Source organism: Rheinheimera sp., assembly GCF_030690345.1.
In the GTDB taxonomy this organism is placed as follows: Bacteria; Pseudomonadota; Gammaproteobacteria; order Enterobacterales; family Alteromonadaceae; genus Alishewanella.
The window spans coordinates 458,771-689,456 of sequence record NZ_JAUYGV010000007.1 but is presented as its reverse complement, the minus strand read 5'-3'; the positions used below and the strand labels follow the sequence as shown (position 1 = coordinate 689,456).

Below are 230,686 nucleotides of genomic sequence, written 5' to 3'. Positions count from 1 at the left end.
CTGCGGCGCCCAGGCCTCACGTTGCTCCAGACTGTAATCGCGTTGGTTAACATTATGCACGGTATTATAAAACAGCTCGCGCAGCAGCGGCTCTTCGCCGGGTTGATAAGGACGAATTTGATACATAGGTCACCTGTTATTACCGGCTACGCTACATGCTTACCGCACAGTATGCTTTGCCGGATGTTTTGCACAACTATAAAACAACAAAGCCCTGCAATGCAGGGCTTTAGTTAACTTAGCAGCTGCTGTTACAGGATAGCTAACAGTTCTACATCGAAAATCAGTGCACTGAACGGTGCGATAGCATTACCGGCACCGCGCTCGCCGTAGGCCAGGTTGTGCGGGATATATAAACGCAGTTTGCTGCCCGGTGACATCAGTTGCAGCGCTTCAGTCCAGCCGGCGATAACACCTGATACCGGGAATTCTGCCGGCTCACCACGCTGATAAGAGCTGTCAAACACGGTGCCGTCAATTAAGGTGCCGTGGTAGTGCGTGCGTACGGTTGAGTCGCGTGATGGTTTTTCACCTTCAGCGCCTACCAGCACTTCGTACTGTAAACCTGAAGCAGTTACGGTAACTTCAGCACGCTTAGCGTTTTCTGCCAGGAAGGCTTCACCGGCACCGGCTAATAATTCGGCTTTTTCAGCCTGCTCAGCTTGCATACGCTCGCTAATCACACCAAAGGCGGCACGAATTTGCTCATCGGTAACCGCAGGCTCTTGTTCGGTATAGGCAGCGATAACACCGGCAGCAACGGCATCAATATCTAAACCGTCAAACGGGTTGTCGGCCAGTTGCTGGCCCATTTGTAAACCAATACCATAGCTGGCGTGCTGTTCAAGCGTTGTGTATTTATCTGACATGAGTTCCACTTATGCTGACGAAGCGAATGGTGTTGCGTTCCCCATCGCTTCTGGTTAAAAGTGCGCTTATGCTAGCGCAAAAACGCGCGAATGTCTTGCCACCTCAGGCGGCCAGTTGCTGTACCCGCAACCAGATGGCATTAACGTGTTGCTGATCTTGCTCGCCCAGCTCGCCATTTTCAATGGCTTGCGTAAGGGTGCTGCTAACCTGTGCTACCACATCGGCGGCGCTGAACGGCTCAGCGGCCACTTCCAAAGTGCCGACGGCTAAATCGAAATGGCCGCGTAAATAGCCCGAAGCGAACAGTTCATCATCGGTGGCTACCGGCACTAAAGCATCAAACAAGCCGGCTACGGCGTCGATAAAGCTGTCCGGTACTGATACTGCTGTCATATTATTCCTCGTCGTCATAGCCTAAACGGTACATTACGTAGTCGTTATAGCCGGTGACTATATTGATTAACCCGGTAAGCTGCTTGTCCAGCGCGCTGTCGCCGGTGTCGGCCAGTAACGGCCGGCCGTTCAGCTGTTGCAATTTGGCTTTGCCGGCCAGCAAAATAATGTTGTCGCGGCCAACCGCGCGGATCACCGCCGGTGATAACTGCTGATTACCGCGGCCAAACACATGGCCCTGGCCGCCAATTAAAGTGATCACCAATTTGCTGGGATAACCTTCTACCAACGCCAGTAACTGTGCGGCGGTAACATCTTTGGCGATCAGTTCACCATTTTCCACCACATCAACACCCAGCAGGGTGTTGTCCAACCCCAGCTCAGCCATTACCGCCGCCACGGTAGAACCGGAGCCCATTACGTAGCGCACGTTATCTTCCATTTGCGCGGCAACGTAAGCGGCTAAATCGGCCAGTACCAGCTCTTCAGACTCGCGCCCGGCCATTTTCACGCTTTGCACATAACGCAATTGCGCCGGAATGCGCATTTCACCAAAGCGGCGCGCTTTTACCACACCGTCGCGAAATGCCTGCTCGTCGATATCCATTACCGCCGCTTCTGCCAGCGACACCAGCTCACCGGCTATTAACTTTGCCACCAGCTTACCGGCCGCCTGCGGCGATATAGCATACACACCGGAATGAATTTTCACCCCAGCCGGAATACCCAACACTGTGGTTTGCTCACCTACCGCGGCGCAGATATTACGCGCTGTGCCATCGCCACCGGCAAACAGCAGTAAATCAACGCCATGCTCAGCCAACAGTTTGGCGGCGGTTTCGGTGTCCTGTGGCGTGGATGGTGTGCCTGCGGCCCGGTACAGCAGCTGATACTGCAAGCCAAGCTGTGCACAGACACTCTCACCCATATCACCGGCTACGGTAAAAACTTCAAACTGCCCGCGCTGCGCCAGCAATTCTGTCAGCGCCGTTTTGGCGCGGTTCATCGCCTGGGGCGTGGCGCCCAGTGCCAACGCTTGCGCTGCCTGGCCGTCGGAACCTTTTAACCCCACACTGCCACCCAGGCCGGCCAGCGGGTTAATGATCAGCCCAAGCCGGAACAAATTCGCCATACTGCCGTTCCATCACCTGAAAAAATGGCCGTCATTGTAATGCCTTCCCCCGGGCTTTCCCAGCCCTGCGCCGTTAATGCCGGCATAAAACGCTGTGAAACGGCGATATTTCAACAACAAAATTGCGTAAGCCGAAACCGTCAGCTTTACTCATTAACATAACCGGCACTGTGTGTTTTTCAGCAGAGGTATAACGATGTTATTGAATTCCCTAAGATTTAAACTAACTGCCGGGGTAGCAATGCTTATTGCTATCAGTATCGGCAGTATGACACTGATAGGCTGGTACTCGATGAGCAGTTCCGGCGAGTCTGCCGTGAATAATGTACGCCAGTCGCTGGGGCAAACTGCACAAACCATCTTAACTGCTGAAGCGCGCGTAACTGCACTGGAAACCGCAGCGTTACTGAACCGCAACTATGATGTGGCAAAAAACCTCGCCAGCCTGATGGCCAATACCGCCGCCGGCAGTGGCCAAGCACCCTATAATCGCGAGCAGGTGCAGGCATTAGCCGGACATTTGCTGCAAGCTAACCCGGGCGTATCGTCGATTTACACCCAATACGAAGTAAACGGTTATGACAACCGCGACAGCGAATTTAGTGCCGCCAACCCACACAGCTCAAAAGACGGCACCCTGGAAGTGTATTGGATCCGTGAAGCGTCCGGCCTGAAGTTTATTCAAACGGAAGACCCCGGTATTAAGTACCTGGATAAGCGCAACGAGCTGGGTCTGCGCGAAGCTGAATGGTACCTGTGCAGCCGCGATACGCTTAAACCCTGCCTGATGGAGCCGTACATCTTTGAAATTGAGCCTGGCAACAGTGCGCTGCTTACTTCGCTGGTGTATCCGGTTGTAAGCAACGGCCGTTTCCGCGGTGTTGCCGGGGTAGATATGAACCTGCCGGTATTGCAACAAGGCCTGATGCAACAAGCTAAAACGCTGTACGACGGCAAAGCGCAACTTTATCTGCTTACCGGCCGCGGTATGTTACTGGCCAGCAACCGCTTTGCCGATAAAATCGGCAGTGCAATGCCAACACTGGATAACGCGTTATATCAGCGTTTGCAGCAAGCCGGCAGCGATGTGTTTGAATTTGAACAACAGCTGATAATAAAAAGCCCGATCCGTATCGAAGCCTCTGGCTCAGAATGGTTCAGCGTGATTGCAGTACCGAAAACATTGGCACTGCAAGCAGCCGACGAGTTATCAGCACAACTGGCCGCAGACGGCCGCAGTACCACCCTTACTATGGTTGGCTTTGGTGTACTGCTGCTGCTGGTAGTGATGGCACTGCTGGCCATTTGGCTAAATGTCGCCACGCGGCCCATCGGCAGTATGAGCAAACTGATGCATCAACTGGCCGGCGCCGAGGGCGATTTAACCGTACAGCTTTCTGCCAACAGTCACAGTGAGCTGAATCTGATGGCCGACGGTTTTAATGCCTTTGCCGCCAAGTTGCGGGACATGATCCGCTCATTAAAAGGCGCCTCAGGTGAATTGCAACAGCAAAGCCGACAACTTGTTAATACTATTGATAAAACCAGCCAGTCTACCTCGATACAAGCCAGTGAAATTCAAAATGTGGTAACGGCGATGCACCAGATGAGCGCCACCGCCAATGAAGTTGCCAACCTGGCCAGCAGCACCGCCAGCGGTGCCCAGGAGTCGATAGCGGCACTGGATGAAGCCAACCGCCTGTTGCAAAACACCGTGGAGGAATTTAAAGGCGTAGCACGGGACTTTGACAGCAGCAGCCAGAAAGTGGCGGCCGTTGCCAGCAGCAGCCAGGAAATTAACCAGATCACTGAAGTTATCCAGGCCATTGCCGAGCAAACCAATTTACTGGCGTTAAATGCCGCCATAGAAGCCGCCCGCGCCGGAGAGCAAGGCCGCGGTTTTGCTGTAGTGGCAGACGAAGTACGCTCGCTGGCGGCCCGCACCCACAGTTCAACCGATCAAATTAAAAAGCTGATTGACAGCCTGCAGCGTCAGGTGAAAGACACGGTGGCGCAAATCAGTGTCAGCACCGCCAGTGTAGATAAAACGGTAACCGAAGCTGAGGTGGCCTACGACAAGCTGTCACATGCTACCGCCGGTATGTCGACCATTGCCGACAACGCCTTTCAGGTTGCTGCAGCGGCAGAGCAGCAAAACCAGGTCAGTGAAGAGATAAACCGCAATATCACCGCCATCGGCGACGCCACTCGTGAGCTGGAAACTCTGGCACAGCAAAACCTGCAAATCAGCAGCGCCATTGATACCGTGACTGCACGCATTGACGGCCAGTTAAGTAAATTACGTTGTGACTAACCCCTGAAGGAGCCGGCAATGCATAAATTTATCCTGCCACTATTGCTGCTAAGCGGCAATGCGGTGGCCGACAGCAGCTGGAGCTTTACCCTGACCGGGGCCAGCAACTATTTGTTTAACGGCGTTAGCCAAACCGATAAAAATCCGGCCTTGCAACCCGGGCTGAACTGGGACGCCGGCAACGGCTTTTATGCCGGCAGCTGGGCATCAAACGTTGATTTTGGCGAAGGTACCAAACTGGAATGGGATGCTTATATTGGCTACTACACTGAGCTGGCAAACGGCCTGGGCATTGATGCCGGCTTTGCTCAATACACCTACCACGGCATGAGCAACAGCAATAAACTGAATTTCCCCGAACTGTATTTAAAGCTGACCCATTCAGGCTTTAACCTTAACCTGTGGTACAGCTACGATTACTTTGGTTTTGGCGGCGGCCACTATGTCATTATGCTGAACAAAACCATAACGCTCAGCGATAACTGGTCGTTATTGCTGGGTGTTGATCGCTCCACCTCGACCGATACCGACAAATACAACTGGGAAGGCGACAGCAGCTTTGAACACTGGCAACTAATGCTGCAAACACAGTACCGCGGTTTAGATATCGCCTTTGGTTACCATGATACCAGCCTGCAAGACCGCTGGGGCAATGCGGCATTACTACTTACTGTCAGTAAAACCTTCAGTTGGTAGTGCCGTTGACAGGCCTGGTGCCCGGTAACGAAAGTGCCAGCACGGTTGCGGCCAGCGCCAGCAAAGCAGCAATACTGAAAGTTAAGACCGCACCGTTGCCGTTTTGCCATAACACGCCGGAACAATAAGCGCCTATAGCCCCGCCACCGCCAAAGATCACCCCTGCGTACATGGCCTGGCCGCGGCTGCGTAGTTTTTTCGGGAAAAACTGCTGAATAAACTGCATGGCGCAGCTATGAGCAATGGCAAAGCTGCCGGCGTGCAGCAACATGCTGAAACATAACCACCAGACATTGTCTGCCATGCCGGCCAGCAAAAACCAGCGCAATACCGTTAAGCCGTAGCACACTGTTAACAGCAGGCGGTAACTGCGGTTACGCATTAAACTGCCGGCAAAATAAAAGGCGACAATTTCGGCCGCCACTGCCAGACCGATAAACAGCCCGGTTTGGGTACCGCTGTAACCCAGATCACGGCTGTACAGGGTAAAAAAGCCATAAAAAGGCGCAAAGCTCATTTGCAGCAATAAGGCCGCTAACATAAAACGCAGCAATACGCTGTTTTTTATCAATTTGCTAAACGGCACTGTCGCACTGCTCAATTCAGCGCTTACCGTTACCTTGGGTAACAGAAATAAGCTGGCTAACAGCAGCAACAAAAACAGCAACGCTGATAACGGCAAAAATTCGCTGCCATAACGCTCAAACAGCCAGCCGCCCAACATCACCAATACAATATAACCGACACTGCCGGCAGTGCGGATACGGCCGTAGGCGCGGGTATCGTCATTTACAAAGGCAAAGGTGGCCACTTCCAGCTGCGGCAAAATGGCGGTCCAGAAAAAACTGAACAAGGCAAAACCGGCCAGCAATGGCCAAAAGCCGTGATCGGCAAAGCTGCTGAGCCAGCCGATGGCTGCCAGCAGCGCACCGGCGCGCATTACCGTGAGCGGTTTACCGCTACGCTCTGCGACTAAAGCCCATACAGACGGCCCGACAATCCGGCTGGCGGTAACGATGGCCAGCAGCAAGCCGATATCGGCCGAGTTTAAACCGCGGCCATCGAGAAACAGGCCGAAATACGGCACAAAGATGCCCAGTACACCAAAGTAAGTAAAATAAGCCAGCACTAAGGCTGGCCGGGCGGACATACTAAACATACGGCGGGTTAGTCTCTGCTGTTGCGGGCAATATCAGGTGTGGCTACCTGCACATGCATATTTTGCGCGCGGTGGCGCAAATAATGGTCCATCAGCACTATCGCCAGCATGGCTTCGGCAATCGGCACAGCGCGAATGCCGACACAGGGGTCGTGCCGACCTTTGGTGACAATATCTATTACTTCACCACGGGTATTAATGCTTTTACCCGGAATGCTGATACTGGAGGTGGGCTTAAGTGCCATACTGACCAGTAAATCCTGACCGGAAGAAATACCGCCCAGGGTGCCACCGGCATGGTTAGCACTAAAGCCCTGCGGCGTTAATTCATCGCGGTGGGTTGAACCACGCTGCTCTACCACGGCAAAACCATCACCAATTTCTACCGCTTTTACCGCGTTAATGCTCATCATGGCATGGGCAATATCGGCATCCAGCCGGTCAAACACCGGCTCGCCCCAACCTACCGGCATATTGGTTGCCACCACATTTACCCGGGCACCGACAGAGTCGCCGTCTTTTTTCAGCTGGCGCATATACTCATCCAGTGCTTCAAGCTTGGATGGATCAGGGCAGAAAAACGGGTTGTTATGCACTTCGTCCCAGCTTACCAGCTCAGCTTTTACCGGGCCTAACTGGGCTAAATAGCCGCGAACTTCAATGCCGCATTGCTCAAACAGGTATTTTTTGGCAATGGCACCGGCAGCTACCCGCACGGCAGTTTCCCGCGCTGACGAGCGGCCACCGCCACGGTAATCGCGAATGCCGAATTTATGCCAGTAGGTGTAATCGGCATGGCCCGGGCGAAACTGCTCTTTAATCTCAGAGTAGTCCTGCGAGCGCTGATCGGTGTTTTCAATCAGCAAGCCTATGCTGGCACCGGTAGTGGTATTTTCAAACACCCCGGAGAGAATTTTTACCGCGTCTTCTTCGCGTCGCGCTGTGGTGTAGCGCGAGGTACCGGGTTTACGTCGGTCTAAGTCCAACTGTAAATCGTCAGCGGTTAATGCCATGCCGGGCGGGCAACCATCAACAATACCACCAATGGCCGGGCCATGGCTTTCGCCAAAAGTGGTGACTTTAAACAATTGCCCTATGCTGTTACCGGCCATAGCTACTCCTTAATACCATTAGTCTTTAAATAAATGCTGGCAGCGTTCAAGCTCGGCTTTACCAAGGGCAAAAACGCCCAAACCGCCGTGCTCAAATTCCAGCCAGTCAAACGCCACGTCGGGGAAATCCTGCTGCAATTGCAGCATGCTGTTGCCTACTTCACATACCAGCACACCACCGTCGGTTAAATGGCTTGCTGCTTCGCGTAAAATACGCCGCGTCAGTGCCAGGCCATCGTCGCCGGAGGCTAAGCCCAGCTCGGGCTCGTGGCGGTATTCGTCCGGTAAATCGGCCATATCTTCAGCATCAACGTACGGCGGGTTGGTCACAATTAAATCGTACTGCGCGCCGGCTAAGCCACTGTAGCCGTCTGATAATATCGGAAACACCCGGTGTTCCAGGCCATGGCTTTCAATGTTCAGCTGCGCCACTTCTAAGGCATCCTCACTGATATCCACGGCGTCGACTTCAGCGTTATCAAACGCATAAGCACAGGCAATGGCAATACAGCCCGAGCCGGTGCACAAATCCAGAATATGCTGCGGGGTTTTGCCGCCCAGCTGACGGCTAAATTTAGCGCCGATAAGCTCAGCAATGGGCGAGCGCGGCACTAACACACGCTCATCAACATAAAACGGCAGGCCGGCAAAATAGGCCTGATGCGTTAAATACGCCGCTGGCAGGCGCTGCTCAATACGCTGTTGCAACAAGCTGATAAAATCCTGCCGCTCAGCAGCGGTTAGCCTGACAGTAAACAGCTTTTCATCACTCAGCGGTGGTAAATGCAGCACATGGCACAGTAACGCCGCCGCTTCATCCCACGGGTTATCAGTGCCATGGCCAAGATACACCTGCGCCTGGTTAAGTTTGCTGACGGCAAAACGCAGCCAGTCATGCACAGTAAAGAGTTCAGCGAGGGCGTCGCTGATCAGCTCAGAGGTAAACAGATTTTCGCCAGTGTCGGACATGATGGATTTAAGCTCTTTTTGTAATAACCGGTCAGTTTAAGTAGACTTGCGCCATGCAAAAGAAAGTTAGTGTAGCATCAACCGGCATCAGTGCCGAAGACAGCCAGCTGTTTCGCCAGTCGATAACGGGCGCACGGCCTATTGCGCAGGACAAGATACCGCCAGTTGCGCCCCCCCGCAAGAAAAAAAGACGTACAGACGTCTCAAGCAAACAGCTTGATGAAAATTTGTTCTGGTTCTCGGATGAATTCGAAGGTTATCTGCCGCAAGGCACCAGCCTGAGCTGGGTACAAAGCGGTGACGATCCGCATTTGGCCGGGCGCTTACGCCGCGGCGAAGTGCAACCGGCAGTGGTGTTGGACTTACATGGCATGACCACCCAACAGGCTAAAATTGAATTAGCCGGCTTACTGGCCTACTGCGAAAAACAGCAATTCAACTGTGCTTGTGTGGTACATGGTAAGGGCCTGGGTATTTTGGCAAAAAAAGTGCCTAACTGGCTTATTCAGCACCCGAATGTACGGGCGTTTCATACCGCGCCGAAAAGCTGGGGCAAGCACGGCGCTTTATTATTATTGCTGAAAACCGCCAGCTGACGTTAAAAACTCAGCAGCGCCAGCTCTTGCGGTGATAACCGCTCTAACAAACGGCCCCCCTGCTGTGGCCGGTAGTCGATACACGCCAACTGTGCCGTGCTGAACACCGGCGCCTGGCCAGGCACAGTGAAGGCTTCCACCAAAAAACTCACCAATGGCATATGCGAGACCAATAGCACCCTGGCATCCGGTTTTTCACTGATGCGGGCATCAAAATAAGACTTAAATAAGGCGGCATCTCCGTCCGGCACCAGCTCAGATATAATCTCTAACTGGCTAAACGGCGCTTGCCTGGCTAACATTAGCTCAGCCGTTTGCCGGGTACGCAAATAGGGGCTTACCCATACCAGGTCGAAGGCTGCATAATGTTGTTGTAGCCACAGCGCCATCTGGTTTACTTCATGCCGGCCTCTGGCGGTAAGCTGACGCTGACTGTCCCGGGCTGACATCGGCTCCGCTTCACCGTGACGCATGATAACGAGATTTACCATTTAATAGACACCATACTGCTCAAGCTTCCCTGTTAACTGATGTGGGCAGATAACATTACGCTGGGTAAAAATTGTGCGCTATGATAATGAAAGTTGCCGCTAAGAGTAACTGCCAATAACGCATAACACATAAGCTGTTTATTACTTATCGCTATGACACTGCTGTTGTCTTCCCGCTTAACCATAGCCAAAAAAGGTAATCAGATTGGAAAATAGTCAAATTTTGCAAAGCCCTAACGATCATCGACAGTATCAATATCTGACCCTGGCGAACGGGCTGGCAGTGCTATTAGTACATCAGGCTGACAGTGAAAAAAGTGCTGCGGCTCTGACCGTTAATGTCGGACACTTTGATGATCCGCTGCCGCGTGAAGGTTTGGCCCACTTTTTAGAACATATGCTGTTTTTGGGCTCAGAAAATTACCCGCAAGCCGGTGACTACCAGCAATTTATTAATCACCATGGCGGCAGCCACAATGCATGGACCGGCACTGAGCACAGCAGCTTTTTCTTTGACATCGACACCGCATTTTTTACCGAAGCCCTGGCCCGGTTTGCCGATATGTTCAGCCGGCCGCTGTTTAGCAGCGATTACGTCGAAAAAGAGCGCCATGCCATTGAAGCGGAATTTTCGCTGAAATTAAAAGACGACGGCCGGCGGATTTATCAGGTACACAAAGAAAGCATTAACCCGGCGCACCCGTTTGCCAAATTTTCGGTCGGTAACCTCAGCACTCTGGCCGACACGGCCGATGGCAGCCTGCAGCAGGCGCTGCAAGATTTTTTTGCGCAGCAATACAGTGCCAGCCGCATGACACTGACCCTGGTGTCGTCGTTAAGCCTGGCAGAGCAACAGCAGCTGGTATCTGAACATTTTGCTGCCCTGCCGGCGCATTTGCCGGCCAAAACGCCGTTAACCGTGCCGTTGTATTTAGCCGAACACCAGACCATTCAACTGAATATTCAACCGCACCGCCATACGCAGAAGTTGGTGGTGAGTTTTGCCATGCCGGATATACAGCAATGGTATAAGCATAAACTGATCAGCTTTATTGCCCATCTGCTGGGTGATGAAGGCCCGGGCTCGCTGCTCAGCTATCTGAAACAACAAGGCCTGGTGAATCAGCTCAGTGCCGGCGGTGGCATAGATGGCAGCAACTATAAAGACTTTACCATCGCCTTTGAATTAACCGACAGCGGCCTGCAGCAGCGCGATGTGATTTTACAGGCGTTATTCGGCGCTCTGGCCGGGTTAAAAAGCCAGCCGCTGCCTGAAACCCTGTTTGCCGAGCGGCAAAAGTTATTACACTGGGCTTATTTGTATCAGGAGCCATCAACGGCACTGCAAACGGCAAACCATTTATCGGTAAGTATGCAGCACTACCCGATACAGGATGTGATTTTCGGCGATTACCGGATGGAGCTGCCGCAACAAGCCCTGTATCAGCAAGTACTGAGCTATTTTGACAGTAACAATATGCGCCTGATGCTGATAGCACCCGAGGTTAAAACTGACCGCGAAGCGCGCTGGTATCATACGCCGTACAGTATAACGCCGCTGCAACCGGCGTTACTGCAGCAGCTGAACGATACCGCACCACTACCGCAGATCTACCTGCCACAGCCTAACCCCTACCTGGACGGCGATATTCGTTTATTGTCAGCCACAGAGCATATGCCTGCTCCGCGCCGGGTATATGACGATGCCGGCTTAAGCGTCTGGCATAAAGCCGATACCGACTTTGCCAGCCCCAAAGGCCATATTTTTGTCCAGCTGAGCCTGCCGCACAGTATCGGTGATTGCCGGCAACTGGCGGCCACCAGGCTGTGGGTTGAGTTATTTCAGGACAATATTAATCAGCAGTTTTACGCCGCTACCACTATTGGCCTGATGTATAACCTGCACGTACAACGCCAGGGGATCAGTGTGCATACCAGCGGCCTGGCAACCAACCAACTGTTATTGCTGCAGGAACTATTGCAACAGATGCTGCAGCAGCAGTTTAGTGAGCAGCGCTTTGCTGAGCTGAAGCGCCAGCTAAGCCGGCATTGGCGTAACAGCAGTAAAAACAAACCGGTCGCGCGGCTGTTCAGCCAACTATCTGCGCTGTTGCAACCGCTTAATCCGGAAATTGACCAACTGGCCGATGCGCTGGAGCAACTTAGCTTTGCGCAATTTATGCAGTTTCATCAGAATTTACTGCAACAGGTGCATATTGAAAGCCTGCTGCTGGGTAACTGGTCGGCGGCGCATGCAGAGCAACTGACCACAGTGCTGCAGAACTGGCAGACACAGTTACACAGCACCGGGCCGCAGCTGACTAACCCGGCATTTAAACTGCAGGGACAAGGCCCGGTATGGCTGCAACTGGATGTGGAACACAGCGACCATGCACTGGTTATTTATTTGCCGGCACAGCAAGCGACACCGCACGACATGGCGCTGTTTATGTTAGCCAATCATGTGTTGTCACCCGAGTATTTTCACCAACTGCGTACCGAGCAGCAGCTGGGCTACCTGGTTGGCACCGGCTATGTGCCGATTAATACCCTGCCGGGTATAGCGTTTTACGTGCAGTCACCCAATGCCGGCTGTGAGCAGTTATATGAGGCTACAGTAATGTTTTTCCGCAGTTTTCTCGCCGACACCGAAAACTTAACCGCGGCAGAGTTTGCCGACATTAAACAAGGCTTACTGGCGCAATTACATGAGCGTGATACCAGCCTGGGTGCCCGCGCTAAACGCTACTGGCTGGCGCTGGGCCAACAAGACTATAACTTTGCCCTGAATGAGCAAATCGCCGAAGCCTTACGCCAATTAACCCTGCAGCACTTTATTGCCTTCCTGCAACAGCTGCTGCTGCCACACTATGATGCGATTTTTCTCGCCACCGACGGTAAACCGCAGCACAGCCATCTGCAGTTCAGCGATGCCGCCAGCCTGAAGCAGCGGCTGCGACAAACCGAAATTGCTTTTGACAGTACCGATAAAGTTATATAACGTGATGCTTCTTATTGCTCAGTAGCTGTTATAAGTGACACTAAAACAAAAAATAATAATAATAATCAGCGCTGTACTTTTGGGTATTTTACCTTTCAGCCTTTACGCTAACGGTTGGAACAGTCTGCAGCCTTATGTGCTAACCGCAGTGCTGCTGTGCTCATTTGCCGCCCTGATGCTGGCACATGTCAGCATTGTAAAAATGCGCCGCTACCAATTACGGCTGGAACACAGCGAAGAGCGTTTACGCCTGTCGCTGTGGGGCAGTGGTGACGAACTGTGGGACTGGAAAATCAGCAGCGGCGAGTTGTACCGTTCCAGCTCATGGCAAACGCCGTTAGCGCCGGTGCCGCAATCGTCCGATTTTCCGCCGAACAAACAACAGATGCACCCACAGGACTTAGCCCGGGTGTCGCAGTTATTGCAAGATCACCTCGATGGCAAAACCACGCACTTTGAAGCCACTTATCGCTTAAAATCCAGCGACAGCGATTGGACCTGGGTGCTCGATCGCGGCAAAGCCGTGGCCTTTGGCTCCAACGGTAAGCCAAGCCGGATGACCGGTACGTTAAAAAACATTCAGCAACTGAAGCAAACTGAAGAACAACTGCAACTGTTTGCCCGCTGCTTACAAAATATCTCCGACGCGGTAGTAATTTGCGACACCGACTTCAACATTATTGAAGTAAACCCCGCCTTTAGCAGCCTAACCGGTAAACAACGGCAGCAAATGTTGCAACAACGCTTTGAACTGACACTGTATCCGCTTGCTTTTATGCATGAGATTCGCCGGGCTCTGCAGCAGAACGGCAACTGGAGCGGCGAGATCCGCGAACAACGCCACAATGGCGAGATTTACCAAGCCGGGCTAACCTTCGATCAGATTAAAGATGAGCAAGGTAACGTTAGCCAATATGTTGCCGTGCTCTCCGACATTACCGAACGTAAACAGCGCGAGGCCGAGCTTAGCCGGCTGGCCAGCAGCGACACTCTGACCGGGCTGCCAAACCGCGCGGTATTTATGCAACAATTGGCCAAGCTGGTACAGAGCCAAACCGAGCATGCGCTGCTGGTATTCGATTTAGACAACTTTAAGAAGATTAACGACTCGCTGGGCCATGAACTGGGCGACAGTTTGCTGCTGGCGTTATCACAGCGCCTGAGCAGCTACAGCCGCTACCGCGACAAGCTGTATCGGCTGGGCGGCGATGAATTTGCCGTGCTGCTGGACCAAACCAACGATTTGCATTTTATCACCTCACTGGCCAAAGAATTGTTAGGCCTGATCAACCAGCCGATGCAGGTCAACCAGCATGAACTGGCCATAACCAGCAGTATCGGCATAGTGTTGTTTCCCGATGACGGCGCCGACCCGCAGGCACTGCTGCGTAATGCCGACACGGCGATGTATCATGCCAAAAGCCAGGGCGCCAACCGCTACCTGTTTTTTAATGACTCGATGAACAAGCAAGCGGTAAAGCGGCTGCAAATAGAGAACCTGATCCGCCACGGCTTAAAAGAAGATTATTTTGCCGTGTACTATCAGCCGAAAATGGATATCGTCAGTGGCCAGTTGGTCGGGATGGAAGCGCTGGTGCGTTTTATTACGCCAAAAGGCGGCGTGATAAGCCCGGCCATTTTTATTCCGGTGGCAGAGGAAACCGGCCAGATCATCGAGATAGGTGAAGTAGTGCTGCGTAAAGCCTGCCTTGATGTGAAGCAGTGGATAGATCAGGGTTTGTTTCAGGGCCGGGTGGCAGTAAACTTATCGTCACGCCAGTTCAGCCTGCCGTTTTTATGTGAGCAGATAGACGACACCTTACAGCAAACCGAATTGCCGTCCTACCATCTGGAGTTGGAAATTACCGAAGGCACCGTTATGCAGTGCCCTACCCTGGCGATTGAAACGATGAAGAAACTACGCGCCCGCGGCATTCATCTGGCAATGGATGACTTTGGCACCGGCTACTCGTCGCTGGCCTATTTAAAGCAATTTCCGCTTAACACGTTAAAAATCGACAAAGCTTTTATTGATGATATGAACACCGCCCGTGGCCGTAATATGGTGGATACCATAGTCACTATTGCGCACAACTTAAGCCTGAATGTGGTAGCCGAAGGGGTTGAGCAACCGGAGCAACTGGATATGCTGCGTAAGCTGCGCTGCGATGTAATGCAGGGATACTACTACAGCAAACCGTTGTCAGCTGTGCAATTCCAGCAGTTTTTACTGCAGCAAAAACAACAGCGCACTAAACTGATTGCCGTGCCCGCCATGCTGTAAGCAACGCAAAAACAGCCAACTCCAGCGACAAAAAAGCCCCTGTGCAGGGGCTTTTGGTTAGTCCGAATCGGTTTCGACGTAAGAGAAATCGTCACTGCCATCGGCAATGCGTTTTTTACCAAACACCGTATGAAACTTACGTTTCTCAGCTAACCGTTGTTTATACTTCAGCCAGGTTTTCTCATAGGCTGTAGTAGCAGGCTCTTCACCTTTACACACCAGTAAAAAGCGTTTTTCTTCATCATTCACCGGGGCACGACTACCCTGCTCCAGTTCCTGCATTGCCACCCCATGTTTCTCCAGCATATTACCTTCTGCCAGAGTAAAGCGCCCGGACCGCGTAAATCCCCGAGGGAAATTACGGTCATCGAAAAAGCGACGGATAGCGACAAAACTTTGCTGCATCACTTTTTTCCTCTAATCTCGTTGAATATCAAGCCAGCCTGTTTAAACTGTGCGGAGTATGGTTAACAAAATTCCTGTCGTAAAACAAATATTTTTTATCGACACCATAAATATACTCAAGGATTCGATTTGGATACCGAACTGCTCAAAACCTTTATAGAAGTTCAGCGTACAAGGCATTTTGGTAAAGCAGCCGAAAATCTCTACCTGACACAGTCCGCTGTAAGCTTTCGTATTCGTCAGCTGGAGCAGCAACTTGGTGTTAACTTGTTTAGCCGTTATCGTAATAATATTCAGCTGACGGCGGCCGGAGAGCGTCTGCTGCCGCATGCAGAGGCCATGCTAACAGCCTTACAACGCGCCAAACAAGATGTTGCGGTTAGTGCCGACCAAGCTGTGCAATTGGCTGTTGCTGCCACAGCTAACGTATGGGATGCGTTTTTATTGCAGGGCTTTATCAACATTCAACAAGCCTTGCCGGGCTTATCATGGCGGGCAGAATCTATGGGTAAAGATCAAATAGCCCGTCAGGTACTGGAGCGGCATCTGGACCTGGCTATTCTGTTTGATGCACCCAAAGTAGATGAAATGCAAATTGATAAACTGGGTGATATAAAACTGTTACCGGTAACCACATTCAGCGACAGCAGCGCCGCAGAAGCCATGCGCCGGCAATATATCCTGGTTGACTGGGGTACCGCTTTTGATATTCAACATGCGCGCTGCTTTCCTGAATTAGCCCCGCCCTATTTACGCACCGGCAGCGCCCGGATTGCTTTAGAACTGATGCAGCAAAGCGGTGGCTCTGCCTACTTGCCCGAAACCATGGTAAGCAGTTTGCTGGCCGATAACAGTTTACGCTTAATTAAAGATGCACCGATAATGACACGTGAGCTGTTTGCCGTGTCTTTGCCCAAGGCGGCGCAGCGCAACCGGATCAGCGATATTGTTACGCAGTTACGCAGCTTGCTGCACAGCAGTGCTAAATAAGCGCACCGATTAGCAGCACTAAGCTATCAGGGCCGGAATAATACCGCATTACGGCCACGCACCCGGCTTAGCAGTAAACGCTTGTGGCTGTTAAATAACGGCAGCAGTAAGGGGCCGGTGAATAACGCTGCCAGCGCCCATTTCAGCGCTTTCATGCCACAACGCAGCGCGGCGATATAAATACCTGCGGCTGTCAGTAGCCACACTACAGGTAACACAAACACGGAACCTCTCCTTAAATAACAACAAAGGCCGGTAATTATACCGGCCTGTGACAAGGATTACTGTTAACCGTTAGTTGAATTTTAACCCGGCAACGGGGTTAAAAACTGGCTAGGGATAAAACTTTTGTTGTTGCTCTGCCATACTGACCAGCAAAGTCGCCGGTGCAAAGCGCTCGCCAAAGCGGCTTTGCAGGTTACGCAACTGCGCCACTAAGTTCGCTGCACCTAACTGGTCAATATAACGGAACGGGCCACCGAGAAACGGCGGGAAACCAATACCAAAAATGGCACCGATATCACCATCCCGTGCCGAGGCAATAATGCCCTCGTCCAGACAGCGCACCGCTTCGTTCAGCATTTGTACCATGCAGCGGCTGCTGATTTCGTCCTGGTTTAACCGTGGCGCCGGTGTTACCCCCAGTACGGTGTAGACGCTTTCATCTACCACTTTTTGGCCTTTTTTCACGTTTTTGCCATAGCGATAGAAGCCTTTTTCTGTCTTCTTGCCTTTGCGGCCATCAGCTAACAGCTTGTCAAAAGCAGCAGGAGCAACAAAACGCTCACCCAACTCTGTGGCTAAAACCGGCGAAATTTTAGCGCCAACGTCAATGCCCACTTCATCCAGCAGCGTAACGGGCCCAACCGGGAAGCCAAACTTCACCAGTGCCTTGTCTATTTTCTCTACCGGCTCACCTTCCAGCAAAATGTTGGCCGCTTCATTCATATACAGCGCCAGAATACGGTTAACATAGAAACCGGCACCGTCTTTTACCACTATCGGTGTTTTCCCCTGCTTCCGCGCAAAAGCGACGGTGGTGGCGATAGTTTGCGCCGATGTGGTCTCGTGCGCTATGACTTCAACCAGCGGCATTTTATCCACCGGTGAAAAGTAATGCAGGCCAATCACATTTTGCGGCCGTGCGGCTTTAGCTGCAATTTGGCCTATCGGCAATGAGCTGGTGTTGCTGGCAAACACGGTAGCCTCACTGCAATGCTGTTCAATATCTGCCACCATTTGCTGCTTTAAGGCTAAATCTTCAAATACCGCTTCCACCACGATATCGGCATCATGAAAACCGCTGTAGTCTGTAGTGCCGGTGATCAACAACAACTGCTTTTGCATTTCTGCTTTACTGATAAAGCGGCGCTTAAACTTTTTCTCCAGCAGCGAATAGCTGTATTTCAACGCGTTGCTGATACCTTGTGCATTAATATCTTTGATCCGTACCGGTATGCCGGCCTTAGTGGCAGTAACATTGGCTATGCCGCCGCCCATCAGGCCACCGCCCAGCACCGCGGCTTTACGCACACGGTTTGGCTTGGTTTCACCGGCGCCGCTTTCTTTTTTCATCTGGGTGGTGGCAAAGAATAAACTGCGCAGCGCAGCTGATTTTTTTGTCATACACAGCTCACCAAAGGCTTTGGCCTCGGCTTCAAGGCCGGCACGGATACCATCATCAACACCGGTTTTAATCACATCTAGAATCTTCAGTGGTGCAGGGTAATTACCGTGCGTTTTTTTCAGCGTTTGCTTACGCGCCTGGCTAAACAGTACATTGCGGCCAACTGCAGTGCGCTCCAAAGCTGTACCCACCAGGTTTAACTTTGGCTGCTCACGCTGTGGCTTGCCTTTTAACGCCCGCTTTACTGCGGCCTCTAACAAAATGCTGTTGGGTACGACTTCATCCAACAACCCGGCTTTTTTTGCCTGCGCTGCGCGCAGCTGTTTACCGGTGAGGATCATGTCTAACGCTTTTTGTAAGCCAACCAAACGCGGTAAGCGCTGGGTACCGCCGCTGCCAGGCAGTAAACCCAGCTGCACTTCCGGCAGGCCCAGTACGGTTTTATTGTCTGAACTGGCAACACGGGCATGACATGCCATCGCCAGCTCTAAACCACCACCCAGGCAAGGGCCGTGAATAGCGGCCACCAGAGGAATAGGCAGTTGCTCCAGTTGGTCAAACATTTGTTGGCCCATCCGGCCGATAGCCGTCGCTTCGTCGGCGGTTTTACAGCCATCGAGCATAGAAATATCGGCCCCGGCGATAAAGGAATCCGGCTTGCCACTGATAAACACCAGGCCCTTAAGCGCAGTATTGGCTTTAATCTCCAGCAACAGCGCGGCAATTTCATCAGCAAAAGCGGCTTTTAATACGTTCATCGACTCGCCGGCGATATCCATAGTGATCACGCCAACCTGGTCGTCACGTACCTGTAAACTAAAGGTTTTGCTGGTCATTATTCTGTCTCCACTATCATTGCCGCACCCAAACCACCGGCCGCACAGGCCGTAGTTAAGCCAATACCGCCACCGCGGCGTTTTAATTCATTCAATGTTTGTACAATTAAGCGTGTGCCGGTAGCAGCAAACGGATGGCCGTATGCTAAAGAACCGCCCTGCACGTTGAATTTGGCCATATCAATATCGCCGATAGCACTGCTGCGGCCTAACTTTTCTTCAGCAAACTTTTTGCTGGCAAACATTTTTACGTTGGCCAGCGTTTGCGCCGCAAAGGCTTCGTGCATTTCAATCAGGGTTAAGTCGTTTAACGACATGCCGGCACGGTCCAGTGCAATCGGCGTAGCGTAAGATGGCCCCATTAACATGTCGTCGTACACATCGATCGCGGCAAAAGCGTAACTGCGGATATAGCCCAGCGGCGTATACCCCAGCGCCTTAGCGCGGCTTTCTGTCATCATTAATACTGCTGAAGCGCCATCGGTGAGCGGCGTGGCATTGGCGGCAGTAACACTGCCATGTACGCGGTCAAATACCGGCTTTAATTTGGCATAAGACTCTAACTTAGAGTCCTGGCGGATATTATTGTCCATGTCTAAAAAGCGCGAGTAAGGCTCAACATGAGCCGTCATCACTTCGTTTTGCATTACACCGCTTTGCCACGCCTGTGTTGCCAGGGTGTGCGAGCGGTGCGCCAGCGCGTCCTGGTCGGCACGGCTGATGCCATGGGTTTTCGCCATTTGCTCTGCGGTATCGCCCATCGATAACCCGGTGCTGTACTCTGCCACCGCCGGTGGTACCGGCAGTAAATCTTTTAAACCTAAGCGGCGGAAAATAGCCAGCTTCTGGCCAAAAGTGCGCGCCTTGTTTAAATCGACCAGAGCGCGGGCCAGCCTTTTGCTGACACCGATCGGCAACACTGAGCTGGAGTCGGCACCACCGGCAACACCAATTTGCACAATGCCGGCCATCATCGACTCCGCCACACTGACCACCGACTGAAAGCTGGTGGCACAAGCGCGGGTAACGCTGTAGGCATCGGTGCGTACATTCATACCGGTCCCCAGCACGATTTCACGGGCGATATTCGGCGCTTCCGGCATTTGTACTACCTGGCCATACACCAACTGTTCAATCAGTTTGGCGTCCAGCTCGCTTCTGATCAGCAATTCGTTTACCACCAGCTTGCCTAAATCCAGCGCCGATACACCATGAAATTCAGTAGCTTGTTTAGCAAAAGGCGTGCGCAAGCCGGAGACAATGGCGATACGATCGCCCTGGCGGGTGGTTAGGTTAATTGGCGAGCTCATAGTGTTCCTCTTATTGTCAAAATTACAGGTCAGACCTGTATTATTACGGCCGATTGTAACGACAGTCGCTGAAAATTAAAACACTTGTTTTAATGCCAACGGAACCTTATATAGGTTATAACGTCTTAGCCTGGACCGTTTTTACGGTCTATGGCGATAAAACAACCAATAAATCCAACTAATTAAGACTGATAATATTATGGTGAACGCGTTCAGTGGCTTAAAAGCCTATCTCGACAGTCAGGTACTGGGTCAATCCGAACTTACTGAAGGTATATTACTGGCATTACTGGCAAACGGCCACTTATTGGTCGAAGGCCCGCCGGGTTTAGCCAAAACCCGTGCCGTCAATGCGTTAGCGCATGGCGTTGAAGGCCGGTTCCACCGCATTCAATTTACGCCGGATCTGCTACCAGCCGATTTAACCGGTACCGACATTTACCGGCCGGAAACCGGCCAGTTTGAATTTCAAAGCGGCCCGCTGTTTCATCATATTATTCTGGCCGATGAAATTAACCGTGCCCCGGCCAAGGTACAGTCTGCCCTGCTTGAAGCCATGGCAGAAAAGCAAGTGACCGTAGGGCGCAACACTTACCCGCTGCCGGAACTGTTTCTGGTGATGGCAACGCAAAACCCGCTAGAGCAGGAAGGCACCTACCCGCTGCCGGAAGCCCAGTTGGATCGGTTTTTACTGCATTTAAAAGTAGACTACCCGGATGCCGCCACTGAACTGGCGATACTGCAGCTTACCCGTGGTGAAGCACTGTCGGGGGCGCAGGCTGCGGTAACCCCGATTAGCCAGGCGGATATTTTTGCCGCCCGCAAAGCCATTTTGCAGCTGCATATGGCCGACAGCCTTGAGCACTATATAGTGCAACTGATTATGGCCACCCGTAATGCCCAAGCTTACAGCGCCAAACTGGCCAGTTGGATTGGTTACGGTGCCAGCCCGCGCGCCACTATTGCGGTAGAACGCTGTGCACGGGCCAAAGCCTGGTTAGCCGGTCGCGATTTTGTTACACCGGACGATATTCAGGCGGTGTTTCATAATGCGCTGCGCCATCGCTTAATTTTGACCTATGCAGCAGAAGCCGAAGGTATAACTACCGATGATGTGCTGAGCGAAATTTTGCGCCTGGTTCCCTCTGCCTGATATGCACGCTATGTCACCTGAGAAAGAGCGGTTCGGGCCTGGCTGGTTGACACAATGCGGCGCAACCGGCACTACCCTGGGCCTTGCCGAGCTGCTGTGGTATCAGCGCTACACTAAGGTACTGGATTTAACCCCGCGGATGCCAATTCAGAGCAAGCTGGCCGGCACTTACCTGGCCAAAAGCAAAGGTCGCGGCATGGAGTTCGACGAAGTACGGCATTATCAAAGCGGTGATGACGTGCGCACCATCGACTGGCGCGTTACCGCCCGCACCGGTAAGGTCCACACCAAGCTGTTTCGCGAAGAAAAAGAGCGGCCGGTATTTATTCTTACCGACCTTGGCAGCAATATGCAGTTTGGTTCAGCCCTGCTGTTTAAGTCGGTGCAGGCCGCGCATTTAGCCGCGTTAATTGCCTGGCATGTTAAACAACGCGGTGACAAACTCGGGGGCCTGGTCTTCAGCCAACAACAGCATTTTGAATTAAAACCGCAAAGCCGCAGCCACGGTGTACTGCGCTATTTTCATGCCCTGACCGAGGTGCAGCACACCACAACGGCTAACCGTGGCCTGAATTTGAACGAAGCGCTGAGCCAACTGCGCCGTTTAGTGCGGCCGGGCAGTCTGGTGTATATTTTGTCTGATTTCGCCGGCTTTACTAATGATGGCCTGCGCCATATCCGCGCTATACGCCAACACAATGAAGTCACCTGTTGCCCGATCACAGATCCGTTAGATTTAATGTTGCCGGCATCCGGCAGCGGCCTGGCTGCCATCAGTGATGGCCAACACACCGGTTATATTGAACTTGGCAGCAGCAGCCTGCGGCAGCGTTACGCGCAGCAGCAGCAAACCCGGCAACAGCAATTAAAACAACATATCAACCAGCTTGGTTGCAAGTGGCTACCGGTCAGCGCTGCCGAGCCGGTACTTAGCCAATTAGAGAGAAAGTGGTATGGCTGATACAGCATTGGAGCAACTGGCCGACATCAGTGAACCGGCTTTACAGCTGAGTTTTGCCTTAGCGCCCTTGTGGTGGTTGTTGGCCGCCTTATTGTTGGCTGTGATAATTTATCTGTTACTGCGGGCGTATTCACGCCGGCGTTATTTCGCCGCCAAACGCCAGGCGCAGCAAATGCTGGATAAACTTTGGGCCAGGCCCGGCGCCGCAGTACAAATTAATCAGTTAATTAAACGCGTACTGCAACATTATCAACCGGGCCACCCGGCGCTTAGCCTGCCAACGCAGCAATGGCAGCATTGGCTGGCCACTCAGCACAGCGCCCCGCTGCCGGATTTGACCAGCCTGCTGTACCGTGCCGATAATGACAGCGACGCCACTGAGCTGCTATACCAGTTTGCCAAAGCCTGGCTGGCACAATACCGCGGCAAAGCCGCTATACCAACAGATACCCCGGAGGCTGCCAATGCTTGATTTTGGCTACCCCTGGCTGGCAGTACTGGCACTGGCCCCCTTATTACTGCGGCTGAAACGACAAGCAGCATCAGATGCAAGCCTTACCTTGCCGGCGCTGGCCAAACTGGCCTCATCTGAGCAACAAACACAACGAAGCTGGTTTAGCCTGCACTCTGCGCTGGCTATGCTGATCTGGCTGCTGCTGGTGATCGCCGCCACCCAACCGCGCTGGATGGGTGAGCCGGTAACTATGCCGCAGCAAGGCCGCGATCTGATGTTGGCGCTGGATTTATCCGGTTCAATGGAGATTGCCGATATGCAGTATCAAAACCAGAGCATGAACCGGCTGGATGCGGTAAAGCTGGTAATAAGCGACTTTATTAAGCGCCGCCAGGGCGACCGTATCGGGCTGATTTTATTTGCCGATGCGGCGTATCAGCAAACACCGTTAACCTTTGACTTAATAACCGTACAGAAGATGCTCGATGACAGCGTGCTGCGTTTAGTCGGCACCCGCACGGCCATCGGCGAAGCCATCGGTTTGGCGGTAAAGCGACTCAACACCTATGAGAGTTCAAATAAAGTGCTGATTTTACTCAGTGACGGTGCTAACACCGCCGGCAATATTCAACCACTGGAAGCGCTGCAACTGGCCAAAGCCGCCGGGGTGAAAATTCATACCGTAGGTGTGGGTGCCGAGCAAATGATCCAACAAAGCATATTGGGCCGGCGCACGGTTAACCCGTCGCAAGACCTGGACGAAGGCTTGCTGACACAGTTAGCTGAATATACCGGTGGCCGCTATTTCCGGGCCCGGAATTTGGCTGAGTTAGAGCAGATTTATCAGTTAATTGATCAACTTGAACCCATAGAGCGTGACAGCCTGACCTACCGGCCGCAGCGCAGCTTACTGCACTGGCCGCTGGCGCTGGCGTTGCTGCTGTCATTTATTCTGGCTGCACACAAGGTGCATTGGCGCGAAGTGGTGAAACATGCTGGCTGATTTTCATTTTTTACGACCGCTATGGTTACTGGCGTTAGTGCCGGTGCTGATATTCAGTGTGCTGCTGTATTACTACCGCCGCGAACACAGCCCCTGGCATAACCTTATTGCCCCGCACCTGCAAGGCGTTTTGCTGGGCGGGCATGTGCTACTGAAAAAACAACCCTTTGCGTTACCGTTGTTGCTGCTGTGCTGGTTGCTCACTGCGCTGGCACTGGCCGGCCCCAGCTGGCAAAAATTACCGCAACCGGCTTTTGCCCTGAAAAAAGCCACCGTACTGGTAGTGGATATGTCGCTGTCAATGCGGGCAACGGATATGGCCCCGGACCGGCTGACCCAGCTGCGCTTTGCCGCACTGGATTTTACTGAACAATTAAAAGAAGGCGAACTGGCGCTACTAAGCTTTGCCGGTGATGCTTTTGTCATATCGCCGCTTACGCCGGATCATAATAATATTCGCTTGCTGATCCCCGATTTAAAGCCGGAAATAATGCCGGCCCAAGGCTCAGACTTAGCCTCAGCTTTGCAACAAGCCGACAAACTGCTGCGCCAGGCCGGGTATCCGCAAGGCGACGTGGTAGTGTTTACCGACGGTTTTGATCGCAACAGCTACCGCCAGATCCGGGATGTGCTGAATAACTGGCCGCACCGCTTGTCTATCGTGGGATTTGGCAGCGACGAGGGCGCGCCGATAAAGCTGGAAAGCGGTGAACTGCTAAAGAATGCGCAAGGCGCCGTAGTGATCCCCAAGGTACCGCATCAGCAACTGGCGGAGCTAACCAGGGGCGGTGGCATCTACCATAAAGCCGGCATCAGCGGCGCTGTACTGGCCGATATTGCCAACTTGCCGGCATTGTCAGCATTGCAACAAGCCGATCAATCAAAGCAAATTCAGGGCGATCAGTGGCAGGATAATGCCGTTTATCTGGTATGGTTGTTACTGCCGCTGCTGCTGTTGCAGCGTAAATACAGTAGTTTGCTCAGTATCGGGGCATTATTGCTGCTGCCCTCTTATGCCGATGCCGTTGAATGGCGCGACCTGTGGCAAACCAAACAACAACAGGCGAAGCAAGATTATGCCGCCGGCGACTACAGCGCGGCACAACAAAAATTTACCGACCCGCTGTGGCAAGGCAATGCGGCATATCGCAGCGGCGACTATGGCGCTGCCGAACAAGCCTTTCGCCAGGCGGCAGAGCAGAACCCAACCGCCGATGCCTTGCATAACCTGGGCAATGCCCTGGCGCAACAACAGCGCTATGACGAGGCGTTAGATGCTTATCAGCAAGCACTGCAACACGATAAAGACTTCAGTGCCGCCCAACAAAATGCCGGCCTGATGCAGCAATTGCTGCAACAGCAGGAACAACAACAGCAACAAAACAGCCAGCAGAAAAATAACCAGGATCAGCAGCAACAGCAGAATTCGGATAGTGAGTCGCAAAGTGACGAGTCGGGTGACAGTGAAGCGCAAAGCGACAGTGAAAGCCAAAGCGAAGCGCAACAACAGCAAACCGCTGAGCAACAAGCTGAGCCAACAGAGCCTGAGCAGCAAGCACCACAACCGGTGACAGAGACTGAGCAGCAAGACGGCGCGACTGAAGAGCAACAATTGCAAGCCATCAAAGAAGCCTGGCCCAATGCCACGGCCGAAGAGCAGCAACAACTGGATAATTTGCTGCGTAAAGTGCAGGATGATCCGGCCTTATTACTGCGCAATAAAATGTATCTCGAGTATTTAAAACGCCAACAACAACGTTTACCCAAGGGAGCTGAGCAACAATGGTAACCCGTATTCTGCTGCTTGCCACATTGCTGCTGTGTTTACCGCTGCAGGCGCTAACGCAATTAACAGCCAGTGTTGACAAAAATCCGGCGCTGCGCGGCGAGTCGATCACGCTGGAGTTACAAGCCGATGCCAGAGCGGCCGCCGATGCCATTAACTTTCGTGTGCTGGAGCAGGACTTTACCGTAATGGTGCCTTCTGTTAGCCAAAGCACGCGTATTATCAATGGCGAAGCCAGCCAAAGCACGATTTGGAAAGTGGTCTTGCTGCCAAAACGCAGCGGCGACTTCACTATTCCGGCATTTACACTGCAGGGGCTCAGCACCAAGCCGATTCAGTTACAGGTACTGGATGCGGTGCAAAGCAACACCGCCGGCAAAAACCGCGAGCTGTTTTTACAAGCCAGCATCGACCAGCAACAACTGTATGTGCAGCAGCTAAGCTATTATCAGGTTACCATTTATTTTGACGGCGACTTACAGCGCGGCTCGTTATCAGAGCCACAGCTGGAAGGTGCCGGTATTCAGCAGGTTGGTCAGGATAGCGAAGGTACTGAATTAGTTAATGGCATCCGCTATCGCACCATTACACGACGCTATGCCATTACGCCGCAGCGCAGTGGCAACTTTACCATAGCGCCACCTACCTTCAGCGGTGAGATGATTGACCGCGATAACGCGCGCTACAACTATTTTGCCCGCACCAAAACCGTGGTACAGCAGGCAGAACCAATTGATATTGAAGTACGCGCCGTACCGGATAGTTTCCCCGGCAGCTGGCTGGTAGCCGGCCTTGTGACACTGAATGAAGAATGGAGCCCGGACATTACCAGCTTAAAGCAAGGTGAACCCGTTACGCGCACCATAACACTGTCGGCGGTGGACGTAGCAGAAAATCAATTGCCGGAGCTGGTACAGGCATTTCCGGACGGCTTGCGGTTGTATCAGGAACAACCACAGGCCAAAAGCGCTGAGCGTAACGGCAGGCTGGTGGCGCAGAAAATTTTTACCACTGCCGTTATCGCCAATAAAGGTGGTGAACTGGTGTTGCCGGAAGTGAAACTACCCTGGTGGAACAGCCAAACCGGGCAACTGGCATGGGCCACATTACCAGAGCGCACGCTAACGGTGGAAGCAATTGCAGACGCGCCGGTTAATAGCACTACAACGATACCGCGGCCTGATGCTGATGCCGCGGTTACACCCACGCCGGTAAAGAATGATGCCTGGCGCTGGAACCATATCAGCAGCCTATTGCTGGCATTATGGCTGGCTACGCTGTTAAGTGCGTATTGGCTATGGCAGCGCCGCCCTGCACCACAGCAGGCCGTAGCCACAAGCAGCAGGGTAAAGTTTAACAGCACGCAGTTAAAACAGGCTTGTCAGCGCAACGATGCGGCACAGGCAAAGGCTGAACTGCTGCGCTTTGCCCACCAGCAGTTGGACCAACGCTGCAGTTCATTAACTGAACTTGCCGCCTTACCCGGCTTTGCCGGCCTGCAACCTGAGCTGGAGCAACTCAACGCGGCGCTGTACGCCAACGCCGATGTCAGCTGGCAAGGCGCCGACTTTTGGCAAAAATGGTTGCAACGCCCACCGGCCGGCGGTGGCAGCAACCGGGCAGCTGATTTGTCACCACTCTACCCTACTTAAGCAACCTTGCTTTGACGACTGTATTGTTGCGCCGGCAACCGCTATTGGGCTGGTGCCGGCGCAAACCCGGCGTTAAGCGCTGGTAACCACCCGCGCAACTTGTTAGCATGACTCTGATATTTTTCTACCTGACCTGTGTCGGGTATTTTTTTATACCGGTTTTTGCTTAGGGTGCGCTTAAGCAAAGCCCGGCTGCTTATACAAGGAGAAACTGTTTTGGAAACAGGCACGATTATTTCACTTGCGATCTACTTTATTGTCATGCTCGGTATCGGGCTTTACGGTTACCGAACCTCTACCAGTGACGTCTCCGGCTATATGCTCGGTGGCCGTAAACTGGGCCCGGGCGTAACCGCCTTGTCCGCCGGGGCTTCAGATATGAGTGGCTGGATGTTAATGGGTGTTCCGGGTGCCATGTATTTAAACGGCATCAGCAGTGGCTGGATGGCTGTCGGCTTATTAATCGGCGCTTTTTTCAATTACATTATCGTCGCGCCAAGGCTAAGGATATATACCGAAGTTGCCAACGATTCTATTACCATCCCGGATTACTTTGAAAACCGCTTTGCCGATAAAACCCGTGTATTACGTGTGATTTCGTCGCTGGTTATTGTTATTTTCTTTACGCTGTATACCTCGTCCGGCGTCGTCGGCGGCGGTAAGCTGTTTGAAAGCTCTTTTGGCCTTAGCTACGAGCTGGGGCTGTATGTTACCGCCGGCGTGGTGGTGGCTTATACCATGTTTGGCGGCTTTCTTGCCGTTAGCATTACCGACTTTGTCCAGGGCTGCATTATGTTTGTATCGCTGGTTCTGGTGCCGGTGGTGGCACTGGACCATCTGGGAGGTTTGAGTGCCGTTGTAACCCAGGTAAACAGTATTGACCCGGCGCTGCTCAATCCCTTTGTAGATGCAGAGACCGGTGCAGCGCTGTCGGTATTAGGCATTATTTCATTGTTGTCCTGGGGCTTTGGCTATTTTGGTCAGCCGCATATTATTGTACGCTTTATGGCAATCCGTAGCATACGCGACATAAAAGCCGCACGCCGCATTGGCATCAGCTGGATGTTTATTACCCTGGTAGGTGCCGTTACCACCGGTCTGGTTGGCGTAGCTTATGTCGCCAACACTAAAATGACGCTGAGCGACCCGGAAACAATTTTCATCGTGTTTTCGCAATTTTTATTCCATCCGCTGATCTCCGGATTTTTGTTAGCCGCAATTTTGGCCGCTATTATGAGTACCATCTCTTCGCAGTTGCTGGTGACATCAAGTTCATTGACCGAGGATTTCTATAAAATCTTTGTTAAACGTGATGCCAGCCAGGGTGAGCTGGTGTTAATCGGCCGTTTATCTGTGCTGTTAGTGGCATTAGTCGCTATCGTACTGGCGTATGACAGAGACAGCTCTATTCTGAAACAGGTGAGTAATGCCTGGGCCGGTTTTGGTGCAGCTTTTGGTCCACTGGTAGTGTTGAGCCTGTACTGGCGAAATATGACCTTTGCCGGCGCACTAAGCGGCATAGTATCGGGTGCCATTACAGTATTATTCTGGATTTACGCACCTTTGCTGGAAAATGATGCTACGTTAAACAGTGTAGTTTATGCAATAGTACCCGGAGTTATCGTCAGCACTGTTGCGATAGTGTTGGTTAGCAAATTGGGACGCGCACCGTCAAATGAAGTACAACAGATGTTTAGTCAAATGTTGCACAAGTTAAAACAAGCGTAGTTCCGGCCGGGCCGGCGCAAAGAAATACAGGGGTGAAAAAACTTGTACCCCCTGTATCAGCTTCTTTGCTAAATTAGTGTTTCAGTGTTCATTTTGGATAGAACATCTATGTATTTTTATGCCGCCCGCCAACCGATACTTGACCGCAACAAACAGCTTTATGCTTATGAGTTACTGTTTCGTGATGGCTTGCAAAACGCATTTCCGGAAATAGACGGTGATGAAGCTACCTCGCGCATGATAGAAGGTAGCCAGTTCAATTTTGGCCTGGATGATTTTCTTGGTGATAAGCCGGGCTTTATTAACTTTACGCTCGACACCTTGTTGAAAAAATATCCCGGCATGTTGCCGAAAGAACAAGTGGTGATAGAGATTTTAGAAACGGTGCAGCCGGGCAAGCGCCTGCTGGCCGAATGCCAACATTTGAAAGAACAAGGCTATACCCTCGCGCTGGATGACTATATTCACCAACCGGTATGGCGCCATTTTTATCCCTTTATTGATATTATCAAAGTTGATTTCCGCTCTACCTCTATCGACACTATCAACGAGATAAAAGCCGCTGTGGCGCCTTTCGGGCACATTAAATTGCTGGCCGAGAAGGTCGAGACCAACGAAGAGTTTCAAACCGCCATGGATATGGGCTTCAGCTATTTTCAGGGCTATTTTTTTTCCAAGCCTGAGATGATGCAAAGCAAGTCACTGTCTCCGGCACAAATGACCCTGGCTGAGTTACTGTACGAAACGTCCAAAGCTGATATGGACCTGGCAAAAATTACCAAAGTGTTTGAGCGCGACGTGCACTTGTCCTATAAGTTGTTGCGTTACAGTAACTCCACCGTGTTTAAACGTCGCGCAGAAATTGAAACCATTAAGCAAGCCTTGGTGGTACTGGGGCAAAGTGAACTAAAGCGCTTTCTATCGTTGTTATTTACTGCCCAGATCAGCAGTGATAAACCAGCCGAATTGATGCGTATGTCAATGACCCGCGCCCGCTTTGCTGAAGGCATTGCCGGATTACATGGCAAGATAGATACTGCCAAAGCGTTCCTTACCGGTTTAATGTCTTTGATGGATGCCATTTTAGATGAACCTATCGATGTAGTGATGGACAAGTTACCGCTGGCAAAAGAAATAAAAGAAGCCCTGGTAGAAAAGCAAGGGGTGCTGGCAGATTACATTACGTTGATCCAGTTTTATGAAACAGCACAGTGGCAGGAAGCCAGCCAGGCAATAAATAGTTTAACACTACCAGCCGATAAAGTACCGGATGCATACCATACCGCGGTGCAGTGGGCCAATGAGCAAATGAAAGCCCTGGGAGATTAATCCCGGGGCTGTACTGTGCTAAAAGGTAATTTGATTCAAAGGTTATTGGCGCTTAGTTAAAACTTAAATAAGGGCTGATTTTAGCCGCCAGCTTCTCACCAATGCCTTTCACCTGAGTTAGCTGTGTCTGGTCTTTAATAGGACCATGCTCAGCAATATAGTCCAGTACCGCCTGAGCCTTTTTTTCACCCAAGCCCGGGATAGCATCTAATTGCTCCAAGGTAGCAGTATTCAACGGCACTTTTTGCATGCTGCTGGCAGCAGCAGTTTTGCTGATTTCCATTGCCGGCTTAGTATCGGCTAAACATTGGTTTGCGGTTAATGTCAGTGCGGTCATACCCAGTGCAAAACATATTTTTTTCATTTTATCGTCCTTAAAATATCGCCCTCGTTCCCTGATTACTGCCTTGACTACTGCCTGACTGTATCGGGTTGGCGCTGCACCAAATAGCAAGCCACACAATCAGTATCGGAGAGTTTTTGCGCCAACTCATTTAAATTAGCCAATATATTTACATATGCAAATTTAAATTAACTTTTTATTTATCTTTATTGTTTGCTATTCAGCGTTAATTAAGTCTGAGCGCACTACCCTTTAAGCGTAAATAAAAGCCGTAACTCAGGTTCAACACTGACGTTAGTTTGAAAAGTGTTATTACAGACGATTGCTGCCGAATTAATAGTTCGGTAAAGTACCGCTGATATCATATGGAGAGAACAATGCCAGGCACAAGGGTACTACTGTTAACAACAGCACTCCTGTTCAGTGTGTTATCAGATGCGAAAGTCATCAGCGACAAACCACAGATCAGCAGAGAACAAGCGGCCGCTTTGGCGCAACAGCGTTATCCGGGCAAGATTGTTAAAGTACAAAACGAACAACAGCGTTATCGCATCAGAGTGCTGCAGGCAGATGGCCGCGTAGTTACAGTGTTAGTTGATGGCCAGTCAGGCCGCGTGCAAAGGGATGGAAATTAATGCGTTTACTTGTTGTTGAAGATGAAAGCTTATTAGCGCAGCAGATTAAAGAACAATTACAGCAGCAGAATTTCAGTGTCGATGTCGCCGTTGATGGTGATGACGGCTGGTTTAAGCTGTCTGAGTATCCCTACGATTTAGCGATTATCGATATTGGCTTACCTAAAATGGATGGCTTAACGTTAATTCGCAACGCCAGACAAAAAGCCTTAAAAACCCCGATTATAGTGTTGACCGCCCGTGGCAGTTGGCAGGACAAAGTAGAAGGTCTGGACGCCGGTGCCGATGATTACCTGACCAAACCCTTCCACACCGAAGAATTACTGGCCCGATGTAATGCACTGATCCGCCGTGCAGCCGGCCAACCAGAACCCACCCTATCTGCCGGGCCGATTGCACTTAACAGCCGCACACAGCAGGTTTGGTTGGGCGAAACAGAGATCAATTTAACGGCATATGAATATAAAGTGCTGGAGTACTTTATGTTGAACCCTAATAAAGTCATCTCTAAAACTGAGCTGACCGAGCACATCTATGACCAGGATTTCGATTTAGACAGTAATGTGATCGAAGTTTTTGTACTGCGCTTGCGCAAAAAGCTGGACCCGGACGGCGAAACCAAGCCGATTGAAACGCTAAGAGGCAGAGGCTACCGCTTTACGTTGTCAGTGGCCTGATATGGCGCTATCTCTGAAGCTGAGGCAGTTGTTGATCAGTGTTTTTCTGCTGCTACTGTTACTGCCCAGCTCTTTTGTTGCTATCGACAGAGCTTTCTATACCCAACTTCTGACGAATACAGAGCAGAAGCTGGAAGTACATATGTACGCCATTTTGTCTGAGTTAAATGTCTCGGTAGATAAAGTGGAGTTACTGAACAACGCCCTCGCTCCTGACTTCTACCGGCCGGACTCCGGCCTCAGTGCCTATATTACCCATGAGCAGGATTTGGTGTGGCAATCAGATTCCTCACTTAATCAGCAATTCACGCCACCGCTAACGGCCTTACCGCAAGGTGAACATTTGTTTCGCATGGTAAATCAGCCCGGCGGACAATTTTGGGTGTTGTCGATTGCCCTGCTGTTTGATGCAGAAGACTACACCCGGCCGCTCACTGTGCATGTCGTGCAAACAGACGAGCGATTACAGGCACCGCAATTAGCCTTTCGCGCTACGCTGATCCAATGGTTTATCGGCATTGGTCTGATGCTGCTGTTGTTAATGTTACTGGCATATTATTGGACTACCAAACCGCTGTCCAAACTCGACCATGAGATCCGTCGCGTAGAAAATGGCAGTCAGGAGCAGCTTAACGGTCGCTATCCGGCTGAGTTGTCGATTATCAAGGAAGACCTGAACCTGCTACTGGCCAACCAGAACCGGCAAAAGCAGCGTTATCGACACCATTTAAGTGATTTGGCCCATGCGCTAAAGACCCCGGTGGCGGTATTGCAAACCTCGGCATTAAGCCAACAGCCGGAGTTGAAAGAGCAGTTAGATCGCATTACCTCTATGATTGAACATCAGCTGAAACGGGCAGCCAGCTCAGGCCAGGATGTTTGGAAAAAGCAAATTAATATCAAGCCATTACTTGATAAGCTGGTATCTGCACTGAGCAAAATCTATCGTGATAAAAATGTTGCTATCAGTGTAGAGTGCGCTGAAACCTGCGTATTCCGTGGCGATGAAACCGACTTAATGGAAATTCTCGGCAACCTGCTGGATAACGCTTGTAAAGCCTGCCGCCACAACGTCAAAGTTACCATCACACAGCAAAATCAGCTTACCTTGTGCATCGAAGATGATGGCCCGGGCGTGCCAGCCGACAAACGCATAAAACTGTTTGAACGCGGTGCCCGCCTCGATACTTACCATGAAGGCCATGGCGTGGGTTTAGCGATAGTGGCTGAATTGGTGCAATCTTATTCCGGACAGCTTAAACTGGATGACAGTGAATTAGGCGGAGCACGTTTTAGCCTGCTGTTTCAATAACCTCAGTGTCGCAGCCCAAGCTGCTGCGACTGATCGCCCCGCTCTTCACTCGCGTAGTAACAACTCTTTTGTCATAACTTTTTGCGGAATGCTATTAATGGAACTGAAAAACCCTGCGGTAATTAAAATTAAGAATCTGCGCTTACGCACTTTTATCGGCATTAAAGACGATGAAATTAACAACAAACAAGACGTGATTATTAACGCCATCATTCATTACAGTGCCACAGATGCAGCTAACAGCGACAATATGGACAATGCGCTGAACTACCGAACCATCACCAAGAAGATTATTGCCCTGGTTGAACACCAACGCTTCTCGTTATTGGAAAAAATGACTTCAGACGTGCTGGCCATCGCCTCAGAGCACCCATCGGTGCGCTACGCTGAAGTAGAGATTGATAAGCCACACGCTTTACGTTTTGCCGATTCGGTGTCCATGACACTGTCGATAAACAAATAAGCTCTATACTTAGCGCTGGTGTGTATTGCAGCTGTTTAGATACGGGTAAATCACTATGAAGATTTTACTGACCGGTGGTACCGGTCTGATTGGCTCAGCGTTGGTAAACCAATGGCATAATAGCCATGAGCTTATCGTACTGTCCCGCTCTGCTGCTAAAGTAAAAGCACTATTTTCTGAGCGCGTACAAGCGGTTACTGCGCTGTCTGACGTAGATTTTAATACCGTTGATGCAGTGGTTAATCTGGCCGGCGAACCGATAGTCGGTAAACGTTGGTCTGAAGCACAGAAGCTGCACCTGTGTCATAGCCGTTGGGACATTACCGAGCAGCTGGTAAACGCGATAAAGGCAGCACAAACACCGCCCAAGGTGCTGCTGAGCGGTTCTGCCATCGGCATTTACGGCCGGCAGCAGAGCCAGCTGATCAGTGAAGACTTCAATCACTTTCACGCCGAATTTTCGCAGCAGTTGTGTCAGCGCTGGGAAGAGTTAGCCTTAGCCGCAAGTAGCCCGGCTACCCGGGTTTGTGTGCTGCGCACCGGCATAGTGCTGGCCAATAATGGCGGTGCTTTGCAAAAAATGCTGCCGCCGTTTAAAGCCGGATTGGGCGGAAGAATAGGCACAGGTGAGCAGTTTATGTCGTGGGTCCATATTAATGACATGCTGCGGCTGATTGATTTTTTGCTGCAGCATCCCACCTTAAACGGCGCCTTTAACGCTACCGCGCCACAACCTGTCACTAATGCCGAATTCAGCCAAACCCTGGCTGCGGTGCTGCGCCGTCCGGCATTGCTACCCATGCCGGCCTTTGTATTACGGTTATTGTTTGGTGAAATGGCCGATTTACTGTTAACCGGCCAACGCGTCATTCCGACTAATTTACTCAAAGCCGGTTTTGAATTTCAATTCAACACTCTGCAACCGGCACTGGAAGCGCTGCAGGCAACTTAGCCTTGCAGCACTTTACGCATCAGCTGTGCCCCGGGGATTTGTAGTAAGCGGCGCAATTGCCACCAACCTAAGCCGGTAACCAACAGCATGCCCATAACAGGCCCCATCCACCACAAGTTGTAATGCAGTTGAAACGGTAACTCAAATACCCGCTGCTGCACGATCAGTAGCATTGCTTCCGCCAGAATAGTGGCAAACAGCCCGGCCATCGCCCCCAACAGCGTAAACTCCAGCAGCAAGGCATTGCGCAAAAACGGATACTGCGCCCCCAGAGTGCGTAATATTGCCAGCTCCTGCTCACGTTGCTCCAACGTTGCCTGCACCTGAGCAACCAATACTAAACCGGCAGCCAGGCAAATAATCAGCAAAATAAAACTCAGTGCCACCGTTACCTGAGCAATAATGTCATTCACCTGATTAATTATATTATCCACGCTTATTACGCTTACTGTTGGCATCAGCCGTGCCAGCTGGTTCAGCAACAAGTTGCGTTCCGGTGCCAGGTAGAACGCCGTAATATAAGTCGCCGGAAATTCTGCCAGTAAGTCGGGGCTTAAAATCATATAAAAATTAGGTTGTAAGCTGTTCCAGTCTACTTTGCGGATACTGCTGACAGTAGCACTGAGCTGTTGGCCGCCGATAGAAAATGTCAGAGTATCACCTAAGCTTACATCCAGCCGCTGTGCAATTTCGGCTTCCACCGATACCTGTGCAGCGTCGGTATTAAGCCAGTCGCCTGCCGTCACCTGATTATTTGCCGGTAATTCTGACAACCAGGTTAAGTTAAGCTCGCGGCCGACGCCAACACGCTGTTCTGTGCGATCTTCTTTTGTCGCTTCCTGCAGCAGTTGCTCATCATTGATGGATGTAAGCCGGCCCCGTACCACAGGATAATATTGGCCTAACTGCAGATTATTATCAGCGGCAAAGGATTGCAGCACACTGCGCTGTTGCTCTGTGATATTTACCAGAAACTGGTTGGGCGATCCCAGCGGGATTTGCCGCTGCCACTGGCCAATTAACTCGGCGCGTAAAAAATACAGCAACAACGCAAGGAAAATCGCCAAACTGAAGGTAATTAACTGAAAACTATTGGCCCAAAGCCGGCGGCGTAAATTCGCCAGCGCAAGGCGTCTGGCACTGCTTTGCCCGGCCGCCACCGGTTTGGCAAAACGCACCAGTAAAGCTGCACCGGCTAACAATATGCCGGCAAAAGCGGCACAGAGTAAAAACAGACCGATACTGAGTATCAGCTCACCGCTAAATAACCACATCAGGCCCCAAATAGCCACGCTGCCGGATAACAATTGCAATTTATCCAGCGGCAGATTAACTGCCGGTTGCTTCAGTACATCAATGGCCGCAGTATTTGCCAGCCGCCACATGGGGCGGGCTGCAAACAATAAGGCGCAGACCAGGCAGGTTAAACTGCCAAGCCATAACGGCCGCCAACTGAAATCCGCCCGGTAGTCGGCGAAATAAAAACCAATGCCCCACTGCACCGCCTGAATGGCTAACTGGCCGGCGAGCGCACCACAGAGTAAGCTAAACAGCACCACCAGCAATAAATGACTGCCGTAAATCAAGCGGATTTGCGCCCTGGTGGCGCCCAGCGCCTTGATAATTGCCACTGCCTGAGTATGACGCTGGCTATAGCGTCCGGCTGCTACTGCGGCGGCGCAAGCGGCCAGCACTATGCCAAGCAGCCCGGCTAACAACAAGAAGCGCTCAGCACGCTCTAAAGCGCCACCGATAGCCGATTCTCTGTCCATATCCTGCCAGCGCTGATGCACCGTAAGCTTTGGTGTCATTTGTTGTTCAAACGCCTGCAGAGCCGCCGTATCGCCGGCAAATAAATACCGGTAACCAATACGGCTGCCCGGCTGTACAATTTGCGTGGCGGCCACATCAGCCAAATGCATGATTACCCTTGGCGCACCACCGAACACACTTAACGGCGCATCCGGTTCTTTGACAATCACCCCCGCTACGGTAAAACGGGCGACGCCAAGCTCAACAGTATCGCCCGGGGCAACATTGAGCAAATCGAATAACCTGGCCTCGAAATACAGCTGGCCTTGCTGTAATTGTGTATCCTCACCTGAAACAAGGTCGGCTGAGCGTTTTAACTCAAGATTGCCACGCAGCGGATAACTGTCGCTGACCGCTTTAATCGTTGCCAGTTGCATTGCATCCCCGGCAAACAGCATAGAGTCAAACTGCATTTGCTGTGCCGTGCTCAGACCATTTTGCTGCGCAAGTTCAAGCACTGCCGGGTCAAACGGCTGACTGGAGCGCAGTACTTTATCTGCCGCGTTAAACTGGGCACTACGCTGCATCAATGCACTTTTTACGCCTTCAGTAATGCCACTTAAACTGACAACAGAGCCAACTGCCAGAAATAACGCAAAAGCGATAACCCAGAGTTCACCACGGCTTAGCTCACGCCAAAATAAACGCCATGCAATACTAGCCCACATCAGCGATATCCTTTACATCGTCGTAAACAAAACGTCCGGCCTGCATCCGTAACTGGCGCTGACAGCGCGCAGCCAACTCGGTGTTATGGGTAACCAAAATAAGTGTGGTGCCCTGCTCGCTGTTCAACTTAAACAGCAAATCTTCAATTTTTTGCCCGGTAACAGCATCCAAATTAGCGGACGGCTCATCAGCAAATAACACCGCCGGGCTGGTAATAAAGGCCCTGGCAATGGCTACCCGTTGCTGCTCGCCACCGGATAACTGGGCCGGGAAAAAGTCTGACCGCTCAGCCAGGCCAACCTGCTGCAGCAACGCCAGGCCACGCTGCTTCGCTTGCTTATCTGCTGCTAACTCTGCCGGCAGCGTCACGTTTTCCAATGCGGTTAACCCTGGCAGCAGTAAAAACGACTGAAATACAAAGCCAACATCTTTGGCTCTTATCGCCGCACGCTGATCTTCAGATAAATCATGCAAGGCCTGTCCTGCCAGATACACTTCGCCGGCCGTCGGCGTATCGAGCCCTGCCAATAAACTAAGTAATGTAGATTTACCCGAGCCGGACGCACCGACTATTGCAACCGACTCGCCACGATTGATCGTCAAACTGATATCATGCAGGATAGTTAAGGAACCATCAGTGACTTTGACACTCTTAGCCAGCTTAGTCGCTTTTATATGAACTTCAGGTGCTTTAATCATGCGTATTATCTTACTTCTGTTAATTGGATTGTTCAGTCAGGCCGCCGCTGCGCAAAAACTACTTATTCTCGGCGACAGCTTAAGTGCTGCTTATGGTATGCAGCAACATCAGGGCTGGCCGCATTTATTGCAACAACAACAGCAACAATGGCAACTTATCAACGCCAGCATCAGCGGTGAAACCACTGCCGGTGGTTTAGCCAGGCTACCGGAATTACTGCGTCAACACAAGCCGGATGCCGTGTTGATCGAACTGGGTGGCAATGATGGCTTAAGGGGCTTTACCGTTAAATCAGTTCAAACCAACCTGAGCGAAATCATTACGTTAGTAAAACAGAATAATGCTGTACCCGTACTGATGCAAATACGCATTCCGCCAAACTATGGACCACGTTATGGCCAACAATTCAGCAATATTTATCCGCAACTGGCAGAAACACACCAAATAACCCTATGGCCATTTTTTATGGATGACATTGCGGTTAACAGCGAGCTGATGTTACAGGATGGCATACATCCGAACAGTAAAGCGCAGCCGCTAATTAGCGAGTTTGTTGGTAAATTGCTGGCGGAGTTTGAAACAGAATAGCTAAAGACTCAAGGATGAGTTTGTTAGCAAGTGTGTAGTGAAATAAAGACTGTGAAGCGAAGTGGCGTCCCCTAGGGGATTCGAACCCCTGTTACCGCCGTGAAAGGGCGGTGTCCTGGGCCTCTAGACGAAGGGGACACAGTAACAGTTGCAGCATGAATGATGAAGTGGCGTCCCCTAGGGGATTCGAACCCCTGTTACCGCCGTGAAAGGGCGGTGTCCTAGGCCTCTAGACGAAGGGGACGCACTAAAAAATCTTGGTGGAGCTAAGCGGGATCGAACCGCTGACCTCTTGCATGCCATGCAAGCGCTCTCCCAGCTGAGCTATAGCCCCACACTTTTATGTTTTTTGCCAACTTGCGTTAGCGCTGAACACGGGGCGCATTCTAGGGTGCCACCGAAAATGTGTCAACAGTTTTTTCTGTCAGTTTATTTGTTCGGCCATTTTTTAGGCGTCATGCTGAATTTATCAGCAAAAAGCAGAGAAAAAGGCTGGTTATATAACAGCTTAGCACCCCAAAGGGCATTACTGTGAACATCACACTTTGGCAAAATTAAAAAACAAATTTTTGCTTGGCAACGGAACATCGTGTTCTGCGTTATTTTTGTATAAACTAGCAGCAACCGCACTGTTAAAAATGTGTCTGGCTGTTATAACAAAAGGATGAGATATTATGTACGAGAAGTACTACGGGTTCAGGGAACGACCTTTTCAGCTTACACCTAACCATAATTGGTTTTATGCCAGTAAGTTACATAAACGCGCCCTCGCCTACCTGCAGTATGGTTTATCCCAGGGCGAAGGTTTTATTGTTATCACCGGTGATGTCGGTACCGGTAAAACTACTATCGCCAATCAACTGTTGAGCCAGCTGAACCAGGATGAAATTATTGCTAAACAGATCGTCACCTCCAAACTGGAGCCGGATGACCTGATCAGAATGATTGCTTCCTGCTTTAATCTGGTTGTCACGGACCACAGCAAAGCCAGCTACCTCGACGCCATATACAGTTATCTGAAACGGCTGCACGCACAGCACCGCAGAGCACTGTTGCTGGTCGATGAAGCGCAAAACCTGCCTCTGGCATCAATCGAGGAGCTGCGCATGCTGTCTAACTTTCAGCTAAATGGCAAACCACTGCTGCAGAGCTTTTTACTCGGTCAAAACGAGCTCAATGCCATAGTACAGGCACCGGATATGGAACAGTTCCGGCAGCGTATTATTGCTTCATCTAATTTGTCAGCGTTCCAGTTGGAAGATACCAAAGCCTATATTCAATATCGCCTGCAGCAAGCCGGCGGTGATCTGCAGCTATTGCAAAACGGCTGTTATGAACTTATCCAGCAGCACAGCCGGGGTATTCCGCGCAAAATCAACACCGTGATGGACCGCATCCTGTTGTTTGGCTATCTGGAAGAATGCGCAGCAATCAACGTTGACCACGTTAGCACCGTACTTGAAGAGATATCACAAGAAATAGCCAACCAGGCGCCAGCAACAGCCCATTCGGCCACAAGCTCAGTATCTGCACTGACATCTCAAGATGCACGTAAGGAGCTGTCTGTGATGTTGGACAGCGAGCTGGAGCAGAAAATAAAAATGGCAAAAGAGCTGGATGCCCTGCTGAAAAGACAACAGCACTTACTTAGCAGCAGGGATGAGAAAGACAGTTAAGCTGAGTCTGGCATATCAGGCTCAGAACTTATGGTTATAGGTTAACCAAATACGATTTTCTTCAATATCAAAGCTATCCAGCGTCGAATTGCGTACGAGCCGTCGCACACTGGCGCTAATACCCGCATTGGTATTGAGCTTATGATTAACCCCCAACTCGACCGAAATATTAGCGTCTCTGCGTTGCTCTGAACCGTAGTCAATTTCATAGTGCCTGGCATTCAGTAATAGCCCGGAGTGTTGTGAAAGCTGCCACGACGCTTGCATTGAGAAGGTACTACGCTCATTAAACCTTGCAGACTCAACATAGTCATCTTCGCTCTTACTGGCTTGTACACTTAAAGCAAGGCGGTTTTTACTGTAGCCCACGGTCATCGCTGCAGAACGCCGCTGAATAATCTCCTCACTAATTTCAAATTCAACATCAAACAACTGGCGAAAAGACTCGCCGGTGCCCAACTCATAGTTATTTGTCGGCGGCCTGAAACACTCGTTAATCTGTGCAGCGCCATCAGGACAGACAAAAATGCCCAAGTCTTCAAACACTTCGTCCAATGACGACAAAGTCTGTACAGAATCGCTTGCCGTTAGCCTGAAAGACAAATACCGTAAATTATAGCTTGCCTGCAAATTTGCCGTCCGGCCGAAATACCGCCGGTCCAGATTGTAAGACAAGGTAGTACGCCGGCTGGGGGCAAGAAAAATCTCCGTACCAATATAATTGCCACTGGTATCTGCCTGGGTAGAGTCATTGTTACCGCTGGTGTAGCGATTTTGCGTTACATTAATTCGTGATGCTCTGCCAAACTGATACTCCAGCCCTACACCGTAAGAACGAAATTCATTATTAAAACTGCTGGTGTTGTCATTGTACTCGTAACTGCCCCTACCCACTAATGACAACCCCGGTGCTACAGGGACGCCGGCACTGCCACTGGCACTTTTGCTGACAAAGTCACCTCTGGCATCACGTGCTGTTTTACTGTAATTACCATTAGCCTGCCAAAACAGCGTAGATTGCCGCGTAGCACTACCTAAACCCAGAGTTGCTGTATATGCATCATTATTAAAACTGGCTTCACCGTCATCAAGCTCAGGCGCTTCAGAGCGCAGTACCCGGTAAGATAGCGCCAGTTGTGCCCTTACATCTGCAGTGCTCAGCGTTTTAAAACCAAGATCGGCGGTATAACTTTCTGTTTTAGATAGATTTTCTTGACCTGTAATAATATCGGAAAACACACCGTTTTGCGAATTACGCACCCGCTGACTACTGTTGGCACTGACGCCAAAACTTACGCGCTTGTCATAAGCCGTAGCCAGATTACGCCAACTGTATTCCGCCAAACTTTTGTGCGAGCGCTGTGCATCTTTGTACCAGATCGACTCATTCTGCAGATAAAGTGCCGAAGACAAGTTACTACCTGTCGCATTAACGGTTAACGACGGGGAGACGAGAGCGGCCAGACCTTTATCCAAACCGGCTGACTGTTGATCATCCCGTAACCAAAAAGCATAGGAACCCAGTTCTAACTCCGGGCTTATCTTCACTTCTGCCGCAATGGCAGACACAGTAATAAACGGCACAGCAATTATTCCTGCAACTACCTTCCGACTGACAATACTCAGCTTCAGCACGCTAGCCGGCACCATAGTAATAACCATAGCCATAACCTTTACCCTGGTTACGGTGTGCTTTGTTAATCAGAAAACCGGTGGCGATATCTTTTGGTAACAGTGCTACAGCCTGCTCAATCTCAGCTATTTTAGTGCGGTTTTCTTCTAATACCACCACAGCCTGGCCACACATCGACGCCATTACGGAAGTTTCATTAACTCCAAGCAACGGCGGCGCGTCAAAAATAACGATACGGTCATGGTAACGCGAGGCAAATTCATTAGCCAACATCAGCATACGCTCACTGGCCAGTAGCTCTGTTGACAAGTGATGTGGCCGGCCTGCGGTAATGATCTTTAACCGCTCAACATTAGTACTAAGCATAATATCAGACACCTTAATCTCATCTGATAACAGATAGTCCGTTAAGCCAATATCGTATTTTATGTTCAGACTTTTCGATACGCTTGGCCGCAATACATCACTGTCTACCAGCAATACTGTTTTATCCTGTTCCAGAGCGATGCTCAATGCCAGGTTAATAGCCGAAAAGGTTTTACCTTCACCTGGTCTGGAGCTGGTAACCAGAATAAGATTCGAATGCTTTAACGTGCCGCTAAGTGCACCAAAAGCGTTGTTAATCAGTTTGCGTTTTATCACCCGATACTCTTCATTAATCAGACGGCGCTCACTGGACAAGGATACAAAATTCTTCTTTTCCAACTCAGGTAAATTCAACTCAATAAAGGCTTTATGATCTGAGAATTCAGCTGTATCAGACGCTACAGCAGTGACAACGGGCCCGGCAGCAGGCTCATTTCCGGACTCAATAGCAGCCTGGGTGCGTTCAATAGTGCTTAATGGTTTGGGATCAGACTGCTGCACCTGTTTGCTGATGGCTTTTTCAATAATACTCACCGGATAACCCTCAATAACAATTCAGCGGAACGACCAAACAACACTTCATTACTTAATAACGCGATATAACAGAGCAGTAAACCACCACTGAGCATGGCAAAATAAACAAAGTGCATTCTAACCTGCTTCAAGATCGCATATTTGTCAGTATGTGATACCACACCGAATACCGGAAAATCTGTGATGCTTTTTAACTGCGATGCACGCGTCAGCACCGGTGATATCAGACTGCGTAAAAATGCTAAACAGACACCGGCTCCCACACCAACAAACAACACTAAGGTATAAAATAGGCCCCGATTTGGGCCAGACGGTGTCAAAGGCACCCTTGGCGGCTCTATGATATTAAACTGCACATCCTGCTCAGACGCGTCAGCTCTGCGGGATAACTCAGCCGATTCACGGCGTGACAATAAAGCCTCATATTTTGATTTGGTAATATCGTAATCTCGATTTAACCCGGTAAATTCGGCTTCTATTTCAGGAATCAAATTAAGTTTACTTTCAAGTTCCGCCACGTTATTTTCATAGGCCTTGACCCGCACTTTGATTGACGCCACCTCAGTCTCCAATCTGGAGACACTGATGCGTAATTCCTGATATACAGCGTTCTGATTCAGATTAACGTTCTGTGCCGGGTTCTCCGATGAAATTTGCGCAAAAGCCTCCAATTCTTCATCGCGCTGTGTTTCAAGTTGCGCCAGCAAGCGTTTTGTTTCCAGCACATCCGGATGAAATTCAGTGTAGCGGATCAATAAACCGTCCAGTTGCGACTGCAGACTCTTAATCCGTTCGTCAAACTCAGTCGCAGGTCTGTTGGTACTGCCGGCAAAAGGCATTACACCAAACACTGGTTCCTCGCCTGCCAATTGACTTTTTGCCGAGCTTAATCTGGTTTCCAGTTCACGCAACGCTAATCTGGCCTCTTCCAACCGACTCTTTTCATTGCTTATTTGGCTGTAGTAATCGCTTTGATTGCCGGGCAACATATTCATACGCTGTTTTTTAAAGTCAGATAAACGAATTTCGGCTTCCATTAAGCGCCGTTCGTAATCGGTAATCTGATTGTTGAGAAAACGTTCTGCCGTTTGCGAATCAGCGCGACTGGAGCCAAGTTGGCCTTCAACAAAATTATTCAGCGTTTCCTGCACCACTTTTAACGCCATTTGAGGTTGCGGATTGCTATATGATATGACGTAGATATTTTCGCGCCCGGATGCCGATATCTGGATCTGCTTTTGTAAGCCGTCGATCAACGCCTCAAAAGCTTTGTCATCTTTTGCCACAATATCAAGGTCTGTTGCGCGGGCAATTTTTTCCAAATTAGGCCTGCTTAGCAAAGTTCTGGCCATCAGCTTTATTTCATCATCGCTGTTGGTACGCAACGCCAGCCCCTGCAATAAAGGCTGCAGTACAGTACTGGTTTCAACGTATAGTTTGGCGTTTGCCTCAAAGGTCGGCGGCATATTATAGACATAGAACCAACCAGCCGGACAAATTAACCAAGCGGTAATCACCACATAGCGCCGGCGTATCCATACGCCCTGGACATAGGTGTAAACCTGCTCAATTGCCTGTTGTAACTCTCTCATGTATCACTCCCTGAACCTACGCAGCTAACCCTTGCTGCTTAAAACCATGCTTCCGGTATTATGATGATATCACCGGGCAATATATCAACATTGGCACCGATCTCACCTTCACGGATGAGATTATCCAGCTGCAGATCAAATGTCTGCTGCTCACCATCCTTTACCCTGACCAATTTAGCGCCGTTACCATCGGCAAATTCGGTTAAACCGCCGACAGCAATCATCAAATCCAACAACGTCATATATTCGCGATAACTGATTGCCCGCGGATTAGCAGCCGCGCCTATCACCCGGACCTGCTCGCTATAAGGGCCAACAAAACCAGTCATGGAAACCGTCACCACAGGATCACGGATATACTTACTCAGTATAGCTTCCATATCTCTGGCTAACTGGGTTGGCGTTTTGCCACTGACAGGGACATCCTCAACCAGTGACGTCGAGATTTTCCCGTCCGGTCTGACAAGGAAGGCACCTGATAATTCGGGGTTACGCCAAACGAAAATAGAAACAGAATCACCCGGACCTATCAGGTACTGGTAATTATCTACTGAAGTAGTGAGGGAGTTTTGCACAGTTGCCCGCGGTAACGGATTAACTGAACAAGCTGATAAAAACAGACTTAAAATCAATGCTAAACCGCAATATCCTTTCGCAGATGACGCCATCATAGTACTGGTCCTTTTACTGATGCCCTGACAATATAACTTAAAAATTTACGCTTGTGCTGCAAAAAAAGAAAATATAATTTCTGTTTTGCCGTAGAAATAGTATAATTACTGAGCTAAATTTTGCAGATGGATATGCAACACAGGTCTGCAACAGCCTAAACGCAATGGATGCACAAGGATGTCGTTATGAGTATAGCAAGTCGTTATGGAAGAAATACGATTGCAGATAAGCTGTTTCTTCTGGGGGAATTGGTGCTGTTGGCACTCTCCAGTATGCTCGCCAGTTATATCTACAGTTTTTATGCCTCCCCAATTTCCCTCGATCACCGTTTAATCAATGCACTAATATTCGCAGCGTCTGTGATGTTGTGCGCCCTTTCGGTTGGCCTGTATGATCAAAAGCTACGCGAAGGCCAAAAAGGTATTATTAAACGTGTTGTTATTACCTTAACTTTTAACGCTATTTTACTCGAATTTATCGTGTTTCAGCTGTTCTCTTTTTTACACATCGGCACTGTCTACCTGGCTATAGCGTCCGGATTGGCGGCTTTATTTCTGTCTTGTTTCAGAGCGCTGTTTCACTACCACGACATTACCCGTATCAGCAGACGACGGATTTTAATTTTAGGTGCCGGTGAGCGCGCCTCTATTATCGAACGCCGTATGCGCCGCAATGTAGATAAGCGTAATTTCGAAATTTTTGGTTTCACCCCAATTGAAGGCGACAAAAATGCCGGCATTCCTGAGCATCGCCTTACCCGCTTCGACTACCAGAATGATCTGTTTCAATTCGTGTCTGAAAACAATATTGATCAGTTAGTGATTGCTTGTGATGAACGCCGCAATATGCTGCCGGTCGAGCATTTATTTAAGTGTAAAACCCGTGGCATCGATGTCATTGAAATACTTGACTTTATTGAGCGGGAAACCGGGCAAATTGCAGTAAACCTGATTTACCCCAGTTGGGTTATCTATGCTAATGGTCTGGATTTGAACCAACGCTTTAAAACTAATCTCGATTATAAGCTCAACCTGATCCTCGCCGTCCTGATGTTAGCAGTAACCTGGCCTATTATGCTGATCACCGCGTTGCTAATCTATCTGGAAGATGGTCGCAGTACCGGCGCACCAATATTTTACCGGCAATTACGCGTTGGCTTTGATGGCAAGCCGTTTTATATTCTTAAATTTCGTAGCATGCGCCACGATGCTGAAAAAAACGGCGCGCGCTGGGCAACAACCAATGATGACAGGGTCACCAGGGTTGGCCGTATTATCCGGAAGTACCGCATTGATGAATTACCGCAATTGATGAACGTATTAGCCGGTGAAATGGGTTTTGTCGGCCCGCGGCCGGAACGTCCGGAGTTTGTCCATCAGTTGGTGAAGGATATTCCCTACTACAACCAAAGGCACAATGTTAAACCCGGTTTAACCGGTTGGGCCCAGCTTAAATACCCTTATGGCTCAACGGCTGAGGATGCACAGGAAAAACTGAAGTTTGACCTGTATTACATTAAGCACCGCAGCTTGTTCCTCGATTTGATGATCCTGATCAGGACCGTTGAAATAGTGCTGTTTGGTAAAGGGCGTTAATGCAGATGCCGTTACCCGTAGTAAGAAGTAACGCCCTGACAGTCGACGTAGAAGATTATTTTCATGTGGCGGCATTTGACAGCACAGTCTCTTCTGACAGCTGGGCTACATTGCCGCAACGGGTAGAACGTAATACCGAAATGTTGCTTGAACAATTTGATCGTCACCAGGCTAAAGCCACCTTTTTTATTTTGGGTTGGGTTGCCGAACGTTATCCGCAACTGGTCAGGAAAATACATGCCGGCGGCCATGAAGTAGCCAGCCACGGCTATAACCATGCCAAAGCCTCGGTGCAATCTGCTACAGAGTTCGCTATTGATGTGCGCCGCGCTAAAGCGCTGCTGGAAGATATTACCGGCACTGCGATAACCGGCTACAGAGCGCCCAGCTTTTCAATTGGTAAAAGCAATGAGTGGGCCTTTGATACACTGGCCGCAGCAGGTTATTTGTACAGCTCCAGTACCTACCCTGTAGTGCACGATTTATACGGCACCCCCGATTGGCCGCAACAACCTTACAAGAGGCCTGAGGGTATATGGGAATGCCCGATGCCGGTATTGAATAAAGTGGGTAAACAATGGCCGGTGGCCGGTGGAGGCTACTTTCGCCTGATGCCGTATTGGTTAAGTAAGAAGGGTATAGACAGTTATTTAAAGCAAAGCGCTGCGCCCTATATGTTTTACTTTCATCCGTGGGAAATTGACCCGCAACAGCCCAGGTTTAGCAGCGCCCCGTTAAAATCACGCTTGCGTCATTACACCAACCTGCACCGGATGAGTGCTAAGCTGGAATTGCTGCTGCAGGATTATCAGTGGCGCACTGTAAGAGAAGTTTACCAGCCGTATTTTGTTTAATTAAAGGGAAACTGATGTATCAATTGAATACATTGTCGCTCATGGACGAGCAAGCGGTGGCATGGGACAACTTTGTCAACTCCTGCGAAGAAGCCACTTTTTTTCATTTATCCGGTTGGCAGCAAGTTATTGCCGACACCGGCCATCGCTGTTACTACCTTTATGCGACCGAACAAAACAACATAGTCGGCGTATTGCCATTGGCCAGAGTAAAAAGCTTATTGTTCGGTGATGCGCTGGTGTCTACACCATTTTGTGTCTATGGCGGCGCTTTGGGCTCGCCGGCGGTAAAACGCTTTTTAGAGCAGGCTGCCGTTGAGCTGGCAACATCACTCAATGTGCACCATTTAGAACTACGCTATAAAACTGCACAGCAAAATAGTTTTACCACCCGCAGCCAACATGCATATTTTGCCAGCTCATTGGCCGAGACGCCGGAGCAAATACTGGCCAATATTAAAAAGAAACAACGTGCCGTTGTGCGTCAGGCTTTGAATGAGCCGTTAAATTTTACTTTGGACAGCAATACTGACGATTTTTACCAAACCTATTCCGAAAGTGTCAGAAACCTGGGCACCCCGGTGTTCAGCAAAGCGTTTTTCCGCAAAATCAGCCAGGTGTTTCCTGAGCACACAGAAATACTCACGGTAAGGCAGCAACAAAAGGCCGTTTCATCAGTATTAAGCTTCTACTTTAAAAATGAAGTGTTGCCTTACTACGGCGGTGGCACCTTTGATGCCAAGTCATTAAAAAGTAATGACTACATGTATTATCAGCTGATGTGCCATGCCCGCATTAACAAAAATTGCAGCTCATACGACTTTGGCAGAAGCAAACTTGACTCCGGTGCTTATCATTATAAGCGGCATTGGGGTATGACACCGGTAGAGTTGCCCTATCAGTATCATCTGGTGAAAGCCAATGTTTTGCCTGATGTCAGTCCAAACAACCCTAAATATCAGCTGTTTATTAAGCTTTGGCAGCGCCTGCCATTGGCAGCCAGCCAATGGCTGGGGCCTAAGTTATCGAGGTATTTGGGATGAATTCACCGAAAAAGCCGGCACTGCTGATGTTGGTACACCGCATTCCTTATCCACCGAATAAAGGCGACAAAATCCGCTCTTTTAATCTGATGAAAGCGCTAAGTGAACATTATGCTATTCACCTTGGCTGTTTTATTGATGACCCTTACGACAAGCAGTATCGCGATAAACTACTGCAATGGTGTGCCAGTGTATGCTGCATTGACCTGATTAAATGGCAGGCAAAACTGCGTGGTCTAAGCGGATTTTTGTCAAACTCAGCCATCACCTTGCCCTACTACTTTAACCCTGCCATGGCCGGTTGGGTAAACAAGCAAATGCTGCAACATGACATTAATCATGTACTGGTTTACTCGTCATCCATGGCGCAGTACGTTGACCACGAACAGTATCAGTCACTACGCAGAGTGATTGACTTTGTCGATATCGACTCAGATAAATGGCGACAATATGCAGAAAAGTCCGGCGGCATTAAACGCTGGTTTTATCAGCGGGAAGCACGCTTACTGCAACAATACGAAATGCAAATATGTCAGCACTTTAACAGCAGTTTGTTCGTCTCAGACGACGAAGCCAAAGCTTTTCGCTCATTGCTGCCACTGCAGCAACATAGCCGGGTATACAGCGTGCTAAACGGGGTTGATACCGAATACTTTTCACCTGAAGTGCCGCCGGCATCGGCGGAAAAACCGCTGCCGCCGCACTACATTGTCTTTACCGGTGCCATGGACTATTGGGCCAACGTCGATGCAGTTTGCTGGTTCTGTCAACATGTTTGGCCAAGATTAAAACAGCAGCATCCGGATTTGCACTTTTTGATTGTCGGCGGCAATCCGGGCCAGGATGTGAAAGCCTTAGCACAACAACCCGGCGTTATTGTTACCGGACGCGTACAGGATGTGCGTCCTTATATTAGTGGCGCCCGTTTTGCAGTGGCACCGATGCTTATCGCCAGAGGTATTCAGAATAAAGTGCTCGAAGCCATGGCAATGGATAAAACCGTGGTGTGTACCTCTATGGCAATGGAGGGAATTAATGCCCCGCATGGCCAGGGAGCCCTGATTGCCGATGGTGTTGAAGCCTTTAGTCAAGCCTGTTTGCAGACTTTGGGCGCAGCGCAGGCCACAGCGCAAAATCGGCACTGGATAATACAGCACTTTACCTGGCAGCAAACTCTGGCGCCGCTGCGCCATGTTATAGCCGGAGATCCGCTGTGATACCAATGGTCAATGCTTTGCCAATCAGATTACTGCTTCTGCTATTGGCGTTAATTTGCTATATCTTGCTGTACGCTGATGCATGGCTGGACATGGAACGGGTCTGGCGTTCATCAGCAACCTATAATCATTGCTATCTGATCCTGCCTATCAGTTTGTACTTTTTTTATCGTGCAAAAACCAGCGTTAACACTAACAGCAGTGCCGTCCCCGTCGCCTGGCTGCCATTATTAATCTTAATCACAACTCAATTTGTCTGGTTGTTAGGTTTTGCCGCCGACATCGCGCTACTGATGCATCTGGCTGCTGTGGTAACACTGCAGATGCTGTTGTGGCTGGTGTTGGGTAGCCGCGTTGCACGCCGTTATGTATTTGCTATAGGTTATCTGATTTTTCTCGTCCCGTTTGGCGAAGAACTATCACCGCTTCTGCAAGATATCACCGCGGATCTGACCGTAATGATGCTGCACTGGGTGAATATACCGGTATATCGCGAAGGCTTATATCTGGCGACGCCGGCCGGGCTATTTGAAGTGGCCGAAGCCTGCTCTGGTTTGCGTTTTTTAATTGCATCCATTGCTATATCAGTGTTGTTTAGTTACCTCACTTTTAATCGCATATGGAAACACGTCAGTTTTGTAGTTTTTATGGCATTAATCTCTGTACTGGCTAATGGTGTCAGGGCATTTATGCTGGTGTATATCGGAGAAGTGTCGAATATGCGCTTCGGCTTTGGTGCCGATCATTATCTTTACGGCTGGCTGTTTTTCGGTGCTGTATTGCTGGCGGGCTTTTGGCTTGGTGGCCGCTTTGCCGACCAAGAGGTAGCACTGAGCCGCAGCAATAGCAGTAATGCAACACCGCAACTGCAAAGCAGTGTTGTGATCTGCTCTTTATTCACCCTGGCAGCTACGCTTAGCTTTACTCTGTCACTGCATGCCCAAACCACACCAGACAGCGCTGTATCAGTCTCCCTGCCTTTCGCCACAAACACCAACGCTATAGCAGATTGGGGAATCAGCTTTCCACACAGCCAGGCGCTGGGAAAAGGCACTGATAATGCCGGAATCAGCTATTTTGTTGCGTTTTATGCAAACAAGCAGCATGTCGGTGAATTAATCAGTTGGCAAAATGCTTTGTTTGACCCAAAGCGCTGGCAAGTGCAAGACAGAGTCGCACGGGACAATACTGTTATTTTGCAATTAAAGGCACGCGACGGTAGCTACAGGAGCCTGTTGTACTGGTATCAGATCGGGCAACACAGCGTAATCAGCAGTCCGCAAGCTAAACTTCATCAGGCTTTAGCTTTTCTTACTGATGACAGCTCTGTTGCGGCTGTCTATGCAGTTTCAGTAGCCGGCAAAGCAGATGAAGGCGAAGTGCAGCTACTGCGCCGTGCTGCTCAGACACTACAACAGACGGCTGCCCTACCAACAGTTGCTGTTACCGGCGCTGATTATGACTGAGCAAGCTGCAGAACCGATCCATATCACGCATTTGGTATGGCACTTTGCCACCGGCGGGCTGGAAAATGGTCTGGTTAATTTGATTAATCAGCTGCCGCCAGACAAATTCCGCCACAGCATAGTGACATTAACCGGTTTTGATACTGAGTTTGTTAAACGCATTCAAAGTAACAATGTTTGTCTTTATAACCTGGAAAAACGTGAAGGCCATGACTGGTCATTGCCGGGCAAACTGAACCGCTTACTAAAGCAATTACAACCCGATGTATTACACAGCCGCAATCTTGCCACGCTGGAGTTGCAAGCTGTAGGCTGGTGGCGCAAGGTGCCGCTGCGTCTGCACGGCGAACATGGCTGGGACAGTTATGACGTTGGCGGCAGCAACAAAAAGTACCGCCTGCTGCGCCGTCTGCTCAAAGTGTTTGTGCATCAGTACATTTGCTTATCTGCCGAATCAGAGCATTATCTTAAACAACATATTCATCTGGCAGACGATAAAATCCGGCGCATTTGCAATGGCGTGGATATTGATAAATTCAGCCTGGCACAGCCGGCAGATCTCAGCACTTTTGCTATTGCAGCTAACAACCCGCCACTGTTAATCGGCACTGTGGGCCGGCTGGCTAAAGTGAAAAATCAGGCGTTGCTGATTAATGCTTTTGCCTTATTGTGCCGGCAACAGCCACAACTGAAACAAGGCTGCAAACTGCTACTGATTGGCGATGGCCCTTGCCGGCAGGAACTGCAACAGCTGACAGAACAGCATCAGCTCAGCGCCGGGATTATCTTTGCCGGTAATCGGGCGGACATCGCGCAACTGATGCAACGGCTGGATGTGTTTGTACTGCCCTCTTTAGCCGAGGGCATATCCAATACCATACTTGAAGCGATGGCCAGCGGCACTCCTGTTATCGCTACTGCTGTAGGCGGCAATCCGGAGTTACTGCCGCAGGAGTTACACAGCACAAACCTGGTACCCTCTGCTGATGTTCAGGCATTAGCCTCAGCGCTGCTACGATATATTCAGTCGCCACCAGCACGCGAAGCCGACGGTCTGTTAGTAAAAAAGCATTGCCAGCAGCACTTTAGTATCGCTACGATGGTACAGCGATACAGGACGTTATACGAAATGACAAGGAAGCAGACTTAACCATGTGCGGTATTGCCGGAATTTATCAGTTAACCCATCAGGCAACGCCTGAGCACAGCATCCTATCACGGATGAACGACAGCCAGTGGCATCGTGGCCCGGACGCCGGCGACTATTTTTATCAACCTGGTATCGGCTTAGCGCACCGCCGTTTATCTATTATCGATATCGCCGGCAGCCCGCAACCTATGCAAAGTGCCAATAAGCAGGCCTGTATCGTATTTAACGGCGAAATTTATAACTTCGCCGAACTACGCACCGAACTCAGCGCCCTGGGCCATCAGTTTAATAGCCATGGCGATACAGAAACCATTCTCAATGCCTGGCTGGAATGGGGAACCGACTGCGTCCGGCATTTGCGCGGTATGTTTGCTTTTGCTATCTGGGACCAGGCACAGCAATGCCTGTTTCTGGCACGCGACCGGCTTGGTATTAAGCCGATGTTTTATTCGCTGTTACCCAATGGCGAGTTTATATTTGGCTCAGAACTTAAGGTACTGCGCAACCATCCTTTGTTTGACCGTGCCCTGCGCGACAGCACAGTAGAAGATTACTTTACCTTTGGCTACGTACCTGAACCCTACACCATTTACCAAAATAGCTTTAAGTTATCACCCGGCCATACCTTATTACTGCGCCATGGCGAGAATAACTTGCCACAGCCACTGCAATACTGGGATGTACCGACACAATGGGCAAAAGATCTGAGCAGCGATGCTCTGCAACAGGAGCTGATTGGCCGGTTACGCGAAGCAGTAAAAATCCGCCTGGTGGCAGAGGTGCCGCTGGGGGCATTTTTATCCGGTGGTGTCGACTCCAGCGCTGTGGTGGCGATGATGGCCGGCCTGCAAAGCGATCCCGTCAATACCTGTTCAATCGGCTTTGATAACCCGAAATACAATGAAACCGAATTTGCCCGTCAGGTCGCCGCCCGTTATCACACCGCGCATCATGAAAGTATTGTCAGTGAGCACGATTTTGACTTGCTGGATAAACTGGCCGACTTGTACGACGAGCCCTATGCTGACAGCTCAGCTATTCCAACCTACCGTGTATGTGAAATGGCGCGGCGTAATGTTACCGTAGCACTTAGCGGCGACGGCGCCGACGAGCTGTTTGCCGGCTACCGCCGTTACAAACTGCATATGCACGAACAGCGTTTACGCAATTGGTTGCCATTGGCGCTCAGAAAGCCGCTGTTTGGCCTGCTTGGCAAGTGCTACCCGAAGCTGGACTGGGCACCTAAATTTCTGCGGGCAAAAACCACGTTTCAGTCATTGGCGTTGGATACCGTTGCCGGTTATCACAATTCTATCGCCATCTTGCGCGACGATCAGCGTGAAAAACTGTTTTCGGCAGAATTCAAACAACGTTTAAATGGCTATAACTCCATAGCGGTATTCCGGCGGCACGGCGCCAAAGTCGCGCATCTTGATCCACTGAAAATAGCCCAATACCTCGATATGAAAACCTACCTGGTGGGCGATATTTTAACTAAGGTAGATCGCGCATCCATGGCGCATTCACTGGAAGTACGGGTACCGTTTTTAGACCACAAGTTTGTTGAGTGGGCCTTTACTGCAGAGTCTGAGGCTAATCTGCACCGCGGCACCGGCAAATATGGCCTGAAAAAAGCGCTCGAGCCGCATCTGCCGCAGGATGTACTGTACCGGCAAAAAATGGGCTTTGCCGTGCCATTGGCCGAATGGTTTCGTGGTCCGCTGCGGCAACGACTGCAGGAAAAGCTGACCTCAGACCTGATGCTGGGCAGCGGCTTTTTTAACGAGTTTGAACTGAGAAAACTACTGACTGAACACCAAAGTGGCATGAAAGATAACAGCACTGCACTGTGGACCTTATTAATGTTTGCCGCATTTTTAGAAAAAGAATGCCAGTCAACTATACCGGGATAAGCCATGGACGCCGTTAATAAACAGTACAGAATTTTGTACCATCACCGTATTGCGTCAAAAGACGGCCAATATGTGCATGTTGAAGAGATCATTAATTCCCTGCGTAAAGCCGGCCACCAGGTATTTATCGTCGCACCAAAACTGACAGAGCAAAGTGAGTTTGGCAGCTCAGGCGGTATCGTAGCCTGGCTGAAACAACGTCTGCCGCAGCATTTGTACGAAGTGTTGGAACTGCTGTACGCAGTTATTGCCTTTATCAAATTAGTGTCGGCTGTTTATAAATACAAACCTGATTTTATCTACGAGCGCTTTAACCTGTTTTTACCGGCGGGAGTCTGGGCCGGCAAATGTTGCAAGCTACCACTGCTGCTTGAAGTTAACGCGCCGATATACGAAGAGCGGAAAAAGTACCATGGTATTGCGCTGGACAGATTGGCGCGCTGGTCGCAGCACTATTGCTGGAAAAATGCCCACCGCTGCTTCCCCGTCACCAATGTGCTGGCAGATTATCTGCGCCGGGCCGGCGTTAACGAAACCGCAATTACGGTAATACCAAATGGTATTAACGAAACGGTATTTTCCCGCCCTCAGGTTACTCCGGCAGAATTACCGCCGCTTCAGGGTAAAATAGTCATCGGTTTTGTTGGTTTTTGCCGCGAGTGGCATGGGCTGGATCGGGTGCTGACGCTAATGGCCAAACTGCAAAATCCGGCGTTATTTTTCCTTATCATTGGTGACGGCCCTGCCATTGCCGCGTTAAAACAGCAGGCAGCAGAGCTGAATATCAGTGAGCAGATTTTTGTCAGTGGTCTGGTGAGCCGCAACGATATGCCCGATTGGCTGGCGCCGATGCATATCGCACTGCAGCCCGATGTAGTGCCTTACGCCTCGCCCCTTAAGATGCTCGAATACATGTATATGGCAAAGGCAATTATCGCACCGGACAGCGCCAACATCCGCGAGTTACTGCAACACCGGCAGAATGCGCTATTGTTCGATATGGCGCAGCCACAAAGCTTTACCCAATGTTTAAACGAGCTGTGCGAACAACCGGCGCTGATTGCGCAATTGGGCGCCAACGCCAAACTCAGTATTGCGCAGCAGCAACTCACCTGGGACCACAACGCATGGCGTATTGTGCAACAGTTTGAGCAATGCCGGCCAAATTGACCATGAACATACTGACTATCAGCACCTTGTATCCCAACGCGCAGCAACCGCAACACGGTATTTTTGTTGAAACCCGTATGCGCAAGTTAAAACAAGCCTATCCGCAGTTGCAAATCACCGTTATTGCGCCCTGCCCAAGGCGGTATCTGACGACAAAAACTACAGCTGATACAGAAGCTCAAATCAGACACGGTATCCGCGTGTTGCACCCAAGCTATCTGGCAGTGCCGGGGCTGGGCATGTATGTTAACCCTTACACTCTGTACTATTGTCTGAAACAGCAGCTAACCCGTCTGTTAGCTCAGGGCGAGCGCTTTGATCTGATTGACGCACACTACATCTACCCCGATGCCGTCGCCGCACAATGGCTGGCCGGAAAGTTTAAGCTGCCGCTGGTGGCAACCGCCAGAGGCAGCGATATTCACCTGTTACCTGAATACAGCGTGCCACGCTGGCAGATCAAACGTACCCTGGCTAAAGTGGATGCCGCCATTGGCGTTTGTCAGGATCTGGTCAACCGCATGCAGCGGCTGCAACCGGCATTGACACACAATATCGCCATTCGCAACGGCGTTGATCTTGAGCTGTTTTATCCGCAGGACAAACGCGACACCCTGCGCCAGGAGCTGGGCTACAGCGGTTATGCACTGCTTAGTGTCGGCCGGTTGGTGCAGTTAAAAGGCCAGCACAAAATTATCGACATAGTGGCGCAATTAAACGATGTTACCTTGACTATTATTGGTGATGGCGAGGAAAAAGCCGCATTGCAACGACGTGTTGCCAGGCTGGGTATTAGTGAGCGGGTAAGGTTTATTGCACCCCAGCCACAACACAAATTGCGCGAACATTATAACGCTGCTGATTGCCTGGTACTGGCTTCAAGCCGCGAAGGCTGGGCTAATGTTTTGCTTGAAGCCATGGCGTGCGGCTGTCCGGTAGTAACTACCCCTGCAGGTGGCACACCGGAAGTTATAGCCCACCCGCACGCCGGCATCGTCAGTAAAGACTTCTCTGTTGACGCCCTGCTCAATGCCTTGTTGACGCTAAAGCAGAATATGCCGGCACGCGAAGATGTCAGCGCCTATGCCCGCACACTCAGTTGGGATCAATCGATAATTCTGTTAAAACAAACATTTGATAAAGTACTACAGCAACGTGGTAACTCTGCTGCAGCACAGGGAGAGCAGCATGTTAGATAGTTTATATTTGTTGTTTGATATTAGCGCCTTAGTTGCCCTGTTTTACTGGGCAACTAAGCAGGAAGAATAATAATGCGCGATTTACTACTGGTTGCTTTCTTTTTTATCGTCGTTTATTTCACCTTTAAGCGCCCTTTTATCGGTGTCTGCGCCTGGATATGGATAGCGCTGACCGCTCCCACCTTATGGGCTTTTGGCTTTTCAACTCATTTACGGTTAAACCTGAGCATTGTATTGATCACCCTTATTGCGTATATCGTGGCCGAAAAAAATAAGTCGGTCCATCTGAGTAAGATTGGCTGGCTGGTGTTGCTGTTTTGTTTCTGGACATTTTTGTCGTCACTGACTCACATCACCTACGATAGCGCCAAAATATGGGGTTACTTCATTGACTTTATTAAAGTTGTCATGTTGTTTTTCTTTGCCATACTGCTGCTTAAAAAACGCTACCAGTTAGATATCTTTGTCTGGTGTATCGTTTTATCCGTTTCATCCTATGCTGGTATGGAAGGGCTAAAATTTTTACTCTCCGGTGGCGGCCATGAAGTTGTCGGCCGTGCCGGTGTTATTCAAGACCGCAACGATTTTGCTGTAGCAATTAATATGTCGCTGCCACTGATAGCTTATTTGTATTTTACCTCTAAGCATAAGTTAATCCGTTTAGGCCTGTTAGGGCTTGCCGTATTGAATGTTGTTGCTGTAATAGGCACTTATTCGCGCGGTGGCTTTATTGGCCTGGCTATTTTGGGTGTAGCTTTCTGGTGGCGCTCTAAGTATAAAATACCACTGGCTTTGGTCGCACTTCTGCTTGTGCCTGTATTGTATCAAAAAGCACCGGAAGACTGGCGCGAGCGGCAAACCACTGTAGCCACTGCAGCAACCGAAGATGGCTCTTTTATCGGCCGGTTGTGGGCGTGGAAAATCTCTACCATGATAGCGCTGGATCACCCTGTTTCCGGCGGCGGTTTTCGTGCGGTTACCAATCCGATTGTCTGGAACAGCTATGCACCTTATACCGCCGATTTTGGCCCGATACAAACGCCAGCTATCCCGGCAGATTTACGGCCCAAAGCGGCACATAATATCTATTTTCAGGTACTGGGTGACCATGGCTTTATCGGGCTGTTTATTTTTCTCGCTATGCTGGGCAGCACTTATTTCAGTAATATCCGCACCAATAAGCTTTGTAGACACAGTGAAGACCACCAGTGGATGTACCACTTGAGCAGTGCGCTGAATTTATCCATTATTGGCTACGGTATTACCGGCGCCAACGTTAGCTTAGCCTATTTTGATTTGCTGTATGCCGTGCTGGCTATGGTTGTTGCTATGCAGGTGCTGCGGCCCGCGACAGGTGTTACTAAAATGCGGAGTCAGGCTTGAGTAATGCTAACCGCGGTCTGGGTAAAAAGATTGCCATAGGCGCGGCCTGGTCTGTGTTAACCCGGCTTAGCATTAAAGGCCTTGGGTTTATCAGTACTATTATTCTTGCCCGTCTGCTGTTTCCGGCCGATTTCGGCATTATGGCCGCATGTATGGCGATGGTGGCATTTTTTGAAATATTCACCAGCTTCAGTTTTGATATCAACATTATCCAAAAGGATAATGTTACTGATGACACCCTGAACAGCGCCTGGACATGCAAGCTATTGTCAGGTTTGTTGCTCGCCATACTATTATTTTTCGCCAGTCCCTGGATCAGCGCTTTTTTTAACGACCCCCGTTTAACCCTGGTGGTGCAGGTTGTTGCCTTTATTCCGCTGATCAAAAGCGCAGAAAATATCGGCTTTGTGCTATATCGCAAAAACCTGGATCTGAAAAAAGAGTTTAATCTGGAAGTTATTACCAAATTAGTGTCATTTACCATCACCATCGCTGCGGCGTTTTACTGGCAAAACTACTGGGCGCTTGTGATCGGCATGTTCAGTAATGCCATTGCGCGGGTACTGTTAAGCTATGTTATGCACCCCTACCGCCCCACCTTCGGCTTAAACCAGGCAGCGGAATTATTTCGCTTCTCCAAATGGCTGCTGCTTAATAACTTACTGATTTTCCTTAACCATAAAGTAACAGATCTGATTATCGGCAACAGAACAAATACTACTGAGCTGGGTTATTACAGTGTAAGTTACGAAATATCTAATTTGCCAACCACAGAGCTGGTCTTTCCGCTTAGCCGCGCGATATTTCCCGGATATTCATTGGTCAAATCAGATATAAATGCCTTAAGAGACATGTTTCTGAAAATCACCGGTGTAGTGTTGTTTTTTGCCGCGCCTATCTGTTTTGGCTTTTACGCCGTGGCGCACGAGGCGGTAGCGCTTTTTTTAGGTGATAAATGGCTTAACATAGTGCCGATGGTATCCATCTTATCGTTCTATGGTTTAAGCCGCTGTGCCGTACAAAATATGGGCAACGTCTTTGTGGCTTTAGGTAAGCCCCATATCAGCACCTATATTTCTCTGTCCCGTTTAATTGTAATTGTGCCACTGCTTTTGTACTCGGTATCACACTATGGAGCACTTGGCGCTGCGGTCACCGTGCTGGCGGTGTCCTTAGTCACCTTGCCGCTTAGTTTCTGGACCTGCAGCCTGATGCTGAAATTCACCCTGCGCCAGGCACTGATGCTGTTTGCTTTTCCGATATCTGCCGCAGTATTAATGACGCTGGCAATTAAACTGCTGGGCTATGTTTTAGACAAGCAACAGGTTCACTCCGTCGCGGTGCTGTTGCTTGCTAAAGTTGCCACAGGCGCATTCTGTTATTTCGCAATTGCTGCAATATACTTAGGTTACATCACGAAAAATGAATTTTGGCTGCAACAGCTTCGCACTTTACGGGCCAAATTGATGGCCCGCCGTTCGAAAAAGGATTCTCAGGGATGATTAAACAACAAAGCGACGCTACAGAGTACGCGTCTAAGCACTTTTTGTTGGCCGGGTATGTCGGTGGTATTAATGTCGGTGATGAAATTCTTACCTCTGCTGTTGCAGCACATATCAGCCAAAAGTACAGCAACCACATTACCATCGCCTCAGGCCAACCGGCACTCAGCAAAACCTATATCGGCGACAACTATAATTACGTCGAAGCTTATTACCCCGGGCAGCCTCTTAACGTTAAAGGCCTGTCAAACCTCATCAGCGCGATTCGCCGGGCGGATAGTGTGGTATTTGTTGGTGGTGGCTTACTGCAGGATGCGCACAGCACCCGACTGATACAGCACTGTGCTTTTATTGCCTCTATCGCCAAAGTAATGAATAAACCGGTAATGTCGTTTGGTGTCGGTGCCGGGCCGATAAAATCTACGCAAGGTGTAAAACTGAGTAACCTTTTCTTACAGGCCAATGACGTTATCTATTGCCGTGACAGCTACTCCGTTAAATATATACAGCAACACCTGGTGCCAAAGCCCAACACGGTAAAACAGGGTTACGACAGTATTTTCTTACAAGGGCAACATTTGGCAGAAAAGGCAGAGCAAAAAATTATTGGTCTGTGTTACCGCCATTGGCCTGGCCTTGAGCAATCAACCCTGTTACGGCTGACAGAGCAGTTAATTGACAATCAGTATGCTGTACTTTTTATGCCGTATGAAAAAAGCGACATCGCGCTGTATCACGCCCTTAAACAACGGTTCGGCGACAATATCCAGCTATCCGGTGAGCAAAATACTACCGCAACGCTGGACACTATTGCCTCTTTGCACGGCCTTATTTCTATGCGTTTACATGCTAATCTGCTGGCAATACTGGCCGCTGTACCCTGTGTTGCGTTGTCTTACGATCCTAAACTAAGCAGTGTATTAGCCAGTGTAGGATGTGAGCAAAATGTACTGCCGCTGTCAGCATCAGCAGAAGACATTTTGCATCTGCTGCAACATCCGCCACCAGCAAAAGATCACAAATTGCTGCAACAGGCCATCGCGAATAATGCCGGTTGTTTTAACGACGCACTAAGCCACAGCTTTGCAGGCAAAACCTCGTTCTCTGCCTTCAAAAAAGTTGCGTTGACAGCATATTGGTACAACAGCTTAGTGCTTGCTCCTGCTACGAGACGCGCTGCTGTGGCAGTAGCTCCGGCATTTAATAAGCTGCTACCGGGCTCGCTAAAAGCATGGATCAGACGAAAACTTGGATTTAACTGGTAATTTAAGGCTGATACCAATGAACATTGGCATTGTAACCACCTGGTTCGAACGCGGCGCCGCCTACGTGTCCAGACAATTTCGGGATGTGCTGGCAAGCGAGCATGATGTTTTTATTTATGCCCGCGGCGGGGAGAAGTTTGCTATTGGCGATCCCAATTGGGATCTGGACTACGTAACCTGGGCAAAAAAACCCGCTACCTTTGCCTTTACTGACATTAACCCGGAAGATTTTCAACGTTGGTTAATCAGCAACAACATTGAGCTGGTTATTTTTAACGAACAAAAAATCTGGGCACCGGTCATGTTATGCCGTGAGCTGAAAATCAAAACCGGCGCCTACATCGATTACTACACTGAGCAAACTGTTGATATGTTTGCGTTGTATGACTTTTTAATTTGCAATACGCAAAAGCACCGCAGTGTATTTGCCTGGCATCCGCAGTGTTTATTTATTCCCTGGGGTACAGATACATCGCTTTATCTACCCAAACCGCAAACTGCGTCGCACCGCAGCGGTGTCACGTTTTTTCACTCCGCCGGTATGAGCCCTTTTCGCAAGGGTACCGACTTGCTGCTGCAAGCCTTTTCGCTGTTAACCGGTGAGGCAAAGCTTTACTTACATAGTCAGGTGCCACTTAAAACGGTCTTTCCGCAGCTCAGCGACAACATTGATAACCTGGTGGCCAAACAACAGCTGTTTATTCACGAAGGTACCGTAGCGGCCCCCGGTTTGTACGATAAGGGCGATGTGTATGTCTACCCGTCAAGGCTGGATGGTATTGGTCTGACTATCCTTGAAGCCGCTTCAGCCGGGTTGCCGGTTATCGTGCCGGACTATGGCCCGATGAACGAGTTTGTTGCTGCCGATATAAACGGGCGCACCGTAGCAATAGATAAGCTCTGGGCACGCTGGGACGGCTACTACTGGCCACAGTGTGAAGTCAACATAGCGGCACTGGCAGCGGCCATGCAAAGCTATGTTGATAATGCCGGCAACATGTCTCAATACGCCATGCAAGCGCGACAATACGCTGAAAAACACTTTAACTGGCAGCACAACAGCGCCGGACTGGCGCAATTACTTACACAGATCACGCTACAATCGGCTGCTTCTGTCAGTGCTGCAGAGCAACAGGCAAGAAAATATGATGCAACCTTGTTTCAACGCCACGCTAAATCCTCACGGCAACGCTGGATGGATAATTTTGAGGAGCAAAGCCCGGTGTTGTACCGGCTGATGCAAAGCCTGAAATCAGCCTTGAGGCGCGGCTAACCATGCACTTTATCGTTTTAGCCCCTAACCACTGGCATGGCCCCTGGATGAACCGGCAACAATTGTTCAGCCGCATAGGTTTAACCCACCGGGTAACGTACTCGACAGGTCCGTTGTATTTCTGGCAGCGTAACAGCAATGCCTTTGAGCAAGCGCCACTGTTTTCGCAGCGCACTTATGCCGACAATGTTACGGTGTTCCGTCCATCAAAGCTGATGCTGCGCCTGCCTAAAGTGCCGTTAATTGACAAGGCGGTACGCAAGCAGTTTGCCCGAGCCATTGCAGCCGACAGCACGGCGCAAAACACCTGCCTGTATCTGTTTCACCCGGAATATGCTGACTATATCAGCGATATTGGCCACCAAAAGCTGGTTTATCACGCCTACGATGATTTCTCAAAGCAAGGTGATTACTCCCTGCTGGCAGAGAAAGAACTGGCGCTGCTTAGCAAAGCCGATGTGGTTTTTGCCTCCTCTACGCTGATCCAACAGCGGCTGGCTACCTTGTCCGGCAGGCAAGACATTGTCTTTCTGCCCAACGGCGTTGACTACGAGCTGTTCTCCCGCCCTCAGGCAGTACCCGATGACTTAAATGCCATTCCGCATCCACGTGTTGCTTACACCGGCTCGATAAACCGAAAAGTTGACCTGGAGCTATTGCTTACCCTGGCAAAACGGCTGGAAACTGTGCATTTTGTTTTAATTGGTGGCATTGGCAAACTGGATAGCAGCGCTACTGTGTCGGCACTGTCGGCACTGCACAACGTGCACTTTGCCGGCGCAAAACCGGTAAACGCGATAGCCGCCTATATGCAACACGCTGATATTAACATTATGATTTATAAAGCAGACAGCAGCACTTGGGCGATATCAGGTTATCCACTGAAGTTGCATGAGTATCTTGCTGTAGGTAAGCCGGTGATTAGCGCACCGTTAGATGCGGTAATCCCATTTTCATCAGTATTAACATTGGCCAACAGTGTTGATGAATGGCAAAGCGCAATTAAGCAACAGCTCAGTGCTTTACCGGAGCCTGCGCAGGTAGCTGCCCGTCAGGCTGTAGCGCGGCAAAACACCTGGGATATACGTGTTATGCAGATCCTCAATACGCCAGGTCTTACGTAAAATTATAGTTTGCCACCGGCTTTAACTATTTTGTTTTCCAGACCTTTTAACGGGTACTGTAAGCCATAAGCAATTTTTGCATGCTCTGCGGCTTTTTCCAGGTTTTTCATATCCACGTATAACAAACCCAGATTGTAATGCAGCTCAGCATAATTGCTGCTCATGGCAACAGCGGTTAAATAGACTTTCTCTGCTTCTTGAAGTTTGCCTGACAAATGCAGGTGCATGCCATACAGCATGCGCGACACGATATCCGCCGGCTGAAAATAAATAGCCCGCTTAAAATAGCAATCAGCAGAGTAATACGGCACACCACTTTCGGCAGTTGGAGGGTTCAGACGGTAATATTTGCCGATGGCATTCAGCGCACGGTGATAATTTGGAATAGCTCTTAAGGTGTAATCAATGTCACCCAGCAAAGTTCCGTTTTCCCCCCCTATCAGTTGTTCCACCTTACCGGTAAAGTGAGCATTTATAACGATAGGTAGTCTTCTGCTGTGCCCGGGATTGGTGAAGTCCCAGGGGCCATAAGCATTACTCAGCGGCTGCCCCTGCGCAATACCACAGGTGGTATTATTACGCTGGGCTTGGACCGGCAAGGACAACAACAGTACTGCGGCTAAAACTCCCAAATACACTGATTTCATAAGCACTCCTTGCTTTACTAAAACACTGCGTTAGTGTAGTCCGCGATAAACGGCTACGTCCAGTGCTTTAATCTGCGTTTCGCCGCAGCAATCTGATCGAGATATTGCACTTCAGTGCATAACACGTTTAAATGTACCATTAACAAAGCTACAAACACGGAATGTTTGTGAAACAAAAAATTCTCTATATCGCTTATCACTTTCCACCCATTCAGGTAAGCAGCGGTGTGCACCGCACATTAAGCTTTTGCCGTTACTTAGCCAGCCACGGCCAGGATGTGACGGTGCTTACAGCAACCTATCCGGCGTACGCCGCATTAAGCCACGACAACCACAAGCTTATTCCGGACAATATTACAGTGCTACGGGCCTATGCACGCGACACTGCCAGGCATTTCTCAGTGCGCGGTCGCTATTTAAGTGCAATGGCCTTGCCTGACCGTTGGCAAAGCTGGATTTTCGGCGCAGTGTGGCGTGGCTGGCGCCATATTCGCCGCCATAAAGCCGACATTATTATCAGCACTTACCCTATAGCTTCGGCACACATTATCGGCTACTTATTACACAAACTAACCGGCGTTGCCTGGATTGCCGATTTTCGCGACCCTATGTTGCAGGAGGACTACCCGTCTACGCCGCGCCTAAGGCGTGTTTTCGGCTGGATTGAACGAAAAGCCGTACAACACTGCAAGCATATTATTTTTACCAGCCCGGGCGCCAAAGCACTGTATCAGGCACGGTATCCGCAGGTAGACGACAGCGTATGGCAGGTACTGCCCAATGGCTTTGATGAAACCTTATTTAACCTGGTTAAACCACAACCGGATAAAGCCGCTACCACGCAATTTACCTTGTTGCACAGCGGCACCATTTACCCCTACGAGCGTGATCCGTCTGCCTTTTTTGCTGCATTACAGCAGTTAAAACAGCAACAACCGGAATGTGCCGGCCAACTAAAGGTTATTTTGCGCAGCAGCGGTCATGACGCATTGTACCAGCCTATGCTGGAGCAACTGCAGATCAGCGATATAGTGCAGCTGGCACCGCCACTGAATTATGTTGAAGCGCTGGAGGAAATGTTAAGCGCCGATGCGCTGTTGTTAATGCAGGCAGACAATTGCAATTACCAAACGCCGGCAAAAGCTTATGAATATATCCGCGCCCGCAAACCTGTGCTGGCCCTGACAGATGCGGCCGGCGATACCGCTGCACTGATCAAGCAAAGCGGTGTTGCAGAATTGGCGCCGATGAATGATGCCGATGCCATAGTGAGCGCTTTAATTAAACTCATCAGCAATCTGCAAAGTAGTAGTTACCGCTATTTAGCAGATGAGGAAATTGCCCGATTTTCCCGCGATTATCAGGCAGAGCAGTTATTAAAATTGACGCAAAATTTAAGCTGATAAACACGGACGGATGAGTAAATGACCTGGAAAATAACTGTTGCAGCTCAAAGCGATTCAGCACAGGCAAGTGCTGCAGTTACACTTGAAACCGCCAACCGTAAGGTAACACTGCTCAGTGACAGCACATGGCATCTGGCAGAGGATGACAATGCTGTTATTGCACTGCTTGGCCGTTTGCGGCCCTATCAGCAAGATTATTTTCAGGACAAGCTGCAGCAAAACGGCGCAGTGTGGTTTTTAACGCAATACCGGCAAACACCGGCTGCATTTTTTAATGCTATAGCCGGCTTTTTTCTGCTGGTTATTTTCGACAAAAAACAAGGCACCGTGCAGGTAGTGAACGATCATGTTGGCTCTGTGCCCTGCTATATCAAACAACATAACAGCCAAAGCTGCTATATCAGCGACGATGTGCAGCTTATTCGTCAGCAAGATGCCGCGCTTAGCATCAGCCCACAAGCCATATATAACTATATGTATTTTCACTGCATTCCATCTCCCCTGTCGCTATACGCTGAGGTACTGAAAATGCCTCCGGGCAGCTGCGCTGATTTGAGCCAACCGGGTAATGGCCGTATTGAAAACTACTACCAGCCCGACTTTACGCAAGCTAACGACACTGAAGCACAATTACAGCAACGCTGTCGTGAAGTGATATCAACTGCAGTACGGCGCAATATCAGCACTAATTGCGCGGCTTTTTTAAGTGGAGGTCTTGATAGTTCAACCGTAGCCGGAATGTTGGCCAGGCACAGTACAGAAGCCAAAACCTACTCCATCGGTTTTGATGCGCAGGGTTATGACGAAACCGAATATGCACTGCTGACAGCGCGGCATTTTAACACCGAACATAAAGTGCACTATTTACAACCTGCAGATATTGCAGAGAACTTTTCTTCGGTCGCAGCAAGTTTTACCGAACCCTTTGGTAACTCCTCCGCTATGGCAGCCTATATTTGTGCCAAAGTCGCTGCACAAGATGGTATCAAGGTGATGCTGGCAGGCGACGGCGGCGATGAAATATTTGCCGGTAACGAGCGCTATGTTAAACAGTTAGTGTTTGAGCGCTATCATCAGTTACCCGATGCCTTGCAAAAATTGCTGGATATAAGCTTTTACAACCCGCTGGCAGCAAAGCTGCCGCTACTGAAAAAAGCCCACAGCTATATCAACCAGGCCAAGATGCCAATGCCCGACCGCCTGGAGAGCTATAACTTTCTTAACCGGTTCAACGGTAGTGACATGTTCACCACAGCGTTTTATGCCGGCATTAACCCCGAACTACCATTACAGCAGCAACAGCAGCGTTTCCTGCAATGCAAATCTGACTATCTGGTAGATAAAATGATGTATCTCGACTGGAAATTCACGCTTTGCGACAATGACTTGGTTAAAGTATCTGGCATGTGTAAAAAAGCCGGTGTAGAGGTACGCTACCCGTTGTTTGAAAAAGAGGTTGTCGACTTTAGTTGCACCGTACCTACCGAACTTAAACTGGCTGGCGGCACATTGCGCAGCTTTTATAAAAACAGCTTCCGTGGCTTTTTACCCGATGGCACCTTAAATAAAACTAAGCATGGCTTTGGCCTGCCGTTTGGTGTTTGGATGAAAAGAAACACCGAACTGCAACAGATTGCGCTGCAGGCATTACAGCAATTTAAGCAACGGCAAGTTTTACAAACCGATTTCATCGAACTGGTTATTGCAACCTTTCAAAGTGGTCATTCCGGCTACTACGGCGAACTGGTGTGGATTATCGTGGTGATAGAGTTATGGCTACAGCAACACGAGAGTGCTTATGTTGCATAAAATGCTGCAATTAGCCGGGCAACTCACAAGCCGTGGCAAGCTGAGTATACTGATTTACCATCAGGTGCTAAGCGAATTTGACCCTATGCGGCCGACTGAACCAACGGCGCAGATGTTCGACTGGCAAATGCGCCTGCTACAACAGTACTTTACGCCGTTGTCGCTGGATCAGGCGTTGCATCACCTTAAGCATAATACCCTGCCGCCCAATGCGGTTTGCGTAACCTTTGATGATGGCTATCTGAATAATCTTACTGTCGCGCAGCCGATATTGGCTAAATATGCCATCCCGGCCACGGTGTACATTGCCACGGCTTTTAGCACCGGCCGCAATATGTGGAATGACCGGTTAATTCATTTATTTGCTGCGCAAAGCCGGCAACAATTGCAGCTGGACGATGAGCAGGTGCAACTGGGCGATTGGCAGGACAGACGCAACAAAGCGCAGCAATGGTTGAAACAGCTGAAATATCTGCCGTTAGCGCAACGGCTGGATAAAATTGACCAGTTTTACCGGCAAAATAATGCAGACGAGCAAGCTGCATTAATGATGTCGCCGGCGCAAATTAAGCAGTTGGCAGATTGCGGCGTGACTATTGGTGCCCATACCGTTAATCATCCTATTTTAAAAGTAATACCGGAACAGCAGCAGCGGCAGGAAATCAACCAATCAAAACAACAACTGGAAAGCTGGCTGGGCAGCCCCGTGCAGCACTTTGCCTACCCCAACGGTGCAAAAAACACCGACTTTGACGATATAACGGTGAAGTTGGTGGAAAGTAACGGCTTTGTCAGCGCGGTAACCACCGATTGGGGTATATCAACTGCAGATACATCGCGTTATCAGCTAAAGCGTTTTACCCCTTGGGACAAAACTGCCGGTCATTTTCATTTACGGCTAATTAAAAATGCCAGCGGGTTTTAATTTGATGCAGTGGCAGGTTTTTTCACAAGCTGATTATCCCGCAAACCTCTGGTTTGATTGGGATTACATAAATGAGCAATGGCATAACGGTAATCCATTGCTCAGCAGCAGTTTTATTTCTTTATTGTGTCAGTACGTTAAACCAAACTTATTTGTCGCTGTTGCAAAAGATGGTCACCGCAGTTCAGCCATGCTACTGCTGGAAAAGAGTCAAACTGGTATATGGCAAATATTTAAACCCAGCCAAGCTACACTGGCATTACTTGTCATCGCACCCGACTGTCAATTATCACTTCAACAATTGTTCAAATTATTGCCTGGCCTTTGTTATCGCATAGACTTTATCAGTTTGGATCCTGCTGAACATCAGAATATTATTGCGCTTCAGTCCAGGAAAGACCTTACCGCCAAAGCAACAAATATCAGAATAGACGTGACTTCAGACTTCGGGCAGTACTGGAGTGAGCGACCGAAAAAGCTTAAAGCAAATGTGAAACGCTACCAAAATCGCTTTGAGGAAGAACAAGGCGCAGTTCGCTTTTCACACCTGACGTCAGTACAGGATGTACAAAATGCGGTTGACCGCTATGGCATGCTGGAATCAAAAGGCTGGAAGGGTAAACAGGGAACAGCGTTACATCCGAGCAATTACCAGGGGCAATTCTACCGCCAGTTTCTTACGCTTCAAGCTCAGCAACAATCAGCTTTGGTTATTGAAATGTATATTGGTGAACAGCTTATCGCATCACGACTTTGCTGCTTTCACAACGGTCTTCTAATCGCATTAAAGACCTCCTTTGATGAAGCATACAAAAGATATGCGGTTGGCCGCTTACTACTGAAAGAGCTGATCCGGTGGGGATTTGAACGCACTGATATCAGCACAATTGATTTCTACACCAACGCATCTGCCGAACAAATAGAGTGGGCCACTGAGCAGCGGCCAATGTTTAATACCAGCATCTACTCCGCAAATTTACCTGGTATAGCGCTGTCATTTTTGTCACACACGAAAATGCGCATGAAAAGAAAACAGACTGAAGTGAGCGTTGACTAGATGGAAATGCAAACTGAACAACCGCAAGCATCTGATATTCAAGACACCACACCATTTTTTACCCGGCAGCAGTGGTTTGAACATTTTGAGCAACATATCGTAACCGACAGTTCCGTCATTTGGTTGCCATTGACACAGCAGCCTAAGGCCAAAGTACTTCCTTTATTGAGCCCAACAGATAATCAGAAAGCTTTTCAGATCCGCAGTTTACTAAGTATGAGTAACTATTATTCGCCTGTTTATGGCTTGGTCAACAGTGAATTATCTGAAACCATTGGCGCAGATGAACTTTGCGATAATACAGTTGAACTGCTTAAAGGTTATGACAGCATCAACATATCACCAATTTACGAGCAGCAAGCAACTGATTGGCTTAACGCTTTTAAGCAGATAGGTTTTACCGGCCACCGTTATCAACACTCTGTCAATTGGTATCACAATAATATTACAGACATACAGCAATATTGGGCTCTACGCCCTCCTCGCTTGCTCAACACATTGAAGCGAAAACGTGAACAAATGCAAAAGGCCGGCGAGTTTACCACGCAAGTTTTCAGCAACGGCAGTCAATCACAGTTGATACAAGCACTGATTGATTATCATCATGTTTATTATCACAGTTGGAAGCAAAAAGAACCTTACCCGGCATTTATTGATGCCGTAGCAGAATATGCATGGCATCGTAATGAGCTTCGAATTGGCATTATTTATCACCAGCAGCGGCCAATAGCAGCTCAGATCTGGTTTGTCTGTAAAAAAACGGCCTATATATTCAAACTGGCACATGTTGAGAGCTACACCCGCTTTAGCCCGGGAACCGTTCTTATGGCAGTCTTGCTAGAGCATGTCATCACTGAAGACAACGTCAACCATATTGATTTTCTGACCGGTAATGACAGCTACAAACAGGATTGGATGTCAGGCAAACATGTTCTGTATGGTATTCATCTGTGTAATAAGCACAGCGCAAAAGGATTATGCCTATCAGTATTAGATTATGCCGGCCGGGTCAGAAAAAAAATCCCCCTTCTGCGTTAAGCCATCGTGTATCAAGGAGGGGTGTTAAGCAATCATATCAACACCGCGGCAATTTTATTAAGTTGCACTTGGTTTAATCCCTGATGACATGGCAGTTGAACCAGTAAGTTTTTTAAATCTGCACTTACCCCACAACCTGACTCTGCTATCTCCTCCCACCGTAACACCTGAATTCCCTTCTCACGTAAGCGAGCGAACCACTTGATGTCGTTTAACACAAAAGGCAGCACATAAGGGTCATCATATTCGGCTAGTGTGGGGTACAGCGGTTGTCCTGCATTACTTTGTTGCAGCAACTGAGCAAGGTACTGATAATTTGCCCGACGTTGCCGGCTAATTGCCGCGTAGTTGCTATGAAGCAGCAGCCAGCGGCTAATGCGTAAACAGTCTGTCTTTTGCATATCCGGACGAAAATAACGCAATTCTGTACTTAGTTTAGCTGAGGCTTTCACGGGCATGCTACCAGACATCAGCGCTCTTAGCTCAGTAGCAACAGAAACTGCGGTAGGCATGTTAATTTTCTGACCTGGCAGGTAAAGCACCCCACCATCTAATGTTCCCAATGTTTTGGGGATACTGCTGACGCAGGCAGATACTGCCGACGGCTTATGTATACACGTACGCCAAAAGTGAGTAAGGCTGTGTGCATTATCTTCAATAACTATTTTACCGCCCGCACTTGCCGCCAGCATCAGTGCATCCGTATTTTGCGAGAAACCAAAATAACGTACTGCGACCACATGGCTAACTTCCGGAGTAAGTAAACGGGAAAAATCAGCAATGTTTGTACTCAAATCAGGTAACTGTGAGTAGAACTTGATGTCATAACCAGCATAAATAAAAGGCTCCACTAATGCAGGGCAATGATATGCAGGTATTAAAACGGTGTTGTTCTGCCCAACACGCTTTAAACATAGTGCCGCTGCCACTAATGCATAGCGTGCACGACTAAAAGTTGTTACATCATCAAGCTGAGCTGTTTTATGCCAAAGGCTGCTATCAGTAAAACTCAATGCCGGCTGCGCTTTTACCACTGCAGGCGGGAAATTTTTGGCGTCCATTAACGGCGTAGAAAATTGCACTGACATTAGCTCAATCCATTAAAGCGTAGATTTTTAGTATGCCAGTATAAGGATAATCAGTAAAACAAACATGACTGTAACTCTTGGTTAGTAACCTATAGCAAGGTAATATCGTTATAGCCCAACCACATCGCAGGAGCGTTTTTTGGACAAGGAATTAAGCAGACGGATCAGGCTTACACGTTACCTTATGGTAATTGGCATTGTGGTACTGCACATTCCGCCTTATCAATCATTGGCTGAGCTGGGTTTAGCCCCGTTTGAGTTTATTAAGGCATTCTTCTCACACGCGGTATTTCGCACTACTGTACCGATGTTAACTGTGATGTCAGGCTATTTGCTCTTCAGCTCTAACCTGGTGGCTGAGCCACTAAAGCTTTGGCTGAAAAAGGTACAATCTCTGCTGCTGCCGCTGATACTGTGGAACATCCCGGTGGTATTGGCGATATTTATCATCCAACGCTACCAACTTAGCGGCCACGAATTTTCTGTGCAGCTTTACCCGGCAGAAACCAGACGCTGGCTAAATGCCCTGACAGGTCTGCTTGATACGCCGGCAAATTACCCGCTGAATTTTTTGCGTGATTTATTTGCTTTGTGTTTACTGGCACCGTTGTTCCGCCTACTGCTGAAATATGCCCCCTATACCGGATTTGCGCTGGTAGCCCTGATTTATTTTTATAATCTGGATGGTCCCTTTGTGCTGCGTAACAGCATGTTTATCAGTTTTTACCTCGGTGCACTTATTGCAACTCAGCGCCTCGATATCAGATACCTTGACCGCTTTGCGGTGCCGTTGTTACTGCTGTTTATACTGTTTTGTGTGTGTATCGTTGTTTTCGATATCAGCAACCGCGAGCCGCTGCGGCTGTTGGCGCCGTTTATGATCTGGCCGGCGATGTCATTGCTGGTTAATCTGCGGCCGGTGCTGTGGTTAACCCGGTTTGCCGACAGCAGCTTTTTAACTTTTTTAGCCCATGGCCCTTTATTACTGCTGTGCTGGCTGGCCTACAGCACATTGCTGCCCGGCGCGCCTTATCCACTATTCTGGCTCCTGGCGCCGGTGTTTAGCGTTGTACTGTGTGCCTGGTTGCATCCCTTACTTGTACGGTTTTTTCCACGAACTGCTTCGCTGCTGCTTGGAGGGCGTAACTAATGCATACAGCGCTGCCACTTACTTTATCCGGTTTACCGGGCAGCGGTTTTATCCGCATGAACGCCGGTAACAACTTTTTACTCACATACAGTAATGCTGCCGGCCAAAACGCCATAGTGGTGTTGCCACCTTTTGCCGAGGAAATGAATAAATCCCGTCATCTGCTAAGCGCGGTTATGCGCCAACTGGCTGCATTGGGCTACAGTTGTTTTATGCCGGACCACTATGGCACAGGCGATAGCGAAGGCGATTTGGACCAGGCAAGTATCGGGCTGTGGCGAGCGGATCTGCTGCAGCTGATACAGCTACTGGCACAACAGGGTTATCAAAGCCTGAGCTTTATTGCCGTGCGTTTCGGTACTTTGCAGTTGTTTGATTTACTTAACCTGCATGCCCTGCCCCTGCCGGTAAAGCAACTGGTGTTATGGCAACCACTGTTTGACGTGGATAAATTCTGGCAACAGTTTGTCAGGATAAAAGTGGCGGAGACAATGGCTACGGGCAACAAAGTTAGCCAGAAAGAGCTGGAGCAGCAACTGCAGGACGGACAGCAAATTGAAATTGCCGGTTATCCGCTAAGCCCGGCATTCTTTGCCAGTTTGCAAACGCTGCAAGGCGCTATTCCGCCACTGTTAGCGCAAACGGCAGTATGTTGGCTTGAAACCTCGCAGCTGGACAATATCGCTTTACCGGTACAAAAAATGCGCGATAAATTACAACAATGCTGCCAGCTAAGCTTTATGCAGCTCAAAGCCGAGCCCTACTGGCAAACCACGGAACTGGCCAATGCTGAGCAACTGCTTGCCTTGACGGTAAAACAGTTTAGCGGAGCAGCGCAGCATGACTGAGCACTATATCTGCCTTGAAACAGCAGACTATCAATTGGCGGCGGTGTTACATCAGGCACCGGCCGACACCGGCGTATTGTTAGTGGTGGGCGGGCCGCAATACCGTGTTGGCAGCCATCGGCAGTTTGTTAAAGTCAGCCGTTATCTTGCCGCACAAGGGATACCATCACTGCGGCTGGACACCGCCGGTATGGGTGACAGCAGTGGCAGCAAAGCCGAATTTTACCGGCAAAGCGATGATATTGCCGTAGCCATAAATGCGTTCTTCCGGCACTGCCCACAGCTTAAGCAGGTGGTACTATGGGGCCTGTGCGATGCTGCCAGTGCTATTTTAATTGCATTAAATAAACCAGACCCGCGTATTTGCGCGGTAATGTTGCTAAACCCCTGGGTGCGCCAATCGCAAAGCCATGCTAAAACATTGTTGAAACACTATTACCTGAAGCGGTTAATGCAAAAAGATTTTTGGCAGAAGCTATTTGGCGGTGCGGTATCACCGCTGCGCAGTCTGCAAGAGGTATTATCGACGATTAAAGCCAGTAACACTGCCAACCGCCACGGTAATGCGACTTCCGATGTGACTGAGCAAAATTATATTCAGCATATGCACAGCGGCTGCCAGGTATCTGACGCAAGCATGATGCTGATTACCAGCGGGAATGATTTAACTGCCAAGGAATTTTTAACCATGTGCCGGCAACATCAGCAGTGGCAGTCATGGCTGAACACGATTCAGCATCAGCATATCGACGCTGCCGATCACACCTTTTCACGTCAGGTGTGGCGCCAACAAGTTGAACAATTAACCTTACAGCTGGTATTGCAGCATTGCAGCAGTTAACCAAAGCGGCACACGGCTGACACTTTTTAGTCATGTCAGCTAGACTTGTAGCTAATTTATATATAGATGCGCCGGCTTGTTGCCATCGCATCGGCTAAGGACAGCACGCCCTGCATATGAAACACACTATTTTGAAAACCCTGCTGTATTATTTTGCCGCCGCCGGATTGGCCGGGCATTTATTGCTGTTGGTTGTGGAGGTAAAAGACCCGACGCTGCGGCCTTTATTGCAAGAAAAAGCCCTGCATTTTTTATTTGGCGTTCAAAGCGCTGCCGCAGAGCAGAAGCCCCCGGCCACAGATCAGGTGAAAGCTGACATAGCGCAGGCATTTAACCCGTGGCAACCCAATGATAAACGCTACCCGCCGCGACAGGGCGTCTGGCGTAACGGCGAGCAGTACGCATCATTAACTGAGGCGGTTAAAGCGCTGCAACACGGCGATACACTGCACCTTGGCGCCGGTATTTATAATACCGCCTTCAGAGTGAACAAAAATGACATCACTATTACCGGTTATGGCCATGTTGTGCTGGAAAAAGGCACTGTAAACGGCAAAGGCTTTATTCTGGCTACCGGCACCAACCTGACGGTAAATAACCTGGAGTGCCGCCAGATCAGTGTACCGAGCAAAAATGGCGCCTGCATCAGGCTGGAAGGTGCCGGTTTAACACTGGACAATGTGTATTTCCACTCCAGCGAAGAAGGTATTTTAGAAACAGCAAAAACTGTCGGCAATATTTTTATTACCAATAGCCGGTTCGAGCTGCTGGGCAAAGCCGGCCGGGCACATGCGTTATATCTCAACAGCGCTAATTTATATTTCAGCAGCAGTATGGTGGTGGCGTCCAGAGGCCAGGGGCATGGTATTAAAAGCCGCGGCGCCGTAACGGTGATAGAAAACAGTATTATTGCCGGCCTGAGCTCACAAGACAGTCGTCTGGTTGATATCTCCAATGGCGGCAAGCTGACTATTACCGGATCTGTGCTGCAGCAAGGGCCTTTTTCGGCAAATCATCAGGCTATCGGTTATGGTCTGGAGGGCATCAAACATAAGGAAAATTCAGTCAGTATTTCCGACAATGTGTTTATTCTGGAACGCCGCGGCAGCAACTTACTGTACAAAGCACACGACACGGCTCCGCCGGCGCGGATAGTCAGCAATATGATTGTCGGGGCAGACAACAGCGACAGTGATAACTTTCACTTTGACAGCAGGAAGAAGGCTGGCCTGGCGCAATACCCCTTGCTTCCTGCGTTGTTATGCGACAGCGGACAAAAGTGTTAACGTAAACTCACAGCAGTATTTCTGTTACTGCCGCATGACCGAGAAAATCTTGCGGGCTGGCGGTCGGGCCATAGGCACCGGACTGGTACACCACCAACCAATCTCCGGGTTCTGCCTGCGGCAAACTGACTTTATCGGCCAAAATATCTAACGGTGTACACAGCGGACCAACGGCGGTAACGGTTTCAAACGTGGTGCTGCTATTGCTGTGCGGCATTTTATTGCCAATTGCTACCGGATAGTTTTTGCGGATCACCTGACCAAAATTGCCGGAATTTGCCAGGTGATGATGTAAGCCGCCGTTACACACCAGATAAGTGGTACCACGCGACACTTTTTTATCTACTACCTGGCAAGCATAGACTCCGGCTTCTGCTACCAGAAAACGGCCCAGCTCAATCACCAGTTCAATGCCGCTGAAATCATCATGGTACCGCTGCAGCAGCGCATTTAGCGACTGCCCTACCGGGGTTAAATCCAGCCGTTTTTCACCGGCAAAATACGGTATACCAAAGCCGCCGCCCAGATTAATTAAATCCGGCCGGTACGGGCAAGCTGCCACCAATTTTGCCGCCAAAGCAAAGGTATGCTGATGCGCTTCAATCAATGCATCGGCTTTTAAGTTTTGTGAGCCACAGAAGATATGAAAACCACGCAGGCGCAGCGGCATAGCGCCAATATCGGCTAATACAGCAAACACCTGCTCTTCGTCTATACCAAAGGGTTTGGCCCCGCCGGCCATTTTCATGCCGGATGCTTTGAGCTCAAACGCCGGGTTAACCCGCAGCGCCACCTGCGGCGTACTGCCACACTCTTGTCCCAGCCGGCAGATACGTGCCAGCTCAGATACCGACTCCACATTCAGCGTTACGCCCAGTGTAATAGCCGCGCTAAGCTCGGCATCCGTTTTGCCAGGCCCGGCAAAGCTGATGTCCTGTACCGCCATACCGCTTTGTACCGCCAGCAGCATTTCTTTTTGTGAGGCAACATCGAAACCGTCGACCAGTGGCTTAAGGTGTTGCACTACCGGCCAATAGGGGTTGGCTTTTACCGCGTAGTGCAGCTTTATCCGCGCCGGCAGCGCCTGGCGAAAGCGCTGTACCTGCTGCGTAATAATGTTGCGATCGTACGCATAAAATACGGTTTTATTCAGCATGCGGCTGATGGCGCTCAGGCTAAAGCCACCGACTAACAGTTGGCCGTTATGCTGCGCAAACTGTGACATCAGTTCATGTTGCGGTAACTGCGCTGTAGCGCTTGTCATTTCACCGGCTGCTGCAGTACTCATAGTGTTTCCCCGTTGAAATAATCGCGGTACTGCTCTGCCAGCAATTTGCGGTCAATTTTGCCGTTGGCATTCTTAGGTAACAGCGGCAACGGCAGCACTGCTTTGGGCAGCATGTAACCGGGCAAGGCGCGCTTTAATTGCTGCAGCCAATCAGCCGCATCCGGCTCCTGCCCTGCCTTAACGGCATAAAGCACTACAATGGCCTGGCCCAACTCAGCATGCGCCACACCGATAGCTGCAACATCAACCAGCGCCGGACTTAACCGGTACACCGCCTCTTCCACCTCTGTCGGGCTGACGCGATAACCTGAGGTTTTAATCATCTCATCGCGCCGGCCAATAAAGTACAAAAAGCCGTCTTCGTCATAACGCACGGTATCACCGGACCACACTGCCGGTTGTTGCAGTTGAATGCCTTTAGGGGCAACCGGGTCAAACTTAAACCGCTCGGCAGTTTTTTCCGGTGCATTCCAGTACCCCAAACTAACCAGCGGGCCGCGATGCACTAACTCACCGGGCTCATTCGGCCCGCACAAGCTGCCGTCTTCCCGCACCACGACAATCTCAGCATTAGGAATGGCTTTACCCATCGAGCCCGGTCGCTTAGTCAGTTCAGCCGGGGCTAAATAAGTTGAGCGGAATGCTTCTGTCAGGCCGTACATTAAATACGGCTGCGCCTGTGAAAAAATCTGCTGCAGCTGCGCCAACAAAGGTTGCGGCATAGCGCCGCCGCTGTTAGTCAGATAACGCACACTGTCTGTGCTGCCAGCGGGCCAGTTTGCCTTAGCCAGCTGCGCCCATAACGGCGGCACCGCCGCTATACCGGTTACGCCATGCTGCTGCACGGTGCGCACCACGTCCTGCACAAAGAAGAAATCCAGCAGTACCACCGATGCGCCGGTTAAAAAGGCGGTGGTTAACTGGCTTAAGCCATAATCAAAACTCAGCGGTAATAGCGCCAACAGCACGTCATCCGGCGTATTGTGTAAATAGCCGGCGACACTTTGCGCCCCCACCAACATATTGCGGTGCGACAACACTACGCCTTTGGGTTTGCCGGTACTGCCGGAGGTATACAAAATGGCCGCCATATCAGCGTCTGTGCTGTGCGCATAAACGTGCAGCGCTGTGCCGTTGTCTGGTGCGGTAAAGGCTTTAATCTGAATATGCGCCAACGGCTGCACATCAGCCGCACTGCCGTCTGTCAGCAGTACAGTATGTAAATCACTGCATAAATGCAGCTCATCGGCCAAACTCGCCAAGCGCTCTTTACTGGTGATCAACAAGCGTACATTGCAGTCTTGCAGAATATGGCCCACCTGGGCGGCTTTGAGCCCGGCATTTACCGGCACAAACACCGCGCCGGCCATACTGCAACCGAACAAGCTGCTCACCGTTTCAAATTGTTTTGGCAAGTACACAGCTACACGATCAAAGCGTTTTATATCAGCTTGTTGCAGACACTGCGCCGCGCTTACAACCTGAGCTTGCAGTTCAGCATAAGTTAATACGGCCTGTTTAAAGTACAACGCTGGACGCTGGGGAAAACGCGCAGCGGATTGGGTAATAATATCGTGGATATTTTTGGTCATAGCATCCTTCAGACCTTTCACTTTTAATCCCTTTATGTGCAATAATAAAACAGTTTTGCACAAAATCCGACTGTAATTTAGCCGCCGGGCAAATTTAGTTACTGCAACATGGATAAGCAAATCAGGGAACCGTATCAGTTACTTAAGGAAAAGCAGCATGTCTCATCAGCAGTTACTGGCAGAAATCCTCTGCGCCGTACTACAAATTGACAAAAAATTTGACCATGACACCCCGTTGCTCGGTGCCATTGCCGAGTTCGACTCTATGGCCGTTATCGCCGTAATTACTGAGTTAGAACAGCAATTGGGTATTCAAATTGACGACGATGAAATCTCCGCCGAGGTGTTTGAAACTTTCGGCCGCTTAAGTCAGTTTGTCGAACAAAAACAAGCCGCCTGACCGTCGCAGCATTAAATTCAAGTCAGGCCGGCAACCACTTTATAAGGAAACAGTATGTCTGGTTTTTCACGTGTTTCAGTTATCGGTTTAGGTTATATCGGCTTACCCACAGCCGCAGTTATAGCCTCACGTGGTGTAGAGGTGCTGGGTGTTGATGTATCTGAGCATGCGGTAAACACTATTAATCAGGGCAAAATTCATATTGTTGAACCTGACCTGGATATGTTGGTGCAGGCCGCTGTTACTACCGGTAAGCTAAAAGCATCACTGACACCAGAGCCGGCAGAAGCCTTTATGATAGCGGTACCCACACCGTTTAAAGACAATAAAAGCCCTGACCTTAGCTACATTCAAGCTGCGCTGCAAAACATTGCGCCGGTTATCGCCAAAGGCAATCTGATTGTACTGGAGTCCACCTCCCCCGTCGGCACCACAGATAAGATCTCTGAATGGCTGGCAGAGCTGCGGCCCGATTTGGTTATGCCGCATCAGGACCCGGACAAAGCCGATGTCTTTATTGCCCACTGTCCGGAACGGGTACTGCCCGGCCGTGTGTTACAGGAACTGGTCAGTAATGATCGTATTATCGGCGGCATTACCGACCGTTGTGCGCAAAAAGCGGTGTCGCTGTATAACTTGTTTGTTCGCGGCGAATGTTTACTCACCAACGCCCGCACCGCAGAGATGGCCAAACTGACAGAGAACTCATTTCGCGACGTCAATATCGCTTTTGCCAATGAGCTGTCGATGATTTGTGATCATCTGAAAATCAACGTCTGGGAGCTGATTAAGCTGGCCAACCGCCACCCGCGGGTCAATATACTCTCGCCGGGCCCGGGCGTTGGCGGCCACTGCATTGCGGTTGACCCGTGGTTTATTGTCGACTCGGCACCGGAACAGGCACAAATCATCCGCAAAGCTCGCGAAATCAATGATAGTAAACCACACTATGTGGCAGACAAAATCAGGCAGGCTGCCGATCAATTTAAAAAGCCGGTTATCGCCTGCTTAGGCTTAGCCTTTAAAGCCGATATCGATGATTTACGTGAAAGCCCGGCGCTGGATATTGCCATGTCATTACTGGCAGACAATATCGGCGAAGTGTTATTGGTAGAGCCTAACATTAAGCAGCTACCGGCAAAATATGCTGAATATGCTGCGCAGTTAACGCCGTTGCCCCAGGCATTGGAGCGCGCCAATATTCTGGTGGTATTGGTTGATCACAAACAGTTTAAAGCGCTGCATCCGGTGGATGTTGCAACCAAGGTAGTCATTGATACCAGGGGTATTTTTGGCTAACTGAGACTTTACAGCTACAGGGAGTGTAACGATGAAAAAAACCACCATATTAGCCGGTGCTATTGCACTGGCTTTACTCAGCGGCTGCGGCAGCAAAGATGCCACGGAACACTACGGCGATGCGCTGAACTACATTGAGACTAAGCAGTACAATGCGGCAGTGATTGAATTAAAATCTGCCATTTTACAAATGCCGGACAACGCTGACTACCGTCTCACACTGGGCAAACTGTATTTACAGATTGGCGATGCCGTCTCAGCCGAAAAAGAATTGTCCAGAGCCTTATCTTTGGGAGCAAACGCGGAGTCACTGGCACTACCATTGGTTCGTGCTTTTTATCTGTCTGAAAATTATCAAAAAATACTTTCTTTCGCTGATGATCACCAGGCTCTCGAAGCACCAACCAAAAACTATATTCAGTTGTATACAGGGTTGTCTGAAATAGAGCTTAGCGGTATTGATTCGGCAATCGGGATCTTTGATTCACTATTACTGGCCGAACAAAACGATATCAAAGCTTTCTCTGAGGCAATGTTATCAATGCACGCGCGCCGTTATGACAATGCCCAGGTAAAGCTTCAGCAAATTACTGCCGATAGCCCTGTATATTTCGAAGCCTTACTGATGGATGCCCACAGCACTTTAATCCTCGCACAGCCCGAAGATGCGCTGAAAAAACTGCATATTTACCTCGAACACATGCCAAACGCGTTAAAAGTACGTTTGCTGACAGCGCAAACTTTAGTACAACAAAATGAGCTTGTTGCAGCCGAAAAGCACCTGCAGCTGTTGCTTAAAGTAGTACCGGAACACGGACTGACAAATTATCTTCAGGCTGTTGTAGAGTACGATAAGAAAAACTATCAGACTGCAAAAGAACATTCTGATAAAGCTATCAGTGCCAAGTTAAATACCGTGCAAAACCGTGTCCTTGCCGGATTAATTAATTATCAGCTCGGACTGGAAGCGCAAGCCCTTAATCATCTGTCTGCCATCAGCCAATATTTACCTCAACTACCTGAGGTAAATCGTCTGTACTCAGTATTAAAACTCAAAAGCGGAGAAGCATCAGAAGCCGCAGACTCATTGGCCGACACTAAGTTTACAGCGCAAGATTTAAACCTGGTTACTACAACGGCAATGGCATTATTAAGAGCAGGTAACAGCAGCGCCGCAGAAGAACTGATCAGCAAGTATGAGCAGCAAATTGTGTCAGAGGATGCTGATAATCTGCATACTTTGGGCAGATTAAAACTTAGCATTACCGGCCAGGAGGCGGCAGGAATAGCGTCTTTGGAACAAGCTCTCAGGTTGGATCCATCGCACCACCACACACGTTTAATACTGGCGGGCAACTATATCCGCTTACGCCAGTTTGATAAGGCAACGCAGCTTGCCGACGAGTGGTTAAAAGAAGACAACACCCGGGCAGCCGGTTACAACCTGAAAGCACTTGTTTACCTGATACAGCAAGATTTTGATAGTGGTAAAACAATGCTTGAAAGTGCCATCTCTGCTGATGCAAATAATGTCTTTACTCACTTTATGTTGGCTGCTGTTGCACAAAAAGAAGGTGAAACTGATAAAGCTGAAGCCTATTTGCTAAAGGCTATAGATACTCAGCCTGATTACCAACCTGCTCTGGCTAGCTACTATGCGTCGCAAAACCGTAAAGGAACCCCTGACACTGCCATAGCGCTTATCGAGAAATCACAAAAAGCTTACCCCGACAATTTACAGTTAAGACTACTGTTAGCAAATATTTATCAATCTAATCAACGTTCTGGCGAGGTTATATCCCTACTGGAGCCCCTTGCCGATACGCAACAAACTTTAATTCCGGCATTTTATAGTTTGATGATAGATGCTTATTTAACACAACGGCAGGAAGAGCCCGCTCTTAACTTAGCCCAGCGTTGGTTCAATGATGACAATAAAAGCCTCAAAGCGGCTTTGACTTATGCAAGTCTGCTCTCCACAGCGAATCGCTCTAACGAATCCATCAGAGTAGTAGATAATGCTCTTAAATTTCATACTAATCACCCTGCACTGCTCAAAGTAAAAATGCTGACACAAGCAGACGAAAAAGACTATGCAGGGGCAATGGCAACTTATGCTCAATTACCACCGGAATCAGCCGGAAGCGCGGAAATGCTGTTCCATAAAGGCAGGATACAACTATTAGACGGTCAACTGACACCAGGGCGCACGACATTATTAAGCTCGTACAACCTTACTCCCTCTGCGACAACTGCAATAGCAATAGCCGAAGCCTATTCAAAGGATGTGTCCTATCGAAAAGCCGTTACCTTCATAGAAGAGCACATTGAAAAGCATGGTGAAAACAGAGCGTTACGCACATTTTACGCTAATTTATTAATGCAAGATGATATCAGCAAAGCCCTGGCTATATACCAGCAACTGACCAGTGAGCAGCCGGATAATATTATCTCCCTTAATAATTATGCCTGGCTATTATTGCAAACAGGGAAAGCGGAGGAAGCATTAGTATATGCCGAAAGAGCCGTTAAACTGAACGCAAGGCAACCGGATATTTTGGACACTTACGGCAAAATATTGCTGGCTCTCGGTAAATATAGCGAAGCAAAACAACAGTTTGAACAATCTCTGGCACTACGTCCGAAAAATGCAGAAGTACAGTTAAACTATGCTGAGTTATTGATAAAAACTGCACAGTATGGTCAGGCGAAATCACTGCTTACAACAATAAGCAGTGATAATCCTGAACTGATCGCGCGGAAAAATGAACTGCAGTCTCACTTGCAATAAACCTCAGGCCCTTGCCAGTACTGGCAAGGGCCTGAGGTTACGCCCCCTTAAAAAGCAGACGCTTGGAAAATATAATTTCATACCGGCTTTCTTGTCAGATTTTTTTACATGACCTGTTAAGAACTATTAGGCAATAAAAAAATAAACATGAAAATCAACACATTATGCATTTAAAAAAGTAGGCATAGATAATGCTTAAAGTAATAGTGTTGTAACTTTATATGTATAACAAGGAGCTCGTTATGAAATATTTAAAAACTCTGGTAAGTGCTTCCACACTCGCACTGTCCAGTTTTGCCATACAAGCAAGTGAAATCAATGTTGGTGGCGTTGTGTGGGACCCCAATTGGACAGATGGTGGCATGCCGGCTTCCGAAATGGATTTTATCGGTCGTCATAGTTTTACTCAGTGGTATAGTACAACAAGCGACGCTGTAGGCTCTCTTGGCAGCGCAACAACAGCTGCTACCTTGGGCGAAGTATTAGCTGCCGGTGGTGGCGGTGGTGGCGGTGGTGCATCTACCGGCTACTATCTTAGCGGTGCGGGCGAATTTTATCAGTTGAACAACCCTTCAAACGACGTTGTGGTAGATAGCGTAACCGGCGGTAATGCCGGCAGCTTTTGTCCTGGCTGTGAACTAACCTACGCATTCGGTGGGATTGAATTGTTTGATGACCTCACTTTTGATGTGTCCAATGCCTGGGCGCGGATCTATGTCGATTTCAACAATGATTTCAGCGTACCGGTTACAACCGGCAACGCCGCAACGATGACTGCTGCTTCGCTTAACGGTAATATCTGGTTAGATTTAGCTTTTACCTCATTTGAATTCCTGTCGTTAGCTCCTGGTGGCGGCATCGGTTCAGGTTTTGTTGCTGCAACCTTTGATATCATTGGTGGCTTGGCCGCAGCCAACTTCGATCCTCAGCAAATGAGCTATAACGGTAGTGCTTTCTTTGGTACCGACTTTCAAAACATCAACTTAAACTCCAGATTCTCTGGTGGCGGTAATGGCAGTGTGTTAGCCAATACTATTCCGGAACCTGGTATTCTGTTCCTGTTTGGTGCCGGATTAGTTGGTTTAGGTGTTATGCGGAAAAAAGCAGCATAAAAGTATAGTATTAAGTTTTTAGTACAAAGCCCCTGTTCTTACAGGGGCTTTTTTTGTTCATGGTTAAAGTAAGCCGGTTGATACCGGCCCGGATTAATAATATTTTTTGGATCTATCGCCAGCTTAAGTTTCTGCACCGTTTGCCAATATGCAGAGTTAGCGTTTAACAGCTCTCGCTGCTGGCGTAAATTCAGCCGGTAAGGCACCCAGCCGTAACCTAGCCCGGTACTGACAAGTTCGTCTAAACATTGCCGGGCTTGCTCAACCGCTGTCGGGTCTTTCCGGTTAAAGACGATTGGTATAGTGCTGTCTACCGTATCGTATTTCAGGCTGGTAAAGGTGATCATGGGTTCAATACCATACCTGGGGCATATTTGCCGAACCATATTGATAAACTGGCGCATCGTAGCGGCGTGCATCGGAATCAGTGGTGCATACCATAACAAGCCACAACCATCTTTAGCAGGATGCAATGCAGTTCCGGGCTTGTATTCAGGATTGCGCCAATAAGCCAGCGGTAAAGCGACCTGATTAGGTTTACCCTGCATTATTTCAATGCCCATATCCAAAGATTTCAGCATGGCACGAACACCGCTTAACCAGCTGTCCGGCGTGATATAAAGTACAGCCCTGGCTACACGCAGCAAAGCCCCCCCGGAAAAGATCAACCGCTTTGCACTACTGCCAACAAAACCTTTAATTTCTTTTCTGGCAGCTTTCACAATAGATGGCTGACCATATAAAGTACCAACCAGCATCCAACCGGGTGTATCGTATCGCTTTGACAGTTCCGCTACTTGTGCCGCAGACATCGCAAGGTGTTTTGCCCTGCCATTCGGATTGTCTGCCATCATCGATAACAAACGCCTTTGATCCATAATATTTACTGAGCCGACAACACCATCAAGCAATTGCAGTATCTTAAACGCCACAGCTTGTGCCTGTTCAAAGTCCTCATCTTGTCTGAATTGGACATAAAATGAATCAAATGCAGCGGTTCGACGTTTTAGTCTGATCGTGATTTCGGTGACAACAGCAAAGCCGGACTGGGTAAACAAGCCGTCAATATAAGGCCCGATGCCATATTTATAGGTTTTGTCGATAAAATCTGTTCCTGATTTATCCAACTCAGATATCGGTGACTGATAGAAAGAACCATCTGCAAGATAACCTTTAATGCTGTTTACTGCGGCAAAATGATCGGTAAAAGGAGTTATGCCATAACCACGCTCCAGTGCGTTGGCAAGGATACTGCAACTGGGCCCTGCTCCGGTAACCGGCACCATAAAGTCCAGTTGCCGTAGCAGCAATTCATCATATAGCATTTGCTGGGTAACGCCAGGCTGCACAGTTACAATGCCCAGAGTCTCACTGTTTATGGTGATACTTGCCAGGGCGGATAAATCGAGCACGATGCTGTCCGCCGCATTGGCTCCGCCAGAGCCATAGCCCCAATTTTGTCCGGTACTGATTGGGCAAACACTGAATGCCAGTTCAACGTCATCCGCACAACGGGTTGCCAACTGCAGCACCTGTCGAATGTCATCTGTGCAGCCAATTTTGATAACGCAACCCGTTTGGTTATCAAAGCCCTCACAATTCGCGCGATACGCTTGTAAACGGTCATCTTGGGTGATGATACTGCTGTGTTTGCTCAATACCTTTGTAATATTTTCAACAATAGCTGTCTTCATCTGCGGCTCTATCGCACCATTATGACGTTGCCTTGCGGCAGCTGTTGCTGAGAAGGCATTGCAGGAACATTATCAAACAATGATTTTTCCATCGCATGCAACAGTTTAAGGTAGCCAGGGCTAAGAGTTCGCTTTAGCTCACGCGAATCAACATAATAAGGTGCACGCTTGCCATGAAACTCAATAGCAGCCCCTAGTTGCCGGAACATAATGCCGACAAATGACAGGCTGCGAGCCAACCGTGGCTCCATCATCACAAAAACATGAAATCGCTTTGTTTTTAATGACATAGCTGCAGCTGACAAGTACAGGCATACCGCAATATACGGAAAACAACGTAGCTCTTTTTCGGAATAGCGTTTTTCGTTAATAACCCCTGTTGCCGCACCGGCAAATTTATCAACCTCACGTTTTCTGAATTCAGCAGGCACTGCCAATCTGGAAATCTCACAAATTTCATGCCTGCCAAAATCGCCGGGTGACAGATTAGGATCAGTAAGCGCATGGGAACAAAACTGCTCTATCGGCAATAATTCATCGCTATGCGCCGAGGTAATAAGACGTACAGTTCCGGCCAAATTACTTGAGCTGATATGGCGGACAAAACAATGAATTGCCCTTAAATCAAACTCGTCACTTTCTTCATAGGTTTCTTTCACATCTTCAAAATGCAACTCTTCACAGTACACATTGTGACGCAACCTGTATACCTCATGCCGTAACTCGTCAGTGCCGGCAATTTGCGGTTTCAGGTACTGCGAAAAGTGCTCGGAGATAGTCTTTGCATCATTACTGGCCAGCGATGCCATGGCTTTTTTTACCACACCACCAATAATAGGCTTATCTGCCAGCGCTTTTAAACGTTTCATAATACACCCCGTAAACCTGCAGGCTATAGCGTAAGAGAGAATCAACTCTACATAGCTTAGACTGAGTTAGGTGAGTTGCCACAACGAATAGCGCTTATTTTAGCGGCAGCAGCCAAACACTATAATTCAGTCAGTATACTGCTGCGCCAATTGCTGCAATTGCGGCCCTGTTACACGGTTAATACGCCAGTCGTGCAGCATAGTAGCGCCCTGCGCCTGATAAAAATCGATCGCCGGCTGGTTCCAATCCAGTACTGACCATTCCAAACGACCGCAGTCACGTTCTACTGCCAGCTTCGCCAGATAGCTGAGCAGCAACTTGCCCAAGCCCCGGCCACGATGAGACGGCAATACAAATAAGTCTTCCAGATAGATACCGGGTTTAGCAAGAAAGGTTGAGTAATTATGGAAGAACAGCGCAAAGCCGGCCGGCTGGTGCTGATATTCGGCAATCACCACTTCAGCATAGGGTTTAGCGCCAAATAAGCTGGCACGCAGCTTATCTTCCGTGGCCACCACCTGATCGGCCAGTTTTTCATATTCTGCCAGGCCCTGAATAAATGCCAATATGGTTGGTATATCTTGCTCTGTGGCTAAACGTAATGTGATATCTGCTGACATTATTATTCCTTAAAAACAAAAAAACGCCGGCAGAGCGAAAACCCGGCCGGCGTTTGAGTGTAGCAAGTTGTTTAAGCGGCGTCAGCAGAGGCTATCGCCATAGCATCCAACTCACCCGGCTTAAAACTGTCAACACTGATGGCGCTAAAACGCAGTGTGTTCATCTTCGTCAGTTGCTCTGCTTCTGCTGCGCTGATTACCTGCGCAGCTAAAGCCTGCTCTATGGTTTGCACCAACGGCTGTTTACGCGCCAGTTTACCTTCGCGCTGAGCCTGGTATATTCTCTTCATCAGCGGCTGTGCTGCGTGCATAGCGACAAAAGCACTCTCCATTAACCCGGTGGCGTCATTTTCATCTGCGCCGATATAACACAGGTGGGTTAAGCGGTCACGCACTACACCAGGCTTAGACAGCGCTTCGCAAATTTGAATTGCGGTGTCATCATTTGGCATCTTGTAACCAATACCGAACGGGAAGATCAGCGTTTTTAATAACCGCGCCACCACCCGGTTCGGGAAGTTGGCAAAGAAACCATCAAAGGCACGGCCAATATCGAACAGCGCGCGCTGCAGGCTGTAATGCACAAACGGCAGGTCACATTGCTGGCGGCCATTGTCTTCATAAAATTTCAGCACTGCTGAGGCAATATACAACTGGCTTAGCACATCACCTAAGCGGGCCGACAGCATTTCACGGCGCTTTAACTCGCCGCCTAAAATCAGCATGGAGAAATCCGCACTTAATGCCAAACCACGGCTCATACGGCTTAACTGTTTGTAATATTTAGCGGTTTCACCCGATACCGGGGCAGAGTTAAAGGCTGCAGCCGTTAACCCCTGCCACAGCGCACCAAAGGTATTACCGATAGCAAAGCCAATATGCTTCAGCAACAGGTTATCAAACTGCTTTAAGCCCTGCTCTGCATCCGGGTTAGCCGCAGCTTCCAGCTCTGCCAACACATAGGGGTGGCAGCGCGTTGCGCCCTGGCCAAAAATCATCAGGTTACGGGTTAAAATATTAGCCCCTTCTACCGTGATCGAAATAGGAATCCCCATATAGCCATGTGCCAGATAATTCTTCGGCCCAACCTGAATAGCGCGGCCGGCATGAATATCAAAGGCATCATTCATTAAGGTGCGCGACATCTCTGTCATATGGTACTTGGCAATGGCCGTTACCACGCTTGGGCTTAACTTCATGTCGATAGCACCGGCGGTCATTACCCGCATTGCTTCCAGGCTATAGGTGAAACCACCGATACGCGCCAGCGACTCCTGCACGCCTTCAAACTTGCCGATAGACATACCAAACTGTTGGCGCACATAGCCATAAGCACCGGTCATCCGTGCGGCTAAGTGCCCTGTAGCAGTGGCCAATGCCGGCAAGCTGATACCACGCCCTGCCGACAAACACTCTACCAGCATGCGCCAGCCACGGCCGGCGTAATCCGGACCACCGATAATCCACTCCAGCGGAATAAAGACGTCTTTACCGTAGGTAGTACCGTTCATAAAGGCCATATTCATCGGAAAGTGCCGATCACCAATTTCTACGCCTTTATGGCTGGTAGGAATAAGCGCACAGGTAATACCCAACTCTTCTTTATCGCCAAGCAGTTGCTCCGGGTCATACAGCTTAAATGCCAGGCCCAATACGGTTGCTACCGGTGCCAGGGTAATGTAGCGCTTATCCCAGTTTAAACGGATCCCGGTAACTTCTTTACCTTCAAACTCACCTTTACACACCACGCCGGTATCCGGAATACCGCCGGCGTCAGAGCCGGCTTCAGGCCCGGTCAGAGCAAAACACGGCACATCGGTACCGTTAGCTAAGGTTGGCAACCAGAAATCTTTCTGCTCTTGGGTGCCATAGTGCATTAACAGCTCGCCCGGGCCTAACGAATTAGGCACCATTACCGTTACCGCGGCGGTTAAACTGCGGGTAGCAATGCGCGATACAATGGTGGAGTTAGCGATGGCAGAAAATTCACGGCCGCCATAGGATTTAGGAATAATCATCGCGAAGAAACCTTCTCGCTTTAGAAAATCCCATACTTCTTTGGGTAAGTCGCGCTGTTCCTGCACAATCTTGTAGTCATCCAGCATTTGTAGCAGGGTTTCTACCTGATTATCCATAAACGCCTGTTCGTCGGCATTTAATTCTGCTTTGGGGAAGCTGTGCAGCTTGTGCCAGTCCGGCTTACCTTTAAACAGTTCGCCATCCCACCACACATCACCGGCTTCCATCGCTTCACGCTCGGTATCCGAGAGCGGTGGCAGGATTTTTTTAAACATAGCAAAAACCGGCTTGGTTATCAGGTTACGGCGAATATCACCAACACCCAATATAATCGCCACAGCAACAACTAATATTAACAGCACTAACATATTACCTTCCTTCACCCGCCAACAGCGGCGCGGTATGACTAATGGGAGTAACGGTGGACACCGGCGCCGCTATCGCGGCCGACAAATACGGCAGTAACCGCAGGATCACGCCTTCAATATCAACTTTTTCATTGAAGTCAGCTTCAGCAATCTCAGCTAACGCTTCGTTGGATGCCATGGTAAACACCACAGTACCAAGCGAAAAATGTAACCGCCAGAACAACTCTCCCGGCGGTAAATCGGGGCACGCCTGTTGTACCAATAACACCAGCTTATCCAGCACACGGCCATAATTGTGGTTAAAAAACCAACGCAAATGGCCCTGCACATCGGTGTAGCCACGGCCGAGCAACTGCAAAAAAATCCGCGTACCGTTCTGATGTACTTTATTCAACTCCAGCAGCGGCTTAACAAATACCGACAATACCTGGCTTAAATTGTTTGCCTGCTGCGAGGCCAGCAACCGGGTAAATTCCTGATCTAAGCGTGGCATTAACACCACCAGATAGCGTTGCAATACAGCCTGGATCAGCTCTTTTTTTGAGCCAAAGTGGTAATTAACTGATGCCAGGTTCACTTCTGCCAGGCTGGTGATCTGCCGCAAAGACGTGTCATTAAAGCCGGTTTCGGCAAATAAGCTTTGCGCCGCATCGAGAATTTTATGTTGGGTACTGAGTTTACTTGTCATTACCAAACCAATATTTAAACAGGTGTTTGAAATGTACGTTTGAATCAGAAAACTGTCAAGCGGCAAATCAATTACTGGTCTAACCTCAATGCTGAAAATAACGGCAATTTGGGTACATTTCAGCCAATTGTTAAAAAGCGCTTGACAGTTTTACGCAGATCCGCGAGTTTAACTGGCAGCAAACTAATCAATTCTTCAGTATAAGGAGGCGTAACGATGCAAAAATGTGTAGTTAATCATCGCGGCTATTACGTCTCTCCTCACTACTTATCCGAGTGGTTCAATAATTAGTTCTCCCTCTGCGTCTGGCAGAGGTTTTTACTGATCTTAAATCCCTGATCTGACTGACAATCGCGTGTTGCGTTTGCCATAGTATTTGGGATCCCGCTGCTAAGACGCATTTTTACTGCTTTTTAATCAGATCGCCTTTCAAGGCGGCGTTTATTATCCAGAGGAATGTGTATGTACATTAAAGCAAAAATGAAGCTATCTACCCTGAGTATGGCCATGTTGTTAGCAACAACCGGCTATAACGTGCAGGCGGCCGAAGAAGCCATCGCCGAACAGGAAAAAATTGAGAAAATTCAGGTAACCGGTTCACGCTTAAAAGGTGTGGACATGGAAGGCGCGAATCCGGTGCAAATCTTCAGCCGCGATGATCTGGCTAACCGCGGTTACGATACCGTTAGCGCTTTTTTACGTGACTTACCGCAAGCATCAAGCGCCGGTACCTTCACGGAAAATGGCGGTGTTGGTGGCGCTGATGGCGCCCCTGCCGGCTCATCCGGTGTTAGTTTACGCGGCCTTGGCAGTAGCTCTACGTTGGTGTTAGTCAATGGCCGCCGCGTTGCAGTCGATTCCTTTACCAATGGCTTTGACTCTTTTGTCAACGTCAACTCCATTCCGATGTCAGCGCTGGAACGGGTAGAAATACTCACCGATGGCGCCTCATCAGTGTATGGCTCTGACGCTATTGCCGGCGTAATCAACTTTATTTTACGCAAAGACGTAGAAGGCCATGAAATTTCGGTATCTTACGGTGATGACACTGCCAGCAGCGACTTTGGCCGCACTAATCTGACTTATGTTGGCGGCTTTAATACCGCTAACAGCAACACCACCCTGGTGGTCGATTATTTTGATCGTGAAGCCCTGTTCAACAGTGACCGGCCAATAGAAGTGACGTTAACATCCAGCACCCGCACCACCATAGATGGTGTGGACTATGCCGAACCCTGGTGTGGTGATAACACCAGCAGCGGCGGCACCCGCTGCTCATACGACTATGTTATTCAGCGGGCGATTCAACCCGACACCACTGCGATAGGCGCAACCTTGCATCACAACTATCGTTTGGCAGGTGGCAACGAATTCTTTGCCGAAGCCATGTATCAACAAAACAGTGGTTCTGCCTATGACGCTGCCGCTGCTTTTGATATCGACATTGACGGCGACTCAGCGCTGGTGCCGGCCTGGGCCCGTGACCTTGATGCGCAGGATGGCGAAGTGAATTCAATCCGTGTTCGCTCACGCTTCCCTGAAACCCGTATTCAGGACTACGACACCAACAGTTACCGTTTACTGGCCGGTTTGCGCGGTGAATTAGCCGACTGGTCGTGGGAAACAGCGGCTACTTACGGCAAAACAGAAAACGAAATTACCCACGTGCAAGGCTATATGGGTGTGGATAAGGTGCTTAACGCTATTGCCGACGGCTCGTTCGACCCGTTTAACCTGGGCCGGGATAACAGCGCAGCAGCTCGCGCCGCAGTGCGTGAGTTGGCACCGAGAGTGGGCGAATCAGAAGTATTTTCTGTCGACTTTAATATCGCCGGCGACCTGCCTATCGAACTTTCCGCCGGCAATATCAGCGCGGTATTTGGTGGCGAATTCAGAAGCGAAGATATTTTCGACCGGCCATCGCAAATAGCCAAAGATGGCGGTGTATTTGCACTGGGGGCCAGTGATGCCGAAGCCGATCGCAGCCAGTACGCTGCCTATGCCGAGTTTAATGTACCCATTACAGATAGCCTGGATGTAATAGCCGCCCTGCGCTACGACCATTACAGCGATTTTGGTGGTGACGCTAACCCGAAATTATCACTGCGTTACCGTGCTACCGATGATTTAATTTTGCGCGCATCCTGGAGTACCGGTTTCAGAGCACCCTCCTTGTCACAATTGGGCGCCGGCGAGTCACTGGGCACGGCCTATATCAACTGTGGCGCGGATCAACCATTTGACGCCTTGTGTGGTGATTTTGGTGCCTCATTCGGTGAGCTTGAACTGGACCAGGAGACTCTGGGTAACCGCGGCCTGGATGCGGAGAACTCCGAAGCGGTTAACCTTGGCTTATCCTGGAACCTGACTGACAATCTGCAGATCACCGCCGACTATTGGCGCTATGAGCATACCGATATTGTTGATGTCGATGCCAATACCACATTAAAAGCCTGCATTGCCGGCACCGCGCCAGCTACTGACAGCATTGCCGCATTAAACGGTGAATTTGGCTGTGTACTGGATGGCGGTAATGATCTGGTGTTTTTAAGAACCGGCTTCTTTAACGTAGGTAGCCAGGAAACCGATGGTATTGACGTTAAAATTGATTACCGCATTGATACAACCAACTTCGGTACTTTTAAGCTGTATGCTGCCGGCACAAAAACCTTCAGTTATGAGCGCCAGGTAACACCCGATAGCAGCAAAGAAGACCTGTTAGGTAAACTCAGCGGCGCCAATGAAATTGCCCGGCCTGATTTTGTCTCCGATTTTGGCACAGACTGGAACCTGAACAATTGGTCAGCCAGCTTGTCAGCCCATTACATCAGTGAGCTGGGCGACGGCGATTTTAAATTTGGTGGTAACGAAACCGTCGATGCCTGGTTGGTGTTCAGTGGCAGTGTTGGTTACGACATTACAGACAATCAATCATTGCTGCTTTCCGTTCGCAACCTGACGGATAAAGAACCACCTTATGCGTCATCACCAACCAATGGTTATGCCAGCTCAGTACATGACTGGATAGGCCGCTTATGGACTGCTCGCTATACAATTCGCTTCTGATAAACTGCAGTTAACGCTAAGGCCGGAATTATCCGGCCTTTTTTTGTTCTGTGTCATTGGTATTGTGCGCTTTGCTGCTTAAACTAATGGCTAACATTGTTTAAGCTGCGCCGGAGTTGTGCTTGTCTGTTTTAAAAATTAAACCTGCGGCATTAAAATTAGGCTATGCCATTAAATTACCGGGCGGCTGGCTGAAACATCCGTTTTTATCCGGCGATATGATTATTGAAAACGCCCAACAACTGCAGATAATTCGTTCACTTAATCTGGACTATGTATATTTTTACCCGGATAAAAGCGTCAAAGTTGCGCAACCGGAAGAGCTAAGCGACGAGGACACGGCTGGGTTTAATATGGCGGCCAGTGAAGCTCAGCTGAAAATGCAGCAGGAAAAAATGCAGCGCATTGAACAGGCCAAAGCGCACCGGCGTGATTTACAGCGTACCGAGAAAGCCTTTGCTCAATCTCTGCTGCAGGTAAAAAGCTTGATGAGCAAAATTAACAGCCGCCCGCTCAATGCCATAGACGAAGCCGGCAGCCTGATAAGCGCCATGGCAGATATTCTGCTTGGTGCTGACTCACTGGTGCTGCATTTAATTTCCGGCGCCGCAAAAGAGCAGGAAGGCCTGTATTATCATTCATTAAACGTCGCCACCTTATCGATGATGCTGGCGAAAAACCTTAATCTGTCGCCGGCGCAGGTTAAAACCGTTGGTATTGGTGCTTTGTTTCATGATATCGGCAAAATTAAAATACCCAGTCAAATTTTACGTAAAACCACGGCCTTAACCACGCCGGAGCAAAACCTGCTGAAAATGCATACCAAATACGGTGTCGAGTTAGTGGGCTTAACCGATAACTTTCCGTTGGAGGCATGGCCAATTGTTGAGCAACATCACGAATATATTGACGGCAGCGGCTACCCCAAAGCCTTAAAAGAGCCGCAGATAGATGCATTGGCCAAAATAGTTGCGGTGGTGAATACGTTCGACAATTTGTGCCATCCGTTAGATATCAACAATTCCCGCTCACCGCACCACGCATTGTCGTATATGTACCGCAGTATGAAAGGCAAGTTGCCCGAGCGTGAAATGAAAGTGATGATTAAAATGATGGGCGTGTATCCACCCGGCACCATTGTATTATTGTCTGATCAGCGGCTGGGCATTGTGATGTCAGTAAACAGCGACAGCCTGCTATGCCCTAACGTGCTTATATATGACGCGGATATACCAAGACTGGAAGCACCGATCATTACTCTGGAGCCGGACAAACTCAGTATCAGCAAAGTGATTAAAATTCAGTCGTTACCGCAACAGGTAGCAGAGTATCTGAACCCCAGGGCACAGGTCAGTTACCATATTCAGGGCAAGCCGTAGTTAAAAGGCCGGTAAAATACCGGCCTTTTTTATTACTTCAGATGGCGGTCAAAAAACTGCGTAATGCTTTTATGCAGATGGGTTTGTACCGGCTGGCCAAACATCGAGTGTTTGCTGCCCGGGTAATTGATCATATCAAACAGCAAGCCCTTATCCTGCAGCTGTTTATACAGCTTGGTACTGTGGGTAAACAACACGTTGTCATCTGCCATGCCATGATAAATCAGCAAGTCACCTGTTAAGCCATCGGCATAAGGGAACACTGCACTGTCGGTATAACCCTTAGCGTTTTGCTCAGGGTGGCCCAAATAACGCTCGGTGTAATGGGTATCGTACAATGCCCAGTCGGTTACCGGTGCACCGGATACGCCGGCGGCAAAATAATCAGCGGCTTTAAACATCGCCATTATTGCCATATAGCCGCCATAGCTGTGGCCATAAATAGCAATTTTATCCGCAGCGACATACGGCAGGCTGCGCAGGTACTCTACGCCGCGGATTTGGTCATTTAACTCTACCTCACCCAATTTTAAATAAATCGGATCTTCAAAGGCTTTGCCGCGGTTATAAGAGCCACGGTTATCCAATTGAAATACCAGATAGCCTTGCTGCACCAAATAATGCAGGTACAAGTCGCGCGGGCTCCAGCTGTTGGTTACGCGCTGGGCATGTGGGCCACCGTATACGCTGACAATTACCGGATATTTTTTATCCTGCGCCAGGTTTTTTGGCGCAAACAGCCGGTAATGCATAGTTTGGCCATCTTCTGCCTTAAGCGTGCCAAAACGCGGCGCCATCAGTTCAGCGTGATACGGCGTTAGCGCATGGCTGCTGTTCAGCTCGTTTTGTTCCAGCCAGGTTAGCACCTTACCATCCAGACCACGCAGCGCCACTTTAGCAGGCGTACTGACATTAGAAAAGCTGTCGATAAAGCTGCTGCCATCTTTGGCCATTACCAGCGCATGATCAAAGCCGGCTTCGGTTAACCGGGTAACATTGCCGTCTTTTAAACTGACCTGATACAGATGCCGCTCCAGCGGCGTATCTTTACGGCCGGTAAAATACACCATGCCCTGCTTTTCATTTACCGCATCCAGTTCATCCACTACCCAGTTACCGCTGGTTAGCTGCCGTTGTAATTTGCCGTTAAAGTCAAAATAATACAGGTGCTTGTAGCCGTCGCGCTCAGAGGCCCAAATAAAACCCTGTTCGTTGGCCAGAAAATGCAAATCGTCATGCAGGTTCAACCAGGTTTTACTACTTTCGCTAAGCAGTACTTTTTGCTGGTTGTTGTTTAAATCGACCAGACGTAATTCCAGTTGCTGCTGGTTGCGGCTTTGCCACTGGTAACTTAAGTAACGGGCACTTTTTGTCCACTCAACCCGCGGTAAGTAGATATCTTCGTCATCACCATGTGAAATCCAGTTCACGCTACCATCTTTGAGCGTTACTACGCCCAGTTGAATTTTGGCATTAGCGGTGCCGGTATAAGGGTAACGCTGGTTAAACAACTTAATTTCGTCGGCATAAATCTCATTGCGTACTACTTCTGCCACACCGCTTTCGTCGGTACGGGTAAAGGCAATTTTGCTGTCGTCCGGTGCCCACCAATAGCCGGTCATACGACCCATCTCTTCCTGGGCAACAAATTCCGCCATACCGTTTTTAATCTCGCCGCCACCGTCTGTAGTCAGTTGGGTTTCTTTGCCGCTGGCAATCTCCAGCACAAACAGATTCTGGTTACGGATAAAGGCAACATAGCGCCCGGTGGGCGAGATAGTCGCATCGGTTTCAAACTCGCTGGTGTCGGTCAGCTTTTTCGCGCTTTTGCTGCTTAGTTGGTAGTAGTACAAATCACCGTTTAACGGAAATAACAGCGCATCACTGTTTTTCGACCAACTGTAGCTGATAATGCCGGAAGCAAATAACCGCATGCGCTCACGTCTGGCCTTTTCTTCATCTGATAAGGTTTCAGCGCCGCTGATTAAACTGTCAGCGTCAACCAGCAGGCTGTGTTTGCCGTCTTTGATATGGTATTGCCATAAATCCAGCCGGTTGGCATCTTCTGCTTTGCCCTTCAGATAGGTTACCCTGCTGCCGTCCGGAGCCATACTCAACGAGCGCGGTGTGGCGCCGCTTAATGCCGGATCAGCAAATAAGCGCTCTAACTCCAGTTGCTTCGCATCTGCCATATTGCTGCCTCCGAATAGTAAACACAGTGCCAGTACAAAACGTGGTAATTTAACGTGCATTATTGTCCCTGCGATTTTGATTTAATTTTGCTTGCCGTTTGTATAATGCTTCAGGCTAAACTGCAAGAAAAAGCCGCTTGCGTTATGCTTAGCTGCGATAAACAGAGGATTCCACAGATGAAACTAACCGAAGTTAGCCACCCGCTGGTAAAACATAAAATTGGCTTGCTGCGCGCCGCCGATATCAGTACCAAACAATTTCGCCAACTGGCCGCTGAACTGGGTAGCCTGCTCACTTATGAAGCCACCAAAGATTTAGCCACCGAAACAATTAGCATCGACAGCTGGAGTGGCCCGGTTGAGATTGAGCAAATTCAGGGCAAAAAAGTCACCATAGTGCCGATACTGCGCGCCGGCCTGGGTATGCTCGATGGTGTGCTGGAACTGCTACCCAGCGCCCGCATTAGCGTGGTGGGCATTTACCGCGATGAGCAAACCCTGCAACCGGTACCGTACTTTCAAAAACTGGCGTCGGATCTCGACCAACGCCTGGCGATAGTAATAGACCCTATGCTGGCCACAGGCGGTTCACTGATAGCAACTATTAATCTGCTAAAGCAGCATGGTGCACAGCGTATTAAAGCCCTGGTATTGGTCGCCGCGCCCGAAGGTATCGCAGCACTGCGCCAGGCACACCCGGATGTCGAGCTGTACACCGCGGCGGTTGATCGTTGTCTGAACGAGCACGGCTATATATTGCCGGGTTTAGGTGATGCCGGCGATAAACTGTTCGGCACCAAATAACTCCCGATTTTGTTTGACCGTATAAAGCGTGGCACTTTTTATCGTCAGCTGCGCCGGATTTATTATCAAGGGCAACAATACTATGCAGTTAATTCCATGGTCTTATCACACCCGGCAAGGCTTTACCCTGCGCGGCTATCGCAGCGAAGCCAGCGGCAAGCCGGTATTGCATATGTTGCATGGCAACGGTTTCTGCAGCCGGATGTATCAACCTATGCTGCAGCTGTTGGCTGCGGATTATGACTTGTTTTTATCTGATGCCCAGGGCCATGGCGACAGTGATCACGGCGGCGCTTTTGTCGGCTGGAATAAAAGCGCTGAGCTGGCGGCAGAAGCCTGGCAGGCACATAGAACCTTGTATGCAGATGTGCCGGTATACGGCGTCGGCCACAGCTTTGGTGGCATTTTAACCGCGCTAATCCACACCAGCAGCCCCAGCCCCTTTACCGCCGCTATCCTGCTTGACCCGGTACTGTTTACCCCTGGCATGCTAACGGTGATGAGCACGTTAAAGGGAGTGCGCTTATATCATAAAAACCCGCTGGCCAAAGCTGCACTGCGCCGTCGTCAGCACTGGCCGGACAGAGATACCGCACTGAATTATCTTAATAACAGAGGCATGTTCGCTAACTGGCACCCTGATGCACTGGCCGCCTATATTGACCATGCACTAAAACCCACAGAGCAGGGCCTGAGTTTAAAATGTCTGCCGCAACGTGAAGCCGATATTTTCTCGTCTTACCCTGAGAAGTTATGGCAACAACTGGCCCGGTCGTGCCCGCCGGTGCACGTCATCTACGGTGATAGAAGTTACGACTTTGTCGCCAAAGCGCTGAGAAAATGGCAAAAATGCAATAGCGCCGTCAGCATTGAACAAGTCAGCGGCGGCCACTGTTTTATGCAGGAACAACCGGCTATGGCAAAGCAGTATATTCAGCATGCGGTTAACGCCCTGAATTCACCGTTAAAATAGCTGTTAATGCGCCGCACAATTTCCGTTATAATAGCGCAAATTTAACCGCGGACCCCAAGATGAAAAAGTGCTTACTCGTTACTGCCCTGCTGTTGTCTGCCTGTAGCCAGGTACCCTCTGAGCGCAGTGCTGAGACGAAAACCGCCATAGCTCCGGCGCAGGAAACACCGGTAACACAGCCGGAAGAAGTCGTTGTAGCAAATTCAACTACGGCTGAAGCCATGGCAACTGATTTTGAGCATATTTTTGTCGATGCCGATATGACCTTCAGCGGCACTCTACCCTGCGCTGATTGTCCGGGTATTGCCTATCACATCAACTTGTTTCGCGATGGCCGCTTTGAAGCACGTCAGGAATACCTTGAGCGTAATCAGGTCAGTATCGTAAAAGGTATCTGGTTGCTGGAAAAACGCAGCCTGCATTTGGTCAATCAGCAGCAAACCCTGCCGGCATTCCATTTTTTGTCTAACAGCCAGTTAGCCATGCTGGATTTGAACGGTAAACCTATCAGTGCCAACCCGCAATATCAGCTGCAGCGCGAAGCGGAATTTAAAAAGCTCGACACCCGTCAGGCCATGCTGGGCTTATATATGTTAAGCAATAATCAGGCGACCTTTACCAGTTGCCGCAGCGGTGACACCCTAAGCGTGGCAAATACGCAGCACCATTTACCGGTTATGCGCCAGTACCAGCAAGATGAGCGCTTTACCGGCAATGCCGTTATAGCTACCCTGGTTGGCCGCAGAGGCCAGGACGAGCAAGCCAATACATTGTTTATCGACAAGTTTGAACAGTTTTGGCCAGGCGCCATCTGCCCGGATCATATCCAGCCCGGCAAAATGCAGGGTATTGTCTGGCGCGCAGAAAAGCTGACTAACCGCTATGTACCGCAGCAGCTGAATGTCAGGGTGATCTTTGATCAAAACGAGCGCCTGTATGGCTTTGCCGGTTGCAATAACTTTAATGGTAACTACAAACAACGCTCTAACCAGTTAACAGTGCAACCGCTGGTGAGCACGCGTAAGTTTTGTGCCGACAGCAGTGATTTAGAGCAGCAGTTTACCCAATCGCTGCAATCTGCCGACAGAGTTGAAGTAAACGGCGATAAATTACAGCTGTTTAAAAATAACCAGCTTATTCTGCAATTTAAGCCTGCGGTAAATTAACCGCCACCGGTAATCACACAGCTTATTCACTGAGCATCAAATATAAAAAAAGCCACCTTGCGGTGGCTTTTTTGTTGCGGCGTAAATTACGCTGCTAAGGCTTGTTTCGCTTTGCTCACTAAAGCAGTGAATGCTGCTTTATCGAATACGGCGATGTCAGCTAAAATCTTACGGTCGATTTCCACAGAGGCTTTTTTCAGGCCATCAATGAAACGGCTGTAAGATAAACCATTCATACGTGACGCCGCGTTAATACGCGCGATCCACAGTTGACGGAACTGACGCTTACGTTGACGACGGTCACGGTAAGCATATTGGCCGGCTTTAATAACGGCTTGGAAAGCAACACGATAAACACGACTGCGGGCACCGTAGTAACCTTTAGCCTGGTTTAACACCTTCTTATGGCGCGCGCGCGCCGTTACACCACGTTTAACTCTTGGCATGTCAGACTCCTAATTAATTATGCGTACGGCATGCAACGGACTAAGCCGGCGATGTCTACTTTAGCGACTAAGGTTTTTGGACCTAACTGACGCTTACGCTTAGAGGTCTTCTTCGTCAGGATGTGGCGAAGGTGTGATTGCTTACGTTTAAAGTTGCCTGAAGCGGTTTTTTTGAAACGCTTGGCAGCACCTTTATTGGTTTTCATCTTTGGCATAGTTAAAAACTCGCATTGTTAAGTTACAACGAATAATAAGGCGTCAACCCCACCCTTTGCAGTGTGGGGTTACACTTGAAAGCACTTATTACTTCTTATTTGGGGCCAGCATCATGATCATCTGACGACCTTCCACCCGTGAAGGGAAAGATTCGCACACAGCAATGTCTGATAAATCTTCTTTAATCCGATTTAACATCTCAATGCCTATCTCAGTATGCGCCATTTCACGACCACGATAGCGCAGCGTTACTTTAGCTTTGTCACCCTCTTCAATGAAGCGACGCAGGTTGCGTAGTTTTACCTGGTAATCGCCTTCATCAGTTCCAGGCCGGAATTTTATTTCCTTAATCTGGATCTGTTTTTGCTTCTTCTTCTGCTCTTTCAGAGCTTTACTCTTTTCAAACAGGAACTTACCGTAGTCCATCAACTTACATACTGGCGGTTCGGCTGTCGGGCTGATCTCTACTAAATCTGCGCCGCCTTCCTCGGCCAAACGAATGGCTTCAGCAATACTTACTACACCCAGCTGCTCACCTTCAACACCAATTAACCGTACCTCTGGCAGGTTAATTTCTTCATTGATCCTGTTAGGACGGTTTGCAGGTAATGTTTTCTTTCCTACTTTAATAGTATGTTCCTCCGAAAATTAATCTTATACGCTTAATCTGGTTCAAACCCGGGTTTTAATTTCTGTTGTCAGCTTTTCTACAAAAGCTGCAACCGACATTTTACCCAAATCTTCACCCTTGCGCGTTCTCAGTGCAATATCACCGGCTTCCATTTCTTTATCACCAACGACAACAAGGTAAGGAATGCGCTTAAGCGTGTGCTCGCGAATTTTAAAGCCTATCTTCTCATTTCTCAAGTCACTTATGACTCTAATACCGTGAGATTTGAAAGTTTTTACTAAATTCTGTACATATTCGGCCTGATTATCGGTAATGTTCATCACCACCACCTGAGTGGGTGCCAACCAAGCCGGGAATAAACCGGCATATTCTTCAATTAAAATACCGATAAAACGCTCAATTGAACCCAAAATAGCACGGTGGATCATTACCGGTGTTTGCTTTTCGCCGCTTTCAGCAACAAAAGTGGCGCCTAAACGGCCCGGTAACGCAAAGTCTAACTGCACAGTACCGCACTGCCAGGCCCGGCCTAAACAGTCGTGCAGGGTAAATTCAATTTTAGGGCCGTAAAAGGCGCCTTCGCCCGGCTGTAAATCATAGGCGATATCATTGGCTTTTAACGCTTCGGTTAAGCCCTGCTCGGCTCTGTCCCACATCTCGTCAGTACCGATACGCTGCGCCGGCCGGGTCGACAGTTTTACTGCCACGTTTTTAAAGCCAAAGGTACTGTAGGTATCAAATACCATCTGGATACATTTGGTTACCTCAGCCTGCACCTGATCTTCAGTACAGAAGATATGCGCATCGTCTTGGGTAAAGCCGCGCACCCGCATTAAACCGTGTAAGCCACCTGATGGCTCGTTACGGTGGCAACAGCCAAACTCGGCCATCCGCAGTGGTAAATCGCGGTACGATTTTAAGCCCTGGTTGAATATCTGCACGTGGCCCGGGCAGTTCATTGGCTTAATGGCATATTCGCGGTGCTCTGACTGGGTAGTAAACATATTATCGGCATACTTTTCCCAGTGGCCGGATTTCTCCCACAGCACGCGGTCCATCATTAACGGACCTTTTACTTCGTCGTAGTCATACTCGCCCAGCTTTTCACGCACAAAGCTTTCCAGCTCACGGAAGATAGTCCAGCCATCGTTATGCCAGAACACCATGCCAGGCGCTTCTTCCTGCCAGTGAAATAAACCCAGCGCCTTACCGATTTTACGGTGGTCGCGCTTTTCGGCTTCTTCTAACTGCAGTAAATAGGCTGCCAGTTGCTTTTTATCAGCCCAGGCAGTGCCATAGACACGCTGCAGCATTTTGTTTTTTGAGTCGCCGCGCCAATAGGCACCGGCCACTTTCATAATCTTAAAGTGCTGGCAAAAACGCATATTCGGCACATGCGGGCCACGGCACATATCAATATATTCTTCGTGGTGATACAAACCTGGCTCGTCGTCACGGCTAACGTTTTGCTCAAGGATTTCCAGCTTGTAGCTCTCGCCACGCGCTTTAAAGGTATCTACCGCTTCTTGCCAGCTCACCTTTTTCTTAATCACGTCGTATTCGGTTTTGGCCAATTCCTGCATGCGCTGTTCCAGCTTAGCTAAATCGTCGCTGCTAATCGGCTGGTCTAAATCAACGTCGTAGTAAAAGCCGTTATCAATTACCGGACCTATGGCCATTTTTACATTCGGCCACAGTTGCTTAATAGCATGGCCTAATAAGTGCGCACAGGAGTGGCGGATAATTTCCAGGCCTTCCTGATCTTTGCTGGTAATAATGCTTAAGGTTGCATCTGTGGTGATAGGGTCACAGGCATCGACTAACTGGCCATTCACCTTACCGGCGATGGTGGCTTTGGCTAAACCGGGGCCGATGTCTTTGGCAACATCCATAACTGAAACAGCATGATCAAAAGCGCGCTGGCTGCCATCTGGCAGAGTAATAACTGGCATGATAAATCCTTATACAGTGGTGGCCCAAACCAAGGGTCACTTGTTTAGTTTTGTTGGGAGAGGTTTTACCACCCTGCACAACCAGTTAATGACTTACACGAAAAGTCATAAGGTTGTACCACTGGGGGAAAACGATAAAACAGCCGCTATAGTAGCAGTTGTCAGGATGGGCTTAAAGCTGTTAGCAGGAACTAATCGGCAAATATCATCGGCTAAAGCCGGCAAATTTATCCTGCACGTAATATTGTTGTTGGTTATAAATAGCAAAGTAATCATCTGCTGTATGATCAACTGCAGTTTTCATTGAGTAAGCTTTTTCGATGTTTTTGATGATATCAACGGCTTTGGCTGCTTCTCCACTATGCAGGACAATAGCATTCTTAATATCATCAGACAGGTTTAACTGAGCTACAAATTCTGCCGGCGCAATACCAAACAGAATATCTACGCCCGACAGTAAACCCGTTAAGAAAAATTGGCTTTGTTTGGCATTGTCTACATGCCATAAGACAGCTAACTGCTGAGCGGTATAAGCACGACTTAATACCAAACCGGCAGCGGCAGGACTACAACGGTTAAGCACCGAGAACATCAGGATCCATTTCCTGGCTAAGTCTAACCCCAAACGCATAATCAGCTCTTTTACCGAGTTCACTTCTCGGGTTTTACGGTACAGGGGGCTATTAGCAATGCGCAACATGCCCATGACCAGAGCCGGCTCATCATTCAATTGCAACGACAGCTTATTAATGTCCGGCTCATCATGAAACAAATTATTGATTAAATCTGCCATTCTAAGTGCTGCCGGTGAAACTACTTTACCGGTTACCAGCTCAGGACGCGCCATAAAATAGCCCTGAAACAAGGTGAATCCGAGCGCTTTGCACTGCTCAAGTTGCTCAGGCGTTTCTACCCGCTCAGCTAACCATTCAAGCGGGTAATTGCGTAAGCGATGCATCTGCAATTTAATCTCAGCAAAACTGTGCTGCAATACATCTACTTTTATAAAATCGGCCAGAGCAATCAAGGGTTCCCAGTCAGGGATAAATTCAAAATCATCTAAAGCAAAACGAAAGCCCCTGCGCTTAAAAGCCGCCACATGAGCTATAAAATTTGGATCAGGCGTAATTCGCTCAACCAGTTCAATGACAACATTCTCCGCCTCCAGGGGCAAAAAACTGTCTGACAGCAAAAAATCTGAACATACGTTGATGAATACCGGCGCATTGTACTGAGCAATTTGGTCGGAAATACCACCGCACAGGTTATACAATAACTCAGTAGTTGCATGGTTATCCCCCAGCTCAAGCGCCGATATTCCATTGTCACTGCGGTAGAGTAGCTCAACTGCTACGCGGTTATTTTTATTGTCGAATATAGGCTGGGCAGCAAACAAGCTTTGCGTATCCAGCGCACTAACAATTGCGTTATCATTTTCAGATACCATCAAACTCTCCGCTTTGTGGGGCAATACAACGACAAGCATATGCCTCGCCGTTTAACCACCTGCCGGGCAATACAACCTTTCGCTGAAGTATAGGTGCAATAAGGCTATCGTCTAATGCGCATAATGGCCCTGAGGCATAAGGCCCCGCATAAACCAGTTTGCCTTGTGAAAAAATCAGCACAGCAGGTGTTGCAGGAATTGTGAACCCTGCTGAGGCAATCTGGTCAGGGCTAAAAAAATATTGCTCTGCTTGCTCAGACAGCAGCTGTTTATCCAGTTGGCGGATATGCGCCTTCGCACGCGAATTACACACACAACTGTCAGCAAAAACATGCAATACCTGAAAACCTGCAGCAGCTCGTAGTCCAAAAGCTGCCACGTCGATAGCGCTGCTATGCCACACCTTATCAGGGGCGAAAACGCCATAGTGACGCTGTCCCAAATAAAACAGCACTGCCGACGCTACAATGATCCATAGGCTGAACAGTAGCAGCGCTAACTGCAGACGGCTGGTTTTTAAGTTCAAACAACAAACTTCCCGGACTCGGCAGCCAATACCTGTGTAATATCACCCACGCGCCGCGCGCTTTGCACCACCCGCTCGCCCTGAGCATTTTGTTCCGATGTCATGCTGCTGATGTGCTGCGCGCCCTGCGCCACTTCTGCACTGGCTGTACTTTGCTGTCGCAGGGCATCCGCCATTACATCTGCAGAACCGGCAACCTGTCTTGCATGCTGCAGTATTTGCTCCAGCATTATTCCGCTTTGCTCAGCATGCTGACGGGTATCGGCAAGCTGTTCAACACTGCGCTCAACCACCGTTACCGACTCATTGCTGTTCTGTACTAATTGCCCAATCATGATTTTAATTTCATCAGTAGAGCCACGGGTACGCGATGCAAGGGTGCGAACTTCATCGGCAACTACGGCAAAACCACGACCCTGCTCACCAGCACGGGCCGCTTCAATAGCAGCGTTTAGTGCCAACAAATTGGTTTGCTCGGCAATAGACTCAATGACATCCAGCACTTTACGAATATCGGCTGTAGCTTTGGCCACATCGTTAACTTTATCACCGGTTTGCGCAAGCTGCCGTGCCAGCGCCGATACCGAGCTAATAGTCTGACCAACCGACTGCTTGCCGTCGGTGGCAGCTTGCTCAGCCAGCTTTGCCGCATCCAGTACCTGAACTGACAGCTCGGTAACCTCACGGATACTTAGCGACATTTGCTCAGTTGCTGCGGCAATCCTGTCTACCTCAGCCAACTTTTTGATCATGCTGTCAGATAAATCATGGCCATCTTGCAGCAACTGTTTAGCATCTTGTTTCAAGGTGCTACTGGCGCTATCAATGGTTTTTATCGTGTGTTGCAACGAATTCAGCACCGAATTAAAACTGTTAATTACCTGAGATTTAATATCGTCACAACGATGTGTCAGCATAACTTTATTGTCTTTGGTCAGCAGGGAGTCTGTCGCATCAAACAAGGCTTGGCCTACCTGCGCTTCACGCAGACTTTGCCTGGATATAATAATCAGTACCGCCGACTCCACTACGACAAATAAGGCGTGCAACAGGATAATACCAAGTGACAGACTTTCTTCCGGCACCAGATACACGCCGGTGTTTTGCATTTGCAAATACATAAACAGTAAATGGTGCACGGCAATAGTCAGTGCGGCCGCAATAATAACGATGTAATCCCGAAAGGCGATAAGTACGGCCAACAGCACAAAAATAGCAAAGTGCATTTCCAACATACCGCCGGTTTCGTGGATAAATAATGCTGCAAAAAACATAAAACTAATGCCGTAGCTAACCCGCGCCAGCGTATGGTCGCCAAGCATTTTATACAGTAACAATGGGATAACAGCGGTGGGTAAGCCAACTACCAGAGCGGCTAACCAGCTATTAGCTACAAGCGCCAAACCGAGCGCCACGATAAAAAGCAGAATATTTACAGCCAGCATAATCTGATAAGCAGATAACCGGAACCGTGGGGTGGAAGTTGTCATAAAAAGCCTTGAAGTAATGAGGTATATATTAGTAAATTATCAATAAGCATAGTACGTTGTAGCAGTATGATCACGATCAGTGATTTTTCCGCTTTATCAGCCATACTCAAACCACAGCACAACGCGGAGGTTATTATGTGGCAGGCGGTTACAGATCATATCAACAGTGAGTTGGGCGGGCAGTTCCATATTACGCAGAAAACTCAACTTAGCGGCGGCGAAATTAATCTGGCCTGGCATATCAGTAACGCTGAACAGGATTTCTTTGTCAAAATTAATCAACGCGAACAATTTGAGCAGTTTGAAACCGAAGCTTTAAGCCTGCAGGCACTGCGCCAGCACCACTGCATTCGCGTACCGGATGTAGTCTGTGCCGGCCAAACTATTGATAAAGCCTTTTTGGTACTGGAATACTTGCCACTGATTAACGACAACGGTGGCGACTGGCGCCAACTGGCGCAGCAATTAGCCTTACTGCATAAACAACACGACCAGGCAATGTACGGTTTCGACTGGGACAATATGCTTGGCCGCACTGTGCAGCCGAATAAATGGCAAAGTAACTGGAGCAGCTTTTTTTCTGAGCAGCGTATTGGCTGGCTATTACAGTTGCTGCTGGAGCAGGGTTTCGGCTTTGGCAAAATTGATCACCTGGTAGAGCAATGCCGCCAGCGCCTGCAGCATTACCAACCACCGCCCAGCCTGCTGCACGGCGACTTATGGCGTGGTAATGTCGGCTTTATGGCAAGCGGCGCGGCGGTGTTTGATCCCGCCTGTTATTTTGGTGACAGAGAAACCGACATCGCCTACAGCAGCCTGTTTGGCCGCTTTGATGAGAGCTTTTATCAGGCGTACAATGAGTTTTATCCGCTGGATGCCGATTTTGAGCAGCGCAAAGCACTGTACAATCTGTATCATGTGTTAAACCATGCCTATTTGTTTCGCGGTGCTTATCTGGTGCAGGCGCAGGAAATGGTAAAACAGCTGTTTTACTAAACTGCAGCCGGCCACAGCACTAACACCGCCTGTAGTTCAGGAAGAATACCAGATGTCCACTCCCGCCCCTCAACCTGTTGTCCTTATTACCGGCAGCGCCAAACGCCTTGGCCGGCAAATGATAGAAACGCTGCATCAGCAGCAATACCGCGTGATTATTCATTGCAACCGCTCCCGCAGCGAAGCCGACGCTTTGGCACAACAGTTAAACCAGCTTCGGCCACACAGTGCGGCGGTATTGCAGGCCGACTTACTCGATATGGCAGCGCTGCCACAGTTAGCGCAGCAGGCTCTGGCGTGTTTTAACCGGCTGGACGTATTGGTAAACAATGCCTCGGCGTTTTATCCCACCGCAGTTGGCAGCGCAACACCTGCACAATGGCAAGAGCTGTTTGGCAGCAATGTACAGGCGCCCTACTTCTTAAGCCAGGCCTTAGCACCACAGTTGGCAAAAAACCACGGCGCCATTATTAATATGGTAGATATTCACGCCGAAAAGCCGCTGCTGGGCCACAGCATCTACTGTATGGCCAAAGCCGCCTTGTTAATGATGACAAAGTCGCTGGCACGGGAATTAGCGCCTACAATCAGAGTCAATGGTATTGCACCGGGTGCCATTTTGTGGCCCGAGTCGCCGGCAACAGCAACACCGCTGGCGGAGCAGGATAAAGCTCAGATCCTGGCGCAAATACCGTTACAACGGCTGGGAGCCACCACCGATATTGCGCAAACCCTGCTGTTTTTATTACAGGCGCCTTATATCACCGGGCAAATTATTGCCGTAGATGGCGGCCGCAGTTTAGGCGGCAGCAATAAGGCCTGATATTAAGCTACGCCACTTACCGGCGGAGGGAGTATGGACATACTGCACAAAACCATTGAATGCCCGTTTTGCGGCCACCCTATGCATTTAAGCGTAGAGGTTATTGATGAAGACCAGGATTACACCGAGGACTGCAGCAACTGCTGCAATCCTATCCATGTGCGGGTACATAAAGATGAGCTGCACCACAGTGTGCAGCTGTTTATCGACGCCGACGACGAACAGTATTACTAAATAGTCGTCGCAGCAAAACGCTCTGCCATAATACGCTCTACCGTTTGCACTATGGTTTGCGTTTGCTGGTCCAGCTCGATATTTACTGTATCGCCCTGCTGCTTTTGCCCAAGGGTGGTAATAGCCAGTGTTTCCGGGATTAGATACAAACTAAAACCATCGGCATAGGTTTCACCTACCGTTAAGCTGCAGCCTTCTACCGCAATAAAGCCTTTGCTGAGAATATAACGCATATATTCCGGCGCCAGCGTCAGCCGCATCGCACAGTTATTTGTGCTTTTATCCACTGCCGTTATCGTCGCCGTGGTTTGAATATGGCCGGAGACAATATGGCCGCCCAATTCACTGCCAAAGCTTAACGAGCGCTCAAAGTTAACCGCATCAGCCACCTTTAAGCGGCCCAGGTTAGTTTTGCTTAAGGTTTCGGCTATTACATCAAAACGCACCCAACCGGCTTCGCTGTCAAAGTCGGTTACCGTTAAACAGACGCCGTTAACGGCAATACTGGCGCCGCGGCTTAAATTCTGCAGGTGTACAGCGCCAGGCTGCAGGGTCAACTGACGAAATGCCGCTTTATCGGCAACGGCTGTTAACTCAGCCTTAGTTTGAACTATTCCGGTAAACATAAGCCCCCATTTGTGCTACATTGCGCGCCATTACACGCTGCTGATACAACAGACCTGCATATGTTACCTTTTTCCCGCTTTGAAGCCAGAACCATCCTGAAACTTTCCGGCCCCATAGTGCTGGCACAGCTGACACAAACCCTGATGTACTTTGTCGATACCGTCATGGCCGGACGCTACAGTGCGGTTGATATGGCCGCTATAGCCGTCGCCTCCGGTTTATGGTTTCCGGTGGTAATGACCATGCAGGGTTTATTACTGGCGCTCACACCGATAGTGGCGCAGTACTATGGCAGCAAACAAATCAAACCGGTTACCCACTTCACCGTGCAGGCTATGTATTTAGCCATGGCCCTGGCCGCCGCCATGTTTGTGTTGATGCTGTACGTGCATGTACCGATAGATTTGCTGAACATGGATGAAACGCTGCGACAAAAATCGCTCGACTACTTATATTACGTCAGCTTTGGCTTGTTTCCGGCGGCAGGTTACATGGTTGTGCGCAGTATGTTTGAAGGTATCGGCAACACCAAAGCCAGCATGTGGATCAGCTTTGTTGGGATCCTGGTGAATATTCCGGCCAACTATGTGTTTATTTACGGCAAACTGGGCATGCCGGCGCTGGGCGGCGCTGGCTGTGGTATCGCCACTGCGCTGGTGTTTTTTGCTATGTTTATCGCCATTTTAATTTACGGTTGGTTTAGCCGCACCACCAGGCACTACCGGCTGCACCCCGACAGTTATCGCATTAACCTCAAAGATATCTGGCAAATTGTCTGCATCGGCACGCCTATTGCCTTTTCCATCTTCTTTGAAGTTACCCTGTTTGCCTGTATCCCGCTGGCCATAGTGCACCTTGGCCCTATTATGGTGGCCGGCCATCAGATCGCGCAAAACTACAGTGGTATAGTGTTTATGCTGCCACTTAGCCTGGGTATGGCAACCACTATCCGTGTTGGCCATCTGGTGGGCCAGCAAAACATCATGGAGCTGAAAAAAGCCGTGTCGACTGCCATCATACTGGCGGTGCTGATGTCATTGGTGATCGCCAGCCTGACCTTTATCCTCAGAGGCAGCATAGCAGCGCTGTACTCGCCTGACGCTACCGTTATTGCGCTGGCGGCATCCTTGCTTATTCTGGCCTGTTTTTATCAGGTATCTGATGCCATCCAGGTGGTGTCGGCTTGTGCGCTGCGCGGTATGAAAGTGACCAAACCGGTATTTTTTATAACCTTTATTGCTTACTGGCCAATCGGCTTTGGCCTGGGTGCCGTACTGGGATTAACCAACTGGCTGGTACCGGCGATGGGCGCACATGGCTTCTGGATTGGTATTATTGCCGGGCTTAGCGTGGCTGCTGTGCTACTGGCCATTATCTTAAAACGCACGTTAAACAGGTTTGAACATGAAGGTTTGGCTGTTACCTCTGCTGCTGATTAGCCTTATTGCCTGCTCAGACAATAACGGTGGAAAAGCGCTGGATAACTATCAGCAACGACTGGAACGGGTGCTGGACACGGAAGTAGCCAATACGCCACTCCCCGCAGCTGCGCCACTGGCAGAGCCACGCGATTTAAAACACCCGCTGCCGGATCTACGGCTGGACCTTACCGACGCCTACGCCACCCGCCACTGCAGCCTGGATACCTTAATTGGCGAGCGCAACTCCAGCCTGGGTAAAGTGTACAGTGCCAGCAAACAGCTAAGTTATGAGCTGCGCTTTTTAAGCCAGTTGCAACACTGCCTGCAGCAAAGCTGGGACAACAGCGCATTGCTAAACCAGTTACAGCAGGTGTACCAGCAAAAACAACACAGCATTGATATTGCCTTTAATAATATGCTGTTAACCGACGATACGCTGCGCAAAGAACTGCTGGGCATACGCAAAGCGTTGCCGCTGCAAGCTGCGTCCGGCTTTAGCGAAACCTGGCAAGCGTTAACCGAACTTAACCGGTTACAGCAGTATATCGCTGAGCAAAACTGGCAAGCTGCCAGTCAGGTGGATATTGAACAACAACTGCAGCTGCTGTATCGCTATAACTTTGTTGCCAGGCTGCAATACAGTTTACGTGCTGCCAACCATCAGTTGGCGCAACTTAACCGGCTAACCGAAGCCGTGGCGCCCACAACACTGTGCCCACAGCAGCGTGACAGCGAGCAACTGCAAATTCTGGCTAATGTGTTCAGTAAGTATTTTGTCAGCGAAATACAGCTGTACACCAGCGAGTTAAGCCGCTATCAACAACAGCTGTGGCCGTTATTACAACAGCTGTATCAACGCACCGACCTGAACACCCCGCTCACATTGCGTTTTGAACAAACGTACCTGGATATGCGCACAGAGCTAAGCCAGCACGTAAAGTGGTGGCAAGCGCTGAACAACCAATGCCCGGTTAAACTTACTGCACAGCAGTAAGCCGCCGATGCGGCGAAAAATGCACCAAACACACAGTGTTAGCAGAAAAACACTTGCCATTGTCCCACTGGCGCAATAACATAGCCGCCGTTGTCTGCCAAGCGTAGTTTTGGCCAGCAACACAAAGTGTGCGTCCTTAGCTCAGCTGGTTAGAGCACCACCTTGACATGGTGGGGGTCGGTGGTTCGAGTCCACTAGGACGCACCAACAAATTTAAACAAAAACGCCGCTCAGCTTATTAAGCTTGAGCGGCGTTTTTGTTTTATCAATTCAGCCGGCTTTGTCGCCTGACAAGCTGAGTTTTAACTGCCTGCTGTAGGTTCTGCTGACTTTCAGCGATTTACTGTTGATTAAAATAAGGTTGTACTCTGAATTGATTAACGGTTCGAGCTTAGCGACATGTTGCAGGTTAACAATGGTTGATTTGTGAATACGCAAAAAGCCATCGGGCAACACGTCGTTGATCAGGCTTTTTAATCTGGCCCGCATCACAAAGGTATCATCCCGGGTGTGCACACACATATAGTCGCCGGCGGCATCTATCCATAAAATATCGGTATAGGGGATCAATTGCGCCGGGTGGTGCCCGTCCTGAATCACCAGCTTTTCCTGCTCAATCCGATATCCACCGCCGGGCTCAGTCTGACGGGTGGTGTCGCCATTTAGCAAAATGTCGCGTACTTCCAGCATATGCTGTTTGTTGCCCGGGCTATCCAACCTGGATGACACCCGGGCAATGGCTTCCGCCAGACGCTCTTTTTTTACCGGCTTTAGTAAATAATCCAGCGCCCGTACTTCAAACGCCTTAACTGCATATTGATGAAAAGCAGTAACAAAAATAATCGCCGGGCACGATTCCGGCTGTAGCTGTTTAATCAGCTCAAAGCCTGACTTACCGGGCATTTCAATATCAAGGAAAATTAAATCCGGCGCAGTTGCACTTATTAATGTCATGGCTTCGTCAACACTGCGCGCATGCCCGATGATGCTGATCCGGGGAAAGGCGGCAAGCCGGATAGCCAGCCCTTCGATAGCACTGTATTCGTCATCTACCAGTAAGGTTTTCAGCTGCTTCATTCAGTGCTCTCTGAGGCTTCCAGCGGGATTGAAATGTTGATCCAGGCACCACCTTTTTCATCATTGCCCAGCTTAAAACAACTCGATCCGGGGTAGATCAGTTGTAGTCTTTCCTGGCAATTTTTCATGCCAATGCCACGCGAGGCCGGCTCTGTCAGGTTAAAACCAGTACCGCTATCACTAACACAAATATGTAACCGGCTGTCATCACAGCTAAAATTAACGACAATAGCAATATTATTCTTGTTGCCAATACCGTGTTTCAAGGCATTTTCAACCAGCGGCTGCAGCAATAGCGATGGCATCAGCGCAGAATTGCAGCCTTTGTCTGCACTGATCTGTACATTAAGTTCACTTTGAAAGCGGCACTGTTCAATATCTATATAGGTTTGTAACAGCGCGATCTCTTCCTGCACCGTTATCTTTGCCAGCGGATCGGTATATAAGCTGTAACGCAGGAAATCACAGAGTTTTTCCAGCATAGTTACTGCATTGGCGTTGTGCTGCTTCAAAATCAGCGTGCAGATAGCATTGATACTGTTAAACATAAAATGCGGATTCAGCTGATAGCGCAACATTTTAAGCTGTGACTCTTTTGCCAGATGCAGCGCTTCAGCCGCTTTATGCTTTTGCTCGGCATTATCCAGATAGATTTTTATACCATAGTAACCTGCGGTCCAGGTTGCCAGCATGGTTAACGACGCCGATGTCCAGGTGCCAAAGTCGAACCAGGTCATCTGTTGCCACCAGCTACCATAAAACCACTGCAAGCTATGCCATTTAAACTGGGTCCATAGCAGTGACGCCGCCAGTAAACAGATAATATGCAAGCAAATGCTTACACCGGCCGGTTCCTGCCTGAACCAGGCATATAACCTCCTTAGCAGCAGAGTAATAAAAAAACCGCAGCAGGTATCCAGCAAAAGATGAGGCAGATGAATGGCCCAGGGTTCCTGGCCGGGCATTTTAATCATCAGTTCGGTAAGCACAGCGTAGGCTACCCAACCACAATATTGGCATAACCAAAACAGCTGTGTTTTTGATTCTAACTTTATCAATTTACTTTCACTTTACTATCACTTCACTGCCTTAGGCTTAGCGCTGAATATCTTGCCTGACCTGTTATTACCCGGCACGATATCACTGTATTTACGGCGCGCAGTCAAGTAGCTGTGTGGTTTGCGCCACACTGTTAACCAGCGCAATATCTGCCAGCGCCAGACTAAACGGCTGTGTTGTGCCTAGCCGCAGGGCATCTTCTGCTACTTGTGGTGCCTTTGTGCCCTCGCAGTGTAGCGGTAAAGCGATAGTACGCCATTGCCCACGTTCAAGACCAGTTAACAGCGGCAGCAGCGATTCTGAGCGCAGGCATGAGGACTGCTGACACATCAGCTCAATTTTTACCTCTGCAGAGGGTGCTTGATCAAGGCGGATACTCATCTGCATAAATTTACTGTCGCCAAGCGTAGTTAATGGCTGCGCTGCAGTGTATCTCAGGCTGGCAGTGGCACTTGCACTGGCCCCAGCAGTTTGCCAGACAAACTTACGACCATCTTCCTGATAGGCTAAATTAACGGACTGCATAGACAAACTTTTACCATCGCCACTCACCGCTGACGACGCATTAACCGTTTTTTGCCCTGTTGTGTTGTCAGATAATGCCCAGCTCAGGCCGTCGGCCAGATTTCTGACAAACAACGGCTGCTGTTCGCCGCGGCGTTGTTTTGCTGCTGCGCGGGTCACTTCTGAAAGTTGCGCCAGCCTGATGTTGTCGGCATAGTTAAGGCCGTAGCCATAAGCAAACAACGGTTCATACTGCGCGTCTTTGACATTTAACCGGTACTGATCATCGAATTTGGGCCAGGAAAAGCTAAGCTTACCGCTAAAGTCGTACTGTATATTGCCCTTGCTATCTCTCAGCAGCACATCAGCAATACCCTGCCCTTCAGAGCCCGGCAACCAGGCCGCGACAAAGGCATCAGAAGCATTAAGCTCTTTATTTACCCACAACGGCCGGCCGCTTAAAAACACTGTTACCACAGGAATATGCTGCTTTTTTAACCGTTGCAGCAGCGCCAAATCGCGCTTATTGCCGTGCTGATATTCCAGCAGCTGAATATCGCCAAACCATTCTGCATAAGGCTCTTCGCCAATCACCACAATAGCGACATCCGGCTTGCGGCTGTATTGCCCATCAACACTGAGTTCTACCGTACCGCCGGCGGCTTCAATTTGCTGACGTAAACCGGCATACACTGACGTAGCATTAGGAAAATCGGCATTGGTGTTATCGGTGCCCTGCCAGGACACGCTCCAGCCACCGGCCTGTTTAGCAATATTGTTTGCACCGTCACCGGCTATCAGTACCCGGCTTTTGGGCGACACCGGCAGAATATTATTGTTGTTTTTCAGCAATACCAGCGATTTTCTTACCGCTTCTCTGGCCAACTCACGGTGTTCGGGCGCATTAAACCACTCTGGCCTTAAAGATTCCGGCCGGGTTGAAGGTTTACCACGCTTAAATACGCCCCAGCGTATTTTGGCGCGCAAGAACCGCCGACCTGCATCATCAAGCCTTGCCGTTGTAATAACACCATCTTTTACCTGCTGCACGGTATTGTGATAAAAGGCTTCAAAGTGCTCCGGCACCATCATCACATCCACACCGGCATTAAAGGCCGCGGCGCATTGCTCTAAATCGCAGCCATCAACAAATTTATGCGCGTTCCAGTCGCTGATGACAAAGCCGTCAAAGCCCATTTGCTGTTTCAGTACTTCGGTCAGCAGGTAGTGATCACCATGCACCCGCTTGCCGTTCCAGCTGTTAAAGGATGCCATCACGGACTGCACGCCGGCGCTGATAGCGGTGTAGTAACCGGCGGCATGAATATCACGCAGGCTTTGCTCGTCGGCCAGGGTATCGCCACGGTCAAGGCCGTTTTCGGTGCCGCCATCGCCGATAAAGTGCTTGGCGGTGGCAATACGGTGGTAAAAACTGAGAAAATCAGCGCCAATTTCCCCTTGCACCCCGGTTACCATGGGCCCGGCATAGGCGGCAACCACAGCAGGATCTTCGGCATAACTCTCATAGGTACGGCCCCAGCGATCATCTCTTACCACAGCGACGGTGGGGGCAAACATCCACTCGATACCGGTTGCCGCCACTTCTTTAGCGGTAGCCCGGCCAATGCGGTGGATTAAATCAGCATCTCTGGCGGCTCCCAGGCCGATATTGTGCGGAAACAGCGTGGCGCCAAACACATTGCTGTGACCATGCATAGCATCGGTGCCCCAGATGGTGGGAATGCTGCTGCCATCCTCACTGCTATCAACCGAAGCGGCATACATTTCATCGGCATACTTTAGCCAGGTTTTGGCATCGGCCTGCTTCTGGCCGTAAGGCGCCGTGTTGCCACCATTAAGATAAGAGCCAAAGCCATATTTGCGCATTTGGGCGACACTCAGATAACCAATTTCCGGCTGGACAATTTGCGCCACCTTCTGCTCTATGCTCATATTTGCCAGCAAGGCATCCAGCTGTTGCTCTGTCGCCGGGTCGGTTTTTAACGCCGTGTCGGCCTTTGGCCAGCTAACCCTAACTGTATCTGCGGCTGCATCTGCGGCCAGGCCGCTTAGCGGAAACAGCAGCGAGCCTAACAAAAAGGTGTTGCGAAGCGCTGCATCTGAGAGTGAAAACATAACGGGTTCCTTCGTCTGCCCAGACCACGCAATAAAATTGCCACGGCAGACACTTGCTGTTTAATAGGGAATATATTCAATGAAGTCGTAATAGGCCCAGGCGTTGCCGCCAAAGTACTGGCCCGGAAAATAAAAGCCGTCTTGCGAGTTGTCGCCATGCCAATGGTTAAGCATAATTTTGCTGTTATCTACCGGCCAGGCATAGGCAGGTATTTCATCAGAGGCCAGATAACCATCGCCATTATCTTTATAAACCGTTCGGATAGTTTGCTCATTACCCGTTGCATCAAATACATACCAGCGAATTTGGTTTGCACTCCAGTCAAAGCCTATAGTCAACAGGCTTTGCTGAATATTCAGCCCATACTGGCCAAGATCAATATCCAGCTCCCAGCTTTGATAAGTACCGCCTTGTGGCTGATAAATCACGTTGGTGTGCACCACATTGCCAAGCGAGGGTAGAAACTCAATATCAATCTCCTGCCAGGCACGGCCTGGCGCATCCCACCAGGAGGTATAGGTAAAAATAGACGCGACAGTACCGGGGGTATTACCGGTTTTCAGCGCGCCCTGCACTTTACCGTAACCGTAACTGCTGCGGCTTTGTAGCTCTGAGCAACTGCCCTGGCTTAATGCCAGCGTAATGCCGTGCGAGCTGGGTGAAACCATGCCTGGGGTAAAGGTACAACCAAAAGGCGAGCCATTGCCGCCACTTCTGGCTGACCATAAACTGCTGTTAAAGCCCCAGCTAAAATCATCTTTAAAATACTCTGCCTGCACAGTAGTAGTACTGCAAAGGCAGGTTACCGCAAATATCACGGGCTTAAAGTTGCTGTTCATCATAATGTCCTGTCGGTACACAAGATATTGCGCCCAAGCCACACAACAGACTGGTTTGGGCACATCGTTAGCGGCTGCTTAGCTTAGAAATTAAAACCTGCTCTGATGCCGTAGTAACGTGGCATGCCGAAACTGCCTTTATTGATACCTTTGCTGGTGTTATTCCAGTACTGCACCATTTCATCGGTGGCATTATTAACAAATACTTCGGCATACCAGGCCTGGCTTTGCGGTTCATATTTTAATGACGCATTAACCATGGTGTAGGCGTCACGTTTATCGGTAATGTACTGCGCCGCTTCATCGCTTACCGCAAAGTCCATGTCATCCAGATGCTTATCCAGGTTCCAGATGGTGGTGTAGGATTTATCTTTCCAGCTCAGATTAAACCAGCTGTGCACATAGCCGAAACGGCCTAAATCAAAGCTGTGGGTATAGCTGACATTGGCAGTAAAGCGTGGCGTCATCGCCAGATCATTGCCTTTAAGATTGGTGGTCAGCAGGGTATTTTCCGGATCGATTGATTCTTCATACGACAAGCCAAACAAATACTCCGGGTCGTAATCCCATTTGGTGAGCCAATCTTCGCTGACACGGGCCTGAGTCCAGGTGGCATAGCCGCTGATACGGCCGTTTTGATAAGGTTTCCAGTCAAATTCAAACTCAATGCCCTTAATGGTTGAGCCAGGCACGTTTTGCGTATAGTAGGCAATCACCGGCTGGTTCTGGTAATCCAGTACCGGCATACCGCTTTCATCCAGAATAGGCGTGCCGTTTTCGTCTTCAACCGGCGATAAACGCTCGACATTACCGATGGAGCCAACAGAGGCATACTGCATATCGGTATAGTCGGTGTAGAAAAATGCCGCTTGCAGATTCAGCGAGTTATTCAGGAAACTTGATTTAGCGCCCAGCTCCAGCGTCAGCACTTTTTCCGGGTCAAACCGGGTTTCAAACCGGCTTACCTCACCGGTTCTGTCGTTCACCACTTCAAATACATCACCGATACCGCCGGCCTTAAAGCCTGATGCCAGATAGCTGTACAACATGGTGTCCTGGCTCAGGTTATAATCCAGACCAATTCTGAAGTCGTGATTACGCCACTGGCCTTTATTGTCGTTTTCAAAATATGAGGCATATAGTGCCGGATCATTAAAATAATCCACCGGTAACTCGTTCAGCACGCTGCGGTTTAACCAGCCGGGCGCGCAGCCATCGGCATTCGAGCAGCGATAAGTGCGGCCACCTTTGTCTTGCTTGGTCTCGTGGCTGTAGCGGTAGCCAAAGGTGGCATGCAAGTCAGCCGTAATATTGTACGTTGCCTGGCCAAACAGCGCATAGGCTTCGGTTGAGCGGTCCGGCTGATCCCAAAAGGCTTTGTCATCCATCGGGTTGTCGTAATAGCCCAGGGTTGTGGTTTTTTCGTGGAAGTAATTCACGCCGGCTATCCAGACCAGATCGCCAAATTCGTCAGACTGCAGCTGAATTTCTGTCGAATAGGATGTCGCACCGGTACCTTTAAGGAAAAAGATAGCGCCATCCCAGGGGTCCAAGCCTGTCTCGCTGTCCTGGGCAGACGATCTGTCCATGTCCTCATAGCCCAACTGCCATACCAGGCTTAATTCATCATTAATACTGTAGTTCAGGGTGTTGCGCAGATAAGTAATATCCAGCTTCAGTTCACCAGGTACGTTAACCACCGCCTGATAGGTATTATCGCTTGGTAAAAATGACGAGCAATCACCGCCATATTCGTCAGGTCTGCCACGTAGCTGATCGCAGTTAACTAAGTCCAGTGTGCCGGCACTGTTGTTCACATATTGCTGAAACACGGTATGGTTGCTAAACAGCCCGTGTGCCGGTTGCCACAGCGTGCTGATGCGAAACGAGTGTTCGTTAGCATTATTATAAAAATCGGCTTTATCGGCTGGCGTAAGCGCCCGCACCCGCTGCGCTTCAGGGTCAGTACCGGCACCGTCTATCCACCAGTTTTCCCGCTGTGTCACGGTAGCGCCAATGCCCTGGTAAGAGTCTTCAGAAATCACCGGCGCGTTCAGTACGTCTTCGCTGAGGCGACGTGTATCGTACTGGTTTGGGTCCCAATAGCCTTCGAGGTAAGAGTCGCGTTTTAGCCCTTTTGCCGCAATACGCACAGCAAACTCATCGCTTAGCGGAATATTGATAAAACCGCCGAGATTTTTGCTGTTAAATCTGCCGGCTTCAGCATTAATATTGCCGGCAAAACCGGTAAAGTCGGGCTTGGCTGAAATAACGTTGATACTGCCAACGGTGGAGTTACGGCCAAACAGCGTGCCCTGGGGCCCTCGCAGTGCCTCTACCCGCTCAACATCGTACATCAGTGCCAAAGCACCCTGCATCCGCGGCGAGTAAATGCCATCTAAATGCACACCAACAGCAGGATCACCCAGCTCAGTAATGTTGGTAGAGCGCACACCGCGCATAGAAATCACCGGCGCCGCCTGATCGGTCGCGGTTGAAATATCCAGCCCCGGCACTAAGTCGGCGATATCTTTTACGTTATTAACCCCGCTTTGCCGCAGCTGCGCTTCACTTAGCGCGGATATGGCAACAGGCGTTTCCATTAGGCGGGTTTTACGCTTGGTGGCAGTAACCGAAATCACTTCAATGGCGGTGTCATTTTTTGCTGATGCTTGTTCAGCTGCATCATTCGAAGCCTGCTCAGTTTGCTGTGCAACCAGCGGCAATGAAAAAGCCATTACAATGGCCATGGTTATAGTGTTAAGCTTTAGCATGTCTTATCCTCCCCGGATGTACTTAGTTTTTTGCAGGCACAACTACCCTGCTGTTGTTATTTTTTAAGCACTTTAGTCGGGGTATCTAAGCGAAGGCTATATCATTTCGGTAAAGCGAACTGCTGATAATACAAGCCGATATTTCTGCTATAAAAGGGTGTGGCTTTAGTCCGCCGGGACACAGCAACAAATTCAAACAAAAACGCCACTCAACTGTAATCGCTGAGCGGCGTTTTTTGTTTTTCCGGTTTGATATTGTGTTGCCCGCTACTGTTTGTAATGTTACTGCAATCTGCCTTTCTTACACTTAGCGCACTTTGAGGTAAGACAGTAAAGTACAGTGAAAACAACTCATTCGCCGCAACATCCTGCAACAGACCCGTTATTTATTCAGTTAGAGCAGCTTTGCCGCTCTGACTTTGACATTCAGATTTCTGCTGAAAAAATGCGCGATGATGCAGCGTACCGCCAGTTGGTATTGCAGGAACTTGGCCAGTTGCAAGACGCAAAGCTTAGCGCACTGCTGCAGGCTATCCATTCTGCTTTAGCCGCAGCGGCGCTGCCGGCAACACAGCACTCTACCCTGGCCGTAAACAGCCGTTGGTTTATTCCGGTCGGGCTGGTTGCGCTGCTGGCTATTGCTGCCGGTTGGTGGTTTTACAGCTCTCCGGTTAACAGTGCGGCTGCCAAGCCTACTGCTGCGGCAATAGCAACAGCAGCGCCGGCTGCAGCCGCACCAGCACCTACACCGGCACCCACTCATGCAGCAGAGATGCTGATGCGGCTGCATGGTTCTAACACTGTGGGTGAAAAGCTGGCCCCGGCCCTGTTAGAGGCGTTTTTTACCTCACAACAGGCTACGCAGTTAGCCTGGCAGCAACAAGGCTCTGCCGTAGAGAATATGCTTAATCTAACCCAGGCCGAAAAGCCGGCTACAGTGCAACTGCATGCCCATGGCTCCAGCACTGCCTTTAAAGATTTGGCCAGCGGCAAAGCCGATGTGGGTATGTCATCAAGGCGCATCACTGCCGATGAAGTGCGTAAGCTGCAACCGGCGCTGGGCGACTTAAGTAAAATTGGCAATGAACACATTGTTGCTATGGATGGCTTGGCCATTATTGTTAACCAAAACAATCCGTTAAAAGCTATTTCTACCGAAACCCTGGCGAAAATATTCGCCGGTGAAATAAACCGCTGGTCGCAACTTGGCGGCGCCGACCAGCCCATTATCGTGCTGGCGCGGGATGATCAGTCCGGTACCTACGATACGTTCAAAACCCTGGTGCTGCAAAAGCACGGTAAAACCTTAAGCGACCAGGCACAGCGCTTTGAATCCAGTTCTGAATTGTCGGTCAGCGTGGCGCAAGATGAAACCGCTATCGGCTTTATCGGGCTAAATTATATTTCTTACAACAAAGCGTTGGCTATTTCCGAAGGCGCAGACAGTATGCCCATCTACCCAACCCGCTTTACCGTAAGCACAGAAGACTATGCCTTGTCGCGCCGGTTATATTTGTACACGCCCACGGCGGCGTCGCAACTGGCGAAAGACTTTGCGCAATTTGCTATCTCAGAGCAAGGCCAGCAACTGGTTGAGCAAACCGGCCTGATTTCGCAAAACATCCGTGTTGAGCAAGTGTTTCCGGCCGATGGTGCCCCGGCAAGCTACAACAACTATGCCCGTCAGGGCCAGCGCTTATCACTGAATTTCCGTTTTAACTACGGCGAAAATGAGCTGGACAACAAAGGTAAGCGCGATTTGGAGCGCTTGATCCGCTATATGGAAAACAACCGCGGCCGCCGGTTGGTGCTGATGGGGTTTTCTGACGCTGTAGGCGCTATAGCCAAAAATGCGGAGCTGGCCCTGCGCCGCGCTAAAGCAGTAGAGCGTGAACTGAACGCCAGAGGTATAGCCGTTGTGGCAGTTGAAAGCTACGGCGAACTGTTGCCGGTGGCAAATAATGACACGGACGCCGGGCGTGAACGCAACCGCCGGGTAGAAGTTTGGGTGCTGTAAACACCCGCACTACAGGAGAGCAAGCCATGTACCGCATATTGTCTGACACCGACAATCTGAAGCAGGTGTTCAGTGCATTCAGCACCACCGAAGCACTGCTGGTAAAGCACAATATTCAATGGGTGTTTCAGCAGCTGAATGTGCCCTCGCCGGCACTGCTGGCGCAGATGCGCGCTGAAGGCCTGTCGCTCAGTGCCTTTGAGCCGGCGCACAACAGTGACACTGAATTGCAATACAGTTCAGATACTGTGCTGCGCGCCCATTTGACAACCATGTTTCTGGCAGAAAAACAGCTGCATGCCGCTATGTCTATGCTGACCTTGTCACAGCAGGTTGAAGTACGGGATTTGCTCAATCTGCTTAGTGAACATTTGCGCCTGCCCTCAGACACGCTGCTGCAACGTATGGCCGATGAGGGCCTTACGCTGGAGAAACTCGGCGTGGCCGGCAAACCGCTGGATAAACTGGCACAAATCAGAGAGAAACTGAAAGCAGCAGGCGATAACAACCCGGCCAAATCTGTCGAAGACGTAAAACGCCGCCTGGCTATACTGCACGGCGACGTGGCTAAAGCTGAGCAAAATGAAACCAGCGCGGCGGGGAACATTATTCACCTGACAGCAAAGCAAGAGCGGTTGTCAGGCAGCCGCTAACGAGTTGGTTATGCACAGGGTTCATAGCACAGGCTGTTAAACCACCTTTGAGTACCGCTGCCGGCCCTGGCTTAAATAGGCATCAAAGCAGGCACAGATGCTGCGCACCCAAAGCCGGCCGGCGTCGGTTACTTTGATGCGTTCAGCGTATACCTCAACCAAACCATCTTCCATAAACGGCTGCAAGCGCTTTAACGCTTCAGCAAAATATTGCCAGAAGCCGGCTAAGCGCCACTGTCGGCTAAAGGCTTCAACATCCAGCTCAAAGTGGCAGATCAACTGGCTTATCAGTGCCGCCCGTAGTTTGTCATCGGTATTTAAGCTAAAACCGCGTTCAACCGGTAATTGCCCGGCGTGAATAGCGCGGTAGTAATCCGGTAAATCTTTGCTATTTTGCCACAACACACCACTTACCTGGCTGATGGCGGAAACCCCCAGCGCAATTAAGGCATCCTGGCCTGCTGTGGTATAGCCCTGAAAATTGCGCTGCAGCTTACCGGCTTGCTGTGCTTTGGCTAAAGCGTCATCCGCTTTGGCAAAATGGTCCATACCAATAAACTGATAACCTGCGCCGACAAAGCGGTTAATCGCCAGTTGCATCAGTTCAAGCTTTAACGGCGCATCCGGCAGGCTGCTATCGCTTATTTTACGCTGCGCAGCAAAGCGCTCCGGCAAATGCGCATAGCTAAATAGTGAGATCCGATCCGGGTTCAGGCGGATAATCTCAGCTACCGTTTCGGCAAAGCTGGCCGCTTGCTGATATGGCAGGCCGTAAATAAGGTCCAGATTAATTGAGCGATAACCCAGCTCGCGGCTAAGCGCCACCTGATGGCGGATAAGCTCCGTATCCTGCACGCGGTTAATGGCAATTTGCACTTTTTCGTCTAAATCCTGCACGCCAAAGCTGACGCGGTTAAAGCCAAGGCTACGCAGATGACGCAGCTTGTCATCGCTGCAGCTGCGTGGGTCAATTTCAATGCTGATTTCGGCATCAGGGTTAATGCTAAAGTATTTATGCAACAGCGCCATTAAGCGGCTAAGTTGTACTTCGGTCAGAAAAGTGGGGGTACCGCCGCCCAAATGCAGCTGATTAATACGTTTACTGTCCAGCAGCGGCGCGTACAGCGCCATCTCCTGCGCTAACGCATCAAGGTAAATATCGGCCTTATGCTGATGCCGTGTCACCACCTTATTGCAACCACAGTAGTAGCACAGCTTATGGCAAAACGGGATATGTAAATAAAGACTAAGCGTGTCGCTGCTTTGGCTTATTGCAGCGGGGATCAGGCTGTGGTCAAAACCGGTAGTCAGTGCCAGTGCGGTGGGGTAAGAGGTATAACGCGGGCCGTTAATATTGTACTTGGCAATTAACTCTGGGTCCCACTGCAGCTTGTGTGTATCCGGCGCCATCTTTACCTCTGTAATTCCGCGTAGCTAAGGTTGCGAAGCGCTAGTATAGAGCCGGTTTACCATGTTAACTTTGATCTGCCGCAGGCGACAGGCCGGTTTAAAATTATTCGCGGACAGTGCATTAAGCAAACTTCTGAAAAGTGATGGCAGAATATACTGCGCTATTTTAGCGGGATAGCAGACAGCAAATGAGCACGGAATATCTCTGGCTGTATCGTCATCTTTGCCAACGCCTTTTAAGTTACATAAGCGACAAAATCGGTTACACCAACGTCATGGCCAAGCTGGTGCAATAGCGTGGTTAGCTGGCCGCGGTGATGGGTTTGGTGATTAAACATATGCGCTAAGGCCACCCAAGTGGGATGTTCGCGTAACTGGCCCTGCGAATTGCTGTATTTCATTGTGCTGGCCAGCTGTGCATCCGTTAACTCATCAGCAAACTGCGTTATTACCTCGTCGGTCGCCAGCCTTTGCGTGCTAAGCTCAGTAAAGTCGGCATACAGCTCATCGCGTAGCGAACCGAACTGCTGCACCAGGTCGGCTTGCTGCAGGGACGCCATGGCAGAAAAGGCGTTGGCAAAGCGGCCAAGCCAAATGCGATCGGCCAGCAGAATATGATTAAGCGTGCCGTGGACAGAGCCAAAAAACGCGCCAAGATCTTTTTTGCGCTCGTTATCGCTTAAACCCGCCGCCAGCTTAAACAACCTGGCATTAAACTCACGGTTATATTTGGCAAAGCCCCGCATTTGCGCCTGATGTGCTCCCATTATTGCATCCTCTTACCGCATTACTTCGGGCAGCGGCTTTAACCCAGGCCAATACCTCATTTATTTTATACCGTCTTTGACATATGAACGCCCATACTTACGGATTTCCCGGCATCAGGCTGTCCAGCGTTATCTCGCCAAATCGCTTTACAAACAGAGCTTCAGCTTGGCTCATGGTGTCTGCCATGATGGCATTAACATTTTTTTTGACTTTACAATCCGGGTGAATACTGCGGTTACCGATAGCAAAAAGATTAGGTTGCCCCAGCGCGTTATAAACAGCCAGCAGACTGATTTGGTTTAACGGAACAGCCAACTGCCAGCCTCCCCCATGCCCTTTGCCTGACGTTACATATCCGGCTTCTCGTAAGCCCGCCATAGTACGCCGGAATACTGCCGGGTTTGTGCCCATATATTTGGCGAGAACGTCTGACGTTACCGGTTCTTCAACCTGCCCCAGGTGCAAAAGCACATGTAAGACGTCGGATAGTCTGGTGTCTTTATTCATCTACTAAACCTTAAATAATGCCTTGAGTGCAACCCTTACCAGAGACTCGTTAGTCTGTTGACAGCAGGCAACACCATACGTATCATTAAATGATACGTGAGTTGCATCAATTTGCTGTAACTACATCTGAGAACCTGCAACATCTGCCGGAGATGCTATGTCCACACCCAATGACTTTAACATAAACAATGCGGAAGTTTCCGCTAGCGCTGATTTTCGTGCTAGCGACTATATTATTAAGGATGCTCAGCAAAGGCGAAGCATACTTATCACTGTATGCATTGCACTGATGGCGGTTATTGCAGCGGTAACGGGCCTGAATGTGGCGCAACCTCATCTCGCGCTTGACTTGGGTGCATCCCAAAGCCAGGTGCTGTGGATAATTAATATCTATGCAATCAGCCTGGCAGGGTTGTTACTGCCACTTGGTGCTGTCGGTGACCGCTGGGGCCGCAAGACGGTTCTGTTAATTGGCCTTGCTGTCTTTGCTATAGCTAATCTTGCATCAGGTTTGGCAACGGGTGTTGAGATGATGCTTGTTGCCCGCTTTATGAGTGGGGTTGGTGCAGCGATGATCATGCCGGTTACACTCTCTGTTATTACTTCCGTCTTTCCTGACGAGGAACGCTCCAAAGCTATTGGCATATGGACCGGCGTGGCCGGTGCGGGCGGCGTACTTGGCATGTTCCTGTCTGCGGCATTGGTTGACTTGCTGTCCTGGCGTTGGCTCTTCGCTCTGCCAGTTGTGTTAGTCATAATCGCAGTGCTAATGGCCAAAGGGTCGATTACGAATTCCCGTATCACCTCTGTGCACGGATTTGATTTCCCCGGCTCGGCGTTATCACTATCTGCTATTATCGGCGCCAGTTTCGCACTTCATCAGGGGCCCGCGATCGGCTGGACGGCGACAGAAACACTTACAGCTCTGGCTGTAGCAATCGGTTCAGCACTTGCCTTTGTTGTCTGGCAACGCCATTGCAAAGCGCCTTTACTTAATGTCAGATTATTTGCAAAACGTAGCCTGGCCAGTGGTTCTGTCTCGCTTCTTACCTGGTTCGGCGTACAGGCTGGTGTTTTTATTGTACTTTATCCGTTTTTTCAGGCTGTTCTCGGCTGGTCGGCTCTGCTTGCAACGGTTGGCCTGATGCCGATGGCATTGCTGATGATGGCTTTATCCGGCGTTGCGCCGCATTTAGCGGCGCATATTGGCTCACGTTTAACCATTGCGGCCGGTGTATTGCTGGGCGGATCTGGTTTGGCCCTGATGGCTCTACTGGTATCGGTCGAAGGCGGCTATATTTCCGTCTTGCCCGGCATGATCGCAATGGGCATAGGCATGGGGCTGGCGATGGCGCCGTCGACAGAAGCTATTACCTCATCACTGCCACGGGATCAACAGGGCGTTGCGTCTGCCTTAAACGATGTAACACGTGAGCTTGGTACATCTCTCGGAGTTGCCCTGCTAGGCGCTGTCTTTGCCGCTGGCTATAGCCGTGCGATTACCCCAAGCCTTCCCGGGATACCCGCCGAAGCGGCTGCGTTGGCGAGTCAGGGCATAGCCAACGCTTTGGCTATTGCAGAGCAGAGGCTCCCGTACTCCGACGCGCTTTATCAGAGTGCTCAACAAGCCTTTGTCGAAGGCTGGAAAACGGCCATGCTGGCAGGTGTTGTCGTCATGGTGTTGTTGTTTGTCTTTGTTCTTCTACGTGGCCCTGTAGAAGATCGTAGCAACACACCATCTGGCAAAAAAGACAGCCTAACCACAGAAACGCCGGGGAAATTATCATGAACTCATTACAAGAACCCTTCTTACAGCCGACCTTGGTCGCGGACTATACAGAGCAGACAGCACAAAAAGTGCCGGGACTGGCTGATCTGCATTCGATGACACAGTTGTTGCTTAGCGAACGCGCACAACAAGCGGCGCATATCCTGGTCGTTGGTGCCGGAGGCGGTATGGAAATTAAAGCCATGGCAAACGCCCAGCGGGAGTGGGAATTCACCGGCGTCGACCCCTCCGCAGCCATGCTTGAGCTGGCCCGTCGCACTATCGGACCCTATAATCATCGGGCTACGATGATAGAGGGCACTATTGATGCAGCCCCCATCGCCTTATACGATGGGGCAACCTGTTTGCTCACATTACATTTCCTTAACCGGAATGAGCGGCTGCAAACCTTGCAAGAAATCCGACACAGATTAAAACCAGGAGCCCGCCTTGTTGTCGCCCATCACAGTATGCCGGGTGCAGATGCCAATAACTGGTTAGCACGCTCAGCCGCATTTGCCTGCCGCTCAGGCGTTGATTGGCAAAACGCCAAGGCCTCAGCGACGAATATGGCCAACCGATTGCCTCTGCTTAGTGTTGCTGAGGAAGAAATACTGCTGAGCGAAGCAGGATTCACAGAAATCGAACTGTTTTATGCGGCATTTTCGTTTCGTGGTTGGGTAGCCACAGCTGGTTAGGCCTCAGTGACAATGTAGCTACAATAGTTTATTCAGTAATCGTATCAGGTTGCACCACACACGTTACAAAGCGGATCTTTATTTAAGCTAAACTCGCGCCACTGGCCGGTTAAGGCATCAAACAGCTGTAGCTTGCCGTATAGCGGTGTGCCGACACCGGCGAGAATTTTTACTGCTTCCAGTGCCTGCATGCTGCCGATAATGCCGACCACCGGGCTTAAAATACCGGCCTCCATGCAGGTTAGCTGTTGCTCGCCAAACAGCTGGCTTAAGCAGTGATAACAGGCGCCCCCGCCTTGCATACTAAAGCTGGCAACCTGGCCTTCAAAACGGATAGCCGCGCCCGATACCAACGGCACTTTAGCCTTAACACAGGCGGCGTTAATAGTAACGTCGGCGTTTAACGCGCGCAAACTCTGCTACGCTTGCTGCACTTTGCTGTGGCCGATATCGGCTTAGCGGTTCCGGCATCATTTTTTATTTAGCGGCTTAACCAGCGACAACTGATACACATCATGACGCCGGTCTTTCATGGTATGCACACTACCATGGCTGTGCAGCTCTTTTAGTGCATCCAGGTCAACATCGACAATCAGTAACATCTCTGAGTTGGGTGTGGCTTCAGCTTTAATACCGGTGGTAGGAAAGGCGAAATCAGACGGTGTAAACAGTGCCGACTGCGCATACTGAATATCCATATTATTCACCCGCGCCAGGTTACCTACCGCACCGGCAATGGCAACATAACATTCGTTTTCAATGGCGCGAGCCATGGCGCAGTGGCGTACCCGGGTGTAACCGTTTTGCGTGTCGGTTAAAAACGGCACAAACAAAATATTCATGCCCTGGTCGGATAACAGCCGCGCATATTCCGGAAATTCCACATCGTAGCAAATCATAATGCCGATTTTGCCGCAGTCGGTGTCGAACACTTCTACCCGGTTACCGCCGCTCATGGCCCAGTTGCGTTTTTCTGCCGGGGTAACGTGTACCTTATCGTATTGCTCCCAGGTGCCGTCACGGCGGCATAAAAAGCCGCTGTTATACAGCTTGCCGTCTATCAGGTACGGCATGCTGCCGGTAATAATATTAATGTTGTAGGAGATAGCAAATTCAACAAACTTATCGCGGATAGTTTCAGTGTACTTTGCCAGCTGACGGATGCTCTCGGTGACACTTAAATGGTTATAGTGCGCCATTAACGGCGCGGCAAACAGCTCGGGAAACAGAATAAAGTCACTTTTGTAATCTGACACCGCATCAACAAAAAATTCCATCTGCTCAAATAGCTGCTCAATACCGGCCATGCTGCGCATTTGCCACTGCACCAGCCCCAGCCGCACTTCAGCCTTGGGCGCATTGATCAGCTTAACGGACTTGGTGTAATAAATATTGGCCCATTCGATCAAGGTGGCATATTCCTGCGACTCAGTGTCACCCCGCAGATAGCCTTTGAGTAATTTGCGGACATGAAAACCGTTAGCCAGCTGAAAGCTCAGCACCGGGTCATGCACTTCTTTGCCTTTAACCTTTTCAATATATTGTTTAGCACTGAGCTTAGCGGAATGCTCGTTATAATTCGGCATCCGGCCGCCAGCAATAATGGCGCGTAAATTCAGGTTTTCACACAGTTCTTTGCGGGCATCGTACAAGCGCCGCGCCAGACGCAGGCCACGGTAATCCGGGTGAATAAACACCTCAATGCCGTATAACACATCGCCGTTGGGATCATGATTAGCAAACGAATAACCGGTAACGATTTGATCGTAGGTATGCTCGTCACTGAATTTGCTGTAATCGATAATAAGCGAAAAGGCACAGCCGACTACCTTGCCGTCGACACAAACGCAAAGCTGACCGTCGGGAAATTTGGTTAATAAGGTGTTTACCACCGGCTCGGTCCAGGTAAGCAGAGGCCCGGCCTGATATACCTGCTCTGAAGCTTCGCGTAGCTCTGTCATATCCTTGCGGGTAAGGTGGCGCACTTCCACATGATTCGCTTCCATGGTGTCTCCTGTAGTATCACTCGTACCTTAAGGTTAACACATCATGCCGCCGCTGACAGAAGTTAAGCCACCTGGCAAAACCGGTGTATAGCTATGCTGACACCGCGCTACGCCGCCATTTCTGCCGCCAAGCGCGCCCTTACACTACCCATCAGCTTTGCCGTCTGGCGCTGCCGCCGTACTACCTCGCCCACCATGATTACGCAAGGTGACTGCAATGCCATACTTTGTGCTGCCGTGGCGGCATCGGCCAGCGTAGTTAACAACTGGCGCTGCCCGGACCGGCTGCCGTTTTCAACCAACAGCATCGGCCAGTCGGCACTCAGGCCATGCGCTATCAGCTGCCGGCTTATTTCGCTAAGCGCACTTAACCCCATATAAAACACCAGCGTTTGGCCGGGCTTGGCCAGGCTGGCCCAGTCTTGCGCCGTGTCGCTGTTTTTATCCACCGCGCTGATAAAACGCAATTGCTGCGCAATACCGCGCTCGGTCAGCGGTATGCCGGTAGCCGCTGCACAGCCGGATGCCGCGCTGATGCCGGGTACGATCTGCCAGCTGATAGTGGCGCTATCGAGAGCATCCAGCTCTTCGGCTAAGCGGCCGAAAATAGCCGGGTCACCACCTTTTAACCGCACTACATTTAAACCCTGTTGCGCCAATTGCACTAACAAGGCACCGATTTCTGCCTGCGACACATTGTGCCGGCCGCGGCTTTTACCAACATCAAAACACGGACAGCCGGCCGGAATAAGCGCCAACACCTCTTCGCTTACCAAGCGGTCATATACCACAGCACCGGCTTGCTGAATCAGCCTAAGCGCACGCAGGGTAAGTAAATCGGCCGCGCCCGGGCCGGCGCCTACCAGCGCTACGTCGCCAGAAGTACATTTACGGTTGATTGCAGTCATGATTAAGCTCCTTGCAATGTATTGGCTTGATTAAGTTGGCGGCTTAAAGCTTTTTGCTGCAATAACAAGGCACTCAGCTCCGGCAAACAGGAGCCGCAGTTGGTACCGCACTGCAGTTGCTTGCCCAGCTTAGCCGTGCTGTCAGCGCCATCGTTAATGGCCTGGCATATCGCCTTGCTACGCACATTAAAGCAGCTGCAAATCAGCGCGCTGTTATCGGCAGTTTTACCCTGACCGGCCTGCGCACTAAGCAATTGACGGCGATTATCAAGACTTAACGCTGCAACAAATTGCTGGTTCAGCCACACCTGATCGGCAGCCGCTAATTCAGTGCCGGCCAGCAACAGCCATTGCAACTGGTTATCGCAGATAGCCGCCGCACGATAGCCCGTCAATTTGCTTTGCAGGCCTTGTTGACTGTCACTGCACGACAAGGTTGGCGTTAATTGCAGTTGCTGTAGCAGCTGCTGCGGGTCAAGCGCATCCGTTAAGCCAAGCCGGTAACTTTGGCAATTAGCCAAGGGTACCCGCGCCAGATAGTGCTGATTAAATGACTGCAGTTGCTGCGCCGTTAACGGCTGTTTAGTCAGTAGCAAGGCCTGCCATTTTGGCGTAAAACGGCGCAGTGCCACCTGGCTGAGCTTTAATGCCGGCTGGCCGGAGATGGGGTCCGTATCGGCGGCAAACAGCACATCAGCGCGCGCCTGGCTGGCAAACTGTGCGCTCCAGTGCATCGGTATAAACAACTCGCCGGGCCGCTGGTTGTCGCTGATATCAACGCGCAGCAGCAAGCGGCCGCTGGCGTTACTCAATTGCACCAGCTCGCCCTCACTAATGCCGTATAAGGCCGCATCAGAGGGGTGCAAGCTAACAAAAGGCTCCGGCGTATGCTGCATTAAGCTGGCCACGCTACCAGTGCGGGTCATGGTATGCCATTGATCGCGCAAGCGGCCGCTGTTTAGCCATAAGGGGGTGGCCGGCGCTGCCTCGTTAGACGCATGCTGGCACACCGCGATAAACTGTGCGCGGCCATTAGCGGTAAAAAATTTGCCATCGGCAAACAGCCGCGCTGTGCCTTGTGGGTTGGTGCGGGTTACCGGCCATTGAATTGGCGTAAGTTGTTGGTATTGCTCGGCGCTAAGCTTGGCCAGCGCCGAGATATTAAAAGCGCGTTCACCGTTATTTTGATAACCGGACAGCGCGGCATGCTCGGCGAAAACCTCTGCTACGCTGCTAAAGTTAAAGCCCTGGTTAAAGCCCATGGCTTTAGCAACTTCACAGATAATCTGCCAGTCGGCTTTGGCTTGGCCAGGTGTTGGATGCAGTGCCCGCTGGCGCGAAATACGCCGCTCAGAATTAGTAACAGTGCCATCTTTCTCACCCCAGCCCAAAGCCGGCAGTTTAATGCCGGCGACATCCAGCGTATCGGTATGCTGATAAATATCGCTGACGATAACCAAGGGGCACTTGGCCAGCGCCGCTTTTACTTTGTCGGCCTGCGGCATACTCACCAGCGGATTGGTCGCCATTACCCACAGCGCCTTTATCTCACCGCGCTCAATGGCATCAAACAGCTCAACCGCTTTGTAGCCGGGCGTAGCTACCAGCTTTGGCGCCTGCCAGAATTCGCCAACTAAGGCTTGCTGCGCTTTATCGCTGTAATCAATATGCGCCGCCAGCTGATTGGCCAGGCCGCCTACTTCGCGCCCACCCATAGCATTGGGCTGACCGGTCAGCGAAAACGGGCCACAGCCTGGTTTGCCGATACGGCCGGTCGCCAGATGGCAGTTGATAATGGCATTGACTTTATCGGTGCCATCAACCGCCTGATTCACCCCCTGCGAAAATAATGTCAGGCTAAGCGGTTCTGCAGCAAACCAGCGGTAAAACTGCAAAACCTGGTCTAAGGGCAAATCGCAACCAATGGCTACCTGATCCACTGTTGCCGCTTGCAGCTGCGCACTGGCTAACGCTTGGGCAAAACCCCCGGTATGTAAATTGATAAAACGATGATCAAGCTTGCCCTGCTCAGCCAGAAAACTGAGTAAACCATTAAACAGCAACACGTCTGAGCCCGGGCGCAGCTTTAAATGCAGCTGTGCAGCTTCACAGCTGGCACTGCGCCGTGGGTCAATCACTACTAACTTAGCCTCTGAGTTGGCCTGCAACACGGCCTGAATGCGGCCAAATAATACCGGATGGTTCCACGCCATATTAGCGCCCACCAGCACAAACAGCCGCGCCTGTTCAATATCGTCATAGCAGCCTGGCACCACGTCGGCACCAAAGGCGCGCTTATGCCCGGCCACGGTCGATGCCATACATAGCCTGGAGTTGGTATCGACATGCGCACTGCCGATAAAGCCTTTCATCAGTTTATTGGCGACATAGTAATCTTCGGTCAACAACTGGCCGGATAAATACATCGCCACCGCGCCCGGGCCATGCTCCGCTATGGTTTGCTGTAAGCCCTGTGCCACAGCGTTAATGGCCGTTGGCCAGTCGCAGTCAGCACCGTTAACCTGCGGCTGCAATAAACGGCCGCTATCACCCAGCGTTTGCGCCAGCGCACTGCCTTTAACACAAAGCCGGCCGAAATTCGCCGGATGGCTGCTATCGCCCTGCACAGTAATGGACTGCTGCGGGTCCTCAGTTGCCGCGCTGGCGCGGATACCACAGCCGACGCCGCAATAGGGGCATATCGTTAGAATGTTGCTCATGCGTTTGGGCCATCTCCGAACAGGCAAAAAAAACGCCCGCTATGTTAGCCGGACAACCGGATAACATAGCGAGCGCCATTGCTCGATATACTTATGCTTTATTATTAAATCTTAGTGCACCCAAATATTTGCAAGCACGATGCCAATCCGTAACTTTATTTATTATCAATAAGTTACTAAAAAACCACCGTTACAACGCCCGCCTGTTGCGCCTTAGTACAGTGCAGCCTGCACCAAATAAGGGCATTCAGCCGCTTTATTTATGCCGCCAAAATGAGTTATGCCGGCGTCAGCCCAGCCATGACGCTAAATGCAGTGCGCTGGAACAGCTCTTGCTACATAGCCGTTACAACAACGCAAAGGCAGACAGCAGTACAGTGGATAAAACGCCGTTATCAGTGATGCTGGTAGATGATGAAACCGACCGCGCCCTGCTGGTAGAGCAGGCATTGGCACAGCATGGCTATCAGGTAGTGTGCCGGCTAACCAGCACCGCTGCGCTGCGTTATCATGTGGAGCGGGTGCAGCCGGACATTATTATTATTGATATGGACTCGCCCGATCGCGATACGCTGGAGCATATGACGATAATAAGCCAGCATAACCCCAAGCCTATCGTGTTTTTTGCCGGGCCGAATGACAATCCCGACAGCGCCGACAGCATTAAGCTGGCGATTCAGGCCGGCGTCAGCGCCTATATTGTTGATGGCTTAACGGCAAAGCGGGTAAAGCCGATTATTGATGTCGCCGTGGCGCGTTTTAATGAGTTTCAACAATTGCGCCAGCAGCTGCACAGCAGCCAGAACCAGTTAGCAGAGCAGCAATTAATCGATAAAGCCAAGCGTTTACTGATGAAAAAGCAACAGATGGACGAAGCCAAAGCCTTTAGCACCCTGCGTAAGCTGGCGATGGACCGGCAACAAAAAATGGCCGACGTCGCCAAAGATGTGATTGCTATTCTGGAGGCACTATGACCACGCTTTATCGGGTCGGACAACAGACACTAACGCTGGGCTTTGTGCCGCTACTGGATGCCGCACCGTTAATAGTGGCCAAAGAGCTCGGGCTGTTTGCCGCACAAGGGCTGAATGTGTCGCTGCAGCGCGAAGCGTCCTGGGCCAGTATCCGCGATAAAGTCGCCTTTGGCGTATTAGACGGCGCGCAGATGATAGCGCCCTTGCCACTGGCCTCAAGTTTAGGCCTGGGCGCCGCAGCCGTACCGATGACCACTGCCCTGGTGCTAAGCAGTGGCGGCAATGCGATAACCTTATCGAGCCGCCTGCTGCAACAGCTGGATCTGGATCCGGCCACACTGCCCTGCCCGCTGGCCAGCGGCAAGGCGCTGCAGCAGTATCTGTTACAACAATCGCAGCAACAACGACAGCCACTGCGGCTGGCCACCGTATCACCTTATTCCTGTCATCATTATCAGCTGCATTACTGGTTAAGCACCGCCGGCATCAGCGCCCGCCAGGTAGAAGTGATAGGCGTAGCCCCGGCAGCCATGGCTGCACAACTGGCCAGCGGCACTATTGACGGCTTTTGTGTCGGTGAGCCCTGGAGCAGCCTGGCGCAGTTAAGCGACCACGGTCGCATTGTTACCAGTTGCGATCAGTTGTGGCACAACTGGCAGGAAAAGGTGTTTGCCGTCAGCCAGCAGTTTGCTGACAACCAACCAGAGTGTTATCTGGCGGTGCTTACTGCACTGCTACAAGCATGCTACTGGCTGCACGACATCCAAAGCAACAGCGATAAAACGGCACAGCTATGGCACTGGCTGGCACAGCCGCAGTATTTAGCCCTGGCAGACAGTGGCCTGACTAGCAGCCGCCTGTTTAACCCGGTGATACCTCAGGCGTTTTTTGGCGCCGCGCTGAATATACCGTGGCGCTCGCAGGGTGCTTTTATCTTGCAGCAAATGCGCAACCTGCAGCAATGGCAAGGGCCGCTTAATCAGCCGCTGTTGCAGCAAGTATACCGGCCGGATTTATACCGCCAGGTCGCCGCCAACCTGGGCTTTAGCGCACCCTCAGCAGACTGGCGGCTGGAGGGCGAAGTTGGCAGCAAAGGTGACGGTAGCCGCTTTATTGATGGCCTGCTGTTTGGTATGCAGTTATAGCGACAGCAAGAGCCATGCTGGTGCAAATTGCACCGTTATTGTGCCTGAACACTGCTGGTGCACGTTACTGAAAATAATTAAATAATTGAAAATAAACACATTTTAAAGCTGGCACACTAACTGCTTTGTTTAACGCACAGGTTGCAAAGACGCAACCGGGTTAAATAACACTAAAGAGCTTAATGGCAAAGGCGCCATCTGGCTGTATCCGCAACTGGGTGCAGCCAGATGGCGTTTTTTTTCGCCCTGCTTTTATAAAGCGTTTAATAACAAAGGACAGCATAGATGACACAGCCATATCGTAAGACAAGCCGCCTGCTGCTGGCCCTCGGCTTAAGCCTTAGCCTGCAAGCATGGGCCGCACCGGAAAAACCGGATTTAAAGCTTGGCTTTATAAAGCTGACCGATATGGCGCCGCTGGCGGTAGCGCTGGAGCGCGGTTACTTTGAAGATGAAGGCCTGTATGTGCAGTTAGAAGCCCAGGCCAACTGGAAGGTACTGCTGGACCGCGTGATAGACGGCCAGCTCGATGGTGCCCATATGCTGGCCGGTCAGGCCCTGGCTGCCAGTATCGGCATAGGCACCCGGGCGGCGATGCAAACCGCCTTTGTCATGGATTTGAACGGCAATGCCTGCACCGTTAGCAACGCCGTATGGCAGCAAATAGCGCCGCAGGTGGCACGCAATAGTGCTGGCAAACCGCGTTATCCGGTCGCGGCCGATGCGCTGCAGCCGGCGCTGGCGGCAAAAACCAAACAGGGTAAAAAACTGCAGTTTGGTATGGTATTTCCGGTATCGAGCCATAACTACGAGCTGCGTTACTGGCTGGCCGCCGGTGGCGTACACCCGGGCTTTTATGCACCGCAAAACGGCGATAACAGCGGCCAGCTAAAAGCGGATGTGTTGCTCTCTGTTACCCCGCCGCCGCAAATGCCGGCGACAATGGAAGCCGGTACCATCGATGGTTACTGCGTTGGTGAGCCATGGAACCAGCAGGCGGTACTGCGTGATTTGGGCGTGCCCTTAGTCACTAATTACGATATTCACACTAACCTGGCAGAGAAAATCTTCGGCGTCAGCCAAAGCTGGGCACAGCGTTACCCCGAAACCCATTTTCATCTGGTAAAAGCACTGATCCGCGCAGGCCATTGGCTGGATGCCGATAACAACGCCAACCGCGCCGCGGCAGCCAAACTGATTTCGCAGCCGTTTTATGTCGGTGCCGACGAAAACGTTATTGCCAACAGCATGACCGGGGTGTTTGCCTATGAGCGCGACGATGTCCGCGAAACGCCGGACTTTAATGTGTTCTTCCGTTACCACGCTACCTACCCCTATTACTCAGATGCTATCTGGTATCTAAGCCAGATGCGGCGCTGGGGCCAAATCAGCGACGCCAAACCGGACAGCTGGTACCAGGATATCGCCAAACAGGTGTTTCAACCGGCGCTGTACCAGCGAGCGGCCAAAGCGCTGATTGCCGAGGGCAAGCTTACTGCGGCTGACTTTCCCGATTTTAGCGCTGAAACGGGCTACAGACCGGTTGATGCCACCCGCTTTATCGACGGCAAACAGTTTGATGCCACAACGCCAAATGCCTATTTGCAGCAATTTGCTATTGGCCAGAAAGATTAACGATTTGCCAACGGCAAAAGGATAACAGGAGCCTAACAATGAGCGCTATTCCAACGCAGTGGTCGCGGGTGCAAAGCTATTTACCGGGCCAGCAGCAACTGACCCGTTGGCTGAAACAAAGCCTGTTATCGGCCGCCGGCATTGCCGTGTTTGTGCTGCTGTGGCAACTGCTGGCCAGCCAGATCACGACTTCACTGGGCAGTTTTCCCGGGCCGATGCAGGTAGCACAACAATGGTCCGGCCTGGTGGCTGAGCATAAGGCAGAAAAAGCGCGGGAAGCTGCCTTTTTTCAACGTCAGCTTGAGCGTAATACCGCCACCCTGGCCGCTAACTCCGAAGCGGTGGTTAGTGTGCGGCCCTATAACGGCCGGCCGACCTTTTTCAGCCAGATTTTTACCAGCCTGTACACGGTACTAACCGGCTTTGTGCTGGCATCAATGCTGGCAATACCGGCCGGTATTGTTATCGGGCTAAGCCCCAGGCTGTACAGCGCCTTTAATCCGCTTATTCAGTTGTTTAAGCCGGTATCGCCACTGGCCTGGTTGCCACTGGTGACCATTTTGGTCAGCGCCTTGTATCAAAGCGAGCAGCCGCTGTTTGCGCGCTCGTTTTTGGTGTCGGTATTTACCGTTACGCTGTGCTCGTTGTGGCCCACTCTGCTTAACACCATTGTTGGCGTCAGTAATATCTCGCCCGATTTACAAAACGTCAGCCGCGTGTTGCAGCTGAACTGGCTGACGCATGTGCGGCGCATTGTGTTGCCCTCGGCGGTGCCGATGATCTTTACCGGCCTGCGCTTATCACTTGGTATTGCCTGGATGGTGCTGATCGCCGCTGAGATGCTGGCGCAAAACCCGGGCCTGGGCAAATTTGTCTGGGATGAATTTCAAAACGGCTCGTCCGACTCGCTCAGCCGCATCTGTGTCGCCGTGCTGGTGATTGGCTTAATTGGCTATGCGCTGGATCGGCTGATGTTACAACTGCAGCAGCGGGTGAACTGGGATAAGAGCGCGCAGCTCAGGTAACGAAAGCAGGTAACGGACAAGGAAAACAGCTATGCAAAAACCACATTTAGAACTAAGCCAACTGGGTATCAGCTTCCCCACGCCCAAAGGGCCTTTTGTCGCGCTGCAAAACGTTAATCTGGATATCGCTAAAGGCGAATTTATCAGCCTGATTGGCCACTCCGGTTGCGGTAAATCAACGGTACTGAATCTGGTCGCCGGCTTGCTGCAGGCAAGCGCCGGCGGCGTGATTTTAAACCAAAAAGAAGTCAATGCGCCCGGGCCGGAGCGCGCTGTGGTGTTTCAAAACCACTCGCTGCTGCCCTGGCTTAGCGTGTACCAGAATGTGGAGCTGGCAGTAAAGCAAGTGTTTCGCGGCCAGAAAAACAAAAGTGAAATGCGCGACTGGATTGAGCATAACCTGGCGCTGGTGCAAATGAGTCATGCCCGCGATAAGCGCCCGGCGGAGATTTCCGGAGGTATGAAGCAGCGCGTTGGTATTGCCCGCGCCTTAGCGATGCAACCGCAGGTACTGCTGATGGACGAGCCGTTTGGTGCCCTGGATGCGCTAACCCGCGCTCATTTACAGGACTCGCTGATGGAAATACAGGCCAGGCTGAATAACACCGTGATTATGATCACCCACGATGTCGATGAAGCGGTGCTGTTATCGGACCGCATTGTGATGATGACCAACGGCCCGGCCGCTACCATCGGCGAAATACTGCAGATTGAGCTGCCGCGACCACGCAACCGCATCGCGCTGGCCGATTGCGCCACCTACAACCATTACCGCCACCAGGTGCTGAGCTTTTTGTATGAAAAGCAGCGCAAAGTGGAAGTATTGCCTAAAGCTGATGCTGCAAAAAGCCCTGTAAAACCTGCGGCAAAAGCGCCTGCCAAAGCCCCGGTAAAGCTGGCGGCAGAGGAGAAACGGGCATGACAGAAGCAGAGCTGATTATTATCGGCAATGGCATGGCCTGTCAGCGCCTGCTGGCAGAGTTAGTGCAACAGCCGAACCGGCCGGCAAGGATAGTGGTTTTTGGCGCTGAAGCTAAGCCGGCCTACAACCGTGTGCTGCTGTCCAGCCTGCTAAGCAACGAGCTGCCAGACAGCGCCGCCGAACTGGTACGCCCGGATTGGTACGCTGAGCACAATATCGAGCTGATTTGCGATGATGCGGTGGTGCTGATCGATCGCGAGCGCAAGTTAGTGGTCAGCCGCCACGGCCGCTACCGCCGTTACCGGCAACTGGTGCTGGCTTGTGGTGCCCTGCCGCTGACACCGGGTTATGCCAACAAGAATGCCAACAATAATGCCAACAATAATGCCAACGATAGCAACCGGACCTTGCGCCCGGCTATTTGTCATTTTCGTAACTGGCAGGATTTAGCCACGCTGCGTCTGGCCGGCCAGCAATTACAACATGCCGTGGTGGTAGGCGGTGGTTTTCTCGGTCTGGAAGCCGCCGAAGGCCTGCGTAAACTCGGCATGCAGGTTAGCCTGTTGCAGCGCGGTGCTTATTTGCTAAACCGTCAGCTTGATGCCAGCGCCGCCGGTTTATTGCAACAACAGCTGATGCAGCGTGGCTTAAATATTATCACCAACAGCGAAATCAGCAGCCTTAACTATCGCCGCGGCCAGTTGCAGTCTGTGGCGCTGAAAAGCGGTCAGCAGTTAAAAGCCGATTTAGTGGTGCTGGCACTGGGCATTCGCCCGAATATCGGCCTGGCACAGCAGTCTGGTCTTAGCGTTAAACACGGCATCATCGTTAACCGCAACTTACAAAGCTCAGACAGCGCCATTTATGCGCTGGGCGAATGTATTGAGCTTAACGGCGAAACCTTTGGTTTAGTAGCGCCAATTAACGCGCAGGCGACACAGCTGGCGCAAACACTGTGCGGCAAACCTGCAGCTTATTGCAGCGAACACGCTGCAACTCAGCTGAAAATCAGCGGTATTGCACTTAGCTCCTGTGGCGATATTGCCACGCTCTGTGCCAATGCCGGCAGTTTTGATGCCTGCACCGATTATCTGGATGCTGAGCTTAATGAATACCGCCGACTGTGGTGGCGTGGGCCTTATTTAGTCGGCGCCGTGCTGTATGGCGACACCGGCCTGAGCCAACAACTCAGCCAGCTGATTAAGCAACAACAGCCCTATCATGGCTGTCGCAGCGCGCTGTTGCTTGGCAAAGTCGAACCCGGCCTGATCAACAGCACAGCAACGCCCGCCGCTGTCAGCGAACCACAACAACAAGACGCGGCCTAGGAGCACTATTATGACAACAAGCATCACAAAACAACTGCTGGTAATCGGCAATGGTATGGTTGGCCAGCATTTTATTGAGCAGTGGCTCTCGCAACAAGCAGCGCACCAGCACGACGACTGCGACTGGCAACTCACGGTATTTGCCGGCGAGGACAGGCCTGCTTACGACAGAGTGCATTTATCTGACTACTTCAGTGATGGCAATGCCGGCAAACTGCAACTGGCCGCTGACAGTTTCTATAGCGATAACAATGTCACCTTAAAGCTGGACGAGCCGGTGTTGGCGATTGACCGCGACGCCAAAACGGTCAGCACCGCTAAAGCGCGCTATTTTTACGACAAGCTGGTACTGGCCACCGGCTCTTACCCCTTTGTACCGCCAATTGCCGGTAACGATAACGCCCACTGCCTGGTGTACCGCACCATTGCTGATCTTGAAGCGATCAGTGCCAGCAGCAAGGATGCCAAAGTCGGCGTGGTAATCGGCGGCGGCCTGCTGGGCCTCGAAGCGGCCAATGCGCTGAAGCTGCAAGGCTTAGAGGCCCATGTAGTGGAATTTGCGCCGCAATTAATGCCGGTGCAACTGGACAAAGACGGCGGCGAGCTGCTGCGCAATAAAATTGAGCAGTTAGGCGTTAGCGTACATACCGACAAAGCCACCAGCAGTATTACAGAAGGCACAGAGCAGCGTTTGCAGCTGAATTTTAGCGATGGCAGCCTGCTACAAACCGATCTGATTGTGTTCTCCGCGGGTATCCGACCACAAGACCAGCTTGGTAAAGACGCCGGCTTAGAGCTGGGTGCACGCGGCGGCATCGTTATCAACAACCAGTGCCAAACCAGTGATGCCGATATTTATGCCATTGGCGAATGTGCGCTGTATCAGGGCCAGTTATTTGGCCTGGTAGCGCCCGGTTATCAGATGGCGCGCACTGCCGCAGCGGTGCTGGCTGGCGATAACAGCCAAAGCTTTACCGGCGCCGATATGTCGACCAAACTGAAACTGCTGGGCGTGGATGTTGGTTCTATCGGCGATGCGCATGGCCGCACACCGGGTAGCATCAGCCTGCGTTATCGCAATGACTTAGCTGGCGAGTACCGTAAATTAGTGTTAAGCCCTGATGGCAAACAGCTATTGGGTGCGGTGCTGGTTGGCGATAACAGCTACTACGATACGTTGTTGCAATATGCGCTGAACGGTATTGCTTTGCCTGGCGAGCCACAAAGCCTGATCCTGCCGCAAACAAGCGGCAAGCCGCTGCTGGGCCCGGCGGCTCTGCCCGCTACGGCCACACTGTGCTCTTGTCATAATGTCAGTAAAGGCGCCATTTGTGCCGCGCTCGATAGCGGCGTGCAGGACTTAGCCGGTATTAAAAGCTGCACTAAGGCCGCCACCGGCTGTGGTGGCTGCGCTGCGCTACTGAAAAGCGTGGTCGAGCACGAACTGACGGCCCGCGGTGTGGCGGTAAGCACCGATCTGTGCGAGCACTTTAGCTACAGCCGCCAACAGCTGTATCATCTGGTTCGGGTCGATGGTATTAAAACCTTTAATCAGCTGATACAGCGCCATGGCCGTGGCCACGGCTGCGAGATCTGTAAACCGGCGGTGGCGTCTATTCTGGCCAGTTGCTGGAACGAGCCGGTGCTGGCCAAACCGCATGTCGCGCTGCAAGACACCAACGATACGTTCCTGGCCAATATGCAGAAAAACGGCACCTACTCGGTGGTGCCGCGCATTCCGGGCGGTGAAATTACCCCAACGATGCTGATCAGCATCGGCAAAGTGGCGGAGCAATATCAGCTGTATACCAAGATCACCGGCGGCCAGCGCATCGATTTATTTGGCGCCACCCTGGATCAGCTGCCGCTGATCTGGCAACAGCTGATTGATGCCGGCTTTGAAACCGGCCATGCCTATGGCAAGTCGCTACGCACGGTAAAATCCTGCGTTGGCAGTACCTGGTGTCGTTATGGCGTGCAAGACAGCGTCAGCATGGCCATTTTGCTGGAGAACCGCTACAAGGGCGTGCGCGCACCGCACAAAATTAAAATGGCCGTATCCGGCTGCACCCGCGAATGCGCTGAAGCCCAAAGCAAAGATGTCGGCGTTATTGCCACTGAAAATGGCTGGAACCTATATGTCTGCGGCAATGGCGGCATGAAGCCGCGCCATGCTGACTTATTTGCTACCGACTTAACCGACGAACAACTGCTGAGCTATATCGACCGGTTGCTGATGTTTTATATCAAAACCGCTGACCGCCTGCAGCGCACCGCCACCTGGATGAATAACCTCGAAGGTGGCCTGGAGTATCTGCGCGATGTGATTATTAACGACAGCTTAGGATTAGCTGCAGAGCTCGAAGCGCAGATGCAGCTGTTAATTAGCAACTACCAATGCGAATGGCAAACCGTGCTGAATGACCCGGCGCAGCGCGCCCGCTTTAACAGTTATGTTAATGCCGCAGCCCCGGCGCGCAGCGAGTTTGGCTTTGTGCCGGAACGCGGCCAGCTTATTCCCACCCGTCAGCTCAAAATCGACAGTAAGGAGACCAGCCTATGAGCCAGCTTGCCTATGCCTTAGACAGTCAATCCGGCGTACAACAACAGCCGGCTTTATTGTGTCATCAGCAAGATTTAGTGCCATTTTCCGGCGTGGCGGCGCGTTTTGGTCAGCATGCGATAGCGCTGTTTTACCTGCCCGGCCAGGCAGTCGAGTTGTATGGCGTTAGCCATATCGACCCTGCGACAGGCGCACCAGTAATAGCGCATGGCCTGATTGGTGAAAGCGGTGGCGATTTTTATATCGCCGCGCCACTACACAAGCAGCAGTACCGGCTCAGCGATGGCCAGTGCTTAAGCGACAGCACACTGAAATTACAGGTATTTACTGTGCAGTTACGGGATGGCCAGGTGTGGTTATCGCCCGATCGCATGGTGGAGCCGCGTGGATGCTAAGCGATGGCTATGCACGGCAATTCAGTTATTTACGGCTGTCTGTCACTGAAAGCTGCAATTTTCGTTGCAGCTATTGCCTGCCTGATGGTAATGACTGCAACAGCCGTAGCGGCGAGCTTAACCTGACTGAAATCCGCCGTTTAGTCACCGCCTTTGCCAAACTGGGTACCCGCAAGGTACGTATTACCGGCGGCGAGCCATCGCTGCGTAAAGACTTAACTGAAATTATCGCTACCTGCAAAGCCGTGCCCGGTATTGAAAAAGTGGTGCTGACGACTAACGGCTATCGCTTAAAACGCGATGCGCTGGCCTGGCAGCAAGCCGGGCTGGATGCAGTTAATGTCAGTGTCGATAGCTTAGATGCCGATACTTTTCATCTGGTTACCGGTCAGGACAAACTTGCCGATATCTTAGACGGCATAGCGCACGCTAAAGCCATTGGTATTAAGCAGGTGAAAATTAATACCGTGCTGTTAAAGCAACACAATGCGTTGGCGCTGCCGGATTTTCTTAAGTTTATTCAGCAGCAGGATATCGCGCTGCGCTTTATCGAGCTGATGCGCACCGGTGACAATGCCGGCTTTTACCAACGCCAGCATTTAAGTGGCGCCGGCATTCAGCAACAGCTACTGGCACAGGGCTGGCAGCTAAACGCCAAAGCGAAAACCGACGGCCCGGCGCTGGAGTATTCGCACCCGGATTATCAGGGCCAGCTCGGCCTGATTATGCCCTACAGCAAAGACTTCTGTGCCGATTGCAACCGGCTGCGGGTATCCAGCACCGGCGCGCTGTATTTATGCCTGTTTACCGACAGCCATCAGGACTTGCGCAGCCTGCTGCAAAGCGATGATAGCGCGCCTTTGATGCGCTTTTTACAACAAGCGGTGCAAGGCAAAGCCTTCAGCCATCAGCTGGCGCAGGATTATAGCGGCAGCACCCGGCATTTGGCCCAGATCGGTGGATAACAGGTGGCTAACATGAGTAGCAATATGCCATTTAGCGCACTGATTTTAGCCGGCGGTCAATCCAGCCGTATGGGCCAGGATAAAGCGCTGCTGCAACTTAATGGCAAAAGCTTACTTGAGCATATGCAGCAACTGGCACTGGATAGCGGTGCAGCTGAAGTGCTGATTAGCCGCAACCAACCGGGCTTTATTGCCGACGATGAGTCAACGCAGGCACAAGGACCTTTAACCGGTATTTTAGCGGCGCTGCAACACTGCAGCAGCACACAGTTACTGGTACTGCCTATTGATACACCGCTGTTAAACCCAGCTAGCCTGCGGCAGTTATTGCAACACGCCAATGGCGCCGCCGGTTACTTTGCAAATAGCCCACTGCCTTGCGTGTTGCCGGTAAATACGGGACTTAGCGCCCTAATTAGTGCGCAACTGCAAAGCGGTCAGCGCTCGGTAAAAGCGCTGCTAAGCAGCCTTAATGCAGTAGCCCTGCCAGCGCCAATAACAGAATTACTCAATACCAATACGCCAACAGACTGGCAGCAATGTCTTGCATTAGTTAATCACGGGAGCCTGTATGCCCAAGCCTGATTTAAGCCGGTTTTATCCGCTGCAAATTGCCGTACTAACAGTATCGGACAGCCGCAGCAGCGGCAACTACAACACAAGTGACAGCAGCGGCGATTTGCTGTGTACGCTTTTGCAAAGTGCCGATCATCAGTTAGTTGACCGGGCATTACTGCCAAATAACAAGTACCAGCTGCGCGCTACGCTAAGCCAGTGGATCGCCAGCGATACCATTCAGGTGGTGCTGATTAATGGCGGCACCGGTTTTCATCACACTAACTGCGCAGTAGAAGCGCTAACGCCGCTGCTCGACAGCCCGGTACCGGGTTTTGGTGAGCTGTTTCGCCTGTTATCGTTTAACCAGCTGGGCTCAGCCGCGCTGCAATCCGGCGCTCTGGCAGGCCTGGCCAACGGCACCCTGATCTTTGCCATGCCAAGCTCAGGCTCAGCCTGCACCCTTGCGATGCAGCAACTGATTTTACCGCAGTTAGATAGCAGAACCGGGCCGTGCAACTTTGTTGCACATATAAAAAGTAACTTTGTTGCCCATGTAAAAAACAGCCCAAGCCAAAGCTGTGGAGCTTAAGATGACAGCAACCCTTACCCATATAGATCTTACTCATATTGATCAGAGCGGCGCTGCGGCTATGGTCGATGTCAGCGCCAAGCCAAACACCACCCGGCTGGCCCGCGCTGGCGCCCTGGTGCAAACCACGCCACAGGTGATTGATTTAATTGCCCGGGCATTGCTGAAAAAAGGCGATGTACTGGCCACCGCCCGCATTGCCGGCATTATGGCGGCGAAAAAAACCAGCGAGCTTATTCCACTGTGCCACCCGCTGCTGCTAAGCAAAGTATCAGTCGATTTTCAGTTGCTGCCGGAGCAAGGCCAAATTCAGATAGAAAGCTGCTGTGTGCTCAGCGGCAGCACCGGCGTAGAAATGGAGGCACTCACTGCCGCCTCAGTTGCCGCCTTAACCATTTACGATATGTGTAAGGCGGTGGATAAGGCGATGATTATCAGCGATATCCGCCTGCTGGAGAAAACCGGCGGCAAGTCCGGGCATTACAACTATCAGCAACGGGATGATCGTTGATATTAAGCGGAGGTTGGAACACCTTTTGGGTCGACACAGAGTGTCTGAGTGAGCGCGCCAGCAGCGAGCGAGTTGCTGTGGCGAGCCCGGAAGGTTGTTGCAACCGGCGTTTCGGCTAAACAAATGGCCAAAGGTATTCCAATTTACCCCGGGTTCAACCGTTATCGATAGAGACTTTTAAGGAACAGACCAATGATTAAAATTCTGTTTTTCGCCGCCCTGCGCGAGCGGCTTGATTGCGAACAATACCTGCTTAGTTGCGAGGGCAAAATGTTGCAGGTAGCCGATGTACTGCAGCAACTGCAAAGCCGTTGCCATACCTGGCAGCAGGAACTTAGCCGCAGCGATTTACTCTGCGCGCTAAACCAGCAGCTGGTACCGTTAACGGCCAGCGTGCAGGATGGCGATGAGCTGGCGTTTTTTCCACCGGTTACCGGTGGTTAGTATGAGTATCTTTATCGCAGTACAAAGCGATGATTTTTGCCTGGCCAGTGAATACGACAAGCTTCGCCGCCACTCAGCCTGTGGCGCTGTCGTCACTTTTAGCGGCCTGGTGCGCGAGCTAAGCGACAACACCCTGCACAGTATGACACTAGAGCACTACCCCGGCATGACCGAACAAGCCCTTATCGCTATTGCTCAGCAGGCACAAAGCCGTTGGCAGCTTGGCGCAGTACATATTATTCACCGCGTTGGCACCCTAAAACAGAATGAGCAGATTGTGTTTGTCGGCATTGCCAGCGCGCACCGCGCAGCGGCCTTTGCCGCCTGCGAATTTATTATGGATTACCTGAAAAACCGCGCACCGCTGTGGAAAAAAGAACATACCGCCAGCGGTGATTACTGGGTTGCCGCCAAAGACAGCGACCAGCAAGCGCTGGCGCGCTGGGAGTAGCCAATGCGTCAATTGCTGCTACGTCAGTTGCTGCTAATAGTTTGCTTTCTCAGCGCTTTAACCGCCGATGCCAGCGACAAGCTGACGATAGCGGCCGCCTCTGACTTACGCTATGCGCTGGATGAAATCAGCACGCTGTTTCGCCGGCAGCACCCCACACTTGCGCTAAAGATTGTCTATGGTGCCAGCGGCAAACTCAGCACGCAAATCCGCCATGGTGCGCCCTATGACATGTTTTTCTCGGCCGACAGCCAGTTCCCGGCACAGCTGTATCAGGATGGCCTGGCAGCAACAGCGCCACAGCCTTATGCACTGGGGCATTTAGTGCTGTGGAGCCCAAAGCAAAATATGGCCGGCATTGCGCTGAGCCAACTGACAGAGTTTGATTTTAACCGCCTCGCCATTGCCCAACCGGCCCATGCACCCTATGGCCAGCGCGCCAAACAAGCACTGCAGGCTGCTGGCGTCTGGCCGACAGTCGAACCAAGACTGGTGTATGGCGAGAATATTGTCCAAACCGCGCAACTGGCACAAAGCGGTGGCGCCGATATCGCCATTATTGCGCTATCGCTGGCCAAGTTTCCCGCGCTGGCTAAGCTTCCACAACTGGCCAGCCAGGGCTACCAGCTGATACCGGCAGAGCTGCATCAACCGCTGCTGCAAGCGTATGTGATAACCCGCCATGGCGCCGATAACCACAACGCCAGGCTGTTTAGCGCCTTTATGGCCAGCGCTGAAGTGCTAAGCATGATGCAGCGTTTTGGTTTTGAAAGGCCGGGTTTTGAACTTCCGACCAGTCAACCGCAAGGCAGGCAGGAGTAACGTTATGCCCGAGCTTTTCGCCACACTTAGCCCGCAGGACTGGCAAGCCATCCGGCTTACGTTAAAACTGTGTTTTTACACCACGGTTATTTTATTGCTGCTGGGCACACCACTGGCCTGGTGGTTATCACTGAGCCAGAGCAAACTGCGCACGGCTATTCAGGCGATAGTGGCGCTGCCGTTGGTGTTACCGCCAACGGTGCTGGGGTTTTATTTATTGTTACTGCTGGGGCCGCATGGCGCTGTCGGTGGCACACTTGAGCAACTGGGTTTATCGCATCTGGCGTTTAGCTTTAGCGGCATTTTAATTGGCTCGGTGATTTACTCGCTGCCCTTTACCGTGCAGCCGCTGCTGGAAAGCTTTAGGCGCATGGGCCCAAGGCCGCTGGAAGTCGCCGCGACCTTAGGTGCCGGCAAGCTGGATCAGCTGTTTAGCGTAGTACTGCCGCTCTGCCGTGGCAGCTTTATCATCGCCGCCACCTTAACCTTTGCCCATACGCTGGGCGAATTTGGCGTGATCTTAATGCTCGGCGGCAGTATCCCCGGCGAAACTCAGGTGTTGTCGGTGCTGATTTACGACCACACCGAAGCGATGAACTACGCCCAGGCACAGCAGTTATCGCTGGGTTTAGTTATCAGCGCCTTTGTTGTGCTGTTTATTGTTTATGGCCTAAACCGGCGCTTTGAGCGCGAGGCACTGCTGTGACCTTATCAGTGCAGCTGACGCTGCAGCGCGGTGCTTTTTCTCTGCAGATTAACAACAGCTTGCCGCTACAGGGCGTAACCGCATTATTTGGCCGCTCCGGCTGTGGCAAAACCACCCTGCTGCGCGCCATTGCCGGCCTGGACTGCCATGCTGATGCTGAAGTGCAATGTGGCGCCGCAATATGGCAGCAAAGCAGCCGCTTTGTTCCGGTGCATCAGCGCCGTATTGGCATGGTATTTCAGGAAAGCAGTTTATTGCCGCACCTAACCGTTGCGCAAAACCTGCTGTATGGCTTTAACCGGCTGGCAAAAGATACTTTGATACAGCTACAACCAGAGCAGGTGATCCAGTTGCTGGAGCTGACGCCTTTATTGCAACAAGCGCCAGAGCAATTATCCGGCGGCCAGCGCCAGCGCGTGGCTTTGGGCCGCGCCCTGCTAAGTCAGCCGCAGTTACTGTTGCTGGATGAGCCGTTAGCATCGTTGGATCAGCAAAGCCGCAGTGAGATTTTGCCGTTTTTACAGCGTATCGCCAGCCAAACCGGTATTCCGATGCTGTTGGTAAGCCATCAGTTGGATGATGTGGTGAAATTAGCCGATCAGCTGGTGCTGATGCAGGATGGCCGCATTATCAGCCAGGGCCCGCTGGCACAGCAGTTACTGCAACCCGAGCTGGCCGCTATCGGCGCTATGTCGCTATTGCATGCAAAAAGCCATGGCAGCGTTAACCACCTGCAGCATCTCAGCATTGGCAAGCAGCAGTTACAACTGCCCGCGCCGCAGCATGGCGACACAGCAAGTTACTCACCCACTTGCTACCGTTTACGTATTCAGGCGCGCGATGTGGCGCTAAGCCTGAAGCCACTTAGCGACAGCTCGGTCAGTAATCAGTTACAAGTCAGCATCAGCGGCTTTAACAGCGCCCCCCATCCGGCCGAAACCCTGGTGCAGCTAACACTGGCAGGCCAACCGCTGCAGGCATTGCTAACCAAGCAATCGGTAGAACGCTTGTGCTTAAAAATTGGCCAGCCGATATATGCCCAGATTAAAGCAGTGGCGTTGGATTAACGGGGGGTCGGCTAGCGTTGAGCTAGCAGGATTTAGAAACATAGCAACCAAATCTGAGTGGCCACAAAATTAAGCCTAATTTTTTAGGCCCCTAGAACTCATGGTAAACCATCTTTGGCAAAATATAATTCTAACTTTAGCAACTTCTACAGAACTTCTACTTTTGCCCAGTACTGAACAGCAAATTCCCGATCAATCCCCGTTGGACGGCTAAGGACTCTTACTTCAGTTCCTAGTGGGATTGTCCCTAAACTTTTACGGCCTCGATAATAAGAAACGTCATTTGCGGGTAAACCATCGCGCACAACCATATTACCGAGAACGCTATAGCTTGTTCCGGGTAAAAGCTGGTCGGGATGAATTGTTATTGGCTGCCCGGTTTGTGTTGAAGCAAGTTTTACGGAACTCCATGAACCAGAGTAATTTCCTATAAAGATATAGCCTTGTCTTGAATTTCCATCGTTTGCACTGACGGCCAGCGTAGATAGTTGAGCGCTTTGCTCAGACACTGTTTGCTCGGCCTCAACAACAGCGGCTTGAATTTTGCTAAGGTTTGTCTGCGCATCTGGGGTAATTTTTTTGAGTTCGTCAATTGCCGCAAGAGCTCCGTTCAACCTGCTAGCCAGATCTGTTAGTTCACCTTTTGCCTCTTGACTGAATTTCACCCCATCTTTGCTAATTTCTGATATCGGACCAAATGTCAATCCAAGCGAATACCTCCCGATAGTCAACGCAGCAAGAATTGAAAATACTAGAATTGTAAACTTCCAAAGCTCTATCAAAACTTCTTTTTTTTCAGTCACTTACGCTTCTCCAACAAAGTTACAACCTGTCATCTGGCAAGAAATTAGCCGTGTCGTCATAGTCAACTTTCCTGCTCATCAAAACTATTATTTACATGCGAATTACTGACGGTTTTTGATACATACCAAGAATCTCCAACATCGGCTTGAATAGACGCTATATATGTTACAGCCCAAGCTTCTCTCCGAATTTCTTGATGTCAAAAATGAAATACGTTAATCAGCTTCTATTACCGGCACTGTGTCACACCTAAAAAAGCCAACCAATTGGTTTCTTTTCTTTAATAATACCTTGATATCATTAGTTTCATTCAAATCAAGATTCAACAGAAATTTAAAAGCTCAAACTCAAACTTCTAAGCTGAATGCCTTTCCTGCAAATGAAATTAATACCGATTTTATTAACTGACACATCGAGTTTAGTGAATGCATCTTTAGGGTATACATCACTGGCATTGATAACCTTATATTTATTACTGGTAGATGTTTTAATATTTCCACTCAGCTTGAAATCTTTTCTATTCGGATGTGGATATGGCCAGAAAAAAGCGGATGACACTATAGAGGTTACTTTCACTCCATTACCTAAATCGAGTTGAGAAGCCATGCAGGCATGAACATCACCGGACAAAAACACAACTCTTGATACCGAGTTTGTGCGGATGCATTCTAAAAGTTCATCTCTTTGACTGATAAATCCATGCCACTTATCAGAAGATTCTGATTCGTATAACGGGACGCTTGTTACTATGACCTTTACCAAACCGCTCTCATTGGTAAGCCACTTAAAAAGCTCACGCTTTTGCCTCGGACCTATCATTTCAAGGCTATTTGAATTCAGGTTTCTTTCCGTACGGCAATCAGTTACAAAGAACTCACAGCACCCATCGGTATACTGATACCAAAGGTGGGTTGGCGTTCCGCTAATACGACTACCCTTAAGATCGAATAGCGGACTATGACTCGATTGGTAAGTTGCAAATGATTGAATCGCGGCGGGAAATTTTTTAACCCAATCGCGGGAATCTGCAGATTCAGGCCAATTATCTTCAATTTCATGATCATCCAGCATCATGTACGTTGGAACTTGAGACATAAGCTTGCGAAGATATGGCGTTGTTAAAATCTTCTGATATCTCTTATTGTATTCATCTACACACTCGTCTGCGCCTAACACGTTCAAATCATCTGCATATATTTGATCGCCGCACATGATTAACTGATCAATAGTTTCACCAGTTTTTACTTGCTCAAGGATTGACTTGAAAACCTTGTCGCCCCGGTCATCCCACCAAAGCCCGCCAAACAGGCGCAGCACATATCGACATGAGCCGAACACGAGCGTTCTGGGCTCAGCCTGGCTTGAAGAAGCAGTTTTAAATTCAACAACCTCAATTTGTTTCCATTCAAGTACCTTGTCTACATTGATATCGACGGTATCAACGTCGGAATAAAACCAGCCTACTTGGTATTCATATTTAGAGTTTTCTTTCAGCCCGGAGATAACAATTACACCTGTCATGTCAAAGTTTGGATTCATTTTAAAATACATAGGCTTAGAGTAATTCTGACTACCTGATTTTCTATACCTGACAACGCCATGAGCTTTTCTCGGCCTACCACCATCAATAGAAAACTCAGCGCGACCAAAAATCCGAACATAGTGAGAAGTTGTATGGCCAACAATAGGCCCAACAGACAGGCATTGAACATCCATGTTATTTCCTCATCATTTAAACCAGCTTACTGGGTAGTTAAATATTTAGAGCAGTCGTTATGTATTAGCATGCCTTTTTAAAAATTCAATAAATGGCACGTTGTTTTTAGTTGCCAACTTCAGCTAAAAGTGCTTACTAATTGTTTTGTCACTGATTTAAATAAAATTTTTTTTTAATACCGTCAAATAGAATAAATCTGCACTCGAATACTGGAGTCATGCCGATTTGCTATTTGTAACCCCCAGGCAATTTCGCCGCCATAACGTAACTAAAGCAGTAAGTAGGAGCCGATTAGGTTAGATATTCAGCCAGTAAAGTCCTTATCGCAGCAATTAATCAAGGTTATGCCGTGGCTGCAGGGCATTAATTCTGATCAGCAATATGACGAACTGTTAGCGTTAATGGATGAACTGGTCGAAGACTATGATGCTAATCAGCTGCTGATAGACCTGCTGTTTCCGGTGCTGCAAGAGTACGAAGAAACCGCAGAGCGGTTTAAGGTGTTTAATCAGCGGATAGAAGATTTAGAACCTGGTATAGCCATGCTGCGGCTGTTGATAGATCAACACGGCCTTACGCAAAGTGAGGAGATAGGCGGAAAATCGCTGGTATCGCAAATGCTAAGCGGCAAGCGCTCGTTAACACTCGGCCATATCCGCGCTTTATCCAAGCGGTTTGGTATACCGGTAGCGATGTTTGTTTAATTGCTTCCAAGCAGGTGGTAAACCTTGAACAGCAGTTATGAGCGAAAAACGGACGTCAACGCCGCAAACCGCGGCGCGTTTCAGCGCGTCCAGCCACGAAGTGGCGATGCTGACTTGACTTGTTGGCCTTTAAATAATCTCATAATCAGGTTCACCGTAGCTACCAAACAATACTACTTCTTTTGTTTGCTCAGCCCAATTATCGAATCTGCTGTAATGGGTAAAACCAATCTCTTTTGCTAACTGTATAATACGGTGTGTTTTCGCATTACTTAGGGATTCTGCAATTGCAACAACACGTCCCTTCGGAGGGTCTTTACCTTCAAATGATGAAATTCCAGAAGCACCATGTGCTGCTAGTAATTGCTTGATTTTTTCTCTGTCTGATAGAAAGTCGTTAACTCCAACCAGTAGCCCGAAGAGTTCTCCACTTTGTTCCTCCTGAGACGATGTTTTTTCCTCGATTAATTTTTCTATAGCGCTTATGCGATGACTAAACTCTATGGCCTGTGCCTCAGGTTTTGTGACCTTCACAGTTTGGTTGGTTTTTTGACTAAGATAGGTTGAATAATAAGAGTCTTCTTGTAGCTCTGGCCGGAACTTTGTTTGTAGAAGAAAAACAGCTGCTAGGAAAATAGGTACATTTACTATTGCAGCAACTACAAGTGCAATTGATTCAAATGAGCCTTGTTCTAAATTTGCTGCCCCGATTAAAAAACAGCTATCAATTGAAAAAAGTCCAGCTAGCCATGCAGCTAATAACTGAATAGGTTTGGTGATCTTTTCAGGTTTTATGTTATTTTCAGACATCATTCTCTCTGGGGCCGCAGTGGGCAGACTTAATGGCCATGTTAAGACTCTTGAAAATCTCTCGCCAACATTGTAGATGCAATAGAGGGTTCAATTGCATCATCGCCAGCAAACCTCTTTGCAGCTTGGTAGCCTTCATTACGATATCTAGCAAGCATTTCACTACATGAAGATATTCGACTAGTATCGATACGAAGTCTCAAAGCCGTACCTTTATATTTGCACTCTAAATCCTGCTTCGATGTGCTATCTAAAAAAATGCTTTTGTCGTTACTTGCAATAAAAAAATTACCACCATTTCTACAAATTCTACTAGTCATATAAAGACCAAACCCAGAATTCTGCCACTCGTCATGCATTCTTTTTCTAACACCTTTATACATCTTTCCAGAGATTCCTGGCAGCAAAGCAAGGTGCAATGCATCACGTTCATCATTAATGTTCAAATATGGGTTGGTTGACAAACCTCGCATAATCCCCTGTCCAGTATCCAGAACAGCAAATTCAACTAAGCTTTTAGTCGGCCAATATTGAGCGCAATATTCGATAACCTCAGAATTAGAATGCTCAACAACATTCCTCATTATTTCTCTAATTGAAAATGTAAGAGTATCGACCAAGTCGCCTGTTTGCTGCCTCGTTAATATTTTGGCGATTTGTTCAGATTTTGACTCAATTATAGTACCGACATGCTCACCTGATTTACCGGCTTCGCTCTGTAAGTCGGCAACATTCAATATTGTTAGAGGAAGATAGGTACTACTGCCGCTTGCTTCGCCGGGCTCATTTCCAAACTTCAATCCAAAAGCCCTAAAAAATCCCATATGCGCAGCATATGACTTATCTTTATGATTGGCAGCTCTAAATCTGCTGTGTGGTCTCGTTTCTCTGAACCTCTTCAGTTCATTAGCCACATAGGCCATGGTAAACGGCTCCACCAGACCGAGATTCACAAAATCAAATTCGTACTCATCAGAATGTTCCAAATCCCACAATCTATTGCAAAAATTTAGCGCATTAGTAAGGGACAAATTTTGAGGTATTTTTACTTGAATCATACTCGTACTCATCAGAGAAACTTGAAGCAAACATAGGCGATGACCGCAAGGGATCCTTCAGGGTCAGGTCTTGGGGATCCTTCAGGGTCAGGTCTTGCTTTTTGACATACCTTAAAGCTAAAAAATAATTGAGTAAACCTTAAACCAGTTGTTACATTTACCGAAAAACAAAACTGGGTCAAGCATTTAAATGGCATGTGCTTAGATGGCTGGATAACGCTGGTTGGCATTGATGGTTAAGTAGAGTGGTGCTTGGCGATGTATTGAAGAGTTGCTAGTTTGCCGGCTGCAACATAAAAGCCCGTGGTTGCTGTTCATCGCTCATGATGTGCAGTATTAGCACCTACTCGCCTGCTTCGCGGTAAACGATGCGGCATGGTGACAGTACAACATTGTGCAATTAGCCTGTTTGACATTGCGTTACGCAGAGCAACTGACCATTTCATTTTATCTGAAAATCTTCTGTCAAATTGCGCCAGTGCTGCTTTAACTTATGTTTGTGATCTTCATGCATCGGCAGGTTGTTGATGGCCTCTGGCCAAAGGCTTCTGGCTTTTGTCATAGCATCATCCAGATGAGGTTTAATGGCTCGCCATGGGATGCCGGCGCGGTCAGTCCACAACTGAAAGTTTGCCAGCGAAACGTCGTACCACTGTTTGGTTTTGCCTAAATTAAGTGCGAAATGCCTTTCGCCGTCAATATATACACTGGTTGTGACGATGTCGTAAGCCGGTGACAGCCGTGGCGTGACTTGATCAGCATAGAGCAAGCTCCAATTCTTCAGGTGCGCATCGCCGTTCGCGAGCAGGATATTAACCAACAGCCGTCTGGCAAATTGTTGCGCGTCAGCCAGACCGTCTCCCGAAAAATCATAGATAATCTTGCCAATTTGCTCATAGTTTGCCGATTGATATTTTTCATGCGGATACTTCACTAATACCTGAGCAAAATCTTCCATGTGAATGCGGATATTATCGTTGCGATCAAACCGTTTTATCGCAAAGGCCAGCTTTTCATCAGGCAGATTTATCGGCGGAAGGTTGTCCAGTTTATTCAGTTCAACCAGCTTGATGTCGGGAATGTCGATGCCAATGAGTGCCGCAAGTGTCATTGCAGTATACTCGTTCAGCGGTACATCTTTATGTTTGGTCGACGGTGTTTTGATTATCCAGTCTCCCAACACATCACCTTTGGCCAGGTTGTAGCGTCCATCCTTTTCCTTCATGGAAAACTTCATCTGCACACCCGCCAACGAAAACTTGTTCTCTGCGGCTATTTTGTTAAATTTAACGGCTCTGGCGTTGCGGTGTGCGCTTAGCACAGTGTCTGGCACGTCTTCTGGTTCCATAGGCTCAGCTACCAGAGCGCCGGGCAAATCCGCGCCCAAATAGGAAAGAATATGGAATTCGTTGTCGACATGCACTTTAAGACCTTGTGCTATTAACTCCCTTAACGCACCTTCCGGCAGCAGATTGGATAGTATAGGGTGCAACCTTTGGTTTCTTGACCAGAGTTCAGCCATTAATTTTTCAGCTCTGGGAAACGCCGGGTGGGTTATCAGGCTAAAGGTAGGACGATTAGGATCCTGCTTAAATTCCCCGGCAAAGCTCAGTACATTTTTACCACTTTGAAATCCGGCCAGGTAGCCCACTAACCTGTTATGCAAGGTTAACTTTAAAACACTTATTTCGTCCGCGAGGTCACTACTCATTGGTCATCTCCCAATAAGTCCTGCCATGGGTCATCGGCCAGACTTTTCTGCGCATTTTCAGTTGTGGATTTAGCGGATTGTTGCAGTAAGGGCTCTTGTTCCAGTAGCGCGACTACTGCACTGAGTTTTTCTTTCGGGATCAGCAGCAACTCGCTGTTTAACCCCTGCGCTATCAGCTCAAGAGTGTTCAATCTGGGGTTACCCTTGGCTTCAAGGCGCTGGTACTGCTGACGTGATACGCCGACACGCAGCAGCATATCGTTCTGTTTTAAACCCAGTGTCAGCCGGCGCTGTTTTATTTGTTGCAGAATAGAGGCCATATCAGTAGTCACATATATTGCTTTTGCATCACAAAGAAACATATTAGTTTCCTATAAAGAAAAAAGCAATAAATGCGTTTCCTTACTATGTTGAACTTTATAAAACAGATAAAGGGACCGTTAAAATTGGTCAACAGAACTGCACTGAGCTACTGCAGCGCCAGATTAAGCGCGATACCGCCCAGCAACACGGCGATGGCGCTGTCAAACAGCTGCCAGCGTTTGGCCGAGTTAAGCCAGACTTTCAGCCTGGGAGCCAAAGCGGTTAGTGAGGAAAACCACACTAACGAGGCGATACAAGCACCGGCCATAAACCATAGCGGTGCGGCTTGCTGGCTCGCCACGCCGCCAATTAAAAATACCGTGTCCAGATACACATGCGGGTTTAATAAGGTAATCGCCAAAGCGGTTAACGCGGTTTTGCTGTTGCTCATCACCTGAGTTGCGCTATCGGTTTGCAAGCCTTTGCCACCAGCCCGGGCGCGGCTGGCCGCTTGCCAGGCCAACCATAACAGTAAGGCCACACCCAGCCAGGTAAGCAGCGGCACCAATGGCGGCACCCATAGCTGCATTTGCTGCACGGCAAATACGCCCAGCATAATCAGCAGGCAGTCGCAGAGTATACAAACAGCGGCAATTACCAGCCGGTTGGCCCCGGCCATGCTCTGGCTTAACACCCAGATATTTTGTGCGCCTATGGCGACTATTAAACTTAAGCCGACACCAAACCCCAGTAAAAACGCCATGCTGCTTCCCCTGTGCAGAAAAATCTGCTGCAGAACATACCCTTTCAGACTACTATTAATCCAAAGAATTATTTTAAGTACAGATGAATTAAATTAATGATTGATTACCGCTTACTGCAAGCTCTGTCCGCCGTAGTGGAACAAGGTGGTTTTGAACGGGCGGCAAAACTGCTGTACCTGACGCAATCGGCGGTTAGCCACCGTATTAAGCAGCTGGAAGCCCTCGCCGGCCAGCCGGTATTGCTGCGCACGACGCCGCCGGTTGCCACGCCGACCGGGCAGCGGCTGCTGAACCATCTGCAGCAGGTACGGCAAATGGAAGCCACACTGGGGTTGGAAGCTACCAGTGTTACTACCATAAGATTGGCGGTCAATGCCGACTCGCTGGCGACCTGGCTGCCACAAGCATTGGTATTACCGGACTACCCGCAGCTGTGTTTTGATTTTGTGGTGGAGGATCAGTCAGTAGGGCTTAAACGGATGAAACAGGGCGATGTGATGGCCTGTCTGTGTGCCGGCAGCCAGCCGGTCAATGGTGCTAAGGTACAGGCGCTGGGCGCACTGCGTTACCGCGCTGTGGCCAGCCCGGACTTTATCCGCCGTTACCGCTTAGATCAGGACGTGCTGACACAACTGCCGCAGGCGCCGTGTTTGGTGTTTAATCAGGATGATCAACTGCAGCATCAGTATCTGCAGGATGTCTGTGGTAAGCCACCGCAACAAACCCATTTATGCCCATCGTCCGAAGGTTTTTTACGCGCGGCTCTGGCCGGGCTGGGTTTTGGCCTGCTGCCGGAATTACAGATGCAGCCTTATCTGGAAACTAAGCAGCTGGTTGATTTAACGCCAAATTATCATCTGGATACCCCGCTGTACTGGCACTATTGGCAAAGCGAAAGCCCGTTAATGGCGCAGTTACGCCAACAAATTACCGCCACCGCCCGGCAGCAGCTGCGCTGCGTTAGCTGAAGACGGCTTAAACCTTTGTTAACGGCCGACTAGAGCATCATCAACCGATCGGCCAATTTTTTCATTGCCACTTCGGTTGAAGCATCGGCACTGCGGTTCATCAGAATAATAAAACCATCACCGCTGGCGTGGTCAAAATACAACGCTGTGAAAACGCCTAAATCCGAGCCCATATGGCCGGTCCAACCTTTGCTGTTGTCGCGCCAGAAAAAGCGTTGGCTCTGTGAAACATCCGGCAACTGCAATGCCAGCATTTCCTGATACAGCGCATCAGACAACAGCGGCTCGCCATGCAGGTCTTTATTACGCAGCACCGCGGTTAACAAAACACTCATGTCGTGAATGCTGCTGCGCATGCCACCATCGGGATATTGCGGATTACCAAAATGCGGATAAGGCCGAAAGTGTTTAAAGGCGTAATCAGGGTTAATATAGTGGCCTATAAACTGATTTAGCCGGGGCGATTCAGTGTCGGTACAAAGGGGTAGATAAGGCACACACTGCTCTACTTCATATGGTACCGCGACCTTAGCCAAATCTAAATCGTGCAACAACCAACTGCTGTGTTGCATCCCCAATGGCCCAAACAGTGTTGCTTTACTGTATTGCGCCAATGACACACCGGTTGTCGCTTCAACCAGATAGCCTGCCAACCCGGCTGCCAGATTGCTGTAGGTTCGCGCATCGCCCGGCATTTGCGCTAAAAAATATTGGCCCTGGCCATATTTACTGCCACCGGGTGTTAATAAAGCCAACAGATGAGCATGTAAACTGCTGTCAGCGTCTTTGTTTTCGGCGTAACTGCTTACGGCGATAGCAGAGGAATGGCTGGCCAAGTGTCTCAGTGTGATGACTTCACCGTCGGTATGCGGGTTATCAAGCTTAAACGGCAGATAGTGATTAATATCCTCATCCAATGCCAGCTGTTCCTGCTGCACTAATTGCAACAATATCAACCCCATTACCGGTTTACTAATGGAGGCAATATTAAACATGGTGTTATCCCGCACCGGAACGCCCTGTGCAATATCGGCATAACCAAAAGTTTGCCGGTAAACCAGCTCACCGGCATTGATTTTGGCTACAGCAAGCCCCGGAATGGCCGCTTCCCGCATCAGCGCAGTAATAAAATTATCAGTGCCTAGCGCACTGTCACTTAACGCAGCCTGCCGTGGCAAAAAGTAGATAAACAGCGTTAACAGACACAACAATAACACTAAGACGTATTTTTTCATTAGTTAACCATCCAATAGCTGAGGAAAAGGATGGACTTTGCAAAGAGCACGCCATAGCTCTATGCAATTGATATATATCTGTTTAGTTGTACTGGCAATACCAATGCAGCACCCAACTACGCGGAGTTAAACCAACTATTGCGCTATTTGACTAACAAGCAGGAAAGCAAAACACAGGACGCGCCGATACGCGCCCTGCAACATTTAGCGTGAATGACTGGCTTGCCGTTACAGAGAAATAAACTCAGGCGCTTGCCTGCGATCGCTTAAGCCATAGTCGCGCACCACAGTAGCAACCCTTAACCGGTAGTGGGCAAATAAGCCGCTGCGGCCTTGCTGCTGCGCAGCCTGATGCTGAAATTGTTGCCGCCAGGCTAGCACGGCCGCCTCGTCCCGCCAGAAAGACAATGACAAATAACTGCCAGGGTTAACCATGCTTTCAAAACGCTCTACCGAAATAAAACCGTCAATGCTGTTAAGGATCGGGGCCAACTCAGCGGCCAGGACAAAATAGCTGTCTTTACCCGCGCTGGTCGGGGTTACTTCAAATATCACTGCTATCATAGCGACACCTTTGCAGCCTGGTTAAAGGTTGCCGGCATCACGGTTAAAAACGTGCGTTGCTCCTGCAAAATAAACTGTTGCTGTTGCGCAAAGGCAAAGTTTTGCTTGGCAGCACTATCTTGCTTCAACCTCGCCCGATATGTCTCGTAATTTGCCAGGCTGTTAAAACTGATTAAGCCAAATGCTTTGTCGTTACAGCCCTCGTGCGGTAAAAAATAGCCCAACAGCTCACCACCACAGGCCGGTATAATTTCCCCCCAGTTTTGCGCGTACTGTGCAAATAAATCCAGTTTAAACGGGTCAAGCCGGTACTCAATAAAACATGTTATGCTCATCAACATTTCCTCCTGTTTGCTGCAAGGCAGTGTAACGGAACAATATTGATATGCTTCGATGAGCATCGAACTGAACGGTATAACTGATATGCAACCGAATATTGCTGTGGTCGCTAACCTGATTGGTGACAATGCCCGCGCTAAAATGCTCACTGCACTGCTGGGCGGCAAAGCCCTGACGGCAACCGAGCTGGCTCTGGAAGCGGATATTATGCCGCCCACTGCCAGTAGCCATTTGGCAAAAATGCTGAGCGGCGATTTAGTCTGTGTGCGTAAACAAGGCCGGCATAAGTATTTTCAGTTAAAAGACCATGCGGTAGCAGCATTACTGGAGCAACTGCTGAGTATCAGCGCTGCTAGTATGCCTACTGTTGTCACTGGCCCTGCTGATAGTGGGCTGCGACAAGCCCGGGTTTGTTATGATCATCTGGCCGGTGAAACAGCCGTTATGTTATATGACAGCCTGTTGGTACAGCAACTTATCACCGAACAACGCCATGATCCCGCGTTGACGGTTAAGGGAGAAAGCTTTTTTCAGCAAATCGGCGCCGACTTACCCCGCCTTAACGCGACTAAAAGACCGCTGTGCAAATCCTGCCTGGACTGGAGCGAGCGCCGCAGCCATCTGGCCGGTGCTTTGGGACAATGGATTTTAGCTGATGTGTTCAGTAAAAATTGGGCCAGCCGCGAACCGGACTCGCGCGCCATTCGCTTTACTGCGAAAGGCCTGGCGGCATTTCGGCGCTGCTATTTCCCCTAAATGCCCTCTCAAGGCTAATAATCAGCCGCTTTGGGCGCACTAAAGGCTTTGCTGTAAAAGCCGGATGGGTCAAAACAACACACCCGCCGCTTGCCCTCTGCCAGCATATTACAGGCATCGCTAACCCGCTTGGCGCGGGTTTTCGCCTGTTTGGCAGAGGTTATCCAGTGGATCCAATCCAGCCTGGCAATAGTGGTGGTGTCATGCCAGACAGCGCTGGCTTCAGCGGAGGCGGCCAGCGCCTGCTGCAAATCGGCTGGTAGTTCAGGTTCCGGCTCTTGCTCTACCGCCTTAATATCAAAGTTGGCAACACTGCCAATATCGGCGCCGGCGGCGTTAAGCAACTGTTCGCTCAAGCCTAACCAATGGCTTAGCTGGCCATCCGGTTCCAGTGTGGCCTGAAACGCCACGCCGTTTATATGGCCGGTTACCGATGTTCTGCCGCGCCGGGGTAGTTTTTCACTGGCCTCTTTCGGCAACAGCACAAAAGCCTGCAACAGAGCATCACCCGGCAGCGCCGGACTAAGCACTATAGCGGTAAATTCAGAGTAGGTGTCGTTTTGAATCATCTTACGTTAGCTTCCTTAGTATTAATTTTCTGCCCGCCGCGCTGCCGCTATATCTGCCAATTTGCTATCCAGCGTGGCCCGGCTTAGCCACTGGCCGCGCACCATTACCCCGGCCGGCTGATACAGCACGGATAAATCCTGTAGCGGATTGCCCTCCAGCAACAGTAAATCGGCGCGCTGGCCGGCTTTAACCTGGCCAAAGCGGTCTTTATCGGCAAAATACTCCCCTACCAGCACGGTGCCACTGCGTAAAATGTCGTAGTTGCTGATACCGGCGGCGGCCATTTGCGGTATTTCACGGCGCAGCGACAGGCCGGGCACACTGTATAGCTGTGGTGCATCGGTGCCCATTAAGATAGTGACACCGGCGTCATTTAGCGCCCGCAACAAGCGCTGGCGGTTTTCTGCATGCAAGGCTGCTGTATCACCGCTGTAGTAAGCGCCAGCGGGTTGCTGCAAATAACGCTGCCAGCCGGCCAGTACCCGCGCCGGCATATATTTCAGCTCATCATAGTTTTGCAACTGTGCCGGATCAGAGGCGCCGATAATGGTTTGCCATAGCGCCTGAGTGGGCACTACGGCCACATTGTTGCTCTTAGTCAGCGCCACCAGTGGTGCCATATCGGCAGCAGTCAGCGCTTTATCAAAACCGCCCAGCGCTGCCATATAACCATCCAGATGATCGATGGTACGGCTACCGAGCAAAATTGCCTGCTCAATGCCTACAGCCTCCGGTACATGGCCGGCAAAATCGATGCCTTGCTTGTTAGCTTCATCGGCTATCGCCTGATAGTGCTGCAGGCTTAAACCCGGATGAATTTTCAGTAAATCCCAACCCTCTCGCTTATGCTGGCGCACCCGCTCACGTGCTTGCTCAGCTGAGGTTACCGTATGCTGATTAAAGCTGGGCCCGGCCAGGTACAACGTTGGCCCGAGGCGCTTGCCGGTGGCAATATCCTCTTTTAAGCGCAATTGCTGATCATGCCCCAGCATACCGCGCACTGTAGTCACGCCACCGGCCAGATACAGAGTTAATACATCGTCTAAATAACGCGCCGGTATACCACTGAAATCGGCCAATGGCGGCACATGGCCGTGCATCTCTGCCAGGCCGGGCATCAGATAACGCCCTGCACCATCTATCACAGTGGCGCCTTGTGGTATTGCCAGTTCTGCTACCGGCCCAACGGCAACTATACGGTCGCCCTGCACCAGTACGCGCTGATTACTCAGCAACTGATCTGAGTCCATCGGTAATACATGCACCTGATCGAATACGGTAACAGCAACATCAGCGGTTGGTTTTTGTTGTGCCAGCAGCCAGTTATACAAGTCCTGGCCGGCATATACCTGGCGCCAGGCATCATGTTCGGCCTGCTCCAACATGCTAAAACGTACCTTGCTGTGGCCCAGCTGGCGCAGCGTTTCTATACCCGGATAGAAGTAATCTTTGTTGACAGCCGAATCCCGCCCGGCGGCAAATACCCACAGCGGGGTTTTCGCTTGTGCAATAGGTGGCATTAAATCCGGGTGGCCCCAGCCGACTACCGGCGCAACAGCGGCAAATAACTGCGGGTGCTTACTGGCCATAAACCAGCTGCCAAAGCCGCCATAACTGATGCCGGTTAAATATAAACGGCTGACGTCGGTATTGTAGCTTGCCTGCACGTTTTGCAGCATTGCCAGCAGGTCTTGCTCTGCGCGCTCCCAGCCATCGGGCAACAACGGCGTTATTGTGCTCATATCGCTTACCGGTTCAGCCGGTGCAATGGGTCTGGTGGAGGGAAACATATCCGGCCGTGGTGGCACGCCATCCGTTAAGCGTTTGGGAATATCCGCGGCCGAGCGGTTAGCAATATACGGCAGCTTAGCCATATCAAACATCTGCAGCTGCGGCACCACGATAATAAACGGCAGGTCACGCTTTTGCACCCAAGCTTCGTATAACGGGCCATGGATTAAGGTGTAATCCAGCTCATCCTGGCCATTACCCCGTTCGCCATTACCATGTAAAAACAGCATCACCGGCCATTTTTTGCTACTGTTTTGCTGATAACCGGCCGGTAAATAAACAAAATACTGCCGGGCGCTGTTGTCGATACTGCTGACATAGTCCAATCGCAGCAGTTGAGCTACACTGTTTGCCTGCGGGGCAGCAGTGTCGTTACTGACGCAGGCCGTCAGTGCCATAACCGTTATTGCCAACAATGATACCAGTGCCCAAATTTGCTTTTTCATCTTTGCTCCGCCGCCCAAAGTCCTGCTTTACACTGTATCACTGACCAAACATCTGCGCCGCGCGTTTTGCCATTTCCTGCTCAGACACATCTTCAATATGCGTCGAAATCATCCAGCGGTGGCCAAACGGATCTTGCAAACAACCACTGCGATCGCCCCAGAACTGATCGGCTACCGCCATGGTTAATTTAGCACCAGCAGCAACTGCGCGCTGAACAAAGGCATCGACATCGGGCACGTAGATCATCAACGTTACCGGGCTGTCACCCAGCATATCCGGGCTTTTATTGCCCCAGTCATCGCTTTGCTCACTGAGCATAAATACTGCACTGCTTATACGCATCTCGGCGTGCATTACCGCGCCGCCGGGCATATCCATCCGCATAATGGTTTCTGCGCCAAAGGCGTTTTGATAAAACTCCAGCGCCGCTGCCGCGTTTTTGATCACCAGATAAGGCAGTACCGCTGCATAACCTGCCGGAATAGCCTGAGGCTTAGACATTTTCGTCTCCTTACTGTAGTTGCTGTGAAATTTAAAGCGGTTTTAGTATAGCTGGCGACAAAGGGCTTGCCGGCTCATTTTAACTGCTGCTTTAGTAAATCGACCACCGGCGCAAATGCCGATTTATTCTTCTCATTCAACGCAATCAAAGCTTCGTGCGCACGCAGGATCATTTGGCCTTGTTGCTGATCGCTATAGTGCTGCGCAGATACCGTTGCCATATCGACAGCATGCTGAGTAGGCTGTTGAATAATGTCAAACGCCTGTTCCAAACAAAGGCCAAACAGCAGCTCGTTGACTTCAGTATGGGTTGAAAACAAGGTGGGACGCGGCAATTGTTGCTGCTGGCAATAACGTGCCAGGCTGGCCAGCAGGCCAATATAGGTGCTGTCCATAAAGCTGGCTTCGTTTAAATCCACCACTACGCGGTTACAGCCCATTTGCTGATGGAACAGCCGCTCGACCAGATCGTCCATACCGGTAGCATTGGTGTAGCGCAGCTCACCGCTGAGTTTGAAATAACAGCAGTTATCAATACAGGCAAACAAAATCTGTTCGTGCTCTGCCATAGTCGCCTCAGCTAATGCCGTGAAAGTTTGAGTATAGTTAAGTCATCCGGCAATGGCGCTGTTGGATCAATATCCAACGCCAGCAACAATGCTGCTATGTCGCTGTGCTGCCGGCTAACATGCAGCAAATGTTGCAGTTTTTGTTCAGTGCTTTGTTGCGGCAGTAAATCTAACATACCGTCAGAAAATAATAACAAGCTGCTGTCAGGTTGCAGTTGCATGCTTTGATTAGCGTAACCGGCAAAGTCAAACATCCCCACCGGGGTACTTTTTAACGACAGATAACCGCTATCCTGCCCCTGCAACAACAACGGCCAGGGAAAAGCACCGGCATTGGCGTAGGTTATTTCGCCGCTCTGAGTATCCAGCACGGCGTAAAACAGCGCGATATATTTGCCGATTTTCTCCAGCAGTAATTCGCTGTTCAGTGCCGCCAGCAGCGCCGCGGGGTCGGTCAGCATCGCTGAACTGCCGCGGCGGTAGCGCTCCAGGTTGGCGCTGATAAAGCGTTTTAAGTACACCGTAACAAAGGCCGACGCCACACCATGGCCTGACACATCGGCAATATAAAACACCACTTTGTGCTCGTCGGCAGCAAAGTAGTCAACAAAGTCGCCGCTCATAAATTCCGACGGATACAAGGCATGGCTAAACTGAAACTGTGCCACATTGAAATCCGCTGGCGGCAACATTTTAAACTGCACCTGCTTGCCGGCACGCTCACCGGCTTCCAGTTCAGCCAGGGTGTGCTGCAACTGCTGATTACTTTGTTGCAGCTCTGCCGTTCTGGCCTGCACCTGCTGCTCCAGGCTGGCGTTTAACTGTGCTAATTGTTCAATCGCCACATAAGAGCGCAGTGCCGACACCACCGACGTGTTAAGCCGCTGCACTGTCAGCTCGGTTTTGGCGCGATAATCGTTAATATCGTAATCCTGCACCACGCGCTGCTCGGGCGCCTGCCCCGGCTGGCCGGTGCGCAAAATAATCCGCACCAGATCGTTGTGTAACGTTTCGCGAATATAGCGCACTAACGTCAGGCCGGCGTCGTCGGTTTCCATCACCACATCCAGCAGTATCAGCGCGATATCATGCTGTGCCGCCAGAATATCCCTTGCCTCAGCGGCACTGTAAGCACTGATAAAGTTAAGCTTGTGCTGTTGAAAGTTAAAATCGCGCAGCGCCAGCTTAGTGATCTGATGGATCTCAACGTCATCATCGACAATCAGCACCGTCCAGCTGGCCTGCGGTTCATCGGCAACCTCAACATCTGCGGCAAACACCATTACGCTGTCATCCGCTCCGGTGTTTGGCTGGCTGGTAAAATGCGCCATGCTGCATTCCTTCAATTATGTCTGTGCACACTGACTGCGTGGTATAGCTTAACTCTTGCTGACATAGTTTAACTATAGCCGCCAGACTGCATTGCTGCAGCACCTGGCTTCGATCAGATATTACAGCTGGAGCAGCCGCTGGCGGCACCACTGACACTAGCTGTTACCGACGGTACAACCGTGTTGCAACAGCTAAGCGCCAGGGGCATTCACGCTACGCAACTGTACCTGGAAACCGCAGATTTTCAGTAAGCCAGCGCAGGTATTCAGTGTCTACCGTGCGCTAATAGGCCTATACTGCAGCACACTATAACGTTAATGCAGGTTTGCATGTCTGATCCGATCATTCCGCCGCACCCGGACGCGCCGCTGCGCCAACAAGCTGAACAGCAGCTTCGCTCAGGTACGGCGCAGTTAAGCAATGCTTTTACCGCAAGCGCCGATGCGCTGGGCGTGCTTTACCGGCTTAGCAGCGCGGCCAATACTGCCGGTGACGGCCTGAAGTTACTGCATGAATTGCAAATTCATCAGGTAGAGCTGGATTTGCAGTTAGAGCAACTGCAACAGAATGAGCGCGAGTGTAACCATGAACTTGCTTGCTACCGGCAGTTCTTTGAGCTGGCGCCGGCTGGCTATTTTATACTTAGCCTTGACGGCCTGATCACCGCCTGCAATGCCGCTGCTGTGCGTTTATTTGCTAACGAGGCACAGAACAGGCCGGAGCAACTGTGTGGCCGCGCACTGTTGTCGTTGTTTAGTGCAGCATGCCGGCCAATGCTTAGCGCTACCCTTACCCGGGTGCAACGCAACCAACAAAGCGCGACGCTGATGGTAAGTACAGACGCGGCAACAGCACAGACTTTGCGCCTGAGCGCACAGCTGAGCCCGGATCATAAAGCTATTTTGATTATGCTAACGTGAACACTGCCAGCACAGCAAAAGCCGCAGCCGCTACTACCCCCAAAGCCATAGCCGGCATTGGCGCCTCCGCCGGCGGTTTGCAGGCGCTGGAACAGTTTTTATCACACACGCCGGTGGACACCGGGCTGGCGTGGATAATAGTGCAGCATCTGGATCCGACGCAAAAAGCCATGCTGGCAGAGCTGTTGCAGCGCGCCACCGGCATGAAAGTGCAACAGGCGACACAAGGCATGCCCCTCAGCGCCAATCAGGTTTATGTGATCCCGCCCAATACCGAGCTCAGAGTACATAATGGCGCCTTAAAACTGACTACACCAAAAGAGGCGCGCGGTTTGCGCCTGCCGGTAAATATCTTGTTCCAATCACTTGCCGATACCCTGGCTGACAATGCTATCGGCGTTATTTTATCGGGTATGGGTAGCGACGGCACTTTGGGGGCTCAGGCCATTAAAGCTGCCGGCGGCCTGGTTGCTGTGCAACAACCGGAGTCAGCGCAATTTGATTCGATGCCGCAAGGTGCTATTGCCAGCGGCTGTGTTGATATTATTGCAGAGGCGGCGCAACTGCCGGCACGGATATTATCTGCAATCGCGCAAATGCAGCTTAATACAGTGCAGCCGTTAGCGGCGCAGATGGCACCCGCAGCGCAGCAAATAGAAAACGCGCCGCAGCAGTTGGCGCCTGACAGTGCGCTACAGCAGATCATCACCCGGCTGCAAAGCCATACCCGACATGATTTTTCGCTGTATAAAACCAGCACCATGCAGCGACGCATTGAGCGGCGCATGGCTATTCACAATCTTGATAGCATGCAGCACTATGCCGATTTTCTCGCCGACAACCCGCAGGAAAATGAGTTGCTGTTTAAAGAGCTGCTGATTGGCGTAACGCAATTTTTCCGTGACACTGCGGTGTGGGACTATCTGACCGACAGCGCCCTGCCGGCACTGCTGCAACACAGCAGTGAAACAGCCCTGCGTGCCTGGTGTATTGGCTGCTCTACCGGTGAAGAGGCTTATTCACTGGCCATCACATTTTGCCAGTTGCTGCAGCAACAACCACAACTGCGCCGTTTCAGTTTAAAAATTTTCGCCTCTGATCTCAGCCCGGATGCTATCGCCCGGGCACGGCGTGGCCAATACCCGCTGACGATAAGTGAGCATGTTAGTGCAGAGCAGTTGCAGCAGTTTTTTATCCGCCATGACAGCTACTACCAAATTAAGCAGCATATCCGCGACATGGTATTGTTTGCGCAACATGATGTGATACTCGACCCGCCCTTCACGCGGCAGGATTTAATTATTTGTCGCAACCTGCTGATCTATTTTGATACCCTGCTGCAGCGCAGGTTACTGCCGCTGTTGCATTACAGCCTGCGCCGCAATGGCATCTTGTTGCTGGGCAGCTCAGAAACCATTGGCCGCAGCCAGAATTTATTTCAACCGCTACAGGCAAAGTTACGGCTGTACTCGCGTAAGGATCCGCTTGCACATAGCGTGCGCAACCTGCCGGTACACTCGTTTCCGCCTTTATCAATCCTTGCTAAGGAGCATCCGGTGCCCACTCACAAAACACCTTCGCCACCGTCAGACAATCTGCAAACGGCAGCCGATCAGGTCCTGCTGCAGGTGTATGCCCCGGCGGCAGTGGTACTCAACAGCGCCGGTGATATTGTCTATATCAGTGGCCGCACCGGTAAATATCTGGAGCCGGCCGCCGGCAAAGCAAACTGGAATTTCCATGCTATGGTTCGCGAAGGGCTGCGTGCGCCGCTGGCTTTAGCATTGCAACAGGCCCAAAGCAAAGCAGCGCCGCTGCAATTACACCGCTTGCCGCTTGACGCCGACAACAGTATGCAGGTTGATGTTACTGTACAGGCGCTGCAGGAACCGGCCGCGCTGCAGGGCATGACCATGGTGGTGTTTCGCGATGTCGCCGCACCGCAGCAGACAGACGCAACAAGCGGCATGGATTTTTCACTGGCGGCCATACAGCAACAATACCTGGATGAAATTCAAACTTTACGTGAAGAAACCCGCAGCTCCAAAGAAGAGCTGCAGTCGAGTAATGAAGAGTTGCAATCGACCAATGAAGAGCTGCAATCCACTAATGAAGAGCTGACCACCTCAAAAGAAGAAATGCAGTCGATGAATGAAGAGCTGCAAACCATTAATACCGAATTACAGGCTAAGCTGGACGACCTGGCTCTGGCGCAGAGCGATTTGCAAAATACGCTTAACAGCGTTGAAATTGCCATTTTGTTTTTAGATCAGCAATTAAACGTGCGCCGCTATACCGACCGCGCGGCGAATATTATTAACCTGCGTGAAAGCGATCTGGGCCGGCCACTGAGCGACCTAACCAGCAGTCTGCAGTACCCCTCCTTGCATGAGGATGCGCTGGATACCTTGCGCACACTGAAATTCAGCGAAAAACAAATTCCCACTACCGACGAGCGCTGGTTTTCGGTACGTATTATGCCGTACCGGCGACTGGATAATGTGATAGACGGCGTGGTGATCACCCTGGTGGATATCAGTGCGACGAAAAAGCTCGAAGCCGCACTGCGCGAAAAATCGCGCAGCTAACGGCCACAAAGGTGCGGATAGCTCTGCCGGTATATAACACTGCCAGTATCAGCTTAACAGCTGTAGCTGGGCTAATTGCTGATAAAGAGGGCTGCTTTGCAGCAGTTGCTGATGGGTGCCACTGGCGATTAAGCGGCCCTGCTCCAGCAGTAAGATACGGTCGGCATTTATTACCGTGGCTAAGCGGTGGGCAATAATCAGTGTGGTTTTGTCCTGCATTAAATAATCCAATGCCTGTTGCACCTGCTGCTCATTTACGGCATCCAGCGCGCTGGTGGCCTCATCCAGCAGCAGCACCGGCCGGTCAGCTAAAATGGCGCGGGCAATGGCAATACGTTGCTTTTGGCCACCGGATAAGCGTACGCCGCGCTCGCCCAACTGGGTAGCGTAGCCGTCGGTAAACTCGCGGATAAAGCCATCGGCCCGCGCCGCTATGCAGGCGTTTATCACTTCTTGCTCTGTTGCATCAGGCCGGCCGTAACGTACATTCTCCAGCACAGAGGTGGCAAAAATCACCGACTCCTGCGGCACCAACGCAAAGCGGGCGCGCAGTGCGGCTAAATCCAGCGCGCTGATATCGACACCATCCAGCATGATCTGCCCTGCTGTGGGTTGATAAAAACGTTGCAGCAACTGGAACAAGGTAGTTTTACCGCCACCACTGGGGCCCACCAGTGCAATGCGCTCGCCGGGTTTAATATCGATATCCAATTGCGCAAGCACGGTTTTATCCGGCGCCAGCGGGTAAGCAAAACTAAGCTGCCGGATGCTCAACGCACCGGCAACCGGCAGTGGCAGCGCTAACGGCGTAGCCGGTGAGCCTATGTCTACCGGCGCAGTGGCCAGCTCAATTAAGCGCTCGGTGGCACCGGCTGCGCGCTGAATATCGCCGATTACCTCGCTGATGGTGGCGGCGCTGCCGGCTACCATCACGGCATAAAACATAAAGGCCGTCAGCTCGCCGGCACTGACGTTGCCTGCCATCACATCACGCGCACCAACCCAGCTGATCAGCACCATGGCGCTGATGCTAAGCAGCATTACCGCGGCAATCAGCAACGAGCGGTAAAAAATACGCTGTTTCGCTGCCTGCATTACCTGCTCAATACGATCGGCAAACAGCTGTTGATCATGCGCTTCATGACCGTATGCCTGTACGGTGTGAATTTCATGCAGGCTTTCATCCACATAGGCGCCGACATCGGCCAACCTGTCCTGGCTGGCACGCGACAACTTACGGACCTTGCGCCCCAGCACAATAATCGGCAACAGCACCAGTGGTACTGCCAGCATTACTAAGCCGGTCATTTTAAAGCTGGTTAGCGCCATCATCAGCAAACCGCCGATAGCGGTGACGGCTGAACGCAGCGCCATCGACAGGCTGGAGCCCACCACACTTTGCAATAAGGTGGTATCGGCGGTAAAGCGCGAAATCACCTCGCCGGTGCGCATCTGGCTGTAAAACGCCGGCGACAGCTTCAGCATATGTTGGTACACGCGGTTACGGATATCAGCACTTACCCGCTCACCCAGCCAGGTCATTAAATAAAAGCGGCAAAATACCGCAGCAGCGGCCAGCGCACACACCAGCAAAATAGCCAACGTAATTTGGTTTAACCTGGCGGCGTTGCCGGCAACAAAGCCATCGTCTACCAACAGCCGTACGCCCTGGCCCAATGCCAGCCAGCTAAGCGAACCTACCAGTAAAAACAACACAGCCAGCATTACACGGTTGCGGTAAGGGCGTAAAAAACTGCCCAACCAGGGCAGCACAGCTATTTGTGGGGATAGTGCTATTTCTGCTGACACTGCTACGTTGGATGGTACAGCGGGATGCGGGGTTTTATCAGTCATAACCTGTTCTTAGTAGTTAACATTGTATTAGTGGTTAACGTTGGGGCTGGCGCGGCAATTTAACAGTAAAGCAGTTACCCACGCCAGGCGTACTGCTTACATCCAGCACACCCTGATGTTTCTCAACGATGCTGCGCGACAACGGCAAGCCCAAACCGGTACCCTGGCCTTTGGGTTTAGTGGTGTAAAACGGCTCAAAAATGCGGCCTAACTGCACCTCGTCCATGCCTTTACCATCATCGCTAACGCTAAACCAGACCCAGTTGTCATCAAAGCCGGTACTGATACGGATAGTACCATGTTGCTCAATGGCATGAGCGGCATTCACCAGCAAATTAAGCAATACCTGGTTCAACTGAGACGGAATACAACGTACCGGCGGCAACGCGGCAAAATCTTTTACTACCCCAGCTTTGTACTTTAATTCATTGCTGACAATATTCAGCGTTGACTGAATGCCCTGGTGCAAGTCTGCATCGACAAATTCGACCTCCTCAAGATGAGAGAAGTCTTTTAAGTCGTGAATAATATCCACCACCCGGTTCAGGCCCTGCTCCGACTCCTGCACCAGCTTGGGTAAGTCGGCACAGACATAATCAAAATCGAACTGCGCCAACAGTGGCAGGCGCTTTGCTTCATCAACCTGCTGGCTCAGCAGCTTCACCAGATTAATTAAACTGTCGGAATACTCTGCCAGCATTTTCATATTCGACGACACATAACCAATAGGGTTATTAATTTCGTGTGCCACTCCGGCAGCCAGCTGGCCCAGAGATGCCAGTTTTTCGGATTGCAGCAATTGCTCTTTTAACATTAGCAACTGTGCTTCCAGTCGCGCTATTTGTTTATCTTTGCTGTTATCGTTTTGACTCATCATTCGCCTGCTTTGCTGTTGATCTGCTGCTGATACTGCGCAAAGGCTTGCTTGATCTCGCTGCGCAATTCGTCGTCCTGCCAGGGTTTGGTCATAAATTTATAAATAGCGCCTTTGTTTATCGCCTCGGTAACCGAGCGCAAATCGGTATAGCCGGACAGCACAATACGAATGGTGTCGGGGTACATATCTTTGACCTGACTGAAAAACTCAGTACCACTGACACCCGGCATGCGCTGATCTGACAGGATCACCTGCACCTGATTCAGCGCCAGAATATCAAACGCCTGCTTCGCGCCGGTGCAGGTCAGTACCCGATAATTATCGCGGCGCAGTACCCGCTTCAGCGCACTGAGAATATTATCTTCATCATCCACCAGCAGAATAGTTTGCTGATTACTGACCGACTCCGGCCGGATCAGCCGCTGTTGCGGGTATTGCAGGATAAACTCTTCAAGCTGGTCGGCGGGCATAGGTTTGGCAAAATAATAGCCCTGATATTCGTCACACAGGCTTTTACGCAGTAGCGCCACCTGGGCTTCGTTTTCCACGCCCTCCGCAATTACCCTGATATCCAAATGGTGCGCCATGGCAATAATGGCCCGGCTGATGGCTGCATCGCGTTTGTCGGTGACAATGTCACGGATAAAACTGCGGTCAATCTTCAGCTTATCCATTGGTAAGCGTTTGAGATAATTTAAACTGGAATAGCCGGTACCAAAATCGTCAATCGATACCTTTACCCCCAACTGCTTTATTTGCTGCAGCTTGAAGATCACCTGTTCAGTATTATCAAACAACACTGACTCTGTCAGCTCAACCTCAAACCGGCGCGGCTCAAGGCTGTTTGCCTGTAAGGTATGTTGCAGGTGTTCAACAAAATTGCTGCGTTGAAACTGGATGGATGACACATTTACCGCCATCACTACAGATGCGATACCGCGCTCTATCAATGACTGGTTATAGCGGCTGGCGTTATCCAGCACCCAGTTGCTCAGCGGCACTATTTCACCGGTTTTCTCGGCCAGCGGAATAAACTCCTCCGGACTGATAAAGCCCTGCTGATCAGGCCAGCGCAGCAGCGCTTCCAGCCCGACGATATCACCACTGACTGCATCAATTTGTGGCTGATAATACAGCTCAAATTCTTCATTGCTGATGGCTTTTTTCAGCTTTGCCCGCAAATTCAATTGCTTGCTCAGCGCGACATCTAAATCGGTGCTGTACCACTGGCAATTATTGCGCCCCAGCTGCTTGGCGCGGTACATCGCCAGGTCGGCCTGTTGTACCATCTGCATCGGTTCGGATTGTTCATTATCGGACAAACTGATGCCGATACTGGCCGTAATGTGCAGCTCATGGCCGGCAATGTTAAGCGGCTGCGCAACTGCTGCCAGGATGCGTTCTGTTACCGGTAGCACTTCATCGCCAGAACTCAGGTCGGTAAGCATTAACACAAACTCATCGCCGCCTATTCTGGCCAGGGTATCGCCCGGCCGGATGCAGGCACTGATGCGCGCACTGCTTTGCTTTAACACATCATCGCCGCTTAAGTGGCCCAGGCTGTCGTTAATCAGCTTAAAACCATCGAGGTCAATAAACAGAATGGCTACTTTCTGTTGGTTACGTTTGCTGATTTGATAGCTTTGTGTCAGCCGGTCTTTTAACAATGCGCGGTTAGGTAAGCCGGTGAGCAGGTCATGCGAGGCATTGTACGCCAGCTCCTGCTCATAGTTTTTTTGCGCGGTAATATCGGCCTGAATACCGATGTAATGGGTAATAGCACCATAGTCATCCGGCACCGGCGCCAAAAACAGCTTATTCCAAAACGCACTGTTGTCTTTGCGGAAGTTTCTTAATACAACGGAAAATTCCCGGCGTTGGGAAATGGCATCACGTATTTGTTTTGCCGCCAACAAATCCCGTTCTTGTCCCTGTAAAAACCTGCAGTTACGCCCGACAACCTCAGTGGAGCTATAACCGGTAAGTTTCTCAAACGCACTGTTAACATAAATGATTGGCATATCAGCTTGCAGAATATCCGAGATAATCACCCCATTTGAGGTAGCATCAACCGCCCGTTTAAACAGCCGCAGTTGCTTCTGCGCCTGCACCCGTTCTGAAATGTCTTTTGATATGCCGATAACACCAATAACCTTACCATCTTGCCAACTGGGTACTATTGAAATATCCAGCTCCAGCTGCTGGCCACTGCGGGTAACGATACTGGCTTCAAAGCGCTCACCATTGCCGGCGAGCACGTTGGCAAAATACCGGTTAACCAAAGGCAAATGCTCAGGCAACATCACCCGGTTATAGTGCATGGTGGTAATTTCAGCACAGCTGTACTGCAACAGCTGACAGCCTGCCTGGTTCATATCGATAAAGTAGCCTTCGGGGTTAATGATATACACCGGGTCGGGGTTCAACTCATAAAGTGAGCGAAAACGCTGCTCACTTTGCTGCAACAACCGTTTATGGCTGGCGCGCTCTATTGCCAAAGCAGCAAAACGACTACAGTTGATCATCAGTTCCAGCTCGTCTTTATGCGCCGCTCTGGCTTCGCTGCAATACAGCGCAAAAGTACCCGCAACCTCATCCTGCGCCGATACCATCGGCATAGACCAGCACGCCAATACTCCTTGCGCCTGCGCGGCAGCAGCATAAGCACGACAGTGTTCATCGCCGGCAATCGACACTACCATCACCAGGCTCTTCTGATAGGCAGCACTACCACAGCAGCCGGCATTGTCCGACACCGGTAACGTGCTAAGTGCCGCGCTAAAACCGGCATTAAAAGAGGGCGCCGCGGCCAGTTGCAGTTGTTCGCCCTGCTTTAACATCACCGCCGCGCGCACTGTAGTGCTTTGCTGCTCTGCCATCAGGCAAATGCGCTGCAATATCTGTGGCAGGGGCTGCTCGGTTGAGATCATTTTCAGTATGTCTTGCTGCGCCTGTTGATATTGCTCAGCTTTTACTAACTCAGTAATGTCTCTGGCTATGGCGTACAGTGTTTTTACACCGGCCACATAGCGGGAGGACCACATTAAATGCACCGTAGAGCCATCCTTACGCAGATGGCGATTACGAAAGTTACTGTTTTGCCCGCCCGGCAGCATGCGCTGCGCTTCGGCCTCAGTGCGTACTTTGTCATCCGGATGAACAAAATCGATGTAGCGCCGCTGCAGCAGCTCTTGCCGTGGATAACCAAATACGGTTTCGCAGGATTGACTCAGTTCAATATAACGGCCGCTGTCATCAACAATACAGATCACATCGGCAGAGTTTTCCATAATTTGTTGCTGCTGCAATTGTAACTGCTGCAAGCTGTTCAGGCTTTGGCGCAGCCTGTCGTTACCTGCCAACAGGCGTATCCGGTGTCGCTGGCTTTGCTGATAGTATTTCTGACTTAACATCACCAACAGTGTAGCTAACCATCCGGCCAGCAACACCACCTCTGCCGTCAGCAATATCGCTTTGGTATCGTTATTAAGCCGGGTATACACCGTTAATTGCCACGACATTTCCGGCATCACATCAATAACAAATTGCCCTGCCGTGCTGACATCCGTCTGATTAACCGCAGAGTGATACAACTGGCTATCTTCGCTGTGTTGCAAGCGGACAAAATAGCCCCTGGCAACTAATTGCGGTAAAACCAAACGCAACGCTTTAACAAAATCAACGCTGGCAACAATTTGTGCCACTCCGGCCTGATTGCCGGACGGCACCCTTGCCAGAATAAAGGCATGATCGGTGTCGGTATCGTAATGCAGCGTTAATTCAGGCTCAGTATTATCTGCTAACGGCTGTTGCGGCTGTAAATCCGTGCTTTGCCGGACATAACGGTTAAACCAGGCCAGCCTTTTATCATCACGCGCACCGCCATACAGCACGGCCCCCTCTTCGCCCAGCACGGCCAGGTAGTCAATATAAGCATAATCGCGCAAATAACTCTGAACTTCGGTGCCAAGGTAAGGCGTGGTCAGCGGCTCCTCTGCCACGTTAATTCGCTCCGCAAAGCGATACATCAGGCCACGTTGCTCCGACATCATCTGCTCAACATTAAACTGCAGCTTCTGTGCAATCTGCTCAGCAACCTGTTCTACCCGGTGTTGTAACTGATGGGCAAAATTAAACCATAATAAGGTGGATGCCAGAGCAATAAAGCACACCAGTAACCAGCCGCTGCTGCGCAATTGCTGCAGCGATGGCCGTGTTTTAACATAAGGGGCACTTAAGCCGGCAACCGCCAGCAGCAGTAAATAAAGCGCGGTATGGACAGACGCTGAGGCACTGATGCTAAATTCCATCGCAGGCAAAAAGCCATGCTGCGCCAGCAATACACTGATACTAAAGCCGGCTAACAGCAGATTACATAACAGCCTGAACAGAATAAACAGCGGCCAGCGCACAGCGTTTCGACGACTGAGCCAACTGAACGGGCTCAGACACAGCAGCAACAGCGCCAGACTTTGCAACAACGGCACTCTGGCCTGCGCACTGTGCCAGCTGATGGTTGCTGCGGTAACGTCTGCCTGGTACCACAGCAAACCTGCCAACGCGATCAAGCCGATAACCAAATTAGCCTGCAACACCAGGGAGCGCTTCTTACTGACAAGGCCCCACAACATCACTACCGCGGCGATAAGCGCGAAAGCCGTATCCGGCAACATAACAAAGCGTTCAACCAACGCATCATAATGCAACAGCCAACCAGATAGCGACAACACAGCGCCAAACAGCACAATAAGGCAGCTACTGTAAAAGACACTCAGCCCTATGACACTGCTGATGCGAAATCCGCTGTTTATCATGTGTGTGCTGTAAGCTCCCCGCCGAGGCGTTGTAAACATTCAAGCAGTGCAACTTTGCTGCAGGGCTTTGCTAAAGTGGCATCTAATATCAGCACGGTTGGCTGTTGGCGTAATGCGGATTGCAGATCGCCGCTGATTAAAACGCGCTTAATGCCGGGGTAATCGTGCTGCAACTGCAGCAGTAACTCTGTACCGCTGATACGCGGCATATGTTGATCAACCAGCACTATCTGCAGTGAATTCTGCAATAAATTTAAATAGTCTTGCTGCCACAACTGCTCAGGTTGCTGTAAATAAAAGCCCTGATACACAGTACCGCGTAACATGCGCTGATAGGCGCTGAGAATAAAAGCATCGTCGTCAATAAACAGGACGTTACACATCAATATAGCCATGCTGCAATAAAGTACGGTTCAGCTCTGCCAACAGCGTCAACCACACGCCGGCTAACGCAGGTAACTGAGCCTGCAACACAGCCAGATCTTGTTGTCTGGCAGCCTGCTCCAGCGTCAGGCAAAGTTGCATCAGCCTGGTTGCTCCTACCAAACCACACATACTCTTTAAACTGTGACATACACGGGCTATATCAGCCGTCGCATCTTGCTGTGCCGCGCTTTGCAACTTTTGCACATACTTAGTGGCTTCACGGCGAAAACCGGATAACGCCAGGGTAATAGTGTCGGCGCTGTCATCACCGTACATGGCAATCAGCACGTTAAGGTCCAGCACCGGTAACACGGCCGCATCAGTCATGGCCGGCTCCTTGCTCGTCATCATTCAGCTGAATAATCGGCCGGTTGCAGGTTTGCATCCACCAATAGGACAGTTTTTTCAGCAGTGCCAACACCTGAGTATGATGTTTAACATTCACTTCAGCTAATTCGGCTGCCAGCGGCTTCAGCTTTTCCAGCCGTTGATTAAACAGCAGCCAGAAATCATAGCGTCGCTGTTTTTGCTTCATGTTATTGGCAATATGAAACAAATAATCTATCGCTTCACTGGCACGTTTGCGTTCACTCTCAATCGCCACCGGTTTGCAATTGCCGACAAACACATTGTGAAAACAGCTGACATTAAAAGCAAAGTTGCGTAACCGGCGGTCCAGCTGAAAATAACCGGTAGTGGCATGCTGTGGCCAGAATAAAAAATCTTTCTTTTCCGGCTTCTCACCGGCTGGTGCCTCTTCTGCACCGGCATCGGCTTTGTGCTCCTGGTCGCGCACTATGGCCACACTGATTTTACGCGGCCCGTCATCCGGCACTACTGCGGCTTTGACAAATTGATGGCCCAGCGCAGCATAGTGCTGTGGGCTTCTGATCGGCTTTTCGGTTTGCAAATGATGCTGAATTTTACGTGTCAGCACGTCAAAACTAATGGGTTTGGCTAAAAAGTCATTCACATCATAGCTTTTGCATTGCTGGATCAGTTCAAGATAGGTATTGCCGGAAAAGATAATTACCGGAATATCATGTGATGTAGCGTCAAACCTGCCACTGCGCAGCTGAAACACCAGTTCCAATCCGGTTGGTGCTTTCATTTCAATATCGGTGATCAGTAAATCTATATGTTCAGTTTGTAAAATATCGGCCGCAGTTTTGCTATCCAGCGCTTTAAAAGCACTACAGCCAGGTACCTTGTTGGCCACACCATGTAAAAAATCACACATTAAAATTACATCGTCGACCACCAGCACATTGAAATGTTTCAGCAGCATAGTCTTCCTGTTACGGCATAACATGCAGTATCTAAGCGATACAATAGATTAGATAACTAACAGAGATAAGAACCTGTGGCAAGTATAAGCCTGAAAACGAAAAACTTCCGTAGCAAAGCCCTAACATAAAGGGACATTTGTTAACCGTACAAGTTAGCCGGTAATTTTCGGCCAGTGCCGGCACAGGTCACGTTGCAGGCGGCTAAACTCAGCACTGCTCAGCGCTTGTTGGTGCAAGTAGGCGCATTGCACAGCTTGCAGCGGGCTGTTGCGGGATAAGGAGACAAATTCGCGGTACACCGGGTAATAGGCTTTAGCCAGTTTTAACTGGTTGCGGAAATACTGCGCTTTAAATTCTGCCGGCAATTGCGGCCAAAAGTCGTTGGCCAACCGCACGCTTAGCAATAAAGGCCGCGGCATATAGGGGCCATGGGCATCAGCCAATAATATTTGCTCTGCTGCTGCAGCGGGTTGGTTCAGCACCCAGGCCAGCGCGTAAGCGTAAGCGGTATAACCATCGCCCCAGGCGGGCCGTTGTGCCAGTGCCGTATTATACAACGCCTGTAACCGGGCAGTATCGATTGGCTCCAGTTGTTGATAATGCCCCCATTCCAGCGTTCGGGCTAACATTAAGCGATAATGCGGGTTAGCACTATCAAGCTTTACCGCGTGCTCTGCAGCGGCCTTAGCATCCTGATAAGACTGTGCAGTGGCAATTTTACCTTCATGCCAGCTATCAAGGTAAAACACCGATTTAAAGTGAAAAGCGCTGGCTATGCCCTGCCGCATGGCCAGGGTGATACCGGCCAGCATTAACAATGCCAATAGCGGATACAGCCAACGGCTTTGCATTACGCCGCCACCATCATGCCGCCGGCGTTAAACAATGACTGGCTGATCTGCTGCGGTGTATCCTGCACCAGTTGCTGTGCCATTTCAGGCGAGGTCCAACTGCTGATTTGCGCCATGGCTTGTGCCAATAAAGGTGGCCGGCGTTTAAGCGAATGGCAATCCGTTGCCACCACACTGAAAACACCGTCGGCTAAATACTGCTTTGCTACCTGTAAGGGCATATCGCCCATTGCTCCCAGTACGGAAGATGCAGTTAACTGAAACAAACAATCCAGCCGTTGTAACTGAATAATTTTAGCGGGATCTTGTTGCAATTCGCGGTTACGCTCCGGGTGCGCCACCATAATGCGATAGCCCAATTTCGCCAGGTACTTGATAAGCTTATCGCTGCCAGGCGGAATGTGACTGTGTGGGAATTCCAGTAACAGCAGCTTATCGCCCTGATAGTGCCCCAGCAGTGGCAGCGCTTTGCGCTCGGCCAGCTGAATTAACTGCGGTTCTACCCTGAGCTCGGCCGCGGCAGCCAGTTGCACGTTAATGCCCTCGCTTGCCGCGGACGCACGCAGGCTTTGCAGCGCCGCGCCAATGCTTTGCACGGTATTGTCATAATAACCACTTTGCACATGCGGTGTTGCCACCATATGGCTGATACCCTGTTGCTGCGCTAAGCGCAGCAGTGCTAATGACTCGGCCATATCGGCCGCGCCATCATCTATACCGGGTAAAATATGGCAATGTAAGTCAATCACGCTTAGCTCTGCTCTGCGCCGTAGTAACCATAAGAGCCGTAGGAACCATAATAGCTGGCCGCCTTTTCGGTATCCATTTGGTTTAAAATAACACCGTACAAATTGCCGTGTGCCTGGTTAATCTTCGCAATTGAGTTTTTCACTGCCGGGCTGCGGGTATGGTCGGCTTTGACAATCAGCAGTACCGCATCGCTCATTGGCGCCAACAGCAAGCCATCACTGACCATTTGCACCGGTGGCGTATCCACAATAATTTTGTCGTAATCAGCTTTTAACTGCTGCAGCAAACGCTCAAAAGCACCGCCGGCCAACAACTCTAACGGATTTAACGGCACTGCACCGGCAGTCAATATATCTACGCCGCTTTGCTCGTCTTTAACAATGCAGTCGGCTACGGTTTCAGTGCCGGACAGCACATTGGCCAAGCCAGGCTGATACCCGGGTAAACCCAGTTTAGTACCCAGGGTAGGTTTACGCATATCGGCATCTATCAGCAGTACCCGCTCCAGAGCGCCAAAGGCAAAAGCCAGATTTAAGCTGGTAGAGGTTTTACCTTCACCGGGGTATGACGAGGTAATTTCTATTACCTTTAAAGGCTTATCAATGGATAACAGTGACAAACCGGTGCGAATGTTAGACACCGCTTCAATATGCTGGCGCTGCGAGCGGTCAAAAAAGGCCCGCGCCCGATCGGTTTCACCGGTTTTTTTGCCGCCTTTGGGCAAGAAACCCAGCGCGCGTTGATTCAGCAGTTTTTCAACGTCAGTCAGGTGTTTTACTGTATCGTTCAGTGCATCAAACACCAACGCCATTACCGTGGCCAAACCGCCGGCAGCAATCAGCACCAGCAGTAAAATCAGCTTTTTCTTTGGTTTAACCGCTTCAGTAGGCAGCTCGGCGAGGTCAGTAAACCGGGCTATCGGCGCATCAAAATCACCGGTTACTTCGGTTTCTTTTTGCCGTGCCATAAAGTTATCAAACAATAAGCGGTTAGTTTCCACTTCGCGCTTAATGCGGCGATAATCAGACTCTAACGAGCCCATACCGGAGAAGCGGCTTCTGGCCTGCTCAAAACGTACTTCCAGTGCAGCCAGACGCTCGGCAGCGGCTTCGGCTTCTTTTTCTACACCGTCAATTAAGCGTAAAATTTGTTGCGTCAGGCTTTGCTGCACCGACGCCAGCTCTGCCTGCGCCGAAATCATTTTCGGGTGTTTGGGGCCATATACTTTACCAAACTCCGATACTTTACGCTCTGCCAGCAGCACTTCGCTTTTGACGTTTTGCACAGAAATATGCGAGGTTATCTCCGGTAAGCTTTCCAGCCGGTGAATATCGTCGCGGCCAAAGCGTTTTACCAGGGTTAAAAACCCTTCGGTTTCAGCCTTACGGGCGCGGGCCACCGACAGCTGTTCATTCAGCCGCTCCAGCTCTTGTTGATCCAGCGAGGTAACACCTGCCACATCGACTAAATTATTTTCTGCGCGAAACAGCTCCAGCTTTAACTCGCTTTGTTCCAGCCGCTCACGCAGCTCGGCCACGCGCCCACCCAGCCAGCTGTTGGCCTTTTTCGTTATACCTAACCTGGCATCTAACTGACTGTTAATATAAGCGTCGCCCAGCGCATTGGCTACAGCTTGCGCCAGTTTAGGGTCTTCGGAGCTAAAGCTCAGCTTAACCAACTGGGTACGGCGCACCGGTTCTATGCCGATATTTTCAACAAAGGCATCTAACTGGGTTTTACGCAGCAAAAAAGCAGCATATTCCGGGTCTTCATTGGCATCGGTTTGCGGTAAAAACGGCAGTAAGGCCATCAGTTGCTGCTTTAAGCCGGCAGTAGGCTGATATTCGGCATGGTTTGCCACATCCAGGCTAACAAACACCTGCTCAGCAATAGAGCGCGATTTTAGCACTTCAAATTGCGTCAGGTAGTATTCCTGCTGTGACGAGTTAAAACCATACACCTCCTCAATTTTTATTGCCCGCGCCTGGGCCGCTTCCAGCAATAAGGTTGAGGTGGCACGATACACCGGCGACATGTTCAGCAACACAAAGGTGGCCAGCACACCGCATAGCAAAGTAAAGGCCATAATGCGCCACTTGGCGCGATAGATCACATTAAAGGTTTTCTTTAAATCAATAACCTGTACCGCCTGACCGTCCCCGTCAGCGCGTGCTGTTTCAACATGCATTAAAAGAATCTCTGTAAAATAGTGACGGTATCACCGGCCAGCACACGGCTGTTTAGTGTGCCGTTTTCGGTTTCCGCTTTTTTCGCTTCGCGGGCAATAACAATGCGATCGCGTGAGGCGCGCTCTGTCAGGCCGCCGGCTAACGCCACAGCCTGGTTTACTGTCATGCCGGGTTGATACGGGTAGGCGCCGGGCTTTTTCACTTCGCCATGAATATAAAACGGCCGGTACTCGTCAATGCCAACATACACATTGGGCTCTATCAGATAGTCGCCTTTGAGGCCCTGATAAATTAATTGTTCCAGTTCTTTTAATGTTCTGCCGCTGGCTTTAATGCTGCCCAAAAACGGATAGTTAATGGTGCCACTGTCCGTTAATTGGGTTTGCAGTTCCATGTCATCCTGGCCAAACACCTTAATACTGATTTTGTCGCCGGCGCCAAGCAGATAGCTGTCATCTGCCAAAACGTTCAGGCTGGCAAATGCCAGCCCGCCTATTAACCACAACTGCTTCATTGTTAACATCAGAAACCTGCTTGTACACCAACATAGAATACGTTTTTGTCAAAACGGATATTCTGCACAGTAGAAGACTTACGTGTCAGATCGGTACCGGCAGTTAACATTATGTTAGTGCGCAGCAGGTAATTAGCCGCCAAACTCAGCGTTTTTGTTTTATCCGTGCGATCAGCACCGGAGTAATCTTCATGGCTGTAGTTAAAACCGGCCGTGCTGGATAGTAACTCTGACCAATCGTGCGTCCAGCTTACGCCGTGCAGCGTTTCTTTCACGTAATCACCTGCTACATTAGGATCTTTCGCCTGACGGCCGGTAGTCAGTTGGAAGACAGAGTAGCTTAGCGGTGCATAAGCCACTGCGGCTTCCCACGTCAGGCCACTGAAGTCTTTACGCGTTGCGCTGTCGAAGTTTTTGTCCTGGTAACCAATGCGGAAGCTACCTGAGGTTAACGCTGTGGCTTCCCACTCCATACCCACACGGTATTTGGTAGTAATACTGTCACGTTTACCGGTAGGGTCTACCTGGTCATAAGCGATATCTTCGCGGATAATCTCTGCAACCACACTGGTGGTAGCCTGAGTGTCATAGTAAAACGCCGCACCGTAAGAGAAGTTATCAAAATTACGTACGCTGGTCAGCGCTTCATAATTAGTAAATTCTTTATCAAAATAACCGGCCATTACGCGCAGCCGTGCCGGGGTAGACATAGCACCGTACTCGTAGTGGCCTTTAAGGTTCCATGTATCAAATTCAGCCGGTTCATCCTGCAGGTTACCTAAGCCTTCCGATACCCCGGTACCACGATCTTCATGGCCGGACACATATTCCACGCCAGCTTCAAAACGGTTGCTTTGATTCAGTTCTACTTTTGCCAAAGCATCGGCATAAAAGTCCAGATAGTTATCATCTGAGCTGGAGAAATAAGTGCCGCTGGCCACGCTTAGCGTAGAGGTATAAACATTAGCGCCATCTTGCAGCAAAGCACGCAGGCTTGGCGTTACCGCAAAAATCCAACTGGATTCTTCGTTAGCGCTGGTACTGGCAATATTGTCGTTATGGGCTAAACGAGCTTGCACCATAGGCGTGAAGTCGATGCCGCTTTCTGTAGTAATAGCGGCGGCAGTCAATTCGTTAGCAGAGAGATTTGCCGACAAACTTACAGCAGCGATAGCCAGCGTAATGCGTGAAATTTTAAACATTGAACGTCCTTATTAATAAGCGTTTTTGTTGATAAAACCTTTGAGCAAGGTGTTAAGGATAATTTTTATGTCAAACAGCAGTGACCAGTTGCGGATGTAATCCAGATCGAACTTTACCCGCATCTCCATCTTTTCCAGGGTGTCCGTTTCGCCGCGCCAACCGTTTACCTGGGCCCAGCCGGTAATGCCGGGGCGCATTTTGTGACGTAACATATAAAAGGCAACCTGCTTACGGTACTCTTCGTTGTGCGCCACCGCATGCGGACGTGGGCCTACTACTGACATATCACCCATTAACACATTGAAAAACTGCGGTAACTCGTCCAATGATGTGCGGCGCAAAAAGGCGCCAACCGGTGTTATGCGGCTATCATTGCGCTTGGCCTGTATTACCTTGCCGCCATTTTCCATGGTGCGCATAGAGCGGAATTTGTACACACCGATACGGCGGCCATCCAGGCCATAGCGATCTTGCTTAAACAGTACCGGACCTTTGGACGTAAATTTAACTGCAGCGCCGATTAACAGCAGCAACGGCGCTATAGCCAACAGCACGCTGGCGCTGAAAGCAACATCAAAACTACGCTTGTAAAAGTTCTGGATACCAAAACCCGGTGATTCAAAGACACTGATGGTATCAACATCACCAACATTACCAATACGGCCGTGCATCAGGTTTTTCATCAGAAAATCCGGCACCAGTAACACATCTACCGTGCTATCGCCCAGGGCCGTAATCATGTCAGCAACACGCTGCTCGGCCAGCATCGGTAAACAAATATACAGTTTTACCAATTCGCCGCTGCGTGCCAACGCCACCGCTTGCTCAATATCGCCACGCAAATGACGCTGCGTTTCAACCGGTAGCCGGTCTGTGGTTCTGTCGTCAAAAAAACCAATACATTCAAAGCCCAGCTCAGGGTGATTAGCTATTTCATTAAGTAAATTCAGGCCGCTGCCGGTGGCGCCGATAATCGCCACTTTTTGCATCGCCAAACCGCGGCGGCGTTGCATGGTTTTGGTCACTCTGGCGCCAATACGCCACAGCGCCAGAGTAACTAAAGAAGCGACATACCAGCCCACTAATACTGCGCGCGAGAAAGCTTCGGATTGTTTAAACAGGAATAGTGCTGCCAGTACTAACAAAAACGCCAGGGTATGTGCTACCGCCAACAGAACCAGCATGCGTGAGAAGCGACCCACCCGCCATGAACGGTACAACTGCACCGACTCAGCCAAATAGGAATAGCAGACCAGGTAACCACACAGCAGCAGGCCGTACTTACTGTTTAACGTCACATCGTAAAGGGCTGCCCCCAAGACAAACACAGCAGCAAGGATCAGTAAATCTATCAGCCGGTAAATAATGGAAGATGCATGGCCGGTGTAGCGGAAGGTTTGCTTGTTCACTGTGTTAACTCCATTTAACTGTCGTAAAGCATTGGCACCTGACATGGCAAGGTGCGATGCCGCAGAGAAAAAGTATGCCGTTATACATTCAGTGCGGATAAAGCAAACCGCTTCTGCTCTGAATGTCTATTTTTAACAAATACTGCCGTGCAAGCTGAGCTTGTACTACTGTCTACGAGATGATTTGTACTGCGTGCTGTACTTAAAACGCCGACAATTTATCACATCGCGTGCTCAATGCAAGCAAAAAAGCTCACATATGTAAACTATAAATTTACATATAGTTATCACTGAAACAATTAGATTAAATAACGACCATAATGGTTAAAATATCACCAAATTACAGCAATACTCCCTAATACAGTGCATATCGGTAAAAATCTCACTGTAAGCTGCATTTATACAATTTGAATTAATTAAATATTTTCAGTAACTTAAAAACAACGTCACTAAAAATGACTCTTTACAGATACAAGTTCTGTTCCACACCGCCTGATTAAAACACAAATTTATTACAAAAATACTACGAGTCCTGCAAATTAGCGCTATTTCGCCAGTAAAATGTAAACAAATAAGCACCAAAATAACTACCAACATCAATTTTAAAATATGTCATAAAATCTTACAGTTATAAAATTATAAAAAATAAAAACCTTACTTTTTAGCAACTTAAAATTAGGAACAATTATTGCATTGTAAATTTTGAGTATCAAAAAAAGGTGATGCAATATGAAAAATACGTTAACTAAGGTTTTATCTGCCACTGCACTGTGTTTTAGCCTGAGTAGCCATGCAGCGCTAATTCAGGTGTCTGCTACCGACACTGCGCCGGGCAGCAGCAGCTATCTGGCGCCGGGTGCCGGTGATGTAGGTGGTTTCCCTACCCCTTACAGCCCGGGGTCATTAATTCAACCGCAAAATCTGTTTGACGCAATGGACGATATCCGTATCGGCAGCCGGCTGGACCTGAGTGCACTGGATCGTAACAGCGATAACGGCGATCCGGCATTGGGTTGGGATCTGGATCAATTGGAGTGGTTCACAGAGTTTTACTACTTCGATACGCTGCTTGATGACTGGCAGCAAGTCACCTCCTGGTACGCCTTTATCAGCTGGGATCAGGTAGAAACCTGGCAAGCCGACCCACAACTTACCGGAGTCGATTTTTGGACCGGTGATGTACGCGGCTTCCTTACTGACAATAGCTGGTTAAGTGGCGACTGGTTGGCGGTATCAAGCTTCGAAGGTGCAAGCAATACGGTAAACAACACCTTTTTCTCAGTACGCGACCCTGCCGCCGTAGCAGAGCCGGCCAGCTTAGCGCTGTTTGGTTTGGCATTAGCGGGCATTGGTATTCGCCGCAGAAAGCAACAACCGCTTTAGTTCGAAAAACCGCTGTTTGCCCTGCTTCGGCGGGGCTTTTTTCGTCACTGTGCTTTAATGTCAGTACTTTTTACACCGCAATAAGGCTTTCATTGAAATATCAAAATAAATCAAAAACTTAAACAGTGGCATAAATAGTGCTATTTACCGGTATAGCTGAATTTTGTTGTAGCCACCCGGAGTAAAAATGAAGACCACCACTAAGCTGCTGTTTGTATTAGCCTGTGCAGTATCTGCCTTTGCTGTTAAAACCCATGCCACACCAATTGTTATCAACTCTTCCTTGCAAGACGTTCAGGGCAATCAAGGCTATTACCGTACCGTTGATTTCTATCAGTTTTCGTCAGCCGGCGGTGTCGCCAGCTTTGATATGCGGGCCTGGGGTTATCAAGGCAGCTACCTGGACAGCATGTTATGGTTGTTTTAAGATGATGGCGATTTAGGTCTGTCAGATTTAATTACATATAATGATGACTTTTGGTCTCTGAGTGGCCGCGGCTTTACCGATGGCAGCATCAGCGGACTGGATGCTTATTTAAACGTTAATTTCTCTGCCGGCAATTATCTGTTAGCCGTGGGCAGTTGCTGTAACTTTAATGCCAGCGATATTACTGACGGCATGCAGTGGAACAGTTTCGCAAGTTACGACAATGCAACGCTGTACCGCGCTTTACCGTACCAATTGACCGTAAATGGCGCAGTAAATAACTTCCGCCCGCAAGACGCTGCTATAAGCAGCATACCGGAACCAGCATCTATTGCGCTGTTAGGAGTGGGCTTGTTGGCGTTACGCCTGTATCGCAAAAAAGCTGCTGTTTAACTACGGCTTACTCTTACGACAGAGCCCCGCTATGCGGGGCTTTTATCGTAGCCGAACTGAAGTTAAGAATGTGGCCAGAGAAGTTTATGTAGCATTCGACAGCTTGCTTTTAATCACATGCCGCCGCAACCCTGTAACCACAAACCACAATATCAAAGCTGTCAACCAACCCAACATAGAGTATATTAGATCGTGCCAGCTAACTATTCGGTGTGGCACCCAAATTTGCAAAAATTCGTCTGCGCCATAAAGCAAAGCTACGGTAACAAAATATACCAGTTGCCAACGCACTAAAAGCCTCTGTAACCGCAAAAACACAGCCAATGAAAAGGTTAGCAGAAAACCCACAAAAAAATGCAGCATTGCGTCACCACCAAGAAAATGCTCAAAAGTCACCAACCAAGCAGCTTGGTGATAAAAGTACTTGGCGAAAATAATCCCCAGAAGCAATGCAACAACACAAACCGCAATAAACTCTAATACTCGCAAATATTTGCCTTAGCTCTTGCCTTTGATACATTCAGAATGTATCTCTAAATCTTTGAAATATATTGTATTGCTATGCTCTGCTCCAGGGCCCCGATAAATGCCGAACTTAAAGTAGTTACCTGCTTTGTTATACATATTTGGCCCGCTGAAAATCTCGCTACCTTTTGGTCCGACGAATGGTTCACCATCCAATTTTACTTGGATTTCTCCTAAACTATCTTCAGCCCAGCGAATTTTAAATGACACGGAGTGCCACAAGTCCCTCTTTACTTTGACTTTATTGCTCTGTATTACTTTTCTTGGCTGAGGCCTGAAATTAATGTAAACAACGTCTTCGTTATATAGCAAAGAAACAGGCGGAGGCCGCCTCGGCAAAGTTGACCAAGTTTCACCTTCAGCAACATCTGGCTGATCATGCCATTGCGCGAAGATTTGCCAATCGCCATCGGATACGTAGCTATTGGGTAACATAAACTTGAAACTGTAGTGGAATACGTAAGCACCTTCATGGTAATCAGAAACAGTCAGCTCAGTTCTATTTCCGTTATGAACTACATATTCGGGTGTGATTTTCAGTTTCACAACGGTGTCATCTGCATCGATAGGATCTTGTACAGAGAAAATCGCTTTCTCCTCGAAAGCCTCTTTACTTCTTAGACCCTCGGTATAGTCGCCAGCATCCATTTTGAAAATCTGGTTTAAATTACCAAACTGACAGATATCCGCAGAGAAAGCCCCAAAATTAGAAAAAAAACCAAAAAAAACAAACAGTACACGCACAGATAAACCTCAATTCACTCAGAAAACTTGAAACTGAGAAATGAAACAACCCATAAAGTTCACTTAAATTTCTCACCTAGCAACATAAATGCAAATTTCGTATTAGTTACCAAGTAACGTTTCCACATACGCCGGGGTTCTTGCAACACGCGATAAAACCACTCTAATCCAGCTTTTTGCATCCAAACTGGCGCACGTTTTACCTTGCCTGCAACAACATCAAAAGTACCACCAACGCCCATAACAAAATCAACACCGAGTTGATCACGCCATTTGTTAATAAAGTTTTCTTTTTTCGGCGAGGTAATAGCTACAAACAGCAGACGTGCTCCGGAGGCTCTAATTTTTTCGACAACGGTTTGCTCATCGTCCCAGAAATAACCGTGGTGATAGCCCGCAACATTTAAACCAGGATACAAAACCTCCACTTTATCTGCCGTTGTTTGTACCACTTCATCGGTAGCACCAAGCAAGAAAACCGGAAAACCGCGCTTAGCGCTCAGTGCCAGTAAGTTATGGAATAAATCTACCCCAGCAACCCTTTCTGGTACATCGTGCCCCAAAAACCGAGCCCCCCAAACAACCCCCATCCCGTCAATATTCACTATATGACACTCTGCAATTGAGGAAGCTAATTCTTTGTCGTGCTGCATATTAACAATCTTAGCGACATTAACTACGACGTGCTGAGTAAATATAGAATCATTAATTCTTTTCTCTATTTCCGCAACTGTATCCGACATACGCGACGAATCCATTAAAACATTAAAAAATGAAAATTTTGTCATACAAAACGCCTTGAAAAATAAAATTCAGACAAATCTTTTTCTAGATTCATAAATTGAAACAAACAATAGAACTGTCATCATATTTGCAACCAAAGACACTGCTGCCGACTCAAAGAAACCAACCAGCAAAATAAAAAGCAGGGAAGTAAATGAAAAAACACTTCTATTAAACACACTATAGAAAAAAACAAAGATACAGTTTATTATAAAAAATAATAAACCAAATATCCCTCCAGACAAAAGTATTTGAAGATACATATTATGGGCATGAGGCGCTAGGAAACCAATGTCATCTGAAAGCTCAGGCAAGAGATATATAGAAGAACCAAAACCATGCCCAAAAATAGGACTATAAGAAATGTAATAGAGAACAACATCCCATATAAACATTCTCCCAGTAAATGAAGTTAAGTCTTCTCCACCATCCCGGCTGAAAAAATCTATTAAGAAGGGAAAGAAAGCAAGAAGTAGAGATATGCCCAAACCAGAGAGCCCTAGATATAAAATCCTACCACCACTTCCTGATCTAATGAAATAGGCAATAGAAAAACAAACTGTAATAATTGCTAGTGTTGTTCTACTACCACTCATCCCTAAACAAGCAATGGCAAACATCCATTGAAGTAAAACTAAATTATTCTTAAATACCTTACGAACCAAATCATTATAGAAATACAAAAACAAAATATAAACCGCACATATTCTGGCAAAGTTGTTTGCACTTGTAGTTAAACCACTCATTCGCATAGTCGTGACATAACTGCCATTTTCCCAAATATGGAAACGACCTAATTCTGGGTTCAGAAAATAAGTAAGGACTGATAAAAACAAAAAAAACAACAATGACAAACAGACTATTTTTATAAAAAGCTCTCTGCCATAAAAGTCTAAAAAAAATGTTATAAAGAGCAGAATAGATATAAATGATAAAAATATTGATAATGTATATAATGAATTTTCAGACCAGAGCGCGGTTATCAATATATATAAAACGAAGACTAAAACTAAAAAAAATCGTTGATAAAAATCAAACTTAAGCAAACTTATAGACCCTAATACTAATGAAAAAAACAGTATAAAAAGTTTTATTAGCACTTGAAAATCTAAAGTTTTCTCATCAAAATCCCGCGACCTAAAGGAGGAGTCAATAGTGAAAAAGCACATAAATAAAACGAATATAGATAGCATTCTGACAAATGGGTGGTTAGCAAAAGCCGTTAAATTAAACACTTAACCTCCGCAAGCCAAAGTAGCTTGTACTCAGCATGAATAACCATGAAATAAAGCTAATCAATAAAACTGTTATAAACTGAGTAAACCCTAAGAATTCATAAGTGCCAAAAGAAACTATCAAAGTAATAAATAGTGCTGTTGATATCAGTCTATTTACAGACATTTTATTTACAGCACCAAGTTTAAAATACACTGTTTCGATAGGTTTTGATATCATAATACATAGCGATATAAGTGAAAAAACAATCAAGGCGAATGACAGTTCCGAAGTAATATCAACGCCATACAACATTGGAAATAGATAGGCAGCAGCCCATGTCAAAATAGCTAAGACTGCTGAACCGAAAACAAAGTAAGTTTTTATTAAACTACGTACCCTGCCAAATAAGTCGGCACCGGCAACTACGGCGTTTCTCTTTTCGATCAGGTCAGCAGCACGCGAAAATACATGAACTGGTTGAAAGAAACTGCGAACCTGAACATATAACCCAGCAAACTCCGGCCTGAATAGATATAAAAACCACAATGGACCGTGGGTGTATATAGAAAATGCTGAAGAAAGAACGAATGAGTTTCTTGAACTGGTGACATCGATTGATTTTAGAGTGCTTGAATCAGTTATGCTGTAGATCCCTGCTACTATAATAAGAAATATTCCACTTAATAGAAAAGCTTGCGCATATCCAAAATACCACGCATATATGGCCGAGAAGATGTAAATTGGGGCAACCAACATTAGAAAAACAGATGACTTGTATGAAACAATGTGAAAGGTTTTTAATATTTCCAATAAGCAGAAAAAAATAAACACAGAAACAAATTCAAATTCTACCTCTGAGTAAAAGCAGTATGCAAAACAGAATAATACTGTAATAAGAAAATATAATTGCTTGCAAGACGAAATCAATGAAAAAATGATAACTTTGAAGCCACCGCTTCCTGATAGTATGTATGGTGTTATAACAGAATTTCTTAAATAACCTAAAATAACTAGCGAAAAAGATAAAACAAGACCATAGTCAGACACATGTCCTGGCTGTGTCTTTGATATTATTACGACCATGAAAAAATTAAATGCCGAACTTAAGATCTGCTCTACCATAAGAGATAAATTTTCAATTTTTGATTTGAGATTTTTCAAAACCGCTAAACCTCATTACTCAATGAAACCAAAACAGATTGGTAGCTTGAAATTATCTCTTCACTTTCAAACAAAATGTAGTCACCGTTATTTAAGTCATTATTAAGTTTTATTTTTAACTCTACCTGTTCATTAATCAATTCAAACAAAGCGCTTTTTATAGCATTGATGTCACCATAAGAAACTTTAAAAATATAATCTTTTTCTTCGACAAAACCATTTATACCAGTCCCCTTACACATGAGAATTGGCAGGCCGCTTTTCAATGCTTCAACGTAAACCATACCAAAGGTTTCATGTTTGCTTGGCATCAGCAGCCCTGCATAACAAGAGTAATTTTTAAGCAGTTCGGATTTTGCAACATTCCCTTTATACGAAACTCTTTGTTCTAAGCGATAGTTTGCTATCAAATTAACTAAATGCCCAACCTCTTGTTCAGTTCCCCTTCCAAAAATATCCAATGAGCAATTTTTAAAAGAAGTCATAGCCTGCAAAATATCAAATAATCCTTTATCTTTTGCTGAATCTAATCGACCAACAAAAATCAACTTACTAGAATTGTTGACAGCAATAGCTTCTGAAAATTCATAGTCGCATATATTCGGTAAATTGTGATTATTTCCACAAGACACTCTCAGTTTGTCTTCTATAAATTTTCTGGCCCAAGGTGAAACCCAGAAAATGCATGAAGCCTGCTTCACAATATTTCTATATAAACACCGAGAAAGAAGCTTATATTTGACAAACCTTCTATCAGTATCACCTCTAACACTTACCACTAGCGGAACTTTTATATCCTTTGAAAGAAAATATGCAATCACTCCGTCAAGCGTTAGTTTATGTGCATGGATTACGTTGAAAATATACTTTTTCTCGTCAATAAATTCTCTTAGCTTTTTTGCAGCGAAGTAAAAAATCGGTTCAGACAGAAGGCCAAATGGCAGTTTTGGAATCTGCAAATGAATTACATTGCCTTCTAATTTTACTGAAAAAATAATTTTTCTAACTCTAGATACAACTACAACGATACTATCAAGATCGACTGCACCCTCAACAAGATTCTTTAAAGCTTGAGTTGGTGCATTTGATATTGAACCTGGATAATCTGTAGCTATATGTAATACTTTAATCTTAGTCAAGGTATTATACTACTCCACGTGTATCAATAACCACCTTGCGCGCAAACTCGGCCTTGTCTGCCACTTTAAACTGCTTATGGTCTACCAACACCACTACAACATTGGCTTGCTCCATTGCATTAGCAAAAGTGCTTAATTGCACACTGCCACCAGCCAAACTCTGTGGCAGCTCTTTAATATTTGGCTCTACAGCCAGCACTGTACCAATATTTTTCGCAGCCAGAGCTTTAACAATATCCAACGCCGGGCTTTCGCGCAGGTCGTCGATATCGGCTTTAAACGCCAAACCTAAACAGGCTATAACCGGACGTTTAAACTGATCGGCAGCTGCGACAATTTGCTCCAGTACATAATGAGGTTTGTAATCGTTGACTAAACGAGCCTGTTTAATCAGTTTGGCCTGTTCCGGACAACTGTTGACAATAAACCAAGGATCTACCGCTATGCAGTGGCCTCCTACTCCCGGTCCGGGGTTTAAAATACTGACTCTGGGATGGCGATTTGCCAGCTTGATCAGCTCCCAAACGTTAATTTTTAATTTGTCGCAAATCAATGATAACTCGTTTGCAAAAGCAATATTCACATCGCGAAAACTGTTTTCAGTTAGTTTTGCCATTTCAGCGGTGCGGGCGTTGGTAACAATACAGTCCCCGCGAACAAAGGTTTTGTATAATGCCACTGCGCGGTCGCTGCAAACAGGACTCATGCCACCTATTACTCTGTCGTTACTCACCAGTTCTTGTAATACATAGCCTGGCAATACCCGTTCAGGGCAGTGCGCAACATTAATGTCTGCTTGTTCGCCTTTGTCTTGCGGAAAACTCAAATCGGGCCGGGCAGCAGCTAACCAAGTAGCCATTTGTTCTGTAGCACCAACCGGGGACGTACTTTCCAAGATAACCAAATCACCTTTTTTCAATACAGGAGCAATGGCTAGACTGGCTTTTTCGATATAGCTTAAATCTGGTTCGTGGTTATCACCTTTAAACGGCGTAGGTACCGCGACAATAAATACTTCAGCGGCCTCAGGCGTGGTAGTTGCTCTTAGTTTTCCCGTCATTACTGTACTGCGAACTACGATGTCCAGATCAGGCTCTACAATATGAATATTACCGGCGTTAATTGTATCTACGGCTGTTTGATTTACGTCAACTCCTATCACCTCAATACCACGAGAAGCTATTACCGCTGCTGTCGGCAAACCGATATAACCCAAACCAATTACAGAAACCTTTGAAAACTGCATAAACATACCTGTGATAAATTGTTATAAACCAGACGCAATAATATCGGCTATTCGACTACACGCGGCGCCGTCGCCATATGGATTATGAGCTTCGCTCATATGTTGGTAGTACTGAGCATTACTTAACAAAGCACTCAATTCACTACAAATTTTATCTATATCAGTGCCCACCAGCTTAACTGTGCCAGCTGCTACAGCTTCCGGTCTCTCCGTAGTATCACGCATTACTAACACAGGCTTGCCTAAAGAAGGCGCTTCCTCTTGTATGCCGCCAGAGTCAGTTAGAATTACATGAGCCCGGGTCATTAAATAGACAAAAGGCAAATACTGCTGAGGAGCTATCAGACTAATGTTAGGAATGTTCGCCAGTAACCGATTAACCGGGTCCTGAACATTCGGGTTTAAATGCACCGGATACAAGATCTGACTATCGGGGTGTTGCTTTGCTGTAAGTTGCAGCGCTTTACAAATGCGTTCAAAACCGTCACCAAAGCTTTCGCGCCGATGCCCGGTAACTAAAATAAGTTTTTTATTTTCCTGCAGCATAGGAAATTGCGCCGCCAATTCTGCTGCAAGCTCAGTATTTTTATTTAATTTATCGCGTATTAAAAACAAAGCATCAATTACGGTATTGCCTGTAATAAAAATAGTATTTTTAGCATAGCCTTCAGCTGCTAAGTTATCAGCTGAGGTAGCTGTGGGTGCAAAGTGGTAGCGAGTCAGACACCCTGTAAGTTTGCGGTTAGCTTCTTCCGGCCAGGGTGAATAAATGTTACCTGTACGTAGGCCGGCTTCAACATGGCCTACCGGAATTTGTTGGTAATAAGCAGCCAATGAGGCAGAAAAAGTTGTAGCGGTATCACCATGCACCAAAACCAAGTCAGGCTTAAAATTGGCGAGTACTTGCTCCATACCCACTAAGATTCGCGATGTAACCTGGCTTAAGCTTTGCCCCGGAGCCATAATATTCAAGTCATATTCCGGGGCGATTTCAAACAGGTCTAAAACCTGATCCAACATTTCACGATGCTGCCCTGTTACACAAGTATGGGTAATAAAACGTGGATCTGCTTTTAAGGTGTGTACTAACGGCGCCATTTTTATAGCTTCCGGCCTTGTACCAAAAACCACCAGTATTTTCTTCATTTTTTCTCTCTAATTAAGACTGCGCTATCGCCAGTTCCAATTCGGCTCTTTTCAGTGGCTCGTTAATCAGCTTTTGCATCTGCGCTTTTAACGGTGCTCCCAGCGTGGGGTGGCGCAGGCCGTATTCCATATTGGCGGTTAACAGGCCCAGCTTGGTGCCGCAGTCGTGGCTTTTGCCCACTATGCGGTAGGCTTCCAGTTGTTCGAGTAAACGCAGTTGGTGCAGTGCGTCGGTTAACTGAATTTCGTCACCGGCGCCTGGCGGGGTAAATTCCAGCAGATCCCAAATAGCGGAGGATAATACATAACGGCCGGTAATGGCGTAGTTGCTTGGTGCCTCGTCCAGATCCGGTTTTTCTACCATGTCGTAAATTTTAGCGGCACAACCGGCGCCTAAATCGATGCCGTTTAAATCAACCACACCGTATTGGTTTACCATATCGTGCGGCACCGGCTCTACCATGATCTGGCTGGCGTTGTTTTCTTTGTAGCGCGCTATCATTGCCGCCAGGTTGTCTTTTTTCAGGTTGCTGTGGTACTGGTCTATTAATACATCCGGCAGCAATACAGCAAAGGCGTTATCGCCTACTACTGGTCTGGCACATAAAATAGCGTGGCCCAAGCCCAGTGCCACCGGTTGGCGCACAGAAATAATGGTAACGTTTTTCGGCACTATGGCGCGTACTTCTTCCAATAACTGCCGCTTAACACGCTTTTCCAACGTGGCTTCAAGCTCAAAGCTGGTGTCAAAGTGGTTTTCAATGCTGTTTTTCGACGAGTGCGTTACTAACACAATTTCAGTAATACCGGCGGCTACCGCTTCTTGTACTACATACTGAATAAGTGGCCGGTCTACTACCGGTAACATTTCTTTTGCCATCGCCTTAGTGGCGGGCAACATGCGGGTACCCAAACCCGCTACCGGAATAACAGCCTTAGTGATGGCAGAGGTTTTAACTGCAGATAACGATGAAGGCATAGTACCGGTCCTTGTGATGAATGACAATTAATTAACAAAAATCGACACAACATTACAACATTCTGTTCAAATAGACAAAGCGGGCACGGATAAAAGCGATAATAAGCGGCAAAAGCGCGATGCTGGTGCGGAAATCGTCCATGGCTGAAATGTTACATCCTGTCGAGCGTCGCAATTTTACGTACACAAATTGTAAAGTCAAAGTATTTTAATTGCTATTTATGACGCTCTGATGGCAAATTGCCATAACGGTAATTGCAGCGCTTAGCCACAGCCGCTATAGTCTGGCAATAACTTACTGATAACGCTGGTGTGTTACATATTGCCCTCTAGCCCGCAGATCTCCTGCCCGTGGTATTTTACCGAAAGTTTTCGCCGTTTTTGTCGGCGTTTTAGCTATTTCATGTTACTTTTTGTTAGCATATCACTCAGTTTTCAGGTGTTTACCCGGGTAGAACCTTTCGCATTAAGCGATACATTGCTGCAACAAACCGAACAGCGTTATGGCGATATTCCATTGCAACGGGTATTGCGCTGGCAAGCATTAATTAACAACAGCCGCGGTAATAACGACTGGAACAAACTGCACAAGGCTAACGACTTTGCCAACCGCGAAGTAAGCTACGCCAGCGATGAAGCGCATTGGGGCAGAAGCGATTACTGGGCTACGCCGCTGGAATCCCTGCAAACCGGCGCCGGCGACTGTGAAGATTACGTGATCCTGAAATACTTTATGCTGCGCGCTATGGGCGTGGAGGAAAACAAACTGCGGTTAATGTATGTACGCGCTCTGACACAGAATGAACCACATATGGTACTGACTTACACCGAAAAACCCGGCCAGTATCCACTGGTACTGGACAATATAAACCCGAAAATTCTGCCGGCAAATAAACGCACCGATTTGCGTCCGGTATACGCCTTCAATGCCAGTGGCTTGTGGATGGCAAAAGCGCAGGGCCTGGGCAATAAGGTGGAAAACAGCGCCGGCGTAGCACAATGGCAACAGTTGCTTGAACGGATAGAACATGGTAATTAACAATTTGTACATATTGAAGGGACAACAAGCGTGTTGAAGAAAGGAATCAGTTTAAGTACGCAGTTTTATGCGCTGATCATTGTAATGACCTTTGTCGCTTTTGCCGGCAGCTTGCTTAGCAGCACGCTGACGCTGCGCGATTATCTTAACAGTCAATTAGGGTCGCACGCGCAAGATGCAGCCCATAACCTGGGCCTGGCGATCAGCAGCAGCGGTGGTGCCGACAAGGTACTTATTCAAACTCTGGCCAGCACCTTGTTCGACTCCGGCTATTATCAGCAAATCCGTTTTGTGGATAATGAAGAACGCGAACTGGTTAATCTGAGTCACGATAACAATGCTGCCGTTCCGCGCTGGTTCAGCGATGTCTTTGCGTTGCAGGCACCGATAATGCAAAGTGAAATAAGCGATGGCTGGTTAGTACTGGGCACCTTAACAGTGCAATCTAACACTGTGCTGGCTGAGCGCAGCCTGTGGCAACAAACCACCCGTAACTTGCTTAGCAGTGCACTGCTGTTTGCGCTGGCGGCATTGGTTATTCATGTTATTTTGCGCGCTCTGCTCAAACCGCTGCGGCAAATAGTACAACAGGCAGAAGCCGTAAGCCGCAAAGAATTCCGGCAAAATCCTACCCGCACTGCCACTCGCGAGTTAAACCTGGTGCTGGGGGCGTTAAACAGCATGGTGCTGAATATCAGCAAGGTATTCAGCGAGCAAAGCCGCTACGCCGAGCAATTAATGCAGCAAGCCTTTTTAGATCCGTTAACCGGCCTGCCAAACCGCCGTGCGCTGCAGCAGCAACTGAGTAATTTGCAGCAAGACGCCCAAATTAATCACAATGCGCTTTATGTGGCGATGATTACCCTAAGCTCGCTGCAGCAAACTAACGACGAACAAGGCTACGCCAGCGGTGATGAATACGTGCAAAAAGCAGCCGCCTTGTTGCAGCAGCTAAAGCAACAATACCCCGGGCTACAGCTGTTCCGGCTGTCGGGTTCTGAGTTTGCCATTATTGGCGCGGCAGATAAAGCCGGTGCTGCAGAGTTGGACAACAAGCTGACACTGGCGCTGGAGCAAGAGCACAGCCAGAGCTACAACCAGGGTTTTGGTCGCGCGGTAAGTGTACTGGCGCAAGCTGCAGAGCCTTTTAGTAACATTCTGGCCAGGCTCGATACATTGCAGGCACAAGACAGCGTGCAGCTGCTAAGTGGCAGTACAGCAACTGAAGCCGACTTATGCGCACCGGGTCGCCTGCAGTGGCAACAACTGATTGACCGGTTGTTGCACCACAACGACAGCAGCGACGCCAATATGGAGCTGCTACTGCAGCCGGTTGCCGATCAACAACACAAGCTGCTTTATGCCGAATGTTTACTGCGCTTTGTGGTTGACGATAAACCGCTGTCTACCGCTGAAGTGCTGGCGATGGCTGCCAGGCTAAACCGCGCAGATACGTTAGAGCGGCAAATGTTGCAGTTTATTTTACACTCACTGCCGCAATTAGCCGGCGGCGCCGTGGCTATTAATATCAGCGAAGCGGTATTGTGCTCTGATGATTTACGCCAATGGTTGTTACTGCAACTTACCCAACGTTCAACCCAACTGCCGCCATTACTGGTAGAAATTGCCGAACACAGCATTCTGCAACACCCGCAACAGGCTGCTGAATTTATAACCAAATTGCAACAATTGAATATAAAAGTGGTTATTGAGCGTTTCGGTGCCAATTTAACCTCACTGCGGCATATTCAACACTTAAATATTGACTACGTTAAGCTGGATGCCGGATTTAGCAGTGATTTGGAACAAGAAAGCAGCCGCTTCTTTATTATGACATTGACACAAATTTGTCACAGTGTCGGCATTAAAGTTTTGGCCACACACCTTGAAAGCATCGATAGCCTGAATGCCTGTAAATTACTGAATATAGATGGATTTCAGGGATTTGTTTTAGGTGAGATCATAAATTTTACCTTTTTGAGCAAAAAAGAAGATGTCAATAAAACTAAAATGCAATATACTTTGAAACAAGTTTTTAACCCCAAAGGAGATACCTATGATGCTTCGTAAAGCTCTGGTGCTGGGTACCGCTTGCACAATGATGTTGTGTTCAGGCGCGGTATTTGCACAGGACATTGCACAAACGACTGATGTTGCTGTAGTTCAGGAAACCCCTGTAACTGTTACTGCTGTTCAGACTACTGCTGACTTTGCCGCTCAATTAGCTGCTGCACCTGAAAATGCTGCGCAATTAATTGCTGATGCGATTACTGCTGCCAACGGTGATGAAGCCGCAATTGAAGCTATTTTAGCTGCAGCTGCAGATGCCGGTGTTGAAGCCGACGTTATCCTGGCTTCTGCAGTAAGTGCCGGCGTTGACCCAAGCTTAGTGGCTCAGGTTGTTGCTGATACACAAACTGCTGCAGCTCCGGTTGCACCAGCTGCCGGTCTGCAAGCAGTTGCTGCAGTTGCCCCGGTTGCTCTGCCAGCGCCTGGTGCGCCAGGCTTCGGCGGCGGCGGCGGCGGTGGCGGTGGTACCATTTCAGGTAACTAAGCCTCAGTTTGTTGCATAAAAAAGGGCCTTTGGCCCTTTTTCTTTGCGCAGGATTCTTTTGATACGGATGTTACGTAGTCTCTGACATGAAAATACAGCACAGCACTTTAAGCCGGTTAATCCCCCTACTGTTGGGCTTCATTATTATTTGGGCCCCAATACCGCTTGGCTCTAACCGTATTTGGGCCTGGTCTGTGTTACACAGCTTAATTGCCGTTGCGGTATTACTGCACTGTATAGTGGCATTTCAACAGCGTCAGCCTTTGTGGCGCGAGCGCTGGATAGGCCGCTTTCTTGCTGTGCCGGCCTTTACTGCCCTGTATATGTGGCTGCAATGGCTGGATGTTATTCCCGGCCTGTCCACCTTTGATGCTTATCACACCGCTATGCTGGCACAACGCACCTTTTACCTGCTGCTGTTTTTATGGCTGTTGTGCCAATACACCGATTCGGTAACACGGATGAAAGCCGTATTAATTGCCATTGTTAGCGCAGGCTGCATTCAGGCCTGTTACGGCAGCATGATTAATTTAGCCGGATTGGAGCAATCGCCACTGTTCGGTGTAGTTGAGGCCGACAAAGCCCGCGGCAGCTTTGTCTATCAGAACCACTATGCCAATTATCTCGCACTGTGCCTCAGCATGGCTATTGGCTGGATGATCAGTGAGCTGAATGTAGAGAAAGTCAGCGGCAGCCGTAAAGCCAAATTACGCGAAGCTGTCAGCACCTTACTCAGCGCTAAAATGCTGCTGCGTCTTGCCGTGATAGTGATGATTATCGGCTTAATTTTAAGCCGCTCGCGTATGGGCAACAGCGCATTTTTTGTTGGACTGGGCGTAACGGCGCTATTGGCGATTTTTTGTTACAAAAAGCCGCCACGGCTACTCAAGCCATTAGTGTTAAGTATTTTTGTGCTTGATCTACTGATAGTCGGCGCCATGTTTGGTGTAGAAAAAGTAAAACAGCGATTGGCCGAAACCAGCTTCGCCGGCGAAACACGCGACGAAGTGGTATTACACAGCCTACCACTGCTGCAACAGCACTGGTTAACCGGCAGTGGCGCCGGCAGTTTTTACACCGTGTTTCCGGCACAGCAGCAAGGCGTATATACCGGGTTTTACGACCATGCCCACAATGAATATCTGCAGTTCAGCGTAGAACTGGGTATACCGCTTACGCTGTTGTTAGGTGCCTGGCAATTGTATGCGCTGTGGTTATGTATCCAGACCATGCGTAAGCGAAATACCCGCTTGTATAAGGGGGTTGCCTTTGGTGCCATGATGGCCAACCTGCATATGTTGCTGCACAATACCGTAGACTTCAACCTGCAGGCACCGGCTAATGCGTTGTTATTTGTCAGCATTCTGGCACTTAGCCATCTGGCTTACCATAACAACCAACCGCAGCGCGCGGTTTAACAACAGGCCACTTTCATCCACAATTAATTCAATATTAAATTTTTACATTAACAACTGTTGTACCATAATTACCGAAACAGACTGACCGGTACAACCTTTAATGAGCCAGTGGATCCAGCAGCTAAGGGATAGCGACAACAGCCAGTATCTGGTTTATCTGTTACTGCTGCTGATATTCGCCGCCGATAGCCAAACCCAACTGGGCTTTGCACACGGCTTTTTGTATGCACCGCTGCTGCTGTTAGCCAGCCTGGCGAATAAAATTCGCTTACTAAACACCTGCTTCTATAGCGCCTTACTGCTGATTATACTTGGCATTTTTATCTCACCTGCCGCACCGCAAGGCTTTGCCTTTGGTTATGTTTTGGCCAACCGTATTGGTGCCTGTATTTGCTTAGCGCTGATTTATCTGCAGATGCGTGCCGCCATAGCGCTACAGTTACAGCAAGCGCGGCAACAAGCCAATTTACTGCGCCAGCAGCAACAATTGCAGCTGATCAACCAACTGACACATTTCGGCCGCTGGACGCTGGACCCGCACAATCATATGCTGATGCTGTCGGCTGAAGCCAAAGCACTGTTACCGGCCGGCAGCCGCAGTAAGCTGACACTGAGTCAGTTTAGCGCGTTGTTTCACAGCCCTTACCAGTCGGCAGTGCAACAGTTGCTCAGCGACTGTATCGATCTGAAGCAAGCCTTTGATATTGAGTGTGCGTGCCGGCTGGACGGCGACAAAACACATTGGCTGCGTATCGTCGGCTACCCCGCTACAGACGGCGGCACCAGCATGCATGGCATAGTACAGGACATTAATTCCGCCCATCAGATCAGTATGCGGCTGGCGCAGCAGCAACAGCGGTTTAAGCAATGGGCCGACAGCATGCCCATTTTTGTCTGGACCGCAGACAGCAGCGGTAGCGTTACTTTTGTTAACCAAACACTGACAGCATTTTGCGGCAAAACAGAGCAGGAGCTGTCAGACAACTGGCTGGACGTGGTGCACGCAGAAGACCGTGACGCCGTTATGGCACACTGGCTGCACTGCGTAAAAAGCGGCGATGCTTACAGTATTGAGTTTCGTATGCGCCGGTTGGACGGGCATTATGTCTGGCATCTGGTTAAGGCGGTTGCCGTGTACGACACTGACGGCAAGATTGAAAAATGGCTCGGCTCTGCCATGGCGCTGGGCACAGCAGCTAAACCCGGCGCCGTTAAGCCTTATAACGTGTTGTCCGGTTGATACCAATCTGTCCAACTACGGCTGAGCACAAATACGCTATAGCTGGCAAACTCTGCCATTAGCTTGCTGTAAAAATCAAAGTTGGTCAGGTTAACCGTAACCGCACAATTTATACCACAATTAACACGGCGGAAGGTTTGGCTTGAGGTCGCCACCACTTTGGCACTGAAACCATGGTGCGCTGTCAGCTGTGTTACCCGCCAGGCATGAAAGTCGCTGGTAAGAATATAATCCGGCTTAAGCTGTGGTCTGGCCGCTAAGCTGTTAAATTCTTTATAAGTATTATCACCGCCGAAAAAACAATTGATGGCAAAATCACCGGGCATAGTCAGCAAGTAATCGACATAAGGCCGGCAGTAACGGGTGGTAATAATTACGCTGCCGCCGTGCGGCATCAACGCGGACAGTTGCTGCAGGCGCGCTTTGGCACAGGCCGGTAAGGCGCTGTCAGAGCCGCCGCAACCCAGCACCACTACATTACTGTCTGCACTTAAGGTGTACGCGGCGTTATAACTGCCGTACCAGGCCCGCACCTGATTCGCCACAAAACTGTTACCGGCCAGATAATAAAACGCCAACAACAACCACAGGCCTTTTTTACGGTAGCACAAGCAAGCCAGCAACAGCCCGTACAGCATAAGATTATGCGGAAACATTAAGGGTTCAAGAATGTCTTTCATCAGCACTCCTCTTGCCGGCTGCGCTTTGCCACAACAAGGCGTTACATAAGGCCCAGGGCAGCCACAGCATGCCGGAGGTCAGAATATGCCCCGCCAGCGACGACACCAGCAGCAACAACAGGTTTAACAGTAACAAGCTTCGCCCGGCACCGCTGGCGCGCAACTGCCAGCTATGACGGATAAAGACAGTGAACACCAGAATAAACAACAGTAAACCGGCAATACCGTGAAACACCAGTAAGTCAAACCAATCCAGCTCGGCAAAGTATTTTTTCAAATACAGCGCTATACCGCCCTGACCTACCCCGCCGAAGCGCTGCCAGTCGCTGTAGTGCTCTGCTGCAGTTTGCCAGATGCGGCCGGCATAATAGTCACGCGACGACAGCAAGATACCGCTGATACCGCGCTGCTGATAAACAAAGCTCAGCTTGTCGTAAATACCAAGCAGCCTTAGCAGATTCTCACCGTTTAACAGCAGCAGTATTAATAACAGCAGCAATAGCGCTGCCATTATTGCGATAACACGGCGTTGCCGCTGCCAAAATGCCGCCGGCTGCATCAGCAGTGGCACCAACATAACCAGCACCAGCACACCAAATAAACCGGTTTTGGTCAGCAACAGCACTGCCAACACCAGCGCACAGGCACTGATTAGGGCATAGGCGGCTTTATGTTGCGGCCAGCTCAGCACCAGCAAGCCACAACTAATTACCAGCAGTACGGCGGATAATTCGTTGGTGGAGTAAAAAAAGCCTTTAATGCCCAAAAACGACTGCGCCACGCCATCCAGCGGCTGATAGGCAGTAAAGCCCAACCCGGCAGCACCGGCCAGCACATTTAGCAACAATACCAGGGCACTGATATACAGCGTTTGTTTTAACAAACGTTTTGCCAAGGCGGGTTGGCGCTGTTGCAACGACAGCAAAAATGCTAATGCCAGCAACGGGCTAAGCACTTTAACCGCCAGTTGAATGTCGGCCAGCATCCAGCGTGTAGCAATACCAGACCAGTGCATTGCCGGGCCTGCCAACAGCAGCAGTAACAGCGCCAGCAGAGCAAACACCAATCGGGGTTGTTGCAGCAGCAATGTCAGCGCCATCAACAGCAGCACAACAAACTTATAGCCAATGGATAAGCCGTAACTGCTGCCATGCCATTGCAGCAAAGCGCCATTTAAGCAATCAACCGCTAAAAACAGCGGGATCAGATAGCACAGTAGTTTATCAATGCTGCTTTGCAGCCTTGTGGTCAGCAACAGCGGCGGCATTATTTTTTAAACAACCCTGCCAGGCCCTTACTAAACACTTTAATGCGCCAGCGGCTGAGCACGCCCAGCTTGTGCTTAATATAGTAACGCCACTTTAACTGCACCAAGCCATAACGGCTGCTGCTGAGTAATTGTGACAGCGTCAGCGGAATTTGCTCCATGCTTTGGCGGTAAAACATCTGGTTTTGCAGGTTACGCTCGCTCATATGCACACGGTGTTTGGCAACAAACTGTTTGTGCGCATCCAGCCGTTTCGGCGAATTAGTTATGCGCCCCAGCTCATGGCCGACATTTACCTTGTAACTGGCATCAGCAATACGCAGCGCCGGGCCGAAAGCCTGCACTACCCTTACCCACATATCGTAATCCTGAAACGCCGCCAGGCCGGTATCAAAGCCGCCCAACTGCAACATGCGCTCGCGCCGCACCAGTGCCTGATTAGACAGCGTGTGTAAATCGAGCAGTTCGGTAAGATTGACCACGCGGCGCTCGGCAAACAGCTTTTTTTGTACCGTACCGTAATCCCAGATATAGCCGGAGCAGACACAACTGTATTTGTCGTTATAAGCGTTATACAAACTGCTTAAGCGCCAGGGTAAAAACTCGTCGTCATCATCAATGCCGGTAACAAACTCGCCTTTGGCTTCGCTAATGGCGCGGTTACGCGCCGCACAGGCGCCCTGGCCGCTGGCTTGGCGGAAAAATCGGATGCGCTCATCATTAATATATTTGTTGGTCAACACCGCCCAGGTATCATCGGTAGAGGCATCATCGACCACCAGCAATTCAATATTGGCGTAATCCTGTGCCAGTACCGATTCAATGGCACGTATTGCCATCTGCACACGGTTAAAGGTCGGCATATAAACACTGATCAGCGGTAACGGTTGCGTGCTCATGTTGTTAGCTTCCATAGCGTTAAATTTTACCGGTCCAGTACCACCAGACGTAGCGCAGCAAGCCCAGTTGCCGGCCAATACGGCTGGGTTGTGATAACAAGCGATAGGCCCATTCCAGGTTCAGCTTACACCAAAGCGGCGGTGCCCGTTTTACATTACCGGTAAACACATCATAAGTGCCGCCCACGCCCATATAAAAACAGTCCGGATGCTGCGCCCGAATACGCTGGATCAGCAGCTCCTGCTTCGGTGAACCCATGGCCACACTGACAATACGGGCGCCGCTTTGCTTAATTTGCGCAATCAGCGCCGCTTCATCTTTAAAGTAACCATCCACCGCGCCCACCAGATTGGTTTTTTGTTGCAGCAGCTTAGTTGCCGTTTGCCGGTTAACTTCCGGGGTGGCACCAACAATAAATACCGGCACCTTATAGTGGGCCGCGCGCAGCATCAACTGCTGCCACAACTCACAACCCGGGATGCGCTGCACTGCTTGTTTCAAGCGTTTGCGCATCACCTTTACCACGCCAATCCCATCTGCATAGCGAATATCGGCCGCGGCAATAACAGCAGCAATTTGCGGTTCACGCATTGCGGTTAATACTTTTTCCGGGTTAATGGCAATGGCCGAGCCGGCATACACGCTGCCATCCTCGCGTACTATATAGGCCAGTAACTGGGTCATACCGGCAAAGGCCGATACCTGCACCGGCCCTATGCTCACCTGTGGCGGCGGTGCCGTGGTAACTGAATTGTCCGGCGTCATGCTATTGGCGTTGCTTGCATTCATCGTAAAACATCCTGATAAAGCTGTTGTAATTCGGTGATCACCCGACTCAGCAGATATTGCTCTGCGCTGCTGCGGGCAGAGTGCTGCATTTGCCGGTATTGCTCTTCAGATTGGGCAAAAAACTGTGCCAGGGTATGTTCCAGCGCAGTATGCAGTTGCTGCTCTGTGCCCTGCTGGCTGATAAGAATACCATTGTCGCCGTGGTTAATCTGCTCTGCTGCACCGTCGGTATGGGTAGCAATAACCGGGGTGTAACAGGCCATGGCTTCTGCCATCACCAAACCAAAGGCTTCATGGCGTGACAGGCTGATAAAACAGCGCGCCTGGCTGTATAACTGTTTTAACGCCTGGCTGTCTTTCGGCCCTACTACCAGTACATTGGGAAAACGCCTGGCGGCAGAGTGCAGTTTATCCAGCCAGGGGCCGGAGCCGGCGATAACCAGTTTTTTATCCTGCAACTGCGGCAGCAAGGCCAGTAAGCGGTCCATGCCTTTGTTATGATCCAGGCTGCCGACATACAAGATATCGATGCTTTTATCCTGCCAGCTCAGCTGCTGTGCCTGGCCAAACAGCTCGCTGATACCGGCCGGCAATACTGTGGCGCGCTTTAGCGGCAAGCTAAACTGCCGCGCCAGCGCTTTACTGGCAAAAATCCATTGGTCTACCTTTGCCGCGCACCAGCGATAAGCTTTACCGGGCGGCTGATACAGATAAATATCACTGCCGTGGCAGGTAACGACAATTTTCACTTTCGGGTTACGCAAGGCTTTATACAGCAGCGCGAGCCAGATAGTGGGGTAAAAATAATGCACATGCACAATATCAAAACGGCGCCGGCTTATAATAAAGCGCCAGAGAAAATCGAGCGCAAAAACGGGATATTTCAACCACTTGTTCAGCAAAGAGTCACTGTGCCAGCGCATATAATGATACGCAGGATTAAGCGCTGCCAGCGCCCATACCTGATTGTGGACAAACTTGCCCTGAAACGGTGATGATGGCTTGGGGCCCATATTACTGATAATTAAAATGTTACTCTTTGCTGCCTGCACGCTGAAATATCACCCTGAACCGCTGGCGGACTGTGTACAATACTTGTTGTCAGCCGGAAAAACACTTAGTTTATAGCGCATTGCGCTACAACCGGAATAGCGCCAGTAAAACCGATTGTAGCTGACGCCCGGCTGAATAACTGTTCACCCTGACGTAACCAGGATAGTTAAATGTCTGAATATATTAGCCTTTATCTTACTGCTTTGTTCGCCGCCATCGCTGCCATCGCGGTATTATATCCGTTGTCGGTGCGCGTTGGCCTGGTAGATATACCGCGCGGTCGCAAGCAGCACCAGGGCGCTGTGCCGTTGATCGGCGGTATTGCCACGTACTGCGGCCTGGCCATTGCCATGCTGCTGTTTGCCGACAGCAACATACAACCGTTTTATTATCTGGCCTGCAGCGGCGTTATTCTGGTATTAGGCGTATTTGATGACTACTTCGATTTAAGTGTAAAGCTGCGCCTGGCGGTACAAACGTTAGTGGGCCTGGCCATGACTTACAGCCTGAATTTGCACTTGGCCAGCCTGGGTAATCTGTTTGGTTTTGGCGTAATAGAGCTTGGTGTGCTGGGGCTACCGGTTACCCTGATTGCCGTTATCGCCGCGATTAACGCCTTTAATATGACCGACGGCATAGACGGCCTGGCCGGTATGCTCAGCCTGGTTAGTTTTGTCAGCATCGCTATTTTTATGGCGTTATGGGGCCAGCAGTTATATGCCGGTTTTGCGCTGGCGTTGGCACTGGCGCTACTGCCCTACCTGGCGTGCAACCTGAATTTGGTACCGGGCCGGCGTATTTTTATGGGCGATGCCGGCAGCATGTTAATTGGCCTGAGCGTGATTTGGCTGCTGATTATCGGCACCCAAAGTGAGAGCGCCAGCTTTCGCCCGGTTACCGCATTGTGGATCATCGCTATTCCGCTGATGGACATGATTGCCATTATGGTGCGCCGCATCCGCAAGGGCCAGTCGCCGTTTCAGGCCGACCGCGAACACCTGCACCATATTTCACTGCGTTTGGGTTTAAGCTCACGCGAGTCGCTGGCGCTTATTACCGCGCTGGCCTGTATTTGTGCCTGTATCGGCATTATCGGCGAATACCTGCTGCTACCGGAGCCGCTAATGTTAGCGCTGTTTATCGCGCTGTTTGCCTCTTACCTGTATCTGCTACAACATATCTGGCGTATTATCTCGCACTTTCGCCATAAGCGACTGCACAACCGCCAGCCTGGGGCGGTGAAGTAACGCCAGTTAAGTAGCCGTCATTAAATAAGGACAGTTAAGTAGTGAAAATCATAAAAAAGCTGTTGCAGGCCCGCGCCACGGCGATGCTGGGTGACAAAATGGTTAAGCTGGCTGCCGGTGCGGTACTAACGGTATTTGTTGCCCGCATGCTGGGTGCGAGCGAGCTGGGTGTTTATTCCATTGTGATGGCGTGGAGTGCCTTTTTGGTGCCGATAACCAGCATGGGGCTGAACAATATAGTAGTGCGCCAGATGGTAAAACACGACAGCGGCCACGATGCCATGACCATGCTGTACAGCGCCATCAGTATCCGGCTGGGCCTTGGCATAGCAGGTGGCAGCCTGATGTTGATGGCATTTTATCTGCTGTATCCGGCCATGTTTGCCGGCAATACCGCTGTTGCCATCCCGGTACTGTTCTTGTTGCAGGCGTTTTTCGGCTTTTTACTGTTTGAATTCTACTTAAATTATCAGGGTACGTTTCGCACGCTGGCCTATGTTAAATCGGCAATATCGCTGCTGAGCTTCGGCGTTAAACTCACCCTGCTGTACAGCGGCTTTGGTATTGCCAGCCTGCTGCTGCTAACCGGTATCGAGTTTTTTCTGGTCGGCATGGCACAGTATGTTATTTACCGGCGCAAACTTCAGCCGTTTAGCAAAGATGACGCACGCTGGCCGGGCTATCATCCGCGCTGGTTTAACTGGCAACAGGCCAAACAGCTGCTGCGCCGCTCGTCCTGGTTGTGGTTGTCCGGCATAGTGTCGGTAATTTACCTGAAAATTGATATTGTGATGATAGGCTCTATCGCCGGCACCGAACAGGCCGGTATTTATGCCGCCGCCAGCCGTTTATCTGAACTGTGGTATGTGTTTCCGGCTACCTTAGCCGCACGCTACTACCCGGATATGCTAAAAGCCTATCAACTGGGCAAAACCACCTACTACTTAAAGTTACGCCGCTTTGCGCTGCTGTTTTTCAGCGCAGCCTTTACTATAGCGGTACTGATGTCGCTGGCCGCGCCGTGGATTATCAGCCTGTTATTTGGCGACAGCTTTGCCGCCGCCGTTGACGTGCTGCGCATTCATATCTGGGCCGGTTGTTTTATCTTTGTGCGTTATTTGATCAGTCAGCATTTACTTATTACCGAGCAGGAACCGTTGTCGCTGCTAAGCCACGGTATCGGCGCCATCCTTAATGTCGGTTTAAATTTATGGCTTATTCCAACCATGGGTATTGTTGGCGCGGCGTGGGCCACATTAATATCTTATGCCTATGCGTCGTTGTTTTTCCTGTTGCTGGCAAAAAGCACCCGCGCCCAGCTATGGCAACTTATTACTGTGCGCCGCACAGACACTCACTAACAAGGTTTTTCTATGAGCAAACCACTTTTCGTTGAAATTAAAGGCGTGCAGTTTCGCAATAAAGGCGCTTATTTAATGTTATTGGCCAGTCTGGAAGGGCTAAAAGGCATTAAACAACAGGTAGAGCTGGTGCTGTCCCCGGGACCAAACCTGCCTTATGTGGAACGCGCCCGCTTAGGTGCCTGGCAAAAGCTGTCGTTTCGCCGCGGTGGCCTGGATTTAACACCGTTAATCGGCAAGTTGCCGGGCGCAGTACAGCGGCTGTTTAACCGCTACGGCATGGTAAGCGAGCAGCAAGTTGACCTTGTGCTGGAAGCCAGCGGTTTTGCTTATGGCGATCAGTGGCCGCTGCGCTTTTTACAAAATACTGCCAAAGAAGTGGTGCGTTTTGCCAAAGCAGGTAAACCTTTTGTGTTTATGCCACAGGCCTTTGGCCCGTTTAAAACCGACGCCAGTAAAGCGGCGATGCGCGATATTATCCAACACGCCAGGTTAATTTTTGTCCGCGATCCGGTGTCATTGCAACACTTGCAAAGCTGTGTGCCCAACTTGCCGGACTCGGTAGTATTAACACCGGACTTCACTGTTGGTTTAACTGCGCGTGCCAATGATGAAATACCGACTGTAAACGGCCCTTACGCTGCACTTATTCCGAATAACAAGGTGGTATCCAGCTTTAACCACGCCGGTGCTGAGCAGCAACGTAACGACTATATCGCCGCCTTTGCCGCTGCCGCCAACAAACTCGCAGCCGAAGGGTTGCAGTGCGTACTGGTAAATCATGAAGGTAAAGAAGATGCGCAATTGTGTGCAGAAATTGCCGCCAAAGCGCCATGTCAGATAGTGCACATTGACGACCCGTTGGCGGTAAAAGCTTTTATCGGCAAGGCGGAACTGGCGATAAGCTCACGGTTTCACGGCGCGGTAAATGCGCTAAGCCAGGGTGTGCCCTGCATTGCCACCAGTTGGAGCCACAAGTACCACGCCATGATGACCGACTTTGGCATGGCAGATTACTGTGTAACAGAGCTAAGCGAGCAAAGCCTGCTTAGCGCGCTGCAGCAGTTGCTGGACAATAAAGCCAGCCTGGCAGCTGAGGTAAAGCTCAAAGCGGCAGGCCTGAAGCAGCAAAATGCCGCCATGTGGCAGCGGCTGTATCAGGCTATCGGCTAGTGTGCATTAACTAACACCGGGCACAAACAGCGGCACTTTTAAGGTGTTATCTACTTTTTCAGCGCCGCCGCACATTTCATCATAGGCTGACTGATGCACTAAATACGCCTGGTAAATAGTGCAACGGTTAAGCGCCAGCTTCACTTCATCTATGCTGTGAAACTGCTGAGGCTTGTTGTCTTCATCAACTAAAAATGCTTTGCGGCCGTCGTAGTCGGCCTCTGCCAGATAAACGCCCATTTCAAACGAATGAATGGTCAGTTCATTAATGCGTACATCCTGATGATTTAAATGATTGGCACGATGGTAAGGCATGCTTAGGCTCCTGTTTTCAGGTTGGCGTTATGTCTGCAACGTTATTACTGCGATTACATTGCTTTTACGACGCCGGCTGAGGTTCAGATCTGCCGCAACTGAACCCGGATGCCACTAAGTATAGCCAGGTTTAACCATAGCCAAATTGTACTATGACCAAATTGCACTGCGCTGGCGCCAACCCCACAGCCTGCAATTCTGCCAGAGTATGGGGCCGGGCAAATTTCGGCGTTAGTTGTGGGCGGATTTCCCCATCAGCAGCAGCCAAACACCTGCCATTGCCGATGCAGCACCGAGGATCAGAAACCAGGTGGTGGAATCAGTAAAACGGCCGGTAACGGCTTCTGTCACCTGCTCGCCTAAGCTTTCAGATGCCTGATATGCAAAGAAAAGCAGCAGCCCCCCTACAACAAGTAATACGATAGCCAGGATTCTGTTATTTATCATGTTAATCTCCTTCCGGTGAATAAAACCTGTGTTCTGTTGTATAAAGGTAACGCCGGCCGGGGCCAGCGTTATATGATGCGGACTGATAAAACTGTCCTTGTCACCGGCTTGCTATCTGCCGGCGCTATCTGGCGTAGTAAGACTCAACGCTCGAGTTCCAACTGGCATCAGCCATATCCGGCCATTGATCTTTATCGAAGCCAGGGGCGTTCTTTAAGCGCTCGACATCGACATCAAGCATAAAACGCTGGTTCTCCCTGTCCAGCGTCAGCGCTTTCCACGGCACAGCAAACAGGCGATCGCCGATGCCGAGAAAGCCGCCGGCCGATAGCACGACATAACGGATTTTGCCCTCTGCCATATCCAGCATAATCTCCTGGATCTTACCCAGCTTTTCATCCTGCATATTACAGACTTCATCGCCGGTAATACTGCCTGCACTGAGTAAGGCGCCTGTGCCATTAAGGCCGCCGTTCGGTTGCGTCATGATAGTGCTCATTTGTTTTTCTTCCCGGTAGGATTATTAATTTCGCCTAACACGGCACCGTTTCTGCCGTCATTCTTCTCAGCTTTGTCCTTCTTATGCGCTTTTTTGTCGTCAGTCACTTTTTCAGTAACATCCTTGCCATGTCTTTTGTCGTCGTTTGAACTGCCTTTGTTAGGTTGATTCTTGTTCATAAGTTGTGCTCCAAATATTTATTACACCAGGTATCTGCCTCTTATCTTTAACGGATTAAGATGCAGGGTGACGCTATGACGTTGGCAAGTGTTAATCCCGTTTCGCAAACCCGGGGGCAGCTTTTAACTCATCACGGGTGACATCTACCCGTAGTTCCACATCATCAGCCGTGCCGGAGCGTTTTACATGATCCCAGCCAATGGCGACGTCTTTCTCGCCCATACCAAGGAAGCCTCCAACACTGACAACAATAGCCATCACCTGGCCATTGCTGCCAATAATCAGATCGCTTACATCGCCTATGTCTTCGTTGTTAGCGGTTTGCACATCAGCGCCAATCAGGTGGCTGGCGTGCGCGCCATTGGCCGGCACGGAGCCTAAATAATCGCCGTTTTGCATGCGGGATTTACCCTGCATATTTTTGCGTTCAACATCCCGTTGCGCATCAGACTGCATGGTGCGCGGTTGGTTTTGATCATTTTGTGCATTCTTATCTGTGGTTTGTTGCGCCAACACAGAACCGGTACCCAGGGCGATAGCCGGGGTAACCAGTGCGTAAAAAACCAGCGAATTTAGCTTTTTCATATAAATCTCCGTCGAATTGAATGTGTTTGCCGGACACAATGTCCGGTATAACCGCTTCATCACAGCTTTTCTTCACCGGCAGCATTGTTGATTAAGTACTAAGTAAGTACCGAATAAGTACCGGAAAAGGGCTGAATCGCCACGAGATATGGAATTCAGGATGAACCTTTAAACTACGCCGCAAAAGCTGCGTAGTCGGTTCGCTAGCGCACTTAGGAAATAACAGTAAACTACTGCAGAGCAAATGCCTGAAATAGCTGGCCGCCCTGCCAGGTTAACCAGCTAAGCGCGGCCAGATTAACCAGTACGGTAAGCCAGAACACCGCAAGAAAGGCCCGCTTTTGTGATTTATGCCGTAAATAGCTTTGCGCCAGCAACGCACCTGGCCAGCCACCAATTAGTGATAACAACTGTAAATTTGCCTCCGGTATGCGCCAGCGGCCAGCCCGGGCCTTGCGCTTATCCAGCCAGTAGCTGATAAAAGTAAACAGACTAATAACGGCGTAGGCGGCAATAACGTATAGCGGTAATTTATCCAAAGCGAACGCCAATAAGAGCACTGCGATAAAGGCAAATAACACGAATAACGGCCAGCGCGATGAGGTTCTGGCGGCCTTAACAATAAGCTTTTCACCGGCAAAGGTTACCGCATTGGCTTGCACCCTACCTTTGTCATCTTTACCCACCGAATACGTTATCACTTCGCCAATCACCGGCCGGCGTGTGCGATTTTGCACGGCTTTTACATGCACAAATACCCGCTCGCCTTTTAACATCGGCTGGATAAAACCAAAGCCTTTAGCATCATCCCACTGGGTAATTTTTCCTTTTACGCGCATTACGGCCCCTTGTCAGCTAAAAATACAACCACTTAGCGTAGTTAAAGCAAAATTGGCTACGATTGAAGCCTGTTTGGCTTCGCTCGTCAATCCTGCTTTAAAGTGCCATCGCAATATTTGTATTTTGATTGAATCGAACGATTAGGCTATATTGGCTCAGGTGTGACAGGTCACACTTTACAGAGGTTAGTACAGATGAAATCGCTCACCGCGAATGAAGCGAAAACACATTTTGGCGAACTGTTGCTCAAAGCACAAAAAGAGCCGGTACAGATCAGCCGCAACGGTAAGGCTGTTGCTGTGATGATATCAATGGATGAGTATGACGCTATAGACAAGCTAAAACTCAGTATGCTGAAGTTAAGAGCGGCAGAGGTTGATAACGAACCGTCATTAGTTGACGGTAACACCTTCTTTAACGAACTCATGGCAGGAAAATACATTAACAATGTATAAGCTGACACCGGCAGCCACTGCAGATCTAATTGATATTCAAAGATATACGCTGGAACAATGGGGTAAAGCGCAGTCAGTAAAATATCTTGAAAGTCTACATAAAACAGTTCAGCTACTGACTGAAAATCCATTAATGGGAAAAATCAGACCAGATGTTAAAAAAGCGGCCTACAGCTTTGCACATCACGAACATGTTGTTTATTACGCTGTAAAACCCGGTGGCATAGTAGTTTTTGCGGTGTTAAACCAAACCATGCTACCAAAACCGCATTTAGCAGGCAGGAAAACCGACTAATTCCGTGTGTTTGTATACTGATTCAAACAGCTAATGCTTTGATACTACTGTAGCTAAAGTTATTTTTGTTAACAGCCAGAAACTTAGGGCTGTACCGGGTTAGCTGCGTCCTCACCCACTACCGTATGCCAGGGTTTTACCTGCCAGCTTTTTACCAAACCGTTTACTACATAAGGGTCGGCTTTGGCAAAAGCGGCCGGAATATCGGCTGATTCGCAGCGAAACAGCAGCAGTGCGCTGTCTGCCGGATCACCAACAGCACCGCCCAGCAGTAACTCCCCGCGCCCGGCAGACTGCCACGCTACTGCCAGATGGGCAGAACGAAATTCAGCTCGCCGTTGCAGATAATCTGGCGCAGTGTCGTATATCAATACAAAGTGTTTCACAGCATCTCCGTTAGCCGGCTGTCCCGTGCGTTTGGGTTATTCCGCTTTAATCGTGGCTTGCCAGTTTACTGCCTGCCATTGGCCGTTCTTACGGATAAAAGTACCGCTGTTTAAATAGCGTTTGGTTTCATTAGCTGATTTACCCACCAATACAAAGGCCACCACTGCGGTATCGCCATATTGCATAATGCGCACATCTTCGCTGCTATACACCGTATCAATTTCGTCTGCTTTTAACATGCCGCGGCTGGTTACGCCTTGCATCAGTTCAGCCTTGCCAAAGCGCGTGCCGCCGGAGCTGGTGTAAATAAGCTCGTCAGCCCAGTATTTATTGTGAATAGCCGCATCGTTGCGGGTAGCGCCGTCTAAAAATTCGCTTAACAGTGCCGTAAGTTCGGCTTTGTCATCGGCCAGGGCCGGCATAGTACAAAACAGCAGTGACATAACGATTAGGATTTTTTTCATCAGAGGTTCCAAGATGTTGTTTTTGCTTGCTTCAGAGTAACAATTTTAGCTACTAACGCAATATATAAAGCATGCCCGTCAATTAAACTATTGACCTTAAGTTAGATTGAGCTTTTACAGTGCCTGCGTTTTACAACAAGCGCTTAGCTTAGTTTTCTTAATCCGCTTATTTCAGGAGTTGTTCAATGAGTTCAGCCGCACCACAAGCCCGCTGGTTTGATATTTGTTTAACCGCTGCAGCACCACTGATTTGGGGCAGTACTTATCTGGTTACCACAGAGTTTCTGCCGCCCGATGTACCGTTGCTGTCTGCCACACTGCGTACCCTGCCGGTTGGCTTGCTAATGCTGTTGTGTCTGCGCCAACTGCCGGCTAAAGGCTGGTGGGGCAAAATTTTTCTGCTGGGCATGCTGAACATTGGCATCTTTCAAGCGCTGTTGTTTGTGGCGGCCTATCGCTTACCCGGCGGCGTGGCCGCAACAGTCGGTGCTATCCAACCTTTGGTAGTGGTACTGCTGGGCTGGGCGGTGCTGAATGCCAAAACCAGCATGCTAAGCTGGATTGCCGCGCTGTGTGGTTTAGCCGGAGTGGCTATGTTGGTATTGGGGCCGGCCGCGAAACTGGACTTTATCGGCGTAGCCGCTGCGGCTGCAGGTGCCTTTGCCATGGCTTGCGGTACTTTACTGACAAAAAAATGGCTGCCGCCAGCCAGCGCTATGGTATTAACCAGTTGGCAGCTGACAGCCGGTGGCCTGTTTTTATTACCGCTGGCTTTGCTGTTTGAAACCTTGCCGACCCAACTTAGCCAGGCTAACGTTTTCGGCTATATCTGGCTGGGGTTAATTGGCACCGGTTTAACCTATGTGTTTTGGCTGCGCGGGGTAATGAAAATGCCGGCAGCCGCAGTAACGACACTTAGCCTGCTTAGCCCGCTAAGTGCTACCGTGCTGGGTGCTTTGGTGCTGCAACAAAAACTGACATTACTGCAAAGTGCCGGTATGGCGCTGGTATTACTTGGGGTGTGGCTGGGGCAGCGCAGCACCGTTATAGTACCGACCTCTGCTCAAGCAAAGCTTAAAGTAAGCAGCTGAGCATAAAAAAGGCGCCGCGGCGCCTTTTTATATCATAGCCGGCAAATTACATGCTAATGCCGCCGTCAATTTCAACTACCCGGCCGGTAAAAAAATCGTTTTCAAAAATGTACTTAGCCGTGTGAGCAATTTCGCTGGCTTCGCCCAAACGCCCTACCGGTTTCATTTTCTCTAAACGATCACGCGCTTCCGGCTTCATCGCATCGGTCATCGCGGTGCGGATAACGCCAGGTGCTATAGCCCCCACGCGAATGCCAAAACGCCCTAATTCACGCGCCCAGGTTACTGTCATCGCCACTACACCGGCTTTTGAGGCAGCATAGTTGGTCTGGCCCATATTGCCGCCACGGGCGACGCTGGACATATTAATGATCACGCCCTTGGTGCCGCGTTTTACCATGGCAGCTGCTGCTTCGCGGCCACACAGAAATACGCCGGTTAAGTTGACATCAATTACCGACTGAAACTGTGCCAGTGACATCTTGCTTTGCAGCTCGCCGTCTTTGTATTTCAACAGCAAACCATCACGCAAAATACCGGCGTTGTTAATCAGGCCGTCAATGCCGTTAAAGTCGCTGTCGATCTGCGCAAAGGTGGTTTCTACCTGTTCTTCATTCGCCACGTTAGCAATGTAAGTGTTTACTGTGGTTGTTGCGCCAAGCTCAGCCTTGGCTGCCGCTAACTGGTCGGCATTCATATCGATTAAGGCCAGTTTGGCGCCTTCAGCCGCGCACATGCGGGCCATTTCCAGGCCCAAACCTTGTGCCCCGCCCGTGATAACGATGGTTTTGTTTTGCAGGTTCATTTCTTTCTCCGACATCGCGATTACTGCGATATGAGCAAGTGCGTAGAATTTTTCTGCCGGGACCGTGTTTTTCAGGGACGAAAAACACGAGCCTACAGGGACGTATTTACGGCGTGTCCCGGAGAAAATATTCGGAGTACTTGCGTGTTATTTCAAATTAATTGGCTTTAGCAAACAGTTGAAAAATACTGGAAAAATCCAGCTTGCCATTGCCGGCCCGCTGGTGCGCCACGTACAAGCTGCGCGCCAGTGCGCCCATTGGTGTGCTGCTTTGGCTTTGCAATGCCGCTTCCAGTGCCAGGCCTAAATCTTTTGCCATCAAATCCACCATAAAGCCGCCCTGATAACCATTTGATGATGGCACATTTGGCATTACATCCGGGCACGGGTTATACAGTTCTAACGTCCAGTTACGGCCTGAGCTTTTCAGCATAATGTCAGACAGCACTTTCGGGTCCAGGCCGTTGTCCACACCCATTTGCAGCGCTTCTGAGGTGCCTACCATTAAAATACTTAACAGCATATTGTTACAGATTTTCGCAACCTGGCCGGCGCCTACGGCACCTGCATGAAACAGATTTTTACCCATATTGCCAAGCACGGTTTTCGCGCGCTCAAAGTGCGCTTCATCACCGCCAACAATAAAGGTTAAGGTACCAGCCTTAGCACCACCGACACCACCGGACACCGGTGCATCAATAAAGGCAATTCCTTGGGCAGCTAAACCAACGCCGACCTTACGCGCGCTGTCAGCATCTATGGTAGAGCAGTCAATTACCAACGCCTCCTTGCTGATATTGCCGGCAATGCCCTGTTCGCCTAAATACAAGCCCAGTACATGCTTACCGGCCGGCAGCATTGAGATAACAAACTCCGCGCCGGTTACAGCCTCTGCCGCTGTAGCAGCCACGGCTGCGCCTTCGGCGTTTACCTGTGCCAGTGCCGCTGCCGATAAATCAAAGGCAGTAACTGCGTGCCCGGCTTTCACCAGATTGATGGCCATAGGGCCACCCATATTGCCTAACCCTATAAATGCAACCTTAGCCATGTTTGCTCCTAATCAGTTATCCGGTTGACCCAGTTCGCGCAGCGGATGCTCGTGAGCAGCCCACGGCGAGCGAAACAGCTCGTCAATCACGCTTTGCGGCACGTCGCTTACTGTTTTGTATTGCCACTTCGGTTGTAAATCTTTATCCATTAACAGCGCGCGGACACCTTCGGTAAACTCACCCAGCTTGCCGCACTGTACGCTTAAATCCAGCTCCAGCCGGAAGCTGTCAGCCAGTATTTTGCTCTGGCCCAGTTTTAACAGCTCAAATACGATATGTGCTGTAATGGGGCTGCCATAGGCCAGCGACTCTTTGGCTTTTTGCAGCCATTTATCCTCCCCTTGCATAGCGTTAACGCTGGCAATAACAGCAGGCAAACTCTTCAGGTTCGCCAGCGTTTCAATGGCCCCCTGGTGTGGCCGGATATTACTCAGCGGCATCTGGGTACGGCATTGATCTTCTTCGCTACGCAGTACATCGCTGAGCTTTTGATGATTCAGGGCAACAGTATCACCCCACTTTACTGCCAGTAGCTTTTCCAGTAACGCGGCTTTACGCTCATGCAGCAAGAAGTTATCGGCCAGGCCAATAAATTTGGCATCGGCAGCATTAATAGAAGCACCGGTTAAACCTAAAAACAGGCCACAACCGGCGGGCATACGGTTTAAAAACCAGCTGGCGCCAACATCGGGATACAAACCAATTGCCATCTCCGGCATCGCAATACGGCTGGTTGCAGTAACAACGCGGTGCGAGGCGCCGGCCATTAAACCTAAGCCGCCGCCCATTACTATGCCATTGCCCCACACCAACACCGGCTTGCCAAAGGTGTGGATTAAATAATCCAACGTATATTCTTTGGTGAAAAACTCTTCAACATAAGGCGCATATTCACCCGGCTTATCCAGCATGGCTTTATATAAATCACGGATATCGCCACCGGCACAAAAGGCTTTATCGCCAGCGCCCTGCAGCAATACCATGCTAATGCTGTTGTCCGCCTGCCAAGCCTGAAGCTTAGGCAGTAACGACTCCACCATCGGCAAACTTAGTGCATTAAGCGACTTTTCTGAATTCAGTGTAGCAACGCCAATTTTTTTACCGTTGTGTGCTGTCAGTTCTTGGTACAGCACTACGTCGTTTGCGCCGCTCATTAGCCGTTCACCCAGTTAGCTTTGCGTTTGTCTAAAAACGCCTGCACACCTTCTACCTGATCTTTAGTGTCGAACAGACCGACAAACAGCTCACGCTCCAGCGGCAGCGCGCTTTGCATAGTACCGCTGCGGCCTTGCTGAATAAGCTTCTTACAGGCAGTAACCGATGACGGGCTTTGTTCGGCTACTTTATCAGCCATCGCCAGTGCACTTTCCAGCGCCATACCGGTGGCGACCACTTCTTCTACTAAACCAATTTGCAGCGCTTTTTCAGCACCTAAACGCTCGCCGCATAAAATCATCCGTTTGGCCCAGCCCTCACCTACCAACCAGGCCAGGTTTTGTGTGCCACCGGCACAAGGCAATAAGCCTACTTTGGCTTCCGGTAGCGCCATTTGCGCTTGTTGCTCAGCAATACGGATATCACAAGCCAGTGCCACTTCTAAACCGCCGCCCATGGCATAGCCGTTAATAGCAGCAATAGACACGCCGCTAAAGGCGCTTAAGGTTTCAAAGGCTTCGCCGAAAATACGCGCCATATCGCTGGCAATGGCTTTATCACCATCAGCAAACAGCTTTAAATCAGCGCCGGCAGAGAAGAATTTATCGCCTTCGCCGGTGATCACCAGCGCATAGATATTTTTATCCTGATCCAGGCTTTTTACCGCGTCGCGCAGCTGGGTTAAAGTGTCACGGGTCCAGGTATTGGCCGGCGGGTTAGACATAGTGATAAGCGCCGTGTGACCGCGTTTTTCGAGTTTTAGTTGAGCCATTGTTGTCTCCTGATTTGGGCGTAGTTCATGCTACGTGCTTAGGTGAAACAGGTTTGTCCACACCGACACGCCATAAACCGTCCCTGGGGCTCGACTCCGGCCATCCATGGCCTCCAACGGTCGGTTTAGAACAATCCTGTTCCCCCAGCTTGAGTTCATCTGCTAGTTAAAGAATGTCACCAGCGGCTTCATCCAATAAACGCCGGCCGATAATCAGCCGCATAATTTCGTTGGTACCTTCCAAAATCTGGTGCACGCGCACATCGCGGAAATGCCGCTCCAACGGGTATTCTTTAATGTAGCCGTAGCCGCCGTGTAACTGCAGCGCCTGGTCGCAAACCTGAAAACCGACATCGGTAGCAAACCGCTTGGCCATAGCGCAATAGGCGGTGGCTTCACCATCTTTCTGGTCCAGCTTAAACGCCGCTAAGCGCACTAACTGCCGTGCAGCCACCAGCTCGGTGGCCATATCCGCCAGTTTAAACTGTAGTGCCTGAAATGCTGCCAATGGCTTGCCAAACTGCTGGCGCTCTAACATATAGTTACGCGCGGTATTCAGCGCCTGCTGCGCAGTACCAATAGAGCAGGTGGCGATATTAATACGGCCGCCGTCTAAGCCTTTCATAGCAAAGCCAAAGCCTTCGCCTTCGTTGCCCAGCAGGTAATGCGCCGGTATACGTACATCTTCAAAGGTAATCAGGCGGGTTGGCTGGGCGTTCCAGCCCATTTTCTCTTCAGCTTTGCCGTAAATCACACCTTTGGCATCGGCCGGTACAATAAAGGCTGAAATGCCTTTGGGCCCAGCTTCGCCGGTGCGCGCCATTACTACCAATACTTCAGTTTCACCGGCGCCGGAGATAAACATCTTAGAGCCGTTTAACACGTATTCGTTGCCATCTTTTTTCGCACTGGTACGCAGGCCGGCTGCGTCTGAGCCAGAGCCTGGCTCGGTTAAGCAGTAAGAGGCCAATTTCTGACCGGTGACCAGATGCTCCATCCATTCTGTCTTGGCATCACTGGTACCCCAGTTGGCTATCATCCAGGTGGCCATATTGTGAATGGTCAGCATAGCCGTAGTGGCGGTACAGCCCATCGACAGCTGTTCGAAAATAATGGAGGAGTCTAAGCGTGACAGCCCCATGCCACCGTCTTCTTCGGGCGTATACAATGAGCAAAAACCCAGCTCACCGGCTTTTTGGATCACGTCTTTAGGAAAGTGATGATCACGATCCCACTGCGCTGCGTGTGGCGCCAGCTCTTGTTCGGCAAACTGTTTGGCCACATCGACAAAGGCTTGTTGGTCTTCTGTTAAATTGAAATTCATAGTTAATCCTGTTTCTTCAATCGGCTTCGCTGCTTCCGTACATTTAACACTCTCGCCCGTTCGCCGCTCCCCGGCTCACTCTTGATCGCTCGCTAAGTTAAATCTACTCCGCACTTCGCCTCGTCAACCGTTTTGAACCTGCATCAGAGAAGGACTGCAGACTTTACTTAGCCGACCGTTGGAGGCCATGGATGCTGACAAATTCGTCAGGAACGAATTTGACCAGCTTCGCTGGCCCCTGGGGGTGAATTTCACGGATGAAATTCATAAATCGAGCCCCACGGACGGTTTATGGCGTGTCGGCGTGTAAAGTGTGCAGGCCTGAGCCTGACTAAAATCAGGCTCCACATTGCTCTTAACGTAAATTAATCGACATATTCGGGCCGGAAACCGGAATATCGTCGTCAAACCAGCGCGCTGTAATGGTCTTCGTCTCAGTGTAAAAACGTACCGCCTGCTTACCATAAGCATGCTGGTCACCATAGAACGAGCCTTTCCAGCCGGTGAAGGAGAAAAACGGCAGTGGCACCGGAATAGGTATGTTAATACCTACCTGACCTACTTCCACTTCATGCTGATACTTACGTGCTGCTGCGCCGCTGGCGGTAAAGATAGAAGTACCGTTACCGTACGGGCTGTCATTCACCACTTTTAATGCTTCAGCCAGCGAGCCCACCTGCATAGTGGTTAACACCGGGCCGAAAATTTCCTGCTTATAAATTTCCATCTCGGTAGTTACGTTGCTAAACACCGTTGGGCCTACCCAGTTACCGTTCGGGTAGCCTTCCACTTTGCAGTCTGAGCCATCCAGCACGCAGGTCGCGCCTTCTTTTTTACCCTGCTCAATTAACGATAACACCCGGGTACGCGCCTGCGGGCTAATTTGCGGGCCATAAGCGGCGTTAGGGTCGGTGTACACACCAGGACGTACCTTGCCAATGGCAGCGGCTACTTCCGGGATCCAATCTGCTGCAGCGCCAACAAATACCGCTACAGATATTGCCATACAGCGCTGGCCGGCGGCGCCAACTGAAGCTCCCACCAAGGCATTAACCACCTGCTGCTTGTTCGCATCCGGCATAATAACCATATGGTTCTTCGCACCGGCGAAGGCCTGTACGCGTTTTAAATTGTCGGTACCGGTTTTGTAAATATACTGGCCCACGTTAACTGAACCGACAAAGGAAATGGCTTTAATATCCGGGTGGTGCAAAATGGCATCAACCTGCTCTTTGGCGCCGTGCACAACTTGTAATACGCCTTTTGGTGCACCGGCTTTAACAAACAGCTCGGCAATTTTGTTTACCGTCATCGGATCTTGCTCTGACGGTTTTAAGATAAAGGTATTACCGCAGGCAATCGCCATCGGGAACATCCACAGTGGGATCATCGCCGGGAAGTTAAACGGCGTAATACCGGCACAAACGCCCAGTGGCTGAATGTAGCTGTAAGTGTCAATGCTACGCGCCACGTTTTCTACCGTTTCGCCCATCATTAATGACGGAATATTCGCCGCCTGTTCAACCACTTCAATACCACGCCAGACATCGCCCTTGGCGTCTTCTACTGTTTTACCCAGTTCGCGGCAGATAATGTCGGCAATCTCGCCCTGATGCTCTTTTAATAAATGCGCAAAACGCATCATTAAACGGGCGCGCTCTGATACCGGCACTTCTTTCCACGTTAAAAAAGCCGCTTTAGCCGACTCGATAGCGCGTTCCATTTCTGCCGCTGTGGCACATGCCACCTGAGCAATCACTTCTTGTGTTGCCGGGTTGGTAACAGCGATCAGTTTGTCACCTGTAGGGGTGACGAACTCGCCGTCGATAAAATGCTTAACCTGTTGTGTCATGTTGCTTCTCCCGATTGTTTGGGTATGCCGCCGGCCTGTTATGTGTGTAATTGCGCCGGCAGCTTTAAATGTTCGTTACAGTACTTCTACGGCCAGTGCTACGGCTTCACCGCCACCGATACACAGTGAGGCCACGCCTTTGCTTAAACCGCGGTTACGCAGCGCATGAATAAGGGTAACCAGAATACGCGCACCAGAAGCACCAATAGGATGGCCCAGCGCACAGGCGCCGCCGTTTACGTTTACTTTGCTCTCATCCAGGCCCAGCTCGTTAATCGCCAGCATGGTTACCATGGCAAAAGCTTCGTTAATTTCCCACAGATCTACCTGCTGTTTATCCCAGCCGGCTTTTTGCAGCACTTTTTGCATAGCGCCAACTGGTGCTACAGTAAACAGTGCCGGCTCCATCGAGTTAGTGGCATGGGCCACCACGCGCGCCAGTGGCTTAGCGCCCTGTGCTTTGGCGTCAGATTCGCGCATTAAGACCAGCGCAGCAGCGCCGTCAGAAATCGAGCTGGAGTTAGCCGCTGTAATAGTACCGTCTTTGGCAAATGCCGGGCGCAGAGAAGGAATTTTGTCAATTTTGGCATTGCCCGGTTGCTCATCTACCGCAAAGGTCATTTCACCTTTACGGGTTTGAAAAGTGACCGGGGTAATTTCGTTTTTAAAGGCACCGCTGGCAATAGCTTGTTGGGCACGGGTGGTAGATTGCACCGCGAAGGCATCCATCTGCTCGCGGCTAATGCCTTTCTCATCTGCTGTGCCCTGAGCAAAACAGCCCATGGCTTTACCATCGTAGGCATTTTCCAGGCCGTCTAACATCATATGATCTTTAATTTCGCCGTGGCCCATACGGTAACCGCCGCGCGCTTTAGGCAGCAGGTAAGGTGCGTTGCTCATCGACTCCATACCACCGGCTACCACCACATCGGCGCTACCGGCCTTTAACAGATCGCTGGCCAGCATTACCGCCTTTAAACCTGAACCACATACTTTATTAATAGTGGTAGCCCCAGCGCTTAAAGGTAAGCCGGCTTTTAATGTCGCCTGCCGTGCCGGTGCCTGGCCTAAACCGGCCGGCAGCACATTACCCATAATCACTTCACTAACCTTGTCGCCGCTGATACCGGCCTGATCTAATGCAGCTTTAATCGCAGTGGCGCCCAGCACAGTAGCATCAACGTCGTTTAAGCCGCCCATAAAACCGCCCATAGCGGTGCGTGTAGCAGCAACGATTACAATATTGTCGGTAGCCATAAAGATCTCCAAAAAAGCTGTCGGCTAAAAAGTTGTTCCAGAGCCTACACCAAATTTACGTTTACGCCAACGTCAACTACCTAACACTATGGTAGTGTGCGGCGCTTTTGGTTCAGCAAAGTGTACAGTCTGACCAGTACAAACTGGCATTTTAGCTTTACAAACACGGTAAAAATGGCCATTTTGCCAACTTAGCACCAAGCTGCCAGCTTTACCTTTACGTAAACTTCACTTATATTGACTGCGTTTTCGGGGAAGGCGGATATGACAGAAAAAGAAGAAAAAACATATAGCATCAGCGAACTGGCCAAAGAGTTTGATATTACTACCCGTAGTATCCGCTTTTATGAAGATCAGGGGCTGATCCTGCCTTTACGTAACGGCCAAACCCGTATTTACAGCAAGCGCGACCGGGTACGGTTGAAGCTGATTTTACGCGGCAAACGCCTCGGTTTTAGCCTGGCCGAAACCGGCCAGCTGTTTGAACTGTACGACGCAGATAAAAGCAGCGTCACCCAATTAAATACCATGCTGAAGCTGATAGAGCTGAAAAAAGCCGAGCTGCATCAGCAATTGGACGATATCAAAGTTGTGCTGATGGAACTGGTCACCGTTGAAAAACGTTGCCGCGATACCTTAGCCGACGCCAAACAACATAAAACCGCTTAAGCGGTCAGAAGACATAGCAAACGGGGATCAACATGATTAGTAGTTATAAAGGGCTTAATTTCGATTTAGGCGAAACGGTAGATATGATTCGTGAGCAGGTTAACGCCTTCGCCCGCGAAGAAATCGCGCCGCGCGCTGCCCATATTGACGAGAAAAACGAGTTCCCGAATGAGTTATGGCGTAAATTCGGCGACTTGGGCCTGCTGGGTATTACCGTAGATGAAAAATACGGCGGCTCAGGCTTAGGCTATTTAGAGCATGTGGTAGCACTGGAAGAAATCAGCCGCGCGTCAGCCTCTGTTGGCTTATCGTACGGTGCGCATTCAAACCTGTGTGTAAACCAGATTTTCCGCAACGGCACTGAAGCGCAGAAGATGAAATATCTGCCTAAACTGTGCTCTGGCGAGCATATTGGTGCCCTGGCGATGAGTGAGCCGAACGCCGGTTCAGACGTGGTCAGCATGAAGCTGCGCGCTGAGAAGCAAGGCGATAAGTACATTTTAAACGGCAATAAAATGTGGATCACCAATGGCCCGGATGCACACACTTATGTAATTTACGCCAAAACCGACATTAACGCCGGCTCTAAGGGCATTACTGCTTTTATTGTAGAGCGTGGCACTAAAGGTTTTAGCACCGCGCAGAAGTTGGACAAGCTGGGTATGCGCGGCTCTAACACTTGTGAGCTGGTGTTTGAAGATTGCGAAGTACCGGCAGAAAACGTACTGGGCCAGGTTGGCGGTGGCGTTAAAGTATTAATGAGTGGCCTGGATTACGAGCGTGTAGTACTGGCCGCCGGTCCGCTCGGCATTATGCAGGCTTGTATGGACGTGGTAGTGCCGTATATTCATGACCGTAAGCAGTTTGGCCAGGCGATTGGTGAATTCCAGCTGGTACAGGGCAAACTGGCTGATATGTACACCCAAATGAATGCAGCGAAATCTTACGTTTACACTGTAGCCAAGGCCTGTGACCGTGGTGAAACCACACGTAAAGATGCGGCAGCGGTTATTCTGTACTCGGCAGAGCTGGCTACTAAGATGGCGCTGGATGCGATTCAGTTGCTTGGTGGTAATGGCTACATTAACGAGTACCCTACCGGGCGCTTACTGCGCGACGCCAAGCTGTACGAAATTGGCGCCGGTACCTCGGAAATCCGCCGTATGCTGATTGGCCGGGAATTGTTTACCGAATCAAACTAGCATAAACAGCACTTCAGACCGGACTACGGTGTAAGCCTGCGCTTCCACCGTAACAACACGCAGACCCGCGAATTTCTCCCAAATTCGCTCTTGATCGTCTGCTTAGTTGTTCCGGTTCCGCGCCGGTCGGATACTCCGGCGAGTGTTTGAAATACGGACGAGGCGAAGCGCGGAGCAGATTTAACTTAGCGAGCGGGCGAGCGTGTTAAATGTGCGGAAGCAGCGAAGCCGTTGGCTCTCACTTGTGGCACAAAAGGTAACTTAAGTGACCAGAATTACCTCCAAAATCAATCCTCGCTCTGAGGACTTCCAGAAAAACGCCACCGCCATGCAGGCCGTGGTCGATGATCTGAACAGTAAAGTACAGCAAATTAAACTCGGTGGCGGCGAAGCCTTAATTGCCCGCCATACCGCCCGTGGTAAACTTTTTGTGCGTGACCGTATTCAAAAATTACTCGACCCGGGCTCACCGTTTTTAGAAGTTGGCCAGTTCGCCGGTTGGGAATGCTACGACGATTACGTACCCAGCGCAGGTGTCGTTGCCGGTATCGGCCGCGTTAGCGGTGTTGAGTGCATGATAGTCGCCAACGATGCCACGGTAAAAGGCGGCACTTACTACCCGCTTACTGTGAAAAAACACCTGCGCGCCCAGGAAATTGCCGAGCGCTGCCACCTGCCATGTATTTATCTGGTCGACTCCGGCGGTGCCAACCTGCCCCGCCAGGATGATGTATTCCCCGACAAACTGCACTTTGGCCGTATCTTCTTTAACCAGGCCAATATGTCTGCCAAAGGCATTCCGCAAATTGCCGTGGTAATGGGCCTCTGTACAGCCGGTGGCGCCTATGTACCGGCAATGGCCGATGAAAGCATTATTGTTAAAGAACAAGGCACTATCTTTTTAGCCGGCCCGCCGCTGGTTAAAGCCGCTACCGGCGAAGAAGTATCCGCTGAAGAACTGGGCGGTGCCGATGTGCACTGTAAAATCTCTGGTGTGGCCGATCACTATGCGCTAAACGATGAACATGCACTGCAACTTGCTCGTAATGCGGTGTCGCGATTAAACCGCCCTGCCCCGCAAGCGATGGATGTAAAAGCGCCGCAAGAGCCGTTGTATGACGCCAAAGAGCTGTACGGCATAGTGGGCACTGACTTGCGCAAGCCATTTGATGTCAAAGAAGTGATAGCCCGCATTGTCGACGGCTCAGACTTTGATGAATTTAAACAATACTACGGCGCTACCCTGGTGTGCGGCTTTGCGCGCATCTTCGGCTATCCGGTAGGCATTGTAGCCAATAACGGAATACTTTTTTCGGAGTCCGCACAAAAAGGCGCGCACTTTATTGAGCTGTGTGCTCAGCGCAAAATCCCGTTGCTGTTTTTGCAAAACATTACCGGCTTTATGGTCGGTAAAAAATACGAAGCCGAAGGCATTGCCAAGCACGGCGCTAAGATGGTGATGGCAGTAAGCTGTGCCAAGGTGCCGAAATTTACCGTGCTGATTGGCGGCAGCTACGGTGCCGGCAACTACGGCATGTGTGGCCGCGCCTATGACCCTACCATGATGTGGATGTGGCCCAATGCGCGTATTTCGGTAATGGGTGGCGAACAAGCCGCCGGTGTTATGGCACAAGTAACCAAAGATGGTTTAGCGCGTAAAGGCGAAACCCTGTCGGCAGAAGCAGAGAAAGCACTGAAGCAACCGATTATTGAGCAGTATGAAAAACAGGGCCATCCGTATTATGCCAGCGGCCGTTTGTGGGATGACGGTATTATCGACCCAGCACAAACGCGGATGACAGTAGGCCTGGCGCTGGCCGCTGCGCTGAATGCACCGATTGAAGAGAGCCGTTTTGGCGTGTTCCGGATGTAACAGGGGAAGAATATGAACCAGGTTTACACAGAAGTCAGTATCGACCCGCGCGGCGTAGCCACCCTAAAGCTAAACCGCCCCGAGGTGCACAACGCCTTTGACGATGCGATGATAGCCGAGCTTATCGCCGTGCTGAAAGACTTAGCCAATAACGACAGCGTGCGGGTGTTAGTACTGACCGCCAACGGCAAAAACTTCTCTGCCGGTGCCGACTTAAACTGGATGCGCTCAATGGCGCAAAAAGACTATCAGCAAAACTTGAATGACGCTGCCGAGCTTGCCACCCTAATGCACCGGCTGGATAAATTCCCCAAGCCCACCATCGCATTGGTAAAAGGCGCTGCTTTTGGCGGCGCCCTGGGCTTAGTCGCCTGCTGTGATATCGCCATCGCCGAAGAGAACGCCAGCTTCTGTTTAAGCGAAGTGCGCATTGGTTTAATACCGGCGGTGATCAGCCCTTATGTGATGCGCGCCATTGGCGAGCGCGAAAGCCGGCGTTATTTTTTAACCGCCGAGCGTTTTATGGCACCAACAGCGAAAAAGCTCGGCCTGCTGCATGAAGTGGTTAGCGAAGGTGAGCTAAGCGACAGCCTGGAAAGCTTCGTTAATACTCTGCTGCAAAACAGCCCGGCAGCACTCACCGCAGCGAAATCGCTGATCCATAATATTTATAACCGTAAGATCAGCAACAATGTGATTGCTCATACCGAGCAAGCGATTGCTGAAATACGGGTATCGCCGGAAGGTCAGGAAGGCTTAACAGCATTCTTAGAAAAACGTAAACCGGCCTGGCTTGGCAAGGAAGACGCATAATGTTTCGTAAAATATTAATCGCCAACCGCGGCGAAATTGCCTGTCGCGTTATCGACACCGCGCATAAGCTCGGCATCCGCTGCGTGGCGGTGTATTCCGAAGCAGACGCCAATGCCCGCCATGTGCGCATGGCCGACGAAGCTTATTTGCTGGGCCCGGCCCCGAGCAAAGACTCTTACTTACGTGCAGATAAAATTATCGCCATCGCCAAACAAAGCGGCGCCCAGGCTATTCACCCTGGTTACGGCTTTTTATCGGAAAATGAAGAGTTTGCCCAAGCCTGCGAGGAAGCCGGCGTGGTGTTTATCGGCCCACCGGTGGGTGCTATTACCGCCATGGGCTCGAAAAGCGCCGCCAAAGATATTATGGCCAAAGCCGGTGTGCCTCTGGTGCCGGGCTATCATGGTGACGATCAAAGCGATGCGCTGTTAAGTAAAGAATCAGAGCGTATCGGCTACCCGCAACTGCTAAAAGCGGCCTACGGTGGCGGCGGTAAAGGCATGCGTGTGGTATGGGAAAAAGCAGAGTTTGTTGATGCCTTAGCCAGCGCGCGGCGTGAAGCCAAAGCCGGTTTTGGCAACGATAAAATGCTGATTGAGCGCTATTTAACCAAGCCACGCCATATTGAAATTCAGGTATTTGCCGACAACCATGGCAATGCCGTGTATTTGG

208 protein-coding genes and 4 tRNA genes (2 of these 212 cut by a window edge) are annotated in these 230,686 nt (G+C 49.9%); 104 read left to right on the top strand and 108 right to left on the bottom strand.

Features of this window, described 5'->3' with window-relative positions:
- From Q8O77_RS14005 to Q8O77_RS13990, 4 genes are all read right to left on the bottom strand, one after another.
- Positions 1–126 carry the start of a GNAT family N-acetyltransferase gene (locus Q8O77_RS14005; RefSeq protein WP_305554293.1) on the bottom strand. It extends 342 nt beyond the left edge of the window, so the window shows 126 of its 468 coding nt (coding positions 1–126); the start codon lies at positions 124–126; the stop codon falls past the left edge of the window.
- 125 nt (positions 127–251) lie between these two features.
- Complete coding sequence (locus Q8O77_RS14000) at positions 252–869, bottom strand: FKBP-type peptidyl-prolyl cis-trans isomerase (RefSeq protein ID WP_305554290.1); 618 nt, start codon at positions 867–869, stop codon at positions 252–254.
- A 103-nt stretch (positions 870–972) separates the two neighbouring features.
- Positions 973–1,263, bottom strand: coding sequence for a YfcL family protein (locus tag Q8O77_RS13995; RefSeq protein ID WP_305554287.1), 291 nt, complete (start codon positions 1,261–1,263; stop codon positions 973–975).
- Position 1,264: 1 nt separating this feature from the next.
- A complete protein-coding gene (locus Q8O77_RS13990; RefSeq protein WP_305554284.1) occupies positions 1,265–2,395 on the bottom strand; it encodes an ATP-NAD kinase family protein in 1,131 nt (376 codons plus the stop codon).
- Positions 2,396–2,636: 241 nt separating this feature from the next.
- Here Q8O77_RS13990 and Q8O77_RS13985 point away from each other — a divergent pair, with 241 nt between their 5' ends.
- Positions 2,637–4,709 (top strand): methyl-accepting chemotaxis protein, encoded by a 2,073-nt coding sequence (locus Q8O77_RS13985; protein WP_305554281.1) that lies wholly within the window; start codon positions 2,637–2,639, stop codon positions 4,707–4,709.
- A gap of 18 nt (positions 4,710–4,727) precedes the next feature.
- Positions 4,728–5,405 (top strand): TorF family putative porin, encoded by a 678-nt coding sequence (locus Q8O77_RS13980; RefSeq protein ID WP_305554278.1) that lies wholly within the window; start codon positions 4,728–4,730, stop codon positions 5,403–5,405.
- Here the strand turns inward: Q8O77_RS13980 and Q8O77_RS13975 are convergent.
- Genes Q8O77_RS13975 through prmB form a run of 3 tightly spaced genes read right to left on the bottom strand, consistent with a single transcriptional unit; the run spans position 5,395 to position 8,645 of the window.
- Positions 5,395–6,555 (bottom strand): MFS transporter, encoded by a 1,161-nt coding sequence (locus tag Q8O77_RS13975; protein ID WP_305554275.1) that lies wholly within the window; start codon positions 6,553–6,555, stop codon positions 5,395–5,397. The two genes, Q8O77_RS13980 and Q8O77_RS13975, sit on opposite strands and share 11 nt — an antisense overlap.
- Before the next feature lie 17 nt (positions 6,556–6,572).
- Positions 6,573–7,676, bottom strand: coding sequence for a chorismate synthase (gene aroC / locus Q8O77_RS13970; RefSeq protein WP_305554272.1), 1,104 nt, complete (start codon positions 7,674–7,676; stop codon positions 6,573–6,575).
- An 18-nt stretch (positions 7,677–7,694) separates the two neighbouring features.
- On the bottom strand, positions 7,695–8,645 hold the full coding sequence (prmB, locus tag Q8O77_RS13965; RefSeq protein WP_305554269.1) for a 50S ribosomal protein L3 N(5)-glutamine methyltransferase: 951 nt from the start codon (positions 8,643–8,645) through the stop codon (positions 7,695–7,697).
- A gap of 53 nt (positions 8,646–8,698) precedes the next feature.
- On the opposite strand from prmB, the gene smrB reads away from it, so the two are divergent.
- Positions 8,699–9,241: an endonuclease SmrB gene (gene smrB, locus Q8O77_RS13960; RefSeq protein ID WP_305554266.1), complete on the top strand. Its 543-nt coding sequence runs from the start codon at positions 8,699–8,701 to the stop codon at positions 9,239–9,241.
- 2 nt (positions 9,242–9,243) lie between these two features.
- On the opposite strand, the gene sixA is transcribed toward smrB, so the two are convergent.
- Positions 9,244–9,732 (bottom strand): phosphohistidine phosphatase SixA, encoded by a 489-nt coding sequence (gene sixA, locus Q8O77_RS13955; RefSeq protein ID WP_305554263.1) that lies wholly within the window; start codon positions 9,730–9,732, stop codon positions 9,244–9,246.
- A 205-nt stretch (positions 9,733–9,937) separates the two neighbouring features.
- Here sixA and Q8O77_RS13950 point away from each other — a divergent pair, with 205 nt between their 5' ends.
- Together Q8O77_RS13950 and Q8O77_RS13945 are read left to right on the top strand one after the other, a co-directional pair.
- Positions 9,938–12,733 carry an insulinase family protein gene (locus tag Q8O77_RS13950; protein ID WP_305554260.1) on the top strand — a complete coding sequence of 932 codons (2,796 nt, stop codon included), beginning with the start codon at positions 9,938–9,940 and terminating at the stop codon, positions 12,731–12,733.
- Positions 12,734–12,869: 136 nt separating this feature from the next.
- On the top strand, positions 12,870–15,017 hold the full coding sequence (locus tag Q8O77_RS13945) for a bifunctional diguanylate cyclase/phosphodiesterase (RefSeq protein ID WP_305554257.1): 2,148 nt from the start codon (positions 12,870–12,872) through the stop codon (positions 15,015–15,017).
- Between the two features lie 57 nt (positions 15,018–15,074).
- On the opposite strand, the gene maoP is transcribed toward Q8O77_RS13945, so the two are convergent.
- Positions 15,075–15,422 (bottom strand): DUF413 domain-containing protein, encoded by a 348-nt coding sequence (gene maoP, locus Q8O77_RS13940; protein WP_305554254.1) that lies wholly within the window; start codon positions 15,420–15,422, stop codon positions 15,075–15,077.
- 129 nt (positions 15,423–15,551) lie between these two features.
- Between maoP and hdfR the strand changes: the two genes are divergently transcribed.
- Entirely contained in the window at positions 15,552–16,412 is an 861-nt protein-coding gene (gene hdfR, locus Q8O77_RS13935) for an HTH-type transcriptional regulator HdfR (RefSeq protein WP_305554251.1), read from the top strand.
- A 26-nt stretch (positions 16,413–16,438) separates the two neighbouring features.
- Here the strand turns inward: hdfR and Q8O77_RS13930 are convergent, their stop codons facing one another.
- The 3 genes from Q8O77_RS13930 to fadI all read right to left on the bottom strand — a co-directional run bounded on the left by Q8O77_RS13930 (position 16,439) and on the right by fadI (position 20,185).
- The gene (locus tag Q8O77_RS13930) at positions 16,439–16,636 is read right to left on the bottom strand and encodes a hypothetical protein (RefSeq protein WP_173500223.1); all 198 of its coding nucleotides are present in this window, start codon (positions 16,634–16,636) and stop codon (positions 16,439–16,441) included.
- A gap of 109 nt (positions 16,637–16,745) precedes the next feature.
- Positions 16,746–18,875 carry a fatty acid oxidation complex subunit alpha FadJ gene (gene fadJ, locus Q8O77_RS13925; RefSeq protein WP_305554246.1) on the bottom strand — a complete coding sequence of 710 codons (2,130 nt, stop codon included), beginning with the start codon at positions 18,873–18,875 and terminating at the stop codon, positions 16,746–16,748.
- Positions 18,875–20,185 carry an acetyl-CoA C-acyltransferase FadI gene (gene fadI / locus Q8O77_RS13920; protein ID WP_305554243.1) on the bottom strand — a complete coding sequence of 437 codons (1,311 nt, stop codon included), beginning with the start codon at positions 20,183–20,185 and terminating at the stop codon, positions 18,875–18,877. Before fadI ends, fadJ begins: the two co-directional genes overlap by 1 nt.
- A 199-nt stretch (positions 20,186–20,384) precedes the next feature.
- On the opposite strand from fadI, the gene Q8O77_RS13915 reads away from it, so the two are divergent.
- The 8 genes from Q8O77_RS13915 (at position 20,385) to Q8O77_RS13880 (ending at position 30,251) form a co-directional block, all read left to right on the top strand.
- Entirely contained in the window at positions 20,385–21,338 is a 954-nt protein-coding gene (locus tag Q8O77_RS13915) for a MoxR family ATPase (protein WP_305554240.1), read from the top strand.
- A gap of 10 nt (positions 21,339–21,348) precedes the next feature.
- On the top strand, positions 21,349–22,299 hold the full coding sequence (locus tag Q8O77_RS13910; protein WP_305554237.1) for a DUF58 domain-containing protein: 951 nt from the start codon (positions 21,349–21,351) through the stop codon (positions 22,297–22,299).
- The gene (locus tag Q8O77_RS13905; protein WP_305554234.1) at positions 22,292–22,771 is read left to right on the top strand and encodes a DUF4381 domain-containing protein; all 480 of its coding nucleotides are present in this window, start codon (positions 22,292–22,294) and stop codon (positions 22,769–22,771) included. Before Q8O77_RS13910 ends, Q8O77_RS13905 begins: the two co-directional genes overlap by 8 nt.
- Positions 22,764–23,756 (top strand): VWA domain-containing protein, encoded by a 993-nt coding sequence (locus tag Q8O77_RS13900; RefSeq protein WP_305554231.1) that lies wholly within the window; start codon positions 22,764–22,766, stop codon positions 23,754–23,756. Before Q8O77_RS13905 ends, Q8O77_RS13900 begins: the two co-directional genes overlap by 8 nt.
- Entirely contained in the window at positions 23,746–25,545 is a 1,800-nt protein-coding gene (locus Q8O77_RS13895) for a VWA domain-containing protein (RefSeq protein ID WP_305554228.1), read from the top strand. Before Q8O77_RS13900 ends, Q8O77_RS13895 begins: the two co-directional genes overlap by 11 nt.
- Complete coding sequence (locus tag Q8O77_RS13890) at positions 25,539–27,194, top strand: BatD family protein (RefSeq protein ID WP_305554226.1); 1,656 nt, start codon at positions 25,539–25,541, stop codon at positions 27,192–27,194. The genes Q8O77_RS13895 and Q8O77_RS13890 overlap by 7 nt, the downstream gene beginning before the upstream one ends.
- Positions 27,195–27,410: 216 nt before the next feature.
- Entirely contained in the window at positions 27,411–28,922 is a 1,512-nt protein-coding gene (putP, locus tag Q8O77_RS13885) for a sodium/proline symporter PutP (RefSeq protein WP_305554223.1), read from the top strand.
- Positions 28,923–29,030: 108 nt separating this feature from the next.
- Positions 29,031–30,251, top strand: coding sequence for an EAL and HDOD domain-containing protein (locus Q8O77_RS13880; RefSeq protein WP_305554221.1), 1,221 nt, complete (start codon positions 29,031–29,033; stop codon positions 30,249–30,251).
- Between the two features lie 52 nt (positions 30,252–30,303).
- Here the strand turns inward: Q8O77_RS13880 and Q8O77_RS13875 are convergent, their stop codons facing one another.
- Entirely contained in the window at positions 30,304–30,615 is a 312-nt protein-coding gene (locus Q8O77_RS13875) for a helix-hairpin-helix domain-containing protein (RefSeq protein WP_305554218.1), read from the bottom strand.
- A gap of 356 nt (positions 30,616–30,971) precedes the next feature.
- On the opposite strand from Q8O77_RS13875, the gene Q8O77_RS13870 reads away from it, so the two are divergent.
- The 5 genes from Q8O77_RS13870 (at position 30,972) to Q8O77_RS13850 (ending at position 34,633) form a co-directional block, all read left to right on the top strand.
- Positions 30,972–31,229 carry a PepSY domain-containing protein gene (locus Q8O77_RS13870; RefSeq protein ID WP_305554215.1) on the top strand — a complete coding sequence of 86 codons (258 nt, stop codon included), beginning with the start codon at positions 30,972–30,974 and terminating at the stop codon, positions 31,227–31,229.
- Positions 31,229–31,906, top strand: coding sequence for a response regulator transcription factor (locus tag Q8O77_RS13865; protein ID WP_305554212.1), 678 nt, complete (start codon positions 31,229–31,231; stop codon positions 31,904–31,906). The genes Q8O77_RS13870 and Q8O77_RS13865 overlap by 1 nt, the downstream gene beginning before the upstream one ends.
- 1 nt (position 31,907) lies before the next feature.
- Positions 31,908–33,218 carry an ATP-binding protein gene (locus Q8O77_RS13860; protein ID WP_305554209.1) on the top strand — a complete coding sequence of 437 codons (1,311 nt, stop codon included), beginning with the start codon at positions 31,908–31,910 and terminating at the stop codon, positions 33,216–33,218.
- A 97-nt stretch (positions 33,219–33,315) separates the two neighbouring features.
- The gene (folX, locus tag Q8O77_RS13855) at positions 33,316–33,681 is read left to right on the top strand and encodes a dihydroneopterin triphosphate 2'-epimerase (protein ID WP_305554206.1); all 366 of its coding nucleotides are present in this window, start codon (positions 33,316–33,318) and stop codon (positions 33,679–33,681) included.
- A gap of 55 nt (positions 33,682–33,736) precedes the next feature.
- The gene (locus Q8O77_RS13850) at positions 33,737–34,633 is read left to right on the top strand and encodes a TIGR01777 family oxidoreductase (protein ID WP_305554203.1); all 897 of its coding nucleotides are present in this window, start codon (positions 33,737–33,739) and stop codon (positions 34,631–34,633) included.
- On the opposite strand, the gene Q8O77_RS13845 is transcribed toward Q8O77_RS13850, so the two are convergent.
- Both Q8O77_RS13845 and Q8O77_RS13840 read right to left on the bottom strand, forming a co-directional pair.
- On the bottom strand, positions 34,630–37,113 hold the full coding sequence (locus Q8O77_RS13845; RefSeq protein WP_305554200.1) for an ABC transporter permease: 2,484 nt from the start codon (positions 37,111–37,113) through the stop codon (positions 34,630–34,632). The genes Q8O77_RS13850 and Q8O77_RS13845 overlap by 4 nt on opposite strands.
- Entirely contained in the window at positions 37,103–37,813 is a 711-nt protein-coding gene (locus tag Q8O77_RS13840) for an ABC transporter ATP-binding protein (protein ID WP_305554197.1), read from the bottom strand. The genes Q8O77_RS13845 and Q8O77_RS13840 overlap by 11 nt, the downstream gene beginning before the upstream one ends.
- Between Q8O77_RS13840 and Q8O77_RS13835 the strand changes: the two genes are divergently transcribed.
- A complete protein-coding gene (locus Q8O77_RS13835) occupies positions 37,812–38,402 on the top strand; it encodes an arylesterase (protein ID WP_305554194.1) in 591 nt (196 codons plus the stop codon). The genes Q8O77_RS13840 and Q8O77_RS13835 overlap by 2 nt on opposite strands.
- 62 nt (positions 38,403–38,464) lie before the next feature.
- Here the strand turns inward: Q8O77_RS13835 and Q8O77_RS13830 are convergent.
- The 3 genes from Q8O77_RS13830 to Q8O77_RS13820 form a co-directional block, all read right to left on the bottom strand.
- Positions 38,465–38,540: transfer RNA gene (locus Q8O77_RS13830), tRNA-Glu, on the bottom strand.
- A 30-nt stretch (positions 38,541–38,570) separates the two neighbouring features.
- A tRNA-Glu gene (locus Q8O77_RS13825) sits at positions 38,571–38,646 on the bottom strand.
- 14 nt (positions 38,647–38,660) lie between these two features.
- Positions 38,661–38,736 (bottom strand) — tRNA-Ala (locus tag Q8O77_RS13820).
- A 340-nt stretch (positions 38,737–39,076) separates the two neighbouring features.
- Between Q8O77_RS13820 and Q8O77_RS13815 the strand changes: the two genes are divergently transcribed.
- A complete protein-coding gene (locus tag Q8O77_RS13815) occupies positions 39,077–40,078 on the top strand; it encodes an ExeA family protein (protein ID WP_305554191.1) in 1,002 nt (333 codons plus the stop codon).
- Between the two features lie 21 nt (positions 40,079–40,099).
- Here Q8O77_RS13815 and Q8O77_RS13810 read toward each other — a convergent pair whose 3' ends face one another.
- The 4 genes from Q8O77_RS13810 to Q8O77_RS13795 are packed head-to-tail and all read right to left on the bottom strand — an operon-like array spanning position 40,100 to position 44,874.
- The gene (locus Q8O77_RS13810; protein WP_305554189.1) at positions 40,100–41,746 is read right to left on the bottom strand and encodes a TIGR03016 family PEP-CTERM system-associated outer membrane protein; all 1,647 of its coding nucleotides are present in this window, start codon (positions 41,744–41,746) and stop codon (positions 40,100–40,102) included.
- Positions 41,715–42,611: an XrtA-associated tyrosine autokinase gene (locus tag Q8O77_RS13805; protein WP_305554186.1), complete on the bottom strand. Its 897-nt coding sequence runs from the start codon at positions 42,609–42,611 to the stop codon at positions 41,715–41,717. The genes Q8O77_RS13810 and Q8O77_RS13805 overlap by 32 nt, the downstream gene beginning before the upstream one ends.
- Positions 42,608–44,203 (bottom strand): XrtA system polysaccharide chain length determinant, encoded by a 1,596-nt coding sequence (locus Q8O77_RS13800; RefSeq protein ID WP_305554183.1) that lies wholly within the window; start codon positions 44,201–44,203, stop codon positions 42,608–42,610. Before Q8O77_RS13800 ends, Q8O77_RS13805 begins: the two co-directional genes overlap by 4 nt.
- Positions 44,204–44,241: 38 nt before the next feature.
- Positions 44,242–44,874, bottom strand: a complete 633-nt coding sequence (locus Q8O77_RS13795) for an XrtA/PEP-CTERM system exopolysaccharide export protein (RefSeq protein WP_305554180.1) — start codon at positions 44,872–44,874, stop codon at positions 44,242–44,244.
- A 186-nt stretch (positions 44,875–45,060) separates the two neighbouring features.
- Here Q8O77_RS13795 and Q8O77_RS13790 point away from each other — a divergent pair, with 186 nt between their 5' ends.
- From Q8O77_RS13790 to Q8O77_RS13725, 14 genes are all read left to right on the top strand, one after another.
- Positions 45,061–46,470 carry a TIGR03013 family XrtA/PEP-CTERM system glycosyltransferase gene (locus Q8O77_RS13790; RefSeq protein ID WP_305554177.1) on the top strand — a complete coding sequence of 470 codons (1,410 nt, stop codon included), beginning with the start codon at positions 45,061–45,063 and terminating at the stop codon, positions 46,468–46,470.
- A gap of 5 nt (positions 46,471–46,475) precedes the next feature.
- Positions 46,476–47,324: an XrtA system polysaccharide deacetylase gene (locus Q8O77_RS13785; protein ID WP_305554174.1), complete on the top strand. Its 849-nt coding sequence runs from the start codon at positions 46,476–46,478 to the stop codon at positions 47,322–47,324.
- 14 nt (positions 47,325–47,338) lie between these two features.
- Positions 47,339–48,367, top strand: coding sequence for a FemAB family XrtA/PEP-CTERM system-associated protein (locus Q8O77_RS13780; RefSeq protein ID WP_305554172.1), 1,029 nt, complete (start codon positions 47,339–47,341; stop codon positions 48,365–48,367).
- Positions 48,364–49,584, top strand: a complete 1,221-nt coding sequence (locus Q8O77_RS13775) for a TIGR03087 family PEP-CTERM/XrtA system glycosyltransferase (RefSeq protein WP_305554171.1) — start codon at positions 48,364–48,366, stop codon at positions 49,582–49,584. The genes Q8O77_RS13780 and Q8O77_RS13775 overlap by 4 nt, the downstream gene beginning before the upstream one ends.
- 5 nt (positions 49,585–49,589) lie before the next feature.
- Complete coding sequence (gene xrtA / locus Q8O77_RS13770) at positions 49,590–51,050, top strand: exosortase A (RefSeq protein WP_305554858.1); 1,461 nt, start codon at positions 49,590–49,592, stop codon at positions 51,048–51,050.
- Complete coding sequence (locus Q8O77_RS13765) at positions 51,043–52,200, top strand: TIGR03088 family PEP-CTERM/XrtA system glycosyltransferase (protein ID WP_305554170.1); 1,158 nt, start codon at positions 51,043–51,045, stop codon at positions 52,198–52,200. Before xrtA ends, Q8O77_RS13765 begins: the two co-directional genes overlap by 8 nt.
- 2 nt (positions 52,201–52,202) lie before the next feature.
- Positions 52,203–54,113 (top strand): XrtA/PEP-CTERM system amidotransferase, encoded by a 1,911-nt coding sequence (locus tag Q8O77_RS13760; protein WP_305554169.1) that lies wholly within the window; start codon positions 52,203–52,205, stop codon positions 54,111–54,113.
- Between the two features lie 3 nt (positions 54,114–54,116).
- On the top strand, positions 54,117–55,283 hold the full coding sequence (locus tag Q8O77_RS13755) for a glycosyltransferase family 4 protein (RefSeq protein ID WP_305554167.1): 1,167 nt from the start codon (positions 54,117–54,119) through the stop codon (positions 55,281–55,283).
- Between the two features lie 2 nt (positions 55,284–55,285).
- Complete coding sequence (locus Q8O77_RS13750) at positions 55,286–56,482, top strand: glycosyltransferase (protein ID WP_305554165.1); 1,197 nt, start codon at positions 55,286–55,288, stop codon at positions 56,480–56,482.
- Between the two features lie 72 nt (positions 56,483–56,554).
- Positions 56,555–57,865 (top strand): putative O-glycosylation ligase, exosortase A system-associated, encoded by a 1,311-nt coding sequence (locus Q8O77_RS13745; protein ID WP_305554163.1) that lies wholly within the window; start codon positions 56,555–56,557, stop codon positions 57,863–57,865.
- The gene (locus Q8O77_RS13740) at positions 57,862–59,367 is read left to right on the top strand and encodes a lipopolysaccharide biosynthesis protein (protein WP_305554161.1); all 1,506 of its coding nucleotides are present in this window, start codon (positions 57,862–57,864) and stop codon (positions 59,365–59,367) included. Before Q8O77_RS13745 ends, Q8O77_RS13740 begins: the two co-directional genes overlap by 4 nt.
- Complete coding sequence (locus Q8O77_RS13735; protein WP_305554159.1) at positions 59,364–60,632, top strand: polysaccharide pyruvyl transferase family protein; 1,269 nt, start codon at positions 59,364–59,366, stop codon at positions 60,630–60,632. The genes Q8O77_RS13740 and Q8O77_RS13735 overlap by 4 nt, the downstream gene beginning before the upstream one ends.
- Before the next feature lie 16 nt (positions 60,633–60,648).
- Positions 60,649–61,905: a glycosyltransferase family 4 protein gene (locus tag Q8O77_RS13730; RefSeq protein WP_305554157.1), complete on the top strand. Its 1,257-nt coding sequence runs from the start codon at positions 60,649–60,651 to the stop codon at positions 61,903–61,905.
- A gap of 2 nt (positions 61,906–61,907) precedes the next feature.
- Positions 61,908–63,029 (top strand): glycosyltransferase, encoded by a 1,122-nt coding sequence (locus Q8O77_RS13725; protein WP_305554154.1) that lies wholly within the window; start codon positions 61,908–61,910, stop codon positions 63,027–63,029.
- A 2-nt stretch (positions 63,030–63,031) separates the two neighbouring features.
- On the opposite strand, the gene Q8O77_RS13720 is transcribed toward Q8O77_RS13725, so the two are convergent.
- Entirely contained in the window at positions 63,032–63,676 is a 645-nt protein-coding gene (locus Q8O77_RS13720; RefSeq protein WP_305554151.1) for a tetratricopeptide repeat protein, read from the bottom strand.
- Between the two features lie 167 nt (positions 63,677–63,843).
- Here Q8O77_RS13720 and Q8O77_RS13715 point away from each other — a divergent pair, with 167 nt between their 5' ends.
- From Q8O77_RS13715 to Q8O77_RS13695, 5 genes are read left to right on the top strand one after another with little or no spacing between them, the layout of a single operon-like run.
- Positions 63,844–65,079 (top strand): glycosyltransferase, encoded by a 1,236-nt coding sequence (locus Q8O77_RS13715; RefSeq protein WP_305554148.1) that lies wholly within the window; start codon positions 63,844–63,846, stop codon positions 65,077–65,079.
- A gap of 21 nt (positions 65,080–65,100) precedes the next feature.
- Complete coding sequence (locus tag Q8O77_RS13710) at positions 65,101–66,891, top strand: asparagine synthetase B (protein ID WP_305554145.1); 1,791 nt, start codon at positions 65,101–65,103, stop codon at positions 66,889–66,891.
- Positions 66,881–67,816 carry a polysaccharide deacetylase family protein gene (locus Q8O77_RS13705; protein WP_305554142.1) on the top strand — a complete coding sequence of 312 codons (936 nt, stop codon included), beginning with the start codon at positions 66,881–66,883 and terminating at the stop codon, positions 67,814–67,816. Before Q8O77_RS13710 ends, Q8O77_RS13705 begins: the two co-directional genes overlap by 11 nt.
- Positions 67,800–68,873, top strand: coding sequence for a GNAT family N-acetyltransferase (locus Q8O77_RS13700; RefSeq protein ID WP_305554139.1), 1,074 nt, complete (start codon positions 67,800–67,802; stop codon positions 68,871–68,873). Before Q8O77_RS13705 ends, Q8O77_RS13700 begins: the two co-directional genes overlap by 17 nt.
- Complete coding sequence (locus Q8O77_RS13695; protein WP_305554136.1) at positions 68,874–69,911, top strand: GNAT family N-acetyltransferase; 1,038 nt, start codon at positions 68,874–68,876, stop codon at positions 69,909–69,911.
- Between the two features lie 32 nt (positions 69,912–69,943).
- On the opposite strand, the gene Q8O77_RS13690 is transcribed toward Q8O77_RS13695, so the two are convergent.
- Positions 69,944–70,999: a DegT/DnrJ/EryC1/StrS family aminotransferase gene (locus Q8O77_RS13690; protein ID WP_305554133.1), complete on the bottom strand. Its 1,056-nt coding sequence runs from the start codon at positions 70,997–70,999 to the stop codon at positions 69,944–69,946.
- Positions 71,000–71,138: 139 nt separating this feature from the next.
- Here Q8O77_RS13690 and Q8O77_RS13685 point away from each other — a divergent pair, with 139 nt between their 5' ends.
- The 4 genes from Q8O77_RS13685 (at position 71,139) to Q8O77_RS13670 (ending at position 75,124) form a co-directional block, all read left to right on the top strand.
- On the top strand, positions 71,139–72,149 hold the full coding sequence (locus tag Q8O77_RS13685) for an acyltransferase family protein (RefSeq protein WP_305554130.1): 1,011 nt from the start codon (positions 71,139–71,141) through the stop codon (positions 72,147–72,149).
- Positions 72,149–72,997: a serine aminopeptidase domain-containing protein gene (locus Q8O77_RS13680; protein WP_305554127.1), complete on the top strand. Its 849-nt coding sequence runs from the start codon at positions 72,149–72,151 to the stop codon at positions 72,995–72,997. Before Q8O77_RS13685 ends, Q8O77_RS13680 begins: the two co-directional genes overlap by 1 nt.
- On the top strand, positions 72,990–73,838 hold the full coding sequence (locus Q8O77_RS13675) for a hydrolase 1, exosortase A system-associated (RefSeq protein WP_305554124.1): 849 nt from the start codon (positions 72,990–72,992) through the stop codon (positions 73,836–73,838). Before Q8O77_RS13680 ends, Q8O77_RS13675 begins: the two co-directional genes overlap by 8 nt.
- Before the next feature lie 116 nt (positions 73,839–73,954).
- The gene (locus Q8O77_RS13670; RefSeq protein WP_305554121.1) at positions 73,955–75,124 is read left to right on the top strand and encodes a hypothetical protein; all 1,170 of its coding nucleotides are present in this window, start codon (positions 73,955–73,957) and stop codon (positions 75,122–75,124) included.
- A 7-nt stretch (positions 75,125–75,131) separates the two neighbouring features.
- Here the strand turns inward: Q8O77_RS13670 and Q8O77_RS13665 are convergent, their stop codons facing one another.
- Complete coding sequence (locus Q8O77_RS13665; RefSeq protein WP_305554118.1) at positions 75,132–76,412, bottom strand: pyridoxal-dependent decarboxylase, exosortase A system-associated; 1,281 nt, start codon at positions 76,410–76,412, stop codon at positions 75,132–75,134.
- Positions 76,409–78,004, bottom strand: coding sequence for an acyl-CoA ligase (AMP-forming), exosortase A system-associated (locus Q8O77_RS13660; protein WP_305554115.1), 1,596 nt, complete (start codon positions 78,002–78,004; stop codon positions 76,409–76,411). Before Q8O77_RS13660 ends, Q8O77_RS13665 begins: the two co-directional genes overlap by 4 nt.
- Positions 78,005–78,161: 157 nt before the next feature.
- Here Q8O77_RS13660 and Q8O77_RS13655 point away from each other — a divergent pair, with 157 nt between their 5' ends.
- From Q8O77_RS13655 to Q8O77_RS13640, 4 genes are all read left to right on the top strand, one after another.
- Positions 78,162–78,404, top strand: a complete 243-nt coding sequence (locus tag Q8O77_RS13655; RefSeq protein ID WP_305554112.1) for an acyl carrier protein — start codon at positions 78,162–78,164, stop codon at positions 78,402–78,404.
- A 54-nt stretch (positions 78,405–78,458) separates the two neighbouring features.
- Entirely contained in the window at positions 78,459–79,703 is a 1,245-nt protein-coding gene (gene wecC, locus Q8O77_RS13650) for a UDP-N-acetyl-D-mannosamine dehydrogenase (RefSeq protein WP_305554109.1), read from the top strand.
- Between the two features lie 31 nt (positions 79,704–79,734).
- Complete coding sequence (gene prsT, locus Q8O77_RS13645; RefSeq protein ID WP_305554106.1) at positions 79,735–82,494, top strand: XrtA/PEP-CTERM system TPR-repeat protein PrsT; 2,760 nt, start codon at positions 79,735–79,737, stop codon at positions 82,492–82,494.
- Between the two features lie 242 nt (positions 82,495–82,736).
- The gene (locus Q8O77_RS13640) at positions 82,737–83,606 is read left to right on the top strand and encodes a PEP-CTERM sorting domain-containing protein (RefSeq protein WP_305554103.1); all 870 of its coding nucleotides are present in this window, start codon (positions 82,737–82,739) and stop codon (positions 83,604–83,606) included.
- Positions 83,607–83,644: 38 nt separating this feature from the next.
- Here the strand turns inward: Q8O77_RS13640 and Q8O77_RS13635 are convergent, their stop codons facing one another.
- The 5 genes from Q8O77_RS13635 to Q8O77_RS13615 all read right to left on the bottom strand — a co-directional run bounded on the left by Q8O77_RS13635 (position 83,645) and on the right by Q8O77_RS13615 (position 89,865).
- Entirely contained in the window at positions 83,645–85,300 is a 1,656-nt protein-coding gene (locus Q8O77_RS13635) for an FAD-binding oxidoreductase (RefSeq protein ID WP_305554100.1), read from the bottom strand.
- Positions 85,301–85,308: 8 nt separating this feature from the next.
- Positions 85,309–86,169 carry a PEP-CTERM/exosortase system-associated acyltransferase gene (locus Q8O77_RS13630; RefSeq protein WP_305554097.1) on the bottom strand — a complete coding sequence of 287 codons (861 nt, stop codon included), beginning with the start codon at positions 86,167–86,169 and terminating at the stop codon, positions 85,309–85,311.
- 126 nt (positions 86,170–86,295) lie between these two features.
- A complete protein-coding gene (locus Q8O77_RS13625; protein WP_305554094.1) occupies positions 86,296–86,790 on the bottom strand; it encodes a GNAT family N-acetyltransferase in 495 nt (164 codons plus the stop codon).
- Positions 86,791–86,861: 71 nt separating this feature from the next.
- Complete coding sequence (locus Q8O77_RS13620; protein ID WP_305554092.1) at positions 86,862–89,177, bottom strand: acyl-CoA dehydrogenase; 2,316 nt, start codon at positions 89,175–89,177, stop codon at positions 86,862–86,864.
- A gap of 1 nt (position 89,178) precedes the next feature.
- Positions 89,179–89,865, bottom strand: coding sequence for a TetR/AcrR family transcriptional regulator (locus Q8O77_RS13615; protein WP_305554089.1), 687 nt, complete (start codon positions 89,863–89,865; stop codon positions 89,179–89,181).
- Between the two features lie 462 nt (positions 89,866–90,327).
- On the opposite strand from Q8O77_RS13615, the gene Q8O77_RS13610 reads away from it, so the two are divergent.
- Both Q8O77_RS13610 and Q8O77_RS13605 read left to right on the top strand, forming a co-directional pair.
- Positions 90,328–92,931 carry a TonB-dependent receptor gene (locus Q8O77_RS13610; RefSeq protein ID WP_305554086.1) on the top strand — a complete coding sequence of 868 codons (2,604 nt, stop codon included), beginning with the start codon at positions 90,328–90,330 and terminating at the stop codon, positions 92,929–92,931.
- 122 nt (positions 92,932–93,053) lie between these two features.
- On the top strand, positions 93,054–94,310 hold the full coding sequence (locus tag Q8O77_RS13605) for an HD-GYP domain-containing protein (protein ID WP_305554083.1): 1,257 nt from the start codon (positions 93,054–93,056) through the stop codon (positions 94,308–94,310).
- A 32-nt stretch (positions 94,311–94,342) separates the two neighbouring features.
- On the opposite strand, the gene Q8O77_RS13600 is transcribed toward Q8O77_RS13605, so the two are convergent.
- A complete protein-coding gene (locus Q8O77_RS13600; protein WP_305554080.1) occupies positions 94,343–96,562 on the bottom strand; it encodes a S9 family peptidase in 2,220 nt (739 codons plus the stop codon).
- A gap of 117 nt (positions 96,563–96,679) precedes the next feature.
- Here Q8O77_RS13600 and upp point away from each other — a divergent pair, with 117 nt between their 5' ends.
- From upp to Q8O77_RS13585, 3 genes are all read left to right on the top strand, one after another.
- A complete protein-coding gene (gene upp / locus Q8O77_RS13595; protein WP_305554077.1) occupies positions 96,680–97,306 on the top strand; it encodes a uracil phosphoribosyltransferase in 627 nt (208 codons plus the stop codon).
- Between the two features lie 82 nt (positions 97,307–97,388).
- Positions 97,389–98,279, top strand: a complete 891-nt coding sequence (locus tag Q8O77_RS13590; protein WP_305554074.1) for an alpha/beta fold hydrolase — start codon at positions 97,389–97,391, stop codon at positions 98,277–98,279.
- Positions 98,280–98,338: 59 nt separating this feature from the next.
- Positions 98,339–99,445 (top strand): META domain-containing protein, encoded by a 1,107-nt coding sequence (locus tag Q8O77_RS13585; protein ID WP_305554071.1) that lies wholly within the window; start codon positions 98,339–98,341, stop codon positions 99,443–99,445.
- 86 nt (positions 99,446–99,531) lie between these two features.
- Here Q8O77_RS13585 and rplT read toward each other — a convergent pair whose 3' ends face one another.
- From rplT to Q8O77_RS13550, 7 genes are all read right to left on the bottom strand, one after another.
- Positions 99,532–99,891, bottom strand: coding sequence for a 50S ribosomal protein L20 (gene rplT / locus Q8O77_RS13580; RefSeq protein ID WP_068235207.1), 360 nt, complete (start codon positions 99,889–99,891; stop codon positions 99,532–99,534).
- Between the two features lie 17 nt (positions 99,892–99,908).
- Positions 99,909–100,106 (bottom strand): 50S ribosomal protein L35, encoded by a 198-nt coding sequence (rpmI, locus tag Q8O77_RS13575; protein ID WP_082122441.1) that lies wholly within the window; start codon positions 100,104–100,106, stop codon positions 99,909–99,911.
- An 88-nt stretch (positions 100,107–100,194) separates the two neighbouring features.
- Complete coding sequence (gene infC / locus Q8O77_RS13570) at positions 100,195–100,737, bottom strand: translation initiation factor IF-3 (protein ID WP_305554855.1); 543 nt, start codon at positions 100,735–100,737, stop codon at positions 100,195–100,197.
- Between the two features lie 42 nt (positions 100,738–100,779).
- Positions 100,780–102,690: a threonine--tRNA ligase gene (gene thrS, locus Q8O77_RS13565; RefSeq protein ID WP_305554057.1), complete on the bottom strand. Its 1,911-nt coding sequence runs from the start codon at positions 102,688–102,690 to the stop codon at positions 100,780–100,782.
- A 205-nt stretch (positions 102,691–102,895) separates the two neighbouring features.
- Positions 102,896–104,137 carry an EAL and HDOD domain-containing protein gene (locus Q8O77_RS13560; protein WP_305554054.1) on the bottom strand — a complete coding sequence of 414 codons (1,242 nt, stop codon included), beginning with the start codon at positions 104,135–104,137 and terminating at the stop codon, positions 102,896–102,898.
- Entirely contained in the window at positions 104,127–104,663 is a 537-nt protein-coding gene (locus Q8O77_RS13555; RefSeq protein ID WP_305554051.1) for a DUF6436 domain-containing protein, read from the bottom strand. The genes Q8O77_RS13560 and Q8O77_RS13555 overlap by 11 nt, the downstream gene beginning before the upstream one ends.
- Entirely contained in the window at positions 104,660–106,153 is a 1,494-nt protein-coding gene (locus Q8O77_RS13550; protein ID WP_305554047.1) for a methyl-accepting chemotaxis protein, read from the bottom strand. The genes Q8O77_RS13555 and Q8O77_RS13550 overlap by 4 nt, the downstream gene beginning before the upstream one ends.
- 135 nt (positions 106,154–106,288) lie before the next feature.
- On the opposite strand from Q8O77_RS13550, the gene Q8O77_RS13545 reads away from it, so the two are divergent.
- From Q8O77_RS13545 to Q8O77_RS13535, 3 genes are read left to right on the top strand one after another with little or no spacing between them, the layout of a single operon-like run.
- Positions 106,289–107,149 (top strand): fructosamine kinase family protein, encoded by an 861-nt coding sequence (locus tag Q8O77_RS13545; protein WP_305554044.1) that lies wholly within the window; start codon positions 106,289–106,291, stop codon positions 107,147–107,149.
- Positions 107,150–107,201: 52 nt separating this feature from the next.
- A complete protein-coding gene (locus tag Q8O77_RS13540) occupies positions 107,202–107,972 on the top strand; it encodes a pteridine reductase (protein WP_305554041.1) in 771 nt (256 codons plus the stop codon).
- Between the two features lie 33 nt (positions 107,973–108,005).
- A complete protein-coding gene (locus Q8O77_RS13535) occupies positions 108,006–108,206 on the top strand; it encodes a CPXCG motif-containing cysteine-rich protein (protein ID WP_305554038.1) in 201 nt (66 codons plus the stop codon).
- Here the strand turns inward: Q8O77_RS13535 and Q8O77_RS13530 are convergent.
- Positions 108,203–108,832 carry a riboflavin synthase subunit alpha gene (locus Q8O77_RS13530; RefSeq protein WP_305554035.1) on the bottom strand — a complete coding sequence of 210 codons (630 nt, stop codon included), beginning with the start codon at positions 108,830–108,832 and terminating at the stop codon, positions 108,203–108,205. The two genes, Q8O77_RS13535 and Q8O77_RS13530, sit on opposite strands and share 4 nt — an antisense overlap.
- Positions 108,833–108,892: 60 nt before the next feature.
- Between Q8O77_RS13530 and Q8O77_RS13525 the strand changes: the two genes are divergently transcribed.
- The 3 genes from Q8O77_RS13525 (at position 108,893) to Q8O77_RS13515 (ending at position 111,455) form a co-directional block, all read left to right on the top strand.
- Positions 108,893–110,272: an MATE family efflux transporter gene (locus tag Q8O77_RS13525; protein WP_305554032.1), complete on the top strand. Its 1,380-nt coding sequence runs from the start codon at positions 108,893–108,895 to the stop codon at positions 110,270–110,272.
- Positions 110,238–111,248, top strand: coding sequence for a DUF3080 family protein (locus Q8O77_RS13520; RefSeq protein WP_305554029.1), 1,011 nt, complete (start codon positions 110,238–110,240; stop codon positions 111,246–111,248). The genes Q8O77_RS13525 and Q8O77_RS13520 overlap by 35 nt, the downstream gene beginning before the upstream one ends.
- 130 nt (positions 111,249–111,378) lie before the next feature.
- Positions 111,379–111,455 (top strand) — tRNA-Val (locus tag Q8O77_RS13515).
- Positions 111,456–111,518: 63 nt separating this feature from the next.
- Here the strand turns inward: Q8O77_RS13515 and Q8O77_RS13510 are convergent.
- The 5 genes from Q8O77_RS13510 to Q8O77_RS13490 all read right to left on the bottom strand — a co-directional run bounded on the left by Q8O77_RS13510 (position 111,519) and on the right by Q8O77_RS13490 (position 119,638).
- Entirely contained in the window at positions 111,519–112,325 is an 807-nt protein-coding gene (locus Q8O77_RS13510) for a LytTR family DNA-binding domain-containing protein (protein WP_305554026.1), read from the bottom strand.
- A complete protein-coding gene (locus tag Q8O77_RS13505) occupies positions 112,322–113,383 on the bottom strand; it encodes a sensor histidine kinase (RefSeq protein ID WP_305554023.1) in 1,062 nt (353 codons plus the stop codon). Before Q8O77_RS13505 ends, Q8O77_RS13510 begins: the two co-directional genes overlap by 4 nt.
- 91 nt (positions 113,384–113,474) lie before the next feature.
- The gene (locus tag Q8O77_RS13500; protein WP_305554020.1) at positions 113,475–116,024 is read right to left on the bottom strand and encodes a glycoside hydrolase family 3 protein; all 2,550 of its coding nucleotides are present in this window, start codon (positions 116,022–116,024) and stop codon (positions 113,475–113,477) included.
- A 60-nt stretch (positions 116,025–116,084) separates the two neighbouring features.
- Positions 116,085–116,867, bottom strand: coding sequence for a family 16 glycosylhydrolase (locus tag Q8O77_RS13495; RefSeq protein ID WP_305554018.1), 783 nt, complete (start codon positions 116,865–116,867; stop codon positions 116,085–116,087).
- A gap of 80 nt (positions 116,868–116,947) precedes the next feature.
- Complete coding sequence (locus tag Q8O77_RS13490) at positions 116,948–119,638, bottom strand: TonB-dependent receptor (RefSeq protein WP_305554015.1); 2,691 nt, start codon at positions 119,636–119,638, stop codon at positions 116,948–116,950.
- Between the two features lie 340 nt (positions 119,639–119,978).
- On the opposite strand from Q8O77_RS13490, the gene Q8O77_RS13485 reads away from it, so the two are divergent.
- Positions 119,979–121,655: a phosphate ABC transporter substrate-binding/OmpA family protein gene (locus Q8O77_RS13485; RefSeq protein WP_305554012.1), complete on the top strand. Its 1,677-nt coding sequence runs from the start codon at positions 119,979–119,981 to the stop codon at positions 121,653–121,655.
- A 26-nt stretch (positions 121,656–121,681) separates the two neighbouring features.
- A complete protein-coding gene (locus Q8O77_RS13480) occupies positions 121,682–122,308 on the top strand; it encodes a hypothetical protein (protein WP_305554009.1) in 627 nt (208 codons plus the stop codon).
- 36 nt (positions 122,309–122,344) lie between these two features.
- Here Q8O77_RS13480 and hemN read toward each other — a convergent pair whose 3' ends face one another.
- The 3 genes from hemN to Q8O77_RS13465 all read right to left on the bottom strand — a co-directional run bounded on the left by hemN (position 122,345) and on the right by Q8O77_RS13465 (position 124,993).
- Positions 122,345–123,718: an oxygen-independent coproporphyrinogen III oxidase gene (gene hemN / locus Q8O77_RS13475; protein ID WP_305554006.1), complete on the bottom strand. Its 1,374-nt coding sequence runs from the start codon at positions 123,716–123,718 to the stop codon at positions 122,345–122,347.
- A 236-nt stretch (positions 123,719–123,954) separates the two neighbouring features.
- Positions 123,955–124,485 (bottom strand): DinB family protein, encoded by a 531-nt coding sequence (locus tag Q8O77_RS13470; RefSeq protein ID WP_305554002.1) that lies wholly within the window; start codon positions 124,483–124,485, stop codon positions 123,955–123,957.
- A gap of 97 nt (positions 124,486–124,582) precedes the next feature.
- Positions 124,583–124,993 (bottom strand): Rrf2 family transcriptional regulator, encoded by a 411-nt coding sequence (locus Q8O77_RS13465; RefSeq protein ID WP_305553998.1) that lies wholly within the window; start codon positions 124,991–124,993, stop codon positions 124,583–124,585.
- A 157-nt stretch (positions 124,994–125,150) separates the two neighbouring features.
- Here Q8O77_RS13465 and Q8O77_RS13460 point away from each other — a divergent pair, with 157 nt between their 5' ends.
- Entirely contained in the window at positions 125,151–126,782 is a 1,632-nt protein-coding gene (locus tag Q8O77_RS13460; RefSeq protein WP_305553995.1) for an MFS transporter, read from the top strand.
- A complete protein-coding gene (locus Q8O77_RS13455) occupies positions 126,779–127,459 on the top strand; it encodes a class I SAM-dependent methyltransferase (RefSeq protein ID WP_305553992.1) in 681 nt (226 codons plus the stop codon). Before Q8O77_RS13460 ends, Q8O77_RS13455 begins: the two co-directional genes overlap by 4 nt.
- 44 nt (positions 127,460–127,503) lie before the next feature.
- Here Q8O77_RS13455 and Q8O77_RS13450 read toward each other — a convergent pair whose 3' ends face one another.
- The 4 genes from Q8O77_RS13450 to Q8O77_RS13435 all read right to left on the bottom strand — a co-directional run bounded on the left by Q8O77_RS13450 (position 127,504) and on the right by Q8O77_RS13435 (position 133,093).
- The gene (locus Q8O77_RS13450; RefSeq protein ID WP_305553989.1) at positions 127,504–127,872 is read right to left on the bottom strand and encodes a ThiF family adenylyltransferase; all 369 of its coding nucleotides are present in this window, start codon (positions 127,870–127,872) and stop codon (positions 127,504–127,506) included.
- 57 nt (positions 127,873–127,929) lie between these two features.
- The gene (locus tag Q8O77_RS13445) at positions 127,930–129,465 is read right to left on the bottom strand and encodes a carbon-nitrogen hydrolase family protein (RefSeq protein WP_305553986.1); all 1,536 of its coding nucleotides are present in this window, start codon (positions 129,463–129,465) and stop codon (positions 127,930–127,932) included.
- Positions 129,466–129,572: 107 nt separating this feature from the next.
- A complete protein-coding gene (cobA, locus tag Q8O77_RS13440; protein WP_305553984.1) occupies positions 129,573–130,373 on the bottom strand; it encodes a uroporphyrinogen-III C-methyltransferase in 801 nt (266 codons plus the stop codon).
- A 2-nt stretch (positions 130,374–130,375) separates the two neighbouring features.
- Positions 130,376–133,093: a nitrate reductase gene (locus tag Q8O77_RS13435; RefSeq protein WP_305553981.1), complete on the bottom strand. Its 2,718-nt coding sequence runs from the start codon at positions 133,091–133,093 to the stop codon at positions 130,376–130,378.
- A 332-nt stretch (positions 133,094–133,425) separates the two neighbouring features.
- Here Q8O77_RS13435 and Q8O77_RS13430 point away from each other — a divergent pair, with 332 nt between their 5' ends.
- From Q8O77_RS13430 to modC, 17 genes are all read left to right on the top strand, one after another.
- Positions 133,426–134,067, top strand: coding sequence for an ANTAR domain-containing response regulator (locus Q8O77_RS13430; RefSeq protein WP_305553978.1), 642 nt, complete (start codon positions 133,426–133,428; stop codon positions 134,065–134,067).
- Positions 134,064–135,212 (top strand): CmpA/NrtA family ABC transporter substrate-binding protein, encoded by a 1,149-nt coding sequence (locus Q8O77_RS13425; RefSeq protein ID WP_305553975.1) that lies wholly within the window; start codon positions 134,064–134,066, stop codon positions 135,210–135,212. Before Q8O77_RS13430 ends, Q8O77_RS13425 begins: the two co-directional genes overlap by 4 nt.
- 285 nt (positions 135,213–135,497) lie before the next feature.
- Entirely contained in the window at positions 135,498–136,847 is a 1,350-nt protein-coding gene (locus tag Q8O77_RS13420; RefSeq protein ID WP_305553972.1) for a CmpA/NrtA family ABC transporter substrate-binding protein, read from the top strand.
- 38 nt (positions 136,848–136,885) lie between these two features.
- Positions 136,886–137,872, top strand: coding sequence for an ABC transporter permease (locus Q8O77_RS13415; protein WP_305553969.1), 987 nt, complete (start codon positions 136,886–136,888; stop codon positions 137,870–137,872).
- Between the two features lie 31 nt (positions 137,873–137,903).
- Positions 137,904–138,794, top strand: coding sequence for an ABC transporter ATP-binding protein (locus Q8O77_RS13410; RefSeq protein ID WP_305553966.1), 891 nt, complete (start codon positions 137,904–137,906; stop codon positions 138,792–138,794).
- Positions 138,791–140,122, top strand: coding sequence for an NAD(P)/FAD-dependent oxidoreductase (locus tag Q8O77_RS13405; RefSeq protein ID WP_305553963.1), 1,332 nt, complete (start codon positions 138,791–138,793; stop codon positions 140,120–140,122). The genes Q8O77_RS13410 and Q8O77_RS13405 overlap by 4 nt, the downstream gene beginning before the upstream one ends.
- A 10-nt stretch (positions 140,123–140,132) precedes the next feature.
- Positions 140,133–142,685 carry a nitrite reductase large subunit NirB gene (gene nirB, locus Q8O77_RS13400; RefSeq protein ID WP_305553960.1) on the top strand — a complete coding sequence of 851 codons (2,553 nt, stop codon included), beginning with the start codon at positions 140,133–140,135 and terminating at the stop codon, positions 142,683–142,685.
- Positions 142,682–143,080, top strand: coding sequence for a nitrite reductase small subunit NirD (gene nirD, locus Q8O77_RS13395; RefSeq protein WP_305553957.1), 399 nt, complete (start codon positions 142,682–142,684; stop codon positions 143,078–143,080). Before nirB ends, nirD begins: the two co-directional genes overlap by 4 nt.
- The gene (moaA, locus tag Q8O77_RS13390; RefSeq protein WP_305553954.1) at positions 143,074–144,045 is read left to right on the top strand and encodes a GTP 3',8-cyclase MoaA; all 972 of its coding nucleotides are present in this window, start codon (positions 143,074–143,076) and stop codon (positions 144,043–144,045) included. Before nirD ends, moaA begins: the two co-directional genes overlap by 7 nt.
- Positions 144,046–144,057: 12 nt before the next feature.
- Entirely contained in the window at positions 144,058–144,630 is a 573-nt protein-coding gene (locus tag Q8O77_RS13385; protein WP_305553951.1) for a molybdenum cofactor guanylyltransferase, read from the top strand.
- Positions 144,617–145,192 carry a molybdenum cofactor synthesis domain-containing protein gene (locus tag Q8O77_RS13380; RefSeq protein ID WP_305553949.1) on the top strand — a complete coding sequence of 192 codons (576 nt, stop codon included), beginning with the start codon at positions 144,617–144,619 and terminating at the stop codon, positions 145,190–145,192. The genes Q8O77_RS13385 and Q8O77_RS13380 overlap by 14 nt, the downstream gene beginning before the upstream one ends.
- 1 nt (position 145,193) lies before the next feature.
- Entirely contained in the window at positions 145,194–145,703 is a 510-nt protein-coding gene (gene moaC, locus Q8O77_RS13375; RefSeq protein WP_305553946.1) for a cyclic pyranopterin monophosphate synthase MoaC, read from the top strand.
- Positions 145,704–145,895: 192 nt separating this feature from the next.
- Entirely contained in the window at positions 145,896–146,147 is a 252-nt protein-coding gene (locus tag Q8O77_RS13370) for a MoaD/ThiS family protein (protein ID WP_305553943.1), read from the top strand.
- Between the two features lies 1 nt (position 146,148).
- A complete protein-coding gene (moaE, locus tag Q8O77_RS13365) occupies positions 146,149–146,598 on the top strand; it encodes a molybdopterin synthase catalytic subunit MoaE (RefSeq protein ID WP_305553940.1) in 450 nt (149 codons plus the stop codon).
- A 3-nt stretch (positions 146,599–146,601) separates the two neighbouring features.
- Positions 146,602–147,420 (top strand): molybdate ABC transporter substrate-binding protein, encoded by an 819-nt coding sequence (gene modA / locus Q8O77_RS13360; protein ID WP_305553937.1) that lies wholly within the window; start codon positions 146,602–146,604, stop codon positions 147,418–147,420.
- A 4-nt stretch (positions 147,421–147,424) separates the two neighbouring features.
- The gene (gene modB, locus Q8O77_RS13355; protein WP_305553934.1) at positions 147,425–148,126 is read left to right on the top strand and encodes a molybdate ABC transporter permease subunit; all 702 of its coding nucleotides are present in this window, start codon (positions 147,425–147,427) and stop codon (positions 148,124–148,126) included.
- Complete coding sequence (modC, locus tag Q8O77_RS13350; protein WP_305553931.1) at positions 148,123–149,193, top strand: molybdenum ABC transporter ATP-binding protein; 1,071 nt, start codon at positions 148,123–148,125, stop codon at positions 149,191–149,193. Before modB ends, modC begins: the two co-directional genes overlap by 4 nt.
- Before the next feature lie 146 nt (positions 149,194–149,339).
- On the opposite strand, the gene Q8O77_RS13345 is transcribed toward modC, so the two are convergent.
- Together Q8O77_RS13345 and Q8O77_RS13340 are read right to left on the bottom strand one after the other, a co-directional pair.
- Entirely contained in the window at positions 149,340–149,996 is a 657-nt protein-coding gene (locus Q8O77_RS13345) for a hypothetical protein (protein WP_305553928.1), read from the bottom strand.
- A gap of 334 nt (positions 149,997–150,330) precedes the next feature.
- Positions 150,331–151,713 (bottom strand): alkaline phosphatase D family protein, encoded by a 1,383-nt coding sequence (locus Q8O77_RS13340; RefSeq protein WP_305553925.1) that lies wholly within the window; start codon positions 151,711–151,713, stop codon positions 150,331–150,333.
- A gap of 345 nt (positions 151,714–152,058) precedes the next feature.
- Between Q8O77_RS13340 and Q8O77_RS13335 the strand changes: the two genes are divergently transcribed.
- Positions 152,059–152,418 carry a type II toxin-antitoxin system HigA family antitoxin gene (locus Q8O77_RS13335; protein ID WP_305553922.1) on the top strand — a complete coding sequence of 120 codons (360 nt, stop codon included), beginning with the start codon at positions 152,059–152,061 and terminating at the stop codon, positions 152,416–152,418.
- A gap of 129 nt (positions 152,419–152,547) precedes the next feature.
- On the opposite strand, the gene Q8O77_RS13330 is transcribed toward Q8O77_RS13335, so the two are convergent.
- The 5 genes from Q8O77_RS13330 to Q8O77_RS13310 form a co-directional block, all read right to left on the bottom strand.
- Complete coding sequence (locus Q8O77_RS13330) at positions 152,548–153,228, bottom strand: hypothetical protein (protein ID WP_305553920.1); 681 nt, start codon at positions 153,226–153,228, stop codon at positions 152,548–152,550.
- A 41-nt stretch (positions 153,229–153,269) separates the two neighbouring features.
- Positions 153,270–154,286, bottom strand: a complete 1,017-nt coding sequence (locus Q8O77_RS13325; RefSeq protein WP_305553917.1) for a hypothetical protein — start codon at positions 154,284–154,286, stop codon at positions 153,270–153,272.
- Positions 154,287–154,728: 442 nt separating this feature from the next.
- Positions 154,729–155,997 (bottom strand): type II toxin-antitoxin system HipA family toxin, encoded by a 1,269-nt coding sequence (locus Q8O77_RS13320; RefSeq protein WP_305553914.1) that lies wholly within the window; start codon positions 155,995–155,997, stop codon positions 154,729–154,731.
- Entirely contained in the window at positions 155,994–156,329 is a 336-nt protein-coding gene (locus tag Q8O77_RS13315) for a helix-turn-helix domain-containing protein (protein ID WP_305553911.1), read from the bottom strand. Before Q8O77_RS13315 ends, Q8O77_RS13320 begins: the two co-directional genes overlap by 4 nt.
- 137 nt (positions 156,330–156,466) lie before the next feature.
- Positions 156,467–157,063 carry a LysE/ArgO family amino acid transporter gene (locus tag Q8O77_RS13310; RefSeq protein WP_305553908.1) on the bottom strand — a complete coding sequence of 199 codons (597 nt, stop codon included), beginning with the start codon at positions 157,061–157,063 and terminating at the stop codon, positions 156,467–156,469.
- 96 nt (positions 157,064–157,159) lie between these two features.
- On the opposite strand from Q8O77_RS13310, the gene Q8O77_RS13305 reads away from it, so the two are divergent.
- The gene (locus Q8O77_RS13305; RefSeq protein ID WP_305553905.1) at positions 157,160–158,032 is read left to right on the top strand and encodes a LysR family transcriptional regulator ArgP; all 873 of its coding nucleotides are present in this window, start codon (positions 157,160–157,162) and stop codon (positions 158,030–158,032) included.
- 29 nt (positions 158,033–158,061) lie between these two features.
- On the opposite strand, the gene Q8O77_RS13300 is transcribed toward Q8O77_RS13305, so the two are convergent.
- From Q8O77_RS13300 to Q8O77_RS13290, 3 genes are all read right to left on the bottom strand, one after another.
- Positions 158,062–159,267 (bottom strand): serine hydrolase, encoded by a 1,206-nt coding sequence (locus tag Q8O77_RS13300; RefSeq protein ID WP_305553901.1) that lies wholly within the window; start codon positions 159,265–159,267, stop codon positions 158,062–158,064.
- Positions 159,268–159,495: 228 nt separating this feature from the next.
- A complete protein-coding gene (locus Q8O77_RS13295) occupies positions 159,496–159,831 on the bottom strand; it encodes an antibiotic biosynthesis monooxygenase (RefSeq protein ID WP_305553898.1) in 336 nt (111 codons plus the stop codon).
- Positions 159,828–160,166 (bottom strand): NIPSNAP family protein, encoded by a 339-nt coding sequence (locus tag Q8O77_RS13290; protein WP_305553895.1) that lies wholly within the window; start codon positions 160,164–160,166, stop codon positions 159,828–159,830. The genes Q8O77_RS13295 and Q8O77_RS13290 overlap by 4 nt, the downstream gene beginning before the upstream one ends.
- Before the next feature lie 58 nt (positions 160,167–160,224).
- On the opposite strand from Q8O77_RS13290, the gene Q8O77_RS13285 reads away from it, so the two are divergent.
- Positions 160,225–160,926, top strand: coding sequence for a helix-turn-helix transcriptional regulator (locus Q8O77_RS13285; RefSeq protein ID WP_305553892.1), 702 nt, complete (start codon positions 160,225–160,227; stop codon positions 160,924–160,926).
- A 14-nt stretch (positions 160,927–160,940) separates the two neighbouring features.
- Here the strand turns inward: Q8O77_RS13285 and Q8O77_RS13280 are convergent, their stop codons facing one another.
- The 5 genes from Q8O77_RS13280 to Q8O77_RS13260 all read right to left on the bottom strand — a co-directional run bounded on the left by Q8O77_RS13280 (position 160,941) and on the right by Q8O77_RS13260 (position 166,135).
- Entirely contained in the window at positions 160,941–161,495 is a 555-nt protein-coding gene (locus Q8O77_RS13280) for a YdeI/OmpD-associated family protein (protein WP_305553889.1), read from the bottom strand.
- Positions 161,496–161,516: 21 nt separating this feature from the next.
- On the bottom strand, positions 161,517–163,733 hold the full coding sequence (locus Q8O77_RS13275; RefSeq protein ID WP_305553886.1) for an amidohydrolase family protein: 2,217 nt from the start codon (positions 163,731–163,733) through the stop codon (positions 161,517–161,519).
- 37 nt (positions 163,734–163,770) lie between these two features.
- On the bottom strand, positions 163,771–164,235 hold the full coding sequence (locus Q8O77_RS13270) for a VOC family protein (protein ID WP_305553883.1): 465 nt from the start codon (positions 164,233–164,235) through the stop codon (positions 163,771–163,773).
- 74 nt (positions 164,236–164,309) lie between these two features.
- Positions 164,310–164,804: an STAS domain-containing protein gene (locus Q8O77_RS13265; protein WP_305553879.1), complete on the bottom strand. Its 495-nt coding sequence runs from the start codon at positions 164,802–164,804 to the stop codon at positions 164,310–164,312.
- Positions 164,805–164,815: 11 nt separating this feature from the next.
- Positions 164,816–166,135: a PP2C family protein-serine/threonine phosphatase gene (locus Q8O77_RS13260; protein WP_305553876.1), complete on the bottom strand. Its 1,320-nt coding sequence runs from the start codon at positions 166,133–166,135 to the stop codon at positions 164,816–164,818.
- A 330-nt stretch (positions 166,136–166,465) separates the two neighbouring features.
- Here Q8O77_RS13260 and Q8O77_RS13255 point away from each other — a divergent pair, with 330 nt between their 5' ends.
- Positions 166,466–167,056 (top strand): PAS domain-containing protein, encoded by a 591-nt coding sequence (locus Q8O77_RS13255; RefSeq protein WP_305553873.1) that lies wholly within the window; start codon positions 166,466–166,468, stop codon positions 167,054–167,056.
- Positions 167,053–169,644, top strand: coding sequence for a chemotaxis protein CheB (locus Q8O77_RS13250; RefSeq protein WP_305553871.1), 2,592 nt, complete (start codon positions 167,053–167,055; stop codon positions 169,642–169,644). Before Q8O77_RS13255 ends, Q8O77_RS13250 begins: the two co-directional genes overlap by 4 nt.
- Positions 169,645–169,692: 48 nt before the next feature.
- On the opposite strand, the gene Q8O77_RS13245 is transcribed toward Q8O77_RS13250, so the two are convergent.
- The 12 genes from Q8O77_RS13245 to Q8O77_RS13190 form a co-directional block, all read right to left on the bottom strand.
- Positions 169,693–171,498: an ABC transporter transmembrane domain-containing protein gene (locus Q8O77_RS13245; protein ID WP_305553868.1), complete on the bottom strand. Its 1,806-nt coding sequence runs from the start codon at positions 171,496–171,498 to the stop codon at positions 169,693–169,695.
- Between the two features lie 34 nt (positions 171,499–171,532).
- On the bottom strand, positions 171,533–172,375 hold the full coding sequence (locus Q8O77_RS13240; RefSeq protein ID WP_305553865.1) for a sensor histidine kinase: 843 nt from the start codon (positions 172,373–172,375) through the stop codon (positions 171,533–171,535).
- The gene (locus Q8O77_RS13235; protein ID WP_305553862.1) at positions 172,372–177,189 is read right to left on the bottom strand and encodes an EAL domain-containing protein; all 4,818 of its coding nucleotides are present in this window, start codon (positions 177,187–177,189) and stop codon (positions 172,372–172,374) included. Before Q8O77_RS13235 ends, Q8O77_RS13240 begins: the two co-directional genes overlap by 4 nt.
- Positions 177,186–177,572, bottom strand: a complete 387-nt coding sequence (locus Q8O77_RS13230; protein ID WP_305553859.1) for a response regulator — start codon at positions 177,570–177,572, stop codon at positions 177,186–177,188. Before Q8O77_RS13230 ends, Q8O77_RS13235 begins: the two co-directional genes overlap by 4 nt.
- Entirely contained in the window at positions 177,565–177,942 is a 378-nt protein-coding gene (locus Q8O77_RS13225) for an Hpt domain-containing protein (protein WP_305553856.1), read from the bottom strand. The genes Q8O77_RS13230 and Q8O77_RS13225 overlap by 8 nt, the downstream gene beginning before the upstream one ends.
- Complete coding sequence (locus Q8O77_RS13220; protein ID WP_305553853.1) at positions 177,935–178,903, bottom strand: response regulator; 969 nt, start codon at positions 178,901–178,903, stop codon at positions 177,935–177,937. Before Q8O77_RS13220 ends, Q8O77_RS13225 begins: the two co-directional genes overlap by 8 nt.
- Positions 178,904–179,056: 153 nt before the next feature.
- The gene (locus Q8O77_RS13215; RefSeq protein ID WP_305553850.1) at positions 179,057–179,755 is read right to left on the bottom strand and encodes a hypothetical protein; all 699 of its coding nucleotides are present in this window, start codon (positions 179,753–179,755) and stop codon (positions 179,057–179,059) included.
- Positions 179,755–180,504, bottom strand: a complete 750-nt coding sequence (locus Q8O77_RS13210) for a tyrosine-protein phosphatase (protein WP_305553847.1) — start codon at positions 180,502–180,504, stop codon at positions 179,755–179,757. Before Q8O77_RS13210 ends, Q8O77_RS13215 begins: the two co-directional genes overlap by 1 nt.
- Before the next feature lie 2 nt (positions 180,505–180,506).
- Positions 180,507–182,693 carry a polysaccharide biosynthesis tyrosine autokinase gene (locus tag Q8O77_RS13205; RefSeq protein WP_305553844.1) on the bottom strand — a complete coding sequence of 729 codons (2,187 nt, stop codon included), beginning with the start codon at positions 182,691–182,693 and terminating at the stop codon, positions 180,507–180,509.
- Positions 182,693–183,217, bottom strand: coding sequence for a polysaccharide biosynthesis/export family protein (locus tag Q8O77_RS13200; RefSeq protein WP_305553841.1), 525 nt, complete (start codon positions 183,215–183,217; stop codon positions 182,693–182,695). Before Q8O77_RS13200 ends, Q8O77_RS13205 begins: the two co-directional genes overlap by 1 nt.
- Positions 183,217–184,410 (bottom strand): outer membrane beta-barrel protein, encoded by a 1,194-nt coding sequence (locus Q8O77_RS13195; protein ID WP_305553838.1) that lies wholly within the window; start codon positions 184,408–184,410, stop codon positions 183,217–183,219. Before Q8O77_RS13195 ends, Q8O77_RS13200 begins: the two co-directional genes overlap by 1 nt.
- 12 nt (positions 184,411–184,422) lie before the next feature.
- Complete coding sequence (locus tag Q8O77_RS13190) at positions 184,423–185,820, bottom strand: undecaprenyl-phosphate glucose phosphotransferase (RefSeq protein ID WP_305553835.1); 1,398 nt, start codon at positions 185,818–185,820, stop codon at positions 184,423–184,425.
- A 729-nt stretch (positions 185,821–186,549) separates the two neighbouring features.
- Here Q8O77_RS13190 and Q8O77_RS13185 point away from each other — a divergent pair.
- The 3 genes from Q8O77_RS13185 to Q8O77_RS20110 all read left to right on the top strand — a co-directional run bounded on the left by Q8O77_RS13185 (position 186,550) and on the right by Q8O77_RS20110 (position 188,023).
- Positions 186,550–187,203, top strand: a complete 654-nt coding sequence (locus Q8O77_RS13185; protein ID WP_305553832.1) for a PEP-CTERM sorting domain-containing protein — start codon at positions 186,550–186,552, stop codon at positions 187,201–187,203.
- A gap of 187 nt (positions 187,204–187,390) precedes the next feature.
- Positions 187,391–187,630, top strand: a complete 240-nt coding sequence (locus tag Q8O77_RS13180) for a hypothetical protein (RefSeq protein ID WP_305553829.1) — start codon at positions 187,391–187,393, stop codon at positions 187,628–187,630.
- Between the two features lie 18 nt (positions 187,631–187,648).
- On the top strand, positions 187,649–188,023 hold the full coding sequence (locus Q8O77_RS20110) for a DVUA0089 family protein (protein WP_371133495.1): 375 nt from the start codon (positions 187,649–187,651) through the stop codon (positions 188,021–188,023).
- A gap of 84 nt (positions 188,024–188,107) precedes the next feature.
- On the opposite strand, the gene Q8O77_RS13175 is transcribed toward Q8O77_RS20110, so the two are convergent.
- The 9 genes from Q8O77_RS13175 to galU are packed head-to-tail and all read right to left on the bottom strand — an operon-like array spanning position 188,108 to position 196,964.
- On the bottom strand, positions 188,108–188,512 hold the full coding sequence (locus tag Q8O77_RS13175) for a VanZ family protein (RefSeq protein ID WP_305553826.1): 405 nt from the start codon (positions 188,510–188,512) through the stop codon (positions 188,108–188,110).
- Between the two features lie 9 nt (positions 188,513–188,521).
- Entirely contained in the window at positions 188,522–189,292 is a 771-nt protein-coding gene (locus Q8O77_RS13170; protein ID WP_305553823.1) for a heparin lyase I family protein, read from the bottom strand.
- Between the two features lie 59 nt (positions 189,293–189,351).
- Entirely contained in the window at positions 189,352–190,080 is a 729-nt protein-coding gene (locus Q8O77_RS13165) for a WecB/TagA/CpsF family glycosyltransferase (RefSeq protein WP_305553820.1), read from the bottom strand.
- A 24-nt stretch (positions 190,081–190,104) separates the two neighbouring features.
- Positions 190,105–191,310 (bottom strand): O-antigen ligase, encoded by a 1,206-nt coding sequence (locus tag Q8O77_RS13160; protein WP_305553817.1) that lies wholly within the window; start codon positions 191,308–191,310, stop codon positions 190,105–190,107.
- Entirely contained in the window at positions 191,303–192,454 is a 1,152-nt protein-coding gene (locus tag Q8O77_RS13155) for a hypothetical protein (RefSeq protein WP_305553814.1), read from the bottom strand. The genes Q8O77_RS13160 and Q8O77_RS13155 overlap by 8 nt, the downstream gene beginning before the upstream one ends.
- Before the next feature lie 5 nt (positions 192,455–192,459).
- Complete coding sequence (locus Q8O77_RS13150) at positions 192,460–193,593, bottom strand: glycosyltransferase (protein ID WP_305553812.1); 1,134 nt, start codon at positions 193,591–193,593, stop codon at positions 192,460–192,462.
- A gap of 4 nt (positions 193,594–193,597) precedes the next feature.
- The gene (wecC, locus tag Q8O77_RS13145) at positions 193,598–194,839 is read right to left on the bottom strand and encodes a UDP-N-acetyl-D-mannosamine dehydrogenase (RefSeq protein ID WP_305553809.1); all 1,242 of its coding nucleotides are present in this window, start codon (positions 194,837–194,839) and stop codon (positions 193,598–193,600) included.
- A 21-nt stretch (positions 194,840–194,860) separates the two neighbouring features.
- Positions 194,861–195,985 carry a non-hydrolyzing UDP-N-acetylglucosamine 2-epimerase gene (gene wecB / locus Q8O77_RS13140; RefSeq protein WP_305553806.1) on the bottom strand — a complete coding sequence of 375 codons (1,125 nt, stop codon included), beginning with the start codon at positions 195,983–195,985 and terminating at the stop codon, positions 194,861–194,863.
- Between the two features lie 13 nt (positions 195,986–195,998).
- A complete protein-coding gene (galU, locus tag Q8O77_RS13135) occupies positions 195,999–196,964 on the bottom strand; it encodes a UTP--glucose-1-phosphate uridylyltransferase GalU (protein WP_305553803.1) in 966 nt (321 codons plus the stop codon).
- Between the two features lie 403 nt (positions 196,965–197,367).
- On the opposite strand from galU, the gene Q8O77_RS13130 reads away from it, so the two are divergent.
- The 5 genes from Q8O77_RS13130 to Q8O77_RS13110 all read left to right on the top strand — a co-directional run bounded on the left by Q8O77_RS13130 (position 197,368) and on the right by Q8O77_RS13110 (position 203,215).
- The gene (locus Q8O77_RS13130) at positions 197,368–198,003 is read left to right on the top strand and encodes a transglutaminase-like cysteine peptidase (RefSeq protein ID WP_305553800.1); all 636 of its coding nucleotides are present in this window, start codon (positions 197,368–197,370) and stop codon (positions 198,001–198,003) included.
- 30 nt (positions 198,004–198,033) lie between these two features.
- Positions 198,034–200,073: an EAL domain-containing protein gene (locus tag Q8O77_RS13125; RefSeq protein WP_305553797.1), complete on the top strand. Its 2,040-nt coding sequence runs from the start codon at positions 198,034–198,036 to the stop codon at positions 200,071–200,073.
- Positions 200,060–200,557 carry a hypothetical protein gene (locus tag Q8O77_RS13120; protein WP_305553795.1) on the top strand — a complete coding sequence of 166 codons (498 nt, stop codon included), beginning with the start codon at positions 200,060–200,062 and terminating at the stop codon, positions 200,555–200,557. Before Q8O77_RS13125 ends, Q8O77_RS13120 begins: the two co-directional genes overlap by 14 nt.
- 86 nt (positions 200,558–200,643) lie before the next feature.
- The gene (locus Q8O77_RS13115) at positions 200,644–201,975 is read left to right on the top strand and encodes an O-antigen ligase (RefSeq protein WP_305553792.1); all 1,332 of its coding nucleotides are present in this window, start codon (positions 200,644–200,646) and stop codon (positions 201,973–201,975) included.
- A 100-nt stretch (positions 201,976–202,075) separates the two neighbouring features.
- The gene (locus Q8O77_RS13110; protein ID WP_305553789.1) at positions 202,076–203,215 is read left to right on the top strand and encodes a PAS domain-containing protein; all 1,140 of its coding nucleotides are present in this window, start codon (positions 202,076–202,078) and stop codon (positions 203,213–203,215) included.
- On the opposite strand, the gene Q8O77_RS13105 is transcribed toward Q8O77_RS13110, so the two are convergent.
- From Q8O77_RS13105 to Q8O77_RS13085, 5 genes are read right to left on the bottom strand one after another with little or no spacing between them, the layout of a single operon-like run.
- Positions 203,194–203,895 (bottom strand): hypothetical protein, encoded by a 702-nt coding sequence (locus Q8O77_RS13105; protein WP_305553786.1) that lies wholly within the window; start codon positions 203,893–203,895, stop codon positions 203,194–203,196. The two genes, Q8O77_RS13110 and Q8O77_RS13105, sit on opposite strands and share 22 nt — an antisense overlap.
- Complete coding sequence (locus tag Q8O77_RS13100) at positions 203,879–205,162, bottom strand: O-antigen ligase family protein (protein WP_305553783.1); 1,284 nt, start codon at positions 205,160–205,162, stop codon at positions 203,879–203,881. Before Q8O77_RS13100 ends, Q8O77_RS13105 begins: the two co-directional genes overlap by 17 nt.
- Entirely contained in the window at positions 205,162–206,061 is a 900-nt protein-coding gene (locus Q8O77_RS13095) for a glycosyltransferase (protein WP_305553780.1), read from the bottom strand. Before Q8O77_RS13095 ends, Q8O77_RS13100 begins: the two co-directional genes overlap by 1 nt.
- 19 nt (positions 206,062–206,080) lie before the next feature.
- The gene (locus Q8O77_RS13090; protein ID WP_305553778.1) at positions 206,081–206,851 is read right to left on the bottom strand and encodes a WecB/TagA/CpsF family glycosyltransferase; all 771 of its coding nucleotides are present in this window, start codon (positions 206,849–206,851) and stop codon (positions 206,081–206,083) included.
- The gene (locus tag Q8O77_RS13085) at positions 206,848–207,903 is read right to left on the bottom strand and encodes a glycosyltransferase family 4 protein (RefSeq protein ID WP_305553776.1); all 1,056 of its coding nucleotides are present in this window, start codon (positions 207,901–207,903) and stop codon (positions 206,848–206,850) included. The genes Q8O77_RS13090 and Q8O77_RS13085 overlap by 4 nt, the downstream gene beginning before the upstream one ends.
- Positions 207,904–208,074: 171 nt before the next feature.
- On the opposite strand from Q8O77_RS13085, the gene wecA reads away from it, so the two are divergent.
- The 3 genes from wecA to Q8O77_RS13070 are packed head-to-tail and all read left to right on the top strand — an operon-like array spanning position 208,075 to position 211,685.
- Positions 208,075–209,151, top strand: a complete 1,077-nt coding sequence (gene wecA / locus Q8O77_RS13080; RefSeq protein WP_305553774.1) for a UDP-N-acetylglucosamine--undecaprenyl-phosphate N-acetylglucosaminephosphotransferase — start codon at positions 208,075–208,077, stop codon at positions 209,149–209,151.
- 41 nt (positions 209,152–209,192) lie between these two features.
- Positions 209,193–210,512 (top strand): flippase, encoded by a 1,320-nt coding sequence (locus tag Q8O77_RS13075; protein WP_305553772.1) that lies wholly within the window; start codon positions 209,193–209,195, stop codon positions 210,510–210,512.
- Between the two features lie 12 nt (positions 210,513–210,524).
- Positions 210,525–211,685: a polysaccharide pyruvyl transferase family protein gene (locus Q8O77_RS13070; RefSeq protein WP_305553761.1), complete on the top strand. Its 1,161-nt coding sequence runs from the start codon at positions 210,525–210,527 to the stop codon at positions 211,683–211,685.
- Between the two features lie 6 nt (positions 211,686–211,691).
- On the opposite strand, the gene Q8O77_RS13065 is transcribed toward Q8O77_RS13070, so the two are convergent.
- From Q8O77_RS13065 to Q8O77_RS13040, 6 genes are all read right to left on the bottom strand, one after another.
- Complete coding sequence (locus tag Q8O77_RS13065) at positions 211,692–212,000, bottom strand: DUF6482 family protein (RefSeq protein WP_305553760.1); 309 nt, start codon at positions 211,998–212,000, stop codon at positions 211,692–211,694.
- A 231-nt stretch (positions 212,001–212,231) separates the two neighbouring features.
- Entirely contained in the window at positions 212,232–212,447 is a 216-nt protein-coding gene (locus Q8O77_RS13060; protein WP_305553759.1) for a DUF3185 family protein, read from the bottom strand.
- A 124-nt stretch (positions 212,448–212,571) separates the two neighbouring features.
- Complete coding sequence (locus tag Q8O77_RS13055) at positions 212,572–212,934, bottom strand: PRC-barrel domain-containing protein (protein ID WP_305553758.1); 363 nt, start codon at positions 212,932–212,934, stop codon at positions 212,572–212,574.
- 8 nt (positions 212,935–212,942) lie between these two features.
- Positions 212,943–213,125, bottom strand: coding sequence for a hypothetical protein (locus Q8O77_RS13050; protein WP_305553757.1), 183 nt, complete (start codon positions 213,123–213,125; stop codon positions 212,943–212,945).
- A gap of 91 nt (positions 213,126–213,216) precedes the next feature.
- A complete protein-coding gene (locus Q8O77_RS13045; RefSeq protein WP_305553756.1) occupies positions 213,217–213,711 on the bottom strand; it encodes a PRC-barrel domain-containing protein in 495 nt (164 codons plus the stop codon).
- Positions 213,712–213,941: 230 nt separating this feature from the next.
- On the bottom strand, positions 213,942–214,550 hold the full coding sequence (locus Q8O77_RS13040; protein ID WP_305553755.1) for a cold shock and DUF1294 domain-containing protein: 609 nt from the start codon (positions 214,548–214,550) through the stop codon (positions 213,942–213,944).
- 195 nt (positions 214,551–214,745) lie between these two features.
- On the opposite strand from Q8O77_RS13040, the gene Q8O77_RS13035 reads away from it, so the two are divergent.
- Complete coding sequence (locus tag Q8O77_RS13035) at positions 214,746–215,006, top strand: type II toxin-antitoxin system Phd/YefM family antitoxin (RefSeq protein WP_305553754.1); 261 nt, start codon at positions 214,746–214,748, stop codon at positions 215,004–215,006.
- On the top strand, positions 214,999–215,301 hold the full coding sequence (locus Q8O77_RS13030) for a type II toxin-antitoxin system RelE/ParE family toxin (RefSeq protein WP_305553753.1): 303 nt from the start codon (positions 214,999–215,001) through the stop codon (positions 215,299–215,301). The genes Q8O77_RS13035 and Q8O77_RS13030 overlap by 8 nt, the downstream gene beginning before the upstream one ends.
- 83 nt (positions 215,302–215,384) lie before the next feature.
- Here the strand turns inward: Q8O77_RS13030 and Q8O77_RS13025 are convergent, their stop codons facing one another.
- Together Q8O77_RS13025 and Q8O77_RS13020 are read right to left on the bottom strand one after the other, a co-directional pair.
- Positions 215,385–215,687: a YciI-like protein gene (locus Q8O77_RS13025; protein WP_305553752.1), complete on the bottom strand. Its 303-nt coding sequence runs from the start codon at positions 215,685–215,687 to the stop codon at positions 215,385–215,387.
- Positions 215,688–215,723: 36 nt separating this feature from the next.
- Positions 215,724–216,152 (bottom strand): nuclear transport factor 2 family protein, encoded by a 429-nt coding sequence (locus Q8O77_RS13020; protein WP_305553751.1) that lies wholly within the window; start codon positions 216,150–216,152, stop codon positions 215,724–215,726.
- Positions 216,153–216,337: 185 nt separating this feature from the next.
- Between Q8O77_RS13020 and Q8O77_RS13015 the strand changes: the two genes are divergently transcribed.
- A complete protein-coding gene (locus tag Q8O77_RS13015) occupies positions 216,338–217,243 on the top strand; it encodes an EamA family transporter (protein ID WP_305553750.1) in 906 nt (301 codons plus the stop codon).
- A gap of 46 nt (positions 217,244–217,289) precedes the next feature.
- On the opposite strand, the gene Q8O77_RS13010 is transcribed toward Q8O77_RS13015, so the two are convergent.
- From Q8O77_RS13010 to Q8O77_RS12980, 7 genes are all read right to left on the bottom strand, one after another.
- Entirely contained in the window at positions 217,290–218,048 is a 759-nt protein-coding gene (locus tag Q8O77_RS13010; RefSeq protein WP_305553749.1) for an SDR family oxidoreductase, read from the bottom strand.
- 157 nt (positions 218,049–218,205) lie between these two features.
- Positions 218,206–219,096: a 3-hydroxyisobutyrate dehydrogenase gene (gene mmsB, locus Q8O77_RS13005; RefSeq protein WP_305553748.1), complete on the bottom strand. Its 891-nt coding sequence runs from the start codon at positions 219,094–219,096 to the stop codon at positions 218,206–218,208.
- A 12-nt stretch (positions 219,097–219,108) separates the two neighbouring features.
- Entirely contained in the window at positions 219,109–220,251 is a 1,143-nt protein-coding gene (locus Q8O77_RS13000; RefSeq protein ID WP_305553747.1) for an enoyl-CoA hydratase/isomerase family protein, read from the bottom strand.
- Positions 220,251–221,024 carry an enoyl-CoA hydratase gene (locus Q8O77_RS12995; protein WP_305553746.1) on the bottom strand — a complete coding sequence of 258 codons (774 nt, stop codon included), beginning with the start codon at positions 221,022–221,024 and terminating at the stop codon, positions 220,251–220,253. The genes Q8O77_RS13000 and Q8O77_RS12995 overlap by 1 nt, the downstream gene beginning before the upstream one ends.
- A 166-nt stretch (positions 221,025–221,190) precedes the next feature.
- Positions 221,191–222,348, bottom strand: coding sequence for an acyl-CoA dehydrogenase family protein (locus tag Q8O77_RS12990; protein ID WP_305553745.1), 1,158 nt, complete (start codon positions 222,346–222,348; stop codon positions 221,191–221,193).
- 355 nt (positions 222,349–222,703) lie between these two features.
- Positions 222,704–224,200, bottom strand: a complete 1,497-nt coding sequence (locus Q8O77_RS12985) for a CoA-acylating methylmalonate-semialdehyde dehydrogenase (protein WP_305553744.1) — start codon at positions 224,198–224,200, stop codon at positions 222,704–222,706.
- Positions 224,201–224,275: 75 nt separating this feature from the next.
- A complete protein-coding gene (locus Q8O77_RS12980; protein ID WP_305553743.1) occupies positions 224,276–225,457 on the bottom strand; it encodes an acetyl-CoA C-acyltransferase in 1,182 nt (393 codons plus the stop codon).
- 264 nt (positions 225,458–225,721) lie between these two features.
- On the opposite strand from Q8O77_RS12980, the gene Q8O77_RS12975 reads away from it, so the two are divergent.
- The 5 genes from Q8O77_RS12975 to Q8O77_RS12955 form a co-directional block, all read left to right on the top strand.
- Positions 225,722–226,126 carry a MerR family DNA-binding transcriptional regulator gene (locus Q8O77_RS12975; protein ID WP_305553742.1) on the top strand — a complete coding sequence of 135 codons (405 nt, stop codon included), beginning with the start codon at positions 225,722–225,724 and terminating at the stop codon, positions 226,124–226,126.
- Between the two features lie 32 nt (positions 226,127–226,158).
- A complete protein-coding gene (locus Q8O77_RS12970) occupies positions 226,159–227,328 on the top strand; it encodes an isovaleryl-CoA dehydrogenase (protein ID WP_305553741.1) in 1,170 nt (389 codons plus the stop codon).
- A 265-nt stretch (positions 227,329–227,593) separates the two neighbouring features.
- The gene (locus Q8O77_RS12965) at positions 227,594–229,201 is read left to right on the top strand and encodes a carboxyl transferase domain-containing protein (protein WP_305553740.1); all 1,608 of its coding nucleotides are present in this window, start codon (positions 227,594–227,596) and stop codon (positions 229,199–229,201) included.
- Between the two features lie 12 nt (positions 229,202–229,213).
- Positions 229,214–230,014, top strand: coding sequence for an enoyl-CoA hydratase/isomerase family protein (locus Q8O77_RS12960; RefSeq protein WP_305553739.1), 801 nt, complete (start codon positions 229,214–229,216; stop codon positions 230,012–230,014).
- Positions 230,014–230,686, top strand: partial view of an acetyl/propionyl/methylcrotonyl-CoA carboxylase subunit alpha gene (locus tag Q8O77_RS12955; RefSeq protein WP_305553738.1) — the 5' portion only. 1,313 nt of this gene lie beyond the right edge of the window; 673 of the gene's 1,986 nt are visible here — the first part of the coding sequence; it begins with the start codon at positions 230,014–230,016; its stop codon lies beyond the right edge, outside the window. The genes Q8O77_RS12960 and Q8O77_RS12955 overlap by 1 nt, the downstream gene beginning before the upstream one ends.

Bases quoted from the DNA above. Each gene is read 5' to 3' on its own strand.
- Q8O77_RS14000 (WP_305554290.1), bottom strand. From the start codon at position 869: ATGTCAGATAAATACACAACGCTTGAACAGCACGCCAGCTATGGTATT.
- Q8O77_RS13995 (WP_305554287.1), bottom strand. From the start codon at position 1,263: ATGACAGCAGTATCAGTACCGGACAGCTTTATCGACGCCGTAGCCGGC.
- Q8O77_RS13990 (WP_305554284.1), bottom strand. From the start codon at position 2,395: ATGGCGAATTTGTTCCGGCTTGGGCTGATCATTAACCCGCTGGCCGGC.
- Q8O77_RS13985 (WP_305554281.1), top strand. From the start codon at position 2,637: ATGCTTATTGCTATCAGTATCGGCAGTATGACACTGATAGGCTGGTAC.
- Q8O77_RS13980 (WP_305554278.1), top strand. From the start codon at position 4,728: ATGCATAAATTTATCCTGCCACTATTGCTGCTAAGCGGCAATGCGGTG.
- Q8O77_RS13975 (WP_305554275.1), bottom strand. From the start codon at position 6,555: ATGTCCGCCCGGCCAGCCTTAGTGCTGGCTTATTTTACTTACTTTGGT.
- aroC (WP_305554272.1), bottom strand. From the start codon at position 7,676: ATGGCCGGTAACAGCATAGGGCAATTGTTTAAAGTCACCACTTTTGGC.
- prmB (WP_305554269.1), bottom strand. From the start codon at position 8,645: ATGTCCGACACTGGCGAAAATCTGTTTACCTCTGAGCTGATCAGCGAC.
- smrB (WP_305554266.1), top strand. From the start codon at position 8,699: ATGCAAAAGAAAGTTAGTGTAGCATCAACCGGCATCAGTGCCGAAGAC.
- sixA (WP_305554263.1), bottom strand. From the start codon at position 9,732: ATGGTAAATCTCGTTATCATGCGTCACGGTGAAGCGGAGCCGATGTCA.
- maoP (WP_305554254.1), bottom strand. From the start codon at position 15,422: ATGCAGCAAAGTTTTGTCGCTATCCGTCGCTTTTTCGATGACCGTAAT.
- fadJ (WP_305554246.1), bottom strand. From the start codon at position 18,875: ATGACCAGCAAAACCTTTAGTTTACAGGTACGTGACGACCAGGTTGGC.
- fadI (WP_305554243.1), bottom strand. From the start codon at position 20,185: ATGAGCTCGCCAATTAACCTAACCACCCGCCAGGGCGATCGTATCGCC.
- Q8O77_RS13915 (WP_305554240.1), top strand. From the start codon at position 20,385: ATGGTGAACGCGTTCAGTGGCTTAAAAGCCTATCTCGACAGTCAGGTA.
- Q8O77_RS13910 (WP_305554237.1), top strand. From the start codon at position 21,349: ATGTCACCTGAGAAAGAGCGGTTCGGGCCTGGCTGGTTGACACAATGC.
- Q8O77_RS13905 (WP_305554234.1), top strand. From the start codon at position 22,292: ATGGCTGATACAGCATTGGAGCAACTGGCCGACATCAGTGAACCGGCT.
- Q8O77_RS13900 (WP_305554231.1), top strand. From the start codon at position 22,764: ATGCTTGATTTTGGCTACCCCTGGCTGGCAGTACTGGCACTGGCCCCC.
- Q8O77_RS13895 (WP_305554228.1), top strand. From the start codon at position 23,746: ATGCTGGCTGATTTTCATTTTTTACGACCGCTATGGTTACTGGCGTTA.
- Q8O77_RS13890 (WP_305554226.1), top strand. From the start codon at position 25,539: ATGGTAACCCGTATTCTGCTGCTTGCCACATTGCTGCTGTGTTTACCG.
- Q8O77_RS13880 (WP_305554221.1), top strand. From the start codon at position 29,031: ATGTATTTTTATGCCGCCCGCCAACCGATACTTGACCGCAACAAACAG.
- Q8O77_RS13875 (WP_305554218.1), bottom strand. From the start codon at position 30,615: ATGAAAAAAATATGTTTTGCACTGGGTATGACCGCACTGACATTAACC.
- Q8O77_RS13870 (WP_305554215.1), top strand. From the start codon at position 30,972: ATGCCAGGCACAAGGGTACTACTGTTAACAACAGCACTCCTGTTCAGT.
- Q8O77_RS13865 (WP_305554212.1), top strand. From the start codon at position 31,229: ATGCGTTTACTTGTTGTTGAAGATGAAAGCTTATTAGCGCAGCAGATT.
- Q8O77_RS13860 (WP_305554209.1), top strand. From the start codon at position 31,908: ATGGCGCTATCTCTGAAGCTGAGGCAGTTGTTGATCAGTGTTTTTCTG.
- folX (WP_305554206.1), top strand. From the start codon at position 33,316: ATGGAACTGAAAAACCCTGCGGTAATTAAAATTAAGAATCTGCGCTTA.
- Q8O77_RS13850 (WP_305554203.1), top strand. From the start codon at position 33,737: ATGAAGATTTTACTGACCGGTGGTACCGGTCTGATTGGCTCAGCGTTG.
- Q8O77_RS13845 (WP_305554200.1), bottom strand. From the start codon at position 37,113: ATGTGGGCTAGTATTGCATGGCGTTTATTTTGGCGTGAGCTAAGCCGT.
- Q8O77_RS13835 (WP_305554194.1), top strand. From the start codon at position 37,812: ATGCGTATTATCTTACTTCTGTTAATTGGATTGTTCAGTCAGGCCGCC.
- Q8O77_RS13840 (WP_305554197.1), bottom strand. From the start codon at position 37,813: ATGATTAAAGCACCTGAAGTTCATATAAAAGCGACTAAGCTGGCTAAG.
- Q8O77_RS13815 (WP_305554191.1), top strand. From the start codon at position 39,077: ATGTACGAGAAGTACTACGGGTTCAGGGAACGACCTTTTCAGCTTACA.
- Q8O77_RS13810 (WP_305554189.1), bottom strand. From the start codon at position 41,746: ATGGCTATGGTTATTACTATGGTGCCGGCTAGCGTGCTGAAGCTGAGT.
- Q8O77_RS13800 (WP_305554183.1), bottom strand. From the start codon at position 44,203: ATGAGAGAGTTACAACAGGCAATTGAGCAGGTTTACACCTATGTCCAG.
- Q8O77_RS13795 (WP_305554180.1), bottom strand. From the start codon at position 44,874: ATGATGGCGTCATCTGCGAAAGGATATTGCGGTTTAGCATTGATTTTA.
- Q8O77_RS13790 (WP_305554177.1), top strand. From the start codon at position 45,061: ATGAGTATAGCAAGTCGTTATGGAAGAAATACGATTGCAGATAAGCTG.
- Q8O77_RS13785 (WP_305554174.1), top strand. From the start codon at position 46,476: ATGCCGTTACCCGTAGTAAGAAGTAACGCCCTGACAGTCGACGTAGAA.
- Q8O77_RS13780 (WP_305554172.1), top strand. From the start codon at position 47,339: ATGTATCAATTGAATACATTGTCGCTCATGGACGAGCAAGCGGTGGCA.
- Q8O77_RS13775 (WP_305554171.1), top strand. From the start codon at position 48,364: ATGAATTCACCGAAAAAGCCGGCACTGCTGATGTTGGTACACCGCATT.
- xrtA (WP_305554858.1), top strand. From the start codon at position 49,590: ATGGTCAATGCTTTGCCAATCAGATTACTGCTTCTGCTATTGGCGTTA.
- Q8O77_RS13765 (WP_305554170.1), top strand. From the start codon at position 51,043: ATGACTGAGCAAGCTGCAGAACCGATCCATATCACGCATTTGGTATGG.
- Q8O77_RS13760 (WP_305554169.1), top strand. From the start codon at position 52,203: ATGTGCGGTATTGCCGGAATTTATCAGTTAACCCATCAGGCAACGCCT.
- Q8O77_RS13755 (WP_305554167.1), top strand. From the start codon at position 54,117: ATGGACGCCGTTAATAAACAGTACAGAATTTTGTACCATCACCGTATT.
- Q8O77_RS13750 (WP_305554165.1), top strand. From the start codon at position 55,286: ATGAACATACTGACTATCAGCACCTTGTATCCCAACGCGCAGCAACCG.
- Q8O77_RS13745 (WP_305554163.1), top strand. From the start codon at position 56,555: ATGCGCGATTTACTACTGGTTGCTTTCTTTTTTATCGTCGTTTATTTC.
- Q8O77_RS13735 (WP_305554159.1), top strand. From the start codon at position 59,364: ATGATTAAACAACAAAGCGACGCTACAGAGTACGCGTCTAAGCACTTT.
- Q8O77_RS13730 (WP_305554157.1), top strand. From the start codon at position 60,649: ATGAACATTGGCATTGTAACCACCTGGTTCGAACGCGGCGCCGCCTAC.
- Q8O77_RS13725 (WP_305554154.1), top strand. From the start codon at position 61,908: ATGCACTTTATCGTTTTAGCCCCTAACCACTGGCATGGCCCCTGGATG.
- Q8O77_RS13720 (WP_305554151.1), bottom strand. From the start codon at position 63,676: ATGAAATCAGTGTATTTGGGAGTTTTAGCCGCAGTACTGTTGTTGTCC.
- Q8O77_RS13710 (WP_305554145.1), top strand. From the start codon at position 65,101: ATGACCTGGAAAATAACTGTTGCAGCTCAAAGCGATTCAGCACAGGCA.
- Q8O77_RS13705 (WP_305554142.1), top strand. From the start codon at position 66,881: ATGTTGCATAAAATGCTGCAATTAGCCGGGCAACTCACAAGCCGTGGC.
- Q8O77_RS13700 (WP_305554139.1), top strand. From the start codon at position 67,800: ATGCCAGCGGGTTTTAATTTGATGCAGTGGCAGGTTTTTTCACAAGCT.
- Q8O77_RS13695 (WP_305554136.1), top strand. From the start codon at position 68,874: ATGGAAATGCAAACTGAACAACCGCAAGCATCTGATATTCAAGACACC.
- Q8O77_RS13690 (WP_305554133.1), bottom strand. From the start codon at position 70,999: ATGTCAGTGCAATTTTCTACGCCGTTAATGGACGCCAAAAATTTCCCG.
- Q8O77_RS13680 (WP_305554127.1), top strand. From the start codon at position 72,149: ATGCATACAGCGCTGCCACTTACTTTATCCGGTTTACCGGGCAGCGGT.
- Q8O77_RS13675 (WP_305554124.1), top strand. From the start codon at position 72,990: ATGACTGAGCACTATATCTGCCTTGAAACAGCAGACTATCAATTGGCG.
- Q8O77_RS13670 (WP_305554121.1), top strand. From the start codon at position 73,955: ATGAAACACACTATTTTGAAAACCCTGCTGTATTATTTTGCCGCCGCC.
- Q8O77_RS13665 (WP_305554118.1), bottom strand. From the start codon at position 76,412: ATGAGTACTGCAGCAGCCGGTGAAATGACAAGCGCTACAGCGCAGTTA.
- Q8O77_RS13660 (WP_305554115.1), bottom strand. From the start codon at position 78,004: ATGACCAAAAATATCCACGATATTATTACCCAATCCGCTGCGCGTTTT.
- Q8O77_RS13655 (WP_305554112.1), top strand. From the start codon at position 78,162: ATGTCTCATCAGCAGTTACTGGCAGAAATCCTCTGCGCCGTACTACAA.
- wecC (WP_305554109.1), top strand. From the start codon at position 78,459: ATGTCTGGTTTTTCACGTGTTTCAGTTATCGGTTTAGGTTATATCGGC.
- prsT (WP_305554106.1), top strand. From the start codon at position 79,735: ATGAAAAAAACCACCATATTAGCCGGTGCTATTGCACTGGCTTTACTC.
- Q8O77_RS13640 (WP_305554103.1), top strand. From the start codon at position 82,737: ATGAAATATTTAAAAACTCTGGTAAGTGCTTCCACACTCGCACTGTCC.
- Q8O77_RS13635 (WP_305554100.1), bottom strand. From the start codon at position 85,300: ATGAAGACAGCTATTGTTGAAAATATTACAAAGGTATTGAGCAAACAC.
- Q8O77_RS13630 (WP_305554097.1), bottom strand. From the start codon at position 86,169: ATGAAACGTTTAAAAGCGCTGGCAGATAAGCCTATTATTGGTGGTGTG.
- Q8O77_RS13625 (WP_305554094.1), bottom strand. From the start codon at position 86,790: ATGTCAGCAGATATCACATTACGTTTAGCCACAGAGCAAGATATACCA.
- Q8O77_RS13620 (WP_305554092.1), bottom strand. From the start codon at position 89,177: ATGTTAGTGCTGTTAATATTAGTTGTTGCTGTGGCGATTATATTGGGT.
- Q8O77_RS13615 (WP_305554089.1), bottom strand. From the start codon at position 89,865: ATGACAAGTAAACTCAGTACCCAACATAAAATTCTCGATGCGGCGCAA.
- Q8O77_RS13610 (WP_305554086.1), top strand. From the start codon at position 90,328: ATGTACATTAAAGCAAAAATGAAGCTATCTACCCTGAGTATGGCCATG.
- Q8O77_RS13600 (WP_305554080.1), bottom strand. From the start codon at position 96,562: ATGCACGTTAAATTACCACGTTTTGTACTGGCACTGTGTTTACTATTC.
- upp (WP_305554077.1), top strand. From the start codon at position 96,680: ATGAAACTAACCGAAGTTAGCCACCCGCTGGTAAAACATAAAATTGGC.
- Q8O77_RS13590 (WP_305554074.1), top strand. From the start codon at position 97,389: ATGCAGTTAATTCCATGGTCTTATCACACCCGGCAAGGCTTTACCCTG.
- Q8O77_RS13585 (WP_305554071.1), top strand. From the start codon at position 98,339: ATGAAAAAGTGCTTACTCGTTACTGCCCTGCTGTTGTCTGCCTGTAGC.
- rplT (WP_068235207.1), bottom strand. From the start codon at position 99,891: ATGCCAAGAGTTAAACGTGGTGTAACGGCGCGCGCGCGCCATAAGAAG.
- rpmI (WP_082122441.1), bottom strand. From the start codon at position 100,106: ATGCCAAAGATGAAAACCAATAAAGGTGCTGCCAAGCGTTTCAAAAAA.
- thrS (WP_305554057.1), bottom strand. From the start codon at position 102,690: ATGCCAGTTATTACTCTGCCAGATGGCAGCCAGCGCGCTTTTGATCAT.
- Q8O77_RS13560 (WP_305554054.1), bottom strand. From the start codon at position 104,137: ATGGTATCTGAAAATGATAACGCAATTGTTAGTGCGCTGGATACGCAA.
- Q8O77_RS13550 (WP_305554047.1), bottom strand. From the start codon at position 106,153: ATGACAACTTCCACCCCACGGTTCCGGTTATCTGCTTATCAGATTATG.
- Q8O77_RS13545 (WP_305554044.1), top strand. From the start codon at position 106,289: ATGTGGCAGGCGGTTACAGATCATATCAACAGTGAGTTGGGCGGGCAG.
- Q8O77_RS13540 (WP_305554041.1), top strand. From the start codon at position 107,202: ATGTCCACTCCCGCCCCTCAACCTGTTGTCCTTATTACCGGCAGCGCC.
- Q8O77_RS13535 (WP_305554038.1), top strand. From the start codon at position 108,006: ATGGACATACTGCACAAAACCATTGAATGCCCGTTTTGCGGCCACCCT.
- Q8O77_RS13530 (WP_305554035.1), bottom strand. From the start codon at position 108,832: ATGTTTACCGGAATAGTTCAAACTAAGGCTGAGTTAACAGCCGTTGCC.
- Q8O77_RS13525 (WP_305554032.1), top strand. From the start codon at position 108,893: ATGTTACCTTTTTCCCGCTTTGAAGCCAGAACCATCCTGAAACTTTCC.
- Q8O77_RS13520 (WP_305554029.1), top strand. From the start codon at position 110,238: ATGAAGGTTTGGCTGTTACCTCTGCTGCTGATTAGCCTTATTGCCTGC.
- Q8O77_RS13510 (WP_305554026.1), bottom strand. From the start codon at position 112,325: ATGAAGCAGCTGAAAACCTTACTGGTAGATGACGAATACAGTGCTATC.
- Q8O77_RS13500 (WP_305554020.1), bottom strand. From the start codon at position 116,024: ATGTTTTCACTCTCAGATGCAGCGCTTCGCAACACCTTTTTGTTAGGC.
- Q8O77_RS13495 (WP_305554018.1), bottom strand. From the start codon at position 116,867: ATGATGAACAGCAACTTTAAGCCCGTGATATTTGCGGTAACCTGCCTT.
- Q8O77_RS13490 (WP_305554015.1), bottom strand. From the start codon at position 119,638: ATGCTAAAGCTTAACACTATAACCATGGCCATTGTAATGGCTTTTTCA.
- Q8O77_RS13480 (WP_305554009.1), top strand. From the start codon at position 121,682: ATGTACCGCATATTGTCTGACACCGACAATCTGAAGCAGGTGTTCAGT.
- hemN (WP_305554006.1), bottom strand. From the start codon at position 123,718: ATGGCGCCGGATACACACAAGCTGCAGTGGGACCCAGAGTTAATTGCC.
- Q8O77_RS13470 (WP_305554002.1), bottom strand. From the start codon at position 124,485: ATGGGAGCACATCAGGCGCAAATGCGGGGCTTTGCCAAATATAACCGT.
- Q8O77_RS13465 (WP_305553998.1), bottom strand. From the start codon at position 124,993: ATGAATAAAGACACCAGACTATCCGACGTCTTACATGTGCTTTTGCAC.
- Q8O77_RS13460 (WP_305553995.1), top strand. From the start codon at position 125,151: ATGTCCACACCCAATGACTTTAACATAAACAATGCGGAAGTTTCCGCT.
- Q8O77_RS13455 (WP_305553992.1), top strand. From the start codon at position 126,779: ATGAACTCATTACAAGAACCCTTCTTACAGCCGACCTTGGTCGCGGAC.
- Q8O77_RS13445 (WP_305553986.1), bottom strand. From the start codon at position 129,465: ATGGAAGCGAATCATGTGGAAGTGCGCCACCTTACCCGCAAGGATATG.
- cobA (WP_305553984.1), bottom strand. From the start codon at position 130,373: ATGACTGCAATCAACCGTAAATGTACTTCTGGCGACGTAGCGCTGGTA.
- Q8O77_RS13435 (WP_305553981.1), bottom strand. From the start codon at position 133,093: ATGAGCAACATTCTAACGATATGCCCCTATTGCGGCGTCGGCTGTGGT.
- Q8O77_RS13425 (WP_305553975.1), top strand. From the start codon at position 134,064: ATGACCACGCTTTATCGGGTCGGACAACAGACACTAACGCTGGGCTTT.
- Q8O77_RS13420 (WP_305553972.1), top strand. From the start codon at position 135,498: ATGACACAGCCATATCGTAAGACAAGCCGCCTGCTGCTGGCCCTCGGC.
- Q8O77_RS13415 (WP_305553969.1), top strand. From the start codon at position 136,886: ATGAGCGCTATTCCAACGCAGTGGTCGCGGGTGCAAAGCTATTTACCG.
- Q8O77_RS13410 (WP_305553966.1), top strand. From the start codon at position 137,904: ATGCAAAAACCACATTTAGAACTAAGCCAACTGGGTATCAGCTTCCCC.
- Q8O77_RS13405 (WP_305553963.1), top strand. From the start codon at position 138,791: ATGACAGAAGCAGAGCTGATTATTATCGGCAATGGCATGGCCTGTCAG.
- nirB (WP_305553960.1), top strand. From the start codon at position 140,133: ATGACAACAAGCATCACAAAACAACTGCTGGTAATCGGCAATGGTATG.
- nirD (WP_305553957.1), top strand. From the start codon at position 142,682: ATGAGCCAGCTTGCCTATGCCTTAGACAGTCAATCCGGCGTACAACAA.
- moaA (WP_305553954.1), top strand. From the start codon at position 143,074: ATGCTAAGCGATGGCTATGCACGGCAATTCAGTTATTTACGGCTGTCT.
- Q8O77_RS13385 (WP_305553951.1), top strand. From the start codon at position 144,058: ATGAGTAGCAATATGCCATTTAGCGCACTGATTTTAGCCGGCGGTCAA.
- Q8O77_RS13380 (WP_305553949.1), top strand. From the start codon at position 144,617: ATGCCCAAGCCTGATTTAAGCCGGTTTTATCCGCTGCAAATTGCCGTA.
- moaC (WP_305553946.1), top strand. From the start codon at position 145,194: ATGACAGCAACCCTTACCCATATAGATCTTACTCATATTGATCAGAGC.
- Q8O77_RS13370 (WP_305553943.1), top strand. From the start codon at position 145,896: ATGATTAAAATTCTGTTTTTCGCCGCCCTGCGCGAGCGGCTTGATTGC.
- moaE (WP_305553940.1), top strand. From the start codon at position 146,149: ATGAGTATCTTTATCGCAGTACAAAGCGATGATTTTTGCCTGGCCAGT.
- modA (WP_305553937.1), top strand. From the start codon at position 146,602: ATGCGTCAATTGCTGCTACGTCAGTTGCTGCTAATAGTTTGCTTTCTC.
- modB (WP_305553934.1), top strand. From the start codon at position 147,425: ATGCCCGAGCTTTTCGCCACACTTAGCCCGCAGGACTGGCAAGCCATC.
- Q8O77_RS13340 (WP_305553925.1), bottom strand. From the start codon at position 151,713: ATGGATGTTCAATGCCTGTCTGTTGGGCCTATTGTTGGCCATACAACT.
- Q8O77_RS13335 (WP_305553922.1), top strand. From the start codon at position 152,059: ATGCCGTGGCTGCAGGGCATTAATTCTGATCAGCAATATGACGAACTG.
- Q8O77_RS13330 (WP_305553920.1), bottom strand. From the start codon at position 153,228: ATGTCTGAAAATAACATAAAACCTGAAAAGATCACCAAACCTATTCAG.
- Q8O77_RS13325 (WP_305553917.1), bottom strand. From the start codon at position 154,286: ATGATTCAAGTAAAAATACCTCAAAATTTGTCCCTTACTAATGCGCTA.
- Q8O77_RS13320 (WP_305553914.1), bottom strand. From the start codon at position 155,997: ATGAGTAGTGACCTCGCGGACGAAATAAGTGTTTTAAAGTTAACCTTG.
- Q8O77_RS13310 (WP_305553908.1), bottom strand. From the start codon at position 157,063: ATGGCGTTTTTACTGGGGTTTGGTGTCGGCTTAAGTTTAATAGTCGCC.
- Q8O77_RS13305 (WP_305553905.1), top strand. From the start codon at position 157,160: ATGATTGATTACCGCTTACTGCAAGCTCTGTCCGCCGTAGTGGAACAA.
- Q8O77_RS13300 (WP_305553901.1), bottom strand. From the start codon at position 159,267: ATGAAAAAATACGTCTTAGTGTTATTGTTGTGTCTGTTAACGCTGTTT.
- Q8O77_RS13295 (WP_305553898.1), bottom strand. From the start codon at position 159,831: ATGATAGCAGTGATATTTGAAGTAACCCCGACCAGCGCGGGTAAAGAC.
- Q8O77_RS13290 (WP_305553895.1), bottom strand. From the start codon at position 160,166: ATGAGCATAACATGTTTTATTGAGTACCGGCTTGACCCGTTTAAACTG.
- Q8O77_RS13285 (WP_305553892.1), top strand. From the start codon at position 160,225: ATGAGCATCGAACTGAACGGTATAACTGATATGCAACCGAATATTGCT.
- Q8O77_RS13280 (WP_305553889.1), bottom strand. From the start codon at position 161,495: ATGATTCAAAACGACACCTACTCTGAATTTACCGCTATAGTGCTTAGT.
- Q8O77_RS13275 (WP_305553886.1), bottom strand. From the start codon at position 163,733: ATGAAAAAGCAAATTTGGGCACTGGTATCATTGTTGGCAATAACGGTT.
- Q8O77_RS13270 (WP_305553883.1), bottom strand. From the start codon at position 164,235: ATGTCTAAGCCTCAGGCTATTCCGGCAGGTTATGCAGCGGTACTGCCT.
- Q8O77_RS13265 (WP_305553879.1), bottom strand. From the start codon at position 164,804: ATGGCAGAGCACGAACAGATTTTGTTTGCCTGTATTGATAACTGCTGT.
- Q8O77_RS13260 (WP_305553876.1), bottom strand. From the start codon at position 166,135: ATGGCGCATTTTACCAGCCAGCCAAACACCGGAGCGGATGACAGCGTA.
- Q8O77_RS13255 (WP_305553873.1), top strand. From the start codon at position 166,466: ATGTCTGATCCGATCATTCCGCCGCACCCGGACGCGCCGCTGCGCCAA.
- Q8O77_RS13245 (WP_305553868.1), bottom strand. From the start codon at position 171,498: ATGACTGATAAAACCCCGCATCCCGCTGTACCATCCAACGTAGCAGTG.
- Q8O77_RS13240 (WP_305553865.1), bottom strand. From the start codon at position 172,375: ATGATGAGTCAAAACGATAACAGCAAAGATAAACAAATAGCGCGACTG.
- Q8O77_RS13235 (WP_305553862.1), bottom strand. From the start codon at position 177,189: ATGATAAACAGCGGATTTCGCATCAGCAGTGTCATAGGGCTGAGTGTC.
- Q8O77_RS13230 (WP_305553859.1), bottom strand. From the start codon at position 177,572: ATGTGTAACGTCCTGTTTATTGACGACGATGCTTTTATTCTCAGCGCC.
- Q8O77_RS13225 (WP_305553856.1), bottom strand. From the start codon at position 177,942: ATGACTGATGCGGCCGTGTTACCGGTGCTGGACCTTAACGTGCTGATT.
- Q8O77_RS13220 (WP_305553853.1), bottom strand. From the start codon at position 178,903: ATGCTGCTGAAACATTTCAATGTGCTGGTGGTCGACGATGTAATTTTA.
- Q8O77_RS13215 (WP_305553850.1), bottom strand. From the start codon at position 179,755: ATGCAAAGCCGTTGGCTGTATCCGCTATTGGCATTGTTAATGCTGGCC.
- Q8O77_RS13205 (WP_305553844.1), bottom strand. From the start codon at position 182,693: ATGCATGTTGAAACAGCACGCGCTGACGGGGACGGTCAGGCGGTACAG.
- Q8O77_RS13200 (WP_305553841.1), bottom strand. From the start codon at position 183,217: ATGTTAACAATGAAGCAGTTGTGGTTAATAGGCGGGCTGGCATTTGCC.
- Q8O77_RS13195 (WP_305553838.1), bottom strand. From the start codon at position 184,410: ATGTTTAAAATTTCACGCATTACGCTGGCTATCGCTGCTGTAAGTTTG.
- Q8O77_RS13185 (WP_305553832.1), top strand. From the start codon at position 186,550: ATGAAAAATACGTTAACTAAGGTTTTATCTGCCACTGCACTGTGTTTT.
- Q8O77_RS13180 (WP_305553829.1), top strand. From the start codon at position 187,391: ATGAAGACCACCACTAAGCTGCTGTTTGTATTAGCCTGTGCAGTATCT.
- Q8O77_RS13165 (WP_305553820.1), bottom strand. From the start codon at position 190,080: ATGACAAAATTTTCATTTTTTAATGTTTTAATGGATTCGTCGCGTATG.
- wecC (WP_305553809.1), bottom strand. From the start codon at position 194,839: ATGCAGTTTTCAAAGGTTTCTGTAATTGGTTTGGGTTATATCGGTTTG.
- wecB (WP_305553806.1), bottom strand. From the start codon at position 195,985: ATGAAGAAAATACTGGTGGTTTTTGGTACAAGGCCGGAAGCTATAAAA.
- galU (WP_305553803.1), bottom strand. From the start codon at position 196,964: ATGCCTTCATCGTTATCTGCAGTTAAAACCTCTGCCATCACTAAGGCT.
- Q8O77_RS13130 (WP_305553800.1), top strand. From the start codon at position 197,368: ATGTTACTTTTTGTTAGCATATCACTCAGTTTTCAGGTGTTTACCCGG.
- Q8O77_RS13120 (WP_305553795.1), top strand. From the start codon at position 200,060: ATGATGCTTCGTAAAGCTCTGGTGCTGGGTACCGCTTGCACAATGATG.
- Q8O77_RS13115 (WP_305553792.1), top strand. From the start codon at position 200,644: ATGAAAATACAGCACAGCACTTTAAGCCGGTTAATCCCCCTACTGTTG.
- Q8O77_RS13110 (WP_305553789.1), top strand. From the start codon at position 202,076: ATGAGCCAGTGGATCCAGCAGCTAAGGGATAGCGACAACAGCCAGTAT.
- Q8O77_RS13105 (WP_305553786.1), bottom strand. From the start codon at position 203,895: ATGAAAGACATTCTTGAACCCTTAATGTTTCCGCATAATCTTATGCTG.
- Q8O77_RS13100 (WP_305553783.1), bottom strand. From the start codon at position 205,162: ATGCCGCCGCTGTTGCTGACCACAAGGCTGCAAAGCAGCATTGATAAA.
- Q8O77_RS13095 (WP_305553780.1), bottom strand. From the start codon at position 206,061: ATGAGCACGCAACCGTTACCGCTGATCAGTGTTTATATGCCGACCTTT.
- Q8O77_RS13090 (WP_305553778.1), bottom strand. From the start codon at position 206,851: ATGAATGCAAGCAACGCCAATAGCATGACGCCGGACAATTCAGTTACC.
- wecA (WP_305553774.1), top strand. From the start codon at position 208,075: ATGTCTGAATATATTAGCCTTTATCTTACTGCTTTGTTCGCCGCCATC.
- Q8O77_RS13070 (WP_305553761.1), top strand. From the start codon at position 210,525: ATGAGCAAACCACTTTTCGTTGAAATTAAAGGCGTGCAGTTTCGCAAT.
- Q8O77_RS13065 (WP_305553760.1), bottom strand. From the start codon at position 212,000: ATGCCTTACCATCGTGCCAATCATTTAAATCATCAGGATGTACGCATT.
- Q8O77_RS13060 (WP_305553759.1), bottom strand. From the start codon at position 212,447: ATGATAAATAACAGAATCCTGGCTATCGTATTACTTGTTGTAGGGGGG.
- Q8O77_RS13055 (WP_305553758.1), bottom strand. From the start codon at position 212,934: ATGACGCAACCGAACGGCGGCCTTAATGGCACAGGCGCCTTACTCAGT.
- Q8O77_RS13050 (WP_305553757.1), bottom strand. From the start codon at position 213,125: ATGAACAAGAATCAACCTAACAAAGGCAGTTCAAACGACGACAAAAGA.
- Q8O77_RS13045 (WP_305553756.1), bottom strand. From the start codon at position 213,711: ATGAAAAAGCTAAATTCGCTGGTTTTTTACGCACTGGTTACCCCGGCT.
- Q8O77_RS13040 (WP_305553755.1), bottom strand. From the start codon at position 214,550: ATGCGCGTAAAAGGAAAAATTACCCAGTGGGATGATGCTAAAGGCTTT.
- Q8O77_RS13035 (WP_305553754.1), top strand. From the start codon at position 214,746: ATGAAATCGCTCACCGCGAATGAAGCGAAAACACATTTTGGCGAACTG.
- Q8O77_RS13030 (WP_305553753.1), top strand. From the start codon at position 214,999: ATGTATAAGCTGACACCGGCAGCCACTGCAGATCTAATTGATATTCAA.
- Q8O77_RS13020 (WP_305553751.1), bottom strand. From the start codon at position 216,152: ATGAAAAAAATCCTAATCGTTATGTCACTGCTGTTTTGTACTATGCCG.
- Q8O77_RS13015 (WP_305553750.1), top strand. From the start codon at position 216,338: ATGAGTTCAGCCGCACCACAAGCCCGCTGGTTTGATATTTGTTTAACC.
- Q8O77_RS13010 (WP_305553749.1), bottom strand. From the start codon at position 218,048: ATGAACCTGCAAAACAAAACCATCGTTATCACGGGCGGGGCACAAGGT.
- mmsB (WP_305553748.1), bottom strand. From the start codon at position 219,096: ATGGCTAAGGTTGCATTTATAGGGTTAGGCAATATGGGTGGCCCTATG.
- Q8O77_RS13000 (WP_305553747.1), bottom strand. From the start codon at position 220,251: ATGAGCGGCGCAAACGACGTAGTGCTGTACCAAGAACTGACAGCACAC.
- Q8O77_RS12995 (WP_305553746.1), bottom strand. From the start codon at position 221,024: ATGGCTCAACTAAAACTCGAAAAACGCGGTCACACGGCGCTTATCACT.
- Q8O77_RS12990 (WP_305553745.1), bottom strand. From the start codon at position 222,348: ATGAATTTCAATTTAACAGAAGACCAACAAGCCTTTGTCGATGTGGCC.
- Q8O77_RS12985 (WP_305553744.1), bottom strand. From the start codon at position 224,200: ATGACACAACAGGTTAAGCATTTTATCGACGGCGAGTTCGTCACCCCT.
- Q8O77_RS12980 (WP_305553743.1), bottom strand. From the start codon at position 225,457: ATGGCTACCGACAATATTGTAATCGTTGCTGCTACACGCACCGCTATG.
- Q8O77_RS12975 (WP_305553742.1), top strand. From the start codon at position 225,722: ATGACAGAAAAAGAAGAAAAAACATATAGCATCAGCGAACTGGCCAAA.
- Q8O77_RS12970 (WP_305553741.1), top strand. From the start codon at position 226,159: ATGATTAGTAGTTATAAAGGGCTTAATTTCGATTTAGGCGAAACGGTA.
- Q8O77_RS12960 (WP_305553739.1), top strand. From the start codon at position 229,214: ATGAACCAGGTTTACACAGAAGTCAGTATCGACCCGCGCGGCGTAGCC.